The 222,891-nt window shown below is 71.8% G+C and carries 233 protein-coding genes, 7 tRNA genes, 2 pseudogenes and 1 riboswitch (1 of these 243 cut by a window edge); of the genes and pseudogenes, 193 read left to right on the plus strand and 49 right to left on the minus strand.

Annotated features, from left to right (window positions below; translation table 11 throughout):
• The 3 genes in view from ACF1AL_RS13825 to ACF1AL_RS13835 are tightly spaced (at most 59 nt apart) and all read right to left on the minus strand, a layout consistent with a single transcriptional unit that may run on beyond the window.
• Nucleotides 1-1,114, minus strand: the 5' portion of a protein-coding gene (locus ACF1AL_RS13825) for a ferredoxin reductase family protein (protein ID WP_366838851.1). 269 nt of this gene lie to the left of the window's left edge; 1,114 of the gene's 1,383 nt are visible here — the first part of the coding sequence; its start codon is at nt 1,112-1,114; its stop codon lies off the left edge, out of view.
• A gap of 59 nt (nt 1,115-1,173) precedes the next feature.
• A complete protein-coding gene (locus ACF1AL_RS13830) occupies nt 1,174-1,677 on the minus strand; it encodes an FMN-binding protein (protein WP_366838850.1) in 504 nt (167 codons plus the stop codon).
• A gap of 10 nt (nt 1,678-1,687) precedes the next feature.
• The gene (locus ACF1AL_RS13835) at nt 1,688-3,040 is read right to left on the minus strand and encodes a ferric reductase-like transmembrane domain-containing protein (protein ID WP_386586139.1); all 1,353 of its coding nucleotides are present in this window, start codon (nt 3,038-3,040) and stop codon (nt 1,688-1,690) included.
• Between the two features lie 252 nt (nt 3,041-3,292).
• On the opposite strand from ACF1AL_RS13835, the gene ACF1AL_RS13840 reads away from it, so the two are divergent.
• A complete protein-coding gene (locus ACF1AL_RS13840) occupies nt 3,293-4,036 on the plus strand; it encodes a response regulator transcription factor (RefSeq protein WP_366838848.1) in 744 nt (247 codons plus the stop codon).
• Nucleotides 4,033-5,532 (plus strand): sensor histidine kinase, encoded by a 1,500-nt coding sequence (locus tag ACF1AL_RS13845; RefSeq protein WP_391825987.1) that lies wholly within the window; start codon nt 4,033-4,035, stop codon nt 5,530-5,532. The genes ACF1AL_RS13840 and ACF1AL_RS13845 overlap by 4 nt, the downstream gene beginning before the upstream one ends.
• Here the strand turns inward: ACF1AL_RS13845 and ACF1AL_RS13850 are convergent.
• Nucleotides 5,526-6,227: a L,D-transpeptidase gene (locus ACF1AL_RS13850; RefSeq protein ID WP_391825988.1), complete on the minus strand. Its 702-nt coding sequence runs from the start codon at nt 6,225-6,227 to the stop codon at nt 5,526-5,528. The genes ACF1AL_RS13845 and ACF1AL_RS13850 overlap by 7 nt on opposite strands.
• Before the next feature lie 3 nt (nt 6,228-6,230).
• On the minus strand, nt 6,231-6,818 hold the full coding sequence (locus ACF1AL_RS13855; protein WP_366838845.1) for a pyridoxamine 5'-phosphate oxidase family protein: 588 nt from the start codon (nt 6,816-6,818) through the stop codon (nt 6,231-6,233).
• 179 nt (nt 6,819-6,997) lie between these two features.
• On the opposite strand from ACF1AL_RS13855, the gene ACF1AL_RS13860 reads away from it, so the two are divergent.
• The 5 genes from ACF1AL_RS13860 to ACF1AL_RS13880 all read left to right on the plus strand — a co-directional run bounded on the left by ACF1AL_RS13860 (nt 6,998) and on the right by ACF1AL_RS13880 (nt 12,944).
• Nucleotides 6,998-8,200, plus strand: a complete 1,203-nt coding sequence (locus tag ACF1AL_RS13860; protein ID WP_366838844.1) for an argininosuccinate synthase — start codon at nt 6,998-7,000, stop codon at nt 8,198-8,200.
• A gap of 119 nt (nt 8,201-8,319) precedes the next feature.
• Nucleotides 8,320-9,747 (plus strand): argininosuccinate lyase, encoded by a 1,428-nt coding sequence (gene argH / locus ACF1AL_RS13865; protein ID WP_366838843.1) that lies wholly within the window; start codon nt 8,320-8,322, stop codon nt 9,745-9,747.
• Between the two features lie 59 nt (nt 9,748-9,806).
• Nucleotides 9,807-10,778, plus strand: coding sequence for an aldo/keto reductase (locus ACF1AL_RS13870; protein WP_391780239.1), 972 nt, complete (start codon nt 9,807-9,809; stop codon nt 10,776-10,778).
• A gap of 85 nt (nt 10,779-10,863) precedes the next feature.
• Nucleotides 10,864-11,430, plus strand: coding sequence for a TetR/AcrR family transcriptional regulator (locus ACF1AL_RS13875; RefSeq protein WP_386912884.1), 567 nt, complete (start codon nt 10,864-10,866; stop codon nt 11,428-11,430).
• Nucleotides 11,427-12,944, plus strand: a complete 1,518-nt coding sequence (locus tag ACF1AL_RS13880; RefSeq protein WP_391825989.1) for an MFS transporter — start codon at nt 11,427-11,429, stop codon at nt 12,942-12,944. The genes ACF1AL_RS13875 and ACF1AL_RS13880 overlap by 4 nt, the downstream gene beginning before the upstream one ends.
• A 98-nt stretch (nt 12,945-13,042) precedes the next feature.
• Here the strand turns inward: ACF1AL_RS13880 and ACF1AL_RS13885 are convergent, their stop codons facing one another.
• Complete coding sequence (locus ACF1AL_RS13885) at nt 13,043-13,717, minus strand: lysophospholipid acyltransferase family protein (protein ID WP_391825990.1); 675 nt, start codon at nt 13,715-13,717, stop codon at nt 13,043-13,045.
• Nucleotides 13,718-14,095: 378 nt separating this feature from the next.
• Here ACF1AL_RS13885 and ACF1AL_RS13890 point away from each other — a divergent pair, with 378 nt between their 5' ends.
• From ACF1AL_RS13890 to ACF1AL_RS13900, 3 genes are all read left to right on the plus strand, one after another.
• Nucleotides 14,096-15,277 carry a glycerophosphodiester phosphodiesterase gene (locus ACF1AL_RS13890; RefSeq protein WP_384206311.1) on the plus strand — a complete coding sequence of 394 codons (1,182 nt, stop codon included), beginning with the start codon at nt 14,096-14,098 and terminating at the stop codon, nt 15,275-15,277.
• Nucleotides 15,278-15,345: 68 nt separating this feature from the next.
• Complete coding sequence (locus tag ACF1AL_RS13895) at nt 15,346-15,837, plus strand: sigma-70 family RNA polymerase sigma factor (protein WP_391825991.1); 492 nt, start codon at nt 15,346-15,348, stop codon at nt 15,835-15,837.
• A 57-nt stretch (nt 15,838-15,894) separates the two neighbouring features.
• Complete coding sequence (locus tag ACF1AL_RS13900) at nt 15,895-16,392, plus strand: GNAT family N-acetyltransferase (RefSeq protein WP_391826117.1); 498 nt, start codon at nt 15,895-15,897, stop codon at nt 16,390-16,392.
• A gap of 1 nt (nt 16,393) precedes the next feature.
• Here the strand turns inward: ACF1AL_RS13900 and ACF1AL_RS13905 are convergent, their stop codons facing one another.
• On the minus strand, nt 16,394-16,810 hold the full coding sequence (locus ACF1AL_RS13905) for a hypothetical protein (protein ID WP_366838836.1): 417 nt from the start codon (nt 16,808-16,810) through the stop codon (nt 16,394-16,396).
• Between the two features lies 1 nt (nt 16,811).
• Nucleotides 16,812-17,171: a hypothetical protein gene (locus tag ACF1AL_RS13910; RefSeq protein ID WP_391825992.1), complete on the minus strand. Its 360-nt coding sequence runs from the start codon at nt 17,169-17,171 to the stop codon at nt 16,812-16,814.
• 214 nt (nt 17,172-17,385) lie between these two features.
• Here ACF1AL_RS13910 and ACF1AL_RS13915 point away from each other — a divergent pair, with 214 nt between their 5' ends.
• The 9 genes from ACF1AL_RS13915 to ACF1AL_RS13955 all read left to right on the plus strand — a co-directional run bounded on the left by ACF1AL_RS13915 (nt 17,386) and on the right by ACF1AL_RS13955 (nt 30,615).
• The gene (locus tag ACF1AL_RS13915; RefSeq protein WP_391657763.1) at nt 17,386-18,036 is read left to right on the plus strand and encodes an HAD family hydrolase; all 651 of its coding nucleotides are present in this window, start codon (nt 17,386-17,388) and stop codon (nt 18,034-18,036) included.
• A gap of 391 nt (nt 18,037-18,427) precedes the next feature.
• Entirely contained in the window at nt 18,428-19,462 is a 1,035-nt protein-coding gene (locus ACF1AL_RS13920; RefSeq protein WP_384206319.1) for a methionine ABC transporter ATP-binding protein, read from the plus strand.
• Nucleotides 19,459-20,184, plus strand: a complete 726-nt coding sequence (locus ACF1AL_RS13925) for a methionine ABC transporter permease (protein ID WP_366838829.1) — start codon at nt 19,459-19,461, stop codon at nt 20,182-20,184. The genes ACF1AL_RS13920 and ACF1AL_RS13925 overlap by 4 nt, the downstream gene beginning before the upstream one ends.
• A 75-nt stretch (nt 20,185-20,259) precedes the next feature.
• A complete protein-coding gene (locus tag ACF1AL_RS13930) occupies nt 20,260-21,093 on the plus strand; it encodes a MetQ/NlpA family ABC transporter substrate-binding protein (protein ID WP_384206323.1) in 834 nt (277 codons plus the stop codon).
• Nucleotides 21,094-21,246: 153 nt separating this feature from the next.
• Nucleotides 21,247-21,882: a GNAT family N-acetyltransferase gene (locus ACF1AL_RS13935; RefSeq protein ID WP_391825993.1), complete on the plus strand. Its 636-nt coding sequence runs from the start codon at nt 21,247-21,249 to the stop codon at nt 21,880-21,882.
• A 138-nt stretch (nt 21,883-22,020) separates the two neighbouring features.
• A complete protein-coding gene (gene cbiE, locus ACF1AL_RS13940) occupies nt 22,021-23,232 on the plus strand; it encodes a precorrin-6y C5,15-methyltransferase (decarboxylating) subunit CbiE (protein ID WP_366838826.1) in 1,212 nt (403 codons plus the stop codon).
• Nucleotides 23,233-23,577: 345 nt separating this feature from the next.
• Nucleotides 23,578-28,359 carry a nicotinate-nucleotide--dimethylbenzimidazole phosphoribosyltransferase gene (cobT, locus tag ACF1AL_RS13945; protein WP_391825994.1) on the plus strand — a complete coding sequence of 1,594 codons (4,782 nt, stop codon included), beginning with the start codon at nt 23,578-23,580 and terminating at the stop codon, nt 28,357-28,359.
• 143 nt (nt 28,360-28,502) lie between these two features.
• Nucleotides 28,503-29,729 carry a uroporphyrinogen-III C-methyltransferase gene (gene cobA, locus ACF1AL_RS13950; RefSeq protein WP_386420206.1) on the plus strand — a complete coding sequence of 409 codons (1,227 nt, stop codon included), beginning with the start codon at nt 28,503-28,505 and terminating at the stop codon, nt 29,727-29,729.
• A 67-nt stretch (nt 29,730-29,796) separates the two neighbouring features.
• Nucleotides 29,797-30,615, plus strand: coding sequence for a TrmH family RNA methyltransferase (locus ACF1AL_RS13955; RefSeq protein ID WP_391825995.1), 819 nt, complete (start codon nt 29,797-29,799; stop codon nt 30,613-30,615).
• A gap of 34 nt (nt 30,616-30,649) precedes the next feature.
• On the opposite strand, the gene ACF1AL_RS13960 is transcribed toward ACF1AL_RS13955, so the two are convergent.
• Nucleotides 30,650-32,095 (minus strand): serine/threonine-protein kinase, encoded by a 1,446-nt coding sequence (locus ACF1AL_RS13960; RefSeq protein ID WP_391825996.1) that lies wholly within the window; start codon nt 32,093-32,095, stop codon nt 30,650-30,652.
• A 616-nt stretch (nt 32,096-32,711) separates the two neighbouring features.
• On the opposite strand from ACF1AL_RS13960, the gene ACF1AL_RS13965 reads away from it, so the two are divergent.
• The 3 genes from ACF1AL_RS13965 (at nt 32,712) to ACF1AL_RS13975 (ending at nt 34,418) form a co-directional block, all read left to right on the plus strand.
• On the plus strand, nt 32,712-32,906 hold the full coding sequence (locus tag ACF1AL_RS13965; protein ID WP_366838821.1) for a hypothetical protein: 195 nt from the start codon (nt 32,712-32,714) through the stop codon (nt 32,904-32,906).
• Nucleotides 32,907-33,093: 187 nt separating this feature from the next.
• The gene (locus ACF1AL_RS13970; RefSeq protein WP_391825997.1) at nt 33,094-34,044 is read left to right on the plus strand and encodes a phosphotransferase family protein; all 951 of its coding nucleotides are present in this window, start codon (nt 33,094-33,096) and stop codon (nt 34,042-34,044) included.
• A 107-nt stretch (nt 34,045-34,151) separates the two neighbouring features.
• A complete protein-coding gene (locus tag ACF1AL_RS13975; RefSeq protein ID WP_391825998.1) occupies nt 34,152-34,418 on the plus strand; it encodes a zf-TFIIB domain-containing protein in 267 nt (88 codons plus the stop codon).
• 44 nt (nt 34,419-34,462) lie between these two features.
• Here ACF1AL_RS13975 and ACF1AL_RS13980 read toward each other — a convergent pair.
• The 5 genes from ACF1AL_RS13980 to ACF1AL_RS14000 form a co-directional block, all read right to left on the minus strand.
• Nucleotides 34,463-34,534, minus strand: a tRNA-Val gene (locus ACF1AL_RS13980).
• 30 nt (nt 34,535-34,564) lie between these two features.
• Nucleotides 34,565-34,636: transfer RNA gene (locus tag ACF1AL_RS13985), tRNA-Val, on the minus strand.
• A gap of 47 nt (nt 34,637-34,683) precedes the next feature.
• Nucleotides 34,684-34,755, minus strand: a tRNA-Val gene (locus ACF1AL_RS13990).
• A gap of 1 nt (nt 34,756) precedes the next feature.
• Nucleotides 34,757-34,830 (minus strand) — tRNA-Cys (locus tag ACF1AL_RS13995).
• Nucleotides 34,831-34,870: 40 nt separating this feature from the next.
• A tRNA-Gly gene (locus ACF1AL_RS14000) sits at nt 34,871-34,943 on the minus strand.
• Between the two features lie 200 nt (nt 34,944-35,143).
• On the opposite strand from ACF1AL_RS14000, the gene ACF1AL_RS14005 reads away from it, so the two are divergent.
• The 3 genes from ACF1AL_RS14005 (at nt 35,144) to ACF1AL_RS14015 (ending at nt 38,006) form a co-directional block, all read left to right on the plus strand.
• Complete coding sequence (locus ACF1AL_RS14005; RefSeq protein ID WP_391825999.1) at nt 35,144-36,190, plus strand: chorismate-binding protein; 1,047 nt, start codon at nt 35,144-35,146, stop codon at nt 36,188-36,190.
• 64 nt (nt 36,191-36,254) lie between these two features.
• Nucleotides 36,255-37,076: an aminotransferase class IV gene (locus ACF1AL_RS14010; RefSeq protein ID WP_391826000.1), complete on the plus strand. Its 822-nt coding sequence runs from the start codon at nt 36,255-36,257 to the stop codon at nt 37,074-37,076.
• Between the two features lie 105 nt (nt 37,077-37,181).
• Nucleotides 37,182-38,006, plus strand: a complete 825-nt coding sequence (locus tag ACF1AL_RS14015; RefSeq protein ID WP_391826001.1) for a GNAT family N-acetyltransferase — start codon at nt 37,182-37,184, stop codon at nt 38,004-38,006.
• Between the two features lie 159 nt (nt 38,007-38,165).
• Here ACF1AL_RS14015 and ACF1AL_RS14020 read toward each other — a convergent pair whose 3' ends face one another.
• Entirely contained in the window at nt 38,166-38,702 is a 537-nt protein-coding gene (locus ACF1AL_RS14020) for a DsbA family protein (RefSeq protein WP_391705483.1), read from the minus strand.
• 170 nt (nt 38,703-38,872) lie between these two features.
• On the opposite strand from ACF1AL_RS14020, the gene ACF1AL_RS14025 reads away from it, so the two are divergent.
• Entirely contained in the window at nt 38,873-39,313 is a 441-nt protein-coding gene (locus ACF1AL_RS14025; protein ID WP_384206351.1) for a hypothetical protein, read from the plus strand.
• A gap of 190 nt (nt 39,314-39,503) precedes the next feature.
• Nucleotides 39,504-39,671, plus strand: a complete 168-nt coding sequence (locus tag ACF1AL_RS14030) for a hypothetical protein (protein WP_366838813.1) — start codon at nt 39,504-39,506, stop codon at nt 39,669-39,671.
• Between the two features lie 83 nt (nt 39,672-39,754).
• Here the strand turns inward: ACF1AL_RS14030 and ACF1AL_RS14035 are convergent, their stop codons facing one another.
• Both ACF1AL_RS14035 and ACF1AL_RS14040 read right to left on the minus strand, forming a co-directional pair.
• Nucleotides 39,755-40,315, minus strand: coding sequence for a CGNR zinc finger domain-containing protein (locus ACF1AL_RS14035; protein WP_366838812.1), 561 nt, complete (start codon nt 40,313-40,315; stop codon nt 39,755-39,757).
• Between the two features lie 296 nt (nt 40,316-40,611).
• Nucleotides 40,612-41,025 (minus strand): SsgA family sporulation/cell division regulator, encoded by a 414-nt coding sequence (locus ACF1AL_RS14040; protein ID WP_030011909.1) that lies wholly within the window; start codon nt 41,023-41,025, stop codon nt 40,612-40,614.
• 190 nt (nt 41,026-41,215) lie between these two features.
• Between ACF1AL_RS14040 and ACF1AL_RS14045 the strand changes: the two genes are divergently transcribed.
• From ACF1AL_RS14045 to ACF1AL_RS14075, 7 genes are all read left to right on the plus strand, one after another.
• A complete protein-coding gene (locus tag ACF1AL_RS14045; protein WP_391705480.1) occupies nt 41,216-41,677 on the plus strand; it encodes a TIGR02611 family protein in 462 nt (153 codons plus the stop codon).
• A gap of 85 nt (nt 41,678-41,762) precedes the next feature.
• Nucleotides 41,763-41,834: transfer RNA gene (locus ACF1AL_RS14050), tRNA-Val, on the plus strand.
• A 1,272-nt stretch (nt 41,835-43,106) separates the two neighbouring features.
• Nucleotides 43,107-44,393 carry an ABC transporter substrate-binding protein gene (locus ACF1AL_RS14055; protein ID WP_391826002.1) on the plus strand — a complete coding sequence of 429 codons (1,287 nt, stop codon included), beginning with the start codon at nt 43,107-43,109 and terminating at the stop codon, nt 44,391-44,393.
• Between the two features lie 21 nt (nt 44,394-44,414).
• Entirely contained in the window at nt 44,415-45,383 is a 969-nt protein-coding gene (locus tag ACF1AL_RS14060; protein ID WP_386912874.1) for a carbohydrate ABC transporter permease, read from the plus strand.
• Complete coding sequence (locus tag ACF1AL_RS14065; RefSeq protein WP_384206358.1) at nt 45,380-46,258, plus strand: carbohydrate ABC transporter permease; 879 nt, start codon at nt 45,380-45,382, stop codon at nt 46,256-46,258. Before ACF1AL_RS14060 ends, ACF1AL_RS14065 begins: the two co-directional genes overlap by 4 nt.
• A 10-nt stretch (nt 46,259-46,268) precedes the next feature.
• Nucleotides 46,269-46,877 (plus strand): hypothetical protein, encoded by a 609-nt coding sequence (locus ACF1AL_RS14070; RefSeq protein WP_391826003.1) that lies wholly within the window; start codon nt 46,269-46,271, stop codon nt 46,875-46,877.
• A gap of 189 nt (nt 46,878-47,066) precedes the next feature.
• Nucleotides 47,067-49,802: a Tat pathway signal sequence domain protein gene (locus tag ACF1AL_RS14075; RefSeq protein ID WP_391826004.1), complete on the plus strand. Its 2,736-nt coding sequence runs from the start codon at nt 47,067-47,069 to the stop codon at nt 49,800-49,802.
• A 7-nt stretch (nt 49,803-49,809) separates the two neighbouring features.
• Here the strand turns inward: ACF1AL_RS14075 and ACF1AL_RS14080 are convergent, their stop codons facing one another.
• The gene (locus ACF1AL_RS14080) at nt 49,810-52,182 is read right to left on the minus strand and encodes an SCO7613 C-terminal domain-containing membrane protein (RefSeq protein ID WP_391826005.1); all 2,373 of its coding nucleotides are present in this window, start codon (nt 52,180-52,182) and stop codon (nt 49,810-49,812) included.
• A gap of 102 nt (nt 52,183-52,284) precedes the next feature.
• Here ACF1AL_RS14080 and ACF1AL_RS14085 point away from each other — a divergent pair, with 102 nt between their 5' ends.
• Nucleotides 52,285-52,731, plus strand: coding sequence for an SRPBCC family protein (locus ACF1AL_RS14085; RefSeq protein ID WP_391826006.1), 447 nt, complete (start codon nt 52,285-52,287; stop codon nt 52,729-52,731).
• A 39-nt stretch (nt 52,732-52,770) separates the two neighbouring features.
• Nucleotides 52,771-52,842: transfer RNA gene (locus ACF1AL_RS14090), tRNA-Val, on the plus strand.
• 44 nt (nt 52,843-52,886) lie between these two features.
• Here the strand turns inward: ACF1AL_RS14090 and ACF1AL_RS14095 are convergent.
• Nucleotides 52,887-53,612 (minus strand): 3'-5' exonuclease, encoded by a 726-nt coding sequence (locus ACF1AL_RS14095; RefSeq protein WP_366838345.1) that lies wholly within the window; start codon nt 53,610-53,612, stop codon nt 52,887-52,889.
• Nucleotides 53,613-53,780: 168 nt separating this feature from the next.
• On the opposite strand from ACF1AL_RS14095, the gene ACF1AL_RS14100 reads away from it, so the two are divergent.
• The 4 genes from ACF1AL_RS14100 to ACF1AL_RS14115 all read left to right on the plus strand — a co-directional run bounded on the left by ACF1AL_RS14100 (nt 53,781) and on the right by ACF1AL_RS14115 (nt 58,368).
• Nucleotides 53,781-54,347 (plus strand): DUF4365 domain-containing protein, encoded by a 567-nt coding sequence (locus tag ACF1AL_RS14100; RefSeq protein ID WP_366838344.1) that lies wholly within the window; start codon nt 53,781-53,783, stop codon nt 54,345-54,347.
• Nucleotides 54,344-55,558, plus strand: a complete 1,215-nt coding sequence (locus ACF1AL_RS14105) for a hypothetical protein (RefSeq protein WP_391705456.1) — start codon at nt 54,344-54,346, stop codon at nt 55,556-55,558. Before ACF1AL_RS14100 ends, ACF1AL_RS14105 begins: the two co-directional genes overlap by 4 nt.
• A 201-nt stretch (nt 55,559-55,759) precedes the next feature.
• Nucleotides 55,760-57,739, plus strand: a complete 1,980-nt coding sequence (thrS, locus tag ACF1AL_RS14110) for a threonine--tRNA ligase (protein ID WP_391780222.1) — start codon at nt 55,760-55,762, stop codon at nt 57,737-57,739.
• A gap of 83 nt (nt 57,740-57,822) precedes the next feature.
• Entirely contained in the window at nt 57,823-58,368 is a 546-nt protein-coding gene (locus ACF1AL_RS14115) for an HIT domain-containing protein (RefSeq protein ID WP_366838341.1), read from the plus strand.
• Nucleotides 58,369-58,405: 37 nt separating this feature from the next.
• On the opposite strand, the gene ACF1AL_RS14120 is transcribed toward ACF1AL_RS14115, so the two are convergent.
• Together ACF1AL_RS14120 and ACF1AL_RS14125 are read right to left on the minus strand one after the other, a co-directional pair.
• Complete coding sequence (locus tag ACF1AL_RS14120) at nt 58,406-60,061, minus strand: hypothetical protein (RefSeq protein WP_366838340.1); 1,656 nt, start codon at nt 60,059-60,061, stop codon at nt 58,406-58,408.
• Between the two features lie 185 nt (nt 60,062-60,246).
• Complete coding sequence (locus ACF1AL_RS14125) at nt 60,247-62,445, minus strand: elongation factor G-like protein EF-G2 (protein WP_391826007.1); 2,199 nt, start codon at nt 62,443-62,445, stop codon at nt 60,247-60,249.
• Between the two features lie 273 nt (nt 62,446-62,718).
• On the opposite strand from ACF1AL_RS14125, the gene pgsA reads away from it, so the two are divergent.
• The 15 genes from pgsA to relA all read left to right on the plus strand — a co-directional run bounded on the left by pgsA (nt 62,719) and on the right by relA (nt 78,329).
• Nucleotides 62,719-63,399: a phosphatidylinositol phosphate synthase gene (gene pgsA / locus ACF1AL_RS14130; protein WP_366838338.1), complete on the plus strand. Its 681-nt coding sequence runs from the start codon at nt 62,719-62,721 to the stop codon at nt 63,397-63,399.
• Entirely contained in the window at nt 63,396-64,304 is a 909-nt protein-coding gene (locus ACF1AL_RS14135; RefSeq protein WP_366838337.1) for a phosphatidylinositol mannoside acyltransferase, read from the plus strand. Before pgsA ends, ACF1AL_RS14135 begins: the two co-directional genes overlap by 4 nt.
• Nucleotides 64,301-65,467 carry a glycosyltransferase family 4 protein gene (locus tag ACF1AL_RS14140; RefSeq protein WP_391705449.1) on the plus strand — a complete coding sequence of 389 codons (1,167 nt, stop codon included), beginning with the start codon at nt 64,301-64,303 and terminating at the stop codon, nt 65,465-65,467. Before ACF1AL_RS14135 ends, ACF1AL_RS14140 begins: the two co-directional genes overlap by 4 nt.
• Before the next feature lie 347 nt (nt 65,468-65,814).
• Nucleotides 65,815-66,357: a hypothetical protein gene (locus ACF1AL_RS14145; RefSeq protein ID WP_366838335.1), complete on the plus strand. Its 543-nt coding sequence runs from the start codon at nt 65,815-65,817 to the stop codon at nt 66,355-66,357.
• A gap of 184 nt (nt 66,358-66,541) precedes the next feature.
• Entirely contained in the window at nt 66,542-67,447 is a 906-nt protein-coding gene (pdxS, locus tag ACF1AL_RS14150; protein WP_366838334.1) for a pyridoxal 5'-phosphate synthase lyase subunit PdxS, read from the plus strand.
• A 33-nt stretch (nt 67,448-67,480) separates the two neighbouring features.
• Nucleotides 67,481-68,074 (plus strand): pyridoxal 5'-phosphate synthase glutaminase subunit PdxT, encoded by a 594-nt coding sequence (gene pdxT / locus ACF1AL_RS14155; protein WP_391705446.1) that lies wholly within the window; start codon nt 67,481-67,483, stop codon nt 68,072-68,074.
• A gap of 60 nt (nt 68,075-68,134) precedes the next feature.
• Nucleotides 68,135-68,887: a YebC/PmpR family DNA-binding transcriptional regulator gene (locus ACF1AL_RS14160; protein WP_366838332.1), complete on the plus strand. Its 753-nt coding sequence runs from the start codon at nt 68,135-68,137 to the stop codon at nt 68,885-68,887.
• Nucleotides 68,888-69,010: 123 nt separating this feature from the next.
• Nucleotides 69,011-69,550: a crossover junction endodeoxyribonuclease RuvC gene (ruvC, locus tag ACF1AL_RS14165; RefSeq protein ID WP_391821595.1), complete on the plus strand. Its 540-nt coding sequence runs from the start codon at nt 69,011-69,013 to the stop codon at nt 69,548-69,550.
• Nucleotides 69,547-70,152, plus strand: coding sequence for a Holliday junction branch migration protein RuvA (ruvA, locus tag ACF1AL_RS14170; RefSeq protein WP_384206382.1), 606 nt, complete (start codon nt 69,547-69,549; stop codon nt 70,150-70,152). The genes ruvC and ruvA overlap by 4 nt, the downstream gene beginning before the upstream one ends.
• Before the next feature lie 65 nt (nt 70,153-70,217).
• Complete coding sequence (gene ruvB, locus ACF1AL_RS14175; protein ID WP_366838329.1) at nt 70,218-71,288, plus strand: Holliday junction branch migration DNA helicase RuvB; 1,071 nt, start codon at nt 70,218-70,220, stop codon at nt 71,286-71,288.
• A gap of 219 nt (nt 71,289-71,507) precedes the next feature.
• Nucleotides 71,508-72,011, plus strand: coding sequence for a preprotein translocase subunit YajC (gene yajC, locus ACF1AL_RS14180; RefSeq protein WP_386420191.1), 504 nt, complete (start codon nt 71,508-71,510; stop codon nt 72,009-72,011).
• Between the two features lie 135 nt (nt 72,012-72,146).
• On the plus strand, nt 72,147-73,943 hold the full coding sequence (secD, locus tag ACF1AL_RS14185) for a protein translocase subunit SecD (RefSeq protein ID WP_384206462.1): 1,797 nt from the start codon (nt 72,147-72,149) through the stop codon (nt 73,941-73,943).
• Nucleotides 73,944-73,946: 3 nt separating this feature from the next.
• Nucleotides 73,947-75,056 carry a protein translocase subunit SecF gene (gene secF, locus ACF1AL_RS14190; RefSeq protein ID WP_391657785.1) on the plus strand — a complete coding sequence of 370 codons (1,110 nt, stop codon included), beginning with the start codon at nt 73,947-73,949 and terminating at the stop codon, nt 75,054-75,056.
• Nucleotides 75,053-75,592: an adenine phosphoribosyltransferase gene (locus tag ACF1AL_RS14195; protein WP_391657786.1), complete on the plus strand. Its 540-nt coding sequence runs from the start codon at nt 75,053-75,055 to the stop codon at nt 75,590-75,592. The genes secF and ACF1AL_RS14195 overlap by 4 nt, the downstream gene beginning before the upstream one ends.
• Before the next feature lie 193 nt (nt 75,593-75,785).
• On the plus strand, nt 75,786-78,329 hold the full coding sequence (gene relA, locus ACF1AL_RS14200) for a GTP pyrophosphokinase (protein ID WP_366838324.1): 2,544 nt from the start codon (nt 75,786-75,788) through the stop codon (nt 78,327-78,329).
• A 103-nt stretch (nt 78,330-78,432) separates the two neighbouring features.
• Here relA and ACF1AL_RS14205 read toward each other — a convergent pair whose 3' ends face one another.
• Nucleotides 78,433-79,662 carry a DUF349 domain-containing protein gene (locus tag ACF1AL_RS14205; RefSeq protein ID WP_391657788.1) on the minus strand — a complete coding sequence of 410 codons (1,230 nt, stop codon included), beginning with the start codon at nt 79,660-79,662 and terminating at the stop codon, nt 78,433-78,435.
• 157 nt (nt 79,663-79,819) lie between these two features.
• Nucleotides 79,820-80,641 carry a peptidylprolyl isomerase gene (locus ACF1AL_RS14210; protein WP_391657789.1) on the minus strand — a complete coding sequence of 274 codons (822 nt, stop codon included), beginning with the start codon at nt 80,639-80,641 and terminating at the stop codon, nt 79,820-79,822.
• Nucleotides 80,642-80,831: 190 nt separating this feature from the next.
• Here ACF1AL_RS14210 and ACF1AL_RS14215 point away from each other — a divergent pair, with 190 nt between their 5' ends.
• A complete protein-coding gene (locus ACF1AL_RS14215; protein WP_391826008.1) occupies nt 80,832-81,545 on the plus strand; it encodes an MBL fold metallo-hydrolase in 714 nt (237 codons plus the stop codon).
• Nucleotides 81,546-81,558: 13 nt separating this feature from the next.
• A complete protein-coding gene (gene hisS / locus ACF1AL_RS14220; RefSeq protein ID WP_391826009.1) occupies nt 81,559-82,824 on the plus strand; it encodes a histidine--tRNA ligase in 1,266 nt (421 codons plus the stop codon).
• A gap of 65 nt (nt 82,825-82,889) precedes the next feature.
• Here hisS and ACF1AL_RS14225 read toward each other — a convergent pair.
• A pseudogene (locus tag ACF1AL_RS14225) lies at nt 82,890-83,140 on the minus strand (ATP-binding cassette domain-containing protein); the annotation flags it as partial.
• Nucleotides 83,141-83,350: 210 nt separating this feature from the next.
• Between ACF1AL_RS14225 and ACF1AL_RS14230 the strand changes: the two are divergent.
• From ACF1AL_RS14230 to rpsD, 3 genes are all read left to right on the plus strand, one after another.
• Nucleotides 83,351-84,010, plus strand: coding sequence for a vitamin K epoxide reductase family protein (locus ACF1AL_RS14230; RefSeq protein WP_391826010.1), 660 nt, complete (start codon nt 83,351-83,353; stop codon nt 84,008-84,010).
• Nucleotides 84,011-84,197: 187 nt separating this feature from the next.
• The gene (locus tag ACF1AL_RS14235; RefSeq protein WP_366838318.1) at nt 84,198-85,553 is read left to right on the plus strand and encodes a replication-associated recombination protein A; all 1,356 of its coding nucleotides are present in this window, start codon (nt 84,198-84,200) and stop codon (nt 85,551-85,553) included.
• Between the two features lie 290 nt (nt 85,554-85,843).
• The gene (gene rpsD, locus ACF1AL_RS14240; RefSeq protein WP_029383113.1) at nt 85,844-86,458 is read left to right on the plus strand and encodes a 30S ribosomal protein S4; all 615 of its coding nucleotides are present in this window, start codon (nt 85,844-85,846) and stop codon (nt 86,456-86,458) included.
• 23 nt (nt 86,459-86,481) lie between these two features.
• Here the strand turns inward: rpsD and ACF1AL_RS14245 are convergent, their stop codons facing one another.
• Nucleotides 86,482-88,650, minus strand: a complete 2,169-nt coding sequence (locus ACF1AL_RS14245; protein ID WP_391780217.1) for an ATP-binding protein — start codon at nt 88,648-88,650, stop codon at nt 86,482-86,484.
• 153 nt (nt 88,651-88,803) lie between these two features.
• On the opposite strand from ACF1AL_RS14245, the gene ACF1AL_RS14250 reads away from it, so the two are divergent.
• The 13 genes from ACF1AL_RS14250 to nusB all read left to right on the plus strand — a co-directional run bounded on the left by ACF1AL_RS14250 (nt 88,804) and on the right by nusB (nt 102,200).
• A complete protein-coding gene (locus ACF1AL_RS14250; RefSeq protein WP_366838316.1) occupies nt 88,804-89,241 on the plus strand; it encodes a DUF948 domain-containing protein in 438 nt (145 codons plus the stop codon).
• A 16-nt stretch (nt 89,242-89,257) separates the two neighbouring features.
• A complete protein-coding gene (locus tag ACF1AL_RS14255) occupies nt 89,258-89,605 on the plus strand; it encodes a hypothetical protein (RefSeq protein WP_366838315.1) in 348 nt (115 codons plus the stop codon).
• Complete coding sequence (gene alaS / locus ACF1AL_RS14260) at nt 89,605-92,277, plus strand: alanine--tRNA ligase (protein ID WP_391826011.1); 2,673 nt, start codon at nt 89,605-89,607, stop codon at nt 92,275-92,277. The genes ACF1AL_RS14255 and alaS overlap by 1 nt, the downstream gene beginning before the upstream one ends.
• Before the next feature lie 27 nt (nt 92,278-92,304).
• A complete protein-coding gene (gene ruvX, locus ACF1AL_RS14265; protein ID WP_366838313.1) occupies nt 92,305-92,769 on the plus strand; it encodes a Holliday junction resolvase RuvX in 465 nt (154 codons plus the stop codon).
• A gap of 122 nt (nt 92,770-92,891) precedes the next feature.
• Entirely contained in the window at nt 92,892-94,781 is a 1,890-nt protein-coding gene (mltG, locus tag ACF1AL_RS14270) for an endolytic transglycosylase MltG (RefSeq protein WP_391826012.1), read from the plus strand.
• Nucleotides 94,762-95,601: a shikimate dehydrogenase gene (locus tag ACF1AL_RS14275; protein ID WP_366838311.1), complete on the plus strand. Its 840-nt coding sequence runs from the start codon at nt 94,762-94,764 to the stop codon at nt 95,599-95,601. The genes mltG and ACF1AL_RS14275 overlap by 20 nt, the downstream gene beginning before the upstream one ends.
• Nucleotides 95,602-95,823: 222 nt before the next feature.
• Nucleotides 95,824-97,008 (plus strand): chorismate synthase, encoded by a 1,185-nt coding sequence (gene aroC / locus ACF1AL_RS14280; RefSeq protein ID WP_391826013.1) that lies wholly within the window; start codon nt 95,824-95,826, stop codon nt 97,006-97,008.
• Nucleotides 97,005-97,520, plus strand: a complete 516-nt coding sequence (locus ACF1AL_RS14285; protein WP_366838309.1) for a shikimate kinase — start codon at nt 97,005-97,007, stop codon at nt 97,518-97,520. Before aroC ends, ACF1AL_RS14285 begins: the two co-directional genes overlap by 4 nt.
• Nucleotides 97,517-98,608 (plus strand): 3-dehydroquinate synthase, encoded by a 1,092-nt coding sequence (gene aroB / locus ACF1AL_RS14290; protein WP_391826014.1) that lies wholly within the window; start codon nt 97,517-97,519, stop codon nt 98,606-98,608. Before ACF1AL_RS14285 ends, aroB begins: the two co-directional genes overlap by 4 nt.
• Nucleotides 98,609-98,769: 161 nt before the next feature.
• The gene (locus ACF1AL_RS14295; protein WP_391780214.1) at nt 98,770-99,663 is read left to right on the plus strand and encodes a Pro-rich N-terminal domain-containing protein; all 894 of its coding nucleotides are present in this window, start codon (nt 98,770-98,772) and stop codon (nt 99,661-99,663) included.
• 221 nt (nt 99,664-99,884) lie between these two features.
• Nucleotides 99,885-100,991, plus strand: a complete 1,107-nt coding sequence (locus tag ACF1AL_RS14300) for an aminopeptidase P family protein (protein ID WP_391826015.1) — start codon at nt 99,885-99,887, stop codon at nt 100,989-100,991.
• Between the two features lie 211 nt (nt 100,992-101,202).
• The gene (efp, locus tag ACF1AL_RS14305) at nt 101,203-101,769 is read left to right on the plus strand and encodes an elongation factor P (protein WP_103780931.1); all 567 of its coding nucleotides are present in this window, start codon (nt 101,203-101,205) and stop codon (nt 101,767-101,769) included.
• Between the two features lie 2 nt (nt 101,770-101,771).
• Entirely contained in the window at nt 101,772-102,200 is a 429-nt protein-coding gene (gene nusB, locus ACF1AL_RS14310) for a transcription antitermination factor NusB (protein ID WP_366838305.1), read from the plus strand.
• A 220-nt stretch (nt 102,201-102,420) separates the two neighbouring features.
• Here the strand turns inward: nusB and bldD are convergent, their stop codons facing one another.
• Nucleotides 102,421-102,924, minus strand: coding sequence for a transcriptional regulator BldD (gene bldD / locus ACF1AL_RS14315; RefSeq protein ID WP_067235530.1), 504 nt, complete (start codon nt 102,922-102,924; stop codon nt 102,421-102,423).
• Nucleotides 102,925-103,258: 334 nt separating this feature from the next.
• Between bldD and pyrR the strand changes: the two genes are divergently transcribed.
• The 14 genes from pyrR (at nt 103,259) to ACF1AL_RS14385 (ending at nt 119,859) form a co-directional block, all read left to right on the plus strand.
• A complete protein-coding gene (gene pyrR, locus ACF1AL_RS14320; protein WP_391780213.1) occupies nt 103,259-103,816 on the plus strand; it encodes a bifunctional pyr operon transcriptional regulator/uracil phosphoribosyltransferase PyrR in 558 nt (185 codons plus the stop codon).
• A 91-nt stretch (nt 103,817-103,907) separates the two neighbouring features.
• Nucleotides 103,908-104,885, plus strand: a complete 978-nt coding sequence (locus tag ACF1AL_RS14325) for an aspartate carbamoyltransferase catalytic subunit (RefSeq protein ID WP_366838303.1) — start codon at nt 103,908-103,910, stop codon at nt 104,883-104,885.
• A 5-nt stretch (nt 104,886-104,890) separates the two neighbouring features.
• A complete protein-coding gene (locus ACF1AL_RS14330; RefSeq protein WP_391826016.1) occupies nt 104,891-106,177 on the plus strand; it encodes a dihydroorotase in 1,287 nt (428 codons plus the stop codon).
• Entirely contained in the window at nt 106,174-106,734 is a 561-nt protein-coding gene (locus ACF1AL_RS14335; RefSeq protein ID WP_391826017.1) for a hypothetical protein, read from the plus strand. Before ACF1AL_RS14330 ends, ACF1AL_RS14335 begins: the two co-directional genes overlap by 4 nt.
• Nucleotides 106,731-107,873 (plus strand): glutamine-hydrolyzing carbamoyl-phosphate synthase small subunit, encoded by a 1,143-nt coding sequence (gene carA / locus ACF1AL_RS14340; RefSeq protein WP_391826018.1) that lies wholly within the window; start codon nt 106,731-106,733, stop codon nt 107,871-107,873. The genes ACF1AL_RS14335 and carA overlap by 4 nt, the downstream gene beginning before the upstream one ends.
• Complete coding sequence (carB, locus tag ACF1AL_RS14345; RefSeq protein WP_391705412.1) at nt 107,866-111,174, plus strand: carbamoyl-phosphate synthase large subunit; 3,309 nt, start codon at nt 107,866-107,868, stop codon at nt 111,172-111,174. The genes carA and carB overlap by 8 nt, the downstream gene beginning before the upstream one ends.
• Before the next feature lie 53 nt (nt 111,175-111,227).
• Nucleotides 111,228-112,334 (plus strand): quinone-dependent dihydroorotate dehydrogenase, encoded by a 1,107-nt coding sequence (locus ACF1AL_RS14350; protein ID WP_386419211.1) that lies wholly within the window; start codon nt 111,228-111,230, stop codon nt 112,332-112,334.
• Nucleotides 112,331-113,176 carry an orotidine-5'-phosphate decarboxylase gene (pyrF, locus tag ACF1AL_RS14355; protein WP_391780209.1) on the plus strand — a complete coding sequence of 282 codons (846 nt, stop codon included), beginning with the start codon at nt 112,331-112,333 and terminating at the stop codon, nt 113,174-113,176. The genes ACF1AL_RS14350 and pyrF overlap by 4 nt, the downstream gene beginning before the upstream one ends.
• A gap of 309 nt (nt 113,177-113,485) precedes the next feature.
• Nucleotides 113,486-113,809: an integration host factor gene (locus ACF1AL_RS14360; protein WP_003977346.1), complete on the plus strand. Its 324-nt coding sequence runs from the start codon at nt 113,486-113,488 to the stop codon at nt 113,807-113,809.
• 60 nt (nt 113,810-113,869) lie between these two features.
• Complete coding sequence (gene gmk, locus ACF1AL_RS14365; RefSeq protein WP_386912850.1) at nt 113,870-114,463, plus strand: guanylate kinase; 594 nt, start codon at nt 113,870-113,872, stop codon at nt 114,461-114,463.
• Nucleotides 114,464-114,538: 75 nt separating this feature from the next.
• On the plus strand, nt 114,539-114,811 hold the full coding sequence (gene rpoZ, locus ACF1AL_RS14370) for a DNA-directed RNA polymerase subunit omega (RefSeq protein WP_004933985.1): 273 nt from the start codon (nt 114,539-114,541) through the stop codon (nt 114,809-114,811).
• Between the two features lie 108 nt (nt 114,812-114,919).
• Entirely contained in the window at nt 114,920-116,125 is a 1,206-nt protein-coding gene (coaBC, locus tag ACF1AL_RS14375; protein WP_391780208.1) for a bifunctional phosphopantothenoylcysteine decarboxylase/phosphopantothenate--cysteine ligase CoaBC, read from the plus strand.
• Between the two features lie 239 nt (nt 116,126-116,364).
• Complete coding sequence (metK, locus tag ACF1AL_RS14380; RefSeq protein WP_366838292.1) at nt 116,365-117,573, plus strand: methionine adenosyltransferase; 1,209 nt, start codon at nt 116,365-116,367, stop codon at nt 117,571-117,573.
• A 126-nt stretch (nt 117,574-117,699) separates the two neighbouring features.
• A complete protein-coding gene (locus ACF1AL_RS14385) occupies nt 117,700-119,859 on the plus strand; it encodes a primosomal protein N' (RefSeq protein ID WP_391780207.1) in 2,160 nt (719 codons plus the stop codon).
• A 245-nt stretch (nt 119,860-120,104) separates the two neighbouring features.
• Here the strand turns inward: ACF1AL_RS14385 and ACF1AL_RS14390 are convergent, their stop codons facing one another.
• Nucleotides 120,105-120,647, minus strand: a complete 543-nt coding sequence (locus ACF1AL_RS14390) for a hypothetical protein (protein ID WP_366838290.1) — start codon at nt 120,645-120,647, stop codon at nt 120,105-120,107.
• Nucleotides 120,648-121,011: 364 nt separating this feature from the next.
• Between ACF1AL_RS14390 and fmt the strand changes: the two genes are divergently transcribed.
• Together fmt and ACF1AL_RS14400 are read left to right on the plus strand one after the other, a co-directional pair.
• Nucleotides 121,012-121,941, plus strand: a complete 930-nt coding sequence (fmt, locus tag ACF1AL_RS14395; RefSeq protein WP_391707546.1) for a methionyl-tRNA formyltransferase — start codon at nt 121,012-121,014, stop codon at nt 121,939-121,941.
• A 134-nt stretch (nt 121,942-122,075) separates the two neighbouring features.
• On the plus strand, nt 122,076-123,512 hold the full coding sequence (locus tag ACF1AL_RS14400; RefSeq protein ID WP_366838288.1) for a transcription antitermination factor NusB: 1,437 nt from the start codon (nt 122,076-122,078) through the stop codon (nt 123,510-123,512).
• Between the two features lie 89 nt (nt 123,513-123,601).
• Here ACF1AL_RS14400 and ACF1AL_RS14405 read toward each other — a convergent pair whose 3' ends face one another.
• Nucleotides 123,602-125,740 (minus strand): MMPL family transporter, encoded by a 2,139-nt coding sequence (locus ACF1AL_RS14405; RefSeq protein ID WP_366838287.1) that lies wholly within the window; start codon nt 125,738-125,740, stop codon nt 123,602-123,604.
• A 155-nt stretch (nt 125,741-125,895) separates the two neighbouring features.
• Here ACF1AL_RS14405 and rpe point away from each other — a divergent pair, with 155 nt between their 5' ends.
• The 7 genes from rpe to ACF1AL_RS14440 all read left to right on the plus strand — a co-directional run bounded on the left by rpe (nt 125,896) and on the right by ACF1AL_RS14440 (nt 132,590).
• Nucleotides 125,896-126,582 (plus strand): ribulose-phosphate 3-epimerase, encoded by a 687-nt coding sequence (gene rpe / locus ACF1AL_RS14410; RefSeq protein WP_366838286.1) that lies wholly within the window; start codon nt 125,896-125,898, stop codon nt 126,580-126,582.
• Nucleotides 126,583-126,660: 78 nt separating this feature from the next.
• Nucleotides 126,661-127,704, plus strand: coding sequence for a sugar-binding domain-containing protein (locus tag ACF1AL_RS14415; protein WP_366838285.1), 1,044 nt, complete (start codon nt 126,661-126,663; stop codon nt 127,702-127,704).
• 228 nt (nt 127,705-127,932) lie between these two features.
• The gene (locus ACF1AL_RS14420) at nt 127,933-128,373 is read left to right on the plus strand and encodes a ribonuclease domain-containing protein (RefSeq protein WP_366838284.1); all 441 of its coding nucleotides are present in this window, start codon (nt 127,933-127,935) and stop codon (nt 128,371-128,373) included.
• On the plus strand, nt 128,370-128,654 hold the full coding sequence (locus ACF1AL_RS14425; protein WP_391780206.1) for a barstar family protein: 285 nt from the start codon (nt 128,370-128,372) through the stop codon (nt 128,652-128,654). Before ACF1AL_RS14420 ends, ACF1AL_RS14425 begins: the two co-directional genes overlap by 4 nt.
• Nucleotides 128,655-128,795: 141 nt before the next feature.
• Nucleotides 128,796-130,238, plus strand: coding sequence for a GuaB1 family IMP dehydrogenase-related protein (locus tag ACF1AL_RS14430; RefSeq protein ID WP_391780275.1), 1,443 nt, complete (start codon nt 128,796-128,798; stop codon nt 130,236-130,238).
• Nucleotides 130,239-130,616: 378 nt separating this feature from the next.
• Nucleotides 130,617-132,110 (plus strand): amino acid permease, encoded by a 1,494-nt coding sequence (locus ACF1AL_RS14435; protein ID WP_391780205.1) that lies wholly within the window; start codon nt 130,617-130,619, stop codon nt 132,108-132,110.
• A gap of 27 nt (nt 132,111-132,137) precedes the next feature.
• A complete protein-coding gene (locus tag ACF1AL_RS14440) occupies nt 132,138-132,590 on the plus strand; it encodes an Lrp/AsnC family transcriptional regulator (RefSeq protein WP_095748338.1) in 453 nt (150 codons plus the stop codon).
• 61 nt (nt 132,591-132,651) lie between these two features.
• Here the strand turns inward: ACF1AL_RS14440 and ACF1AL_RS14445 are convergent, their stop codons facing one another.
• Nucleotides 132,652-133,131, minus strand: a complete 480-nt coding sequence (locus ACF1AL_RS14445; RefSeq protein ID WP_391780204.1) for a hypothetical protein — start codon at nt 133,129-133,131, stop codon at nt 132,652-132,654.
• A gap of 237 nt (nt 133,132-133,368) precedes the next feature.
• Here ACF1AL_RS14445 and ACF1AL_RS14450 point away from each other — a divergent pair, with 237 nt between their 5' ends.
• From ACF1AL_RS14450 to ACF1AL_RS14460, 3 genes are all read left to right on the plus strand, one after another.
• Nucleotides 133,369-134,514, plus strand: a complete 1,146-nt coding sequence (locus tag ACF1AL_RS14450; RefSeq protein WP_391780274.1) for an MFS transporter — start codon at nt 133,369-133,371, stop codon at nt 134,512-134,514.
• A 248-nt stretch (nt 134,515-134,762) separates the two neighbouring features.
• Nucleotides 134,763-135,551, plus strand: a complete 789-nt coding sequence (locus ACF1AL_RS14455) for a carbon-nitrogen hydrolase family protein (protein WP_391780203.1) — start codon at nt 134,763-134,765, stop codon at nt 135,549-135,551.
• A 59-nt stretch (nt 135,552-135,610) separates the two neighbouring features.
• Nucleotides 135,611-137,308, plus strand: coding sequence for an NAD(P)/FAD-dependent oxidoreductase (locus ACF1AL_RS14460; protein WP_366838279.1), 1,698 nt, complete (start codon nt 135,611-135,613; stop codon nt 137,306-137,308).
• Nucleotides 137,309-137,570: 262 nt separating this feature from the next.
• Here ACF1AL_RS14460 and ACF1AL_RS14465 read toward each other — a convergent pair whose 3' ends face one another.
• Nucleotides 137,571-138,494, minus strand: a complete 924-nt coding sequence (locus tag ACF1AL_RS14465) for an LLM class F420-dependent oxidoreductase (protein WP_391780202.1) — start codon at nt 138,492-138,494, stop codon at nt 137,571-137,573.
• 77 nt (nt 138,495-138,571) lie between these two features.
• Nucleotides 138,572-139,258, minus strand: coding sequence for a DUF5995 family protein (locus ACF1AL_RS14470; RefSeq protein ID WP_391657815.1), 687 nt, complete (start codon nt 139,256-139,258; stop codon nt 138,572-138,574).
• A 205-nt stretch (nt 139,259-139,463) separates the two neighbouring features.
• Here ACF1AL_RS14470 and ACF1AL_RS14475 point away from each other — a divergent pair, with 205 nt between their 5' ends.
• A complete protein-coding gene (locus ACF1AL_RS14475; RefSeq protein WP_391780273.1) occupies nt 139,464-140,576 on the plus strand; it encodes a glycoside hydrolase family 6 protein in 1,113 nt (370 codons plus the stop codon).
• Between the two features lie 26 nt (nt 140,577-140,602).
• On the opposite strand, the gene ACF1AL_RS14480 is transcribed toward ACF1AL_RS14475, so the two are convergent.
• Nucleotides 140,603-142,006: a uracil-xanthine permease family protein gene (locus tag ACF1AL_RS14480; protein ID WP_391705174.1), complete on the minus strand. Its 1,404-nt coding sequence runs from the start codon at nt 142,004-142,006 to the stop codon at nt 140,603-140,605.
• Nucleotides 142,007-142,124: 118 nt separating this feature from the next.
• On the opposite strand from ACF1AL_RS14480, the gene ACF1AL_RS14485 reads away from it, so the two are divergent.
• Entirely contained in the window at nt 142,125-142,586 is a 462-nt protein-coding gene (locus tag ACF1AL_RS14485; protein WP_366838275.1) for an acyl-CoA thioesterase, read from the plus strand.
• On the opposite strand, the gene ACF1AL_RS14490 is transcribed toward ACF1AL_RS14485, so the two are convergent.
• Entirely contained in the window at nt 142,543-143,757 is a 1,215-nt protein-coding gene (locus ACF1AL_RS14490) for an MFS transporter (RefSeq protein ID WP_391780201.1), read from the minus strand. The two genes, ACF1AL_RS14485 and ACF1AL_RS14490, sit on opposite strands and share 44 nt — an antisense overlap.
• 144 nt (nt 143,758-143,901) lie before the next feature.
• On the opposite strand from ACF1AL_RS14490, the gene ACF1AL_RS14495 reads away from it, so the two are divergent.
• Nucleotides 143,902-145,104 carry an ROK family transcriptional regulator gene (locus ACF1AL_RS14495; protein WP_391780200.1) on the plus strand — a complete coding sequence of 401 codons (1,203 nt, stop codon included), beginning with the start codon at nt 143,902-143,904 and terminating at the stop codon, nt 145,102-145,104.
• Between the two features lie 151 nt (nt 145,105-145,255).
• On the opposite strand, the gene ACF1AL_RS14500 is transcribed toward ACF1AL_RS14495, so the two are convergent.
• The 3 genes from ACF1AL_RS14500 to ACF1AL_RS14510 form a co-directional block, all read right to left on the minus strand.
• Nucleotides 145,256-146,008, minus strand: coding sequence for an SDR family oxidoreductase (locus tag ACF1AL_RS14500; protein ID WP_391780199.1), 753 nt, complete (start codon nt 146,006-146,008; stop codon nt 145,256-145,258).
• A 91-nt stretch (nt 146,009-146,099) separates the two neighbouring features.
• Entirely contained in the window at nt 146,100-146,987 is an 888-nt protein-coding gene (locus ACF1AL_RS14505) for an RNA polymerase sigma-70 factor (protein ID WP_391780198.1), read from the minus strand.
• A gap of 132 nt (nt 146,988-147,119) precedes the next feature.
• Complete coding sequence (locus ACF1AL_RS14510) at nt 147,120-149,477, minus strand: chitinase C-terminal domain-containing protein (RefSeq protein ID WP_391780197.1); 2,358 nt, start codon at nt 149,475-149,477, stop codon at nt 147,120-147,122.
• 184 nt (nt 149,478-149,661) lie between these two features.
• Nucleotides 149,662-149,792, plus strand: a riboswitch (FMN riboswitch).
• A 148-nt stretch (nt 149,793-149,940) separates the two neighbouring features.
• Here ACF1AL_RS14510 and ACF1AL_RS14515 point away from each other — a divergent pair.
• The 9 genes from ACF1AL_RS14515 (at nt 149,941) to ACF1AL_RS14555 (ending at nt 157,348) form a co-directional block, all read left to right on the plus strand.
• The gene (locus tag ACF1AL_RS14515; RefSeq protein WP_384213215.1) at nt 149,941-150,549 is read left to right on the plus strand and encodes a riboflavin synthase; all 609 of its coding nucleotides are present in this window, start codon (nt 149,941-149,943) and stop codon (nt 150,547-150,549) included.
• A complete protein-coding gene (locus ACF1AL_RS14520; RefSeq protein ID WP_384213217.1) occupies nt 150,546-151,187 on the plus strand; it encodes a nicotinamide riboside transporter PnuC in 642 nt (213 codons plus the stop codon). The genes ACF1AL_RS14515 and ACF1AL_RS14520 overlap by 4 nt, the downstream gene beginning before the upstream one ends.
• Complete coding sequence (locus tag ACF1AL_RS14525; RefSeq protein ID WP_366838266.1) at nt 151,184-152,479, plus strand: bifunctional 3,4-dihydroxy-2-butanone-4-phosphate synthase/GTP cyclohydrolase II; 1,296 nt, start codon at nt 151,184-151,186, stop codon at nt 152,477-152,479. Before ACF1AL_RS14520 ends, ACF1AL_RS14525 begins: the two co-directional genes overlap by 4 nt.
• Before the next feature lie 21 nt (nt 152,480-152,500).
• Nucleotides 152,501-152,986: a 6,7-dimethyl-8-ribityllumazine synthase gene (ribH, locus tag ACF1AL_RS14530; RefSeq protein ID WP_386419194.1), complete on the plus strand. Its 486-nt coding sequence runs from the start codon at nt 152,501-152,503 to the stop codon at nt 152,984-152,986.
• Between the two features lie 34 nt (nt 152,987-153,020).
• Nucleotides 153,021-153,293 carry a phosphoribosyl-ATP diphosphatase gene (locus ACF1AL_RS14535; protein WP_007491392.1) on the plus strand — a complete coding sequence of 91 codons (273 nt, stop codon included), beginning with the start codon at nt 153,021-153,023 and terminating at the stop codon, nt 153,291-153,293.
• Nucleotides 153,294-153,348: 55 nt separating this feature from the next.
• Nucleotides 153,349-154,197: an ATP phosphoribosyltransferase gene (gene hisG / locus ACF1AL_RS14540; RefSeq protein ID WP_384213221.1), complete on the plus strand. Its 849-nt coding sequence runs from the start codon at nt 153,349-153,351 to the stop codon at nt 154,195-154,197.
• Between the two features lie 39 nt (nt 154,198-154,236).
• The gene (locus tag ACF1AL_RS14545) at nt 154,237-154,725 is read left to right on the plus strand and encodes a PH domain-containing protein (RefSeq protein ID WP_386419193.1); all 489 of its coding nucleotides are present in this window, start codon (nt 154,237-154,239) and stop codon (nt 154,723-154,725) included.
• Nucleotides 154,726-154,958: 233 nt separating this feature from the next.
• A complete protein-coding gene (locus ACF1AL_RS14550; RefSeq protein WP_366838262.1) occupies nt 154,959-156,293 on the plus strand; it encodes a hemolysin family protein in 1,335 nt (444 codons plus the stop codon).
• Nucleotides 156,290-157,348: a hemolysin family protein gene (locus tag ACF1AL_RS14555; protein ID WP_386585126.1), complete on the plus strand. Its 1,059-nt coding sequence runs from the start codon at nt 156,290-156,292 to the stop codon at nt 157,346-157,348. The genes ACF1AL_RS14550 and ACF1AL_RS14555 overlap by 4 nt, the downstream gene beginning before the upstream one ends.
• 169 nt (nt 157,349-157,517) lie before the next feature.
• On the opposite strand, the gene ACF1AL_RS14560 is transcribed toward ACF1AL_RS14555, so the two are convergent.
• The gene (locus tag ACF1AL_RS14560) at nt 157,518-159,383 is read right to left on the minus strand and encodes an AAA family ATPase (RefSeq protein ID WP_391780272.1); all 1,866 of its coding nucleotides are present in this window, start codon (nt 159,381-159,383) and stop codon (nt 157,518-157,520) included.
• A gap of 405 nt (nt 159,384-159,788) precedes the next feature.
• Entirely contained in the window at nt 159,789-160,418 is a 630-nt protein-coding gene (locus tag ACF1AL_RS14565) for a uridine kinase (protein WP_391705149.1), read from the minus strand.
• A gap of 224 nt (nt 160,419-160,642) precedes the next feature.
• Here ACF1AL_RS14565 and ACF1AL_RS14570 point away from each other — a divergent pair, with 224 nt between their 5' ends.
• Complete coding sequence (locus tag ACF1AL_RS14570) at nt 160,643-162,001, plus strand: peptidase C39 family protein (RefSeq protein WP_391826019.1); 1,359 nt, start codon at nt 160,643-160,645, stop codon at nt 161,999-162,001.
• 83 nt (nt 162,002-162,084) lie between these two features.
• Here the strand turns inward: ACF1AL_RS14570 and ACF1AL_RS14575 are convergent, their stop codons facing one another.
• The 3 genes from ACF1AL_RS14575 to ACF1AL_RS14585 all read right to left on the minus strand — a co-directional run bounded on the left by ACF1AL_RS14575 (nt 162,085) and on the right by ACF1AL_RS14585 (nt 164,422).
• Nucleotides 162,085-163,374, minus strand: a complete 1,290-nt coding sequence (locus ACF1AL_RS14575; RefSeq protein WP_391826020.1) for a tyrosine-type recombinase/integrase — start codon at nt 163,372-163,374, stop codon at nt 162,085-162,087.
• Between the two features lie 15 nt (nt 163,375-163,389).
• Complete coding sequence (locus ACF1AL_RS14580; protein ID WP_391826021.1) at nt 163,390-163,833, minus strand: hypothetical protein; 444 nt, start codon at nt 163,831-163,833, stop codon at nt 163,390-163,392.
• Between the two features lie 157 nt (nt 163,834-163,990).
• Nucleotides 163,991-164,422: a hypothetical protein gene (locus ACF1AL_RS14585; protein ID WP_391826022.1), complete on the minus strand. Its 432-nt coding sequence runs from the start codon at nt 164,420-164,422 to the stop codon at nt 163,991-163,993.
• Nucleotides 164,423-164,671: 249 nt separating this feature from the next.
• Between ACF1AL_RS14585 and ACF1AL_RS14590 the strand changes: the two genes are divergently transcribed.
• The 28 genes from ACF1AL_RS14590 (at nt 164,672) to ACF1AL_RS14725 (ending at nt 180,283) form a co-directional block, all read left to right on the plus strand.
• Nucleotides 164,672-164,908: a helix-turn-helix domain-containing protein gene (locus tag ACF1AL_RS14590; protein ID WP_391826023.1), complete on the plus strand. Its 237-nt coding sequence runs from the start codon at nt 164,672-164,674 to the stop codon at nt 164,906-164,908.
• Nucleotides 164,909-164,947: 39 nt separating this feature from the next.
• Complete coding sequence (locus ACF1AL_RS14595) at nt 164,948-165,211, plus strand: helix-turn-helix transcriptional regulator (protein WP_391826024.1); 264 nt, start codon at nt 164,948-164,950, stop codon at nt 165,209-165,211.
• A gap of 85 nt (nt 165,212-165,296) precedes the next feature.
• Nucleotides 165,297-165,620: a hypothetical protein gene (locus ACF1AL_RS14600; protein ID WP_391826025.1), complete on the plus strand. Its 324-nt coding sequence runs from the start codon at nt 165,297-165,299 to the stop codon at nt 165,618-165,620.
• Nucleotides 165,617-166,342, plus strand: coding sequence for a hypothetical protein (locus tag ACF1AL_RS14605; RefSeq protein ID WP_391826026.1), 726 nt, complete (start codon nt 165,617-165,619; stop codon nt 166,340-166,342). Before ACF1AL_RS14600 ends, ACF1AL_RS14605 begins: the two co-directional genes overlap by 4 nt.
• Nucleotides 166,339-166,584 (plus strand): hypothetical protein, encoded by a 246-nt coding sequence (locus ACF1AL_RS14610; RefSeq protein ID WP_391826027.1) that lies wholly within the window; start codon nt 166,339-166,341, stop codon nt 166,582-166,584. The genes ACF1AL_RS14605 and ACF1AL_RS14610 overlap by 4 nt, the downstream gene beginning before the upstream one ends.
• Nucleotides 166,581-166,949 carry a DUF4326 domain-containing protein gene (locus ACF1AL_RS14615; protein WP_391826028.1) on the plus strand — a complete coding sequence of 123 codons (369 nt, stop codon included), beginning with the start codon at nt 166,581-166,583 and terminating at the stop codon, nt 166,947-166,949. The genes ACF1AL_RS14610 and ACF1AL_RS14615 overlap by 4 nt, the downstream gene beginning before the upstream one ends.
• Nucleotides 166,946-167,134, plus strand: coding sequence for a hypothetical protein (locus ACF1AL_RS14620; protein ID WP_391826029.1), 189 nt, complete (start codon nt 166,946-166,948; stop codon nt 167,132-167,134). The genes ACF1AL_RS14615 and ACF1AL_RS14620 overlap by 4 nt, the downstream gene beginning before the upstream one ends.
• Before the next feature lie 97 nt (nt 167,135-167,231).
• A complete protein-coding gene (locus tag ACF1AL_RS14625; protein WP_391826030.1) occupies nt 167,232-167,663 on the plus strand; it encodes a hypothetical protein in 432 nt (143 codons plus the stop codon).
• 110 nt (nt 167,664-167,773) lie between these two features.
• Nucleotides 167,774-168,103, plus strand: a complete 330-nt coding sequence (locus ACF1AL_RS14630) for a hypothetical protein (protein WP_391826031.1) — start codon at nt 167,774-167,776, stop codon at nt 168,101-168,103.
• 135 nt (nt 168,104-168,238) lie between these two features.
• On the plus strand, nt 168,239-168,544 hold the full coding sequence (locus ACF1AL_RS14635; RefSeq protein WP_391826032.1) for a hypothetical protein: 306 nt from the start codon (nt 168,239-168,241) through the stop codon (nt 168,542-168,544).
• Nucleotides 168,541-169,398: a PD-(D/E)XK nuclease-like domain-containing protein gene (locus tag ACF1AL_RS14640; RefSeq protein ID WP_391826033.1), complete on the plus strand. Its 858-nt coding sequence runs from the start codon at nt 168,541-168,543 to the stop codon at nt 169,396-169,398. Before ACF1AL_RS14635 ends, ACF1AL_RS14640 begins: the two co-directional genes overlap by 4 nt.
• The gene (locus tag ACF1AL_RS14645) at nt 169,395-170,213 is read left to right on the plus strand and encodes a hypothetical protein (protein ID WP_391826034.1); all 819 of its coding nucleotides are present in this window, start codon (nt 169,395-169,397) and stop codon (nt 170,211-170,213) included. Before ACF1AL_RS14640 ends, ACF1AL_RS14645 begins: the two co-directional genes overlap by 4 nt.
• A 62-nt stretch (nt 170,214-170,275) precedes the next feature.
• Nucleotides 170,276-170,551, plus strand: a complete 276-nt coding sequence (locus tag ACF1AL_RS14650) for a hypothetical protein (RefSeq protein WP_391826035.1) — start codon at nt 170,276-170,278, stop codon at nt 170,549-170,551.
• On the plus strand, nt 170,548-170,913 hold the full coding sequence (locus ACF1AL_RS14655) for a hypothetical protein (RefSeq protein ID WP_391826036.1): 366 nt from the start codon (nt 170,548-170,550) through the stop codon (nt 170,911-170,913). The genes ACF1AL_RS14650 and ACF1AL_RS14655 overlap by 4 nt, the downstream gene beginning before the upstream one ends.
• Entirely contained in the window at nt 170,913-171,128 is a 216-nt protein-coding gene (locus ACF1AL_RS14660; RefSeq protein ID WP_391826037.1) for a hypothetical protein, read from the plus strand. Before ACF1AL_RS14655 ends, ACF1AL_RS14660 begins: the two co-directional genes overlap by 1 nt.
• Nucleotides 171,125-172,072 carry a hypothetical protein gene (locus tag ACF1AL_RS14665; RefSeq protein ID WP_391826038.1) on the plus strand — a complete coding sequence of 316 codons (948 nt, stop codon included), beginning with the start codon at nt 171,125-171,127 and terminating at the stop codon, nt 172,070-172,072. Before ACF1AL_RS14660 ends, ACF1AL_RS14665 begins: the two co-directional genes overlap by 4 nt.
• Entirely contained in the window at nt 172,072-173,748 is a 1,677-nt protein-coding gene (locus ACF1AL_RS14670; protein WP_391826039.1) for a DNA cytosine methyltransferase, read from the plus strand. Before ACF1AL_RS14665 ends, ACF1AL_RS14670 begins: the two co-directional genes overlap by 1 nt.
• A gap of 965 nt (nt 173,749-174,713) precedes the next feature.
• The gene (locus ACF1AL_RS14675) at nt 174,714-176,078 is read left to right on the plus strand and encodes a replicative DNA helicase (RefSeq protein ID WP_391826040.1); all 1,365 of its coding nucleotides are present in this window, start codon (nt 174,714-174,716) and stop codon (nt 176,076-176,078) included.
• Nucleotide 176,079: 1 nt separating this feature from the next.
• On the plus strand, nt 176,080-176,745 hold the full coding sequence (locus tag ACF1AL_RS14680) for a hypothetical protein (protein ID WP_391826041.1): 666 nt from the start codon (nt 176,080-176,082) through the stop codon (nt 176,743-176,745).
• A 26-nt stretch (nt 176,746-176,771) separates the two neighbouring features.
• Nucleotides 176,772-177,224 carry a hypothetical protein gene (locus ACF1AL_RS14685; protein WP_391826042.1) on the plus strand — a complete coding sequence of 151 codons (453 nt, stop codon included), beginning with the start codon at nt 176,772-176,774 and terminating at the stop codon, nt 177,222-177,224.
• A 111-nt stretch (nt 177,225-177,335) separates the two neighbouring features.
• Nucleotides 177,336-177,725, plus strand: a complete 390-nt coding sequence (locus ACF1AL_RS14690) for a hypothetical protein (protein WP_391826043.1) — start codon at nt 177,336-177,338, stop codon at nt 177,723-177,725.
• 41 nt (nt 177,726-177,766) lie between these two features.
• Nucleotides 177,767-177,988, plus strand: coding sequence for a hypothetical protein (locus ACF1AL_RS14695; RefSeq protein WP_391826044.1), 222 nt, complete (start codon nt 177,767-177,769; stop codon nt 177,986-177,988).
• A 71-nt stretch (nt 177,989-178,059) separates the two neighbouring features.
• The gene (locus tag ACF1AL_RS14700) at nt 178,060-178,548 is read left to right on the plus strand and encodes a hypothetical protein (RefSeq protein WP_391826045.1); all 489 of its coding nucleotides are present in this window, start codon (nt 178,060-178,062) and stop codon (nt 178,546-178,548) included.
• A 128-nt stretch (nt 178,549-178,676) separates the two neighbouring features.
• Nucleotides 178,677-178,856 carry a hypothetical protein gene (locus ACF1AL_RS14705; RefSeq protein ID WP_391826046.1) on the plus strand — a complete coding sequence of 60 codons (180 nt, stop codon included), beginning with the start codon at nt 178,677-178,679 and terminating at the stop codon, nt 178,854-178,856.
• Nucleotides 178,853-179,041, plus strand: a complete 189-nt coding sequence (locus tag ACF1AL_RS14710) for a hypothetical protein (protein ID WP_391826047.1) — start codon at nt 178,853-178,855, stop codon at nt 179,039-179,041. Before ACF1AL_RS14705 ends, ACF1AL_RS14710 begins: the two co-directional genes overlap by 4 nt.
• Nucleotides 179,038-179,304 carry a response regulator transcription factor gene (locus tag ACF1AL_RS14715; RefSeq protein ID WP_391826048.1) on the plus strand — a complete coding sequence of 89 codons (267 nt, stop codon included), beginning with the start codon at nt 179,038-179,040 and terminating at the stop codon, nt 179,302-179,304. The genes ACF1AL_RS14710 and ACF1AL_RS14715 overlap by 4 nt, the downstream gene beginning before the upstream one ends.
• Nucleotides 179,301-179,957 (plus strand): hypothetical protein, encoded by a 657-nt coding sequence (locus tag ACF1AL_RS14720; protein WP_391826049.1) that lies wholly within the window; start codon nt 179,301-179,303, stop codon nt 179,955-179,957. The genes ACF1AL_RS14715 and ACF1AL_RS14720 overlap by 4 nt, the downstream gene beginning before the upstream one ends.
• The gene (locus tag ACF1AL_RS14725) at nt 179,954-180,283 is read left to right on the plus strand and encodes a hypothetical protein (protein WP_391826050.1); all 330 of its coding nucleotides are present in this window, start codon (nt 179,954-179,956) and stop codon (nt 180,281-180,283) included. Before ACF1AL_RS14720 ends, ACF1AL_RS14725 begins: the two co-directional genes overlap by 4 nt.
• Nucleotides 180,284-180,360: 77 nt before the next feature.
• Here ACF1AL_RS14725 and ACF1AL_RS14730 read toward each other — a convergent pair.
• From ACF1AL_RS14730 to ACF1AL_RS14740, 3 genes and pseudogenes are all read right to left on the minus strand, one after another.
• A pseudogene (locus ACF1AL_RS14730) lies at nt 180,361-181,560 on the minus strand (RNA-guided endonuclease InsQ/TnpB family protein); the annotation flags it as partial.
• A gap of 742 nt (nt 181,561-182,302) precedes the next feature.
• Complete coding sequence (locus ACF1AL_RS14735) at nt 182,303-183,064, minus strand: XRE family transcriptional regulator (RefSeq protein ID WP_391826051.1); 762 nt, start codon at nt 183,062-183,064, stop codon at nt 182,303-182,305.
• Between the two features lie 99 nt (nt 183,065-183,163).
• Nucleotides 183,164-183,409, minus strand: a complete 246-nt coding sequence (locus tag ACF1AL_RS14740; RefSeq protein ID WP_391826052.1) for a hypothetical protein — start codon at nt 183,407-183,409, stop codon at nt 183,164-183,166.
• 215 nt (nt 183,410-183,624) lie between these two features.
• On the opposite strand from ACF1AL_RS14740, the gene ACF1AL_RS14745 reads away from it, so the two are divergent.
• The 49 genes from ACF1AL_RS14745 (at nt 183,625) to ACF1AL_RS14985 (ending at nt 219,759) form a co-directional block, all read left to right on the plus strand.
• Nucleotides 183,625-184,161 carry a DUF6907 domain-containing protein gene (locus ACF1AL_RS14745; protein ID WP_391826053.1) on the plus strand — a complete coding sequence of 179 codons (537 nt, stop codon included), beginning with the start codon at nt 183,625-183,627 and terminating at the stop codon, nt 184,159-184,161.
• Nucleotides 184,158-184,403: a hypothetical protein gene (locus ACF1AL_RS14750; RefSeq protein ID WP_391826054.1), complete on the plus strand. Its 246-nt coding sequence runs from the start codon at nt 184,158-184,160 to the stop codon at nt 184,401-184,403. Before ACF1AL_RS14745 ends, ACF1AL_RS14750 begins: the two co-directional genes overlap by 4 nt.
• Nucleotides 184,400-184,585: a hypothetical protein gene (locus ACF1AL_RS14755; RefSeq protein ID WP_391826055.1), complete on the plus strand. Its 186-nt coding sequence runs from the start codon at nt 184,400-184,402 to the stop codon at nt 184,583-184,585. The genes ACF1AL_RS14750 and ACF1AL_RS14755 overlap by 4 nt, the downstream gene beginning before the upstream one ends.
• On the plus strand, nt 184,582-184,800 hold the full coding sequence (locus ACF1AL_RS14760) for a hypothetical protein (protein ID WP_391826056.1): 219 nt from the start codon (nt 184,582-184,584) through the stop codon (nt 184,798-184,800). The genes ACF1AL_RS14755 and ACF1AL_RS14760 overlap by 4 nt, the downstream gene beginning before the upstream one ends.
• A 170-nt stretch (nt 184,801-184,970) precedes the next feature.
• Entirely contained in the window at nt 184,971-185,201 is a 231-nt protein-coding gene (locus tag ACF1AL_RS14765) for a hypothetical protein (RefSeq protein ID WP_391826057.1), read from the plus strand.
• 44 nt (nt 185,202-185,245) lie between these two features.
• Nucleotides 185,246-185,452 (plus strand): hypothetical protein, encoded by a 207-nt coding sequence (locus tag ACF1AL_RS14770; RefSeq protein ID WP_391826058.1) that lies wholly within the window; start codon nt 185,246-185,248, stop codon nt 185,450-185,452.
• A gap of 163 nt (nt 185,453-185,615) precedes the next feature.
• The gene (locus ACF1AL_RS14775) at nt 185,616-185,804 is read left to right on the plus strand and encodes a hypothetical protein (protein ID WP_391826059.1); all 189 of its coding nucleotides are present in this window, start codon (nt 185,616-185,618) and stop codon (nt 185,802-185,804) included.
• An 832-nt stretch (nt 185,805-186,636) separates the two neighbouring features.
• Nucleotides 186,637-186,936 (plus strand): hypothetical protein, encoded by a 300-nt coding sequence (locus ACF1AL_RS14780; RefSeq protein ID WP_391826060.1) that lies wholly within the window; start codon nt 186,637-186,639, stop codon nt 186,934-186,936.
• Nucleotides 186,933-187,139 (plus strand): hypothetical protein, encoded by a 207-nt coding sequence (locus ACF1AL_RS14785; RefSeq protein WP_391826061.1) that lies wholly within the window; start codon nt 186,933-186,935, stop codon nt 187,137-187,139. The genes ACF1AL_RS14780 and ACF1AL_RS14785 overlap by 4 nt, the downstream gene beginning before the upstream one ends.
• Complete coding sequence (locus tag ACF1AL_RS14790) at nt 187,139-187,327, plus strand: hypothetical protein (RefSeq protein ID WP_391826062.1); 189 nt, start codon at nt 187,139-187,141, stop codon at nt 187,325-187,327. Before ACF1AL_RS14785 ends, ACF1AL_RS14790 begins: the two co-directional genes overlap by 1 nt.
• Nucleotides 187,328-187,347: 20 nt before the next feature.
• Nucleotides 187,348-188,610, plus strand: coding sequence for a hypothetical protein (locus ACF1AL_RS14795; protein ID WP_391826063.1), 1,263 nt, complete (start codon nt 187,348-187,350; stop codon nt 188,608-188,610).
• Nucleotides 188,607-189,104, plus strand: coding sequence for a hypothetical protein (locus ACF1AL_RS14800; protein WP_391826064.1), 498 nt, complete (start codon nt 188,607-188,609; stop codon nt 189,102-189,104). The genes ACF1AL_RS14795 and ACF1AL_RS14800 overlap by 4 nt, the downstream gene beginning before the upstream one ends.
• 6 nt (nt 189,105-189,110) lie before the next feature.
• Nucleotides 189,111-191,144, plus strand: coding sequence for a hypothetical protein (locus ACF1AL_RS14805; RefSeq protein WP_391826065.1), 2,034 nt, complete (start codon nt 189,111-189,113; stop codon nt 191,142-191,144).
• A gap of 186 nt (nt 191,145-191,330) precedes the next feature.
• Nucleotides 191,331-191,975, plus strand: a complete 645-nt coding sequence (locus tag ACF1AL_RS14810) for a hypothetical protein (protein WP_391826066.1) — start codon at nt 191,331-191,333, stop codon at nt 191,973-191,975.
• A gap of 12 nt (nt 191,976-191,987) precedes the next feature.
• A complete protein-coding gene (locus ACF1AL_RS14815) occupies nt 191,988-192,449 on the plus strand; it encodes a hypothetical protein (RefSeq protein WP_391826067.1) in 462 nt (153 codons plus the stop codon).
• An 88-nt stretch (nt 192,450-192,537) separates the two neighbouring features.
• Nucleotides 192,538-193,131, plus strand: coding sequence for a GIY-YIG nuclease family protein (locus ACF1AL_RS14820; protein ID WP_391826068.1), 594 nt, complete (start codon nt 192,538-192,540; stop codon nt 193,129-193,131).
• Nucleotides 193,132-193,243: 112 nt separating this feature from the next.
• Complete coding sequence (locus ACF1AL_RS14825; RefSeq protein WP_391826069.1) at nt 193,244-193,480, plus strand: DNA-binding protein; 237 nt, start codon at nt 193,244-193,246, stop codon at nt 193,478-193,480.
• A gap of 55 nt (nt 193,481-193,535) precedes the next feature.
• On the plus strand, nt 193,536-194,645 hold the full coding sequence (locus ACF1AL_RS14830) for a hypothetical protein (RefSeq protein WP_391826070.1): 1,110 nt from the start codon (nt 193,536-193,538) through the stop codon (nt 194,643-194,645).
• A 523-nt stretch (nt 194,646-195,168) separates the two neighbouring features.
• Nucleotides 195,169-195,600 (plus strand): HNH endonuclease, encoded by a 432-nt coding sequence (locus ACF1AL_RS14835; RefSeq protein ID WP_391826071.1) that lies wholly within the window; start codon nt 195,169-195,171, stop codon nt 195,598-195,600.
• A gap of 96 nt (nt 195,601-195,696) precedes the next feature.
• Nucleotides 195,697-196,074 carry a hypothetical protein gene (locus ACF1AL_RS14840; protein WP_391826072.1) on the plus strand — a complete coding sequence of 126 codons (378 nt, stop codon included), beginning with the start codon at nt 195,697-195,699 and terminating at the stop codon, nt 196,072-196,074.
• A 116-nt stretch (nt 196,075-196,190) separates the two neighbouring features.
• A complete protein-coding gene (locus tag ACF1AL_RS14845; protein WP_391826073.1) occupies nt 196,191-196,586 on the plus strand; it encodes an HNH endonuclease in 396 nt (131 codons plus the stop codon).
• Nucleotides 196,587-196,697: 111 nt separating this feature from the next.
• Nucleotides 196,698-197,153 carry a phage terminase small subunit P27 family gene (locus ACF1AL_RS14850; RefSeq protein WP_391826074.1) on the plus strand — a complete coding sequence of 152 codons (456 nt, stop codon included), beginning with the start codon at nt 196,698-196,700 and terminating at the stop codon, nt 197,151-197,153.
• Entirely contained in the window at nt 197,122-198,861 is a 1,740-nt protein-coding gene (locus ACF1AL_RS14855; protein WP_391826075.1) for a terminase large subunit, read from the plus strand. The genes ACF1AL_RS14850 and ACF1AL_RS14855 overlap by 32 nt, the downstream gene beginning before the upstream one ends.
• 46 nt (nt 198,862-198,907) lie before the next feature.
• Nucleotides 198,908-199,096 carry a hypothetical protein gene (locus tag ACF1AL_RS14860; protein ID WP_391826076.1) on the plus strand — a complete coding sequence of 63 codons (189 nt, stop codon included), beginning with the start codon at nt 198,908-198,910 and terminating at the stop codon, nt 199,094-199,096.
• A 1-nt stretch (nt 199,097) separates the two neighbouring features.
• Nucleotides 199,098-201,044, plus strand: a complete 1,947-nt coding sequence (locus ACF1AL_RS14865) for a phage portal protein (protein WP_391826077.1) — start codon at nt 199,098-199,100, stop codon at nt 201,042-201,044.
• 2 nt (nt 201,045-201,046) lie between these two features.
• Nucleotides 201,047-201,886 carry an HK97 family phage prohead protease gene (locus tag ACF1AL_RS14870; RefSeq protein WP_391826078.1) on the plus strand — a complete coding sequence of 280 codons (840 nt, stop codon included), beginning with the start codon at nt 201,047-201,049 and terminating at the stop codon, nt 201,884-201,886.
• Nucleotides 201,887-201,893: 7 nt separating this feature from the next.
• On the plus strand, nt 201,894-203,228 hold the full coding sequence (locus ACF1AL_RS14875; protein ID WP_391826079.1) for a phage major capsid protein: 1,335 nt from the start codon (nt 201,894-201,896) through the stop codon (nt 203,226-203,228).
• 116 nt (nt 203,229-203,344) lie between these two features.
• Nucleotides 203,345-203,566: a hypothetical protein gene (locus tag ACF1AL_RS14880; RefSeq protein WP_391826080.1), complete on the plus strand. Its 222-nt coding sequence runs from the start codon at nt 203,345-203,347 to the stop codon at nt 203,564-203,566.
• Entirely contained in the window at nt 203,559-204,104 is a 546-nt protein-coding gene (locus ACF1AL_RS14885) for a mobile element protein (RefSeq protein WP_391826081.1), read from the plus strand. Before ACF1AL_RS14880 ends, ACF1AL_RS14885 begins: the two co-directional genes overlap by 8 nt.
• The gene (locus ACF1AL_RS14890; protein WP_391826082.1) at nt 204,104-204,442 is read left to right on the plus strand and encodes a hypothetical protein; all 339 of its coding nucleotides are present in this window, start codon (nt 204,104-204,106) and stop codon (nt 204,440-204,442) included. The genes ACF1AL_RS14885 and ACF1AL_RS14890 overlap by 1 nt, the downstream gene beginning before the upstream one ends.
• 8 nt (nt 204,443-204,450) lie before the next feature.
• Nucleotides 204,451-204,732 (plus strand): hypothetical protein, encoded by a 282-nt coding sequence (locus ACF1AL_RS14895; protein WP_391826083.1) that lies wholly within the window; start codon nt 204,451-204,453, stop codon nt 204,730-204,732.
• Entirely contained in the window at nt 204,720-205,154 is a 435-nt protein-coding gene (locus ACF1AL_RS14900) for a hypothetical protein (RefSeq protein WP_391826084.1), read from the plus strand. The genes ACF1AL_RS14895 and ACF1AL_RS14900 overlap by 13 nt, the downstream gene beginning before the upstream one ends.
• A 49-nt stretch (nt 205,155-205,203) precedes the next feature.
• The gene (locus ACF1AL_RS14905; RefSeq protein ID WP_391826085.1) at nt 205,204-205,971 is read left to right on the plus strand and encodes an Ig-like domain-containing protein; all 768 of its coding nucleotides are present in this window, start codon (nt 205,204-205,206) and stop codon (nt 205,969-205,971) included.
• A gap of 79 nt (nt 205,972-206,050) precedes the next feature.
• Complete coding sequence (locus tag ACF1AL_RS14910) at nt 206,051-206,395, plus strand: hypothetical protein (protein ID WP_391826086.1); 345 nt, start codon at nt 206,051-206,053, stop codon at nt 206,393-206,395.
• Nucleotides 206,392-206,730: a hypothetical protein gene (locus ACF1AL_RS14915; RefSeq protein WP_391826087.1), complete on the plus strand. Its 339-nt coding sequence runs from the start codon at nt 206,392-206,394 to the stop codon at nt 206,728-206,730. The genes ACF1AL_RS14910 and ACF1AL_RS14915 overlap by 4 nt, the downstream gene beginning before the upstream one ends.
• A 29-nt stretch (nt 206,731-206,759) precedes the next feature.
• Entirely contained in the window at nt 206,760-207,161 is a 402-nt protein-coding gene (locus ACF1AL_RS14920; protein ID WP_391826088.1) for a hypothetical protein, read from the plus strand.
• A gap of 17 nt (nt 207,162-207,178) precedes the next feature.
• Nucleotides 207,179-210,682 carry a phage tail tape measure protein gene (locus ACF1AL_RS14925; RefSeq protein WP_391826089.1) on the plus strand — a complete coding sequence of 1,168 codons (3,504 nt, stop codon included), beginning with the start codon at nt 207,179-207,181 and terminating at the stop codon, nt 210,680-210,682.
• Nucleotides 210,682-211,539, plus strand: coding sequence for a phage distal tail protein (locus tag ACF1AL_RS14930; RefSeq protein WP_391826090.1), 858 nt, complete (start codon nt 210,682-210,684; stop codon nt 211,537-211,539). The genes ACF1AL_RS14925 and ACF1AL_RS14930 overlap by 1 nt, the downstream gene beginning before the upstream one ends.
• Nucleotides 211,540-211,548: 9 nt before the next feature.
• The gene (locus tag ACF1AL_RS14935; protein ID WP_391826091.1) at nt 211,549-212,595 is read left to right on the plus strand and encodes a hypothetical protein; all 1,047 of its coding nucleotides are present in this window, start codon (nt 211,549-211,551) and stop codon (nt 212,593-212,595) included.
• Nucleotides 212,595-213,701: a hypothetical protein gene (locus ACF1AL_RS14940; protein WP_391826092.1), complete on the plus strand. Its 1,107-nt coding sequence runs from the start codon at nt 212,595-212,597 to the stop codon at nt 213,699-213,701. The genes ACF1AL_RS14935 and ACF1AL_RS14940 overlap by 1 nt, the downstream gene beginning before the upstream one ends.
• Before the next feature lies 1 nt (nt 213,702).
• Nucleotides 213,703-214,620 (plus strand): hypothetical protein, encoded by a 918-nt coding sequence (locus ACF1AL_RS14945; protein WP_391826093.1) that lies wholly within the window; start codon nt 213,703-213,705, stop codon nt 214,618-214,620.
• 36 nt (nt 214,621-214,656) lie between these two features.
• The gene (locus ACF1AL_RS14950; RefSeq protein ID WP_391826094.1) at nt 214,657-215,775 is read left to right on the plus strand and encodes a hypothetical protein; all 1,119 of its coding nucleotides are present in this window, start codon (nt 214,657-214,659) and stop codon (nt 215,773-215,775) included.
• Between the two features lie 49 nt (nt 215,776-215,824).
• Nucleotides 215,825-216,727 (plus strand): N-acetylmuramoyl-L-alanine amidase, encoded by a 903-nt coding sequence (locus ACF1AL_RS14955; protein ID WP_391826095.1) that lies wholly within the window; start codon nt 215,825-215,827, stop codon nt 216,725-216,727.
• A 29-nt stretch (nt 216,728-216,756) separates the two neighbouring features.
• A complete protein-coding gene (locus ACF1AL_RS14960; RefSeq protein WP_391826096.1) occupies nt 216,757-217,122 on the plus strand; it encodes a hypothetical protein in 366 nt (121 codons plus the stop codon).
• A gap of 12 nt (nt 217,123-217,134) precedes the next feature.
• On the plus strand, nt 217,135-217,431 hold the full coding sequence (locus ACF1AL_RS14965) for a hypothetical protein (RefSeq protein ID WP_391826097.1): 297 nt from the start codon (nt 217,135-217,137) through the stop codon (nt 217,429-217,431).
• Entirely contained in the window at nt 217,428-218,078 is a 651-nt protein-coding gene (locus tag ACF1AL_RS14970; RefSeq protein ID WP_391826098.1) for a collagen-like protein, read from the plus strand. Before ACF1AL_RS14965 ends, ACF1AL_RS14970 begins: the two co-directional genes overlap by 4 nt.
• An 8-nt stretch (nt 218,079-218,086) precedes the next feature.
• Nucleotides 218,087-218,245 (plus strand): hypothetical protein, encoded by a 159-nt coding sequence (locus ACF1AL_RS14975; protein WP_391826099.1) that lies wholly within the window; start codon nt 218,087-218,089, stop codon nt 218,243-218,245.
• A gap of 216 nt (nt 218,246-218,461) precedes the next feature.
• Nucleotides 218,462-219,118, plus strand: coding sequence for a recombinase family protein (locus tag ACF1AL_RS14980; protein ID WP_391826100.1), 657 nt, complete (start codon nt 218,462-218,464; stop codon nt 219,116-219,118).
• Nucleotides 219,115-219,759 (plus strand): endonuclease domain-containing protein, encoded by a 645-nt coding sequence (locus ACF1AL_RS14985; RefSeq protein WP_391826101.1) that lies wholly within the window; start codon nt 219,115-219,117, stop codon nt 219,757-219,759. Before ACF1AL_RS14980 ends, ACF1AL_RS14985 begins: the two co-directional genes overlap by 4 nt.
• 234 nt (nt 219,760-219,993) lie before the next feature.
• On the opposite strand, the gene ACF1AL_RS14990 is transcribed toward ACF1AL_RS14985, so the two are convergent.
• Entirely contained in the window at nt 219,994-220,332 is a 339-nt protein-coding gene (locus ACF1AL_RS14990) for a DUF6233 domain-containing protein (protein ID WP_391826102.1), read from the minus strand.
• A 24-nt stretch (nt 220,333-220,356) separates the two neighbouring features.
• Here ACF1AL_RS14990 and ACF1AL_RS14995 point away from each other — a divergent pair, with 24 nt between their 5' ends.
• Complete coding sequence (locus ACF1AL_RS14995; protein WP_391826103.1) at nt 220,357-220,563, plus strand: hypothetical protein; 207 nt, start codon at nt 220,357-220,359, stop codon at nt 220,561-220,563.
• A gap of 21 nt (nt 220,564-220,584) precedes the next feature.
• Entirely contained in the window at nt 220,585-220,761 is a 177-nt protein-coding gene (locus ACF1AL_RS15000) for a hypothetical protein (protein ID WP_391826104.1), read from the plus strand.
• A 96-nt stretch (nt 220,762-220,857) separates the two neighbouring features.
• Here ACF1AL_RS15000 and ACF1AL_RS15005 read toward each other — a convergent pair whose 3' ends face one another.
• From ACF1AL_RS15005 to ACF1AL_RS15015, 3 genes are read right to left on the minus strand one after another with little or no spacing between them, the layout of a single operon-like run.
• Nucleotides 220,858-221,136, minus strand: coding sequence for a hypothetical protein (locus ACF1AL_RS15005; protein ID WP_391826105.1), 279 nt, complete (start codon nt 221,134-221,136; stop codon nt 220,858-220,860).
• Between the two features lie 11 nt (nt 221,137-221,147).
• The gene (locus ACF1AL_RS15010) at nt 221,148-221,327 is read right to left on the minus strand and encodes a hypothetical protein (RefSeq protein WP_391826106.1); all 180 of its coding nucleotides are present in this window, start codon (nt 221,325-221,327) and stop codon (nt 221,148-221,150) included.
• Nucleotides 221,328-221,360: 33 nt separating this feature from the next.
• The gene (locus tag ACF1AL_RS15015) at nt 221,361-221,618 is read right to left on the minus strand and encodes a winged helix-turn-helix domain-containing protein (RefSeq protein ID WP_391826107.1); all 258 of its coding nucleotides are present in this window, start codon (nt 221,616-221,618) and stop codon (nt 221,361-221,363) included.
• Between the two features lie 157 nt (nt 221,619-221,775).
• On the opposite strand from ACF1AL_RS15015, the gene ACF1AL_RS15020 reads away from it, so the two are divergent.
• On the plus strand, nt 221,776-221,991 hold the full coding sequence (locus tag ACF1AL_RS15020) for a hypothetical protein (protein ID WP_391826108.1): 216 nt from the start codon (nt 221,776-221,778) through the stop codon (nt 221,989-221,991).
• A gap of 164 nt (nt 221,992-222,155) precedes the next feature.
• On the opposite strand, the gene ACF1AL_RS15025 is transcribed toward ACF1AL_RS15020, so the two are convergent.
• A complete protein-coding gene (locus ACF1AL_RS15025) occupies nt 222,156-222,395 on the minus strand; it encodes a helix-turn-helix transcriptional regulator (protein ID WP_391826109.1) in 240 nt (79 codons plus the stop codon).
• A 249-nt stretch (nt 222,396-222,644) separates the two neighbouring features.
• On the opposite strand from ACF1AL_RS15025, the gene ACF1AL_RS15030 reads away from it, so the two are divergent.
• The gene (locus ACF1AL_RS15030) at nt 222,645-222,881 is read left to right on the plus strand and encodes a hypothetical protein (protein WP_391826110.1); all 237 of its coding nucleotides are present in this window, start codon (nt 222,645-222,647) and stop codon (nt 222,879-222,881) included.
• Nucleotides 222,882-222,891: the final 10 nt, after the last annotated feature.

Here is a 222,891-nt window from a genome sequence, read left to right on the forward strand (position 1 = left end):
GATACAGCAGCGTGATGTCCCCGGCCGCGCCGGGCAGCGTCTCGAACAGGGCCCGCATCGGGGTGATGCCGACACCGCCGGCGACCAGCAGCACCTTGCCGCGGCTGCGCCGCTGGGCGGTCAGCGCGCCGTAGGGCCCCTCCGCCCACACCCGGGTGCCCGGCGTCAGGTCGCGCAGCCGGGAGCTGTGGTCGCCGATCGCCTTCACGGTGATCCGCAGCATGCCGGGGCGGGGCGCCGCCGACAGCGAGTACGGGTGCGAGCTGAACCGCATGCCCGGCGCGAGGAACCGCCAGCGGAAGAACTGCCCGGCCTCCGCGCCCATCCGGTGCAGCTTGGTGCCGCCGATCAGGACCGACACGATGCCGGGCGTCTCCTCGACGACCGCCTCCACCCGCATGCGGTGCCGCAGGTTCAGGCGGAGGGGGGTGAGGATGCGGTACCACAGCACCAGCGCGGTGACCGTGCCGTACAGCCCGTACCAGAAGGTCTTCGCGGCGGGTTCGACGGCGAAGTCGTTGCCGGTGCTGATCTGGTGCCAGAACGTCAGGAACACGGCTGCGTACGTCAGCAGATGGACGTGGTACCAGGTGTCGTAGCCGAGCCGGCGGCGGACGCCGCCGACGGACAGCAGCCCGATGACGAGCAGCAGTCCGGTGCCGATCGCGGCTTTGCCCATGTCGGGCAGCTGGGTGACCGAGTCGACGGTCTGCCGCACGATGTCCGTGACCGACCGGCCCGCCTGCAGCGCGTACCCCCACATGATCAGCACGATGTGGGCGAGCACCAGGCAGAGCGTGTAGCGGCCGCTCATCGCGTGCCAGCGGGCCACCCGGTCGGAGCCCACCCGGCGCTCCAGCGCGGGCACCCGGGCCATCTGCAGCACGACCAGGGCCATCAGATAGCCCGCCAGCAGCCCGGTGATCCGGCCCGCGCCCAGGATCCGGCCGGTGTCGTCCGCGATGGACGGCGTGTTGCGCCACCACAGCCACAGCACCGCCGCCGCGCCCGCGGCCACGGCGAACAGCAGGACGGCGGCAGGGGAGCGGCGCGGCCGGATGCGGCGCATCGTCTGGCGGCGGGCGGCACGGCCGCCGGCGAGCGTGGTGCTCACGGTTCCTCCGGGGGGACGGGACCCTTGGCCCACACATACGTGCCGCCCCACGGGAGTGTTCAGAGCCCCGCCGAGTCCAGCGCGGACTGCAGCGACTGCTTGTAGCCGTCGCTGGTGTAGGTGGCGCCGGACACGGAGTCGATGTTCGCGCTCTGCGCGTCCAGTGCCTCACGCCGCAGTTGGGGGATGGCGTAGCTGTTGATCTCCTGGTCGTGGGGGTTCTCCGTCGGGTAGGCGACCGCGGTGACGTCGGTCAGCTTGCCGTCCGTGACGGTGACGCGCACCTGCACGGGGCCCCAACGGGTGTCCACCGAGTCGCCGGTGACGGACTTCGTGCCCGTGGTGGTGCCGGAACCGCCGGAGCCACCCGAGCCGGCTGTACTTCCGCTGCCGCCCGAGCCGCCGGGCGTGGCGGGCGAACTGACCACCGCCTTGGGGGAGGTGGTGGCCAGGGCCGGGCTCGCGTGCGGCTTCAGCGACAGCAGCAGCACCATCCCGGAGACCGTGGCGGCGCTCGCCAGCACGATCCGGCGCAGCGGGCGGTTCTTGTTCAGCGCGTGCACGTAAGGGCCCTCACAGCTCGAACGACTCGTGGTGGATACGCCGGTCCGGCACCCCGGCGGCGCGCAGCTCCCGGTACAGGTCCTGGGCGAAGCCGTGCGGCCCGCACAGGTACACGTCGTGGGAGGCGAGGTCGGGGAAGGCGGCGCGCAGCGCCGCGGCGGACAGGTCGGGGCGCTCGCCGTGCGGGCCGTTGAGCGCGTACCGCACCCGCGCCCCGCGCCAGCGCGCGAGCGCCTCCAGTTCGCCGCCCAGCGCCAGGTCCTCGGCCCGGCGCGCCCGGTAGAGCAGGGTCACCTCGCCCGGCAGCGTCTCGAACAGGGCGCGCAACGGGGTGATGCCGACGCCGCCCGCGATCAGCAGCGACTTCGCCGCCGTGCCCCGGTCCGCGGTCAGCGCGCCGTACGGCCCCTCCGCCCACACCCGGGTGCCGGGCCGCAGTCGTGCCACGGCCGCGCTGTGGCCGCCGAGCGCCTTCACCGTGATCCGCATCCGCTCCGCGCGTGGCGGCGCCGACAGGGAGTACGGCGTCGACGTCCACGCCAGGCCCGGGGCGAGGAACCGCCACCGGAAGAACTGCCCCGGCCGCGCCCCGAGTTCGTCCAGCCGCCGCCCCCGTACGACGACCGAGTACACGCCCGGCGCCTCGGGCTGCACGGACTCCACGCGCAGCCGGTGGCGGGCGTTGAGCCGCCACGGGGTCAGCAGACGGAACCACACCACCAGGGCCGCGGCCCCCAGGTACAGGGCGTACCAGAAGGCGGTCGCGACCGGCTTGCCGTGGAAGTCGTTGCCGAGGGTCAGCTGGTGGCCGAAGGCCAGGAACACGGCGGCGTAGGTCAGCAGGTGCACGTAGTACCAGAACTCGTAGCCGGTGCGGCGCCGCACCGCCCGCGCCGAGGTGACGCCCACCGCGAGCAGGATCACCGTCCCGGCGGTGGCCTTCAGCATGTCCGGGTAGTCCAGGACCACCGTCACCGCCTCGTGCAGGAGCGAGGCGCGGTCCTGCGCCGCGTACCCCAGGAGGATCAGCACGACGTGCGCGAGCAGCAGGCAGATCGTGTACCGGCCGGCCATGGCGTGCCAGCGGGCCACCCGGTCCGAGCCGATCCGCCGCTCCAGCAGCGGCACCCGGGCCATCAGCGCGACCAGCACCGCGCAGGCGTACCCGCACAGCAGCCCGGCGATCCGCCCGGCCCCGGTCAGCCAGCCCGCCGCGCCGACCACCGACGCGGTGTCCGACCACCACAGCGCGATCACCGCCGCGGCCCCCGCCCACAGCGCGGCCAGCACCCCGGCCGCGGGGGAGGGCCGGGCGGGCGGCGCCGCGTGCGGGGCGACCCGCCGCTCGTCCACCGTCGTCATCCGTCGATTCCTTTCGCCAGTCCGGGGCGCGTACCGTGCGGAATGCGCCCCCGTGCGGGGCGTACGCCTCAGCAGTGAGCGCCCCCTTTCGGGGCGCGCGCTCGCTCGCAGCGCGCCCCCGTCCGGTACGCCACTGTGCGGGGCGAACCTCTGAGGACCCTCTGAAACGGGGACCTCAGCGCGCACTCAAAGGAAACTCAGAGCCGCCCGGGACACCCGGCGCCCGCGCGAGGGGCGATCCTGGAGACAGCCATGAACACCACCACCCGCTCCGGCCGCCCCGCCCTCACCCGACCCGACGGCACGCCCCTGCGCGTCCTCGTCGTCGACGACGACCCCGACCTCGCCGAGGTGCTCTCCGGCGCCCTGCGCTACGAGGGCTGGCAGATCCGCACGGCCGGGGACGGCGCGGCCGCGCTGGCCGCCGCCCGCGACCTGCTGCCCGACGCGGTCGTCCTGGACGTGATGCTCCCCGACACCGACGGCTTCGCCGTGCTGCGCGGCCTGCGCGAGGTGCGCCCGGACGTGTGCGTGCTGTTCCTCACCGCGCGCGACGCCGTGGAGGACCGCATCGCCGGCATCACCGCCGGCGGGGACGACTACGTCACCAAACCGTTCAGCCTGGAGGAGGTCGTCGCCCGGCTGCGCGGCCTGCTGCGCCGCGCCGGCATGGCCCGCCAGAGCGAGGAGGGCGACCAGCTCGTCGTGGGCGACCTAGTCATGGACGAGGAGGCCCGCGAGGTCACCCGCGCCGGCGAGCTGATCGAGCTGTCCCCGACCGAGTTCGAGCTGCTGCGCTTCCTCATGCGCAACCCGCGCCGGGTGCTCAGCAAGGCCCAGATCCTCGACCGGGTGTGGTCCTACGACTTCGGCGGCCGCGCCCATGTCGTGGAGCTGTACATCTCCTACCTGCGCAAGAAGGTCGACGCGGGCCGGGAGCCGATGATCCACACCGTGCGCGGCGCGGGGTACGTGCTCAAGCCGGTGACCTCGTGAGCCGGCGGCCGCGGGTGCCCTGGCCGCGGACGCTGCGGGCCCGCCTCACCGCCGGGCTGGTGGTGCTGCTGGCGATCAGCTGCGCCGCGGTCGGCGTGGCCGCGGTGATCGAGCTGAACGGCTTCCTCACCCGCCGCGTCGACCAGCAGCTCACCGACGTCGGCAGCCGCTTCCCGGCCAGCCTGGAGCACGCCGGGCAGAAACCGGACGACCACGACGGCGACGAGCACGGCGACACCCGCCGCCAGGCCACCGGCACCTTCGGCGCCCGCCTGGTGAACGGCACGGTCGTCAACGCGGCGGTGGTCCGCCCCGGCGACGCCACGACGGACCTGGGCGTGCCCCTCTCGGCCCGCGACCGGCAGAAGCTGGCCGCCGTACCCGCCGACGGACGCGGCCACAGCGTCCACCTGTCCGCGCTGGACGACTACCGGGTCGTGGCGAGCCCCGGCCGTGACGGCGACGTGCTGATCACCGGGCTGCCGCTGGAGCCCGTGGAGGCCGCCGTGCACCGGCTGGAGGCGGTCGCCGCGATCGTCTTCGGCGTCGCCCTCGCCGCGACCGGCGTGGCCGGGGCGCTGTGGGTGCGCTGGTCGCTGCGCCCGCTCAGCCGGGTCGCGGCCACCGCCACCCGGGTCAGCGAACTGCCGCTGGCCAGCGGCGAGGTCGCGCTGCCGCCGCGGGCGCCGGAAGCCGACCCGCGCGGCGAGGTGGGGCGCGTCGCCGCCGCCTTCAACCGCATGCTCGGCCACGTCGAGGACGCGCTGACCAAACGCCACGCCAGTGAGGAACGGCTGCGCCGCTTCGCCGCCGACGCCAGCCACGAGCTGCGCACGCCCGTCGCCTCGGTGCGCGGGCACGCCGAGCTCGCACTGCTCCACCCCGGTCCCGTCCCGCCCGAGGTCACCCGCGCGCTGGAGCGCATCGCCGCCGAGTCGTCCCGCATGGGCGAGATGGTCGACGAGATGCTGCTGCTGGCCCGCCTGGACGCGGGGCGCCCGCTGGAGAGCCGCCCGGTCGACCTCACCCGGCTGGTGCTGGACGCGGTGACCGACGCGCGGGCCGCCGGACCGGGCCACCGCTGGGCCCTCGACCTGCCGGAGGAGCCGGTGACGGTCACGGGCGACGCCCACCGGCTGCAGCAGGTGGTGGCCAACCTGCTGGCCAACGCCCGCGGCCACACGCCCGCCGGTACGAAGGTCACGGTGTCCCTGTCGGCGGACGGCCCGGACGCGGTCCTCACGGTCCACGACGACGGCCCCGGCATCCCCGCCGCCATCCAGCCGGACGTCTTCGAACGCTTCACCCGCGCCGACCACCGCCGCACGAACGCCCCCGGCGGCGGCGCGGGCCTCGGCCTGTCGATCGTCGCGGCGGTGGTGCGGGCACACGGGGGAGGCGTGGAGGTGGAGAGCAGGCCGGGTTCGACGACGTTCACGGTGCGTGTGCCCACCGAAAGGCGCGCGGGGAACAACCGCGCACGGCACCCTCAGTAACGTGTCACCGCCGTGGCGCCGTCCACCGTCCCCACGGCGATGTGCGGCTTCCGGGACGGCACGGCCCAGCGCAGGATCTTCCGCATCGTGGCCTCCGGTACCGACACACATCCCGCCGTGGCCCCACGCCCGTGGACATGCAGGAAGATGCCGGCGCCGCGCCCCCGCACCGGCGCCCGGTAGTTGAACCCGACGACGAGCGCGTAGGCGTACTGCGTCCGGTACGCCACCAGGTGCTCGGACTCGGCGGCCCGGCAGTCGGACGCCAACGGCTCGCTCCACCGGTTGTAGGAACGGGAGTCGTTGTCCTGGCACCACCAGGAGTCCTGCCGCACCGGCCGGTACGGCATCCGCGTGCCGCTCGGCGCCGCCTTGACCCCGAAGGCGAAGGGCAGGTCGTACAACCCGGTGGGCGTGGTGTTCGTGCCCTGGCGCCGCTCGGCGCCCTCGACGAGCCCTTTCGCCCCGAACCGCGCGGGCGCCGAGCCGACCCGCGCCCACCGCCCGCCGCGCCGTTCCCACCAGGTGACCGTGCCCCTCGTCGAGCCGGTGTCAGGCGCCTGGGCGACGATCAGCTGCGTGCCGCCGCCGGTGTCCCGCATCCGCTCGGGCAGCGGCGCCTCGCCGCCGGGGGCGGCACCGAGGGCGAGCAGCGAGGCACAGGACAGGGCGACGGCGACGGCACGGGGGCGCATGGCTCAGACCGTAGACGGGGGCAGCGGCAGCGGCAGCCCGGGCAGTCCGTCCAGGCTGGTCGCGATGTGCTCCTTCTTGGTGAAGTACGCGTTCAGCGAGGCGTCGTCCTCCCGGGCGAAGCGCTTGGCGTGCAGGTCGCGCTCGGCGTCGTAGGACAGGAACGGGACCGCGTAGCCGCAGGTGTCGCGGACCAGTTCGGCGTGCACGACGATGACCGCGCGCAGGCCGTGCGGGGCGGGGTCGATGCCGGGGAAGTGCGTGAGCAGCTCGGGGAAGCGGGGGTCGTCGCGGAAGACCGGCTCGCCCCGGCCGTGCACGCGCACGATGTTCGGCGGGCCCTGGAAGGCGCACCACATCAGGGTGATCCGGCCGTTCTCCCGCAGATGGGCGATGGTCTCGGCGTTGGACCCGGCGAAGTCCAGGTAGGCCACGGTGTGCTCGTCGAGCACGGCGAAGGAGCCCTTGAGCCCCTTGGGGGAGAGGTTGATCGTGCCGTCCTCGCCGAGCGGGGCGGTCGCGGTGAAGAAGAGGGGTTGCTCCTCGATGAACGTGCGGAGCCTGCCGTCGATGCGCTCATAAGTCTTTCCCATGTCTAACGATTATCGACCAGGATCGTTCGAGTGTCTAAGGAATTTCCGGGTCCGTTTCGGTGAGCTTCGCCGGGTCCGCCGCGTGGGCGATTCCGGAGCCGTGAGAGGGGTGGATTGACGAACCATGCAGAGTTCTGCATACTCATGCATGTCAGCGAATGCACTGTGAGGAGAAACCCGTGACCGAGCGCGTCGTACTCGCCTACTCAGGCGGTCTGGACACCTCCGTCGCCATCGGCTGGATCGCCGAGGAGACGGGCGCCGAGGTCATCGCCGTTGCGGTCGACGTCGGCCAGGGCGGCGAGGACCTGGACGTCATCCGCAAGCGCGCGCTCGCCTGCGGTGCCGTCGAGGCCGAGGTCGCCGACGCCAAGGACGAGTTCGCCGACGAGTACTGCCTCCCGGCGATCAAGGCCAACGCCCTCTACATGGACCGCTACCCGCTGGTCTCCGCCCTGTCCCGGCCGACGATCGTCAAGCACCTCGTCGCCGCCGCGAAGAAGCACGGCGCCACCACGGTCGCCCACGGCTGCACCGGCAAGGGCAACGACCAGGTCCGCTTCGAGGCCGGCATCGTCGCCCTCGCCCCCGACCTGAAGTGCATCGCGCCGGTCCGTGACTACGCGATGACCCGGGACAAGGCCATCGCGTTCTGCGAGGAGAAGAACCTCCCGATCGCGACCACCAAGAAGTCCCCGTACTCCATCGACCAGAACGTCTTCGGCCGCGCCGTCGAGACCGGCTTCCTCGAGGACATCTGGAACGCCCCGATCGAGGACATCTACGAGTACACCCAGAACCCGGCCGTCGCCCGCGAGGCCGACGAGGTGATCATCTCCTTCAAGGAGGGCGTCCCGGTCGCCATCGACGGCAAGCCCGTCACCGTGCTGCAGGCCATCCAGCAGCTCAACGAGCGCGCCGGCGCCCAGGGCATCGGCCGGATCGACATGGTCGAGGACCGCCTCGTCGGCATCAAGTCCCGCGAGGTCTACGAGGCCCCCGGCGCGATCGCCCTGATCACCGCCCACCAGGAGCTGGAGAACGTCACCGTCGAGCGCGAGCTGGCCCGCTACAAGCGGCAGGTCGAGCAGCGCTGGGGCGAGCTGGTCTACGACGGCCAGTGGTTCTCCCCGCTCAAGCGCGCCCTGGACGGCTTCATCAACGAGGCCAACCAGCACGTCACCGGCGACATCCGGATGACCCTGCACGGCGGCCGCGCGGTCGTCACCGGCCGGCGCTCCACGGAGTCGCTGTACGACTTCAACCTCGCCACCTACGACACGGGCGACACGTTCGACCAGTCCGCGGCCAAGGGCTTCATCGACATCTACAGCCTGTCGTCGAAGATCGCCGCGCGGCGTGATCTTGCAGGCGGAGCCTGACGCAGACCTCGCCTGACCCCGTACGGGTTCACCTCACCCGCATCTGCCTGACAGCCGCCTCCCCGCCTGGAAGTGTGGGGAGGCGGTGGCACATCCGTACCTTCTCGAGGAGCAACGCAGTGAGCAGCAACAGCGGTGACGTACGGCTCTGGGGCGGCCGTTTCGCCGACGGTCCCGCCGACGCCCTGGCGAAGCTGTCCGCATCCGTCCACTTCGACTGGCGGCTCGCGCCGTACGACATCGCCGGCTCGCGTGCCCACGCGCGCGTGCTGCACAAGGCGGGGCTCCTCACCGAGGACGAGCTGACCCGGATGATCGCCGGGCTCGACCGGCTGGAGGCCGACGTGGCCGCCGGCACCTTCGTCGGCACCATCGCCGACGAGGACGTGCACACCGCCCTGGAGCGCGGCCTGCTGGAGCGGCTCGGGCCCGACCTCGGCGGCAAGCTGCGCGCCGGCCGCTCCCGCAACGACCAGGTCGCCACCCTCTTCCGGATGTACCTGCGCGACCACGCCCGGATCATCGGCGGCCTGATCGCCGAGCTGCAGGAGGCGCTGATCGGCCTCGCCGAGGCCCACCCGGACGTGGCCATGCCCGGCCGCACCCACCTCCAGCACGCCCAGCCGGTGCTCTTCGCCCACCACGTCCTCGCGCACGTGCAGTCCCTGTCCCGGGACGCCGAGCGGCTGCGCCAGTGGGACGAGCGCACGGCCGTCTCGCCGTACGGCTCGGGCGCCCTGGCCGGTTCCTCCCTGGGCCTGGACCCGGAGGCGGTCGCGAAGGACCTCGGCTTCGAGCACGGCAGCGCCGGCAACTCCATCGACGGCACGGCCTCCCGGGACTTCGTCGCCGAGTTCGCCTTCATCACCGCGATGATCGGCGTCAACCTCTCCCGGATCGCCGAGGAGATCATCATCTGGAACACGAAGGAGTTCTCCTTCGTGACCCTGCACGACGCCTTCTCCACGGGCTCGTCGATCATGCCGCAGAAGAAGAACCCGGACATCGCCGAGCTGGCGCGCGGCAAGTCCGGCCGCCTCATCGGCAACCTGACCGGCCTGATGGCCACCCTCAAGGCGCTCCCGCTCGCGTACAACCGCGACCTGCAGGAGGACAAGGAGCCCGTCTTCGACTCCTGCGACCAGCTGGAGGTGCTGCTCCCCGCCTTCACCGGCATGATCGCCACCCTGACGGTCCACCGCGAGCGCATGGAGGAGCTCGCCCCGGCCGGCTTCTCCCTGGCCACCGACATCGCCGAGTGGCTGGTCAAGCAGGGCGTGCCCTTCCGGGTGGCGCACGAGGTCGCCGGCGAGTGCGTCAAGGTCGCCGAGGCCGAGGGCAAGGAGCTGGACGACCTCACGGACGAGCAGTTCGCGAAGATCTCCGCCCACCTCACGCCCGAGGTGCGTTCGGTCCTCAACGTGCCCGGCGCCCTCGCCTCCCGCAACGGCCGCGGCGGCACCGCACCGAGCGCCGTCGCCGTGCAGCTCGCCGAGCTCAAGGCGGACGTGGCGGCGCAGCAGGAGTGGGCGCACGCCAAGAAGTGACGCGCGGGCATCGCGGGGTACGTTGGACCGGCAGCCGGCCGATCCGAACGGAGCCCGCGATGCCCTTCGCACGTCTCGCGACCGCCACGACGCCCACCTGCCACCTCGGGCTGGGTCTCGCCGCCGTCGGGCGGCCCGGGTACATCAACCTCGGGCGGGACCGGGACCTGCCGGACGACCGCAGCGTCGACGCCCTGCGCGCCCGTACCCACGAACTGCTCGACGCCGCCTACGCCCAGGGCGTGCGCTACGTCGACGCGGCCCGCTCCTACGGCCGCTCCGAGGAGTTCCTCGCCGACTGGCTCAAGGCCAGGCCCGACGCCACGGACGTCGTCGTCGGCAGCAAGTGGGGCTACACCTACACGGCCGGCTGGACCACCGACGCCGAGCGGCACGAGGTGAAGGACCACAGCCTCGCCACCTACGAGCGGCAGCGCGCCGAGACCGAGGCGTTGCTCGGGGACCGGCTCGACCTCTACCAGATCCACTCGGTCACCCCGGACAGCCCGGCCCTCGCCGACAAGGACCTGCACGCCCGGCTCGCCGAGGCCGCCGCGCGGGGCGTCACCGTCGGCTTCTCCACCAGCGGTCCCGCCCAGGCCGACGCCATCCGCGCCGCGCTCGCCGTGACCGTCGACGGCGAGCCGCTCTTCGGGACCGTCCAGTCCACGTTCAACCTGCTGGAGACCTCGGCCGGGCCCGCCCTCGCCGAGGCGCACGCCGCCGGGCTCACCGTGATCGTCAAGGAGGGCATGGCCAACGGGCGCCTCGCCGGTCCGCAGGCTCCCGGCGCCCTGCGGGACGTGGCCGCGTCCGCCGGCCTCGGCTGCGACGCGGTCGCCCTCGCGTTCGTCCTGCGCCAGCCCTGGGCCGGGGTCGTCCTCTCCGGCGCGGCGACCACCGAGCAGCTCGCCTCCAATCTGCACGCCCCCGCCGTCGACCTGGACGACGAGCAGCTCGCCCGGCTCACCGCCCTGACCGAGGAGCCGCGCGCCTACTGGGAGCAGCGCAGCCGGTTGCCCTGGCACTGAGCCGCACCGTTCCGAACAGCCCACTGGGTGAGTCACGCACGCCTATTTTGAGACATCAATGTCTCACATGGTCTATTGTTGTCTCATGGCTGTCGATCGTGACCACGTGCTGCGCAGCGCCGCTGCCCTGCTGACCCGCAAATCCACCGCGACCATGGACGAGGTCGCCAAGGCCGCCGGGATCAGCCGCGCCACCCTGCACCGGCAGTTCGCCGGACGGGACGCGCTGGTGCGCGCGCTGGAAGCGCTCGGCATCGCCGAGTGCGAGGCCGCCCTGGACGCGGCCCGGCTCGACGACGGCCCCGCCGCCGACGCCGTCCACCGGCTGGTGCGGGAGATCGAACCCGCCGCCGGCCTGCTCGCCTTCCTCTACACGGAGAACCAGCTGTTCGAGGGCGAGGAGCAGAACGCCGGCTGGGCCCGCATCGACGAGCGCATGACGGCCCTGTTCCGGCGCGGCCAGGCGAGCGGCGAGTTCCGCATCGACCTCACCCCGGTCTGGCTCACCGAGGCGCTGTACGGCCTGCTCGCCTCCGGCGCCTGGGCGGTGGCCGAGGGCCGGGTGGCCCCCAAGGACTTCACGCACATGATCGTCGAGCTGCTGCTCGGCGGCGTACGACGCAACGACCCGATCAGAAGAGAGGAATCATGACCAGCACCCTGCAGCCGGCCGGCACGACGGAGGCGGTGAAGCGCCCGGGCCGCTGGCTCGCGCTGTCCGTCCTCGTCCTGGCCGTGCTGCTGGTGGCCGTGGACGCCACCGTCCTCGGCCTCGCGACCCCCTACATCAGCGAAGACCTCGAGCCGTCCGGCACCCAGCTGCTGTGGATCGGCGACGTGTACTCCTTCGTCATCGCCGGCCTGCTGGTCTCCATGGGCAGCCTCGGCGACCGCATCGGCCGCAAGCGCATTCTGCTCGTGGGTGCCACCGCGTTCGGCGTGATCTCCGTGCTCAACGCCTACGCCACCACACCCGAGCTGATGATCCTGGCGCGGGCGCTGCTCGGCGTCGCGGGCGCGACCCTGATGCCGGCCACCCTCGCCCTCATCCGCAACATCTTCCACGACCCGCGCGAGCGCAGCCTCGCCATCGGCATCTGGGGCGCCACCGCCTCCGCCGGCACCGCCGTCGGCCCGATCGCGGGCGGCTTCCTGCTGGAGCACTTCTGGTGGGGCTCGGTGTTCCTCATCAACCTGCCGGTGATGGCGGTGCTCGTCCTCGTCGGCATCCGCACCCTGCCCGAGTCCCGCAACCCACACCCGGGCCCCTGGGACCTGCGCAGTGTCGTGCTGTCGCTGCTCGGCATGATCGGTGTGGTGTACGCCGTCAAGGAGGCCGCGTCGCACGGCTTCTCCTGGCCGGCGCTCGCCGTGGGCCTGCTGGGCGCGGCCGCCCTGTACGGCTTCGTCCGGCGTCAGCTCACGATGCCGACCCCGCTGCTGGACATGCGGCTGTTCCGCAGCCGCGGCTTCAGCGGCGCCGTGCTGGCCGACCTGCTGACCGTCCTCGGCATGTCGGGGCTGGTGTTCTTCCTGTCGCAGTACCTGCAGCTGGTCCAGGGCAGGCGCCCGTTCGAGGCGGGCCTCGCCGAACTCCCCGCCGCCGTGGGGGCGGTGGCCGCCGGTCTGGTCGCCGGCCGCGCCGCCCGCCGCTTCACGGTGCGCACCGTGGTCTCCGGCGGCCTGGCCGCGGTCGGCCTCGCGCTGGCCGCGCTGACCCTGCTGCGGCAGTCGACGGGCTACCCTGTCCTCGGCGCCGTGCTCCTGGTCGTCGGCGTGGGCGCCGGCTTCTCGTTCACGGTGACCGCCGACGTGATCCTCTCCAGCGTCCCCAAGGACCAGGCGGGCGCGGCCTCCGCGGTCTCCGAGACGGCGTACGAACTCGGCGCCGCCCTCGGCATCGCGGTCCTCGGCTCGATCGTGACGGGCGTCTACCGCGGCTTCCCGTCCCCGGCGGGCACCCCGGCCGCGGCCCACGAGTCACTGGGCGGCGCGCTGGAGGCGGCGCACGGCCTGCCGGCGGACACGGCACAGGCGTTGCTGGACTCGGCCCGCCAGTCCTTCGTGGACGGCCTCGCCCTCGCCTCGGGCGTCGGCGCGGCGGTCCTGCTGACGGCGGCGGCAGCGGCCTGGTTCATGCTGCGCGGCCAACGGCTGGGAAGCTGACCCGAGGGCCCCGGGGACCTGCGCGACCAGCCACAACAAAGCCGCACCCGCCGTACGGCGGAAACCGCAACGGCGGGTGGGCGAACCGGCGCAGAAAACTAGGCCGCTTCCTTGGCCTTGCTCGCGTACATGTCCACGTACTCCTGCCCCGACAGCCGCATGACCTCGGCCATCACGGAGTCCGTCACGGCCCGCAGCACGTACCGGTCGCGGTCCATGCCCTCGTAGCGGGAGAACTCCATGGGCTCGCCGAAGCGGACCGTCACCTGCCCGGGGCGCGGCATCCCCGACCCGCCGGGCTGGAGCTTGTCCGTGCCGATCATCGCGAACGGCACCACCGGCGCCCCGGTCATCAGCGTCAGCCGCGCGATGCCGGTGCGCCCCCGGTACAGGCGCCCGTCGGGCGAGCGGGTGCCCTCGGGGTAGATGCCGAAGACCTTGCCCTCCTCCAGCACCCGGCGGCCGGTCATCAGCGCGGCGACACCGCCGCGGCCGCCGTCGCGGTCGACCGGGATCATGCCGACCCCGGTGAAGAACCAGGCCATCAGCCTGCCCTTGACGCCCTTGCCGGTGACGTACTCGTCCTTGCCGATGAAGAACACCTGCCGGTCGCAGACCAGCGGCAGGATCATCGAGTCGATGAAGGTGAGGTGGTTGCCGGCGAGGATGACCGGACCGTCGCCCGGGATGTTCTCGGCGCCCTCGGCCCGGAGACGGAACATCAGGCGCATGACCGGTCCGAGCACTGCCTTGATGATCGCGAAGCGGGACAACGGGCCCTCCGGTGTCAAGGGAGTCGGTATGAGTCTGTGCAGGTGAGGACGATACTCGCGGTCACCGCCCCGGCGCACATCGGGTTCACCGAGGTCTTACGCACTGTTGACGCGAGTTCACCTGCGAAGCCGCCGTGTGACCGGCGTGTGACGCACGGGCGACGATGTGACCGACGGCTCACCGGGAAGGGACCCGATTGCTCCGACGGGGGTCACCCGGACACCGTTCGGCTACCCCGACGCGGAGTCAGCAGACGCGGGGGGAAACGAAATACGACATCCGCAGTCATCCGTGTGTTCGGGCCGAGGCCTCCCCTTCGTCATGTGCACGCCCCTACGATCGCGGCGCAGGGACACCGAAGGGGCAGGAGGACGCAGATGGGGACACAGCAGTCGCGGGAGACCGGGGAGCACACCAGCGGGGGGACGGGGCGCCGGGCCCTCCTCGGGGCCGCCGTGCTCGGCGCCGGCGCCTCCGTGCTCGGGCTGTCCGGCACGGCGCGGGCGGCCGGCGGTGCCGCACGGCACGGCGGCGGACTGAAGAGCCTGCCCGTGCCGACGATCATCGGGCACCGCGGGGCGAGCGGCTACCGGCCGGAACACACCTTCGGCTCCTACCAGCTCGCCCTCGACCTGGGCGCCGACATCGTCGAGGCCGGCGACCTGGTGCCCACCAGGGACGGCCACCTGGTGTGCCGGCACGAACCGGAGATCGGCGGCACCACCGACGTCGCCGACCACCCCGAGTTCGCCGACCGCAGGACCACCAAGACGCTCGACGGGGTCCCCACGACCGGCTGGTTCACCGAGGACTTCACGCTCGCCGAGCTGAAGACGCTGCGCGCGATCGAGCGCATCCCCGCCAACCGGCCGCACAACACGCTCTACAACGGCCGCTGGGAGATCCCCACCTTCGAAGAGGTCCTGAAGTGGCAGGACGAGCAGACCCGCAAGCGCGGCAAGCAGGTGTGGATCTACCCCGAGACCAAGCACCCCACCTACTTCCGCAAGCTCGGCCTCGGCCTGGAGGAGCGGGTGGCCAAGCTGCTGCACCGGCACGGCAAGGACAAGCGCACCTCGCCGGTCATCCTGCAGTCCTTCGAGCCGACCAGCATCCAGCGGCTGAACAAGCTCGTCGACAACCCGCTGGTCGTCCTGCTGTCGTCGGCGAACAGCCGCCCGTACGACTTCGTGGAGGCCGGTGACCCGCGCACGGTCGCCGACCTGATCACCCCCAAGGGGCTGCGCGAGATCGCCGGGTACGCCCAGGGCATCGGCCCCACCCTCGACCTGGTCATCCCCAAGGACGCGAGCGGCAACCTGACCAAGCCCACCACCCTGGTCGCCGACGCGCACAAGGTGGGGCTGATCCTGCACCCGTACACCATGCGCAACGAGAACCCCTTCCTGCCGACGAGCTTCCGCAAGGGGAGCGACCCCGACGGCTACGGCGACGCCTTCGGCGCCTTCCGGACCTACTTCGCCACCGGCATCGACGGTGTCTTCACCGACAACCCCGACACCGGACTGCTGGCCCGCGAGGACTTCGTCAACGGCTGACCGACTCGTTGGAGTGACCTCACGGCCGCCCGGGCAACCCGCGCCCGGGCGGCCGCGTCGTGCCGGACATGACGCACGACCTGCTCACCACGCTGCGCCCGCTGCTCGCCGCCGAGGCCGGCGCGGAAGCGCACGCCGGCGCCGGCGACCCGGCCGACCTGGAGCAGGCGGTCTGGCTGCGGCTGCTCGAACGCCTCGCCGCCGCCGGCCCGCCGCCCGACCCGCACGGCTGGCTGCGCCGCGCCGTCCGCGCCGAGGCACGCCGGGCCCGCCGCACGGCGCGCCGGGAGAGGGCCCACGACGGTGAGCCGGCCGGCGCCGAGCCCGGTCCGGAAGCGCTGGCGCTGGGCGCCGCGCGGGGCCGGGCACTGCGGGCCGCGGTGCGGCGGCTGCCCGGCCGGTGCCCGCGGCTGCTGGAGGCGCTGCTGTCGCCGCGGGACCTCACCTACCGGGAGATCGCGGGGGAGTTGGGTATCTCACAGGGCAGTCTCGGCCCGGAACGCTCCAGATGTCTGGGATGTCTGCGTCGTTTGCTCGCAGGGGAGGTTGCGGCCCGGTGACCGCGGGGATAGGAGTGGGGGACGACAGGTGATCAGGTGAGCGGGAGGCATGCGCACATGGGCATGAGCGTGACCATCTCTGCGGCGACCGAGCAGGATGCAGAGCAGATCTTCAGGCTGCAGTACCTGTGCTTCCAGAGCGAGGCCGCGCTCTACGGCAACTACCGCATCGACCCGCTCGTCCAGCCCCTGGACTCGGTGCGCGAGGAGGTCGCCCGGGACTGCGTGTTCGTGGCACGGCTCGGCGAGGAGGTGATCGGCTCGGTGCGCGGCCAGGTCGCCGGGGACGGCACCGCCTCGATCGGCAAACTGTGCGTCCACCCGCGGCTGCAGGGCCACGGCATCGGCGCCCGCCTGCTGCGCACGGCGGAGACGGCGCTCGCCGAACAGCACGGTGTCACACGCTTCCGGCTGCACAGCGGGCACCGCAGCGAGGGCGGCCTGCGACTGTACCGCAAGGTCGGCTACCAGGCGGTCGGCACCGCCGAGGGCACCGACGGCGTCCCGATGATCGTCCTGGAGAAGCCGGCCGGGGTGTACGCGCAGACGGCGTGAGTCAGGGCTGCTGCTGCCGTGACCTGCGCAGCCAGTAGATCGCCGAGAGCGGCAGCAGCACCGGGATGAAGAGGTAGCCCATCCCGTAGTCGGACCACACGGTCGCGTCGGGGAACGCCGACGGCTCGACCAGGGTCCAGGTGCCCACGGTGAGCACGCCGGCGAGTTCGGCGGCGCAGCACCACAGGGCGGCCCGTCGGGCGGTCTCCCCGCCGCGCACCAGCGAGTACGTGATGAAGCCGTAGACCACGCCGGCCACCGCCGACAGCGAGTAGGCGAGCGGCGCCCGGTCGAACTCGGTCGCGATCTGGTACGCCGACCGCGACACCGCGCCGACCACCATCACGCCGTACAGCCACACCAGCAGCATGCCGGGCCCGCTGATCAGCCGGGCCGGCTTCTCCTGCACCGCCGTCATCTCAGCCTCCCCAGATGTCGTAGAGCCGCACTTCCAGCACGGCGAGGACCACACCGCCCGCGGCGACCGTCACCGAGCCCCACCGGGTGCGCTCGGCCAGCGACATGAACCCGGCCGCCGGCACGCACGCGAACGCGCCCAGCAGATACGCCACGAAGATCGTCGTGCCCTGCTCCGGCTTCTCGCCCCGCGCCAGCTGCACGATCCCGACCACCAGCTGGATCACCGCCAGCACCGAGACCACGGCCATGCCGATGAAGTGCCAGTCCTTCGTCGGCTGGTCACGGTAGGCCGCCCAGCCGCACCAGAGGGCGAGCAGCAGCGCGGCGACCCCGGTCACCAGGGTCAGGACATCAAGCATGCAGCGACTTTATTACGCCCGAAACGAACCCCCGCCCCCACCCTCCCCGTCCCGCCCCTCCTCCCCGGTCACCAGCCCGCCGTCCACCCCCGCCGCCACAACCGGTGCCGCCACTCGCCGATGGCCGGCCTCCCGTGAGCGGCCATCGGCGGCCCCGGGCCGCGCGGCCGGGCCCCGGTCCGGCAAGGTGTGTCGGCGCCGTAGGGTCTAGACCATGACGATTCATGCGCAGGCGCTTCTGTTCGACAACGACGGCACTCTCGTCTCCTCGCTCGACTCCGTCCGGCGGTGCTGGACGCGGTGGGCGGGGGAGTACGGCATCACCGCCGAGGCGTTCGCGCGCGTGGAGCTGCACGGGCGGCCCGCCGCCGAGATAGTCGCCGACCTGCTGCCCGCCGGCCTCGTGCCGCAGGCCGTCGCCCGGGTCGAGCAGCTGGAGGTCGACGACGTGGCCGACGGCGGCGTGCGTCTGCTGCCCGGCACGAAGGACTTCCTCGACGCGCTGCCCGCCGAGCGCTGGGCGGTCGTCACCTCCGCCACCCGCCGGCTCGCCGAGGCGCGCCTGGACGCCGTCGGCATCCTGCCCAAGACGCTCATCGCCGCCGACGACATCACCCGCGGCAAGCCCGACCCCGAGCCCTACCTGCTCGCCGCCCGCCGCCTCGGCGTCGACCCCGCCCGCTGCGTGGTCTTCGAGGACGCCCCCGCCGGCCTGCAGGCCGGACGCGCCGCCGGGATGACCTGCGTGGCGTTGGCCACAACCCACCGCGCCGACGAGCTGGACGCCGATCTCGTGGTCGACGACCTCTCCGCGCTGTCCGTGCTGGTCACCGACGAGGGCGTGGAGATCGCCGTCCGGGCCTGACCCGCGCCCGGCGCCCGTCCACGTGTGTCCACTATCCGGACAGTGATGACCGGTCAGGAGCGTCCGTCTGCTTTACTGATCGCATGACCACGACGAGCGACCGCACCCCTGCGACCGAGGCGACCATGACGCCCGGTGCTCGTTGTATGTGTCGTCCGCGCCGAATGTGCGCCTGCTAGAGGGCCCCCGCACCACCTGCGCCTCGCGCCCCGAAGCGAGAGCCCGCTCGTGTCCCGCCCCAGGCGGCCGAGCCCGCCCCGCGCGCACACTCCCACCCCCACGGCTGCACCACGCACCGAAGGACGTGCCGCGTCCGGCTGCCTTCGACCATCCATGCCCCGTGCCCGGCGCCCACGACGTGCCGCGCACTCGACAGCGACGGAAACCCCACGTGATCACGACACAGGGCCTCACCAAGGTCTACCGCTCACGCGGCCGCGAGGTCACCGCCCTGGCCGGCGTCGACCTGCACGTCCGCGAAGGCGAGGTGTACGGCGTCATCGGCCAGTCCGGCGCCGGCAAGTCCTCCCTCATCCGCTGCGTCAACCTGCTGGAGCGCCCCACCTCCGGCACCGTGACCGTCGACGGTCAGGACCTCACCGCCCTCGCCGGCCGCGGCCAGCGGGCCGGCCGTGAGCTGCGGCAGGCGCGCAGCCGGATCGGCATGGTCTTCCAGCACTTCAACCTGCTGTCCTCGCGCACCGTGCAGGACAACGTCGAGCTGCCCCTGGAGATCCTCGGCCGCTCCGGCAAGGACCGCTCCCGCAAGGCGCTCGAACTGCTCGACCTCGTCGGCCTCGCCGACAAGGCGGGCGCCTACCCCGCCCAGCTCTCCGGCGGCCAGAAGCAGCGCGTCGGCATCGCCCGCGCCCTGGCCGGCGACCCCAAGGTGCTGCTCTCCGACGAGGCCACCAGCGCCCTCGACCCGGAGACCACCCGCTCCATCCTGCAGCTGCTGCGCGACCTCAACCGCGAGCTCGGCCTCACCGTCCTGCTCATCACCCACGAGATGGACGTCGTGAAGACGGTCTGCGACTCCGCCGCGCTCATGGAGAAGGGCCGCATCGTCGAGTCCGGCACCGTCGGCGAACTGCTCGCCACCCCCGGCAGCAAGCTCGCCACCGCGCTGTTCCCGGTCGGCGGCGAGGCCTCCGCGGCCGACCGCACCGTCGTGGACGTCACCTTCCACGGCGAGGCCGCCACCCAGCCCGTCATCTCCCAGCTCTCGCGCACCTACAACATCGACATATCGATCCTCGGCGCCGCCATCGACACCGTCGGCGGCCTGCAGGTCGGCCGTATGCGCATCGAGCTGCCCGGCCGCTACGAGGACAACGTCGTGCCCATCGGCTTCCTGCGCGAGCAGGGACTCCAGATCGACGTCCTGGGCCAGGAGCCCGCTCTGGTGAAGGAAGGTGCCAAGTGACCTGGTCCGAGATGCAGCCGCTGCTGTCGCAGGCGTGTTGGGACACGCTCTACATGGTCGGCTGGTCCACCCTCATCGCCATCGTCGGCGGCCTCCCGCTCGGCATCCTGCTCGTCCTCACGGACAAGGGCGGCCTGCTGCAGAACGTCGTCGCGAACAAGGTCATCGGGCAGATCGTGAACATCGCCCGCTCGATGCCGTTCATCATCCTGATGGTCGCGCTGATGGGCTTCACCCGCTGGGTCACCGGCACCACCATCGGCCGCGACGCCGCGATCGTGCCGCTCGCGATCGGCGCCATCCCGTTCTTCGCGCGCCTCGTCGAGACGGGTGTCCGCGAAGTGGACGGCGGGCTCGTCGAAGCCGTGCAGGCCATGGGCGGCACCACCTGGACCGTCGTGCGCAAGGTGCTCGTCCCCGAGGCCCTGCCCTCCCTGATCGCCTCCACCACCACCACGATCGTCGCGCTCATCGGCTACTCCGCCATGGCCGGCACGGTCGGCGCGGGCGGTCTCGGCGACATCGCCATCCGCTACGGCTACCAGCGCTTCGAGACCGACCTGATGTGGATCACCGTCGCGATCCTCGCCGTCGTCATCTCCCTCATCCAGTTCGCCGGCGACCACCTCGCCCGCAGCCTGCACCGCCGCGGCGGCCAGTCCGGCCCCGCCCCCCGGCTGCGGCTGCTGAAGGCCGCCACCGCGACCAGCAAGACCGTCTGACCTCCCGGCACGGTCCCCCCGTTCTCCCCGCACACCCATGTCGGGGTCGCACCACCCCTAGGAAAGGCACTTTTCGTGCGTAACACCGCCAAGATCACCGCCGCTGTCCTCGCCGCCGGAGCCCTCACCCTGGGCCTGTCCGCCTGCGGCTCGGACAAGGACTCCGCCAAGGACCCGAACGCCACGCTGACGGTCGCCGCCACGCCCACCCCGCAGGGCGAGATCCTCACCTACATCAAGGACAACCTGGCGCAGAAGGCCGGCCTCAAGCTCGAGGTCAAGGAGTTCACCGACTACGTGACCCCCAACACCGCCGTCCAGCAGGGCGAGGTCGACGCCAACTACTTCCAGCACAAGCCGTACCTCGACGACTTCAACCAGAAGAACGGCACCGACATCGTCCCGGTGCCCGGCGGCACGGTCCACCTGGAACCCCTCGGCGTCTACTCCAAGAGCCTGAAGAAGCTCGGCGACCTCAAGGCCGGCGCCACCGTCGCGCTGCCCAACGACACCACCAACGAGGCCCGCGCGCTCAAGCTCCTCGAGGACAACGGGGTCATCAAGCTCAAGGCCGGTGCCGGGTACTCCGCGACCCCCAAGGACGTCACCTCCAACCCCAAGAACCTGAAGTTCAAGGAGCTGGAGGCGGCCCAGCTGCCGCGCTCCCTCGGTGACGTGGACGCCGCCGTCATCAACGGCAACTACGCGCTCGAGGCCAAGCTCAGCCCCGCCAAGGACGCCCTCGCCGCGGAGAAGGCCCAGAACAACCCCTACGCCAACTTCCTCGCCGTGAAGAAGGGCAACGAGGACGACCCGCGCGTCAAGAAGCTGGCGAAGCTGCTCACCTCGCCCGAGGTGAAGAAGTTCATCGAGGACAAGTACCAGGGCGCCGTCGTCCCGGCGTTCTAAAGCCACGCCCGGCTTTCCGGCACGTCCACCGCACGGGGTCGGCTCCGCAGCCCGGAGCCGACCCCGTGGTGCGGTTCAGTGCTTTCATGCTGCATGCTGGGCAGTTCAGCAGGCCCTGCAGGCGTGGAACAACCGAGGTTTACGGAGCGGCGCATGACTGGCACCTTCCCCAACGTCTCCATCAGCACGGAGCGGTTGGTCCTGCGCCCCTTCGAGGTCTCCGACGTCGAGGCGTTCACCGAGATGATGAACGACGAACTCGTCACCGCCTGGACCTCCGTGCCGCAGCCCTACACCGAGGCCGACGCCCGCGCCTGGATCACCGAACTCGCCCCCGCCGAACGCACCGAGGGCCGCGGCATCGTCTTCGCCGTCACCGAGTTCCTCACCCAGCGCCTGGTCGGCACCGTCCATCTGCGCAACACCGACTGGCGGATCCGCTCCGTCGAGATCGCCTACGTCGTCGCCCCCTGGGCCCGCGGCGAGGGCTACGCCAGCGAAGCCGCCCTCGCGACCGCCCAGTGGCTCTTCAACGACCAGAAGTTCGAACGGCTGGAGCTGCGCACCGCCGCCGACAACACCGCCTCCCAGCAGGTCGCCCAGAAGATCGGCTGCATCAGCGAGGGCGTCCTGCGCGGCGCCTGGATAGCGCGCAGCAGAAGCGAGAGCGGCACCTGGACCGAGGTGCGCACCGACCTCATCGTCTGGAGCCTGCTGCCGGAGGACCTGGAGGGCGTCGGCGAGTCCCTCGCCGACAGCGGGTTCACCTCCTACGGCGAGTGGAACTGACCACCACGCCACCACGCGAACACGCGGACACCACCGCACACCACGTTCGCCCAGCTCGACCAGGTAATCTCACGGAGCCCGCCCGCGCCGCGGGCCGGCCCCCGAAACCTCCCGAGAACCCCCTGGAGACTGACGACGATGGCCGACCGGGTCACGGTGATCGGCTGGGACGGCTCGCCGCTGACCGACGCGGCACGCGCCGCGCTCGGCGCCGCCACACTGGTGGCCGGTGCCGCCCACCACCTGGCACTGCCCGAGGTCCCGCCCGCCGCCGAACGCATCCGCCTCGGCAGCGTCGCCCTCGCCGCCCGCCGCATCGCCGCCCACCGCGGCACCGCCGTCGTCCTCGCCGACGGCGACCCCGGCTTCTTCGGCGTCGTACGCACCCTGCGCGACCCCGAGTTCGGCCTGGAGGTCGAGGTCGTCCCCGCGGTCTCCTCCGTCGCCGCCGCCTTCGCCCGCGCCGGCATGCCCTGGGACGACGCCCAGGTGGTCGTCGCCCACCCGCGCACCCTGCGCCGCGCCGTCAACGTCTGCCGCGCCCACACCAAGGTCGCCGTCCTCACCGCCCCCGGCGCCGGCCCCGCCGAACTCGGGCTGCTCCTCGAAGGCGTCCACCGCACCTTCGTCATCTGCGAGGAACTCGGCACCGAACGCGAGCAGGTCTCCGTCGTCACCTCCGACAAGGCCCCCGACCACACCTGGCGCGACCCGAACGTCGTCATCGTCATCGGCGGCCGGCCCGGCACCCCCGAGAGCGGCGGCTGGATCGCCGGCCGCGACCCGGCCGCCGTGCCCCGCGGCTGGACCCTGCCCGCCGACGCCTACGACGGCGACCTCGGCGAGGGCGAGACCGAACCGCTGCGTGCCGGGCAACTCGCCCGCCTCGGCCCGCGCGTCGGCGACCTCGTGTGGGACATCGGCTGCGGCTCCGGCGCCTTCGCCACCGAGGCCGCCCGGGCCGGCGCCGCCGTCCTCGCCGTCGACCGGGACCTGGACGCCTGCGCCCGCACCGACGCCGCCGCCCGCCGGCACGGCGTCCAGATGCAGATCGTGCACGGCACCGCCCCGCAGGTCCTGGAGAACCTGCCCGAACCCGACGTCGTCCGGGTCGGCGGCGGGGGAGCGGCCGTCGTCGCCGCCGTCGCCGACCGGCGTCCGCAGCGCATCGTCACCCACGCCGCCACCCGGGACGCCGCCGAACGCATCGGCCGGGACCTGACCGAGCACGGCTACCAGGTCCAGTGCGCCCTGCTGCAGTCCGTGGAACTCGACACCCGCGCCTGGACCGAGACCGAGCGGAGCGTCGCGTTCCTGCTCACCGGGGTGCTCGCGGACCGAACCCCGTGATCGGCTTGTCGTATCGCGGGGTAGGCTGGCCGATCGTCGTACCGCAACCGGTCGCCCGGCGCTGCGCCGGTCAATGTCCGTAAAAACCGGCTCGTTTCGGGGCGGGTGCGGTACGGCAGAACGCGTGGATGCGCAACGTGGCGCAGTCCACAGCGGGCTGTCGCGGATCACGCTGTCGCGATGGCGGAACGGCCGGGACAATGCCACTGAATGGCTTTGTCGCCTTTTCCGGGCGGGTCGTTCGTGCCGCTGGGCACGCCCGCTCGTTCTTCACTGCGGGGCGGTCGGTGCGCCGTTCCGGGTGAACTGGTCGTAGAGGCACTAACCGATGGGCGAGGGGTACGCATGACCGACACCGGCCAGGTCCCGGGCGAGGGGCTGCCGGAGAACGCAGGCACGGTGGAGCAGCCGGGCGTCTCCGCGCCCGGTGCGTACGCCTACCTCTCCGAGACCACCGCCGAGGACGAAGACCTGCTGCTGCCCGGCTCCCACGGCGCCTGGGGCAACGAGGTGGCCCCGCCAGCGCCCGAGCCGGTCGTCGAGGCCGTGCACGAGCCGGGCCCGCACGAGCTCTCCGGCCGCGACAGCGGGTCCGTCGACCTCAACGGCGTACGCCTGCCGGGCCCGGCGCCCCGGCGTACGGCGCCCACCCGGCCGATCCCGCCCATCACCCCGCGCCGGCCGCTGCACCTCGGCCCGCCGACCCCCGACACCTCCGCCAGCCCGGTCCGCTCCCTCGCCGACCGCGGCCCCGCGGACGCGCCGGTCAGGCAGCCGGCCCCGGCGACCGCCGGCCCCGAGTACCTCGACGTCGCCCAGCAGGCCGCGCCGGCGCCCCAGGCCGCGGCGCCGTGGGCCGCGCAGGCCCAGGTGGCCCCGGGGGCGAGCCCTGCCGAAACGGTTGTCCCGGCGGCTGCCCCGCAGCCCGGCCCGGTGGACGCCGCCCAGGCCGCCGTGGCCCGCCTCACGACCCAGGCGGCGGGCACGGCACCGGGCGCACCGGCGGTGCCCGAGGCCCAGCCGGTCGCGGAGCCGCAGGTGGAGGCTGTGGCCCAGGACGAGGCGGCGGCTGCCCCGGCCCCGGCTCCGGAGCAGGTGCCGGGGGGCGGCGAGCCCGCCTCGGTGGAGCCTGGCGCCGTCGAGCAGGGCGCCGTGGAGCCGGGCCAGGAATCCGTGGGGGGTGCCGAGGCAGGACCGGAGCAGGTGGCGTCCGCCGCGGGAGCCGCTGCGGAGGCCCAGGCCGAGCCGGTCGCCGAGGCCGGGCAGGCCGAGCAGGCCGCCGCGCCCGAGGCCGAGGGTGTGCCGGTCGAGCAGGCCGGTGCTGCGGAAGCCGCGGCGGCGACCGCGCCCGAGACCGCGCAGAGCGATGCGCCCGAGACCGCGCCGACCGAGACGCCCGAGACCGCGCCGGGTCAGCCCGCCGAGTCCGAGGGCGGCGCGGCCGAGGCGGCCCAGCCGGTCGGCGACGCCACCGAGCAGCCGGCCGAGCCGGTCGCCGCCCAGGCCGAGGCGGCCGATACGGCGGCCGAGCCCGCGCCCGTCGCGGCCGATGCCGTACCGGCTGCCGAGCCGGTTGCCGCCGACGCCGCCCAGAGCGCCGAGGCGGCCCAGCCGGCCGAGCCCGTGGCGACCGAGGCCGCCCAGCCCATTCCCGCCCCGGCGGACGCGGCTGCGGCGGGCGTCGCCCAGGCCTCCGAGGCCGCCGCTCCCGAGGCGCCGCAGGCCGCCGAACTTCCCGCCGAGGCGCAGGCCGCCGAGCCGGCCGTCACCGCCGAGCCGGCCGCCGCCGAGGCCCCGCAGCCGTCCGAGCTGCCCGCCGAGGCGCCGTCGGCCGACGCCGCCGTTGCCGAGACGGCTCAGGCGCCGGAGCAGCCCTCCGCCGAGGCCCAGGCGGCCGACGCCCCGGAGGCGCAGGAGAACGGCGCGGTTCCGCCTGCCGCCGCAGCGCCCGAGGCCCCGGCCACGCCGGAGACCGCGGCAGCGGCCACTGCCGAGGCGCAGCTCCCCGCCACCGATCCGCAGGCCGAGGCACCCGCGGCTCCCGAAGCCGGTGAGCCCGCGGCCGCGTCCGCCGCCCCGGCACCGGAGGCCCCCGAGGCGCCCGCAGCTCAGGCTCCGGAGGAGCACCAGCCGCAGCCCGCAGCGGAGCCGCCCGTGGCCGACCAGCCGACCGCCGAGCAGCCGACCGCCGAGCAGCCGGCCGCCGGGGCGGTTGCCCCCGAGACCGTTGCCCCGGAGGCCGTTGCCCCCGAGGCCCCGCAGCCGCCCGCGCCCGCGGCCCCCGACGAGCCGCAGCCCGCCCAGCCGCTCGCCGCCGAGGCCCCGCTGCCCGCGGAAGCGCCCGCGCAGGCCCCCGAGCCCGCGCAGGCCCCCGAGCACGCGCAGCAGCAGGCCCCCGCCTCCGCCACCCCGGCACAGGCGCCCGAGCCCGCTCCCGCGCAGGCGCCCGAGCCCGCTCCCGCGCCGGCACAGGCGCCCGCCCCCGTCGCGTCCGCGCACCCCGCCGACGCCCCCGTCGCCGGCCTGGGTACCGTCCAGGCTGCCGCTCCCCAGGACGCGTCCGCCGCCGTGCACCCCCCGGTGGCCGCCGCCGCAGCTCAGGAGGCCCCCCTGTCCACCCCGGACGAAGCGGCACAGCCCGCACAGGCCGCCGCGCCCGCCGAAGCCGCCCCCGTCGCGGCCCCCCACGCGGACCCGGCCCCCGCCCCGGCACCGGCCGTGGCCCCGCAGCAGCCGGGCCCCGCCGCGCCGCCCGTGCAGGGCCCGCAGGTGCCGCAGGACGCCGTGCACGCGGCGCCGCTCGCGGCGGTCGACGCGCCCGTCCCCGCACCCGAGGGCCCCGCCGCGGAGGAGTTCGCGGCCCCCGCCGCGCAGCCGGCCCCCTCCGAGACGGCCACCCCGCTGCCCGGGACCGTCGCCGCGGCGCCGCAGCCGGGGCAGCCGATCGGGCAGTTCGTGCCGGTCGAGGGTTCCGTGCCGACGACCCCGCACCTCGCCCCGACGCCGCCGCACCCCCTGACCCTGCCCGCCGAGGAGGCGCCGGCCGCCGCGCAGCCGCAGGCCGTGGCCCCGGTCCCGGCCCCCCGTGAGGCCGAGGCCGACCCCGGCGTCGTCCAGCACGCCGACGACCTGCGGACGAGGGCAGCCGACCAGGAGGACCAGGAGGACGGGCAGACCCCCGGCCTCCCGCAGGCCGCGCCCGTCCCGCAGGCTCAGCCGGCCCCACAGGTCCCGCTGGGAGCGGAGATCCCGCACCCGCAGCTCCCGCAGGACGCCCGGCTCCCGCAGGACGCCCAGCTCCCGCAGGACATCCGGCTCCCGCAGGACCCACAGACCCCGCAAGACCCGCACGAAGAGGGCGACGCCGCTGTGGCAGAAGCACCCGAGTCCACCGGCCCGGCGGCCCCCGGCTACGACGAGGCCGAGCGCGAGGCCGTCCTGAAGGTGATGCGCGAGCGCCGCGACATCCGCAACGGCTTCCGCAAGGACCCCATCCCGCACGAGGTGCTGCTCCGCGTCCTGGAGGCGGCCCACCACGCGCCGTCGGTCGGCCACTCCCAGCCCTGGGACTTCGTCGTCATCCGCTCCGCGGACACCCGCCGCGCGATGCACGAACTGGCGACGCGGCAGCGCGAGGCGTACGCCAAGTCCCTGCCCAAGGGCCGGGCGAAGCAGTTCAAGGAACTGAAGATCGAGGCCATCCTCGACACCCCGGTGAACATCGTCGTCACCGCCGACCCCACCCGCGGCGGCCGCCACACCCTCGGCCGGCACACCCAGCCGCAGATGGCGCCGTACTCGGCCGCGCTCGCCGTGGAGAACCTCTGGCTCGCCGCCCGCGCGGAGGGCCTCGGCGTCGGCTGGGTCAGCTTCTTCGACGAGCGGGAGATGGTCCGCGCGCTGGGCCTGCCCGAGCACCTGGAGGTCATCGCCTACCTGTGCGTCGGGTACGTCGACGAGTTCCCGGACGAGCCCGAGCTGATGCAGGCCGGCTGGTCCAAGCGCCGCCCGCTGTCCTGGGTCGTGCACGAGGAGACGTACGGCCGCCGCGCCCTGCCCGGCGAGGAGCCGCACGACCTGCTCGCCGAGACCGTCGCGCAGATCCGCCCGCTGGACGCCAAGGCGCTCGGCGAGGCCTGGGAGCGGCAGAAGCGGATGACCAAGCCGGCCGGCGCGCTCGGCATGCTGGAGATCATCTCCGCGCAGCTGTGCGGCCTGTCCCGGCAGTGCCCGCCGCCCATCCCGGAGCCCGCCGCCGTCGCCATCTTCGCCGGTGACCACGGGGTGCACGCCCAGGGCGTCACCCCCTGGCCGCAGGAGGTCACCGGTCAGATGGTGGCCAACTTCCTCGGCGGGGGAGCCGTCTGCAACGCCTTCGCGAGCCAGGTCGGCGCCGAGGTGTGCGTCGTCGACGTCGGTGTCGCCGCCGACCTGCCGGCCACGCCGGGCCTGCTGCCGCGCAAGATCCGCGGCGGTACGTCCGACATGACCACCGGCCCCGCGATGACCCGCGAGGAGGCCAAGAAGGCCATCGAGGTCGGCATCGAGACCGCCCGCGACCTGGTGGCGGCCGGCAACAAGGCGCTGCTCACGGGCGAGATGGGCATCGCCAACACCACCGCGTCCGCCGCGCTGATCTCCGTCTTCACCGGCGCCGAGCCGGCCGAGGTCACCGGCCGGGGCACCGGCATCAACGACGAGACGCTGGCCCGCAAGACCGACGTGGTGCGCCGCGCCCTGGAGCTGCACCAGCCCGACCCGGCCGACCCGATCGGCGTCCTCGCGGCCGTCGGCGGCTTCGAGCACGCCGCGATGGTCGGTCTGCTCCTCGGCGGTGCCTCCCTGCGGACGCCGGTCATCCTGGACGGCGTCAGCGCGGGTGCGGCGGCCCTGGTCGCCCGCGCCATCGCGCCCGAGGTGCTCGCCGCCTGCATCGCCGGCCACCGCAGCGCCGAGCCCGGCCATGTCGCCGCGCTCAACAAGCTCGGCCTGCGCCCCCTGGTCGACCTGGACCTGCGCCTCGGCGAGGGCACCGGCGCCCTGCTCGCGCTGCCGCTGGTGCAGTCCACGGCCCGGGCGATGCACGAGGTGGCCACGTTCGACTCGGCGGGCGTCACCGAGAAGTAGGCGACCCGCGCGGGGGTGGTCCGGCGTTCACCTGCCGGACCACCCCTGCCGCCTGCCCCGCCCACCGCCTAAAATCCGCACGTCAGGGCCGCTCCGACGCCGCAGCGCGCCCCACCGCACCGCTGCACGAGGAGCCGTCCCTCATGGCCGAACACCCCGCTTACCCCGTAGGCCTCCGCCTCACCGGCCGTCGCGTGGTCGTGCTCGGCGGCGGCCAGGTCGCCCAGCGCCGGCTGCCCGCCCTGATCGCGGCCGGCGCCGACGTCCACCTGGTCTCCCCGGAGGCCACCCCCTCGGTCGAGGCCATGGCCGACGCCGGCGAGATCACCTGGCACCGGCGCCCCTACCAGGACGGCGACCTCGCCGAGGCCTGGTACGCCCTGATCGCCACCAGCGACGCCGGCGCCAACGCCGCCGCCTCCGCCGAGGCCGAGCGCCACCGCGTGTGGTGCGTGCGCTCCGACGACGCCGACGCGGCGACCGCCTGGACCCCGGCCACCGGGCACAGCGAGGGCGTCACCGTCGCCGTCCTGACCACGAGCGCCCGCGGCCGCGACCCGCGGCACACCGCCGCCATCCGCGACGCCGTCGTGGAGGGCCTGCGCGACGGCACCCTGGTCGCACCCCACCACCGCACCCGCACGCCGGGTGTCGCGCTCGTCGGCGGCGGCCCCGGCGACCCGGACCTGATCACCGTGCGCGGCCGCCGTCTGCTCGCCGAGGCCGACGTCGTCATCGCCGACCGCCTCGGCCCGCGCGACCTGCTCGCCGAGCTGCCCCCGCACGTCGAGGTCATCGACGCGGCGAAGATCCCCTACGGCCGGTTCATGGCCCAGGAGGCCATCAACAACGCGCTGATCGAGCATGCCAAGCAGGGCAAGTCCGTGGTCCGGCTCAAGGGCGGCGACCCGTACGTCTTCGGCCGGGGCATGGAGGAGCTGCACGCGCTCGCCGAGGCTGGCATCCCCTGCACGGTGGTGCCCGGCATCTCCAGCTCCATCTCGGTCCCCGGCGCGGCCGGCATCCCGGTCACCCACCGCGGGGTCGCCCACGAGTTCACCGTGGTCAGCGGCCACGTGGCCCCCGACGACGAGCGCTCCCTGGTCGACTGGCCCTCGCTCGCCAAGCTGACGGGCACCCTGGTGGTCCTCATGGGCGTCGACAAGATCGGGAAGATCGCCGAGACGCTCGTCGCCCACGGCAAGTCCCCCGACACCCCGGTCGCCCTCGTCCAGGAGGGCACCACGGCCGCGCAGCGCCGCGTCGACGCCACCCTGGCGACGGTCGCGGAGACGGTCCGCACCGAGGACGTGAAGCCCCCGGCGGTCATCGTCATCGGCGACGTGGTGAAGGTCGGCCCGACCCCCTGACCCCTGGGCGGCACCCCCCACCCCCCGCCGTTGGCTCCGCACCCGCACGACAAGGCAGTATCACCCCGTGGCCGAACTCATCAGCATCGACGACCCCGACGACCCGCGCCTGCGTGACTACACCGGCCTGACCGACGTCGAGCTGCGCCGCAGACGCGAGCCGGCCGAGGGCCTGTTCATCGCCGAGGGCGAGAAGGTCATCCGCCGGGCCGGGGACGCCGGCTACGCGATGCGCTCGATGCTGCTCTCGGCCAAGTGGGTCGACGTGATGCGCGACGTCATCGACGAGGTCGCGGCGCCCGTGTACACGGTGAGCCCGGAGCTCGCCGAACGGGTCACCGGCTACCACGTCCACCGCGGCGCCCTCGCCTCCATGCAGCGCAAGCCCCTGCCCACGGCGGCCGAGCTGCTGGGGCGCGCCCGCCGCGTCGCGGTGATGGAGTCGGTCAACGACCACACCAACATCGGCGCGATCTTCCGCTCGGCCGCCGCCCTCGGCATGGACGCGGTCCTGCTCTCCCCGGACTGCGCCGACCCGCTGTACCGGCGCAGCGTGAAGGTGTCGATGGGCGCGGTCTTCTCCGTGCCGTACGCCCGCCTGGAGACCTGGCCCTCGGGCCTGGACGCGGTCCGCGCGGCCGGCTTCACGCTGCTCGCCCTCACCCCGGACGAGAAGGCCAAGACGCTCGACGAGACCGCCCCGCACACCATGGACCGGGTGGCGCTCATGCTCGGCGCGGAGGGCGACGGCCTGTCCCGGCGGGCCCTGGCCGCAGCCGACGAGTGGGTCCGCATCCCGATGGCCCACGGCGTGGACTCCCTCAACGTGGGCGCGGCCGCCGCCGTCGCCTTCTACGCGGTGGCGACGGGCCGCCCGCAGCTCTGACGGAGGCGCGCCCGGAGCCGCGGGGCGCCCGCGCTCAGTCCCGGCTCGACGCCGACTCGTACCGCCGGGACATCGGTCCGGCCTCGTCGAGCGGCGTGACCTGCGGCCGTACGCTCTCGTGCGTCCGCCGCACACCGCCGTCGCCGCCGAGCCCGCGGGCGGGGCCCTCGCAGCCCTGGACCAGCGCGATACCGAGGGCCACCAGCAGCGTCACCACGAAGAACACGGTCAGCCGCTGGCGCAGCAGCCTCGGGTTGGCCGGCCGCAGCCTGGTCCCCGTGGTGCGCGGCGCCGGACGTCCGGAACCGCCGCGCGGCGCCGGCCGGCTGCCGCTGCCCGGCCGCCGGCCGTCCCGCGGGGAGGGCGTCGCCCTGCCCGCCGATCGGGAACCGGAGCCGCCACGCGACACCGGGCCCCCGCCGCGCGAGGCGGCACCGCCGCGGGAGGGGCTGTCACCGCGCGAGGGCGTCCCGCCCCGCGCCGCCCCGCCCCGCGACCCCGCACCGCCGCGCGGCAGGGGAGTGCCCGGGCTGCTCGTGGGCCCCTGCGCGCGCCGCTGGGGGCGCTCGGCGTACAGGGTGTCGGCGAGCCGCCCGGTGGGCCGGTCCGCCTCGGCGGAGCGCGGCGCGGGCGGCCGGACGTCGGCCAGGTCCTGCGCCTCACGGGCCGCGATCTCCTTCAGCCGCAGGGACAGCTCCAGCGTGCTGGGCCGCTCCTCGGGGTCCTTCGCCAGACAGGTGCGCACCAGCGGGGCGAGCGCGTCCGGTACGCCGTGCAGCTGCGGCTCCTCGTGCACCACCCGGTACAGCATCACCTCGGAACTGCCGTGCCCGAACGGCGAGTCACCGGTGCACGCGTAGGCGAGGGTCGCCCCCAGCGAGAACACGTCCGTGGCCGGCGTCACCGCGGCGCCACGCACCTGCTCCGGCGCCAGGAAGCCGGGGGAGCCGACCGCCGTCCCGACGTGGGTCAGCGTGGAGGCCCCGGTGGCCCAGGCGATGCCGAAGTCGATGATCCGCGGGCCCTTGGGGGAGAGCAGGATGTTGGAGGGCTTCAGGTCCCGGTGGACCACGCCGGCCTCGTGCACGGCGACCAGCCCCTCCGACAGGGCGGCGCCGATCGCCGCGACGTCGGCCGCGAGCAGCGGGCCCTCGTCGGCGACCTTGTCGTGCAGCGACGGACCGGGCACGTACTGCGTGGCGAACCACGGGCGCTCCGCTTCCAGGTCGGCGGCGACCAGCCGGGCCGTACAGCCGCCGCGGATGCGCCGCGCCGCCGAGACCTCGCGCGCGAACCGCGACCGGAACTCCTGGTCCTCCGCGAGATCGGGCCGGATCACCTTGAGCGCGACCCGCTGTCCCTTGCGGTCGGAGCCCAGGTAGACCACGCCCATCCCGCCCGCGCCGAGCCGTCGGTGAAGCCTGAACGAGCCGACGACGCGCGGGTCCTCGCGCCTCAGGCGCATCATCGCCATGTTCATCCCCGCTGCCCGGTCCGTGTGACGTGGCACAGCTTACGTTTCCGCGGCCGCTCGCGCGCAGAGGCCGCGCCCTCTCGTGCCGAACCGTTGCCCGTCGCGCGCAGGACAGTTGAGGACGGGTCAGAAGCCATGCGGACGCCCCGCTTCCGAGTCGTACGGTTTCCCAACCGCCCGTCCGCGCAGGCCGGTTGATCTTTCCGAAGTCGATCACTCCCGCCCGGCGGTCCCTCCCCGCGTCACCCCGCGCGCGCCGGGGCCGCGGGCGCCGGGAGCGGTCCGCCGGACGCCGGCGACGCGACGCCCTGGGGCGGACGAAGTGATCGAAGTCACCCGGCCGGACCCCCGGCGCGGGGGGCCGTACGGCCAGGGCAAACCCGCCGGGACCGGACGCCCCCTCCGGGAAGACCCCGAGACGGAGGAGGGCGTCTCCACCCAGGGGAGTACGCCGGGGAGGCCGGCTCATCCTCCGGGAGGCCCGGCAATCGGTACGAGGGCATGACGTTCCGGACCCGCCACCGGCCTAGATTTGAGGTCAAGCGGCGGGTGCAGCACTCGTCCCCCGAGGTCACGACACTCGCCGCTGCCAAGACAACCGAGCACGGTCGGGAGAGGGACCATGGCCCACACGGCACCGCGGACGCTGCTCCGCACGCAGGGACGCCTCACGCGCCCCCGCCGCACGGGCCGCCGCCACCCCTTGGTGGCGACGCTGATGGCCCTTCCCCTGGCGGTCCTGCTCCTGCTCGTCTTCGACGGCTGGGAGACAGTGGCCACACAGGCGTCGTCCGTGGGTGTGATGCTGGGGCGCTGAGCGGCGACCCCAGGCCCGGAAGAGCGGTCCGGGCGGGGACATCCATCCATGAAACCCCGTGGGGACGGGGGTGCGGCGGACGGCACAAATGCCGGCGCAGCTGGGGAGCTGCGCCGGCATTGCTTTTCCCCGGGGACGACCCGGCGGCCACCACGCGCGCGTACGGCCCCGTCGTACGCTCACCCCCATGCCCTCCGCCCTCCTCGCCGACCTGACCGCCGCCGCCGGACGGTGGGCCCACCCGGACACCCCCTGCTCCTCCTGTACGGCGTCGGCGCTGGCCGACCGTCCCGACGCCCCCGTCGTCCGGCACGCCGGCACGGTCGCCAAGGCGCACGCCCCGCACACCGAGCCGGCCGCCCTCGCCCCCCGCCTCGCCACGGCCGCCCGGCTCCCCGGGATCCTGCTGCCCCCGCTCACCCCGTCACCGGTCACCCTGCACGGCCGCCTGGTCACCCTGTGGCCGTACGGCACGCCCGTGGACCCCGACGACCCGGACGCCGCGCCCTGGGAGGCCGCCGCCACCCTCCTCGCCCGCCTGCACCGCAGCCCCGTCCCGGACGGCCTGCCCGGGATGCGCGGCCCGGCCAAGGCGGCGGACGCGGTCCGGCGTCTGCGCGCCGCCGTGGAGGCCGCGCCCCCGTCGTCCGCCGGCCCCGCGCGCCCGGTGCTGGACGCCTGGGCCGCTCTGCCCGCCTGGGCCCGGGCCGAGGCCCCCATGCCGGGCCCCCTCGCCCTGTGCCACGGCGACCTGCACCTCGGCCAGCTGGTCCGCCATCCCGCCCCGGCCGGCTCCTGGCGGCTCATCGACGTCGACGACCTCGGCGTGGGCGTGCCGGGCTGGGACCTGGCCCGCCCCGCCGCCTGGTACGCCTGCGGGCTGCTCGCGCCCGAGGACTTCTCCCGCTTCCTCGACGCCTACCGCGCCGCCGGCGGCCCCGCCGTGCCCGCGACCGGCGACGTCTGGGCCGCCCTGGACGTCCCGGCGCGTGCCCTGACCGTGCAGACCGCCGCCCGCGCCCTCACCAAGGCCCTCGCCGCGCGGCGCCCCCTGGACGAGGTGGAGCAGGCGCTCGTCGACGCCTGCGCCCGCATGGACGGCGCACCACCGCAGACGGCGGCGCAGGTCACACCGTAGGGTGCAACCGACCGCGGCCGCACAGTGTCTGTCCTGGCGATACGCGAAGCAGGACCGACCGGCGAGGAGTTGAGCCGACGATACAGTGTCCGAAGTGTCATGCGCCCATGCACACCTACAACCGCAACGGCGTCCAGATCGAGCAGTGCAGCGGCTGCCGGGGGATCTTCCTGGACTACGGCGAGCTGGAGGCGCTGACCCGGCTGGAGTCGCAGTGGTCCCAGCCGGCTCCGCCCCCGCCCGCCCCGCAGGCCTACCCGGCCCCGCCGGCCCCGGCCTGGGGCGCCCCGCACCACGGCGGCCACGGCGGTCACTACGGCCACGGCGGCCACCACCGTCACAAGAGCTTCGGCCACATGCTGTTCTCCAGCTGATCGCGACGAAGCCCCCGGTCGCAGGACCGGGGGCTGTCGGTGTGTGGACGATACTGGGATTGAACCAGTGACCTCTTCCGTGTCAGGGAAGCGCTCTCCCGCTGAGCTAATCGTCCGCGAGACTGTGACCCGTGAGTCACAGAGCGTGCGCGATACTGGGATTGAACCAGTGACCTCTTCCGTGTCAGGGAAGCGCTCTCCCGCTGAGCTAATCGCGCGGGTTCGGATCTTCGAGAAGATCCCCGGACCTCACGAGAAGGTCCAGTGGACGATACTGGGATTGAACCAGTGACCTCTTCCGTGTCAGGGAAGCGCTCTCCCGCTGAGCTAATCGTCCTTGGAGGTGGAGACGGGATTTGAACCCGTGTAGACGGCTTTGCAGGCCGTTGCCTCGCCTCTCGGCCACTCCACCAGGAGTGTAGGGGATCCGGGAAGATCCCTTACTTCCTTCGAGCGGACGACGAGGCTCGAACTCGCGACCTCAACCTTGGCAAGGTTGCGCTCTACCAACTGAGCTACGTCCGCTTGTCGTTTCGGTCCGCTTCCGCGTCCCGGCGACGTGTTGAACTCTAGCGGATTCCTGGGCCAGTACAAAAACGCGTTTGCGCAGCGTGCTGCGCTGCCTCCCCGCGGCGACCTGGCCGGGGCCGCTGCGGCGCCCGTCCCGGGGCACCGCGCGGACAGGCCCGGGCCACCCGCCGGACACCCGCCATAGACTCGGCAGCGTGCTCGAACTCCCCCCGCTCGCCCGGTTCGGCGATCGCCTCGCCACCGGTCTGACCGATGTCACCAGTGATCCCGCGGCCCTGGACTCCTCCGGTTTCTGGGCGGTGGCCGCCGATTTCGAGGGCCGGCTGACGTGCGCCCGTTTCTCCGAGGTGCACCGGGTGCCGGTGCCCGCGCCGGTGCCGGGCGGCTGGCAGGGCCCGGCGGCCGGCGCCTGGTCGTCCTCCCTGGACCGCGCCGCCTACACGGCGGGGGTGGAGCGCATCCGGGAGTACATCGCGGCCGGCGAGGTCTACCAGGCCAACCTGTGCCGGGTGCTCTCCGCTCCGGTCGCGGCCGGGGCCGACGTGGACGCGCTCACCGCGCTGCTGGCACGGGGCAACCCGGCGCCGTACGCCGGAACGATTCGGCTGCCCGGGCACGGGGTGGAGATCGCCACCGCCTCCCCGGAGCTGTTCCTGCGCCGCAGCGGGCGGATCATCGAGTCCGGGCCGATCAAGGGCACCGGCCGGACCGAGGCCGATCTGCTGGCCAAGGACTACGCCGAGAACGTGATGATCGTGGACCTGGTCCGCAACGACATCGGCCGGGTGTGCGCGACGGGCACTGTGACGGTGCCGGACCTGTGCGCGGTGGAGAAGCATCCGGGCCTGGTCCACCTGGTGTCCACGGTGCGCGGTGAGCTGCGCCCCGGCGCCGGCTGGCCGGAGCTGCTGGGGGCGGCGTTCCCGCCGGGCTCGGTCACGGGCGCGCCGAAGTCCAGCGCGCTGCGGATCATCGAGGAGCTGGAGACGGCGCCGCGCGGCCCGTACTGCGGCGGGATCGGCTGGGTGGACGCCGACCGGGGCGCGGGCGAGCTGGCCGTCGGGATACGCACCTTCTGGATCGACCGCGCCGCGGGAATGCTGCGCTTCGGCACGGGCGCCGGGATCACCTGGGGATCGGACCCCGAGGGGGAGTGGTGCGAGACCGAGCTGAAGGCCTCCCGCCTGCTCGCGGTAGCGTCAGGGGCGTACGAGGTGAGTGGAGAGGGACCGACCGCATGACGTGCCGACCCCGGACGGGCGGCCGCGATCAGGTCCCCGGCCCGAAGTTGCGAGGTAGCGACCAGTGAAGATCTGGCTGGACGGCGCGCTGCAGGACGTCGAGTCCGCCCGCGTCTCCGTCTTCGACCACGGGCTGACCGTGGGCGACGGCATCTTCGAGACGGTGAAGGCGGTGGACGGCGCGCCGTTCGCCCTGACCCGCCATCTCGACCGGCTGACCCGCTCCGCGCGCGGCCTCGGCCTGCCCGACCCGGACCACGACGAGGTCCGCCGCGCCTGCACGGCCGTCCTGGCGGCCAACCCGATGCCGCTCGGCCGGCTGCGCATCACCTACACCGGCGGCCACGGCCCCCTCGGCTCCGACCGCGGCGAGCACGGCCCCACCCTGGTCGTCGCCCTCGGCGAGACCACGCGCCGCCCGGACTCCACGGCCGTCGTCACCGTCCCGTGGACCCGCAACGAGCGCGGCGCCCTCACCGGCCTGAAGACGACCTCCTACGCCGAGAACGTCGTCGCCCTCGCCCGCGCCCACGAACAGGGCGCCTCCGAGGCGCTGTTCGCCAACACCGTAGGGCAGCTGTGCGAGGGCACCGGGTCGAACGTCTTCGTCGTGCTCGACGGCGAGATCCACACCCCGCCGGTCGCCTCGGGCTGCCTCGCCGGCATCACCCGGCAGCTGGTGATCGAGTGGACCGGCGCCAAGGAGACCGACCTGCCGCTCGACCTGCTGGAGCGCGCCGAGGAGGTCTTCCTCACCTCCACCCTGCGCGACGTGCAGGCCGTGCACAAGATCGACGGGCGGGAACTGCCCGGAGCCTCCGGCCCGGTGACCGCCAAGGCGATGCGGATCTTCCAGGAGCGCTCCGGGGACGACCTCGACCCGTAGGCCCCGCCGGACGCGGCCCGCCGGCGCCCGGGCGTCCGGGACTTCGGCGGCGGGCCGCCCGATATTCGGCTGACGCGGAAGCGTACGGCGGGTAGAACACCCGTGATGACCACGACACTGCGGCCGACCGAGCCGCTCCAGGCACACGAAGACGGGACCCGTTCGCGCCGCTTCCAGGTGTGTGTGAACGGCCGTCCCGTCGGCGCGATACACCTCGGCACCCACCCCGTCTTCGGCGACGCCGTCGCCCAGCTGCTGGATCTGCGGATCGAGGAACCCGACCGGCGGCGCGGCCGCGCCACGGTGGCGGCGCTCGCCGCCGAGGAGGTCGTCCGCGGCTGGGGCTGCCGGCGGATCGAGGCCACCGTCCCGGCCGACGCCGGCCCCGCCGTCCGCCTCGCCACCGCGCTCGGATACGTGGTGCGCAACCGGAACATGGCCAAGCCGCTCGGCGCCACCCCGCCCCGGCTGCCCGAGGGCGTCGCCGGCCGGCCCATGACGGAGGAGGAGTTCGGGCCCTGGCTGGCCCAGAACAAGAAGGACTACTCCCGCAGCTGGATCCAGCGCGGGGTGCCGGAGGCCGAGGCCCGGGCCAAGTCGGAGACCGATCACGCCCGGCTGCTGCCGGACGGCCTGGCCACCGAGGGCATGGCCGTCAGCGTCCTCGAACACGAGGGGACCCCGGTCGGGACGCTCTGGCTGGCCCTGCGCGAGGACGGCGCCTTCGTCTTCGACGTGGAGGTCGACGCCGCCCACCGCGGCCGGGGGCACGGGCGCTCCCTCATGCTGCTGGCCGAGGCCCAGGCCGTCGCCGCGGGCCGGCGGACGATCGGCCTCAACGTCTTCGCGGGCAACACACCCGCCGAACGGCTCTACGACTCGCTCGGCTACACGACGACGCTGTACGCGGTCTACAAGCAACTGGTGTAGACGGCGGGTGCGGCGTGCGCGGAGGGGCGCGCGAGGCCGCGGGCACGCCGGGCGCACAAGGGAGCGAGGCCGGCGGCGATCGCGGCGGCCGGCCGTGCCGCGCGGCAACGGTGAGCGTGGCCGCCGGCCGTTCCCGCACAAGGGGCCGGTGGGCGCCGGTCAGCCCTGCGGCTGCTCCGCGAGCAGTCGGTCGGCGATCTGCTCGATGCGCTCGCGCAGGCCCTCCTGGCTCTTGCCGCCGTCGAGGCGCTCCCCGCCGATGACGTAGGTCGGGGTGCCCGTCACCCCGATCGCCTTCCCCTCGGCCTGGTCGGCGTCCACGATCAGGATGTGCCGGCCGTCGATCAGCGCGGTGTCGAACTCCTCGGCGTCCAGGCCCAGTTCGCCCGCCACCTCGACGAGGAAGGGCTCGCCCTTGCGGTCCAGCTCCTCGACCCGGCCGAGCACCGCCTCCACGTACGGCCAGCCCTTCCCCTGCACCACGGCCTCCTCGGCGGCCTGCGCCGCGGCGAAGGCGTGCTGGTGCTTCTCCAGCGGGAAGTGGCGCAGCCGCACGTCCAGCCGCTCGCCGTAGCGGGCACGCAGGGCGCGCACGTCGTCGAGGGCGGTGCGGCAGTCGGGGCACTGCAGCTCGCACCACACGTCGAGCACGACGGGGGAGACGTCAGGGGTGGCTGCGGAGGAGGAGTCGCTCATGGGCCCAGTCTCCCACCTGGGGTGGAGGCGACCCGGAGCGCGGGGTGGAGGCGACCCGGAGATCTCCCTGATGTCCGGGGCCGGGGCATGGCCCGCGGGGATCGGGCGGTGCAGGATGGAAGGGACGAACCGACCGCTCGTCGGCCCGACCGAGCCCGCTGGAGGACCGGATGATTGCCGAGACCGTCTGCTCAGCCGTCGCCGCCGCCGGCCTGGGCATCGCGGTGGTCACGGCCTACCGCAAGCGTTACCTCGCCGCCGCCCGCATCGCGGCCTACGCCCTGGTGCCGCTCGGCCTGGTCATGACCGGCGTGGTCCAGTGGGCCGCGGACACCGCCTTCAGCCCCACCGCCTGGGCGGGGGTGGTCGTGCTCGGCGCCGCCTGGGGCCTGTTCGCCACCACCCGCATGATCGAACGCCGGCGCGGCGGGACCCGCGCCGAGCGGAAGGCGGCCCGTTCCGCCCAGCCGGACGCCGTCGCCCCCACTGCTTCCGCCCCGTCCCTCGGACCGGGCACCCGGCAGGCGGGCCGGCCTACGGCCGCGCCCCGGGCGGAGGCCTCCGACGACTTCTCCGACATCGAGGCCATCCTCAAGAAGCACGGCATCTGACCCCGCCCGGTCCGCGCGGACGCCGGTGTGCCGTCCCTGGCCGCCCCTGGGGCGAAACGACACAGTGGGTCCGGGCGTGACCCGAAACGATCACGGTTCGCGCAGGTCATCACGGAATTCGGCGCACACCTGGACTTTCGGTGCGTGTTGATCGCCGAGGGTGGCCCGACTGCGCCATCATCGCCGCGAGATGCTGGACACGACGCAGCCGGACACGACACAGAGCGACGCCGCGCCGCCGCAGGAAGAGCCGCGCGGCTGCCTCTTCGCCCTTTCCCAGCCACCGCTGATGATCTTCCTTGCGGTGATCGGGTGTCTGCTGCTCATGGCTTCGTTGCACGACCTGCTGTTGCTGTGAGCCGTACCCGTGGAGCCCGGCGTCACCCGCCGGGCCTCACGACCGCCGGACCGGCCGCCCCGTGCAGGAACAGCCGCCTCGTGTCAGCCCGCCGCCTCCTTGCGGCGCGCCCGGTAGGCCGCCACGTGCAGACGGTTGCCGCAGGTGCGGCTGTCGCAGTACCGGCGCGACCGGTTGCGCGAGAGATCCACGAAGGCCCGCCGGCAGTCCGGCGCCTCGCAGCGCCTGAGCCGCTCCTGCTCACCGGCCACCACGAAGAACGCCAGCGCCATCCCGCAGTCGGCCGCCAGGTGGTCGGCGATCGACGCGCCCGGCGCGAAGTAGTGCACATGCCAGTCGTAGCCGTCGTGGTCAGTCAGCCGCGGGGTGGTCCCGGCGGCGGCGATCAGCTCGTTGATCATGCCGGCCGCGCGGCGCGGGTCCTGCGCGGCGAAGATCCCGGCGAACCGGCCCCGGATCTTGCGCACGGCCGAGAGATCGAACTCCGACAGCACCCCGACCTCGCTGATCTGGTGCTTTCGGACGAACTCCTCGAGTGCGGCGACGTCCGGCAGCCCGTCCGGCGCCGTGTCGTCCTCCGGTGCGGTGTTCACCAGATCCACCACGGCGTCGAGGGCGCACCGGGTGTCGTGGGTGATCAGCACGTTTCGCTCCCTGGCCTGGGGGTCGGGCGGGCGCCCGCGGATGCTGGCCGATGGTAATGGCTCCCGACGGCAGCGCACCGGCGGTCTCCGGTCCGTGGATGACCGTAGAACGCCGTGCGGTACGCCAACGTTCCCGGGCGAACGCGGGGAGTGAGCGGCGCCCCACACACGGGCACGCCGACGCCGCCCGGGCAGCGCACTGCTCAGGCGACGTCGGCGTATGCCCTATGCGGTTGTCCGGGCCCGAGCCGTCTCCCCGAGTGGACGGCGCCGGGCTGCTTGGTGAGGGCCTCGGCCTAGCTTTCCGCCAGGATGTGGGAGAGCTCCTTGTCGAGATCGAAATGGCGGTGCTCCGTGCCGGGAGGCACGGCGGCGTCCGTCCGCTTCAGGAACGACTCCAGAGCCCGCGCCGGGGCCTCGAGCAGGGCTTCCCCCTCCGGGGAGCTGAGGGCGATGCAGACCACGCCCTGACCGTGACTGCGCGACGGCCAGACGCGGACGTCGCCGGTGCCGGTGGGTCGGTGAAGCCCCTCGGCGAGGAGGTCGCGGGCGAACACCCACTCGACGGTCTCCTCGGCTCCGGTGTGGAAGGTGGCGTGCACGGCGTAGGGGTCGGCCGTGTCGTACCGCAGGCCTGCGGGGACAGGCAGGGAGGACTCGCTCGACACAACGAGGCGCAGGTGCAGCTCGCAGCTGACCGTGGTGTTCATAAGCGCCAGGGCCTTTCGCTCAGTGTGCGCTCGGGGATTCGCACGTCGGCGAAATCGACATGCCACCTACGGTGCCGTTGTAAACCCCTCTGAGGGTTTTGCGTCTCTTTACGTAACTCTTCCGGCGGAGAGATCTTCGCGAACTACGGCCATTCCGGTGACTGGTTTCCTTCCGGTAAAGTTTCTCCGTATGAATACGGGGAGTGACGAGCCGGGCGAGGTTGCCGTGGCAGCAGACGGCGAGAAGCCGGGCGGGGCGCAGGCGAACGACCAGAAGCAGGGGCTGGGCTCGCGGGCGCCGGAATTCATCAAGTCCCGCCGCATGCTCCATCTGAGCTGGCAGGTGGGCGTCTTCGTGGTCGGGCTCGCGGTCGTGGTGGCCGGCGTGATCATGCTGCCGCTGCCCGGGCCGGGCTGGGTCGTGATCTTCGGCGGCATGGCGATCTGGGCGACCGAGTTCGTCTGGGCACAGCTCGTGCTGCGCTGGACGAAACGGAAGGTGACCGAGGCGGCCCACCGGGCGCTCGATCCCAAGGTGCGGCGGCGCAACATCACGCTTACGGTCATCGGTGTGGTGATCGTGGCCGCGCTGGTCGCCGTCTACGTGTGGAAGTTCGGCTTCGTGATGCCGTGGAAGATCGAGAACCAGTGACGGGTCGGGCGGGCGCGGGCCGCCCGGGGCGGCCGGGGGTGGTCACAGGCACCCCCTGACATGGGGTAATGTTCTTCCTGCGCCCGGGCGATTAGCTCAGTGGGAGAGCGCTTCGTTCACACCGAAGAGGTCACTGGTTCGAACCCAGTATCGCCCACCCGGACCACCGGCCCACCTGCGACAACGCAGGTGGGCCGGTGGCGTTTGCGCCGCAGGCGCGCGGCGGTGCGCGTACGGCCCCGGATCGGCGGCCGCGAGGTCCGGCCCCCGGCCGGGCGCGAGACGCTCCCGCCGCGGTGCGGCCCGGTCGGTTACGCCGACGGGCGTGCCCGGCCCGCCCCTGAAGAGCGCAGGGCGGCACCGCCGGGGGAGTGGCCGACCCCCCTCCACGACGCCCGGTCTCCCTCCGCCTCACGAGGCCGTACGGGCCCCGTCATCCTGATGGCGGGGGCTACGGTGAGCCTCTGCCGAAAGGCCGCGTTGCGGCGCGATGCGCCCCCGGCGTCAGGTCGTCTCCGCACGCCACCTGCGGCGCCGCCGACGCCCAGCTGGCAGGGGGCGGGCCGTACCCACCGACCTGCCGATGCGCCAGGCGGTTCGCCCCCGCCGCGAGGCACCGGTGCGCCGCCCGCGGACGGTACCCAGGGGCGGGGTTGGCGGGGTTCTGTTCCGGGAGGCCGCTCGTGCCCCGCCTGGGCCCGGCCAACGACGGGTCGCTGAGGCGAACTGCTGGTGTTGGTCGCGGGCGGCCCTGCCCGGCCCTGTGACGGAGGATCGCCGGAAGGCGCTGGCCGGCCTCGCCATCCCCTGCTCGGCCGCATCTTGAGCCTCTGCGAGCCGGCGCTCTGCGATACCCGTCTCCTGGCGTGTACATCACGCGGCACAGTGACTCCTCACGCAGGGTTACGGCGGTCCGGCGACGTGGGAGCTACCACGCCCGCGTTTCCGCTGCTGGGAGCGCTTCCGCGGCCCGCTGGACGGTCTCGGCGGGGTTGCCGACCAGGCCCTGGCTCCAAGGCGCTCCCCGCCTCGCCCTGAGCAACCGCCTGCCCCCGCCCGCTGCCATGCTGACCTTGCCGCTGCGGAGCCGTAGGCCCCCGTCGATGACCCCTCGACGCCGGCCCACCCCCAGACGGAACCCACACCCTGGCCCCGCCCCCGAAGCCTCCGGCAACTTCCCGCCACCCCCACCTTCCTCCCGACCCCCCGCCCCCCGTTCGGCCCTCCGAACCCACGCACCCCCACCTGCGCCTTTCCCTCGCCCACCCGTCTCGCCGCCTCGCCGTCCCCCCGCCAACCGCCGGAGGCCCCCGCAGAAATTCCTGTCCGAATCATTGACGCACCCCCAGCCCCTCCGTACCTTGTGCCAGCAAGCGCTTACTTGAAACGATTCACGAGGCGGCGAGCACGCTGCGGGGAGGGCCCGATCATGGGAACCGGCAACATTGACAGGCGCACGATCCTCAGGGCGGCCGGCGCCTCGATGGCCACGCTGGGGCTGGCCGCGACCACCGGCTGCGGCGGCGGGGACGGTACCGCGGCCGACGGAAAGGTGACGATCCGTTACTCCTGGTGGGGGGCCGACGAGCGCGCCAAGCGGATCAACCAGTCCATCGCACTCTTCGAGAAGAAGTATCCGAAGATCAAGGTGAAGACCGACTTCCAGGACTATGTGTCTTTCTGGGAGAAGTTCCAGACCCAGGCCGCGGGCGGAAATCCGCCGGACGTTTTCCAGAACTCCGTTGCATTTCTTAGGAAGTACGACAAGCGCGGCGTGCTGCTGGACCTCAAGTCCCAGATAGACGCAGGCAATCTGAGGGTCAGTAACTTCCGCGAGGGCGTCGTCTCCGTCGGCGAGGTGGACGGCAAGCAGCTGGCGATCCCGGTCGGCTCCAACACCATGGCGCTGGTCATCGACAAGAAGCTGTTCCGGAAGGCCGGCGTCGAGCCCGAGCAGGGCTGGACCTGGGACGAGTACTTCAAGGCCCTGAAGACCATCCACGACAAGACGAAGGTGCCCGGCGACACCGGCTACTTCGCCATCATGTACCTCTACGACCTCTACCTGCGGCAGAACGGCAAGGCCTTCTTCACCAAGGACGGACTCGGCTTCGACCGGGCCGACCTGACGGAGTGGTGGACGGACGCCTACAACCGCGTGAAGGCCGGCATCATCACCAGCCCGAAGATCGTCGAACAGGACAAGCCGAAGTCCTCGGTGACCGCCGGCCACGGCGCCTCGGAATTCACCTGGGACAACTTCACCGTGCGCTACACCGCCGAGGGCGACAGCGACTACGGCCTCGCCCCGATCCCCACCACGGACGGCAAGCAGACCGGGCAGTACCTGGCCTCCCTGATGCTCAGCGCCTCCGCCCGCACCAAACACCCGAAGGAGGTCGCGCAGTTCATCGACTTCATGGTCCACGACCCCGAGGTCGGCAAGATCATGGGCTACGACCGCGGCATCCTCGCCAGCACCGAGCAGTACCGGGCGTACCGGCCGACCGACCCGGTCAGCAAGGAGATCGCCCAGTACGAGGAGGACACCGCGAAGGCCGGCGTCCTCGGCACGATCACCCCGCACCCGTCGGGTGCCGACACCGTCGAGTCCGCGTTCCTGCGCATCGGCGGTGACATGGCCCAGGGCAAGACCAAGGTCCCGGACGCGGTGAAGCAGTTCTTCTCCGAGGCCGAGGCCGCCTTCCAGGCCTGATACGGACCTCACCGGAATTCGATGGGAACCGCCGTGACGCTCGTCAAGGACTCACCGCTCGACACCCGGAAGGTCCGCTCCGCCGCCCCCGCCGCCGCCAAGCGGCGGGGCCGCCGGGAGAACCTCGCCGGATACCTGTTCATGTCCCCGTGGATCGCGGGCTTCCTGCTCCTGACCGCGGGCCCCATGGTCGCCTCGCTGTACTTCGCCTTCACCGACTACAACCTCTTCGCCTCCCCGAAGTGGATCGGCTTCGACAACTTCACCCGGATGTTCGACGACCCGCGGTGGCAGAAGTCGGTGGAGGTGACCGCGAAGTACGTCGTCATCGGGACCCCGCTGAAGCTGCTGCTCGCCCTCGGCGTCGCGCTGCTGCTCGCGCAGAGCCGGCGCGGCCAGGCCTTCTACCGGGCCGCCTTCTACGCCCCGTCGCTGATCGGCGCGAGCGTGTCCGTCGGCTTCGTGTGGCGGGCACTGTTCTCCGACGACGCCGTCGTGGACCGCGGTCTGTCCCTGTTCGGCGTGCACATCGGCGGCTGGGTCGGCAACCCGGACTGGATCCTGTACTGCCTGGTCGCCCTCACGGTGTGGCAGTTCGGCGCCCCCATGGTGATCTTCCTGGCGGGGCTGAAGCAGGTGCCGAGGGAGCTGTACGAGGCGGCGCAGATGGACGGCGCCGGGCGGCTGCGGCAGTTCTGGAACATCACCCTGCCGATGATCTCCCCGGTGCTCTTCTTCAACGTGCTGCTGGAGACCATCCACTCCTTCCAGATCTTCGGTTCCGCCTACGTCGTCTCCAACACGCAGTGCGGTCCCGCCGACGCCACCCTCGTCTACACCTGCTACCTGTACCAGAAGGGCTTCAAGGAGTCCCAGATGGGCTTCGCCTCGGCGATGGCCTGGATGCTGCTGCTCGCGGTGGCCCTGGTGACGGCCGTGCTGTTCTGGTCGCAGAAGAAGTGGGTGCACTACGCGGAGGACGCCCGATGAGCGCCACCACTCCCACCGTCCACAAGTCCTCCGGCCTCGGGCGCCGGCGCACCGGATCACTCGTCTGGCACGTGGGGGCCCTGCTGGTCCTCGCGGTCGTCCTGTACCCCGTGGTCTGGGTGATCGGCGCCTCCTTCAAGCCCAGCCGGGACATCATCGGCAGCCTGGAGCTGTTCCCCGGGAGCCCGATCCTGGACAACTTCAAGGGCCTGGCCGACGGCATCGCCGACATCTCGATCTGGACGTTCTTCCAGAACTCCCTCCTCTACGCGCTCGGCTCGGTCGCCGGCATCCTCATCTCCTGCTCGCTGACCGCCTACGCCTTCGCCAAGATCCGCTTCGCCGGGCGGAACCTGCTGTTCAGCCTGATGATCGGCACCCTGCTGCTGCCGTACCACGTGCTGCTCATCCCGCAGTACGTGATGTTCCAGAAGCTGGAGCTGATCAACACCTATGTGCCGCTGCTGCTCGGCAAGTACCTCGCGACGGAGGCGTTCTTCGTCTTCCTGATGGTGCAGTTCATGCGGAACCTGCCGCGCGAGCTGGACGAGGCGGCCCGCATCGACGGCTGCGGCCATCTGCGGATCTACTGGTCGATCGTGCTGCCGCTGTGCCGGCCCGCGCTCATCACCAGCGCGATCTTCACCTTCATCAACGCCTGGAACGACTTCATGGGCCCGCTGATCTACCTCAACGAGCCCGGCAAGTACACCGTCTCGCTCGGCATGATGATGTTCCGCGACCAGGAGAGCGTCGCCAACTACGGCGGCATGATCGCCATGTCCCTGGTGGCGCTGCTGCCGGTGCTGCTGTTCTTCCTCGCCTTCCAGCGCTACCTCATCGACGGCATGGCGACCTCCGGACTGAAGGGCTGAGGCGGAATCCATGGCACAGGCCCACGCGAAAGCCCCCGGCCGCGCGAAGGCCGGCGACTCGCCCCTCGGCGAACGGTTCGCCCTCTTCTCGGAGTGTCTGCTCACCGGCGTCTGGATCGCCGTCGCCTCGCTCGGCGTCGTCACCTACCCGGCCGCGTTCGCCGCCGGCGCCCGGCACCTGCGCCGTCGTACCGCCCACGAGGCGGGCGGATGGCGCCGATTCGCCGCCGACTTCCGGGCCGCGCTGCGCGGCGGGTGGCTCGCCGGGCTCGCCGGCTGGGCGGCGGCGGCCGCGGTGTGGGTCGACATCCAGGCGGCGCGCGCGGGGCTGCCCGGCGGGCCGCTCGTCGGAGCGGCCGGTCTCGTCGCCCTGATCGGCGTGGCCGTCGCCGGGATGCGCGCCGCCGCCTCCTGGACGCCCGGCGCGTCCTGGCGCGCGCTGCTCGCGGACGCGGGCCGCCGTACCGTCCTCGATCCCGCCGGATCGTTCCTGCTCGTCGCCGGGCTGGCGGTCGTCTGCCTGTCCGGGTGGTTCGTCGCGCCGCTGGCGGTTCCCGTGCTCGGGGCCGTCGCGGCGGCGGCCGTCGCCGTGGAGACGCGGTACCGGCGCGGTCGCTGACCCACCCCACCCGCCCCGTACGAAGGGCGGCACCCCCGGGTGCCGTACCTCTCTCTGTCATGCCCCTGATCAGTGACCTCGCCCCACCCGTAGGCCCCTGACCAGTCACCCCGCCCCCCGCAGGCCCCCGACCCGCCGCCCCCCGCATGCCTCCGCACGTCCCCGTACGGAAAGGACCAACGGCACCCCATGTCTCCCATCCCCCGCAGATCTCTCCTGAAGGCCGCCGCCGTCGCCGGAGCCGCCGCCCAGTTCAGCTGGGCGCTGGGCAGCAGGGACGCCCAGGCCGCACCCACCGCCGGCGCCGCCGACACCGACCCGGTGACCCTGGACTGGCTGGAGGACGGCGGCCTCGGCGCCGCACCCGGCTCCACCGTCGGCGTGCCCTGGCCCATGGGCGCCTTCCGCGAGGACCAGACCTTCGCCCTGACCGACGCCGACGGCAAGGCCGTCCCCGTCCAGACCTGGCCCCTCGCCTACTGGCCCGACGGCTCGCTGAAGTGGACCGCGCACGCGGTCAGCTCCGGCAACGGCAAGCTCACCCTGACCGCCGGCACCCCCGCCGCGCCCGAGAAGAAGGTGAGCGTCGACCACGGCGGCGGCACGGTCACCGTCTCCACCGGCGTCATCACCGCCAAGATCGGCAGATACGGCTCCACCCTCGTCAAGTCCGTCACCCGCGGCAACACCGAGATCGCGAGGAACGGCCGGCTCGTCCTCATCCGCCAGCCGGAGATCGAGGACGGCGACCAGGGCGCGGTGAAGACCGAGCGCTTCGACGGCGCGATCGACAAGGTCACCGTCGAACAGGAGGGCCCCGTGCGGGCCGTCGTCCGCATCGACGGCAAGCACCGCAAGGGCGACCGCAGCTGGCTGCCGTTCTCCATCCGGCTGTACTTCTACGCGGGCGCCGACTCCTTCCGCATGGTGCACACCCTCACCTACGACGGCACCCAGGAGCCCGGCAAGGCGTCCGGCGACTTCATCCGCGGCCTCGGTGTCCGCTTCAGCGTGCCGATGCGCGACGCCGCCTACGACCGGCACATCCGCATCGGCGGCGAGGGCACCGGTCTGCTGCGCGAGGCCGTCCAGGGCATCACCGGACTGCGCCGCGACCCCGGCGCCGCCGTGCAGGAAGCCCAGTACGAGGGCCGGAAGCTGCCCGACCCGTCCACCTGGGACCAGCGCGTCACCACCCGGCTGCAGTACATCCCGCACTGGGGCGACTACACCCTCTCCCAGCTGTCCGCCGACGGCTTCACCGTGCGCAAGCGGACCAAGGCGGGCCACGGCTGGATCACCGCGGGCGGCGGCCGGCGCGCCTCCGGCTTCGGCTACGTCGGCGGCGCGAGCGGCGGCTTCTCCTTCGGCCTGCGCGACTTCTGGGAGAAGTTCCCCGCCCAGCTCGACATCCGCGGCGCCCACACCGACGAGGCCGAGGTCACCCTGTGGCTCTGGTCGCCCGAGGCGCAGCCGATGGACCTGCGCTTCTACCACGACGGCATGGGCCAGGACACCTACGCCGAACAGCTCGAAGGCCTCAACATCACCTACGAGGACTACGAGCCCGGCTTCGGCACGCCCTACGGCATCGCCCGCACCTCCGAACTGCTCTTCTGGGCCAACGACTCCACCCCCGCAGCCGACACCCTCGCCCGGCAGGTGCAGGCCGTACGGACCCTGCCGCAGCTCGCCGCGCCGCCCCGGCAGCTCATCAAGGCCAAGGTGTTCGGGCCCGGTCTGTACTCCGAGCCGGACCGCTCCACCCCGGCCAAGGCGAAGATCGAGGACCACCTGGACTTCCTCTTCACCTACTACAAGGACCAGGTGGAGATGCGCCGCTGGTACGGCTTCTGGGACTACGGCGACATCATGCACACCTACGACTCGGCCCGGCACGTGTGGCGGTACGACATCGGCGGCTACGCCTGGGACAACTCCGAGCTGTCGCCCGACCTGTGGCTCTGGTACGCCTATCTGCGCTCCGGCCGCGCGGACATCTTCCGCTTCGCCGAGGCGATGACCCGGCACACCGGCGAGGTCGACGTCTACCACATCGGCCAGTGGGCCGGCCTCGGCACCCGGCACGGCGTCCAGCACTACGCCGACAGCGCCAAGCAGCAGCGCATCGCCAACACCACCTACCGGCGCTTCTACTACTTCCTCACCGCCGACGAACGCGTCGGCGACCTCATGGCCGCCAACGTCGACTCCGACGAGACGTTCCTCGTCCTCGACCCGCAGCGCAAGGTCCGCACCGACCCCTACACGCCCGACCGGCACGCCCTGTCCATCGGCTTCGGCACGGACTGGAGCGGCCTGGTCTCGGCGTGGCTCACGGAGTGGGAGCGCAAGGGACCGAAGTGGGAGAAGGCCAAGGCGCGCGTGCTGTCCACGATGGAGGGCATCGCCGCCCAGCCCAACGGCTTCGTCCAGGGCAGCGGCCTGTACGACCTCGACACCGGGAAGTTCGCCGTCGCCACCGAGCCCGTCGTCGGCGTCTCGCACCTGTCGGCCGTCTTCGGCCTCAACGAACTGTGCGCCGAGCTCATCTACCTGGTGGACATGCCGAAGTTCAAGGACGCCTACCTCGACTACTGCCGCTACTTCAACGCGAGCAAGACCGAGCAGGCCGCGCGCTACGGCTCGAACTTCGGCTCGCTGATCCTCTTCCAGGGCCACTCCCGCCTGGACGCGTACGCCGCCGTCCAGACCGGGGACGCCAAGCTCGCCAAGCGGGCCTGGGACAAGTTCTACAACTCCGACGGCTACAAGGAGTCCGCGCCCTGGACGACCGAGCGGCTGACCGGCCCCGCCACCCTCGTCGAGGGCAGCGAGGCCGCCTGGGTGTCCAGCAACGACACCGCGCTCTACGGCCTCGCCGCCATCGAGAACCTGGCCCTGCTCGGCGACAAGATGCCGTAGCGATCGGCTAGTTCATCCTCCCGAGCACCTCCCGCACCCGCCGCACGTCACGCAGCCGCCGTTCATACGTCGCGCCGACGGCGAGCAGCACCAGACCGGCGAGTGCGGGAGGCACCCAGCGGGGGAGGGCGTCGGCGACCTGCGCCAGATAGGGGGCCAGCTCGTGCAGCGCGTCCAGCACCAGGACCCCGCCGCCCAGCAGCAGCGGCGCCTGCAGCCGGTGCCGGGCGCCCAGCAGGGTGATCACCAGCGCCGCCGCGCCCAGCAGCCACGGACGGGTGGCGTGCGCGTCGGCCCAGGCCGCCGGCAGGCTCGGCACGAGCGTCGCCGCGAGCCCGGGACCGTACGCCCCCCACGACGAGACGTCCGCGTCCCGGCGCCGGCGCAGCGCACCCAGCACGAGCGCCGGCACCGTCACCGGCAGCGTGTACGCCTCGGGCGCCGTGACGTCCCAGGCCGCCAGCCGCACCCAGGCGGCCAGGGCGAACAGCGCGGTGGCCACCCAGGCGGCCGGCCGGCGGTCGGCACGCACCGCCGTCCCGGCGGCGATCACCGCGCACAGCGACAGCACGAGGGCGAGCATCGGGGGGTCGGTGACCGCGAGTCCGACGGCCAGGAGCGCGCAGGCCGCGCCCGTCGCCTCGACGGCCACCGTCGTCGGCACGTCGGCGATCCGCGCCGCGAGCAGCGCCGCCAGCGCCGGGACGACCAGCACGAGCAGGGCCGTGTGCCGGGGCGCCCAGCCCGCCGCGGCCCCCACCGCGCAGGCCAGCGCGGCGGCATGGGCGAGCGCGGCCGGGGCCGTGACCCGGGCGAGACGCCTGTTCACCGAGCCCGCCGCGAACAGCGCCGTGAGCGCGGCGAGCACACCGAGCGTCGCCGGCCGCGACGGCAGGGCGAGGAGGACGAGCGCGACGGACACCACGAGCGCCGGGACCGCCTGGGCGAGGACGGCCGACGCCGTCCGGGACCGTGCCGCGGCCGCGAGCAGGCCCGCCGCCACCGCCCCCTCCACCAGCAGCGCCACCGGGTAGGGCGCGTCCAGCACCACGGGTACGGCCACCAGGGCGGCGCCGGCCAGGACCCGTGCGCCCGTCAGCGCCCGCGGCCGCCACGTCGCCTCGCGCACCGCGAGCACGAGGACCGCGGCCACGGCGGCCAGGACCAGCGGCCCCGTCTCGGAGTACGGCGGCCACGGAGCGCGCGCCGTCACGGCCTCCCGGGCACCGCCCGGCGCCCCCGACCACACCCGGGTCACCCAGCCGGCCGGCCCCATCAGCGTCAGCGCGACCAGGGGCAGCGCCCCCAGCACCGCCACGCCGTGCACCACGGCGGAGGCCGCCAGGAACCCGCGCCGCACGGACCCCGGCAGCCGGCCCGCCCGTACCGCCGCCAACAGCGCGATGCCGACGGCGAGATGCACGGGCACCGTCCAGGCGGCCGGCAGCGCCGGGCGGACGACGCCGCCGAGGGCGACGACCGCGAGCAGCCCGGCCACCCCGGACAGCCCGGCCGCGCGCGCCTCGGCACGGTCCCGCCACGCCGCCGCCAGCGCCACACCGGCCGCGCACAGCAGCAGCGCCGCCGCACGCGCCCCGGCGGCCGGACCGCCCGCCGTCCACGACAGCCCGACCGCCACCAGCACGCCCCACGCCCCGGTGCCGTACGCGCCGACCGCGGCGGCCACCCGCACCGGGCCCGCCGGTGCGCGCAGCGCCGACACCGTGTCGCAGGCGGCCGTCACCAGCAGCGCGGCGCTGATCCAGGACGGGCCCGCACCGGCCGCCACCGCCCACAGCAGCAGCGGCAGCTGCGCGGCGGCCAGCGCGGCCGGACGCGGCAGCCGCAGCCCCTCCGTGCCCGGCAGCCACCCGTACGCCGTCCACACCGCCGCCAGCACCGCCGCCGCGACCGCCGCGTACGCCGTGCCGTCCGTCCCGGGCAGGGCGGCCGCGTGCAGGGCGTAGGCGTCGAGCACCGTCAGCGCCAGCGCCAGACCGGCCACCGCCTCGGCCGTCGAACGCAGGGCGCGCGCGAGCAATGGCAGCGGGGCGGCCAGCGCGGCCACGGTGACCGCGCCCAGCACCACCGAGCGGCCGGCGATGCCCAGATGACCCCAGCTGACCAGCGTGAACGCGATCGCCGCGATGGTCAGCAGCAGCCCGCCGAGGAGCAGCAGCACGTTCTGCACCCGCGGCGCGCCGGCCTCGGGGCGGGGCGGCAGGGCCGGCGTGGCGAACGGTGCCGGGGCCGACGGGGCCGGGAGGTGGGCGACCAGCCAGGCGCGGCGGGCGAGCAACTGCGCCCGGCGGGCGTCCAGTTGCCACAGCTCGGCGTCGATGAGCCGCAGCTCCTCGGCCGGCGGCGGAAGGTGTGTCATGGTTCGGAGTCTGGGCCGCCGCCCGCCGTGGGGCATGAGCGCGCGTACTCAGGCCGTACTCAGTTCCCGGGTGGCGCACCCGGGTGCGGGAAGACTCGGATCATGGACTGGACGCACTACCGCTTCCGCAGCCTGTGGGCCCTGCCCGCCCCGCCCGCCGCCGTCTTCGCCGCCCTGCAGCGGCCCGAGGACTACCCGCGCTGGTGGCCTCAGGTGCGCACGGTCACCCGGCTCGACGACACCACCGGCGTGATCACCGTGCGGTCCGCCCTGCCCTACGCCCTGACCTTCACCGCGCGCTCGGTGCGCCACGACCCGGCGGCCGGCGTCCTGGAGATCGCGATGACCGGCGACCTGGACGGCTGGGCGCGCTGGACCGTCACCGCCGGCGGCCCCGGCAGCCTCGCCCGCTACGAGCAGGACGTCCATGTGAACAAGCCGCTGCTGCGCCGCCTCGCCGTGCCCGGACGGCCCCTCTTCCGGGCCAACCACCGGATGATGATGCGCGCGGGACGGCGCGGGCTCGCGGCGTATCTCCAAGCGGTTTGAAGGTAGCCCGCCGGGACCTGTATTGTTCAGTGCGTTCCCGGGCGATTAGCTCAGTGGGAGAGCGCTTCGTTCACACCGAAGAGGTCACTGGTTCGAACCCAGTATCGCCCACCGGGAGAGGCCGGTCCGCAGTCGCGGACCGGCCTTCTGCGTTCTCACGCCGCCGCCGGCAGCTCCGGTCGCAGCGGCCACGCCGGATCCACTTCCTCCTCCGTGCCGCTGCGCGCGAACCACGCCTGCAGGCCCCGGGCCTGCGCCGCGTGCCAGGTCGCCTGCAGCGTGTGCAGCTCCGCGGGCGTCAGCCGCTCCAGCCGGGAGGCGAAACGGCGGCCGAGCGCCCGGACCACCTCCAGCGCGGCCAGCGCGTCCGCCGCCGCGTCGTGCGCCTCGTCCAGCGTCACCTCGTAGTGCGCGCACAGGTCGGTCAGCGTGCGCCGTCCCTTGCGGTAGCGGTCCAGATGCTTGTCCAGCACCCGCGGGTCCAGCACCAGCAGCGGCGCCCGCTCGAACCAGCGGTCCAGCCCGGACGCCCGGTGCCGGCGCAGCTCACGGTCCAGCAGCGTCAGATCGAACGGCGCGTTCATCACCACCAGCGGGCGGCGGGCCAGCGCCTGTTCGGCCAGCTGCTCGGCTATCTCGTACATCACCGGAGCCGGCCAGCGGCCGTTGCGCTGCAGGTGGTCCTCCGTCAGCCCGTGCACCGCCGTCGCCGCCTCGGGCACCGGCACACCCGGGTTGACCAGCCACCGGCTCACCCGCGGGCGGTAGCCCGGCCCGTCCTGGACGACGAGGGCCGCCGACACGATCCGGTCGGTCTCGACGTCCACGCCCGTGGTCTCCGTGTCGAAAGCGGCCAGGGGCCCCTCGTACCAGCACGCCATACCCAACAACCCCTCGTTCACCATCGGCAGTTGACATACCGTCCACTGCCCGTTCCGGTGATACCCGGGCTGTTTGCGCCGTACGCCGGAAGGAGACAACAGGAGTACGGGTCTTTGCAGTTCAGCGCCCCCCGTCGGGGAATCACTCTGCGTGGAAGGCTGTTGGTCATGGCGATAGCGCAGCCCGAGCGGGGCGGGCTGCTGCCCCAGAGCACGGGCCTGATTCGCGGCACCCTCGCCACCACCGCCTGCATGGAGACACTGCAGGTGGGCTATCTGCACGCGGTCGCGGCGGCCGCGGGGTGCTCGCTGTCCCAGCCGTTCCCGGACAACGGCATCGACTGGCACGTCAGCCACAGCGCCCCCGGGCACACCGTGGACGACGAGGTCACCATCAAGGTGCAGCTGAAGGCCACCTACCAGGTCGCCCCCCACCCGCCCGGGCGCTCCTTCTCCTTCACCCTCGACAACGACCACCTGCGCAAGCTCGCCCGCACGCCGGTGACCGTGCACAAGATCCTCGTCGTCATGATCGTGCCGCGCTCCCGGGAGCAGTGGCTGCGCGCCGGACACGACCGGCTCGACCTCAGGCACTGCTGCTACTGGGTCAACCTCGCCGGGCACCCGATCACCGGCCGCAACCGCACCACCGTCCGGATCCCGACCTCACGCATCTTCGACGACCGGGCGCTGTGCGAGATCATGACCCGGGTCGGCACGGGAGGCAGACCATGACCCACCGCCCACTGCCGGAAGCCCCCCGCCCGGTGCGCCCGCACCCCGAGGCACCCTGGACACGGCCGCCCGCGCCCGCCGACGTCGACCCGGCCGTCCTCGGCGCCCTGCTCGCGCGCCACGGCTGGCAGCGCCGCGGCGGCGCCCCCGGGCGCTACGGCCGCTGGACCCCGCCCGGCCCGGGTGCCGCCGGCACCAGCCTGCTCGTACCCGTCAGCCGCGCCTTCCCGGACAGCGACGACCTGCTCGGCGAGGCCCTCGACGCCCTCGCCCGCAGCGGCACGCCGTCCGCGCGCGAGGTGCTCGTCTCCCTCGCCGTCCCCAGCGACGAGATCCGCTGGTGGCGCGACGCCCCCGGCGGGCCCGCGGGCAGTACGCCCTGGAGTGCCGACGAGCACCTGCGCGGCGCCGCCCGGCGGATGCTGCTCGCGGCCGCGCTCGCCACCCGCGCCCGGGCCGGCTACTACGGGGCACGGCACCGCCGTCCCGCCGCCGCCCTGCTCGAACACGTTCTCGTGGGCGCCGCGACCGAGGGAGGCACCCTCACCGCGTTCGCGCCCGTCGCCACCGCGCGCCCCTTGGCCGTACGCCTGCAGCAGGCGCTGTACGCCGCGCGTGAGGCCGTCGACTACCAGCGCGCCACCGGCGGCATGGACGCGTTCGACGGCGCGGTGCGGGCCGGCGTCAGCCGCGAGCTCACCGAGGCGCTGATCGCGCTCGTCCAGGGCACGGAAGGGGCGCGGATCGCGGTGCAGTGGGCGCCGGCGGCCGGCGTCCCCGAGGGATGCGCGGCGGACGGGGAGCCGGTGGAGTTCTCGCCGGGGGACCTGCCCGTGCTGCGCGAGGCCGGCGCCCGCTATCTGCACGCGGAACCAGCCGTCCCGGTGACCCTGACGGGGACGGTGGTGCGCATGCGGCGCGCCACGCCGCGGGGCGAGGGGACGATACGGCTGCGCGTGCTCGCCGGCGCGGAGGTCCCGCACGTCCGCCTCACCCTCGACGAGGAGGACTACCGCATCGCCGGGCACGCCCACCTCGTCGGGCTCCCGGTCCGCGTCCACGGCCGGCTGGAGAGCCGGGGCGGCTTCCGCCGGCTCACGGGTGCCTCCGGCGTCGTACCGGTGCAGGTGGACGAGGCGGAGCGGGACCGGCTGATCAAGTCGCTCCAGGAGAACCTGGACTTCTTCGAGGAGGCGTGCGGAGGGGACTGAGCGGGGTCGGGTCCGTCGTTCGTCTGCGGCCTTCGCCGTGGCCGGTCGCGCGGTTCCCCGCGCCCCGGGGGGTGCAGTCACCGCCCGCCTGGTCGCACCAGGCACCGGTTTCGCCTCCGGGGGGATGCGGTCGGTACGATCCTTACTCGTGCGTGCGCTCCGGTATGGCGCCGCATCCCCACCTTCAGTCAGGAGAGACCGGTGTCAGACGTCCGTGTGATCATCCAGCGCGATTCCGAGCGGGAAGAACGCGTGGTGACGACGGGCACTACGGCCGCCGACCTCTTCGCCGGCGAGCGCTCGATCGTGGCCGCCCGCGTCGGCGGCGAGCTCAAGGACCTCGCCTACGAGGTCAAGGACGGCGAGACCGTCGAGGGCGTCGAGATCTCCTCCGAGGACGGTCTCAACATCCTGCGCCACTCCACGGCGCACGTCATGGCGCAGGCCGTGCAGGAGATCTTCCCCGAGGCCAAGCTCGGCATCGGCCCGCCCATCCGTGACGGCTTCTACTACGACTTCGACGTCGCCCAGCCCTTCCACCCCGACGATCTCAAGCGCATCGAGAAGAAGATGCAGGAGATCATCAAGCGCGGTCAGCGCTTCGAGCGCCGTGTCACCACCGACGAGGCCGCCCGCGAGGAGCTGGCCGGCGAGCCGTACAAGCTGGAGCTGATCGGCCTCAAGGGCAACGCCGCGCAGGCCGCCGAGGGCGCCGACGCCGAGGTCGGCGGCGGCGAGCTGACGATCTACGACAACCTCGACGCCAAGACCGGCGAACTGTGCTGGAAGGACCTCTGCCGCGGTCCCCACCTGCCCACCACCCGGAACATCCCGGCGTTCAAGCTGATGCGCTCCGCCGCCGCCTACTGGCGCGGCAGCGAGAAGAACCCGCAGCTGCAGCGCATCTACGGCACCGCCTGGCCGACCAAGGACGAGCTGAAGCAGTACCTCGACTTCCTCGCCGAGGCCGAGAAGCGCGACCACCGCAAGCTGGGCGCCGAGCTGGACCTGTTCTCCTTCCCCGAGGAGCTCGGCCCGGGCCTCGCCGTGTTCCACCCCAAGGGCGGGGTCATCCGCAAGGAGATGGAGACCTACTCGCGCAAGCGGCACGAGGTCTCCGGCTACGAGTTCGTGAACACCCCGCACATCTCCAAGGAGCGGCTGTTCGAGATCTCCGGCCACCTGCCGCACTACTCCGACGGCATGTTCCCGGCCATCGAGTTCGACGAGCAGAACTACCGCCTCAAGGCGATGAACTGCCCGATGCACAACCTGATCTTCAAGTCGCGCGGGCGTTCCTACCGTGAACTGCCGCTGCGCCTCTTCGAGTTCGGCACCGTGTACCGGTACGAGAAGTCGGGCGTCGTGCACGGCCTGACCCGCTCGCGCGGCTTCACCCAGGACGACTCGCACATCTACTGCACCAAGGAGCAGATGCCGCAGGAGCTGGACACGCTCCTGACGTTCGTCCTGGACCTGCTGCGCGACTACGGCCTGACCGAGTTCGAGCTGGAGCTGTCCACCCGCGACGACTCGGACAAGTTCATCGGCACCGACGAGGACTGGGAGGAGGCCACCGAGGCCCTCCGCCTGGCCGCCGAGAAGCAGAACCTGCCGCTGGTCCCGGACCCGGGCGGCGCCGCCTACTACGGCCCGAAGATCTCCGTGCAGGCCAAGGACGCCATCGGCCGCTCCTGGCAGATGTCGACCATCCAGGTCGACTTCAACCAGCCCAAGCGGTTCGGCCTGGAGTACACCGCCGCGGACGGCTCCCGCCAGCAGCCGGTGATGATCCACCGCGCGCTGTTCGGCTCGATCGAGCGGTTCTTCGGCGTGCTCCTGGAGCACTACGCCGGCGCCTTCCCGGCCTGGCTGGCCCCGGTCCAGGCCGTCGGCATCCCGATCGGCGACGCCCACGTCGAGTACCTCCAGCGCTGGGCCGAGGCCGCGAGGGACAAGGGCCTGCGGGTCGAGGTGGACTCCTCCTCGGACCGGATGCAGAAGAAGATCCGCAACGCCCAGAAGCAGAAGGTGCCGTTCATGGTCATCGCGGGCGACGAGGACATGGGTCACGACACCGTGTCCTTCCGCTACCGCGACGGCTCCCAGGAGAACGGCATCCCCTTCGACGAGGCCATCGCGAAGATCCTCAAGGTCGTCGAGGAGCGGGCGCAGGTCTGAGCCGCCCCGGCACGGGCCCCCGGTGACGTGATCGCGCCGGGGGCCTTGCCCTGTCCGTCACCCGGACGCCATATGCTGCACGCATGACGAGTGAGCCGGAGCAGCAGATCGGAGTGGGGACGCAGGACGCGTTCCAGCGCCTGTGGACGCCCCACCGGATGGCCTACATCCAGGGCGAGAACAAGCCGAGCGGTCCCGGTGCGGCCGACGGCTGCCCCTTCTGCTCCATCCCGGCGGGATCCGACGAGGACGGGCTGATCGTCAAGCGGGGCGAGCAGGTGTACGCCGTGCTCAACCTCTACCCGTACAACGGCGGCCATCTGATGACCGTCCCCTACCGGCACGTCGCCGACTACACCGACCTCACCGAGGCGGAGACCGCGGAGCTCGCGGAGCTGACCAAGCAGGCGATGACGGCCCTGCGGACCGCCTCCGGCGCGCACGGCTTCAACATCGGCATGAACCAGGGCACGGTCGCGGGCGCCGGCATCGCGGCCCATCTGCACCAGCACATCGTCCCGCGCTGGGGCGGCGACACGAACTTCATGCCGGTGGTCGGTCACACCAAGGTGCTGCCGCAGCTCCTGGCCGACACCCGCAAGATGCTGGCGGAGGCCTGGCCCGTCTGAGCGGGCCGGTGGGTGCCCCCGGGCCCGGGGGCACCGCTCACGCGTCGTACACGTCCGCCTTGCGCGGGGACACGTCCTGGACCGCCGTGCTGAGGAACGCGGACCGGGCGCCGAACTTCTCCGTGTCGACGCCGTTCTCCTGCAGGACCTTGATCGCCGCCGAGTGCACCACCCGCAGCACCGGTGTGGCCGCGCGCAGCGCGTCGTCGGCCATGAACCGGTGCCGCCACGGCTGGTCCGCCCACGCGTGCCGCAGACCGAACGGCTCCGGCAGCCCTATCGTGCCGCCGAGCCACTTCAGCGCCGGGGGATACCAGGTCAGCGGCGCCCGCACGGCGAGCCGCACGACCTCGTTGGTGGTGACCAGCGGCAGCTTGACCGTGCGGTTCTCCCACGGCTTGAAGGACTTGGCGACCTCCTTGGTCGGCGCCGCCGGCTTGGTGGTGAACAGCGGGTTCACCGGCCCCAGGGCATGGCCCGTGACCTCGATGCGCAGCGTCGCGTGCAGCACGGTCACGGTGATCATCATGGTGATGACCAGCTGCCCGTCCCACAGCGTCCACTGCACGCCCAGGTAGTGCCGGTCACCCGCGCCGAACTGCTGCTTGTTGCAGATGTCCTGTATCGCGTGCGGCTTGACCTGGTACTCCTCGACGTCCGTGCCGGACGGCCGGGCCACCTCCTTGGCTCCCTCGCCGATCGGCGTGACGATCCAGTGCCGTATCGAGGGGGCGGGGAAGCCGCCGGTGTTCAGCGGGCCGCGCTCCAGCATGCGCAGCTGGTCGTGGATCGCCCGGATGACGTCCCAGCTGCGGAAGGGGTGGATCTCCCGGTCGGGGTCGGCGGGCACGAGCTCCTCGGCCAGCTGCCAGGAGCCCCAGCGGGTGCCCATGCCGAGGATGCCCTTGGGGCCGGCGTAGAAGACGGAGTTCGACTGCTGCTCGGCGCCGAGCCGGGCCAGGGACTGGCGCAGCTGCTCGGCGGCGGTCTCGCGCGGGCTGGTGGGCACCGCCTCGGGGACCTTGGCGCCGATGCTGCTGCCGGACAGCAGGCTGTCCCAGCGCTCCCGCAGGTCGACGGCGGTGCGCTCGCAGATCCGCCGGGCCCAGAACCAGCCGACCACCGGCATCACCACCGCCGCGCGGGCGTACCAGCCCCAGAAGCCGCCGAAGGGCATGCGGACCAGGAAGAGGACGGCGAGCGCGGCCACGGCGACGAGCAGGGTGGTGGCCAGCGCGGAGGCGCGCTTGTTGTCGGTCTTGTCGATGGTGGTGCGGATCTGGAAGACCAGCAGCCACACCAGGAACCCGGGCAGGAAGAGCAGCCCGCACAGCACGATCGCGGCGGTGAGCCGGTTGTCGCGCTCGCGGCGGATGTTGTTGGCCGCCAGGCAGTGCTCGACGACCACCTGCGGCTCGGCGCCGAAGGACTGGATGAGCGGTTTGCGGCCCTCGCCGATCATGCGGTCCACCACCGCGCGGGCGAAGGCCTCGCCGAGGTTGGGCCGGAACAGGGCGAGCCGGCCGGGCTTCACCTCCGACTGGTGCCACTCGTTGTCGGCCTTCTTGATCTCCTCCATGGGGCTGTCCCGGTAGGCCGCGGAGGCCAGCGCGAACGTCGCCGTCTGGCCCTCGTCGCCGGTGCGCGGCACCTGCGGGCCGAAAAAGTCCGCGTAACCGCCGTCCACGCTCATCCCCACCCCCGGTCGCCGCGACTCTCGCTTCTGCGGCCTTCCCGACTTCCGTGCCGTGCACACCTGTTGATCAGGTCATCAGCGTATCCGCCGGCACCGACATCCGTCGGCGGACGGCCCAAGCGGCCGCCCGCCGACCCGGAAGAGCCCCGCCCGCGCACCCGTTGTGCGCGGGGGCGCGTCAACTACGAGGCCACGCGCTCCTGTTCGCGGACCCGCTCGGCGACCTGGGCCGGCATCGGCTCGTGCCGCACATAGCGCCGGTCGAAACGCGCGGTGCCGTGGGTCATCGACCGCAGATCGATGGCGTACCGCCCGATCTCGATCTCCGGCACCTCGGCCCGGATCACGGTCCGCCCGTCGTTGGTCTGCTCGGTGCCCAGCACCCGGCCGCGCCGCCCCGACAGGTCGCTCATCACGGCCCCGACGAAGTCGTCGCCGACCAGCACGGACACCTCGGCCACCGGCTCCAGCAGATGAATCCTGGCGTCGGCCGCGGCCTCCCGCAGGGCGAGCGCGCCCGCGGTCTGGAAGGCGGCGTCGGAGGAGTCCACCGAGTGGGCCTTGCCGTCGAGCAGGGTGACCCGCACGTCGATCAGCGGGTATCCGGCCGCGACACCCTTGGCCGCCTGCGCCCGCACGCCCTTCTCGACCGAGGGGATGAACTGCCGGGGCACGGCCCCGCCGACCACCTTGTCGACGAACTCGATGCCGGAGCCGCCGGGCAGCGGCTCCACCTCGATCTCGCAGATCGCGTACTGCCCGTGCCCGCCGGACTGCTTCACGTGCCGCCCGCGCCCGGCGGACCGGCCGGCGAAGGTCTCCCGCAGGGACACCTTGTGCGGTACGACGTCGACCTGGACGCCGTAGCGCGTGCGCAGCCGCTCCAGGGCGACGTCGGCGTGCGCCTCGCCCAGGCACCACAGCACCACCTGGTGGGTGTCCTGGTTCTGCTCCAGGCGCATCGTCGGGTCCTCGGCGACCAGCCGGGCCAGGCCCTGGGACAGTTTGTCCTCGTCGGCCTTGCTGTGCGCCTGGATGGCCAGCGGCAGCAGCGGGTCGGGCATCTGCCACGGCTCCATCAGCAGCGGGTCGTCCTTGGCGGACAGTGTGTCCCCGGTCTCGGCGCGGCTCAGCTTCGCCACGCACACCAGGTCGCCCGCGACGGCGTGGGTCACCGGCCGCTGCTGTTTGCCGAACGAGAGGGACAGGGCGCCGATCTTCTCGTCGACGTCGTGGTCCTCGTGGCCGCGGTCGGCGAGGCCGTGTCCGGAGACGTGCACGGTCTCGTCGGGGCGCAGGGTGCCGGAGAAGACGCGGACCAGGGAGAGCCGGCCGACGTAGGGGTCGGAGGAGGTCTTGACGACCTCGGCGACCAGCGGGCCGTCGGTGTCGCACGGCTTCAGCTCGCGCGGTGTGCCGTCGAGGGTGGTGACGGCGGGCGTGGGGTGCTCGAAGGGGGTCGGGAAGCCGCCCGTGATGAGTTCCAGCAGTTCCACCGTGCCGATGCCCTGCCGGGCGCCCTCGGCGGCCGGAGCGGCGGCCAGGACGGGGAAGAACGTGCCGCGGGCCACGGCCCGCTCCAGGTCCTGGATCAGCGTCTTCAGCTCGACCTGCTCGCCGCCGAGATAGCGGTCCATGAGGGTCTCGTCCTCGCTCTCGGCGATGATCCCCTCGATGAGCCGGTTGCGGGCCTCGTCGATGTCCGGCAGCTGGTCCGGGCCGGGCTCGGACTCCTTGCGCTCGCCGGAGGCGTAGTCGAACAGCTTCTGGGTGAGCAGCCCGATCAGCCCGGTCACGGGCGCGTGCCCGTCGGGGGCCTGCGGGCCGTGCAGCGGCAGGTAGAGCGGCAGTACGGCGTCGGGGTCGTCGCCGCCGAAGGCCTCGGCGCAGATCCGGGTCATCTCCTCGAAGTCCGCGCGGGCCGCCTCCAGGTGGGTGACGACGATCGCGCGCGGCATCCCGACGGCCGCGCACTCGTCCCACACCATGCGGGTCGAGCCGTCGACCCCGTCCGAGGCCGAGACGACGAAGAGGGCCGCGTCCGCAGCGCGCAGACCGGCCCGCAGCTCCCCGACGAAGTCGGCGTATCCGGGGGTGTCCAGCAGATTGATCTTGATGCCGTCCCATTCGACGGGCACCAGGGACAGCTGCACCGAGCGCTGCTGGCGGTGCTCGATGTCGTCGTAGTCGGAGACGGTGCCGCCGTCCTCGACGCGGCCCGCCCGGTTGATCGCCCCCGCGGTCAGCGCGAGAGCCTCCACCAGAGTCGTCTTGCCCGATCCGGAGTGGCCGACCAGCACCACATTCCGAATGGACGCGGGGTGGTCGGCCGCCACTGCCCTGCCGGCGGCTCCGGGGTGGGATTGTGCCTTGTCGCCCATGGTCCTGCCTCCCGTGCACGGTGAGGTCACTGTGGGCGCGGACACGCGGGATGCCGCGTGTGGGCGGCTCCGGCGACGCCCGCGTCCTTCGAGCTTTCCACTCCCGTAACGCCTCGTCCATACGACGGACGCCGCCCCACCCCGACCTGCGAACCGGCGCTCGAAGACACGGGCTGCGGGTGCCCGGCCCTCGCCGCCACGCGCGCGTGGCTACGATGGGCCAGCCGGTGGCCAGCAGGGGCCGCGCGGCGACACCGACCAGTCGGGAAGGCCATGCTGAACAAGTACGCGCGTGCATTCTTCACGCGTGTTCTCACGCCGTTCGCCGCGTTTCTCATCCGCCGGGGGGTCAGCCCCGACACGGTCACGCTGATCGGCACCGCCGGAGTGATCGCCGGAGCGCTGGTCTTCTACCCCCGGGGCGAGTTCTTCTGGGGCACGGTCGTGATCACGCTGTTCGTCTTCTCCGACCTCGTCGACGGCAACATGGCCCGCCAGCTGGGCCGCTCCAGCCGCTGGGGCGCCTTCCTGGACTCCACGCTCGACCGGGTCGCCGACGGCGCCATCTTCGGCGGCTTCGCCCTCTGGTACGCCGGGAACGGCAACGACAACGTGCTGTGCGCGGTGTCGATCTTCTGCCTGGCCAGCGGCCAGGTGGTGTCGTACACCAAGGCGCGCGGCGAGTCGATCGGGCTGCCGGTGGCCGTGAACGGCCTGGTGGAGCGGGCCGAGCGGCTGGTGATCTCGCTGGTCGCGGCCGGTTTCGCGGGCCTGCACAAGTTCGGCGTGCCCGGCATCCAGTACCTGCTGCCGGTCGCGCTGTGGATCGTCGCCGTCGGCAGCCTGGTCACGCTGATCCAGCGGGTCGTCACCGTGCGCCGCGAGTCGGCGGAGGCGGAGGCCGCCGCCGCGGCGGCGCCCGGTGAGCCCCAGGGGAGGGAGACGGCGAAGTGAGCGCCCAGGAGCGGCTGACCGACGCCCTGTACGGCCTGGGCTGGGGCACCGTGAAGAAACTGCCCGAGCCGGTCGCGGTGCGCCTCGGCCGCACCATCGCCGACCTCGCCTGGAAGCAGCGCGGCAAGGGCGTGCGGCGGCTGGAGTCCAACTACGCGCGCGTGGTGCCCGGCGCGAGCCCCGAACGGCTCGCCGAACTCTCCCGCGCGGGCATGCGCTCCTATCTGCGCTACTGGATGGAGTCCTTCCGGCTGCCCGCCTGGAGCGCCGAGCGCGTCAAGGACGGCTTCGACCCCAAGGACCTGCACCACCTCACCGACGGCATGGCCGCCGGCAAGGGCGTGATCCTCGCCCTGCCGCACCTGGCCAACTGGGACCTGGCGGGCGCCTGGGTCACCACGAAGCTGGGCATCCCGTTCACCACGGTCGCCGAGCGCCTCAAGCCCGAGACGCTCTACGACCGGTTCGTTGCCTACCGCGAGGGCCTCGGCATGGAGGTCCTGCCGCACAGCGGCGGCTCCGCCTTCGGCACGCTCGCCCGGCGGCTGCGCGACGGCGGCCTGGTCTGCCTGGTCGCCGACCGGGACCTGTCCTCCTCCGGGGTGGAGGTCGACTTCTTCGGCGAGACGGCCCGGATGCCCGCCGGCCCGGCCCTCCTCGCCCAGCAGACCGGCGCGGCGCTGCTGCCGGTCACCCTCTGGTACGACGACTCGCCCGTCATGCGCGGCCGGGTGCACCCCCCGGTCGAGGTCCCCGAGTCAGGCACGCGCGCCGAGAAGACGTCCTCCATGACACAGGCGCTGGCCGACGCCTTCGCCACGGGGATCGCCGACCATCCGGAGGACTGGCACATGCTGCAGCGGCTGTGGCTCGCTGATCTCGACCCGTCGAAGGGCACGCCGTGAGGATCGGCATCGTCTGCCCGTACTCCTGGGACGTGCCCGGGGGCGTCCAGTTCCACATCCGCGACCTCGCCGCGTACTTCATCCGGCTCGGCCACGAGGTGTCCGTGCTCGCCCCGGCCGACGACGACACGCCGCTGCCGCCGTACGTCGTCTCCGCCGGGCGCGCGGTGCCGGTGCCGTACAACGGCTCGGTCGCCCGGCTGAACTTCGGCTTCCTGTCCGCCGCGCGGGTACGGCGCTGGCTGCACGACGGCAACTTCGACGTGGTGCACATCCACGAGCCGACCTCGCCGTCGCTGGGCCTGCTCACCTGCTGGGCGGCGCGCGGGCCGATGGTCGCGACCTTCCACACCTCCAACCCGCGCTCCAAGGCGATGATCGCCGCGTACGCCATCCTGCAGGCCGCGCTGGAGAAGATCAGCGCGCGGATCGCGGTGAGCGAGTACGCGCGGCGGACGCTGGTGGAACACCTGGGCGGTGACGCCGTCGTCATCCCCAACGGCGTCGACGTGGACTTCTTCGCGAAGGCCGAGCCCAACCCGGCGTGGCAGGGCGACACCATCGGCTTCATAGGGCGTATCGACGAGCCCCGCAAGGGCCTGCCGGTGCTGATGCGGGCGCTGCCGAAGATCCTCGCCGCCCGGCCGCAGACGCGGCTGCTGGTGGCCGGGCGCGGCGACGAGGAGGAGGCGGTGGCCTCGCTGCCGGCCGAGCTGCGCTCCCGGGTGGAGTTCCTCGGCATGGTCAGCGACGAGGACAAGGCCCGCTTCCTGCGCTCCGTCGACCTGTACGTGGCGCCCAACACCGGCGGGGAGAGCTTCGGGATCATCCTGGTCGAGGCGATGTCGGCGGGCGCACCCGTGCTCGCCTCCGACCTCGACGCCTTCGCCCAGGTCCTCGACCAGGGCAAGGCGGGCGAGCTGTTCGCCAACGAGGACGCCGACGCCCTCGCCGAGGCGGCACTGCGGCTGCTGGACGACCCGGAGCGCCGGGCGGAACTGCGCGAGCGCGGCAGCACGCACGTGCGGCGCTTCGACTGGTCCACGGTGGGCGCGGACATCCTGTCGGTGTACGAGACGGTGACGGCCGGAGCGGCCGCGGTCGCCGCGGAGGACACGGGCCCGACGAGACTGCGGGCCCGCTTCGGTCTCGCACGGGACTGAGGGAGCCGGGGGAGCCGGGGGCCTGGGGGAGGGGCCAGGGGGCGGCCAGGAGGGCTTTCGGCAGCGCCTCGGCTGTCTGTGGGCGGCCCGTGGGTGCCCCGGGCGCCCGCCGCACGTCCGCGGCCGTGTGAGGCCCCTGAGCGGCCGTGCGAGGGCCGTACGCGGCCTTCCGCGCGACCCTCCCGTGCCGGGGCCGGCGGGGCCCTGCGGACCGGGATCGGCGAGGCCCTGCGGACCGGGGCCGGCGAGGTCGCACGGACCGGATCCGGCGAGGCCGTACGGACCGGATCCGGCGAGGCCGCACGGACCGGATTCGCGCCGGTGCCACGCCGGTAAGGTTGCCGCCCGTGACCGCAACCTTGATCTGGGCTCTCGTCGTCCTCGTCGCGATCGGCCTCTATCTGAGCTGGACGGCGGGGCGGCTGGACCGGCTGCACGCGCGGATCGACGCCGCGCGCGCCGCCCTGGACGCGCAGCTGCTGCGGCGGGCGTCGGTGGCGCAGGAGGTGGCCACCTCGGGCGTACTGGACCCGGCCGCGTCGATCGTCCTGTACGAGGCCGCGCACGCCGCCCGGCAGGCCGAGGAGGAGCAGCGGGAGGTCGCCGAGAGCGAGCTCAGCCAGGCCCTGCGCGCGGTGTTCGGGGACCGGGAGCAGCTGGAGGCCGTCCGCGAGGCGCCCGGGGGAGAGGAGGCGGCCCGCGAGCTGACGGAGGCCGTGCGCCGTGTCCCGATGGCCCGCCGCTTCCACAACGACGCGGTCGGCGCCGCCCGCCGGCTGCGGGAACACCGCAAGGTCCGCTGGTTCCGGCTGGCCGGGCACGCGCCCTTCCCGATGGCCTTCGAAATGGACGACGAGCCTCCGGCGGCCCTGGCGGACCGGTCCGTCTAGTCCCGCCCGCCCCGGTTCGGGCGGTCCCGTCCGGGGGGTGTGCCCCTCCGCGTGGCCCGATCCACGTGGTTGAGCAGGTGACAAAAGGAGCCACCGGGTTTCCATTGGCCCTTGCTGTGGACTGCTGCTTTCACGTTTCCTCGGTGCTGCAGTAACCCCCTCTTTCCTTCAGTGAGGTCAACCCGTGTCCAGCACCGAGAACCAGGCTCCCGAGACCGGTACCGCCCGCGTCAAGCGCGGCATGGCCGAGCAGCTCAAGGGCGGCGTGATCATGGACGTCGTCACGCCGGAGCAGGCGAAGATCGCCGAGGACGCGGGCGCCGTCGCCGTCATGGCCCTCGAGCGGGTCCCCGCCGACATCCGCAAGGACGGCGGCGTGGCCCGGATGTCCGACCCGGACATGATCGAGGGCATCATCGACGCCGTCTCGATCCCGGTCATGGCCAAGTCCCGCATCGGCCACTTCGTCGAGGCCCAGGTGCTGCAGTCCCTCGGCGTGGACTACATCGACGAGTCCGAGGTCCTCACCCCCGCCGACGAGGTCAACCACTCCGACAAGTGGGCCTTCACCACCCCCTTCGTGTGCGGTGCCACCAACCTGGGCGAGGCCCTGCGCCGCATCGCCGAGGGCGCCGCGATGATCCGCTCCAAGGGCGAGGCCGGCACCGGCAACGTCGTCGAGGCCGTCCGCCACCTGCGCCAGATCAAGAACGAGATCGCCCGTCTGCGCGGCTACGACAACCACGAGCTGTACGCCGCCGCCAAGGAGCTGCGCGCCCCGTACGAGCTGGTCAAGGAGGTCGCCGAGCTGGGCAAGCTCCCGGTGGTCCTCTTCTCCGCCGGTGGTGTCGCCACCCCGGCCGACGCCGCCCTGATGCGCCAGCTCGGTGCCGAGGGCGTCTTCGTCGGCTCCGGCATCTTCAAGTCCGGCGACCCGGCCAAGCGCGCCGCCGCCATCGTGAAGGCCACCACCTTCTACGACGACCCGAAGATCATCGCGGACGCGTCCCGCAACCTCGGCGAGGCCATGGTCGGCATCAACTGCGACACCCTCCCCGAGACCGAGCGCTACGCCAACCGCGGCTGGTGAGCACGCGGGTCAGCCACTACAGGTAAGCCACTCATGAACACTCCTGTCATCGGCGTCCTGGCTCTCCAGGGCGACGTACGGGAGCACCTCATCGCCCTGGCCGCGGCGGACGCCGTGGCCAGGCCGGTGCGGCGCCCCGAAGAGCTCGCCGAGGTCGACGGTCTCGTCCTCCCCGGCGGCGAGTCCACCACCATCTCCAAGCTGGCCGTCCTGTTCGGCCTGATGGACCCCCTGCGCGCACGCGTGCGTGCCGGCATGCCCGTCTACGGCACCTGCGCGGGCATGATCATGCTCGCCGACAAGATCCTCGACCCGCGCTCGGGCCAGGAGACCGTCGGCGGCATCGACATGATCGTGCGCCGCAACGCCTTCGGCCGGCAGAACGAGTCCTTCGAGGCCGCGCTCGACGTGCGGGGCATCCCGGGCGATCCTGTGGAGGGCGTCTTCATCCGCGCGCCCTGGGTGGAGTCCGTCGGCGCGGGGACCGAGGTGCTCGCCGAGCACGACGGTCACATCGTCGCCGTCCGCCAGGGCAACGCGCTCGCCACGTCGTTCCACCCGGAACTGACCGGCGACCACCGCGTCCACGCGCTCTTCGTCGACATGGTGCGCGCCGACGCGGCGTGAGAGTCCTTGTAGGATTCCTGGCGTTCGTACAGAGATTGGTTACGCGAAGGAGACAGGCAGATGTCCGGCCACTCTAAATGGGCCACGACGAAGCACAAGAAGGCCGTGATCGACGCCAAGCGCGGCAAGCTCTTCGCGAAGCTGATCAAGAACATCGAGGTCGCGGCGCGCATGGGCGGCGCGGACCCCGAGGGCAACCCGACGCTCTACGACGCCATCCAGAAGGCGAAGAAGTCGTCGGTCCCGAACAAGAACATCGACTCCGCGGTCAAGCGCGGCGCGGGCCTGGAGGCCGGCGGCGCCGACTACGAGACGATCATGTACGAGGGCTACGGCCCGAACGGTGTCGCGGTGCTCATCGAGTGCCTCACCGACAACCGCAACCGCGCCGCCTCCGAGGTCCGCGTCGCCATGACCCGCAACGGCGGCTCGATGGCCGACCCGGGCTCGGTGTCGTACCTGTTCAACCGCAAGGGTGTCGTGATCGTCCCCAAGGGCGAGCTGACCGAGGACGACGTCCTCGGCGCCGTCCTGGACGCCGGTGCCGAGGAGGTCAACGACCTCGGTGAGACCTTCGAGGTCATCAGCGAGGCCACCGACCTGGTCGCCGTGCGCACCGCCCTGCAGGACGCCGGCATCGACTACGACTCCGCCGAGGCCAACTTCGTCCCGACCATGCAGGTCGAGCTGGACGAGGAGGGCGCCAAGAAGATCTTCAAGCTGATCGACGCGCTGGAGGACAGCGACGACGTGCAGAACGTCTTCGCGAACTTCGACGTCAGCGACGAGATCATGGAGAAGGTCGACGCGTGACGCGCCGCTGACGCAGCTCCATGACGGCGGGCCGGTGGGACACGAACCACCGGCCCGCCGTCATTGTCAGTGGGACCCGATAGCCTGCACAAACAGGTGATCGAGGACCGAGGGAGGGGCGCGGTGCGCGTACTGGGGGTGGACCCCGGACTGACGCGGTGCGGGGTGGGCGTCGTCGAGGGGGTCGCGGGCCGCCCGCTGACCATGCTCGGCGTCGGAGTCGTCCGCACGCCGGTGGACGCCGACCTCAGCCACCGCCTCCTCGCGGTCGAGCAGGGCCTGGAGCAGTGGCTGGACGAGCACCGGCCCGAGTTCGTCGCCGTGGAGCGCGTCTTCAGCCAGCACAACGTGCGCACGGTCATGGGCACCGCCCAGGCCAGCGCCGTCGCCATGCTGTGCGCCGCCCGGCGCGGCATCCCGGTCGCCCTGCACACCCCCAGCGAGGTCAAGGCCGCCGTCACCGGCAGCGGCCGCGCCGACAAGGCGCAGGTCGGCGCCATGGTCACCCGGCTGCTGCGGCTCGCCGCGCCGCCCAAGCCCGCCGACGCCGCCGACGCCCTCGCGCTCGCCATCTGCCACATCTGGCGCGCCCCGGCGCACAACCGGCTCCAGCAGGCCGTCGCCCGGCACGCCGCCCCCGTCACGAAAGGCCGTACGGCATGATCGCCTTCGTCAGCGGCACGGTCGCCGCGCTCGCCCCCGACGCCGCGGTGGTGGAGGTCGGCGGGGTCGGCATGGCCGTCCAGTGCACGCCGAACACGCTGTCCACGCTGCGGATCGGGCAGCCCGCCAAGCTGCACACGTCCCTGGTCGTGCGCGAGGACTCGCTGACCCTGTACGGCTTCGCGGACGACGACGAACGCCAGGTCTTCGAACTGCTGCAGACCGCGAGCGGCGTCGGACCGCGCCTGGCCCAGGCCATGCTCGCCGTGCACACCCCGGACGCGCTGCGCCGAGCGGTGGCCACCGGTGACGAGAAGGCGCTCACCGCGGTCCCCGGCATCGGCAAGAAGGGCGCCCAGAAGCTGCTGCTGGAGCTGAAGGACCGGCTCGGCGCACCCGTCGGCGCACCCGCGGTCGGCGCCCCGGCCGCTCAGGGCTGGCGCGACCAGCTGCACGCGGCGCTGATCGGCCTCGGCTACGCCACCAGAGAGGCCGACGAGGCGGTCGCCGCCGTCGCCCCGCAGGCCGAGGCCGCGGACGGCACACCGCAGGTCGGGCAGCTGCTCAAGGCCGCCCTGCAGACCCTGAACCGCGCCCGCTGACCGCGCTGGGCCCCGCCCGCCCGCCTCCTCGTCTTAGCCGACCCCGACAGCCGAAGGCACACCACATGAACTGGGACGACACGACCGACGCCGCCGCCGAGGAGCGGCTCGTCGGTGCGTCCGCCGACCGCGAGGACCAGGCCGTCGAGGCCGCCCTGCGCCCCAAGGACCTGGGCGAGTTCATCGGCCAGGAGAAGGTCCGCGAACAGCTCGACCTGGTCCTGCGCGCCGCCCGCGCGCGGGGCGCCACCGCCGACCACGTGCTGCTCTCCGGCGCCCCCGGCCTCGGCAAGACCACCCTGTCGATGATCATCGCGGCCGAGATGGGCGCCCCCATCCGCATCACCTCCGGCCCCGCCATCCAGCACGCCGGCGACCTCGCAGCGATCCTCTCCTCCTTGCAGGAGGGCGAGGTGCTCTTCCTCGACGAGATCCACCGCATGTCGCGGCCGGCCGAGGAGATGCTGTACATGGCGATGGAGGACTTCCGGGTCGACGTGATCGTCGGCAAGGGCCCCGGCGCCACCGCGATCCCGCTGGAGCTGCCGCCGTTCACACTGGTCGGCGCCACCACCCGCGCGGGCCTGCTGCCGCCTCCGCTGCGCGACCGCTTCGGCTTCACCGCGCACATGGAGTTCTACGAGCCGCGCGAGCTGGAGCGGGTCGTGCACCGCTCGGCCGGCCTGCTGGACGTCGAGATCGAGCCCGACGGCGCCGCCGAGATCGCCGGCCGCTCGCGCGGCACGCCCCGCATCGCCAACCGCCTGCTGCGCCGCGTCCGCGACTACGCGCAGGTCAAGGCCGACGGCGTGATCACCCGGGAGATCGCCGCGGCCGCGCTCGCCGTCTACGAGGTCGACGCGCGCGGCCTGGACCGCCTGGACCGGGCCGTGCTGGAGGCGCTGCTGAAGCTGTTCGGCGGCGGCCCCGTCGGCCTGTCCACCCTGGCCGTCGCGGTGGGGGAGGAGCGCGAGACCGTCGAGGAGGTGGCCGAGCCCTTCCTGGTGCGCGAGGGCCTGCTGGCCCGCACCCCGCGCGGCCGGGTCGCGACCCCCGCCGCCTGGGCCCACCTCGGACTGACCCCGCCGCGCTCCTCCGCGGCCGGAAACGGACAAGCAGACCTGTTCGGGGCATGACAGCAGCAGCCGGGGCATGACAGCAGCAGTCGGCGCATGACGGCGGGCCGGTCGGCGAGGGATTGGCAAGCTCAGGAACCCAGGTGCCATGCTGAGCGTTGTTCCTTGCGCGCGGACTCGCTTAGACTCCGCCGATGCCGCCTGTGACGGCAGTCCCCCAATACACCCCCAGCCATCAGGCCGCTCACCATCGCGGTCGTGTGAAGGAAGTACCGACCCGTGAGTCTCGTGACCCTCCTCCCGTTCATCGTGCTCATCGGGGCCATGTTCCTGATGACCCGCTCGGCCAAGAAGAAGCAGCAGCAGGCCGCGGCCATGCGGAATGACATGCAGCCCGGCTCCGGCGTCCGCACCATCGGGGGCATGTACGCGACGGTCAAGGAGGTCAACGAGGACACGGTCCTCCTCGACGCCGGACCCGGTGTCGAGCTCCTCTTCGCGAAGAACGCGATCGGCGCCGTCCTGTCCGACGACGAGTACAACCGCATCGTCCACGGCATCGAGCACGACCTGAAGTCCGACACCGACATCGTCCCGGACGACGCCTCCTCCCTCACCGAGGCCGACGAGCCCGCCGCCGACGCTGCCGCCGCCTCCGACGACAAGAGCGTCGACCTCGGCAAGAAGGACGTCACGGACGACAACGCTGCCGAGGACGCCGCCGCACAGGCGAAGGCCGAGGAAGAGCCGAAGAAGACCGACGGCGACTCCGACGCGAAGTAGTCGCGTCCCCGGGGCAGGCGCCACCACCGTCGCGCGTGCCCTGGGTGACGTGCGCTTCTCGCAGGGGGTCCCAACCATGTCATGGCCGCCGCCGCGCCGACCCGGCGCGGGCGGCCCGAGAGGGAGTACGAGAAGGTGGCAGCACCTAGAAAGGGCCGGAACGCGAGCGCCCAGAGCAAGCCGTGGCGCGCGCTGGCCCTGATTCTGATCGCCATCGTGGCGCTCACCGGGGGGATGTTCGCCTCCGGGCACACCACCCCGCGGCTCGGCATCGATCTCGCCGGTGGCACGAGCATCACGCTGCGGGCGGTCCCGGAGGCCGGCCAGGAGTCGGCGATCAACAAGACCAACATGAACACCGCGGTCGAGATCATGGAGCGCCGCGTCAACGGTCTTGGTGTGTCGGAGTCCGAGGTCCAGACCCAGGGCGATCGCAACATCATCGTCAACATCCCCAAGGGCACCAACTCCAAGGAAGCCCGCGAGCAGGTCGGCACCACCGCCAAGCTCTACTTCCGCCCGGTGCTCGCCACCGAGATCTCCGGCCCCGCCGGCACGGCCAGCCCGTCGCCGAGCGGCACCGGCAGCCCCTCGGCCTCGCCGAGCGGCAAGGCGTCGGACAAGGACAAGGCCGCGGACAAGGAGAAGGCGACCGGCAAGGCGTCCTCCGCGCCGTCCGCCCACTCCACCTCCCAGGGTCGCGCCGTCTCCGACGCGCTGAAGGCCGACGCCAGCCCGTCCGCGAGCGCCTCCGGCAGCCCGAAGGCCACGCCGTCGGCCACCCCCTCCGGCTCCACCGGTGACGCGGCCGGCAAGCTCCAGGCGCAGTACGCCGCCCTGGACTGCTCCAACGCCGACCAGCGCGCCAACGCCGGCAAGGGCGCCAAGCCCACCGACTCCACGGTCGCCTGCGGCAAGAACTCCTCCGGCCAGTGGCAGAAGTACATCCTCGGCCCCGCCGGCGTCGACGGCACCGACGTGAAGAAGGCCCAGGCCGTCTTCAACACGCAGAACGCCTCCGGCTGGACCGTCACCATGGAGTTCACCTCCAAGGGTGCGAAGAAGTTCGCCGACATCACCGGCAAGCTGGCCCAGCAGCAGTCCCCGCAGAACCAGTTCGCGATCGTCCTCGACGGCAACGTGGTCTCCGACCCGTACGTCCGCGAGGCGCTGACCGGCGGCAACGCCGAGATCACCGGCCGGTTCACGCAGCAGGAGGCGCAGAGCCTGTCCAACATGCTCTCCTACGGCGCCCTGCCGCTGACCTTCAAGGAGGACAGCGTCACCACGGTGACCGCGGCCCTCGGCGGTGAGCAGCTCAAGGCCGGTCTGATCGCCGGCGCGATCGGTCTGGCGCTGGTCGTGATCTACCTGGTGGCCTACTACCGCGGCCTGGCGATGATCGCCTGCGCCTCGCTGCTGGTGTCCGCCGCGCTGACCTACGTGATCATGTCGCTGCTCGGCCCGGCCATCGGCTTCGCGCTGAACCTGCCGGCCGTGTGCGGTGCGATCGTCGCCATCGGTATCACCGCCGACTCGTTCATCGTGTACTTCGAACGCGTCCGCGACGAGATCCGCGAGGGCCGCTCGCTGCGTCCCGCCGTGGAGCGCGGCTGGCCGCGCGCCCGGCGCACCATCCTGGTCTCCGACTTCGTCTCCTTCCTGGCCGCCGCGGTGCTGTTCATCGTGACCGTCGGCAAGGTGCAGGGCTTCGCGTTCACGCTCGGTCTGACCACCCTGCTCGACGTCGTCGTGGTGTTCCTGTTCACCAAGCCGCTGCTGACGATCCTGGCCCGCCGGAAGTTCTTCGCCGAGGGCCACAAGTGGTCCGGCCTCGACCCCAAGAGCCTGGGCGCCAAGCCGCCGCTGCGCAGCACCCGTCGTTCCTCCCGTCCGGCCGCCGGCGGCCCCGTCGACCCGAAGGAGGCGTGAGAGATGTCGAAGCTCGGCAACCTCGGCGCCCGGCTCCACCGCGGCGAAGTCGGTTACGACTTCATCGGCAACCGCAAGATCTGGTACGGCGTCTCGATCCTGATCACCATCACGGCCATCCTCGGCCTGGCGGTGCGCGGCCTGAACATGGGCATCGAGTTCCAGGGCGGCGCGGTCTTCACCACCCCGAAGAACATGTCCGCCTCGGTCGCCACCGCCGAGGGCTACGCGCAGGACGCCTCCGGTCACGACGCGATCGTCCAGAAGCTCGGCGACGGCAGCCTGCGCATCCAGGTCGCCGGCATCGACACCGCCGACGCCGACCGCATCAAGGACACCCTCGCCAAGGACCTGAAGGTCGACACCGAGAAGATCAACGCCGACCTGGTCGGCCCCAGCTGGGGCGAGCAGATCGCCAACAAGGCCTGGCAGGGCCTGGCGATCTTCATGATCCTGGTCGTGATCTACCTGGCGATCGCCTTCGAGTGGCGGATGGCGCTGGCCGCGCTCGTCGCCCTGATCCACGACATCACCATCACCACCGGCATCTACGCCCTCGTCGGCTTCGAGGTCACGCCGGGTACGGTGATCGGTCTGCTGACCATCCTCGGTTACTCGCTCTACGACACGGTCGTCGTCTTCGACAGCCTCAAGGAGCAGACGAAGGACATCACCAAGCAGACCAAGTGGACCTACAGCGACGTCGCCAACCGCTCCATCAACGGCACCCTGGTCCGCTCCATCAACACCACGGTGGTCGCGCTGCTGCCGGTCGCGGGCCTGCTGTTCATCGGCGGCGGCTTCCTCGGCGCGGGCATGCTCAACGACATCTCGCTGTCGCTGTTCGTCGGCCTCGCGGCCGGTGCGTACTCCTCGATCTTCATCGCCACGCCGCTCGTCGCCGACCTCAAGGAGCGCGAGCCGCAGATGAAGGCCCTGCGCAAGCGCGTCCTGGCCAAGCGGGCCCAGGGCGCGGCCGGCCAGGAGACCGCCGCGGCCCGTACCGGCGCCGACGAGACGGACGACGCCACCCCGGCGGTCGTCGGGCCGCGCGAGCAGTCCGCGTCCCGCAACCGCGGCGGCCGTGGCCGCCCCTCCGGGAAGCGCCGATGACGGGCATCGAGGAGCTGCTGCTCAGCCGCATCCGGGACGTGGCCGACTACCCCGAGCCCGGAGTGATGTTCAAGGACATCACCCCGCTGCTCGCGGACCCGGCGGCGTTCACCGTGCTCACCGACGCGTTCGCGATGATCGCCGAGCAGACCGGCGCCACCAAGATCGTCGGCCTGGAGGCCCGGGGCTTCATCCTCGGCGCCCCGGTCGCGGTCCGCGCGGGCCTCGGCTTCATCCCGGTCCGCAAGGCGGGCAAGCTCCCCGGAGCGACCCTCAGCCAGGCCTACGACCTGGAGTACGGCTCGGCGGAGATCGAGGTGCACGCCGAGGACCTGACGCCTCAGGACCGTGTCCTGATCGTCGACGACGTCCTCGCCACCGGCGGCACCGCCCAGGCCGCGGTCCAGCTCGTCCAGCGGGCGGGCGCCACGGTCACCGGCGCGGCGGTCCTGATGGAGCTGAGCTTCCTGCAGGGCCGCCCGCGCCTGCAGGCCGCGCTCGGCGAGGCCCCGCTGCAGGCGCTGCTCACGGTCTGAGCGAGGCCCGGCCGATCGAGACAACCGCCCTGACACCGGGGGCGGGCCCGGAGGAATCCGGCGCCCGCCCCCGGTGTTTTTGCCCGGTACAGGGCCTTCACCCTGGCCTGAAGGCGATCCTGGAGCCCAGGATCGCTACGATGGGGACTCCGGAGCCTGACCGGGGGACCCGGATCGCGCACGAGGAGTCCTCTTGCCAGACGAGGCCCAGCACCTGACCGCCGCCAAGCCCGAGCCCGCCCCGGGACCCGCGGCCCAGCCCGCGCCGAGCGCGCCGCACGCGACGAACGACACCCGCGGGCCGGTGCAGCACGCCCAGGCCGCGCCCGTCGACAAGCCGGCCGAGGAGACCCGCCCCAAGCCCGCACCCCCCGAGCGGCCCGTCAACCCGCCCGTGGTCCGCGCCCCGGCCCCCCAGCCCGCGCCGCGCACCGGCTCCTCCAACCGCGTCCGCGCCCGTCTGGCCCGTCTCGGCGTCCAGCGCGCGAACCCCTACAACCCGGTCCTGGAACCGCTGCTGCGGATAGTCCGCAGCAACGACCCCAAGATCGAGAACTCGGTGCTGCGCCAGATCGAGCGCGCCTACCAGGTCGCCGAGCGCTGGCACCGCGGCCAGAAGCGCAAGAGCGGCGACCCGTACATCACGCACCCGCTCGCCGTCACCACCATCCTCGCCGAGCTGGGCATGGATCCGGCCACCCTGATGGCCGGCCTGCTGCACGACACCGTCGAGGACACCGAGTACGGCCTGGAGGACCTGCGCCGCGACTTCGGCGACGTCGTCGCCCTGCTCGTGGACGGCGTGACCAAGCTGGACAAGGTCAAGTTCGGCGAGGCCGCGCAGGCCGAGACCGTGCGCAAGATGGTCGTCGCCATGGCCAAGGACCCCCGCGTCCTCGTCATCAAGCTCGCCGACCGCCTGCACAATATGCGCACCATGCGCTACCTCAAGCGCGAGAAGCAGGAGAAGAAGGCGCGCGAGACCCTGGAGATCTACGCGCCGCTCGCCCACCGCCTGGGCATGAACACCATCAAGTGGGAGCTGGAGGACCTCGCCTTCGCGATCCTCTACCCCAAGATGTACGACGAGATCGTGCGCCTGGTCGCCGAGCGCGCCCCCAAGCGCGACGAGTACCTGGCCAAGGTGATCGACGAGGTCCAGTCGGACCTGCGCGCGGCCCGCATCCGCGCCACCGTCACCGGCCGCCCGAAGCACTACTACAGCGTCTACCAGAAGATGATCGTCCGCGGCCGTGACTTCGCGGAGATCTACGACCTGGTCGGCATCCGCGTCCTGGTGGACACCGTCCGCGACTGCTACGCCGCGCTGGGCACCGTCCACGCCCGCTGGAACCCCGTTCCCGGGCGGTTCAAGGACTACATCGCGATGCCCAAGTTCAACATGTACCAGTCGCTGCACACGACGGTCATCGGGCCCAGCGGCAAGCCGGTCGAGCTGCAGATCCGCACCTTCGACATGCACCGCCGCGCCGAGTACGGCATCGCCGCGCACTGGAAGTACAAGCAGGACGCCGTCGCCGGCGCCTCCAAGGTGCGCAGTGACGCGCCGAAGTCGTCCGGCAAGGGCAAGGACGACCACCTCAACGACATGGCGTGGCTGCGGCAGCTGCTGGACTGGCAGAAGGAGACCGAGGACCCGGGCGAGTTCCTGGAGTCCCTGCGGTTCGACCTCTCCCGCAACGAGGTCTTCGTCTTCACCCCCAAGGGCGACGTCATCGCGCTGCCGGCCGGCGCCACCCCGGTGGACTTCGCCTACGCCGTGCACACCGAGGTCGGCCACCGCACCATAGGGGCGCGGGTCAACGGCCGGCTCGTCCCGCTGGAGTCGACGCTCGACAACGGCGACCTGGTGGAGGTCTTCACCTCCAAGGCGCCCGGCGCCGGCCCGTCCCGGGACTGGCTCGGCTTCGTCAAGTCGCCCCGCGCCCGCAACAAGATCCGGGCCTGGTTCTCCAAGGAGCGCCGCGACGAGGCGATCGAGCAGGGCAAGGACGCCATCGTGCGGGCCATGCGCAAGCAGAACCTGCCGATCCAGCGCATCCTCACCGGCGACTCCCTGGTCACGCTGGCGCACGAGATGCGCTACTCGGACATCTCCGCGCTGTACGCGGCGATCGGCGAGGGCCATGTCTCGGCGCAGCACATCGTGCAGAAGCTGGTGCAGGCGCTCGGCGGCGAGGAGGCCGCCACCGAGGAGATCGACGAGTCGGTCCCGCCGGCCCGCGGCCGCTCCCGCAAGCGCCGCAGCAGCAACGACCCCGGTGTGGTCGTCAAGGGCGTCGACGACGTGTGGGTGAAGCTGGCCCGCTGTTGTACCCCGGTGCCCGGCGATCCGATCATCGGCTTCGTCACCCGCGGCAGCGGCGTATCGGTTCACCGCAGCGACTGCGTCAACGTGGAGTCGCTGTCCCGGGAGCCGGAGCGCATCCTCGACGTCGAGTGGGCGCCCACCCAGTCCTCGGTCTTCCTGGTCGCCATCCAGGTGGAGGCCCTGGACCGCTCCCGGCTGCTGTCGGACGTCACGCGCGTGCTGTCCGACCAGCACGTCAACATCCTGTCGGCGGCGGTGCAGACCTCCCGCGACCGGGTGGCCACCTCCCGGTTCACCTTCGAGATGGGCGACCCCAAGCACCTGGGGCACGTCCTGAAGGCCGTACGCGGCGTCGAGGGCGTCTACGACGTCTACCGCGTCACCTCGGCCCGCCGGCCGTCGTAGCGGACGCCACAGGGCCCTCAGGGGCCCTCACCCCGCGGCATGCGAAAGCCCCCCGTACCGGCGAGGTACGGGGGGCTTTACGCATGCGGGCCGATCCGGTGGATCAGCCGCCGAACTCCTGCAGGCCCTTCAGCGCCTGGTCCAGCAGCGCCTGGCGGCCCTCCAGCTCCCGCTCCAGCTTCTCGGCCTTCGCGGTGTTGCCCTGGGCGCGCGCCTGCTCGATCTGGCCCTTCAGCTTGTCGACGGCGGCCTGCAGCTGACCGGTCAGACCCTCGGCACGCGCGCGTGCCTCCGGGTTCGTCCGGCGCCACTCGGCCTCCTCGGCCTCCTGGATCGCCCGCTCGACGGCGTGCATCCGGCCCTCGACCTTCGGCCGGGCGTCCCGCGGCACATGGCCGATGGCCTCCCAGCGCTCGTTGATCGAGCGGAACGCGGCCCGCGCGGCCTTGAGATCCGTCACCGGCAGGAGCTTCTCGGCCTCCTCGGCCAGCTCCTCCTTCAGCTTCAGGTTCTCCGCCTGCTCGGCGTCACGCTCGGCGAAGACCGAGCTGCGCGCGGCGAAGAAGACGTCCTGGGCGCCGCGGAAGCGGTTCCACAGGTCGTCCTCGTGCTCACGCTGGGCGCGGCCCGCGGCCTTCCACTCGGCCATCAGCTCGCGGTAGCGGGCGGCCGTCGGACCCCAGTCCGTCGAGTTCGACAGCTCCTCGGCCTCGGCGACCAGCCGCTCCTTGGTGCGGCGGGCCTCCTCGCGCTGCGCGTCCAGCTGCGCGAAGTGCGCCTTGCGCCGCTTGGAGAACGCCGAGCGGGCGTGCGAGAAGCGGTGCCACAGCTCGTCGTCCGACTTGCGGTCCAGCCGGGGCAGCCCCTTCCAGGTGTCCACCAGGGCCCGCAGCCGCTCACCGGCCGCCCGCCACTGGTCGGACTGCGCCAGCTCCTCGGCCTCGACGACCAGGGCCTCCTTGGCGTGCCGTGCCTCGTCGGCCTGCTTCGCGCGCTGCGCCTTGCGCTCCTCGCGGCGCGCCTCGACGGTCTGCACGAGCTTGTCCAGGCGCGCCCGCAGCGCGTCCAGGTCACCGACCGCGTGGTGCGCGTCGACCTGCTCGCGCAGGTGGTCGATCGCGGCCATCGCGTCCTTGGCGGACAGGTCGGTGGTGCGCACTCGCTTCTCGAGGAGGCCGATCTCGACAACCAGGCCCTCGTACTTGCGCTCGAAGTAGGCCAGCGCTTCCTCGGGGGAGCCGGCCTGCCAGGAACCGACGACCTGCTCACCGTCGGCCGTTCGCACGTACACGGTCCCCGTCTCGTCGACGCGGCCCCACGGGTCGCTGCTCACAGCGCCTCCTCCACATGATGCCTGCGAGGGGCCTTCGAGCTCCCCCGGGCATCGTCCACAGTTTGTTCACCGCCAACATAGGCGACCAGCGGGTTGCCTGTCCGCATCCAGCGCGACCGAAATTTCCCCGCTGGCCACCGAGAACGCCCCCGCGGCGTCACGACTTCGTGACGGTCGCCTTGTTGATCACCACCGTCGCGTTGGGCGCGGTGTTCTGCGTGGTGGGGTCGGCGGGCTGGGCGCCGGCTCCCGCGATCTTCTTCAGCACCTTCATGCCCGCCTCGGACACCGTACCGAACGGTGTGTAGCTGGGCGGCAGCGGGCTGTCCTGGTAGACCAGGAAGAACTGGCTGCCGTTGGTGTTCGGGCCGGAGTTCGCCATCGCCACCGTGCCCGCCGGGTACACGTTGCCCTTCAGGCTCGCGTCCTTGAGGTTCTCGTCCTTCATCTTGTAGCCCGGGTCGCCCATGCCGGTGGCCGTCGGGTCGCCGCACTGCAGCACGTAGATGCCGGTGTCGGTCAGGCGGTGGCACTTGGTGTGGTCGAAGTAGCCCTTGCCCGCGAGGAAGCTGAACGAGTTCACCGTGTGCGGGGCGGCCTTCGCCTTCAGGTCGAGGTCGATCTCGCCGCACGTGGTGTCGAGCTTCATCGTGTACTTCGCCGACGTGTCGATCGTCAGCGCCGGCTCCTTGCCGAACTTCAGCTTCTTCACCGAACCCGGAGCCGGCTTCGCGCACGGGTCCTTCGGCTTGGCCGAGGCCGACGGCGTCACCTCGGCGCTCGCGTTCGCCTTGTCGTCGTCGCCCTTGAACGCACCGGTCGTGTACAGCGCGAGGCTGCCCACCACGACCACGCCGAGCACCGAGGCGATGACGGAATTGCGGACCCGCGCCTTGCGCCGCGCGTCGGTCCGCCGCTGCTGCTGCCGCAAGAACTTCTCCCGGGCGAGCTGACGCCGCCGCTGCTCCTGGCTGACCACCGGGTTTACTCCTCAATGCGTCTCGTACGTCGGTTGGGGCGCGTGCGTCTGATGAGCCGATCGCCTGCGTGTGCCCCGTACCGTATATGGGTTCGCTGAGGAATCGGCAGCGCCGGTAGGCTCTGACAGCGGGCGCGGGCCGACGCAGGCGCCCGCGAACCGACCGCAACCGCCACAACGAAGGACGATCGTGCTCATTGCCGGGTTCCCCGCCGGGGCCTGGGGGACGAACTGCTATCTCGTCGCCCCCGCCGCCGGTGAGGAGTGCGTGATCATCGACCCGGGCCACCAGGCGGCCCCCGGAGTCGAAGAGGCGCTGAAGAAGCATCGGCTCAAGCCCGTCGCCGTCGTCCTCACCCACGGCCACATCGACCACGTGGCCTCGGTCGTCCCCGTCTGCGGTGCGCACGACGTCCCGGCCTGGATCCACCCCGAGGACCGGTTCATGATGAGCGACCCCGAGAAGGGCATCGGCCGCACCATCGGCATGCCGCTCATGGGGGAGCTGACCGTGGGGGAGCCGGACGACGTCAAGGAGCTGACCGACGGCGTCAAGCTGGAGCTGGCCGGCCTGGAGCTGACCGTGTCGCACGCCCCCGGCCATACCATGGGGTCGGTGACCTTCGGGCTGCCCGAGGCGGCGGACATCCCGCCCATCCTCTTCTCGGGCGACCTGCTGTTCGCCGGCTCCATCGGACGCACCGACTTCCCCGGTGGCTCCATGGACGACATGCTCGAGTCCCTGGCCCGCGTGGTCCTGCCGCTCGACGACTCCACCGTGGTGCTGCCCGGGCACAACGAGTACACGACCATCGGCCAGGAGCGCGCCACCAACCCCTATCTGCGGCAGGTGGCCGCCGGCCAGGGAGCGGACGCCCCGCGCGCTCCCCGACGAGGAATGTGACGAGAGACCTTCCGTGAGCACCTTCAAGGCCCCCAAGGGCACGTACGACCTCATCCCGCCGGACTCCGCGAAGTACCTGGCCGTGCGCGAGGCCATCGCCGCCCCGCTGCGCACCTCCGGCTACGGCTACATCGAGACCCCCGGCTTCGAGAACGTCGAGCTGTTCGCGCGCGGTGTCGGCGAGTCCACCGACATCGTCACCAAGGAGATGTACGCCTTCGAGACCAAGGGCGGCGACAAGCTCGCCCTGCGTCCCGAGGGCACCGCCTCCGTGCTGCGCGCCGCGCTGGAGGCCAACCTGCACAAGGCGGGCAACCTCCCCGTCAAGCTGTGGTACTCCGGCTCCTACTACCGCTACGAGCGCCCGCAGAAGGGCCGTTACCGGCACTTCTCGCAGGTCGGCGCCGAGGCGATCGGCGCGGAGGACCCGGCGCTGGACGCCGAGCTGATCATCCTCGCCGACCAGGCGTACCGCTCGCTCGGCCTGCGCGACTTCCGCATCCTGCTGAACTCGCTGGGCGACAAGGAGTGCCGGCCGGTGTACCGGCAGGCGCTGCAGGACTTCCTGCGCGGTCTGGACATCGACGAGGACACCCGCCGCCGCGCCGAGATCAACCCGCTGCGCGTCCTCGACGACAAGCGCGAGTCGGTCCAGAAGCAGCTCGGCGACGCCCCGCTGCTGCGCGACTACCTCTGCGACGCCTGCAAGGCGTACCACGAGGAGGTCCGTGAGCTGATCACCGCCGCGGGCGTCACCTTCGAGGACGACCCGAAGCTGGTCCGCGGCCTGGACTACTACACCCGCACCACCTTCGAGTTCGTCCACGACGGCCTCGGCTCGCAGTCCGCGGTGGGCGGCGGCGGCCGCTACGACGGCCTGTCGGAGATGATCGGCGGCCCGGCGCTGCCGTCCGTCGGCTGGGCCCTCGGCGTGGACCGCACGGTCCTCGCCCTGGAGGCGGAGGGCGTCGCGCTCGAACTCCCCTCCACCACCAGCGTCTTCGCGGTCCCGCTCGGCGAGGAGGCCCGCCGGGTGCTGTTCGCCAAGGTCACCGAACTGCGCAAGATCGGTGTGGCGGCGGACTTCTCTTACGGCCACAAGGGCCTCAAGGGCGCGATGAAGAACGCCAACCGCAGCGGCGCCCGCTACACGATCGTCGCCGGCGAGCGCGACCTCGCCGAGGGCGTCGTCCAGCTCAAGGACATGGAGTCCGGCGAGCAGATCGCGGTCGGCGTGGGCGAGATCGTCGCGGAGCTGGAATCCCGCCTCGGCGGCTGACGACAACCCCGCCGAGGGGCGCCGGGGTCACACCCCGGCGCCCCTCGCCGTTCACGGCCCGGCCCGTGCCGGACGGTCGCGCGGACCGTCAACTCGGCGGGCGCGCATTCGTCCTGCCAGACGATTCCGACGCGCGAGCGTCACGCGCGTGTGGCCGTCGCCGGGTCCGCCCCGAGGACCCGGAGCTCGCCCGCGTCAAGGCTCCGGTTGCCCTGCGGGATCTCCACCGTGGTGGACTTTCCTGCACCGCTCGGGCCGAGCAGTCCGCACACCTTCCGGCGCGTATCCGCAGGTCGATGCCGTCTGCAGCGGTCACGTCCCCCTACCGCTTGCGCAGCCTCCGTACCTCGACGGCCGGTGTTTCCCCGTCCGCTGCTGTCCTGCCGAGAGCATCCGGCCGGAATCGAACGCTCGGCACCCACCGTGCGTACTTCCTTATGTTCATCGAACGGTGGACAGTGGGTCGCGTGCGGCACAATGGCCCTGCCCGAAGAAGGTCCAACTCTCAAGTGACGGAACCGGCGGAATGAGCAAGACGACAGTGAAGGACGTCTCCACCGAACCCGAGCCGCAGCACGCCGGGGCCGCCGCGCCGCGCTCCGTGGGCGGCAGCCGTGCCTTCGCGCTGCTGCTGGTGATCACCGGCGCGGCCGGACTGCTCGCCGCCTGGGTCATCACGCTCGACAAGTTCAAGCTCCTCGAGGCCAAGGTCGCGGGCAAGACGTTCACCCCCGGCTGCAGCCTCAACCCGGTCGTCTCCTGCGGCAGCGTGATGGAGTCCAAGCAGGCCGCCGCCTTCGGGTTCCCCAACCCGATGCTCGGCCTGGTCTGCTACGGCATCGTCGTCTGCGTCGGCATGAGCCTGCTCGCCCGCGCCCGCTTCCCGCGCTGGTACTGGCTCACCTTCAACTTCGGCACGCTGTTCGGCGTGGGGTTCTGCACCTGGCTGCAGTTCCAGTCGCTGTACCGGATCAACGCGCTGTGCCTGTGGTGCTGCCTGGCCTGGGTCGCCACGATCATCATGTTCTGGTACGTGACCTCGTTCAACATCCGCAACGACCTGCTGCCCGCCCCGCGCTGGCTCAAGGGCTTCTTCGGCGAGTTCACCTGGGTGATGCCGGTGCTGCACATCGGCATCGTCGGCATGCTGGTGCTGACCCGCTGGTGGGACTTCTGGACCAGCTGAGGCGCCGGCCGCCCTCCGGCTGAGGCGCCACACCCAGCGGCTGTGGCGCCCGTCGCCCACCGGCTGAGCCACCCGCCGCCCGCAGCCCCCGCAGCACCCGACCCCGCAGCCCCCGCAGCACCCGACCCCGGCCGGCCGCCCCCCGCGGCCGGCCGCGTTGTCAGTGCGGTGATTTAGGGTTTCTGGCGTGGAGCCCGACCTGTTCACCGCCGCAGCAGAAGAACGCCAGGAGAAGGACCCGACGACCAGTCCCCTCGCGGTCCGGATGCGTCCGCGCACCCTCGACGAGGTCGTCGGCCAGCAGCACCTGCTCAAGCCGGGCTCACCCCTGCGCCGCCTGGTGGGGGAGGGCGTCGGCGGCCCGGCCGGGCCGTCCTCGGTGATCCTGTGGGGCCCGCCCGGCACCGGCAAGACCACCCTCGCCTACGTCGTCTCCAAGGCCACCAACAAGCGCTTCGTGGAGCTGTCCGCGATCACCGCGGGCGTGAAAGAGGTCCGCACGGTCATCGACGGCGCCCGCCGCGCCAGCGGCGGCTACGGCCAGGAGACGGTCCTCTTCCTCGACGAGATCCACCGCTTCAGCAAGGCCCAGCAGGACTCCCTCCTGCCGGCCGTCGAGAACCGCTGGGTGACCCTGATCGCGGCGACGACGGAGAACCCGTACTTCTCGGTGATCTCCCCCCTGCTCTCCCGCTCCCTGCTGCTCACCCTCGAACCGCTCACCGACGACGACATCCGCGGCCTGCTCCGGCGCGCCCTCGCCGACGAGCGCGGCCTGAAGGAGGCCGTCGGCCTGCCCGAGGACACCGAGGACCACCTGCTGCGGATCGCCGGCGGAGACGCGCGCCGCGCCCTGACCGCCCTGGAGGCGGCCGCCGGGGCCGCCCTGGACAAGGGCGAGACGGAGATCTCCCTGTCCACCCTGGAGGAGACCGTCGACCGGGCCGCGGTGAAGTACGACCGCGACGGCGACCAGCACTACGACGTCGCCAGCGCCCTGATCAAGTCCATCCGCGGCTCCGACGTCGACGCCGCCCTGCACTACCTGGCCCGCATGATCGAGGCCGGCGAGGACCCCCGGTTCATCGCCCGCCGGCTGATGATCTCCGCCAGCGAGGACATCGGCCTCGCCGACCCGAACGCCCTGCCGATCGCGGTCGCCGCCGCCCAGGCCGTCGCCATGATCGGCTTCCCGGAGGCCGCGCTCACCCTCAGCCACGCCACCATCGCCCTCGCGCTCGCCCCCAAGTCCAACGCCGCCACCACCGCGATCGGCGCCGCCCTGGACGACGTACGCAAGGGACTGGCCGGGCCCGTGCCGGCGCATCTGCGCGACAGCCACTACCAGGGCGCCGGCAAGCTCGGGCACGGCAAGGGGTACGTCTACCCGCACGACCTGGCCGAGGGCATCGCCGCCCAGCAGTACGCCCCGGACGCCCTGAAGGACCGCGAGTACTACACCCCGACCCGGCACGGCGCCGAGGCGCGCTACGCGGACGCGGTGGAGTGGACCCGCAAGCACCTCGGTCGCAAGCGGTCGTGAGGGCCCTGTAGACTGCTCCGAAGTGCCGAGTCCCGTGCTGTCAGAGCGGGACAGCCGGCCGGAACCCTCCGCGGGTTCCAGGAGCGTCGCGCACCGTCGAACGGTGTCGCGGGCAGCCCACCACCACCCGGAGCCCCGGGAGAGGTCGGTGGGCCACTCGCGTGCTGCACGTATGTGCCCAGACCAGGGAGCGGCTGCCCACCTTCGTCCATCGCGGCGAGGCGGGTTTCCCCGGCTGCGGATGCGACCTCCCGCAACCCTGACAAGCCGAAACTAGGAAAAGAGAAACAGTGGCGAACCAGTCCCGCCCCAAGGTCAAGAAGTCGCGTGCCCTCGGCATCGCGCTGACCCCGAAGGCCGTCAAGTACTTCGAGGCCCGCCCCTACCCGCCGGGTGAGCACGGCCGCGGCCGCAAGCAGAACTCGGACTACAAGGTCCGTCTGCTCGAGAAGCAGCGCCTGCGCGCTCAGTACGACATCTCCGAGCGCCAGCTGGTCCGCGCCTACGAGCGCGCGTCCAAGGTCCAGGGCAAGACCGGTGAGGCCCTGATCGTGGAGCTGGAGAAGCGCCTCGACGCGCTGGTCCTGCGCTCCGGCATCGCCCGGACGATCTACCAGGCCCGCCAGATGGTCGTCCACGGCCACATCCAGGTCAACGGCAAGAAGGTCGACAAGCCGTCCTTCGTCGTCCGTCCCGACGATGTCGTCCAGGTCCGCGACCGCTCCAAGGAGAAGACGCTCTTCACGATCGCCCGTGAGGGTGGCTTCGCCCCCGACGGCGAGACCCCGCGCTACCTGCAGGTGAACCTCAAGGCCCTGGCGTTCCGCCTGGACCGCGAGCCGAACCGCAAGGAGATCCCGGTGATCTGCGACGAGCAGCTCGTCGTCGAGTACTACGCCCGCTGATCCACGGCAGGCGCGAGCACTCCTCAGCCCGTCGTCTCCCCGCCCTTCCGGGTGGGCGAGGCGGCGGGCTGCCGCGTTGTACCGCCGTCCCGCACCGCCCTGCGCGGCGGCGGCACCGCGCGCAGCGACCGGCGCCCGCGCAGCGCCCGTGTCACCGCCTCGGACCGGTCCAGCAGGCGCCCCCGGTCCAGGCACTCCTCGTAGCGCGCGTCGCCGAGCCGCTCCCGGGCCATCGCCTCGCACCGCCGGTGCGGACCGCTGTAGTGGGCGGAGCCGAACAGCGGCAGCCCCACCGACGGCCACATCCGGGCCGCCGCGCCCTGCAGCACCGCCGCCTCCACCGCGTCCCCCTCGGAGGCGGTGACCAGCGCCAGCAGCTCCATCGCCAGCACCGAGCCGAGCAGATCGTGAAACGCGTGCGCGCTGCCCAGGCACTCGGTCAGCAGCGCCCGCGCCCGCGGCAGGTCCTCCTGCGCCCAGGCCGCGTACGCCAGCACGAACAGCGCGTACGACAGCGCCCACCGCTCGCCGTGGTCCTCGCACACCCGGCGCACGTCCTCGCTCAGCCGCACCGCGTCCGGCAGGTCCCCCTGGAACGCCCTCGTCATCGCCAGTTCCACCTGGGCCATCAGCACGTTGCTGTTGAGCTCGCCGATCTCGCGGTAGCGCTCCAGCGCCGAGCGCAACAGCCGCTCCGCACGCGCCATGTCGTCCGTGACCAGCGCCAGACAGCCGGTGCGGTGCTCGGCGTAGGCGATGCCCGTCGCGCTGCCCAGCCGCTCCGCCTCCGACCGGCACTCGGTCAGGGCCGCCAGCGCCGGGACCGGGTCGCCCTGCAGGATCGCCACATAGCCCAGCACCCACAGCGCCTTCAGCCGCGGCTGTTCGCCCGCGCTGTGCCCGGTCCCCTCCGTCTCCAGCTCCAGGCTGCGGCCCAGCCAGTGCCGGCCCTCGGCCAGCCGCCCGCAGCCCACCCAGTAGAACCACAGGGAACCGGCCAGATACTGGCCCAGATGCGCCTCGCCCGGCTCGCTCAGGCAGTGCTCCAGCGCGCACCGCAGATTCGGCAGTTCGGCCTCGACGCGCTCGGCCACCTCCGCCTGCCGGGGTGAGAACCAGTCCAGCTCGCACCACGTCGCCAGGCCCATGTACCAGTCGCGGTGGCGGCGCCGCATCCGCTCCGCGTCCCCCGTCGCCGCGAGCCACTCGGCGCCGTAGGCCCGGATCGTGTCGAGCATGCGGTAGCGGGTGCCCGACGCGGTCTCCTCACGGGTGACGACGGACTGCGCGATCAGCTCGGTCAGCACGTCCAGGACGTCTTCGGCGGGCAGGCCGTGCCCGCTGCACACGTACTCGACCGCGTCCAGGTCGAACTGCCCCGCGAACACCGTGAGGCGGGCCCACAGCAGCCGCTCGGGCGCCGTGCACAGCTCGTGGCTCCAGCCGATCGCGGTGCGCAGGGTGCGGTGCCGGGGCAGCGCGTCCCGCGTCCCGCCCGCCAGCAGCCGGAACCGGTCGTCGAGGCGCTCCAGCAGCTGCCCCGGCGACAGCGCCCGCAGCCGCCCGGCCGCCAGTTCCAGGGCCAGCGGGATCCCGTCCAGGCGCCGGCACAGCTCCGGCACCCGGGGGTCGTCGCCCACCGGCACCCCCAGCGCGGCGGCGCGGTCGGCGAACAGCTCCACCGCCTCCTCCTCGCCGAGCGGCGCCAGCGTCAGCAGCCGTTCCCCGGCCAGCAGCAGCGGCCGGCGCCCCACCGCCAGGATCCGCAGCCCGGGCAGCCGGGCCAGCAGATCGGCGACCAGGTCGGCACAGGCCTCGGCCAGGTGCTCGAACCCGTCGAGCAGCAGCAGGAGTTCCCGCCCGGCGAGATGCGCGAGCAGCGTCTCGCGGGGACCCCGGCGGGTGTGGTCGGTCAGTCCGAGCGCCTCCACGAGGGCGTACTCGACGAGTCCGCCGTCGCGCAGCGGCGCCAGGTCCACGTGCCACACGCCGTCGCGGACCGGGCAGTGCGCCGCCGCCCGGGCCGCCAGCCGCGACTTGCCGACCCCGCCCGGACCGGTCACCGTCACCAGCCGTGTCAGGCGCAGGGCCTCGGCCAGCTCGGCCAGTTCGGCGGCGCGGCCGACGAACGCGGTGGATTCCGCAGGCAGGTTGCCGCCCTGGGGGGACCCGGCGCGTTGATGATCTCGCATGGGACACGGAGCGTACTGAACCGTAATCACCGCGTACAATCGCTTCCCGGAACTCCGGCGTCCACGCCCCCTAATCCGGTACGGAGCCCGAGCCCCGGCGCGATAGGCTCGGTGCACGACTTTCTCGATGTTCAGGCACGTTTCAGGGAGCGGGTGCGCACAGTGTCCGGTGGAGAGGTGGCCGGGATCCTGGTGGCCGTGTTCTGGGCGATCCTGGTCTCCTTCCTCGCGGTGGCTCTCGCGAGGCTGGCCCAGACGCTCAAGGCGACCACCAAGCTCGTGGCGGACGTGACCGACCAGGCCGTCCCGCTGCTGGCCGACGCCTCCGCGGCGGTGCGCTCCGCGCAGACCCAGATCGACCGGGTCGACGCGATCGCCTCCGACGTGCAGGAGGTCACCTCCAACGCCTCCGCGCTGTCGACCACGGTCGCCTCCACCTTCGGCGGCCCGCTGGTCAAGGTCGCGGCCTTCGGCTACGGCGTCCGCCGGGCGCTCGGCGGCCGCAAGGGGGACGTGCCCGCGCAGGAAGCGAGGCGTACCGTGATCGTGGGCCGCACCGTCCCGATCACGCGACGGGGCAAGCGGAAGTAAGGACTGAGACCGAGCGATGTTCCGCCGTACGTTCTGGTTCACCACGGGCGTCGCCGCCGGTGTGTGGGCCACCACCAAGGTCAACCGCAAGCTGAAGCAGCTGACGCCCGAGCACCTCGCCGCGACCGCGGCGAACAAGGCGCTCGAGACGGGCCAGCGGCTCAAGGACCGAGCGGTGGGGTTCGCCCTCGACGTCCGCGACAACATGGCCCAGCGGGAGGCCGAGCTCGAGGAGGCCCTCGGCATCCACGAGAACCCGGAACTCCCCGCCCCCCGGCGGCTCGCCGCCATCGAGAACAACCGCAGCAACCCGACGTACGTCGAGAACACGGCGTACTCGTACAACCGGAATGAGGACCACTGATGGAGTCGGCTGAGATCCGCCGTCGCTGGCTGAGCTTCTTCGAGGAGCGCGGGCACACCGTCGTCCCTTCGGCGTCGCTCATCGCGGACGACCCGACTCTGCTCCTCGTCCCGGCCGGCATGGTGCCCTTCAAGCCCTACTTCCTGGGCGAGGTCAAGCCGCCGTTCCCGCGCGCCACCAGCGTGCAGAAGTGCGTGCGCACGCCCGACATCGAAGAGGTCGGCAAGACCACGCGCCACGGCACGTTCTTCCAGATGTGCGGCAACTTCTCCTTCGGCGACTACTTCAAGGAAGGCGCCATCACGTACGCCTGGGAGCTGCTCACCACGCCCCAGGACAAGGGTGGTTACGGCCTGGAGCCGGAGAAGCTCTGGATCACCGTCTACCAGGACGACGACGAGGCCGAGCGCATCTGGCACGAGGTCGTCGGCGTGCCGAAGGAGCGCATCCAGCGCCTCGGCATGAAGGACAACTACTGGTCCATGGGCGTGCCCGGCCCGTGCGGCCCCTGCTCCGAGATCAACTACGACCGCGGCCCCGAGTTCGGCGTCGAGGGCGGCCCCGCCGTCAACGACGAGCGGTACGTGGAGATCTGGAACCTCGTCTTCATGCAGTACGAGCGCGGCGAGGGCATCGGCAAGGACAACTTCGAGATCCTCGGCGAGCTGCCGAGCAAGAACATCGACACGGGCCTCGGCCTGGAGCGTCTCGCCATGATTCTGCAGGGCGTGCAGAACATGTACGAGATCGACACCTCCATGGCCGTCATCAACAAGGCCACCGAGCTGACCGGCGTGGCCTACGGCGACGCCCACGACTCGGACGTCTCCCTGCGCGTGGTCACCGACCACATGCGCACCTCGGTGATGCTCATCGGTGACGGCGTCACCCCCGGCAACGAGGGCCGCGGCTACGTCCTGCGCCGCATCATGCGCCGCGCCATCCGCAACATGCGCCTCCTCGGTGCCACCGGTCCGGTCGTCAAGGACCTGATCGACACCGTGATCGGCATGATGGGCCAGCAGTACCCCGAGCTGATCACCGACCGTGAGCGCATCGAGAAGGTCGCCGTCGCCGAGGAGAACGCCTTCCTCAAGACGCTGAAGGCCGGCACCAACATCCTCGACACCGCCGTCACCGAGACCAAGCAGTCCGGCGGCACGGTCCTGTCCGGCGAGAAGGCCTTCCTGCTCCACGACACCTGGGGCTTCCCGATCGACCTCACCCTCGAGATGGCCGCCGAGCAGGGGCTGTCCGTGGACGAGGACGGCTTCCGCCGCCTGATGAAGGAGCAGCGGGAGCGCGCCAAGGCCGACGCCCAGGCCAAGAAGACCGGCCACGCCGACCTCGGTGCCTACCGGGAGATCGCCGACACCGCCGGCGAGACCGACTTCATCGGCTACACCGACACCGAGGGCGAGTCCACGATCGTCGGCATCCTCGTCGACGGCGTGTCCTCGCCGGCCGCCACCGAGGGCGACGAGGTGGAGATCGTCCTCGACCGCACCCCGTTCTACGCCGAGGGCGGCGGCCAGATCGGCGACACCGGCAGGATCAAGGCCGACTCCGGTGCCGTCATCGAGATCCGCGACTGCCAGAAGCCGGTCCCGGGTGTCTACGTCCACAAGGGCGTCGTCCAGGTCGGCGAGGTCACCGTCGGCGCCAAGGCCCACGCCTCGATCGACGCCCGCCGCCGGCACGCCATCGCCCGCGCCCACTCGGCCACCCACCTGACCCACCAGGCCCTGCGCGACGCCCTCGGCCCGACGGCCGCCCAGGCCGGTTCCGAGAACCAGCCCGGCCGCTTCCGCTTCGACTTCGGCTCCCCGTCCGCCGTGCCGACGGCCGTGATGACCGACGTCGAGCAGAAGATCAACGAGGTGCTCGCCCGCGACCTGTCGGTGCACGCCGAGGTCATGGGCATCGACGAGGCCAAGAAGCAGGGCGCCATCGCCGAGTTCGGCGAGAAGTACGGCGAGCGGGTCCGCGTGGTCACCATCGGCGACTTCTCCAAGGAGCTGTGCGGCGGCACCCACGTGCACAACACCTCCCAGCTGGGTCTGGTGAAGCTGCTCGGCGAGTCCTCCATCGGCTCCGGTGTGCGCCGTATCGAGGCCCTCGTCGGGGTGGACGCCTACAGCTTCCTCGCCCGGGAGCACACGGTCGTCAACCAGCTCACCGAGCTGCTCAAGGGCCGCCCGGAGGAGCTGCCGGAGAAGGTCTCCGCCATGCTCGGCAAGCTGAAGGACGCCGAGAAGGAGATCGAGAAGTTCCGCGCCGAGAAGGTGCTGCAGGCCGCCGCCGGCCTCGCCGAGTCCGCCAAGGACGTGCGCGGCGTGGCCCTCGTCACCGGCCAGGTCCCGGACGGCACCACCCCCGACGACCTGCGCAAGCTGGTCCTCGACGTGCGCGGCCGCATCCAGGGCGGCCGGGCCGCCGTGGTCGCCCTGTTCACGGTGAACAACGGCAAGCCGCTGACGGTCATCGCCACCAACGAGGCCGCCCGCGAGCGCGGTCTCAAGGCCGGTGACCTGGTCCGCACCGCCGCCAAGACCCTCGGTGGCGGCGGTGGCGGCAAGCCGGACGTCGCCCAGGGCGGCGGCCAGAACCCGGCCGCCGTCGGCGAGGCCGTCGACGCCGTCGAGCGCCTCGTCGCCGAGACGGCCAAGTGACGGCCGGGTAAGGAAACGGTCGGAAACATGCGCAGAGGACGCCGGCTCTCGATCGACGTCGGGGACGCCCGGATCGGGGTCGCCTCGTGCGACCCCGACGGGATCCTCGCCACCCCGGTGGAGACGGTCCCGGGCCGGGACGTCCCCGCCGCCCACCGCCGCCTGCGGCAGCTGGTGGAGGAGTACGAACCGATCGAGGTCGTCGTCGGCCTCCCTCGTTCCCTCAAGGGGGGCGAGGGCCCGGCCGCGGTCAAGGTCCGCGCCTTCGCCCAGGAGCTGGCCCGGGGCATCGCGCCGGTGCCGGTCCGCCTGGTGGACGAGCGGATGACCACGGTCACGGCGAGCCAGGGGCTGCGCGCCTCGGGCGTGAAGTCCAAGAAGGGCCGCTCGGTCATCGACCAGGCGGCCGCCGTCATCATCCTGCAGCAGGCGCTCGAATCCGAACGGGTGTCAGGGACGGCACCCGGCGAGGGCGTCGAAGTGGTCATCTGATCGCGATACGGTAACGTTCCGCGCGGTGCGGCGGTGTTCGAACAGCTGCCGCACAGCAAGAGGCGGGACGGGAGCCGGAGCCACCGGCCGCGTTGCCGCCGCCTCGCGGCTCTAGGGGATCGATGACTGAGTATGGCCGGGGCCAAGGCTCCGAACCGTGGCATCCGGAGGACCCGTCGTACGGGGACGGCGGATGGGGAGGGCAGCAGCCCCACGCGGGCCATCAGGCTGCCTACGACGGCCGGCACCCGCAGCAGCCGCACCACCCTCAGCAGCAGTACGGCGACTGGGGCCACGGGCAGCAGCCCGGTCACGACCAGCAGGCGGGTTACGACCCGCAGTCCGGCTACGGCCAACAGTCCGGATACGACCAGCAGACCGGATACGCCCAGGACCGGCAGCCCGGTTACGGCCAGGACCCGCACTCCGGTTACGGCCAGGACCCGCACTCCGGGTACGGCCAGGACCCGCACTCCGGGTACGGCCAGGGCGCACAGCCCGATCACGGCCAGGGCCGGCAGCCGGGTTACGGCCAGGACCAGCAGGTCCCGCAGCAGTACTACGGTGAGCAGTCCTACCCGCAGGACGGCGGCTGGGACGGCACGGGCACGCACGCGCACGTGCCCTACCCGCCGGACCCCGCCGACCCCTACGGACAGCACGCCGTCGCCTACGGCGGCGAGCAGCCCGACTTCTACCAGACGGCGGACGCCTACCCGCCGCCGGAGCCGCCCGGCCGCAGGCGGCCCGAGCCCGAGCCGCGGGACACCGACTGGGACCCCGGCCCCGACCAGGGCGAGCACGCCTTCTTCGCGGGCGACGACGGGGAGGACCCGGAGGAGGAGCCCGAACCCCGCGGACGTGCCGCCCGGCGCGGTGGAGGCGGGGGCAGGGACGCCAAGGGCGGAAAAGGCGGCAAGGGCGGCAAGAAGAAGAGCCGCAACGGCCTGGCCTGCCTGGTGGTCGCCCTGGTGTTCGGCGGCGGCCTCGCCGGGGTCGGCTACGTCGGCTACACCTTCTACCAAAATCGTTTCGGCTCCGCCCCGGACTACGCGGGCGACGGCACCAGCGAGACGGTCACCGTCGAGATCCCCAGGGGCGCCGGCGGTTACGACATCGGCCGCCGGCTCAAGGCGGCCGGCGTGGTCAAGAGCGTCGACGCGTTCGTCTCCGCCCAGCAGCAGAACCCGAAGGGCAACACCATCCAGGCCGGCGCCTACATCCTGCGCAAGCAGATGTCGGCCGCCAGCGCCGTCGAGATGATGCTCGACCCCAAGAGCCAGAACAACATCATGGTCACGCCCGGCGAGCGCAACGCGCATGTCTACGCGGCGATCGACCTGAAGCTGGGCCTGTCCTCCGGCACCACCAAGGACATCGCCAAGAAGCAGTACAAGAGCCTCGGCCTGCCGGGCTGGGCGAACAGCGACAGCGACATCAAGGACCCGCTGGAGGGCTTCCTCTACCCGGGCACCTATCCCGCGGCCAAGGGCATGAAGCCCGAGACCGTGCTGAAGGACATGGTGAAGCAGGCCGGCGACGCGTACGGGAAGTACGACCTGGCGGGCAAGGCGCAGGCCCTGGGGCTGAAGAACCCGCTGCAGCTCGTCACGGTCGCGAGCCTCGTGCAGGCCGAGGGCAAGACCCACGACGACTACCGCAAGATGGCCGAAGTGGTCTACAACCGCCTCAAGCCCACCAACACGGAGACCAACCAGCTGCTCCAGTTCGACTCGACCTTCAACTACCTCAAGGGCGAGAGCAACATCCACATCAGCGAACGCGAGATCAACAGCAACAAGGACCCGTACAACACGTACACCAACAGGGGGCTGCCGCCCGGCCCCATCGGCAACCCCGGTGACGACGCCCTGAAGGCGGCGCTGAATCCGACGCACGACGGCTGGATCTACTTCGTGGCGACCGACGGCGAGAACAACACCGAGTTCGCCAAGACGTACGCCGATTTCCAGAAGCTCAAGGACAAGTTCAATGACAGCTCGGGCAACTGACGCCCGCCGGGCCGCCGTCCTCGGCTCGCCCATCGCCCACTCGCTCTCCCCGGTGCTGCACCGCACCGCGTACGCGGAACTGGGGCTCGACGGCTGGACCTACGAGCGTTTCGAGGTCGACGAGGCCGGCCTGCCCGGCTTCTTCGAGACGCTGGGGCCGAACTGGGCGGGGCTGTCGCTGACCATGCCGCTGAAGCGGGCCGTGATCCCGCTGCTCGACGAGATCAGCGAGACCGCGTCCTCGGTGGAGGCCGTCAACACGGTCGTCTGCACCGAGGACGGCCGCCGCGTCGGCGACAACACCGACATCCCCGGCATGGTCGCCGCGCTGCGCGAACACGGCATCGAACAGGTCGGCACGGCCGCCGTCCTCGGCGCCGGCGCCACCGCCTCCTCCGCGCTCGCCGCGCTGTCCCGGGTGTGCACCGGCGAGGTCGTCGTCTATGTGCGCAGCGAGGCCCGCGCCGCCGAGATGCGCCAGTGGGGCGAGCGCCTGGACGTCGAGGTGCGCACCGCCGACTGGGCGGACGCGGCCGAGGCGCTGCGGGCGCCCCTGGTGATCGCGACCACCCCCGCCGGGACGACGGACGCCCTCGCCGCCGCCGTACCGGAGCGGCCCGCGACGCTCTTCGACGTGCTGTACGACCCATGGCCGACCGAGCTGGCGGCGCGCTGGTCGATGTTCGGCGGGGCCGTGGTCAGCGGCCTGGACCTGCTGGTGCACCAGGCCGTCCTCCAGGTCGAGCAGATGACCGGCCGCGCCCCGGCCCCCCTGGAGGCGATGCGCCGGGCCGGCGAGAAGGCCCTCGGCGAACGCTGACACCCGCGCCGCCGGCCCCTCGCCCACAGGTCACCGGTACGGCCGCCCGGGGCGCCCGCGTCCGCCGCGGCGTCCGCCTGCTGGACCGGCGGCCGGGACTCCGCCGCGGACGTGGGAGGATCGGAGGTGGCGGGCCCGGGCCGCGCACCCGGTCGCGCCGTCGCCGTACGCGCGCGTGCGTGTACGCGGAGCAGAACCAGGCGCGAGCACTGAGGAGCATCGTTGAGCAGGCTGCGTTGGCTGACCGCGGGTGAGTCCCACGGTCCCGCACTTGTCGCGACGCTGGAGGGCCTTCCCGCCGGCGTGCCGATCACCACGGAGATGGTGGCGGACCACCTCGCGCGGCGGCGGCTCGGCTATGGCCGCGGTGCGCGCATGAAGTTCGAGCGGGACGAGGTCACCTTCCTCGGTGGCGTCCGGCACGGACTGACCCTGGGCTCCCCGGTCGCGATCATGGTGGGCAACACCGAGTGGCCGAAGTGGGAGCAGGTCATGGCGGCCGACCCGGTCGACACCGAGGTGCTCGCCGGCCTCGCCCGCAACGCCCCGCTGACCCGGCCCCGCCCCGGCCACGCCGACCTGGCGGGCATGCAGAAGTACGGCTTCGACGAGGCCCGCCCGATCCTGGAGCGCGCCTCCGCCCGCGAGACCGCGGCTCGGGTGGCGCTCGGCGCGGTCGCCCGGTCGTACCTGAAGGAGACGGCCGGCGTCGAGATCGTCAGCCACGTCGTCGAGCTGTGCTCCGTCAAGGCGCCGCAGGGCGTGTACCCCACCCCGGCCGACGTCGAGAAGCTGGACGCCGACCCGCTGCGCTGCCTGGACGCGGACACCTCCAAGGCGATGGTCGCGGAGGTCGACCAGGCCCACAAGGACGGCGACACGCTCGGCGGTGTGGTCGAGGTGCTGGCCTATGGCGTGCCCGTCGGCCTCGGCTCGCACGTCCACTGGGACCGCAAGCTGGACGCCCGGCTCGCCGGCGCCCTCATGGGCATCCAGGCGATCAAGGGCGTCGAGATCGGCGACGGCTTCGAGCTGGCCCGGGTGCCCGGCTCCAAGGCGCACGACGAGATCGTCAACACCCCGGAGGGCATCCGGCGCGTCTCCGGCCGCGCCGGCGGCACCGAGGGCGGCCTGTCCACGGGCGAGCTGCTGCGGGTGCGCGCCGCGATGAAGCCGATCGCGACCGTGCCGCGCGCCCTGAAGACCGTCGACGTCACCACCGGTGAGGCCACGCAGGCCCACCACCAGCGCTCCGACGTCTCCGCGGTCCCGGCCGCCGGCATCGTCGCCGAGGCGATGGTGGCGCTCGTCCTCGCGGACGCGGTGGCGGAGAAGTTCGGCGGCGACTCGGTGGCCGAGACCCGCCGCAACGTCCGGTCGTACCTCGACAACCTCCACATCCGATGAGCGGGCCGCTTGTCGTCCTGGTCGGACCGATGGGCGTCGGCAAGTCCACCGTCGGGCAGCTCCTCGCCGAGCGCCTGGGCGCCGGCTACCGGGACACCGACGACGACATCGTCGCCGAGCAGGGCCGCACGATCGCCGACATCTTCGTCGAGGAGGGCGAGAGCGCCTTCCGCGCGATCGAGAAGCGGGCGGTGCACCGCGCGCTCGCCGAGCACGAGGGCGTCCTCGCGCTCGGCGGCGGCGCGATCCTCGACGCGGACACCCGCCGGCTCCTCGCCGGCCACCAGGTCGTCTATCTGTCGATGGACGTCGAGGAGGCCGTCAAGCGCACCGGCCTCAACGCCGCGCGGCCCCTGCTCGCCGTCAACCCGCGCAAGCAGTGGCGCGAGCTGATGGAGGCCCGCCGCCATCTGTACGAGGAGGTCGCCACCGCGGTCGTGCCGACCGACGGGCGCACCCCCGAAGAGGTCACCCAGGCCGCCCTGGACGCAGTGGAGTTGAAGAAGGCATGAGCGAGTCGGTGACGCGGATCCACGTCGGCGGTACGGCCGGCACCGAGCCGTACGACGTCCTGGTGGGCCGTCAGCTGCTCGGCGAACTCGCCGGGCTGATCGGCACCCGGGCCAAGCGGGTCGCGGTCGTCCACCCCGAGGCGCTCGCCGAGACCGGTGACGCGCTGCGCGCCGACCTCGCCGAGCAGGGCTACGAGGCCGTCGCGATCCAGGTGCCGAACGCCGAGGAGGCCAAGACCGCCGAGGTCGCCGCCTACTGCTGGAAGGCGCTCGGCCAGTCCGGCTTCACCCGCACCGACGTCATCGTCGCCGTCGGCGGCGGCGCGACCACGGACCTCGCGGGCTTCGTCGCCGCGACCTGGCTGCGCGGGGTGCGCTGGATCGCCGTGCCGACCACCGTCCTCGCGATGGTCGACGCGGCCGTCGGCGGCAAGACCGGCATCAACACCGCCGAGGGCAAGAACCTCGTCGGCGCCTTCCACCCGCCGGCCGGCGTCCTGTGCGACCTGGCCGCGCTGGACTCCCTCCCGGTCAACGACTACGTCTCCGGCCTCGCCGAGGTCATCAAGGCCGGCTTCATCGCCGACCCGGTGATCCTGGACCTGATCGAGTCCGACCCCGAGGCCGCGCGCACCCCTGCGGGCCCGCACACGGCCGAGCTCATCGAACGCTCGATCCGGGTGAAGGCCGAGGTCGTCTCCGACGACCTCAAGGAGTCCGGCCGCAGGGAGATCCTCAACTACGGCCACACGCTCGGTCACGCAATCGAGAAGAACGAGCGGTACAAGTGGCGGCACGGCGCCGCCGTCGCCGTCGGCATGCATTTCGCGGCCGAACTCGGCCGTCTGGCGGGCCGGTTGGACGACGCCACCGCCGACCGGCACCGCACGATCCTGGAAGCCGTCGGCCTGCCGCTGCACTACCGCTACGACCAGTGGCCGAAGCTGCTGGAGACCATGAAGGTCGACAAGAAGTCCCGCGGCGACCTGCTCCGCTTCATCGTCCTGGACGGCCTGGCCAAGCCGACCGTCCTGGAGGGCCCGGACCCGGCGGTGCTGCTCGCCGCGTACGGGGAAGTGGGGCAGTAGCTCCCACGGGGTCCCTTCCGCCCGATTCCCCGTGCACAGCGGGCACTTCACACCGCCCCCGGCCGTTCACCAATCGGCGGCCGGGGGCGGTACCGTTCGGTAGGGCGGGGCCCGCCCCCGCTGCCAGCGAGAATTGTCTGTACGAGACGGAGTGGCACCGGATGCAGCACGCAGTGGGTTCTCCGCTGCCGCCGCCCCACCAGCCGGGGCACGGACCGGCCGCCGGCTGGTCGCCGGCCGCACATCACCCGGGTGCCCCCCAGGGCGGCCCGGCCCCCGCGCCCCGGGGCTCCGGCCCCGTGCCCCCGCCGCCCCCGGGCTTCACCGGGGGGCCGCCGTCCGGCCCCCACCCGCCGCACCCCGGTCCACCGCCGCAGCCCCTGCCGCCGCACCCCTCGGCGCCCCCGCCGGACACCACCGGGCACGTCGCGCTGCCGCCCGGCGGGCCCGTCGGCGTGCCCACCGCGCCGCCCGCCCCGGCCGGCCCAGACCCGGCGATCACCACCCTCGCCGTGCTGCTCATCGGCCCGGCCGGCGCCGGCAAGACCAGCGTCGCCCGCTACTGGGCCGACCACCGGGGCGTGCCCACGGCCCACATCAGCCTGGACGACGTACGCGAATGGGTCCGCTCGGGCTTCGCCGACCCGCAGTCGGGGTGGAACGACAACTCGGAGGCGCAGTACCGCCTCGCCCGTCGCACCTGCGGCTTCGCCGCGCGCAACTTCCTCGCCAACGGCATCTCCTGCATCCTCGACGACGCCGTCTTCCCCGACCGCCCGGTCGTGGGCCTCGGCGGCTGGAAGCGGCACGTCGGCCCCGGCCTCCTCCCGGTCGTGCTGCTGCCCGGCCTGGACGTCGTCCTGGAGCGCAACGCCGAGCGCACGGGCAACCGCCGCCTCACCGACGAGGAGGTCGCCCGCATCCACGGCCGCATGGCCGGCTGGTACGGCTCGGGGCTGCCGATCATCGACAACTCCCAGCTGGACGTCCCCGAGACGGCGAAGATCCTGGACGACGTCCTGGCGAGGGCGATAGCGAGCCCGCCGCAGTGGTAGCGAAGGGGAGCGGGCCCGCCTGAAGGAGCGCGGGTCCGCGTCCGAGGCGCGGATCCGTCCCGAGGCATGCGCCGCCCCCGTGGGCGCGAGCACCGGATCGGCGCCGCACCCGGCGGGCGAGTGACGTCCCCACGGCGCGCTCCGACGCCGTACCCCGCGGAGCGCCCCCCTTCGGCCCTCCCCAACCGGCACAAAACGCCCACCGCTCCTACGCTCGTGTCATGTCAGAGGTGCATGCCGGCCGCCGAGCCCGGCTGAGGGAACGCTGCAATGCCGGCGGCAGCCAGTCCGCCCTGGTGACCCGCCCCGCCAATGTCCGCTACCTGGCCGGCGCCGCGCCGCAGGGCGCCGCCCTGCTGCTGGGCCGGGACGAGGACGTCCTGGTCTGCGCGGGCCCGCCCGGCGACCAGCCCAGCGCGGGCCGCCCCGACGAGGCGGTGCGCATCCACACCCTGTCCGGTTCCGGCGGCGACGCGGTCGTCGCGGCGGCGGACCTGGCCCAGGGCGCGGCCGTGGACTGCCTCGCCGTGGAAGAACACCACCTGACCGTCTCCCGCCACCGGGCCATCCGCTCGGTCGCGCCGCGGCTCAGACTGACCGACCTCGGCGGCGCGGTCGAGCAGCTGCGGGTGGTCAAGGACGAGGAGGAGATCTCCTGTCTGCGCATCGGCGCCGAGATCGCCGACCAGGCGCTGGGGGAGCTGCTGGAGTCCATCCTCGTCGGCCGGACCGAACGCCACCTGGCCCTGGAGCTGGAGCGCCGCCTGGTCGACCACGGCGCCGACGGGCCCGCCTTCCCCACCTCCGTGGCGACCGGCCCGCACGCCGGACGCCGCGGTCACCGGCCCACCGACCGGCGGGTGGAGGAGGGCGACTTCCTCTCCGTCTGCCTGGGCGCCACCTACCGCGGCTACCGCTGCGAGATCGGCCGCACCTTCGTCATCGGCACCTCGCCCGCGGACTGGCAGATCGAGCTCTACGACCTGGTCTTCGCCGCCCAGCGGGCCGGCCGGGAGAGCCTCGCGCCCGGCACGCCGTACCGTGACGTGGACCGTGCGGCGCGGCAGGTCCTGGACTCCGCCGGTCACGGAGAGCGCCTGCTCTCGCTCACCGGACACGGCGTCGGACTCGAAATCGACGAGGACCCTCAGTTGACCCCCGCGGCCATGGGTAAACTGGACGCTTGCGTGCCGGTCACCGTCGAACCGGGGGTTCACCTCCCGGGCCGGGGAGGTGTCCGGATCGATGACACGCTCGTCGTCCGCCCCGAGGCGGACGGCGGACCCGAGCTACTCACCATCACGACCAAGGAGCTGCTCGCCCTGTAGCGACCCCAGGGAAGACCAGGCATGTTCCCACGCCGCCCGGCACGCACTCTCGCCGCACCGGCCGAAAGGCCCCAGTAGCTCCGCTACGAGGACCTTCACCCGGCACGCCGAGAGCACGCACCGAACGACGCGGGAACGCACCAGGCCTTCCCCGGCGCCGCTCGGTGCGTGCCCCGGGGTCGTCCACGTCAGTCCAGGAGATTCCGCAACCGTGGCTTCCACGAACGACCTCAAGAACGGCATGGTGCTCAAGCTCGAAGGCGGCCAGCTCTGGTCCGTCGTCGAGTTCCAGCACGTCAAGCCCGGCAAGGGCCCGGCCTTCGTGCGCACCAAGCTCAAGAACGTGCTGTCCGGGAAGGTCGTCGACAAGACCTTCAACGCCGGCGTCAAGGTCGAGACGGCCACCGTCGACAAGCGCGACATGCAGTTCTCCTACATGGACGGCGAGTACTTCGTCTTCATGGACATGGAGACCTACGACCAGCTGATGGTCGACCGCAAGGCCGTCGGCGACGCCGCCAACTTCCTGATCGAGGGCTTCACGGCCACCGTCGCGCAGCACGAGGGCGAGGTGCTCTTCGTGGAGCTGCCGGCCGCCGTCGAGCTGACCGTCCAGGAGACCGAGCCGGGTGTCCAGGGCGACCGCTCCACCGGTGGCACCAAGCCCGCCACCCTGGAGACCGGCCACCAGATCCAGGTCCCGCTCTTCATCACCACCGGTGAGAAGATCAAGGTCGACACCCGCACCAGCGACTACCTCGGCCGGGTGAACGGCTAACCGTGGCTGCCCGTAACACGGCCCGCAAGCGCGCCTTCCAGATCCTCTTCGAGGGCGACCAGCGCGACGCCGACGTCCTGACGGTGCTCGCGGACTGGGTCCGGCTGTCCCGCTCCGACACCCGGCAGCCGCCGGTGAGCGAGTACACGATGCAGCTGGTCGAGGGCTACGCCCAGCAGGCGAAGCGGATCGACGAGCTGATCGCCCAGTACGCGGTGGGCTGGACGCTGGACCGGATGCCGGTCGTCGACCGCAACATCCTGCGCCTGGGCGCCTACGAGCTGATCTGGGTCGACGAGACCCCGGACGCCGTCGTCCTGGACGAGATGGTGCAGCTGGCGAAGGAGTTCTCCACGGACGAGTCGCCGGCGTTCGTCAACGGTCTGCTGGGCCGGCTGAAGGACCTCAAGCCGTCCCTGCGCCGGGAGTAGCCCGACAAGCTCACCACCGCCACCGAGCGCCGCGAGGGGCGCGGGAGAAGCGCGTGTGCACGCCGTTCACGGCGTGTCGCGCACTTCCCCCGCGCCCCTTCGTGCGTCGTCCTCACCGGGCGCGAAAAAGCCGCCGGGTGGCTCCGGACCCTCAGGGTCCCGGGAGCCACCCGGCGGCAACGTTTCTGCTCGCAGGAGCCGGGGCGCTCAGCCCTCGTCGTCAGCCCTCTTCGTGGGTGGCGACGGCGCGCCGCGCGTCGGCGTCCAGCACGCCCCAGCTGATCAGCTGCTCGGTGAGCACCGAGGGCGACTGGTCGTAGATGACGGCGAGGGTGCGCAGGTCGTCCTGGCGGATGGAGAGCACCTTGCCGTTGTAGTCACCGCGCTGCGACTGGATCGTGGCCGCGTACCGCTGCAGCGGGCCCGCCTTCTCCACGGGGACGTGGGCCAGGCGCTCCAGGTCCAGGACCAGCTTCGGCGGGGGCTCGGCGGCGCCGCCGGGGGTCGTGCCCGGGAGCAGCTCCTGCACCGGGACGCCGTAGAAGTCCGCCAGCTCGGCGAGGCGCTGCACGGTCACGGCACGGTCGCCGCGCTCGTAGGAACCGACCACGACCGCCTTCCAGCGTCCCTGGCTCTTCTCCTCGACACCGTGGAGGGAAAGGCCCTGCTGGGTGCGGATGGCCCGGAGCTTGGCCCCGAGCTGTTTGGCGTATTCGCTGGACATATAGCTCCCCGGCACTGTGTCGACGCGACTGGCTTCGTCCATGCCGCGCGGCTGGTAACTCACTGTGAGGTTACGCAGCGTGATTCTCCTGCGTCAAGCCGAATGGTCCACACCGACTCTTCCGTGGTACTGGTGACCGGCTGCTCCATGCGGGTGGTCGCGTGGGGCCGACCGGGTGGCGCCGCGGCGTGGCCCCGCCGCCGGCGAGGCGGTGGTGTGCGAGGTCGCACGGGGGTGGTCCCCTGGCTGCCGTGGCGGCCTGCTACCGTGGATGGCGCAAACCCGACGTCCTTTAAGGTCCGTCCCGTGAGGCGGAGAAGGAGGTCCTTCTCGTATGGACACGCACGCGTCCGATGCGAGGCCCGTTCTCGAGGGCCCCGACATCGCGCGGGTACTGACCCGCATCGCCCACGAGATCGTCGAGCGCGCCAAGGGCGCCGACGACGTGGTGCTCCTCGGCATTCCGACCCGAGGCGTCTTCCTCGCCCAGCGGATCGCCGTCAAGCTCGAGCAGATCACCGAGCGCAAGGTCCCGGTCGGCTCGCTGGACATCACCATGTACCGCGACGACCTGCGCATGCACCCGCCGCGCGCGCTGGCCCGCACCGAGATCCCCGGTGACGGCATCGACGGCAAGCTCGTCGTCCTCGTCGACGACGTCCTCTTCTCCGGCCGCACCATCCGCGCCGCCCTCGACGCCCTGAACGACATCGGGCGCCCCCGCGCGGTGCAGCTCGCGGTCCTCGTCGACCGCGGTCACCGGGAACTGCCGATCCGCGCCGACTACGTCGGCAAGAACCTCCCCACGTCGCTGCGGGAGACGGTCAAGGTCCAGCTCGCCGAGGAGGACGGTCGCGACACCGTGCTGCTCGGTGTGAAGGCCGACCAGTAGCACCTCGCGCGCCGGGCCGCTTCGGCATGCCCGCGCACGCGCCGATGTGCCCTCATCCTCCCGATTTGAACAGCCTTACGGAGCCTGACAGATGCAGCGTCATCTCATCTCGGCCGCCGACCTCACCCGCGACGACGCCGTCCTGATCCTCGACACCGCCGAGGAGATGGCCCGGGTGGCCGACCGGCCGATCAAGAAGCTGCCGACCCTGCGCGGCCGCACGATCGTCAACCTCTTCTTCGAGGACTCCACGCGCACCCGGATCTCCTTCGAGGCCGCCGAGAAGCGCCTGTCCGCCGACGTCATCAACTTCTCCGCCAAGGGCTCCAGCGTGTCCAAGGGCGAGTCCCTGAAGGACACCGCCCAGACCCTGGAGGCGATGGGCGTCGACGCCGTCGTCATCCGGCACGGCGCCTCCGGGGCGCCGTACCGCCTCGCCACCTCCGGCTGGATCGACGCCGCCGTGATCAACGCCGGCGACGGCACCCACCAGCACCCCACCCAGGCCCTGCTGGACGCCTTCACCATGCGCCGCCGCCTGGTCGGCCGGGACGCCGGTCTCGGCCAGGACCTCGCCGGCAAGCGCATCACCATCGTCGGCGACGTCCTGCACAGCCGCGTCGCGCGCTCCAACGTCGACCTGCTGCACACCCTCGGCGCCGAGGTCACCCTGGTCGCCCCGCCCACCCTGCTGCCGGTCGGTGTCGAGACCTGGCCCTGCGAGGTGAGCTACGACCTCGACTCGACGCTGCCCAAGTGCGACGCGGTGATGATGCTGCGCGTCCAGCGCGAGCGCATGAACGCCGCCTTCTTCCCCACCGAGCGCGAGTACTCCCGCCGCTACGGCCTCGACGGCGACCGCATGGCCAAGCTGCCCGAGCACGCCATCGTGATGCACCCCGGCCCGATGGTCCGCGGCATGGAGATCACCGCCGAGGTCGCCGACTCCGGCCGCTGCACCGCGATCGAGCAGGTCGCCAACGGCGTCTCCATCCGGATGGCCGTCCTCTACCTGCTGCTCGGTGGCAACGAGCCCGCCGTCACCACCACCCGTATCGAGGAGAAGTAAGAACCATGAGCAAGATCCTGATCCGTGGTGCGAAGGTGCTCGGCGGCGAGCCCCAGGACGTCCTCATCGACGGCGAGACGATCGCCGAGGTCGGCCAGGGCCTGTCCGCCCAGGGCGCCGAGGTCGTCGAGGCGGCCGGCAAGGTGCTGCTCCCCGGCCTGGTCGACCTGCACACCCACCTGCGCGAGCCCGGCCGCGAGGACTCCGAGACCGTCCTGACCGGCACGCGCGCGGCGGCGAGCGGCGGCTACACCTCCGTGTTCGCCATGGCCAACACCTTCCCGGTCGCCGACACCGCCGGTGTCGTCGAGCAGGTCTGGCGGCTCGGCAAGGAGCACGGCTACTGCGACGTGCAGCCCATCGGCGCCGTCACCGTCGGCCTGGAGGGCAAGAAGCTCGCCGAGCTGGGCGCCATGCACGAGTCGGCCGCCGGCGTCACCGTCTTCTCCGACGACGGCAAGTGCGTCGACGACGCCGTGATCATGCGCCGCGCCCTGGAGTACGTGAAGGCCTTCGACGGGGTCGTCGCCCAGCACGCGCAGGAGCCCCGGCTCACCGAGGGCGCCCAGATGAACGAGGGCGTCGTCTCCGCCGAGCTGGGCCTGGGCGGCTGGCCGGCCGTCGCCGAGGAGTCGATCATCGCGCGGGACGTGCTGCTCGCCGAGCACGTCGGTTCCCGGGTGCACATCTGCCACCTGTCGACCGCCGGCAGCGTCGAGATCGTCCGCTGGGCCAAGTCCCGCGGCATCCGGGTCACCGCCGAGGTCACCCCGCACCACCTGCTCCTCACCGACGAGCTGGTGCGCACCTACGACCCGGTCTACAAGGTCAACCCGCCGCTGCGCACCGAGCGTGACGTCATGGCGCTGCGCGAGGCCCTCGCCGACGGCACGATCGACATCGTCGCCACCGACCACGCCCCGCACCCGCACGAGGACAAGGACTGCGAGTGGGCCGCCGCCGCCATGGGCATGGTCGGCCTGGAGACCGCGCTGTCGGTGGTGCAGGCGACCATGGTGGACACGGGCCTGCTGGACTGGGCCGGCGTCGCCGACCGGATGTCCGTCAAGCCCGCGCAGATCGGACAGGCCACCGGTCACGGCCGTCCCGTCTCGGCTGGTGAGCCCGCCAACCTCACCCTGGTCGACACGGAATACCGTGGCGACGTGGACCCCGCGGGCTTCGCCTCGCGCAGCCGCAACACCCCCTACGCGGGGCGCGAGCTGCCGGGCCGTGTGACGCACACGTGGCTGCGGGGCAAGGCCACGCTCGTCGACGGGAAGCTCACGTGACACCTGCACCCCTGCTCACAGCCGCGGAGAAATCGGCACCGGTCACCGACTGGGCCGCCCGCCTCGGCTGGGTGATCGGCCTCCTCCTCTTCGTCGCGCTCGTCTACTGGCTGATGCGCGAGGGCTGGAAGTGGCGCGGCACCCTCCAGAGCGACCTGCCGGAGCTGCCCGGCGCGCCCGCGGAGCCGGGCGAGGCGACACTGACGATGAGCGGCCGCTACCACGGCTCCACCACCGCCGGACAGTGGCTGGACCGCATCGTGGCCCACGGGCTCGGCACCCGCAGCCGCGCCGAGCTCACCCTGACGGACGCGGGACTGGAGGTCGTACGCCCCGGCGCACGCGACTTCTTCGTCCCGGCCGAGCGGCTGCGCGGAGCCCGGCTGGACAAGGGCATCGCCGGCAAGGTCCTCACCGAGGGCGGACTGCTGGTGGTGACCTGGGCCCACGGCGACAAACTGATCGACTCCGGCTTCCGCTCGGACCACGCGGCCGAGCACACCACCTGGGTCGACACCCTGAACGACATGATCAACAAGACGGAAGGCGCACGATGACGACCTCCACAAGGGGAGCGGACAAGGTTCCCGCCGTACTCGTCCTGGAGGACGGCCGGATCTTCCGCGGCCGTGCCTACGGGGCCGTGGGGGAGACCTTCGGCGAGGCCGTGTTCTCCACCGGCATGACCGGCTACCAGGAGACCCTCACCGACCCGTCGTACGACCGCCAGATCGTCGTCGCGACCGCCCCGCAGATCGGCAACACCGGCTGGAACGACGAGGACGACGAGTCCAAGCGGATCTGGGTCTCCGGCTACGTCGTGCGCGACCCCGCACGCGTGCCGTCCAACTGGCGCGCCACCCGCTCCCTGGACGAGGAGCTGGTGAACCAGGGCGTCGTCGGCATCTCCGGCATCGACACCCGCGCCCTCACCCGCCACCTGCGCGAGCGCGGCTCCATGCGCGCCGGCATCTTCTCCGGCGAGGCCGTGAAGAGCGACGGCGAGCTGCTCGCCCTGGTGCAGGCCCAGCCCCACATGAAGGGCGCCAGCCTGTACGAGGAGGTCGCCACCAAGGAGGCCTACGTCGTCCCGGCGGTCGGCGAGAAGAAGTTCACCGTCGCCGCCATCGACCTCGGCATCAAGGGCATGACCCCGCACCGCATGGCCGAGCGCGGCATCGAGGTGCACGTCCTGCCCGCCACCGCCACCGCCGACGAGGTCTACGCCGTCGGCCCCGACGGGGTGTTCTTCTCCAACGGCCCCGGCGACCCCGCCACCGCCGACGGCCCCGTCGCCCTGATGCGGGCCGTGCTGGAGCGCAGGACGCCGCTGTTCGGCATCTGCTTCGGCAACCAGATCCTCGGCCGCGCCCTCGGCTTCGGCACCTACAAGCTGAAGTACGGCCACCGCGGCATCAACCAGCCGGTCCAGGACCGCACCACCGGCAAGGTCGAGGTCACCGCGCACAACCACGGCTTCGCCGTGGACGCGCCGCTCGACAAGGTCAGCGAGACCCCCTTCGGCCGCGCCGAGGTCTCGCACGTCTGCCTGAACGACAACGTCGTGGAGGGCCTGCAGCTGCTCGACCAGCCGGCCTTCTCCGTCCAGTACCACCCCGAAGCGGCCGCCGGTCCGCACGACGCCGCCTACCTGTTCGACCGCTTCGTTTCCCTGATGGAGGGCCAGCGTGCCTAAGCGCACCGATATCCAGTCCGTCCTGGTCATCGGCTCCGGCCCGATCGTCATCGGCCAGGCCGCCGAGTTCGACTACTCCGGCACCCAGGCGTGCCGCGTGCTGAAGGCCGAGGGCCTTCGCGTGATCCTCGTCAACTCCAACCCGGCGACGATCATGACCGACCCGGAGATCGCCGACGCCACCTACGTCGAGCCGATCACCCCCGAGTTCGTCGAGAAGATCATCGCCAAGGAGCGCCCCGACGCCCTGCTGCCCACCCTGGGCGGCCAGACGGCGCTCAACACGGCGATCTCGCTGCACGAGAACGGCGTCCTGGAGAAGTACGGCGTCGAGCTCATCGGCGCCAAGCCCGAGGCGATCCACAAGGGCGAGGACCGCGACCTGTTCAAGGAGGTCGTCGAGGAGGTCCGCAAGAAGATCGGGCACGGCGAGTCCGCCCGCTCGGTCATCTGCCACTCCATGGACGACGTCCTCCAGGGCGTCGAGACCCTCGGCGGCTACCCGGTCGTCGTGCGCCCCTCCTTCACCATGGGCGGCGCCGGCTCCGGCTTCGCGCACGACGAGGAGGAGCTGCGCCGCATCGCCGGCCAGGGCCTGACGCTCTCCCCGACCACCGAGGTGCTCCTGGAGGAGTCCATCCTCGGCTGGAAGGAGTACGAGCTGGAGCTGATGCGCGACAAGCACGACAACGTCGTGGTCGTCTGCTCCATCGAGAACTTCGACCCGATGGGCGTGCACACCGGTGACTCCATCACCGTCGCGCCCGCGATGACGCTCACCGACCGCGAGTACCAGATCCTGCGCGACATCGGCATCGCCGTCATCCGCGAGGTCGGCGTCGACACCGGCGGCTGCAACATCCAGTTCGCGGTGAACCCCGAGGACGGCCGCGTGATCGTCATCGAGATGAACCCGCGCGTCTCCCGCTCCTCGGCGCTCGCCTCCAAGGCCACCGGCTTCCCGATCGCCAAGATCGCCGCCAAGCTGGCCGTCGGCTACACGCTGGACGAGATCCCCAACGACATCACCGCCGAGACCCCGGCCTCCTTCGAGCCGACCCTCGACTACGTCGTCGTCAAGGCCCCGCGCTTCGCCTTCGAGAAGTTCCCGCAGGCCGACTCCACGCTGACCACCACCATGAAGTCGGTCGGCGAGGCCATGGCCATCGGCCGCAACTTCCCCGAGGCCTTCCAGAAGGCGCTGCGCTCGCTGGAGAAGAAGGGCAGCCAGTTCACCTTCGTGGGGGACCCCGGCGACAAGACCGCCCTCCTCGAAGCGGCCGTGCGCCCCACCGACGGCCGGATCAACACGGTCATGCAGGCCATCCGCGCCGGCGCCACCCCGCAGGAGGTCTTCGACTACACGAAGATCGACCCGTGGTTCGTCGACCAGCTCTTCCTGATCAAGGAGATCGCGGACGAGCTGGCCGAGGCCCCCGAGCTGACCGGTGAGCTGCTCGCCGACGCCAAGCGGCACGGCTTCTCCGACCAGCAGATCGCCGAGATCCGCGGCCTGCGCGAGGACGTCGTCCGCGAGGTGCGGCACGCCCTCGGCATCCGCCCGGTCTACAAGACGGTCGACACCTGCGCCGCCGAGTTCGCCGCGAAGACGCCGTACTTCTACTCCTCCTACGACGAGGAGACCGAGGTCGCGCGGCGCGAGAAGCCCGCGGTGATCATCCTGGGCTCCGGCCCGAACCGCATCGGCCAGGGCATCGAGTTCGACTACTCCTGTGTCCACGCCTCCTTCGCGCTCAGCGACGCGGGCTACGAGACGGTGATGGTCAACTGCAACCCGGAGACCGTCTCCACCGACTACGACACCTCCGACCGCCTGTACTTCGAGCCGCTCACGCTCGAGGACGTGCTGGAGATCGTCCACGCCGAGTCCCTCGCCGGCCCGATCGCGGGCGTCATCGTCCAGCTCGGCGGCCAGACCCCGCTGGGCCTCGCGCAGGCCCTGAAGGACAACGGCGTGCCGGTCGTCGGCACCTCGCCCGAGGCCATCCACGCGGCCGAGGACCGGGGCGCCTTCGGCCGGGTGCTGAAGGAGGCCGGCCTGCCCGCCCCCAAGCACGGCACCGCCACCACCTTCGACGAGGCCAAGGCCATCGCCGACGAGATCGGCTACCCGGTCCTGGTCCGCCCGTCCTACGTCCTCGGCGGCCGCGGCATGGAGATCGTCTACGACGAGACCCGCCTGGCCTCCTACATCGCCGAGTCCACCGAGATCAGCCCGACCCGCCCCGTGCTGGTCGACCGCTTCCTCGACGACGCGATCGAGATCGACGTCGACGCCCTCTACGACGGCGAGGAGCTCTACCTCGGCGGCGTGATGGAGCACATCGAGGAGGCCGGCATCCACTCCGGCGACTCGGCGTGCGCGCTGCCCCCCATCACGCTGGGCGGCTTCGACATCAAGCGCCTGCGCGCCTCCACCGAGGCCATCGCCAAGGGCGTCGGCGTGCGCGGCCTGATCAACATCCAGTTCGCGATGGCCGGCGACATCCTCTACGTCCTGGAGGCCAACCCGCGCGCCTCGCGCACGGTCCCCTTCACCTCCAAGGCGACCGCGGTGCCGCTCGCCAAGGCCGCCGCCCGCATCTCCATGGGCGCGACCATCGCCGAGCTGCGCGCCGAGGGCCTGCTGCCGAAGAACGGCGACGGCGGCGAGCTGCCGCTGGACGCGCCGATCTCCGTCAAGGAGGCCGTGATGCCGTGGAGCCGCTTCCGCGACACCTCCGGCCGCGGCGTGGACACCGTCCTCGGCCCGGAGATGCGCTCCACCGGCGAGGTCATGGGCATCGACTCCGTCTTCGGCACCGCCTACGCCAAGTCGCAGGCCGGCGCCTACGGCCCGCTGCCCACCAAGGGACGCGCGTTCATCTCGGTCGCCAACCGCGACAAGCGCTCGATGATCTTCCCGGCCCGCGAGCTGGTCGCCCACGGCTTCGAGCTGCTGGCCACCTCCGGCACCGCCGAGGTCCTCAAGCGCAACGGCATCAACGCCACCGTCGTGCGCAAGCAGTCCGAGGGCACCGGCCCGAACGGCGAGAAGACCATCGTGCAGCTCATCCACGACGGCGAGGTCGACCTCATCGTCAACACCCCGTACGGCACCGGCGGCCGCCTCGACGGCTACGAGATCCGTACGGCGGCGGTGGCGCGCTCCGTGCCCTGCCTGACGACGGTCCAGGCCCTGGCGGCCGCCGTACAGGGCATCGACGCCCTCAACCACGGCGACGTGGGCGTGCGCTCCCTCCAGGAACACGCCGAACACCTGACCGCGGCCCGCGACTAGCAGCCGGCGAGGGGGACACCGACACACGGTGTCCCCCTCGTCATGAGGACACCATGTACAAGATCTTCTTCAAGCTCTTCTTCGCGCGCATGGATCCCGAACAGGCCCACCACCTGGCCTTCCGCTGGATCCGCCTGGCCGCCCGCGTCCCCGTGCTGCGCACCTTCGTCGCCGCCGCCCTCGCCCCCCGCCACAAGGAGCTGCGCACCGAGGCCCTCGGCCTGCGCATGCACGGCCCCTTCGGGCTCGCCGCCGGTTTCGACAAGAACGCCGTCGCCATCGACGGCATGGCCATGCTCGGCTTCGACCACGTCGAGATCGGCACGGTCACCGGCGAGGGACAGCCCGGCAACCCCAAGAAGCGGCTGTTCCGCCTGGTTCCGGACCGGGCGCTGATCAACCGCATGGGCTTCAACAACGAGGGCTCGCTGGCCGTCGCCGCACGACTCGCCTCCCGCACCCCGGTCTTCAAGACCGTCGTCGGCGTCAACATCGGCAAGACCAAGGTCGTCCCCGAGGAGGAGGCCGCCGCCGACTACGTGAAGTCCGCCGAGCGCCTCGCGCCGTACGCCGACTACCTGGTCGTCAACGTCTCCTCGCCGAACACGCCCGGCCTGCGCAACCTCCAGGCCACCGAGGCGCTGCGGCCGCTGCTGACCGCCGTGCGCGAGGCCGCCGACCGCGTGGTCACCACCCGCCGCGTCCCCCTCCTGGTCAAGATCGCGCCCGACCTGGCCGACGAGGACATCGACGCGGTCGCCGACCTGGCCGTCGAGCTGGGCCTGGACGGCATCATCGCCACCAACACCACCATCGCCCGCGACGGCCTCGGCCTGACGTCCGCACCCTCCCTGGTCAAGGAGACCGGCGGGCTGTCCGGCGCCCCGCTCAAGGAGCGTTCGCTCGAGGTCCTGCGCCGCCTGTACGCGCGCGTGGGCGACCGCATCACCCTGGTGGGCGTCGGCGGCATCGAGACCGCCGAGGACGCCTGGCAGCGCATCCTGGCCGGCGCCACGCTCGTCCAGGGCTACAGCGCCTTCATCTACGAGGGCCCGTTCTGGATGCGCGCGATCCACAAGGGGCTCGCCGCCCGCCTGCGCACCAGCCCCTACGCCACCCTCGCCGACGCGGTCGGCGCCGACGTGAGGAAGCCCGCATGACCTCCCTGGAGCCCTTCGGCGCCCGGCTGCGCCACGCCATGGACGAGCGCGGCCCTCTGTGCGTCGGCATCGACCCGCACGCCTCCCTGCTCGCCGAGTGGGGCCTGAACGACGACGTGGCCGGCCTGGAGCGCTTCAGCCGCACGGTCGTCGAGGCCGTGGCGGACCGGGTGGCCGTGCTCAAGCCGCAGGCCGCCTTCTTCGAGCGGTTCGGCTCGCGGGGCGTGGCGGTGCTGGAGAAGAGCGTGGAGGAGGCGCGGGCGGCCGGCGCGCTGGTCGTGATGGACGCCAAGCGCGGCGACATCGGCTCCACCATGGCCGCCTACGCGGAGGCGTTCCTGCACAAGGACTCCCCGCTGTTCTCCGACGCGCTGACGGTCTCCCCGTACCTGGGCTACGGCTCGCTCGCCCCGGCCGTGGCGCTGGCCCGGGAGAGCGGCGCGGGACTGTTCGTGCTGGCGCTGACCTCCAACCCCGAGGGCGGCGAGGTGCAGCACGCGGTGCGCGCCGACGGCCGGACCGTGGGCGCGACCGTGCTGGCGCACCTGGCGGCGGAGAACGCCGGCGAGGAGCCGCTGGGCTCCTTCGGCGCGGTCGTGGGCGCCACGCTCGGCGACCTGTCCTCCTACGACCTGGACATCAACGGTCCGCTGCTCGCCCCCGGCATCGGCGCGCAGGGGGCGACCCCGGCGGATCTTCCCCGGGTCTTCGCCGGAGTCGTACGCAACGTGGTGCCCAACGTCAGCCGGGGTGTGCTGCGCCACGGACCCGATGTCGTCACCCTGCGTGACGCCGCGCAACGCTTCGCCGACGAGATCCGGGTCGCCGTCGCGGCTGCCTGAGGGGCGCCGGCCCCGCCGGGTGGTCCCGGCGGGGCCTTCAAGGGCGACCCGAGTCTGGATACAGTCTCAAATCCGGGGCAGTATGTCCTAAATGTCCCGCACTGACGGAGGCTGACCAGGACTTTTCCGCTGTTCTCGCTGACTCCGGCGGACTTGACCGCTAGTCTCCGACGTGTGAGGGCACCTCTCACGCCCTCAAGGCAGTGGGGGAGAGCGGGCAAGCGTGTTGCTCGCCACTCCCCAGGTGTGGGGCGACTAGGTTCCTCACCGGTCCGTATCCGACAGTTCGACATCCGAGGTGACGTAGGCGTGGCTCTTCCGCCCCTTACCCCCGAACAGCGCGCAGCCGCGCTCGAAAAGGCCGCCGCGGCTCGCCGGGAGCGGGCCGAGGTCAAGAATCGACTCAAGCACTCCGGCGCCTCCCTGCACGAGGTCATCAAGCAGGGCCAGGAGAACGACGTCATCGGCAAGATGAAGGTCTCCGCCCTGCTGGAGTCCCTGCCGGGCGTGGGCAAGGTCCGCGCCAAGCAGATCATGGAGCGACTCGGCATCTCCGAGAGCCGTCGCGTGCGCGGCCTCGGCTCCAACCAGATCGCTTCCCTGGAGCGTGAGTTCGGCAGCACGGGTTCCTGAACCCGGTCCCTGCCGGGAAGGGAGTCCCGGGCACTCCGGGATTGCTGGAATAATCGCTGCATGGCTGTAACACCCCGGGGGACGACCCCCGAGCCCCCGGACGCACGTCCGCGGCTGACCGTGCTCTCCGGCCCCTCGGGGGTCGGCAAGAGCACGGTCGTCGCCCATATGCGCAAGGAACACCCCGAGGTCTGGCTCTCGGTGTCGGCGACGACCCGCAAGCCCCGCCCCGGCGAGCAGCACGGAGTCCACTACTTCTTCGTCACCGACGAGGAGATGGACAAGCTGATCGCCAACGGCGAGCTGCTGGAGTGGGCCGAGTTCGCCGGCAACCGCTACGGCACGCCCCGCGCGGCCGTGCTGGAGCGGCTGGAGAACGGCGAGCCCGTCCTGCTGGAGATCGACCTCCAGGGCGCCCGGCAGGTCCGGGAGTCGATGTCCGACGCCCAGCTGGTGTTCCTGGCCCCTCCCTCCTGGGAGGAGCTGGTGCGCAGGCTGACCGGCCGGGGCACCGAGTCGCCGGAGGTCATCGAGCGCCGTCTTCAGGCGGCCAGGACCGAACTGGCGGCCGAGCCGGAGTTCGATACGACCTTGGTCAACACCTCCGTCGAGGACGTGGCGCGCGAGCTGCTAGCCTTGATGGACGTTGTGTGATCAAAACTGGTCATCCTGTGGGTGACCGCCACCGGTCACCGTGACTGTTTTTTCCCATCCATCGGAAGGTAGAGCGTGTCCTCTTCCATCTCCGCGCCCGAGGGCATCATCAACCCGCCGATCGACGAGCTCCTCGAGGCCACCGACTCGAAGTACAGCCTCGTGATCTACGCGGCCAAGCGGGCCCGCCAGATCAACGCGTACTACTCGCAGCTCGGCGAGGGTCTCCTCGAGTACGTCGGTCCCCTCGTGGACACGCACGTCCACGAGAAGCCGCTCTCGATCGCCCTGCGCGAGATCAACGCGGGGCTGCTGACCTCCGAGGCCGTCGAAGGCCCGGGTCAGTAAGTCATATCTGCGCACCGCAGTGGGTTTTTCCACAGGCCCGGCAGTCACTCTGCCGGGCCTGTGGTGTCTCATGGGGTCCAGACATATTCCGAGGTCCGGGGAGTGACGGTGGACAAGCCGAAGGTCGTACTGGGGGTCAGCGGCGGCATCGCCGCCTACAAGGCGTGCGAGCTGCTGCGCCGGTTCACCGAATCGGGCCACGACGTCCGCGTCGTCCCCACCGCCTCCGCGCTGCACTTCGTCGGCGCGGCCACCTGGTCGGCGCTGTCCGGCAACCCCGTCTCCACCGAGGTCTGGGACGCCGTCCACGAGGTCCCGCACGTGCGCATCGGGCAGCAGGCCGACCTGGTCGTCGTCGCCCCCGCGACCGCGGACATGCTCGCCAAGGCGGCCCACGGCCTCGCCGACGACCTGCTGACCAACACCCTGCTCACCGCCCGCTGCCCGGTCGTCTTCGCGCCCGCCATGCACACCGAGATGTGGGAGCACCCGGCCACCCAGGAGAACGTGGCGACGCTGCGCCGCCGCGGCGTCGTGGTCGTCGAGCCCGCCGTCGGCCGCCTCACCGGCGTCGACACCGGCAAGGGCCGGCTGCCCGACCCGGCGGAGATCTTCGAGGTGTGCCGCCGCGTCCTCGCCCGCGGGGTGCGCGAGCCCGACCTCGCCGGGCGCCATGTCGTCGTCAGCGCCGGCGGCACCCGCGAACCCCTCGACCCGGTCCGCTTCCTCGGCAACCGCTCCTCCGGCAAGCAGGGCTACGCCCTCGCCCGCACCGCCGCCGCGCGCGGCGCCCGGGTCACCCTGGTCGCCGCCAACACCGGCGCCCTGCCGGACCCGGCCGGCGTCGATGTCGTCCCGGTGGGCACGGCCGTACAACTGCGCGAGGCGGTGCTCAAGGCCGCCGCCGACGCCGACGCGGTCGTCATGGCCGCCGCCGTGGCGGACTTCCGGCCGGCCACCTACGCCGCCGGGAAGATCAAGAAGAAGGACGGCCAGGAGCCCGAGCCGATCGTCCTGGTCCGCAACCCCGACATCCTCGCGGAGATCTCCGCCGACCGCGCCCGGGACGGCCAGGTGATCGTCGGCTTCGCCGCCGAGACCGACGACGTCCTCGCCAACGGCCGCACCAAGCTGCGCCGCAAGGGATGCGACCTGCTCGTGGTGAACGAGGTGGGGGAGCGCAAGACGTTCGGTTCCGAGGAGAACGAGGCGGTCGTGCTCGGCGCCGACGGCAGCGAGACGCCCGTGCCCCACGGTCCCAAGGAAGCCCTCGCCGACACCGTGTGGGACCTCGTGGCCGCGCGTCTGGAGTAACGCCCCCTCGCGCCGTCCGGCCGGCCGCCACGCCCACACGCGGAGGCGGAAGCCCTGGCCAAGGCCGCCCGGCATTCGGCAGAATGCCCCGTGCCGCAGGTCACAGAGCTCCCGAGTGGCGAGACACGTGACCCGGCGGCCGAGCCTGACCGATAAACTGTTCCCGGACGGCACCGGGCGCAGCCCCCGAGCCGTCCGCCAATGATCAGCCAGCAGCCGCTGCAACCCCAGGGAGCGTTGTGTCCCGTCGCCTGTTCACCTCGGAGTCCGTGACCGAGGGTCACCCCGACAAGATCGCTGACCAGATCAGCGACACCATTCTCGACGCGCTCCTGCGCGAGGACCCGACCTCGCGCGTCGCCGTCGAGACGCTGATCACCACCGGCCTGGTCCACGTGGCCGGCGAGGTCACCACCAAGGCCTACGCGGACATCGCCACCCTGGTCCGCGGTAAGATCCTCGAGATCGGCTACGACTCCTCCAAGAAGGGCTTCGACGGCGCTTCCTGTGGTGTGTCCGTGTCCATCGGCGCGCAGTCCCCGGACATCGCGCAGGGTGTCGACACCGCCTACGAGTCCCGGGTCGAGGGCGACGAGGACGAGCTGGACCGGCAGGGCGCGGGCGACCAGGGCCTGATGTTCGGCTACGCCTCCGACGAGACGCCGACCCTGATGCCGCTGCCGATCTTCCTCGCGCACCGCCTGTCCAAGCGCCTCTCCGAGGTCCGCAAGAACGGCACCATTCCCTACCTGCGCCCCGACGGCAAGACGCAGGTCACCATCGAGTACGACGGCGACAAGGCCGTCCGCCTCGACACGGTGGTCGTCTCCTCCCAGCACGCCTCCGACATCGACCTGGAGTCGCTGCTCGCCCCCGACATCCGCGAGTTCGTCGTGGAGCCGGAGCTGAAGGCCCTGCTCGACGAGGGCATCAAGCTCGACACCGAGGGCTACCGGCTGCTGGTCAACCCGACCGGCCGCTTCGAGATCGGCGGCCCGATGGGCGACGCCGGCCTCACCGGCCGCAAGATCATCATCGACACCTACGGCGGCATGGCCCGCCACGGCGGCGGCGCCTTCTCCGGCAAGGACCCGTCCAAGGTGGACCGCTCGGCCGCCTACGCCATGCGCTGGGTCGCCAAGAACGTCGTCGCCGCGGGCCTTGCCTCCCGCTGCGAGGTGCAGGTCGCGTACGCGATCGGCAAGGCCGAGCCGGTCGGTCTGTTCGTCGAGACCTTCGGCACCGAGAAGGTCGAGATCGACAAGATCGAGCAGGCCATCGACCAGGTCTTCGACCTGCGCCCGGCCGCGATCATCCGCGACCTGGACCTGCTGCGCCCGATCTACGCCCAGACGGCCGCCTACGGCCACTTCGGCCGCGAGCTGCCCGACTTCACGTGGGAGCGCACCGACCGCGTGGACGCGCTGCGCGAGGCCGCGGGGCTGTAAGCACCCTCCGGTGTCCCGCGAGGCCCGGTTTCCCTTCGGGGAGGCCGGGCCTCGCCGCGTTCCGGCGACGTCCCTGACGCCCCGGGGCCGGCGCTCCTGTCAGTGGCGTTTGGTAAGAATGCAAGCGTGAGCAGCGAGAACGGGAAGGGTGGCGGGGGTGCCGACGGGGCACCGCCGGAGCAGCTCGCGTTCATCCGGGAGAGCGTGCGCAAGGCCAAGGAGCCGCGCGCCAAGCCCCGCACCTGGCGCGGCGCCGCGCTCGCGCCCACGCTGCCGGTCGCGCGGGTGCTCGTCGACAAGGGCGTCCTGCACCTCGACCGCTACTTCGACTACGCCGTGCCCGCCGAACTGGACGCCGACGCACAGCCCGGGGTGCGGGTGCGCGTCCGCTTCGGGGCCGGACGGCACCGGGTCCGCGAGGGGCGGCGCGAGGGCGGCGGGCTGATCGACGGGTTCCTCATCGAGCGGCTGCCCGAGTCCGACTACTCCGGGCCGCTCGCCGCGCTCGCCCAGGTGGTCTCGCCCGAGCCCGTGCTCGGACCCGAGCTCCTCGGGCTCGCCCGGGCCGTCGCCGACCGGTACGCCGGCAGCCTCGCCGACGTCCTGCAGCTCGCCGTACCGCCGCGCAGCGCGCGGGCCGAGCAACGGCCCTCGCCCGCCCCACTGCCGCCGCCACCGGCCCCCGAGGCGGGCTCCTGGGCGCGCTACGAGCGCGGGGCCGCCTTCCTGGAGGCCCTGGCCGCCGGGAACGCACCGCGTGCCGTGTGGAACGCGCTGCCCGGGCCGCAGTGGAGCGAGGAACTGGCCCGCGCGGTCGCCGCCACGCTCGCCTCCGGCCGCGGCGCCCTCGTCGTCCTGCCGGACGGCCGGGCCGTCGCCCGCGTCGACGCCGCCCTGACCGCGCTGCTCGGCGAGGGACGGCACGCCGTGCTCACCGCCGACGCCGGGCCCGAGAAGCGCTACCGCGAGTGGCTGGCCGTGCGGCGCGGCTCCGTACGGGCCGTGCTCGGCACCCGGGCCGCCATGTTCGCGCCCGTGCAGGACCTGGGCCTGGTCGCCCTGTGGGACGACGGCGACGACAGCCACAGCGAACAGCACGCCCCGCAGCCGCACGCCCGCGAGGTCCTGCTGCTGCGCGCCGCCCAGGACCGGTGCGCCTTCCTGCTGGGCGGCTTCAGCTGCACCGTGGAGGCCGCGCAGCTGGTGGAGAGCGGCTGGGCGCGGCCCATCGTCGCCGTACGGGACCAGGTGCGGGCCGCCGCGCCGCTGGTGCGGACCGTCGGCGACGCCGACCTCGCCCGCGACGAGGCCGCGCGCGCCGCCCGGCTGCCGACCCTCGCCTGGCAGGTGGCCCGGGAGGGTCTGCGGCACGGGCCGGTGCTCGTGCAGGTGCCGCGCCGGGGGTACGTGCCGCGGATGGCCTGTGCGCAGTGCCGTGAGCCCGCGCGGTGCCGGCACTGTGCCGGGCCGCTGGAGGCGCGGCACGGCGCCGCGGGCGCGGGGTCGCTGTGGTGCGGCTGGTGCGGGCGGGAGGAGACCGCCTGGCACTGTCCCGAGTGCGGGTCCTTCCGGCTGCGCGCCCAGGTCGTCGGCGCCCGGCGCACCGCCGAGGAGCTGGGGCGGGCCTTCCCGGCCGTCCCGGTGCGCACCTCCGGGCGCGAGCACGTGCTGGACACCGTGCCGGAGACGCCCGCGCTGGTGGTGAGCACGCCCGGCGCCGAACCCGTCGCCGAGGGCGGCTACGCGGCGGCGCTGCTGCTGGACGGCTGGGCCATGCTCGGGCGTCCCGACCTGCGCGCCGAGGAGGACGCGCTGCGGCGCTGGATCGCGGCCGCCGCGCTGGTACGGCCGCAGAGCGCCGGCGGCACCGTCGCCGTCGTCGCCGAGCCCACGGCCCGCCCGGTGCAGGCGCTGGTGCGCTGGGACCCGGTCGGGCACGCCGTGCGCGAACTCGCCGAGCGGGCCGAGCTGGGCTTTCCCCCGGTCTCGCGGATGGCGGCCGTGTCGGCGCCGGGACCGGTGCTGGCGGAGTTCCTGGGCGCGGTGGAGCTGCCGCGGGAGGCGGAGGTGCTGGGGCCGGTGCCGCTGCCGGTCACCGCGCCCGGCCGGCCGCGCCGGCCCGGCGCCCCGCCGCCGGGGGAGCACTGGGAGCGGGCGCTGATCCGGGTGCCGCCGGGCAGCGGGGCGGCGCTGGCCGCCGCGCTCAAGGCCGCGCAGGCGGCACGGATGGCCCGCGGGGGAGGAGAGGCGGTCCGGGTGCGGATCGATCCCCCGGACATCGGCTGAGCTGCGCGGGCACGACGTCGGTGGTCGCCGAGGAGGCACGGGGGCGCGGGGGTGAGGGGGCGGTGCCGTGCGGGTCGGTGGCGTCGTGCGGTCGGTGGTGCTCGGTGGCGTGGTGCCGGTCGGTGGTGCTCGGTGGCGTGGTGCCGGTCGGTGGCGTCCGGTGCGGGTAGATACGCGTCTGCCCTCCCGGAGTGACCGGGAGGGCAGTTGACGGCGTCTCACCTCACGCGGGCCCCGCGCACGGGTCAGCCGTTGCGCGGGCCCGGGAACGCCGTCGGCCTCGCCTCGTCCCGCAGGGACGTGCTGCCCGCCGTCGGCTGGGTCGGCATGGAGCGGGCGGCCGGGACGGTGGGCACGACGGGGATGCCGGTGCCCACGTTGACGGTGCGGGTGCCCGACGGCTCGGCGGCCCGCTCGGGCTCGGTCGCGGCCTGCGCGGCCGCGCGGCGGGAGCCGTAGCGGCGGTGCACCGCCTGCTTGGTGACACCCAGTGCGGAGCCCACCGCGTCCCACGAGAAGCCGAGCGAACGGTCGAAGTCGACCGCGGCGGTGACCAGGGTCTCGACGCTGTCCCGCAGTTCCTGGGCGAGGCGGACCGTCGGGGCGGGAGCGCGGCCGTAGACGACGAAGCCCGTGGAGGGGCCGGAGCGGCGCGGGCGGTAGACGTTGCCCAGCTGAGCGGTGAGCGTGCGCAGCGCGTCCACCTGCCGGCGGACCCGCTCGATGTCCCGCACCAGCAAGTGCAGGCTGGCCCGGGCCTGGGCGTCGTGGGTTGCGTGGTCGGCCATGAACAAGCCTCTCGAACCGGGGGTGAGGAGAAGGGGTCAACTCTTTCTTGACCAACGCGTCTTCGCTCCGCGGGTCACGCAGTGGGGGCGTGAGGGCATATGACTGCGCCCCTCGGGTCGGCTCGCCTTCGGCTTCGCCGGGGGTGTTCTCCCACCCGCCGCCCGTTTCCGGCCGGGCAGGAGGCCGGCCCCTTCCTTCTCCGGCCGATCGCCGTCGGCGGCTGTCCCGCCGTCCAGCGGTGTCCCGCCGCCGCCTTCGGCGATTCTCCCTCCGGTGTCCGGTGCTTCGGCGGCTTCTTCCTCGTGGTCATAGACTGGTGCGCTGCCCGTCGACCGTTGTCGTCCGAGAGGTTCGATCCCGCCCATGAAGCTCGTCTTCGCCGGTACCCCCGAGGTCGCCGTTCCCGCTCTGGACGCCCTGATCGCCTCCGGGCGGCACGAGGTGGCCGCCGTCGTCACGCGGCCCGACGCGCCGGCCGGGCGGGGCCGCAGGCTGGTGGCGTCGCCCGTGGCGGAGCGGGCGGAGGAGGCCGGGATCGAGGTGCTGAAGCCGGCCAAGCCGCGCGATCCGGAGTTCCTGGAGCGGCTGAAGGAGATCGCGCCGGACTGCTGCCCCGTCGTCGCCTACGGCGCGCTGCTGCCCCGGGTGGCGCTGGACATCCCCGCGCACGGCTGGGTCAACCTGCACTTCTCGCTGCTGCCCGCCTGGCGGGGCGCCGCCCCCGTGCAGCACTCCCTGATGGCCGGCGACCAGATCACGGGCGCGTCCACCTTCCTCATCGAGGAGGGCCTCGACTCCGGGCCCGTCTACGGCACCGTCACCGAGGAGATCCGGCCCACGGACACCAGCGGCGACCTGCTGACCCGGCTCGCCTTCGCCGGCGCCGGGCTGCTCGCCGCCACCATGGACGGCATCGAGGACGGCACGCTGAAGGCCGTCCCGCAGCCCCACGAGGGCGTCACCCTCGCGCCGAAGATCACCGTCGAGGACGCCCGCGTCGACTGGGCCGCGCCCGCGCTGCGCGTGGACCGGGTCGTGCGCGGCTGCACGCCGGCCCCCGGCGCCTGGACCACCTTCCGCGGCGAGCGGCTGAAGCTCATTCAGGTCGCGCTGCTCACCGACCGCACCGACCTCGCCCCCGGCGCCCTGGACGTCGGCAAGAACCACGTCCACGCCGGCACCGGTTCGCACGCCGTGGAGCTGCTGTGGGTGCAGGCCCAGGGCAAGAAGCCGATGCGCGCCGCCGACTGGGCGCGCGGCGTCCGCATCGCCTCCGGCGAGAGCCTCGGGTAAGGCGGGGTCCGCGGGACGGTGGGCGTCGCCTGCGTGTGCGGCAAGGTCCGCTGGACGGTGGGCGTCGCCTGCGCGTGAGGTGGGGGACGTAGGCTGGGTGGACAGCCCGTTCTGACATCCGGAGCACCTTTTTCGTGAGCGACACCCCCGGCGCCTCCCGCAGGCCGCGCAAGCCCGGCAAGCCCTACCGCCGTCCGCAGAAGGACCCCGTGCGCATCCTCGCCTTCGAGGCGCTGCGCGCGGTGGACGAGCGCGACGCCTACGCCAACCTCGTGCTGCCCCCGCTGCTGCGCAAGGCCAGGGAGAAGGAGGGGCCCGAGAAGTTCGACGCGCGGGACGCCGCCCTGGCCACCGAGCTGGTGTACGGCACGCTGCGCCGGCAGGGCACCTACGACGCCGTGATCGCGGCCTGCGTCGACCGGCCGCTGCGCGAGGTCGATCCGCCGGTGCTGGACGTGCTGAGCCTCGGCGCGCACCAGCTGCTCGGCACCCGCATCCCCACCCACGCCGCCGTGTCGGCGACGGTGGAGCTCGCCCGGGTGGTGCTCGGCGACGGCCGGGCGAAGTTCGTCAACGCTGTGCTGCGCAAGGTCGCCCAGCGCGATCTCGACGCCTGGCTCGCGGAGATCGCCCCGCCCTACGACAAGGACCCCGAGGACCACCTCGCCGTCGTGCACGCGCACCCGCGCTGGGTCGTCTCCGCGCTGTGGGACTCCCTCGGCGGCGGCCGGGCCGGCATCGAGGAACTGCTGGCGGCCGACAACGAACGGCCCGAGGTGACCCTGGTCGCCCGCCCGGGCCGGGCCACTCCCGAGGAGCTGCTGCGCGAGGAGGCCGCGGTGCCCGGGCGCTGGTCGCCGTACGCCGTGCGGCTGACCGAGGGCGGCGAGCCGGGGGCCGTCGAGGCCGTGCGCGAGGGACGGGCGGGCGTGCAGGACGAGGGCAGCCAGCTCGTCGCGCTCGCGCTGGCCCACGCGCCCGTCGAGGGGCGCGACCGGCTGTGGCTGGACGGCTGTGCCGGTCCCGGCGGCAAGGCCGCGCTGCTCGGTGCGCTCGCCGCCGAACGCGGTGCCACGCTGCTCGCCTCCGAGAAGCAGCCGCACCGTGCCGGGCTCGTCGCCAAGGCGCTCGCCGGCAACCCGGGGCCGTACCAGGTCATCGCCGCCGACGGCACCCGTCCCGCGTGGCGGCCCGGCACCTTCGACCGGGTGCTCGTGGACGTGCCGTGCACCGGTCTGGGTGCCCTGCGCCGCCGCCCCGAGGCCCGCTGGCGGCGCCGGCCCGAGGACCTGGACACCTTCGCCCCGTTGCAGCGCGGCCTGCTGCGCACGGCCCTGGAGTCGGTGCGCGTCGGCGGAGTCGTCGGCTACGCCACCTGCTCACCGCACCTGGCGGAGACGAGGGCCGTCGTCGCCGACCTGCTCAAGCGCTTCCCGGACACCGAACTGGTCGACGCCCGCCCGCTGCTGCCGGGTGTCCCGGACCTCGGCGAGGGCCCCGACGTGCAGCTGTGGCCGCACCTGCACGGCACCGACGCGATGTACCTGGCGCTCATCCGCCGGACCGGCTGACCCGCCCGCCGCACCGGTTGACCTCATTCGCCGGTGCGGCCGCCCTCGTCCGCCGCACCTGCACGGCACCGACGCGATGTATCTGGCGCTCATCCGCCGGACCGGCTGACCTCGCTCGGTCTCGGTGCGGGCGTGCCGTCGTGGTGCGCCAGGCGGTGCGGCCACCACACCTTCTTGCCCACGTCCAGGAAGAGCGAGGTGACCAGCACCGACCGCACCACGAAGGTGTCCAGCAGGACACCGAGCGCGACCGCGAAGCCGATCTCCGCGAACCCGACGATGGGCAGCGTGCCCAGGGCCGCGAAGGTGCCCGCGAGAACCAGGCCGGCCGAGGTGATGACCGCGCCGGTGGCGGCCAGGGCCGTCACCACGCCGGGCCGGGTGCCCTGCCGGATCGCCTCCTCGCGGACGCGCGTGGTGAGGAAGATGTTGTAGTCGATGCCGAGCGCCACCAGGAACACGAAGACGAACAGCGGGAAGGCCACGTCCTCGCCCGCGTAGCCGAAGACGTGCCGGAAGGCGAGCGCGCTCAGGCCCAGCGCACTGGCCAGCGACAGCACCACCGTGCCGACCAGCAGCAGCGGGGCCACCAGCGCGCGCAGCAGAACCCCGAGGACCAGCAGGACGACGGCGAGGACCAGCGGGATGACCAGGTAGTTGTCGTGGGCCTGGGCGTCCTCCATGTCCAGCAGGGCCGCGGTGCCGCCGCCCACCCGCGCGTCGGCGCCCGGCACGGCGTGCACCGCGTCGCGGACCCGCTGCACGGTCGCCTTGGCGGCGTCGCTGTCCGCCGGGTCCCGCATGGTCGCCTCGAACAGCACCCTGCCGTCGTGCACCGGGGCGGCGCCCGGCGGTATGCCGATGCTCGTCGGTACGACGGCCGGGTCCGCGGCGACCGTGCGGCCCACCCGCTCGGCCTGCGCGGCGTTGGAGACCACGACGAGGGGGTCGCCGGTGCCGGCGGGGAAGTAGCGGGCCGACACCTCCTGCCCGACGATCGAGTCCGGTTTGCTGGTGAAGGAGTCCGCGTTGGGGATGCCCGACGCGCGCAGCTGGAACAGCCCGAGCGAGAGGACGGCCAGCACCACGGCCGTCACGCTCCACACCATCCGCGGGCGGCGCGCGATGCGCCGGCCCATGCGGGCCCACACCCCGCGCACCGTGGGGTCGGCCGAGCCGACGTGCGGGATCACCGGCCAGAATATCCAGCGGCCCAGGCACACCAGCAGGGCGGGGAACAGGGTCAGCATGGTCACCAGGGCGACCAGGACGCCGATCGCCGCCACCGGTCCCAGGCCGCGCGTGGAGTTCATCTCGGCCACCAGCAGCACGAGCATGCTCAGCACGACCGTCGCGCCGGACGCCACGACCGCCGGGCCCGCCCGGTGCAGGGCGCGCCGCATCGCCTCGTGCCGGTCCTCGTGCCGGCGCAGCTCCTCTCTGTACCGGGCGACCAGCAGCAGCGCGTAGTCCGTGCCGGCGCCGAAGACGAGGACGGTGAGGATGCCCGCGCTCTGTCCGTTCACGGTCAGGCCGGCGTGCCGGGCCAGCAGGTAGATCAGCGCCTGGGCGGTGAACAGGGAGACGACCACGCCGATCAGCGGCACGAACAGCAGGATCGGGCTGCGGTAGGTCAGCAGCAGCATCACGATCACCACGGCCATCGCGGAGAACAGCAGCGTGGAGTCGATGCCCGCGAACGCCTTGGCGGAGTCCGCGGCGGTGCCGCCGGGCCCGGTGATGTACACGGCGAGCCCGGCGCCGCCCTCGCCCACCCGGTCACGGATCGAGTGCACCGCGGGCTGGATGCGCTGCCAGCCGGAGGCGTCCATCGTGATGGGCACGTAGATCTGGGCGGCGCGCGGGGCGGTGGGCCGGTCGAAGACGGGGCCGCGGGTCTCCGGGCCGCGCACGCCGTGGTCGTGCAGGGTGCGCAGCTGCGCCGCGTCCTGGGCGATCTGCGCGCGGTCGCGCACGGTCAGTCCGCCGTCGCGGGCGTAGACCACGACGGCGGGGATCTGCTCCGGCCGGAAGTCCTCGGAGAGGTTCAGCACCTGGGTGGACTCGGCGGAGCCGGGCAGCCACGACTGGGCGTCGTTGTCCTGGGCGTCGGTGAGCTTCTGCGCGAGGGGCGCGACCACGAAGAGCACCAGCAGCCACAGCGCGACCACGACCCACTTCATCCGCCGCCCGCAGACGAACCGCGCGACGTTCCGGTCGCCCGTCATCGCGGCCCCCGCCCGGGCGCCCCGGCACCGGCGCGCGACGGGACGTCGTACGGCCGCGTCCCGCGACACGCCACATACGGCCCGCACCCGGAGAAGCGGGGCATCCTGCCGGGACTGATGGCGCTCACCCGCCGGGGGCATGGCAGGCTTGGGTCATGGCCGTGCAGATCAACCCCAGCATCCTGTCCGCCGACTTCGCCCGCCTCGCGGACGAGGCGGAGGCGGTCCGGGGAGCCGACTGGCTCCACGTCGACGTGATGGACAACCATTTCGTCCCCAACCTCACGCTCGGCGTGCCGATCGTGGAGTCCCTGGCCCGCGCGACCGACACCCCGCTGGACTGCCACCTGATGATCGAGGACCCCGACCGCTGGGCCCCCCAGTACGTCGAGGCGGGCGCCGGGTCCGTGACCTTCCACGTCGAGGCGTCCGCCGCCCCGGTGCGGCTCGCCCGGGAGATCCGTGCCAAGGGCGCACGCGCGTCCATGGCCCTCAAGCCCGCGACGCCCATCGAGCCGTACGAGGACCTGCTCCCCGAGCTCGACATGCTGCTGATCATGACGGTCGAGCCGGGCTTCGGAGGGCAGGCGTTCCTGGACATCATGCTCCCCAAAATCCGGCGCACCCGCGAGTTGATCAGCAAGCACGGCCTGCAGCTGTGGCTCCAGGTCGACGGCGGCGTCTCGGCCTCGACGATCGAGCGGTGCGCGGACGCCGGCGCCGACGTCTTCGTCGCCGGATCCGCGGTCTACGGCGCGAAGGACCCCGCCGACGCGGTGCGTGGCCTGCGCCGGCAGGCGGAGGCGGCCACCGCCAAGGCGAGCTGGGCGTGCGACCACTGACCAACGGATACGTGAACGCCCGCCATCAGGGCTGATCGACCGCGCCGGATCTGCAAGGATGAACGGCGAATCCAGAGTGTGAACAGCAGTGAGGAGATCGCCGTGTCGGGTATGTCGGCGGGCCGGTCAGCCATGCGGATGGGACCCGCTGAGCTGGTGCAGGCGGCGGCCATGGCCCGCCGCTTCTACCTCGAGGGCAAATCCAAGATCCAGATCGCGGAGGAGTTCGGCGTCAGCCGCTTCAAGGTGGCCCGGGTCCTGGAGACGGCCCTCGAACGGGATCTCGTGCGCATCGAGATCCGCGTGCCGGCCGAACTGGACGCCGAGCGCTCCGACGCGCTCCGCGCCCGCTACGGCCTGCGGCACGCCGTCGTGGTCGAGTCCCCGCCCGAGTCGGAGGAGACCCCCGACCCGGAGAACCTGGGGGAAGTGGCCGCCGACCTGCTCGGCGAGCTGGTGAACGAGGGGGACGTGCTGGGCCTGGCCTGGGGCCGGTCCACCATCCACATGGCGGCCGCCCTGGACCGGCTGCCGCCCTGCACGGTCGTGCAGCTGACGGGTGTCTACGACGCCGGGACCGCCGAGCGCGGCTCGGTGGAGGCCGTGCGCCGCGCCGCGCAGGTCTCCGGCGGCGACGCCCACCCCATCTACGCGCCGATGCTGCTGCCGGACGCGGCCACCGCGGCGGCGCTGCGCAACCAGACCGGCATCGCCCGGGCCTTCGAGTACTTCGACAAGGTCACGGTCGCCTGTGTGTCCATCGGCTCCTGGGAGCCGGGCATCTCCACGGTGCACGACATGCTCTCCGAGGAGGAGCGCGCGCACTACGCCTCGCTGGGCGTGGCCGCGGAGATGTCCGCGCACCTCTTCGACGCCGAGGGCCGCCGGGTGGGCCGGGACCTGGGGGAGCGGTGCATCACGGTCAAGGCCGACCAGCTCCGCCGTATCCCCGAGGTCGTGGCGATCGCGGGCGGGCAGCGCAAGGCGTCGGCGATCGACGCGGTGCTGCGCTCGGGGCTCGTCACCAGCCTGGTGACGGACACCTCGGCCGCGGACTACCTGATGACCGCGGGCCCCACGCCGAAGCCGGCGCTGAACCGGGCCGACCCCGACGGCGTCTGACGGAGGCCGACCCGGGCCCGGCCGAGGCGCTGCCGGACCCGGGCGCGGCCGTAACCGGGCGGGGCTTTATGCGGTGCCGTAGCCGGGTGGGACTTGATGCGGCCGCAACCAGGCGGGGCCCGGTTACGGCAGCAACCAGGCGGGACCCGGTCGCGGCCGTGACGAGGCAGGACGGGGCGCGGCCGTGGCGGCAGCGGACGCAGGCGCCCCCGTGGCAGCATCGGGCCCATGGTGCTGCGGTTCGTCCCCCGGGTCCTGGCCGGTCTGCTCGTCCTGCTGCTGGGCGCCTGCGCGGCGCCCGCCACGGACACGGCACCGTCCCGGGCGCCCGCCACGGCCACGACGGCGTCCCGGGCGCCCGCCGCGGCCGCCACGCCGTCCTGGGCGGCCGGCATGGCGACCGTCCGGGAGTCCGGGCTGCCCGCCGAGGCCCGGCACACCCTCGACCTCATCGACCGGGGCGGCCCCTTCCCGTACGCCCGGGACGGCATCGTCTTCGGCAACGTGGAGGGGCGGCTGCCCCGCCACCCGCGCGGCTACTACCACGAGTACACCGTCCCGACCCCGGGCTCGCGCGACCGCGGGGCCCGGCGCCTGGTCACCGGGCGGGGCGGCGAGACGTATTACACCGACGACCACTACGACTCGTTCAGGGCGGTACTGCGATGACCCAAGCCGTGCTCACCCTCGACCTCGACGGGGTCACGGACAAGGCGGGCCTGATGGACCGGTGCGCCCGGGACCTCGGGCTGCCGGACTGGTTCGGCCGCAACTGGGACGCGCTCGCCGACGTCCTGTCCGACCCGGGCGTGTGGCCCGAAGAGGCCGAGCCGCTGGTCGTGGTGCGGAACTGGCAGCCCTACGCCGAGGCGCGCCCCGCCGAGTGGGAGACCGCGCGGGAGGTCTTCTCGCAGGCCACTGCCGTCACCGTGGCCCTCGCCCTTGGATGATCCTCCGAAGGCGCCCCTGACCAGCCTGGACGAACCGACTGTGCCCCGGTGTGCGGGCGGCATGGGACAATGAAGTACGTGCTCTTTCCCCCTGGCACACCTGTCAGGGGGTCGCCTCTGAACGACTGGGATGTGCAGCACGTGCGTTTCCTCAACGACATCCAGCCCCCGTACGACCTGACGTACGACGACGTCTTCATGGTGCCGAGCCGCTCCGCGGTCGGCTCGCGTCAGGGCGTGGACCTCAGCTCCCCGGACGGCACGGGCACGACCATCCCGCTCGTCGTCGCCAACATGACCGCCATCGCCGGCCGGCGCATGGCCGAGACGGTGGCCCGTCGCGGTGGCCTCGTGGTGATCCCGCAGGACATCCCGATCGACGTCGTCACCGAGGTCGTCTCCTGGGTCAAGAGCCGCCACCTCGTGCTCGACACCCCGATCGTGCTGGCCCCGCACCAGACCGTCGCCGACGCCCTGGCCCTGCTGCCGAAGCGGTCGCACAACGCCGGCGTGGTCGTCGACGAGGAGCAGCGCCCGATCGGTGTCGTCACCGACGCCGACCTCTCCGGCGTGGACCGCTTCACGCAGCTCGAGGTCGTCATGTCCAAGGACCTGCTGCTGCTCGACGCGGACATCGACCCGCGCGAGGCGTTCAACACCCTGGACCACCACAACCGCCGCTACGCCCCGGCCGTGGACCAGGAAGGCCGCCTGGCCGGCATCCTCACCCGCAAGGGCGCCCTGCGCGCCACCCTGTACACGCCGGCCGTGGACGCGAACGGCAAGCTGCGCATCGCCGCCGCCGTCGGCATCAACGGCGACGTCGCGGGCAAGGCCAAGCAGCTGCTGGACGCGGGCGTCGACACGCTCGTCATCGACACCGCGCACGGCCACCAGGAGTCGATGATCAGCGCCGTCAAGCTGGTGCGCGCGCTCGACCCGCAGGTGCCGATCGTGGCCGGCAACATCGTCGCCGCCGAGGGCGTCAAGGACCTCGTCGAGGCCGGCGCGGACATCATCAAGGTCGGTGTCGGCCCCGGCGCCATGTGCACCACCCGCATGATGACCGGCGTGGGCCGCCCGCAGTTCTCCGCCGTGCTGGAGTGCGCCGCAGAGGCGAACAAGTACGGCAAGCACGTGTGGGCCGACGGCGGTGTCCGCCACCCGCGTGACGTGGCGATGGCCCTCGCGGCCGGCGCCTCCAACGTGATGATCGGCTCCTGGTTCGCCGGGACCTACGAGTCCCCGGGCGACCTGCAGCAGGACGCGAACGGCCGGCTGTACAAGGAGTCCTTCGGCATGGCCTCCGCGCGCGCGGTGCTCAACCGGACCTCCGAGGAGTCGTCCTACGACCGCGCCCGCAAGGCGCTGTTCGAGGAGGGCATCTCCACCTCGCGGATGTTCCTCGACCCGGCCCGCCCGGGCGTCGAGGACCTGATCGACTCGATCATCGCGGGCGTCCGCTCCTCCTGCACCTACGCCGGTGCCTCCAACCTGGAGGAGTTCGCCGACCGCGCGATCGTCGGCATCCAGAGCGCGGCCGGCTACGCCGAGGGCAAGCCGCTGCACGCCAGCTGGAGCTGACGCGCCAACTCCCTTCCGTACGGCCCCCGTTGATCCCGCAGTCCGGGCATCACGGGGGCCGTCGGCATGTCCGCGTCCCCGGCGCCGGCGGATACGCGGGCAAAAGGGACGCCCGAGGGCCGTGCGCAACACTCGACAGCCCCGGCGCAACGATTTGGCATTCGGGGCCGAGGAACGCAATGATCATGCGGGGATGCGCAAGGTTGCTGCATTACGCCCGTGAAGCCCCGCCTCGTAGGGTGCTGCGCTAGTACGTGGCGTGCGGGGACCCCGCTCGGCGGGTTCCTGCTCTCGCAGGCTCCACCGGTCCCCACCCACGAGGGCCGGCGGTCGTGCCGGTCCGTACGACTCATCCCGGCAGCGATAAGGAGCCAGCGCGTGCTCGACCAAGGCGCACCCCCGCAGAAGCAGATATCGGCCGCCCCCGCGTCCCCGGGCGTCGCCGCGCGCCTCATGCGTCGCAAGCCCGTGGAACGCCTGGTCGCGGAGGGCGGCCAGGGCGAAGGAGGGCAGCTGCGCCGCTCCCTCGGGCTGTGGCAGCTGACCATGATCAGCATCGGTGCCACCCTGGGCACCGGCATCTTCGTCGTGCTCGGCGAGGCCGTCCCCAAGGCGGGCCCGGCCGTCACCCTCTCGTTCGTGATCGCGGGCCTCACCGCGCTGTTCTCGGCCCTGTCCTACGCCGAGCTGGCGGGCACCATCCCGGTCTCCGGCTCCTCGTACTCGTACGCATACGCAACCATGGGCGAACTGATCGCCTGGGTGTGCGGCTGGTGTCTGCTGCTGGAGTACGGCGTCTCCGTCGCCGCCGTGGCCGTCGGCTGGGGCGAGTACCTCAACGAGCTGCTGGACGGCACGATCGGCGTGACCATCCCGGCCGCGCTCGCCAACCCGCCCGGCGTCGACGGCGGCGTGTTCAACCTGCCGGCCCTGATCGTCGTCGTCCTCGCCATGGTGTTCCTGCTCGGCGGCGCCAAGGAGTCCGCCCGCGCGAACACCGTCATGGTGTGCGTGAAGATCGCCGCGCTGATCCTGTTCTGCGCCATCGGCTTCATGGGCTTCAAGTCCGGCAACTACTCCCACTTCATGCCGCTCGGCATGGCGGGCGTCAGCGCGGCCGGCGCCACCCTGTTCTTCTCCTACATCGGCTTCGACGCCGCCTCCACCGCCGGTGAGGAGGCCAAGGACGCTCAGCGCGACCTGCCCCGCGCCATCATCCTGTCGCTGGTGATCGTGACCGCGCTGTACGTGCTGGTCGCCGCCGTCGCCGTCGGCGCGAAGCCGTGGCGGCAGTTCAACGACTCCGAGGCCGCGCTCGCCAAGATCATGACGGACGTCACCGGCCAGAGCTTCTGGGGCACCCTGCTCGCCTTCTGCGCCGTCATCGCCATCGCCAGCGTCGTGCTGACCGTGCTCTACGGCCAGACCCGCATCCTGTTCGCCATGTCCCGCGACGGCCTGGTGCCCAAGATCTTCGCCAAGGTCAACCCGAAGACCGGCGCCCCGCGCGCCAACACGGTGATCGTCTCCCTGTTCTGCGGCGTCCTCGCCGCCGCCATCCCGCTCGGTCAGCTGGCCGACGCCACCAGCATCGGCACGCTGTTCGCCTTCGCCCTCGTCAACGTGGCCGTCGTGGTGCTGCGCCGGACCCGCCCGCACATGAAGCGCACCTTCCGGGTGCCGCTCTCGCCGGTGCTGCCCGCCCTCGGCTTCGCCTTCTGCGTCTGGATGATGGGCAGCCTGTCCACCGTCACCTGGGTGGTGTTCGGTGTCTGGATGGCCGTCGGGCTCGTGTTCTACTTCAGTTACGGCTACCGCCGTTCCCGTCTCGCGGCGTCCGCCGAGGAGCCCGCCGTGGCGGCAGAGAACTGACCGAACCGAAGAAGTGAACCACCCCCAGTGCTGAACGATCTCGACGAACGCATCGTGCACGCCCTCGCCGAGGACGCCCGCCGCTCCTACGCGGACATCGGGCAGCTCGTCGGCCTGTCCGCGCCCGCCGTCAAGCGGCGCGTGGACCGGCTGCGGGCCACCGGAGCCATCACCGGATTCACCGTCCGGGTCGACCCGGCGGCCCTCGGCTGGGAGACCGAGGGGTTCGTCGAGATCTACTGCCGCAGCAACACCTCGCCGGAGACGATCCAGCGCGGCCTGGAGCGCTACCAGGAGGTGGTGGCCGCCTCCACGGTCACCGGCGACGCGGACGCGATCGCCCAGGTCTTCGCCTCCGACATGCGCCACTTCGAGCGGGTGCTGGAGCGGATCGCCGGAGAGCCGTTCGTGGAGCGGACCAAGTCGGTCCTGGTGCTGTCCCCGCTGCTGCGCCGCTTCTCCTCGGGCTCCCCGACGTGACGCACCGCCGCCGACCGGACCGGCCACCGCCCCGGTGCCGCCTTCCGGTCGCCGCGGCCGTTCAGCCCTGGTGACGCGCCCCTTCGGGGGCGCGTCCGCGTACCGCGGCCAGCAGGCGCCGCACCGCCACGGCATGGCCGCCCGTGCCGATGACCAGCCCGCGGTAGACCGCGCCCGCGGGACCGGGGAAGGCCGCCCGGGTCTCGGCCCGCAGACGGGTCCGGTCCGCGCCGGCCGCGTCGAGGCGGAAGACCAGGGCGTAGCGCGCGAAGCGGTGACGGCCCACCAGGGCCAGCTCCCGGCCCGGGACCGCGGCCGCCACCCGGAAGCCGCCCAGCACCGAACCCTCCGCCATGGGCCGGGGCCCTGCGGGCGCCCGGTCGGCGCACCCCAGCAGACGGGCCACCCCCGCCATACGGCCGCGGGAGAAGGAACGGCCCACGACCTCGCCGAGCGCGTGCCAGACGGCGTCCGGATCCGCCGCTACGAGCGTCGTGTGCGTGTCGACGTACGGCAGGGCGCGGATCTCGGTGCGATTCATGACGGGCCCTTTCGGCGGACGGCGGCTTCCCCTGGCAGTCTCGCGCGCCGGGGCCGTGCGCGGCCTCCTCCCGGCGGCCCGCCCGCCCGGCCGTGCGGGGGAGACGGAGCCGTGCGGCCTCCTTCCGGGGGAGGAGAAAAGCACCTGCGCGGCCCGGTCCCGGCGGCCTACCATCGGGGCATGAGACGACGACATTGACCCGACCGGGTTCCGGACGACACCGGTGCGGTCCGCCGACTGGCGCGCACCCTGGACGCGTACTCCTTCCTGGACGACTTCGTCCTGCTCTACCCGGTGTACGCGCTGCTCTTCACGGACACCGGCCTGTCCGTCGGTGAGATCTCCTCGCTGTTCGCGCTGTGGTCGCTCACCGGCGTCCTGCTGGAGGTGCCGTCCGGCGCGTGGGCCGACGCGGTCTCCCGACGGCTGCTGCTGTGGGTCGGCCCGCTGCTCACGGCGGTCGGCTACACGCTGTGGGTCGTCCACCCCTCCTACTGGGCCTTCGCCGTCGGCTTCCTGCTGTGGGGCACGCGCGGCGCCCTCGCCTCCGGCTCCCTGGAGGCCCTCGTCCACGACGAACTCGACCGGCTCGGCGCGGCCGCCCGCTATCCGCGGCTCATGGGCCGCGCCCGGGCGGCCGGCCTCCTCGGCGTGATGTCCGCAACGGGACTGGCCGGGCCGGTGCTGGACGCGGGCGGGTACGCCGCCGTGGGAGCGGCGAGCGTCGGGGCCTGTCTGCTGACCGCCGCGGTCGCCACGCGCTTCCCCGAACACCGGGGCGCGGCGGAGGAACCGCCCGAAGCGTGGCTCGCGACCCTGCGCTCCGGTATGGCGGCGGTCCGGGGTGACCGCCGGGTGCGGGCGGCGGTGCTGCTGGTCCCGGCCGTCACGGCGGTCTGGGGAGCGCTCGACGAGTACACGCCGCTGCTGGTGCGCGAGGCCGGGGTGCGGGACGCGATGGCACCGTACTTCCTGCTGCTGATCGGGGCCGGGGCGACCGTGGGCGGACTGCTCGCGGGTGCGGCCGCCCGGGTGGGGACGCGGGGGCTGGCTGCGTTGTCGGCCGGCGCGGGAGTGATGCTGGCGGCCGGTGCGTGCTGGGGCACGGCGCTCGGGCTGGTGCTGGTCGCGGTGGCCTTCTGCGGGTTCCAGCTGGCGACGGTGCTGGTGGACGCGCGGCTGCAGGAACGGCTGGACGACGGCACGCGGGCGACGGTGACGTCGCTGGCGGGGCTGGGGACGGATGTCACGACGATCGGGGTGTACGGGCTGTACGCGGCGCTGAGCGTGGGGGGCGACCACGCCAGGGCGTTCACGGTGCTGGCGGTTCCGTACGTGCTGGTGGCCCTGCGCCTGGTGTGGAGCCGCAGGGGAAGGGGGTGACTGCAACACCCCAGGGGCGCGGGGAACTGCGCGACCGGCCCACCACTCACCCGCACCCGGGGCGCGACCTGCACGACCCCGCCCCCGTGGGCCCCGCAAACACACCGCGCAACGAATCGCCGCGAAGAAACAAACGCACGCAACGATCCGCTCACCGGCGCGCAACGGCTCCTCCTTGTCCCGCCCGCGCAGCCGACCGTACCGTCTAGAAGGCCCCCCAACCCCTTACGTACCGGTGAGGAACACGCATGCGCACCGCCCTGCTCCAGAGCTCCGGCCGCCCCGGATCCGTCGCCGAGAACCTCAAGGTGCTCGACGACGCCGCGGGCCGTGCCGCCGCCGCCGGAGCCGGGCTGCTGACCGCGCCGGAGATGTTCCTGACCGGCTACGCGATCGGCGACGACATCGCCCGTCTCGCCGAGCCCGCCGACGGCGACTCCGCCGACGCGATCGCGGAGATCGCCGCCCGGCACGGCGTCGCCGTCGCGTACGGCTACCCGGAGCGCGAGGGCGAGAGCGTCTACAACTCCGCCCAGCTGATCGACGCGACCGGCACCCGCCGCGCGAACTACCGCAAGACCCACCTCTTCGGCTGCTTCGAGCGGGACCACTTCACCCCGGGCGACCGCCAGCTCGTCCAGACCGAGCTGAACGGCCTCACCGTCGGCCTGCTGATCTGCTACGACGTCGAGTTCCCGGAGAACGTCCGCGCCCACGCCCTGGCCGGCACCGACCTCCTGCTCGTCCCGACGGCGCAGATGCACCCCTTCCAGTTCGTCGCCGAGTCGATGATCCCGGTGCGGGCCTTCGAGAACCAGATGTACGTCGCGTACGTCAACCGCGTCGGCCGGGAAGAGGAGTTCGAGTTCGTCGGGCTCTCCACGCTCGCCGGCCCCGACGGCGTCGCCCGCGCCCGCGCCGGCCGCACCGAGCAGCTGGTCCTCGCCGACGCCGACCCGGCGTTCCTGGCCGCCTCCCGCGAGGACAACCCGTACCTGAGGGACCGCCGCCCGGACCTGTACGGGTCCCTCGTCTGAACCTCCCGGGAAACCCCCGCACCCTCCCCAGAACCACCCGCGCAAGGAGTCCGTACCCCATGACGTCCACGGTGCCCAACGCCGTCGAGCACACCGACGAGCAGCAGCCGCCGATCACCATGTTCGGCCCGGACTTCCCCTACGCCTACGACGACTTCCTCGCCCACCCCGCGGGCCTCGGCCAGATACCCGCGACCGAGCACGGCACCGAGGTCGCGGTCATCGGCGGCGGTCTGTCCGGCATCGTGGCCGCGTACGAGCTGATGAAGATGGGCCTCAAGCCGGTCGTCTACGAAGCGGACCAGCTCGGCGGCCGGCTGCGCACCGTCGGCTTCGAGGGCTGCGACGAGACGCTCAACTGCGAGCTGGGCGCCATGCGCTTCCCGCCGTCCTCCACCGCCCTGCAGCACTACATCGACCTGGTCGGCCTGGAGACGAAGCCCTTCCCGAACCCGCTGGCCGAGGCGACCCCCTCGACCGTGGTCGACCTCAAGGGCGAGTCGCACTACGCCGAGACCATCGACGACCTGCCCCAGGTGTACCGGGACGTCGCCGACGCCTGGAACAAGTGCCTCGAAGAGGGCGCCGACTTCTCCGACATGAACCGCGCCATGCGCGAGCGGGACGTGCCGCGCATCCGCGAGATCTGGGCCAAGCTCGTCGAGAAGCTCGACAACCAGACCTTCTACGGCTTCCTGTGCGACTCCGAGGCCTTCAAGTCCTTCCGCCACCGGGAGATCTTCGGCCAGGTCGGCTTCGGCACCGGCGGCTGGGACACCGACTTCCCGAACTCCATCCTGGAGATCCTGCGCGTCGTCTACACCGAGGCCGACGACCACCACCGCGGCATCGTCGGCGGCTCCCAGCAGCTCCCGCTGCGCCTGTGGGAGCGCGAGCCGGAGAAGATCGTCCACTGGCCGTACGGCACCTCGCTGAAGTCCCTGCACGTGAACGGCGAGCCGCGCCCGGCCGTGACCCGGCTGCACCGCACCGCCGGCAACCAGATCACCGTGACCGACGCGAACGGCGACATCCGCACCTACAAGGCGGCCATCTTCACCGCCCAGTCGTGGATGCTGCTGTCCAAGATCGCCTGTGACGACTCGCTCTTCCCGATCGACCACTGGACCGCGATCGAGCGCACCCACTACATGGAGAGCTCCAAGCTCTTCGTGCCCGTGGACCGGCCCTTCTGGCTGGACAAGGACGAGGAGACCGGCCGGGACGTCATGTCGATGACGCTCACCGACCGCATGACCCGCGGCACCTACCTGCTCGACAACGGCCCGGACCAGCCCGCCGTCATCTGCCTGTCGTACACCTGGTGCGACGACAGCCTGAAGTGGCTGCCGCTGTCCGCCAACGAGCGGATGGAGGTCATGCTGAAGTCGCTCGGCGAGATCTACCCGAAGGTCGACATCCGGAAGCACATCATCGGCAACCCGGTGACGGTCTCCTGGGAGAACGAGCCCTACTTCATGGGCGCGTTCAAGGCCAACCTGCCGGGCCACTACCGCTACCAGCGCCGCCTGTTCACGCACTTCATGCAGGACCGGCTGCCCGAGGACAAGCGGGGCATCTTCCTCGCCGGCGACGACATCTCCTGGACGGCCGGCTGGGCCGAGGGCGCCGTCCAGACCGCGCTGAACGCGGTCTGGGGCGTCATGCACCACTTCGGCGGCGAGACCGACCCGTCCAACCCGGGCCCGGGCGACGTCTACGACGAGATCGCGCCGGTGGAGCTCCCGGAGGACTGACCGGGAGGCGCCGGCGTCACCGCCGGCGCCACGGGCGGGGCGGCGGGACCCGGGGCGCGGCGCGCTCCTAGGGGGTGTCTCGTCGATCACGCCGGGCTCGCGGCGCCTGGCACCGCACCTCGCCGCGTTGTCGTCGGTCCCCGATGCTCCGCATCGACTCCCTCCTCCGCCTTGCGATGCTCCCCCACTGCCTGAACGGCGTGGGAGGTACCCCCACCACCAGGCGCCGCTCCCTGATCCGGCGTGATCGACGAGACACCCCCTAGAGTCCCGCCGCCTTCTCGTAGACCTCCGCGGCGACGTCCTTCAGCTCCTGCGCGTCGCGCGGGGTGGTCTGCAGGTCGAGGAGGACGGCGTCCATGCCGATCTCGGCGAACGCCGCGAGGTCCGTCACGATCTGGTCGGCGTTGCCCTGGAACGGCCGGCGGTCGTCGCCGTCGTAGGCCTTGGCGCTGTACAGGGCGTTCACCCGCGGCACCCGTTCGATGGGCCGGCTGCGGCCGCGCTCGGCGGCGATGTCCTGGAGCTCGTTCCAGCCGGTGGCGTAGGCGTCCGGGCTCATGGCGACCGGGATCCAGCCGTCGGCGTGGTCCACGACCCGGACGAGCGCCTTGCGGGCGGCCGCGCCGACCAGGATCGGGATCGGCCGGGCCGGCTTCGGCCCGACCACCGCGGCGTCGAGCCGGGTGACGGCGCCCTCGTAGCTGACCGGGTCCGGGCCCCACACGGCCCGGCACACGTCGATCACCTCGTCGAGCATCCGGCCGCGCTCCTCATACGGACGTGGCGAGGCGGCGGCGAACTCGTCGGTGGACCAGCCGCTGCCCAGGCCCGCGATCACCCGGCCCCCGCTCGCCGCGTCCAGCGTGGCCAGCGCCTTGGCGAGCTGGAACGGCCCGTGCAGCGGCCCGACCACGACGCCGGTGCCCAGCCGCACCCGTTCGGTGACCGCGGCCGCCAGGGTCAGCGTGACCAGCGGATGGGCCATCCCGCGGTACCAGTCCGGCCAGGGCAGACCCGGGATGCCGTACAGCCCTTGGGTGGGGTGCTCGGGGACGAGCGCCCGCTCGTACACCCACACGCTGTCGTAGCCGATCTGCTCGGCGGTACGCGCCACATCGGTGACGTCCTTGGCGAGGTCGTACTGCCGCAGCTGGGGAAGACCGAGTCCGAGACGGATGGCCATGACGCATCTCCTTCGCGTTCGGTGTGCCCCATCGGCCAACGTACAGCGCTCGCGCGTGAACGCCAGTCAGGGCACGCTCAGTCCGGCAACGGGGTGAGCAGCATCCGCCCGGCGAACCCGACCGCCGCGTCCAGCCGGTCGGTGAACTCCGCGGTGAGCTCGGGCAGTCCGCGCAGCGCCCACAGCGCACGCGCGGCCGACCACGCGGCGTCCCGGGCGCGCTCCAGGCTCCAGGAGCCGAGCAGATGGGTGAGCGGGTCGGCGATCTGCAGCAGATCGGGGCCCGGCATCAGCTCCTCGCGGATGCGCTCCTCCAGCGACACGAGGAGGTCACCCACCCGGTCGTAGGCGTCCTCCAGCTCGGCCGGGGCGCAGCCGAGGCTACGGCAGGCGTCCACCACGGCGAGCGCGAGGTCGTGCCCGATGTGCGCGTTGATGCCCGCGAGCGCGAACTGCAGCGGCCGTACGCCGGGATGGCGGCGGAACTGCAGCAGCGGCCGCCAGCAGGCCGGCGGACGGCGGTCCGGCCCGTCCGCCTCGACCGCCGTCAGGTACCGCTCGGCGAACAGCACGTCCAGCGTGATCGCGGTCCGCGGGTCGGGGAAGGCACCGGTGCCGACGCGCCGGTCGACCTCCTCGGTGACGGTGAGGTAGACGCGGTTGAACACCGCCACGCCGTCCCGCGCGGGCAGGGCCGCGTCCAGGGCGCGCATGCGCGAGACCACCGCGTCGACTGGTGTGGTGAACTGTTCCAACTGCGCCATGCAGGCAGGGTCCCAGTCCTAGGCTTTCCGCAGTGCCGGCGGGCCCGCTGCTTCCCCAGAACGGGGGAACGGGCCCGCCGCGCCGCGCGAGCGTGCCGTGGGGGAGCGGCCGCAGTGAGGGGGGAGAGGGACCGTGCCTGGCTCACGTGCCCACAGGCTCGCCGCGCGCCGGGCCGAACGCCGGCGCGCCGCCCGGCGCCACGCCATGGTCGCCGCGGCGTCCGTCGTGGTCGCCGTCGGCGCCGTCACCGGGACGCTGACCGGGCTCGACGAGGGGCGCGGCGCCGACACCGCCCGCCCGCAAGCGACCCGCACGCCCCGGCTGGACGTCCGCTCGGCGCCGCCCGTGCCGTCCCCGGCGCCGGTGTCCCCGTCGGTGACGGCCCCGGCGTCCGCGGAGCCGTCCGCGCGGCCCCGGCCGCGCACCTCCCCGACGCGGCGGGCCGCACCGGCTCCCGCCCGCCTGTACCGGCACCCCGACTCGCAGGTCCTCGACTGGGTCCGCGCCCACCCGTCGGACCCGCGCACCGAGGTGATCGCCTCCCGCATCGCCGACCAGCCGGCCGCGGTGTGGTTCACCGATCCCGCGCCGGACACCGTCGGCGCGCGGGTGCGCGCGGTCACGGCGGCCGCCGCCGCGCAGGGCCGGGTCCCGGTGGTCGTGGCGTACGCGATCCCCGGCCGGGACTGCGGCGGCGCCTCCGAGGGCGGGGCTCCCGACCTGGCCGCCTACGACGAGTGGATCGACCGCTTCGCCGCCGGGCTGGGCTCCGGGGAGGTCGTCGTCATCCTGGAGCCGGACGCGATCGCCCAGTCCGACTGCCTGTCCGCGGCCGACCGTGCCGCCCGCTTCGCGGCGCTGGCCCGCGCCGGACGGGTGCTGAAGGCCGCCGACCCGCGGGCGCGGGTCTACCACGACGCCGGGCACTCCGGCTGGCGCGACGCGGCCCGACAGGCGGCGCTGCTGCGACAGGCGGGCGCCGCCGACCCCGCGTCCTCCGACGGCGTCTTCAGCAACGTCTCCAACTTCCACCGCACCGCGGACGAGATCGTCTACGACCGGCAGGTGCTGGACGCGCTCGGCGGCCCCGCGAGCCTGGGGGCCGTCATCGACACCAGCCGCAACGGCAACGGCGCCCCGCCGGACGGCGCCTGGTGCGACCCGGCCGGCCGCAAGCTCGGCCACGCGCCCACACTGCGCACGGGCGAGGCGCGCATCGACGCCTATCTGTGGGTGAAGCTGCCGGGGGAGTCGGACGGCTGCCAGGGCACGCCGGGCACCTTCGCCCCGGCGTACGCCTACGACCTGGCCCGCTGAGGGCGCCGCGCCCCCGGCGGTGGCGGTCAGGACGCGGCGCGCTCGGGGCCGTCGCCGCCCTCGGTGTCGTAGGAACTCGTGCCCTCGTCGAGGAGCGGTTCCTGGGTCTTGAGGTGGGCGGGCGCGAAGGCGCGCAGGGCGTGGTAGCCGGTGATGACGACGAGCGTGCCGAGCGCGATGCCGCTGAGCGAGAAGGTGTCGGTGAACTTCATCGTGACGTTGCCGACGCCGATGATGATGCCCGCGGCGGCCGGGACCAGGTTGAGCGGGTTGCGCAGGTCGACCCCGGCGTTGAGCCAGATCTGGGCGCCGAGCAGGCCGATCATGCCGTACAGGATGACCGTGATGCCGCCGAGCACGCCGCCCGGGATCGCGGCGACGATCGCGCCGAACTTCGGGCACAGGCCGAACAACAGGGCGAACCCGGCGGCGGCCCAGTAGGCGGCCGTGGAGTAGACGCGGGTCGCGGCCATCACACCGATGTTCTCGGAGTAGGTCGTGTTGGGCGGGCCGCCGACCGCGGTGGAGAGCATGGAGCCGATGCCGTCGGCGGAGATCGCCGTGCCCAGCTTGTCGTCGAGCCGGTCGCCGGTCATCTCGCCGACCGCCTTGACATGCCCGGCGTTCTCCGCGACCAGCGCGATGACGACGGGCAGCGCGACCAGGATCGCCGACCACTGGAAGGTCGGGCCGTGCAGGTGCGGCAGGCCGATCCAGTCCGCCTTGGCGACGCCGGACAGGTCCAGGCGCCAGTGATCGGTGAGCTTGCCGCTCGCGTCCACCGAGTGGATCTTGCCGAAGACCCTGTCGAAGACCCAGGAGATGCCGTAGCCGAAGACCAGGCCCAGGAAGATCGCGATGCGGGAGAGGAAGCCGCGCAGTCCGACCACGGCGAGGCCGGTGAACAGCATCACCAGCAGCGCCGTCCACTGGTCCTGCGGCCAGTACGTGGAGGCGGTGACCGGGGCCAGGTTGAAGCCGATCAGCATCACCACCGCGCCGGTGACGATCGGCGGCATCGCGGCATGGATGATCCGCGCCCCGAACCGCTGCACCGCGAGCCCGACCAGGAACAGCGCCACGCCGACCACGAACACCGCGCCGGTGACGGTGGCGCTGGTGCCGCCCTGGGCGCGGATGACGGCGGCGACGCCCACGAACGACAGCGAGCAGCCCAGGTAGCTGGGCACGCGGCCCCGGGTGGCCAGCAGGAACACGACGGTCGCGATGCCCGACATCATGATCGCCAGGTTGGGGTCGAGCCCCATCAGCACGGGCGCCACGAAGGACGCGCCGAACATCGCCACCACGTGCTGGGCGCCGAGGCCGACCGTGCGCGGCCAGGAGAGCCGTTCGTCGGGCCGGACCACCGCGCCGGGGGCCGGGGTGCGTCCGTCGCCGTGCAGTTTCCAGCGGACGCCGAGATCCATGGTGGTTTCGCTTTCGTCGTGCGGGTGCGGGCCGCAGACCATTGTCCCCGCTCACGAGGGGTGCTGAGCGTCCGCTTAGGATGAGGTGGTTGAACCGTCCACCACAGGAGACCCACCCGTGACCGCCGAAGCCCCGATCGCCCCCGCCCTGTCGTACGGCCGGCTGATCCCCGTCACCGTCCACTTCGACGACCTGGACGCGCTCGGACTGCTGCACAACGCCCGCTACCCGCTGATGGTCGAGCGGGCCTGGGCGCAGCTGTGGCAGGAGCACGGCTTGGTCTTCGAGGGCGACTGGGCGGCCGCCGGCGACGCCTGCAACGCCGTCAAGGAACTGCGCATCACCTACGAGGCCCCGGTCACCCGGCCCGGCACCTACGCCGTCCACCTGTGGCTGGACCGGCTCGGCACCACCGGCCTGACCTACGGCTTCCGCTTCTGCTCGGCCGACGGGGCGACGACGTACGCCCACGGCAGCCGGGTGCTGGTCCGGCTGGACGCCGACACGCTGCGCCCGGCGCCGTGGAGCGAGACGTTCAGGGCCGCGGGTCGGGCACTGCTGCGTCCGACGGACGGCTGACCGTCGGCCGGTCCCGGTCCCCGGCCCGCAGCACCCCCGCGAACGCGGCGAGCCCGCAGGCCAGCAGCGTCACCAGACCGAACGACACCACCAGGCTGGTCGCCTGGGCGAGCCCGCCGATGGCGCTCGGCGCGACCAGCCCCGAGGTGTAGGTGATGGTCGCCACGCCCGCGATGGCCTGGCTCGGGTTCGGGCCGCTGCGGCCCGCCGCGGCGAAGCACAGCGGTACGACGACCGCGATGCCGAGCCCCATCAGCGCGAAGCCGGTCATCGCCAGGGCCGGGTGCCGCGACACGACGATCAGCAGGCCGCCGAGCACGGCGAGCGCGCCGCCCGCCCGGACCGTGCGGACCGAGCCGTAGCGGTCGACGATCTTGTCGCCGGCGATCCGGGCCACCGCCATGGTCAGCGTGAAACCGGTGGTGCAGGCGGCCGCGAGCCCCGCCGAGGCCTCCAGCCGGTCGCGCAGATAGACCGCCGACCAGTCCAGGCTCGCCCCTTCCGCGAACACCGCGCAGAACCCGATCGCGCCGATGAGCAGCGCGGACTTCGGCGGGAGCGCGAACCGCGGCGGCGGCTCCTCGTCCTCGGCCGGCTGCAGGTCCAGCACCCAGGCGCACGCCCCGACCCCGAGCACGGTGAGCACGCCGGCGGCCAGGACGTGGTGCAGCCGGGCGTCGGCGCCCAGGTGCGCGGCGAGCGTGCCCGCGGCCGAGCCGACGAGCGCGCCCGCGCTCCACATGCCGTGCAGCCCGGACATGATCGAGCGGCCGAGCCGGTTCTCCACCTCGACGCCGAGCGCGTTCATCGCCACGTCCGCCATGCCCGCGCTCGCGCCGTAGACGAACAGCGCCAGGCACAGCGTGAGCAGGTCGGGGGAGAGGGCCGGCAGGGTGAGCGAGAGCGTCCACAGGGCGATCAGGCCGCGCAGCGCGTTGCGGACGCCGAAGGTGTGGCTGATCCGGCCCGCCAGCGGCATCGCCACCGAGGCGCCGAGCGCCGGGAAGGCGAGCGCGAGGCCCAGCTGGCCGGCACTCACCCCGGCATGGTCCTGGATCCACGGCACCCGCGTCGCGAACGAGCCGGTCACGGCGCCGTGCACCGCGAACACGGCGGCCACGGCGTACCGGGCCCGCCGCACGGCGCGCTGGTCGTAGGACACTGCCTTCATTCTCCCGCCCCTCCCGGATACGTCTCGCCGTCGCGCCCGGTGCCCTCGTCGCGCCGGGCGTGCCGGCGCAGGCCGCGGCACGGCGCTTCGCCGGAGTAAACTATCAGGAACCCTGCCTGATAGATAGCGGATAGGATGCGCCCCATGCCCGCATCACCGCGCACCGCCCGGGCCATCAACGACCGGCTCGCCCTGCGGCTGCTCCAGCAGGAGGGCCCGCTCACGGCCGCCCGGCTCAAGGAGCTGACCGGCCTGTCCCGGCCCACGGTCGCCGACCTCGTCGAGCGCCTGACCGCCTCCGGCCTGATCACCGTGGTCGGCGAGGCCGGCGAACAGCGCCGCGGCCCCAACGCCAAGCTCTACGGCATCGTCGCCGCCCGCGCCCACCTCGCCGCCCTCGACGTGCGCACCGAAGGCGTCGCCGTCCTCGTCTCCGACCTGGTCGGCCGGGTGCTCGCCGAGGCGTCCGCGCCGATCGGCGGCGAGCACGGCACCGGCCCCGCCGTCGAACAGGCGGTCGCCCTGGTCGAGCGGACCGTCAAGGAGGCCGGCGCGGAGATGCCGCACACCGTCGGCATCGGCGCCCCCGGCCTCATCGACCCGGCCACCGGCGAACTGCGCGACTCCACCGGCCTGCCCGCGTGGCACCGCCGACTGGTCGCCGCCCTCCAGGAGCGGCTGCCCGACGCCCGCGTCAGCGTCGAGAACGAGACCAACCTCGCCGCCCTCGCCGAGCAGCGCGACGGCGCCGCCCGCGACCGCGACACCTTCGTCCTGCTCTGGCTCGGCCACGGCACCGGCGCGGCGGTGATCCTCGACGGCGTGCTGCGCCGGGGCGCCTCGGGAGGCACCGGGGAGATCGGCTTCCTGCCGGTGCCGGGCACCGGCGGCCTGCCCTCGGCGACGGGCTGCGACGGGGGGTTCCACTCCCTGGTCGGGGCGGCGGCGGTCTCCCGGCTGGCCGCCGAGCACGGCGTGACGGGCACCGCGCGCGACGGCGAGCCGGTGGGCGCGGCCCTGGTACGGGAGGCCGTGGCGGCGAGCCGCCGGGCCGCCGCACCCGGCGCCGCCGACCGCTTCCTCGACGACCTCGCCGGGCGGATCGCCGTCGGCGCGGCCTCCGTCGTCGCCGTCCTCGACCCCGGCTGCTTGGTCCTCGGCGGCGAGCTGGGCCGGGCCGGCGGGGACGTCCTCGCCCACCGCGTCCAGCGGCGGCTCGACGCGCTGTCGCCGCTGTCCACCGAGGTGCGCGCCGGCGCGCTCGGGGGCGGCGCCGTGCTGCGCGGCGCCCTGCTGACGGCCCGGGACCGCGCCCAGGAGGAGCTATTCGCGGGACCGGAGGCGTAAGCGGCCGCAGGGGGGAGGCGCGGGCCGAGGGTGAAGCGCGGCCCACGACGTGACGCGCGGCCGGTGGAGTGACGCGCGGCCCGGGGAGTGACGCGCGGGCCGGGGGCTGAGCCGCGGACCGAGGAGTGAGGCGCCGGCCAGGCGTGTGTCCTCAGCGGGCCGTGCCGTCGCCGAAGCGCTGCGCCAGGTGGTCCTCGAAGGTTCCCTTGCCCACGGCCCGCTCCGGCGCCAGGTGGCCGCCGGCCCGCAGGGCGCCGTACGTCGCGCCCCACAGCCGTACCGGAAGAAGGATCCGGCGCCGGTCGGTCGCCTTCAGCCACGCCCGGGCCAGGGACGCGAGGGTGCGCACCTCGGGCCCGCCCATGTCCGCCACCCGGCCCGCCGGTGCGCCCGCGGCCAGTCCGGCCAGCCGGTCGGCGACCTCCGCCACCTCGACGGGCTGGTCGCTCACCCCGGCCGGCACCGGCATCACCGGCGACTTCGCCATCTGCTGCAGGAGCCCCACCACCAGGTCGTGGAACTGCGTCGTGCGCAGGATCGTCCAGCCGAGGCCGGAGTCCTCCACCAGCCGCTCGACCGCGAGCTTGGCGCGGTAGTAGCCGAGCGGCACCCGGTCCACACCCACGATCGAGATGTAGACCAGGTGGCCCACCCCGGCCCGCCGGGCCGCGGCGATCAGATGGCGGGCGGCCTCCTCGTCCCCGCGCGGACCGCTCGCGCAGTGGACGACCGTGTCCACGCCCTGGACGGCCGCGTCCAGTCCGGGCCCGCCCCGGCGCAGGTCGGCCGCGTAGGGGCGGGTGTGCCGGCTGAGCTCCCGCACCTCGTGCCCGTCCGCGCGCAGCCGCTCGGTGACGAGCCGGCCGAGGGTTCCGGTGGCACCGGTCACCAGGATCGTGGTCATGCCGTTCAGCTCCTTCGCAGGCGCGGGCACCCCCGGGTGGAGCGCCCGTCACCAGCCGAGACCGGACAGCCCCCGGAAATGTGACAGGCGCCTACGGCCGGCCGAGCTGGCGCCGTACGAAGTCGAGCTTGTCGGGGTTCATCACCATCCGCGCGCTCGCGACCAGGCCGTCGCGGTACTCGAAGGCGGTCACCCCGATCAGCGTCCCGTCGGCCCACAGCAGCACCGCGCCGGCGCCGTTGATCTCCTCCTGGGTGAAGGACAGCCCGGCGGCGTACTTCTGCGTGGCGCCCACCAGGAAGCGCAGCACCTTCTCCCGGCCGAGGATGGGCCGCAGCGCCGCGCTGACCTTGCCGCCGCCGTCGCTCCACCAGACCACGTCGTCGGCGAGCAGCTTCTCCAAAGAGGCGAGGTCGCCCTCGCGGGCGGCGGCGAGGAAGGAGGCGACCAGCTCCCGCTGCCGCTCGGGCGCCGGCTCGAACCGGCTCTCGGCCGCCTCCAGCCGCTTCAGCGCCCGCCGGTGCAGCTGACGGCAGTTGGCCTCGCCCAGGTCCAGGACCTCCGCGATCTCCCGGTGGCCGTAGCCGAACGCCTCGCGCAGCACGTACACCGCGCGCTCGGTGGGCGTGAGCCGCTCCAGCAGCACCAGCATCGCCACGGACACCGCGTCGCGCTGCTCCGCCGACTCCAGCGGGCCGAGCGCGCCGTCGGAGGTGACGACGGGCTCCGGCAGCCAGGTGCCGACGTAGCTCTCGCGCCGCGCCCGGGCCGAGGTGAGCCGGTTCAGGCACAGGTTGGTGACGACCTTGGCGAGCCAGGCACCGAGGTGCGCGATCCCGGCGCGGTCGGCGCCGCTCAGGCGGAGATAGGCGTCCTGCACGATGTCCTCGGCCTCCTCCGCGGAGCCCAGCATGCGGTAGGCGAGCCCGAACAGGCGGGGGCGGAGGGTCTCGAACTCCTCGGCGAGCGCGGTCGTCATGCCCCTCACCCTGCCAGACGGCCCACCGGCCGGGCAGCGCGGAACCGGGCGGCGGGCGCGGCCGGACGTGGGAGGACCCGGCGGCGGGCAAGGGCCGTCGTCACCGCCGCCGGGTCCCGTCGTGCGGGCGGTTCAGCAGGCGCCGAGGTCCTGCCACACGCCCCATTCACCGGTGGTGCCGGGCTCCTCGCCCTTCGTCCACCACTTGGCCTTCCAGGTGTGCGCCTTGTGGGAGACCGTGCTGCCGCCGCCGTACTCCGCGGTCGCCGACCAGGCGGGCGCGCCGCACGAGCCGCCGGGCGTCGGAGTGGGGGTCGGAGTCGGCGTGGGCGTGGGGGTCGGTGTCGGCGTGGGCGTCGGGGTCGCCGTCCCCGGGTCCACCACCTGCGTCCCCCGGGACAGGTCGCCGGCCAGCGCGTACGTCTTCCCGCCGAACGTCACGGTCCAGTTGGACGGCGTCGACACCGGCAGGTAGTACACGAAGTCCAGCTCCGCCGAGGCGCCGGGCGCGAGCGTCTGCCAGGCCGGCAGCTTCAGGGACACCCGGTGGTAGTCGCCCTTGAGACCGCCGACGTTGCTGCCGGTGTGGTCGCTGCGGATCACCGAAGTCCCCCAGCCGGACTGGTCCTTGGCGTTGCCGGGTGCCGAGGTGCCGTAGTCGAACCGGAACTCGGTGCCACCCGGCAGGGTCACCGAGGTGTTGTTGGTGATCCGCAGCTTGGGGCTGATCGGGTAGTTGGAGTCGCCGAGCGGGAACTGCCCGAAGTCCACGTCGATCTTCAGCGCCTCGGCGGGCAGGTCGACGGCCGACCGGCGGGCGCCGTACGGCGAGGCCGACTTGAACTTCTCGTACATCGCCGAGGTCAGTGTCGAGCCCGGCTCGTACTGCCCCTTGGCCGCGTTCCAGCCGTAGTCGCCGGCCAGCTCCCAGACCATCGTGCCGCCGATGCCGTGGTCGACGACGTAGTCCGCCTTGGCGTTCACGGACTGCTCGTCCTCGGTGGACAGGAACACCTTCTTCTCGGCGTTCCACAGCCAGGGCGCCACCAGGGTGGGGTCGTACTTGCGCGCGTAGGTGCCGGTCAGCCGGGTGCCGGCCGGGAAGCCGTACCGCGTGACGTAGTCCCCGACGATCCCCTTCTCCAGGTTCTTGGCGTGCCACATCGGGTTCGAACCGGCGGGTGCCTCCTGGCCGTTCGTGTCCAGGTCGTGCCAGAGGTTGTCGATCCCGGTGGCGCCGTCGCCGCACTTGGTCAGCCCCGACCCGGCCGGGCAGGCCGTCGAGGGCGCCCGGCCCCACAGCCCGTCGGTGCCGCCGGTGACGTTCTTGAAGCCGCGTGTGTAGTACGGCAGACCGATGTTGATCCGCCCGGCCGGCATCGAGCCGCGGAAGTAGTGGTACGCCCAGTCGGTGTTCAGGTAGCCGATGCCGCCGTACTGGGAGGTGGTGTACACCCCCGCGGCGGCGAGCTCGGCGTCCTTGCCGTCGTCGAAGAGCGAGGCGTTCGGGCCGACGTACTCGTTCCAGGCGCCGTGCAGGTCGTAGGACATGATGTTGACGTAGTCCAGGTACTTCTGGACCTGGAAGGTCTCCATGCCGCGCAGCAGATAGCCGGAGGAGGGGGCCGCCACGGAGAGCAGGTAGTGCCGGCCGTCGGCGGCGCCGGCGCGGTCGAGCTGCTCGCGCAGGGTCTTCATCAGCGCCGCGTAGCCCTTGACCAGGCCGGCCCGGCGGGTGTTGGACAGGGACCAGTCGAGTGGGTTGCCCGCGTCCTTCATGGTCGTGGGGTACTCGTAGTCGATGTCGACGCCGTTGAAGCCGTACGTCCGCACGAAGTCCACGGCCGAGCGGGCGAAGGTGTCGATCCCGGCCTGGTTGACCGAGCCGTCGGCGTTGGTGGCCAGCGTGTAGAAGCCGCCGGAGTTCACGCGCGTGCCGTCGTCGCCGAAGAAGCCGCCGGTCTCCGCCCAGCCGCCGACCGAGATCAGCGTCTTGACGTTCGGGTGCTGCTTCTTGAACTTGTTCAGCAGGTTGAGGTGGCCCTTGTAGGGCAGGGCCGGGTCCATCTCGGCGCCGGGCACGCCCGGCCAGGTCATGCCGGTCGCGGGGTTGGCCGGGCCGTCCGCGCCGACGGAGATCTTGTTGCCGGCGTCGATGTGCGCGAACGCGTAGTTGACGTGGGTGACCTTGTCCCAGGGGATGTCGGAGGCGAGGTAGGCGGGCGTGCCGTCCTTGCCGGTGCGCCAGCCGGTGAAGTAGCCGATCACCCGGCGCTGGTGGTCGGCGCCCATCTTCTCGCGGCCGTCGGCGTCGTACACGGAGCAGTAGGGGACGTCGACACCGGGCGTCCGGTAGAGGCCGTTGGGGCGGCAGGACTCCTGGTCGGCGGCGTGCGAGACGCCGGGCAGGCCGGCCAGCAGCAGACCCGCCGCGGTGGTGGCGGCCGCGAGCAGGGCGGGTCTCGCCCGGTGGCGTGCGGAGGACAGCAAGGCGGCTCCTCTCCAGGGAAGTTGGGCAGACCCTAGGGAGGACTAGACCAATGCGTCAATAGGTATGGACCAATCTCCGGAGGGGGGTTCCGGCGGCCCGGGAAGCGGTGCCCTGTGAGCCACTCCACATCGATCACCCGCATGGACGAGTACCGGCCGTGGCACACTGGCCCTGTACCAGTAGCAGCGCACTCCGGGGTCGGTGAAAGTCCGAACCGGCGGTTACAGTCCGCGACCCGGTCACCTCCAGTGACCGGTTGACCAGGTGAAATTCCTGGACCGACGGTTAAAGTCCGGATGGGAGGCAGTGCGCGGCGGGCGGGCATCCATGCGCGCCGCCGTATCCGCTCGTCCTTCGGGACGAGTCTGTCGGCGTCGCTCGGCGGTGCTTTTCGCCCGTGGTCCTCTGCCGTCGTCGGCATCCCCGGAGTCCGTGCCCCATCGAGGCAGGAGGACCCGGGAAGTGTTCACCGGAATCGTCGAAGAGCTGGGCGAGGTCACCGCCGTCGAGACCCTCGACGACGCCTGTCGCTTCCGGCTGCGCGGCCCCGTCGTCACCGACGGCGCGAAGCACGGAGACTCCATCGCCGTCAACGGCGTCTGCCTCACCGTCGTCGAGCACGAGGGCGACGAGTTCACCGCCGACGTCATGGCGGAGACCCTCAAGCGCTCCAGCCTCGGCGCGCTCACCGTCGGCTCCCGGGTCAACCTCGAACGCCCCATGGCCGTCGGCGACCGCCTCGGCGGCCACATCGTGCAGGGCCACGTCGACGGCACCGGCGAGATCCTCGAGCGCAAGCCGTCCGAGCACTGGGAGATCGTGAAGATCTCCCTGCCCGCCGACCTCTCCCGCTACGTCGTGGAGAAGGGCTCCATCACCGTCGACGGCATCAGCCTCACCGTCGTCGACGCCGGCCCCGACTTCTTCACCGTCAGCCTCATCCCCACCACCCTCGCCCTGACCACGCTCGGCCACAAGCAGCCCGGCGACCCGGTCAACCTCGAGGTCGACGTCGTCGCCAAGTACGTCGAGCGGATGCTCGGCGACCGCCTGCCGGGGGCCGCCCGATGAACTGGATGAACTCCGAGGCCTTCACCCTCTTCGGCCAGCACATCATCTGGTCCGACATGGTCGGCAACATCCTCGGCCTGATCACCCTCGCCCTCGGCTGGCGGCGCTCCGTGGCGACCTGGCCGGTGCAGTTCCTGTCCGGCCTCGTCCTCTTCGGGGCCTTCTACGGCCACCTCACCGGCAGCGCCGGCAAGCAGGTCGTCGTCATGGTCGTCGCCCTCTACGGCTGGTGGCAGTGGCAGCGCGGCCGGGGCAAGGCCGACGACGGCCGGATCACCGTACGGTTCGCGAGCTGGACCGAGCGCGGCGCCATGCTCGCCGCGGCCGCCGTCGGCACCGTCGCCGTGGCCCTGCTCTTCACCGCCTACCCGGCGCTGTCCTGGGACCCCTGGCCCGACGCCTACATCTTCGTCGGCACCGTCGTCGCCATGTACGCCCAGGCGAAGGGCATGGTCGAGTTCTGGTTCGCCTGGCTGCTCGTCGACCTCGTCGGTGTGCCCCTGAACTTCGCCAACGGCTACGCCTTCTCCGGATTCGTCTACGTCATCTACGGCGCGCTCGTCCTGTGGGGCATGCGCGACTGGTGGCTGCGCTCCCGTCGCACCGCGCAGCCCGCCATGGAAGGAGCGCCGGCATGAGCACGGCACCGATCCTGTACTCCACGGACAACATCGAGGACTTCGCCCTCGACCCCATCGAGCAGGCCATCGCCGACATCGCCGCCGGCCGCCCGGTCGTGGTCGTCGACGACGAGGACCGCGAGAACGAGGGCGACCTCGTCATCGCCGCCGAGAAGGCGACCGAGGAGATCGTCGCCTTCATGATGAGCGAGTGCCGCGGCCTGATTTGCGCCCCCATGGAGGGCGACGAACTGGACCGGCTCGACCTGCCGCAGATGGTCCAGGACAACACCGAGTCCATGAAGACCGCCTTCACGGTCTCCGTCGACGCCTCCGCCGCGCACGGCGTGACCACCGGCATCTCGGCCTCCGACCGCGCCACCACGCTGCAGCTGCTGGCGAGCGGCACCGCCGAGCCCACCGACCTGGTCCGCCCCGGCCACGTCTTCCCGCTGCGCGCCCGGCCCGGCGGCGTCCTGGTGCGCAACGGCCACACCGAGGCCGCCGTCGACCTCGCCCGGCTCGCGGGCCTGCGCCCGGCCGGTGCCATCGTCGAGATCGCCGGCGAGGACGGCCGCATGCTGCGGCTGCCCGAGCTGATCCCCTTCGCCCGCAAGCACGGCCTGACGATCATCTCCATCGAGGACCTGATCGCCTACCGCCGCAGCAGCGAGCCCACCGTCCGCCGCGAGGCCGAGGTCCACCTGCCCACCGCGCACGGCACCTTCACCGCGTACGGCTACCGCTCCACCGTCGACGGCGTCGAGCACGTCGCCCTCGTCCACGGCGAGATCGGCGACGGCCGGGACGTCCTGGTCCGCGTCCACTCCGAATGCCTCACCGGCGACGTCTTCGGCTCCCAGCGCTGCGACTGCGGCCCCCAGCTCGACGCCTCCCTGGAGCGCATCCAGAGCGAGGGCCGGGGCGTCGTCGTCTACCTGCGCGGCCACGAGGGCCGCGGCATCGGCCTGATGTCCAAGCTGCGCGCCTACGAGCTGCAGGAACGCGGCCGCGACACCCTCGACGCCAACCTGGAGCTCGGGCTGCCCGCCGACGCCCGCGACTACGCCGCCGGCGCGCAGATCCTCGCCGACCTGGGCGTGCGCGGCGTCCGCCTGATGACCAACAACCCCGACAAGACCGAGGCGCTGCGCCGCCACGGCATCGAGGTCACCGGCCGGGTGCCGATGCCCGTCACGGCCGGCGAGCACAATCTGCGCTACCTGCGCACCAAGCGCGACCGGATGGGGCACGACCTGCCCTGGCTGGACACCCCGGCCCCGTCCGCGACCACCTGCGGCAACCAGTAACAAACAGCACTGAGGAGAGACGTGAGCGGCAAGGGCGCACCGGAGCTGTCCGTACGCAATGTGGGTGACCTGCGGGTCGCCGTCATCGCGGCGCAGTGGCACGAGAAGGTGATGGACGGCCTCGTGGACGGCGCCCTGCGCGCCCTGCACGAGATGGGCATCGACGAGCCGACCCTGCTCAGGGTCCCCGGCAGCTGGGAGCTGCCCGTGGCGGCCATGGCCATGGCCAAGCGCGGCTACGACGCGGTCGTCGCCCTCGGCGTCGTCATCCGCGGCGGCACCCCGCACTTCGAGTACGTGTGCCAGGGCGTCACCCAGGGCCTGACCCAGGTCTCCGTCGACACCGGCGTCCCCGTCGGCTTCGGCGTGCTCACCTGCGACACCGAGGAGCAGGCCCTGGACCGGGCCGGCATCGACGGCTCCAGCGAGGACAAGGGGCACGAGGCGGTGACGGCGGCGGTCGCCACCGCGGCCACCCTGCGTTCAGTATCCGAACCGTGGCACTAGGTCGTGCGGCACACCGCGTAGAGTGGGCGGCACCATGTCCAAGAAGACGTTCGAGGAGCTCTTCACCGAGCTCCAGCACAAGGCCGCCCACGGCGATCCCGCCACCTCCCGCACCGCCGAACTGGTGGGCAAGGGTGTCCATGCCATCGGCAAGAAGGTCGTCGAAGAGGCCGCCGAGGTCTGGATGGCCGCCGAGTACGAGGGCAAGGAGGCGGCCGCCGAGGAGATCTCGCAGCTGCTGTACCACGTCCAGGTGATGATGGTCGCCCGCGGGATCTCCCTGGACGACGTCTACGCCCACCTCTAAAAGCCCCGCTGTTCGAGCATCACCCCACCCCCTTCACACAAAGGAAGCCGACCTCATGCTGCGCATCGCCGTCCCCAACAAGGGTTCACTGTCCGGCCCTGCGGCGGAGATGCTGCATGAGGCCGGCTACCAGCAGCGCCGCGAGTCCAAGGAACTGCGCATCGTCGACCCGGAGAACGACGTCGAGTTCTTCTACCTCCGGCCCCGCGACATCGCGATCTACGTCTCCTCCGGCATGCTCGACATCGGCATCACCGGCCGTGACCTGCTGATCGACTCCGGCGCCGACGCCGAGGAGATCCTGCCGCTGGGCTTCGCCCGCTCCACGTTCCGCTTCGCCGCCAAGCCGGGCACCGTCGGCGGCGTCGAGGACCTCAAGGGCAAGACGGTCGCCACCTCCTACGAGGGCATCGTCTCCCAGCACCTGGCCGAGCAGGGCATCGAGGCCGCCGTCGTGCACCTCGACGGCGCCGTCGAGACCGCCATCGAGCTCGGTGTCGCCGAGGCCATCGCCGACGTCGTCGAGACCGGCACCTCGCTGCGCAACGCCGGCCTGGAGGTCTTCGGCGACCCGATCATGAAGTCCGAGGCGGTCGTCATCCGCCGTACCGGCGCCGACGCGGACGAGCCCAAGGTGCAGCAGTTCCTGCGCCGCCTGCAGGGCGTCCTGGTGGCCCGCACCTACGTGATGATGGACTACGACTGCCGGGTCGAGCAGCTGGAGAAGGCCGTCGCCCTCACCCCCGGCCTGGAGTCCCCGACCGTCTCCCCGCTGCACAACGAGGGCTGGGTCGCCGTACGGGCCATGGTCCCCGCCAAGGAGGCGCAGCGGATCATGGACGACCTGTACGCCATCGGGGCGCGGGCCATCCTGACCACGGCCATCCACGCCTGCCGGCTCTGACGCGACCGGTTCGATTCCTTCGTACGAGAACCTCCTCAGATGTCCGATCTGCCTTCGCTTCCCGTGACCTTCCGGCCGGCCCGCACCCGGGTCGTCCTGCTCACCGCCGGTGTCGTGATCTTCGTGGTGATCTCCACGGTGGCCCTGCTGCTGGAGCAGCTCGGCCCCGGGGAGAAGCTCAGCTTCGTCGTCACCGGCGCGCTGCTCTTCGGCGTGCTCGCCTGGCTGTCGCGGCCCAAGGTCGTCGCCGAGGAGTCCGGTGTCACCGTGGTCAACTTCGCCAGCACCCGCCGGCTGGAGTGGGCCGAGATCCTCAAGGTCAACCTGCGCACCGGCGACCCGTGGGTCTTCCTCAACCTCAGCGACGGCACCAGCCTGCCCGCGCTGGGCATCCAGCCCGGCATCAACAAGCAGCGCGCCATCGCCGACGCCGACACCCTGCGGGCGCTGGTCGAGGCCCGCGCCATCCCCGACCCCGACGGCCCGGCCGGCCGCGCCCCGGGGCAGTCCGGGGAATCCCAGGGCTGAAGTCGGGGGCGTTCGGGGGCCTTCACCCTGCCGTACCGCCCGGAATCTTGATTAATCTGGGGGCGGAGGCGTATTCGCTGCGCCCCGCCCCCGCGCGCCGCCCGGCGTCCGGGGCTCCTGCTACCCGAGGAGTGACCCTCACCGGCGATGGACGGATCGTCCTGTAGTACCTGCGCCGCCCCCTGCCGACATACCGCGGCCCCGCGCCGCGGCCACTCGGAGGCGGCGGCATCATGACCATCCCCCTGCTGCTCCTGGCAGCCGCGTTCCTGCTGATCCTCGCCAACGGATTCTTCGTGGCCGCCGAGTTCGGCCTGGTCACCGTGGAGCGTCCGGAGGCGGAGAAGGCCGCGGCCGAGGGCGACCAGCGCGCCCACACGGTCGTCGCGTCCCTGAAGGAACTGTCCTTCCAGCTCTCCGGCACCCAGCTCGGCATCACCATCACCTCCCTCGTCGTCGGCATGCTCGCCGAACCGGCCCTGGCCGAGCTGCTGCGCGGCCCCTTCACGGCGATCGGCATCCCCCGGGGCGCCGTCTCCGGGATCGCCGTCGTCGTGGGCATGCTGCTGGCCTCCGCCGTCCAGATGGTGATCGGCGAGCTGGTGCCGAAGAACTGGGCCGTCTCGCGCCCGCTCGCGGTCGCCCGGTTCGTCGCCGGCCCGCAGCACGTCTTCTCCCGCCTCTTCCGGCCGGTGATCGCCGCGCTGAACGCCGTCGCCAACCGGCTGGTCCGGGCGCTCGGCGTCGAGCCGGCCGAGGAACTGGCCTCCGCCCGCACCCCCGGCGAGCTGGTCTCCCTGGCCCGGCACTCGGCGCAGGCCGGGGCGCTGGAACAGGACACGGCCGACCTCTTCGTCCGCACGCTGTCCCTCGGCGAGCTGACCGCCCAGCACGTGATGACCCCGCGGGTGAAGGTGAGCGCGCTGCAGGCCTCGGCCACCGCGGAGGACGTCGTCAACCTGACCCGGGCGACCGGGCTGTCGCGGTTCCCCGTCTACCGGGAGAAGATCGACGAGATCGTCGGCATGGCGCACCTGAAGGACGCGCTGGCCGTGCCCGTCCACGAGCGGCTGCGCACCCCGGTCAGCCGGATCGCGCGGCCCGCGCTGCTGGTGCCGGAGACCCTGCCGGTGCAGCCACTGCTGGCCCGGCTGCGCAGCGAGCAGCCGATCGCGGTGGTCGTCGACGAGTACGGCGGTACGGCCGGGGTGGTCACCCTGGAGGACATCGTCGAGGAACTCGTCGGCGAGGTGCGCGACGAACACGACGGGCACGACCTGCCGGAGCTGGCGCCCGCGCCGCCCGAGGACGGCCGGCCCGCCTGGGACGTCGACGGCAGCTGCCGGGTCGACGTGCTCCAGCGGGTGGGCTTCGACGCGCCCGAGGGGCCGTACGAGACCGTCGCCGGTCTGGTGGCCGACCTGCTCGGCCGGATCCCGGCGCCGGGCGACCGGGCGGAGCTGCCCGGATGGCGGCTGTCCGTGCGGCAGGTGGGGCACTACCGGGCCGAGCGGGTCCGGCTGGTGCGGACCGCGCCCGCGGTGAACGTGATGGAGGCCGCCCGATGAGCGTGCTCCAACTGCTCTTCGCCGCGCTGCTCGTGCTGGCCAACGGGTTCTTCGTGGGCGCCGAGTTCGCCCTCGTCTCCGTGCGGCGCAGCCAGATCGAACCGCTCGGGACCGCGCGGGCCCGCCAGGTGCTGTACGGCCTGGAGCACCTGCCGCAGATGATGGCGGCGGCGCAGTTCGGCATCACGGTGTGCTCGCTGACGCTGGGCGCGGTGGCCGAGCCGACGGTGGCGCATCTGCTGGAGCCGGTGTTCGCGTGGCTGCGGCTGCCCGAGGGGATGGTCCATCCGCTGGGGTACGTCATCGCGCTGGCCGCGGTGGTCTTCTTCCACCTGGTGATCGGCGAGATGGTCCCGAAGAACCTCGCGATGGCGGCGCCGGAGAAGGCCGCGCTGTGGCTGAGCCCGGGGCTGGTCGCCTTCGCCCGGCTGTGCAAGCCGATCACGGTGGCGCTGGGGGCCTGCGCGAAGGGCATCCTGCGGTTGTTCCGGGTCGAGCCCAAGGACGAGGTGGAGGCCGTCTTCACCAGCGAGCAGCTCAACCGGTTGGTCGAGGACTCCGGCCAGGCCGGGCTCCTCGACCCGGAGGAGCAGGAGCGGCTGGAGGACGCGCTGGAGCTGGGGTCCCGTCCGGTGACGGACGTGCTGCTGAAGCGGGAGTCGCTGGTGACGGTGCCGCCGTCGGTGACACCGGGGCAGATCGTCGAGCTGACGGCCCGGACGGGCTACTCGCGGTTCCCGGTCGCCGCCGAGCGGGGGTCGGCCTTCATGGGGTACGTGCACGTCAAGGACGTCCTCGACCTGGAGGACTCCGAGCGTGCGGTGCCGCAGCAGGTGTGGCGTCCCATGACCACCCTGCGGGCGGAGCTGCCGCTGGACGACGCCCTGACCGTGATGCGGCGGGCGGCCACGCACCTGGCGCAGGTGGCGGACGGGTCGGGGAAGGTGCTCGGGCTGGTCGCGCTGGAGGATGTGCTGGAGCTGCTGGTGGGGGAGGTGCGCGATCCAGCGCATCGCGCTGCCGCGGGCTATCAGGAACAGGTGCTGGCGTCCTGACCTGCGGCGGCCTGCGGCGCCTGTGCGGGTGGGTGCGGTGCGTTGCCGGGTGCGGGCGCGCGGGGGCTGATCGCGCAGTTCCCCGCGCCCCTAAGGGGTTGCAGTCGCCCCCCTTCCCCGCGTAGCTGCGGGCACCCGCATCGCCGGGCTGCGCGCCCCACCGCAGGGGCTACGCGGTCGAAGGGTCCTGGGGGCCTCGGCCCGAGAGGACCTCGCCGTAGGCCTGCATCAGGTCCGGCAACCGCAGCGTCGCCAGGTCGTCCCGGGACAGCGGACCGGCATACGTCGACAGCCGCAGATCCCGGTACGCGCAGCTCTTCTCGTACAGCGTGCGCAGAAAGCGCCCGTTGCCCAGCTCGTCGATCCACCCCTGGTCCACCACGTGTCCCGCGATCGAGCGCAGCTCGTCCAGCGCCTCCTCGTCCCAGAGGTCACCGTTCTCCGCCGCGAGGACCTTGCCGATCTCGGTGAGTTCCGGGGGCCGGTAGGAGGGGAAGTCGACGCGGGTCGTGAAGCGGGAGGACAGGCCCGGGTTCGCGGCGAGGAGGCGGTCCATGCCCTCCGGGTAGCCCGCGAGGATGACGACGAGGTGGTCCCGGTTGTCCTCGGCCCGCTTCAGCAGGACCTGCAGCGCCTCGTCGCCGTACGCGTCCCCCTTGCCGTAGCCCGAGTTGGACAGCGAGTAGGCCTCGTCGACGAAGAGGACGCCGCCGAGCGCGGAGTCGATCAGTTCGTTGGCCTTGACGGCGGTCTGGCCCAGGTATTCGCCGACGAGGTCGGCCCGCTGGGCCTCGACCAGATGGTCCCCGCCGAGCAGGCCGAGGGCGTAGAAGACCCGGCCGAGGATGCGGGCGACGGTGGTCTTGCCGGTGCCCGAGGGCCCGGAGAAGACGAAGTGCCGTTTGGGCGGCTGGACGGGAAGGCCTTGCCCGGCGCGCAACCGGGCCATGTTCAACTGCGCGGAGAGGGCCTTCACTTGGCGCTTGACGGGCTCCAGCCCCACCATGCGCTCCAGCTCGGCCAGCGCCTCCTCGAGTAACGCCGGATCGGTCGGGCCGGCGGGCAGCTGGGAGGTGGGGACCCCCGGTTTCTCCCGCACCACCGGCGTCACCACCGACGGCACGGGCGGCAGGTCCGGGTCGGTCAGTTTCAGATCGCGGCCCTCGGTGCCGAACAGCGGGTCCAGGCCGTCGGGGCCGTCCGCGCCGTCCTGTCCGGTGCCGGTCAGGGTGACCGCCGCCAGGTCGGCCGGGTCGGTGGTGACGTCGTAGCCGTCGCCCTCGGCGATCGCCGCGAGCCGGGCCGAGGTGTCCATGAACGCCGGGTCGACGCGGTGCACCGCGCGGTAGAGGGGGAGCGCGGCGGCGGAGCGGCCGGTGCCCTCGTGGGCGCGGGCGAGCCAGTAGCGCAGTTCCTTGCGCTGCGGCTGCTCGCTGCGGCAGCGCATCAGGGCGGTCGACAGCAGCGGTTCGGCCTGGCCGTACATCTCCAGCCGGACCCTGGCCATGCCGCCGAACAGGCCCGCCTCGATGCCGAGGAGGGGGTCGTCCAGCAGCGGGTCGGTGTGGCGCACCAGCTGTTCCCAGTCCTTGACGAGGTAGGCGCGGCAGGCGTGCAGGAAGCGGACCTGCGGGTCGGTGTCGACGGGCGGCAGCCCGGCCAGGGCCCGGTCGAGTTCGGGGACGTGCCGGCCGTCCAGCCAGTGCGAGGCGTGGGCGAGGAGCAGGTCGCGGGGGCTCTCCAGCACCGGCTGTACCCACCAGCCCAGCCAGTACCAGGAGTTCAGGGTGCGGCGGTGCCGGGCGCGCTGCTCGCCGAAGCGGTCGCGGTGGCGGTACATGCGCAGCAGGGCGGTGGTGGTGTCCACGCGCAGCGCGTGCAGGCCGAGCCAGCCGTCGGCCATGCCGGGATCGATCCGCACCGCGGTGCGGAACTCCTCCTCCGCCTGCGGGTAGGCGCCCATGGTGTAGGCGTCGACGCCCCGCAGCCAGGCGAGGTCGGCCGGGGCCTCGGGGCCCCGCGTGCCGAAGTCCATCACGTCCCCCACGAACCGTGCCCCCGCCGGATGCCTTGGATCGAACCGCTGTGCCGCGGACCGGAGTTGCAGGTGCGCGAAGCAGCCTTTCGTGGCTCGCACCGAGGGCATCGTACCCGTGGGTCGGTGGTCGGCCGAAGGGTGTGTCACCAGCCGTTCGCCGAGGTGGGAGCAGACGGGGCGCATACGGCGCGGTGACCGAGCGTGAGCGGATCGCGCCGCTCGGCGGTCGCGCGGGGCGGCGCGGGCAGAACGAAGCCCCCGGTCACGGGGGAACAACCGGGGGCTTCGCGTCGAAGGGGCGGCTTCGATTGCCGCACATTGAGAACGTAAGTCCTGTACGGGCCCCGGGTCAAGCGGAGTTGAGGCACTCGGGCAAGTTCCGGCGCAAGGGTCTTCACAGGTTCACCACATCGAAGATGGTCCGTCACTGTGGGTGATGTCGTGGTCTCCGGCGGCCGTCATCCCAGGCCCCGGCAGCACCTCGTACCCCTTCGACGACTGCCGTACCAGGAGATGCGCGTACGGCCGTGAGGGGTCCTCGGCGAAGTGCCGGCGCTCCGCCCGGGTCCACCCCGACCAGAACTCCTCCTGCTCCGCTCCGTCCCGCTCCCGGCCCCGGGCCCACGCCTCCTCCCGGGGCAGGTCCATCCACAGCAGCCGGGCGAGGTGCGGGCGCAGCGCGCTGCGGCCCGCGCCGACCCCCTCCACCAGGACGACCGGCGCCGCGGGCAGCGGGCGCGGCGCGCCGAAACGGCGGGCCCGCCAGTCGTACGGCCGGTAGTGCGCCGTCTCGCCCCGGCCGAGCGGCGTGATCACCTGGGTGCGCAGCCGGTCGGTCCAGGCGAAGAGTTCGGCGTGGCTCGCGATGTCGTCGAGGTGCAGGACCGGAGCGTCGCCCAGTTCCCGCGCCAGCCGGCCGGCGAACGTCGACTTGCCCGAGCCGGCGTGTCCGTCGACGCCGACCAGGCGGACCGGGCCGCAGGACGGGGGGAGCCGGCGCAGATGGGCGGCGAGCTGGTGCAGGGTGTGCATGCGTCCGGTGGGGTGGTGTCGAGGCGGGGGCGTCGTCGGCCCCTCGCGGCTGGCGGGGAGAGTGTACGGCCGCTGCCGCCCAGGTCATGCCAGGGGTGTGGACCAATATTGGTGGCGCGGCATGCCCGCAGGGTGCTGGCCACTGCCGCCCGCTGCGGTCATAGTGGGCCCACTGTCGCACGGCCCTGTCCGCCCCGACTCGCATCCCTGGGGGATTCCTGCCCATGAGCGCAGCCGAACAGCCGTCCCGCAGAACCCTCCTGGCCGCCGCGGTCACCGCCGCCGTGGCCGCGGGCGCCGGCCCCGTCCTCGGCGCCGGCGGCGCGGTCGCCGTCGGCCGCGGCGGTCCCGCCCGCCCCATCGACCACCGGTCCTGGACCACGTTCACCGACTGGCGCGCCGGCGAGGCCCGGGGCACCCGGGCCGTCGCGGGCGTCCGCCCCGGTCTGGTCATCGCCGAGGCGGCCGGCACCACCGACTACACCGACCCGCACACCGGCACCACGGCCCGCTGGGAGTACGCGACCTGGACCTCGCCGGTCCACCGGCTGTCCGTGCCCGCCACGGAGGTCATCGCCTCCTGGAACGCCCGCACCCCCGCCGGCACCTGGCTCCAGACCGAGCTGCAGGGCACCTACACCGACGGCACCGCCACGCCCTGGTACGTGATGGGCCGCTGGGCGGCCGGCGACCAGGACATCAAGCGCACCTCCGTCGACGGCCAGAGCGACGGCAGAAGCAGCATCTGGACCGACACCTTCGCCATCGACGACGCCGCCTCGGGCCTGCGTCTGGCCTCCTACCGGCTGCGGCTGACCCTCTACCGCCGCCCCGGCCTGACGGCCACGCCGACGGTGTGGCGGATCGGCGCCATGGGCTCCGACGTCCCGGACCGCTTCACCGTGCCCGCCTCGACCCCGGGCGTCACCCGCGAACTGGCCGTACCGCGCTACTCGCAGGAGATCCACAAGGGCCAGTACCCGGAGTACGACAACGGCGGCGAGGCCTGGTGCAGCCCCACCTCCTCGCAGATGATCATCGAGTACTGGGGCGGCCGGCTCACCCCCGAGCAACTGGCCTGGGTCGATCCGTCCTACGCCGACCCGCAGGTGTGCCACGCGGCCCGGTACACCTACGACCACCAGTACGGCGGCTGCGGCAACTGGCCGTTCAACGCGGCCTACGCGGCCACCTTCCCCCACCTCCAGGGCGTGGTCACCCGGCTCGCCTCGCTCACCGAACTGGAGACGCTGATCGCGGCCGGGATCCCGGCCATAACGTCCCAGTCCTTCCTCAAGACCGAGCTGACCGGGGCCGGTTACGGCACCTCCGGGCACCTGATGACCGTGATCGGCTTCACCGCCGACGGCGATGTGATCGCCAACGATCCGGCCTCCCCGAGCGACGCGGCGGTACGACGGGTCTACCTGCGGCGCGAGTTCGAGAACATCTGGCTGCGCACCAAGCGGTACAACGCCTCCGGCAAGGTCGTCTCCGGCACCGGCGGCGTCTGCTACCTGTACTTCCCGGCCCGCATTTCTCCTGGTCAGAGGCTTGCGCTCGCCAGCGTCGGGGTTCGCTGAGCACACGAAGAGGGGCCGCCTCCACCAGGAGGCGGCCCCTCTCTTTTCGCGGTTTTCACCCCTCAGGGAGGATCCAGGGAGGATTAAGAATCAGGAGTCGTGAACCATCCCTGCATCGCAGTGCGCCCGCGCCCGTCCGCCTCAGGCATCATGTGCGCGTAGATCCTCAGCGTGATCGACGGATCCGCGTGCCCCAGCCACCGTGACACAGAAACGATCGGCTCCCTCGCGTCGAGCTGCACACTGGCGAAGGTGTGCCGTAGGGCGTGGAACCCGTGCTCCCTCGCCTCGGCGTACTTCAGCACGGTCCGCGACACACCCGGCCGCGCCTTGATCGGCTGCTTGCACTCCTCCGGAGAGGGGATCAGGCCGACTTCGGAGAGAGCGGGCTTCCAGACGCGGCTGTCCCAGGAGTCCCGGCGGACGGCCATCCCCCTCGGTGAAGTAATGATCAGCTCGAAGGTCTGCGGGGCCCGTTCCTTCGCTTCCCGCTCCGTGGCCGGTGCGTCCGGGTCGCCCCAGGGCAGCGTCACCTTGCGCGCCGGGAAGGCCTCGAGGTGCTCACGGAGCCTCGCGAGCAGGTGAGGAGGTACGGGAACGGTGCGGGTCTTCTGCCCCTTGGGTAGAGCGAAGACGAGCTTGGCCCCGATCTTCTTCACCTGGCGGCGGACATGGATGACCTGTTCGACCTCATCGACGTCTTCTACCGCAAGGCCGAACACTTCGCCCTGACGCAAGCCGGCACCCACGCCGAGATCCACCATCAGCTTGTACCGGTCAGGGAGGGCCTGGCGGACGGCGAAGACGCGGTCCTTGGGCCAGGCGCGGGCCTTACGCGGCGGCACGGCTGGCGGCCGCACGCTGCGCTGAGAGCGGCAGTAGTTCTTGGCGATGCGTTCGTCGTCGACGGCGGCCTGGAGGATCGAGGAGAGCTCACCCCAGACTTCCCCGATCGTGCTCGGCCCGATCGACTGATCGAGCGTCTTGAGCCAGAGGCGCAGCTGTGCGGTCTTGATCCCGTTGAGGGGGAGCGTCCCAAGGTGGGGCAGGATGTGGTTCCAGACTCTGCCTTTGACCGTCCGGAGTGTCGCCGGGTCACCGGTGCGGGCCGGCCACCAGTGCTGTTCCACGTAATCCGTCAAGGGGAGTCGGCCGTCGCGGGGATCGTAGAACTCGCCCTTGGCGGTGTCCGCCTGAGCCTTGGCCAGCCAGGCTTCCGCGGCCTTCTTCTGCTTGTCGGGGAAGCACCGGGATCGCACGCCCGGGATCCCGGTGACTTTGTAGCGCTTGCCCTGCCCGTGCATCGCGGTCGGGATGGTGCGCTTGCCGTCCGGGCCCTTCTTGTACCAGCGGTCCTCAATGTATCCAGCCACCGCTGCTCCCGTCGGTCAGACCTGGCTCATCGACTCAGGGTTGTGGTCGATGATCTCACCGGCGTACAGCTGGAACCAGCAGCCGCTGGCGAGGAAGTCCTTCACGGCGGGGTTGAGGGCGGCGACGAACTGCTCGACGTTCAGCGTCGGTTCGACGTAGATGTGGACGGTGCCGAGTTCCTCGAAGATGGCAGCCCCGTTCGGGGCGCCAGGCAGGGGGATGAATTCCAGCCGGATGGGAGCCTTGGGGTTGTGGCGGCTGGCTATCTCCGAGCCCCACAGCTGGTACCAGTCGGCCCGCTCCAGGAAGTGAGCCATCTCAACGTTCAGCTGGTCGAGGACGGCGGCGAGCGGCGCGAACTTGTCGAGCTTGACGCAGAGCCGGCCGCGGTCCTCTTCTATCCGTGCGAGGCGTCCCGGCTCAAGGTCTTCAGCGGCTTCGTAGGTGACGTGCAGCAAGAGTCCTCCCCGTGATGCCAACGGTGCACTCTGGCCAAGACGGCCGAAAGTGCACGGTTGGTGAAGAGTACGTCTACGGGGAGTCGTCAACAACCTGTTGCTGAAATGTCTACTTAGGGACATTCGCGGTCGGTTGACGGAACGATCCTGTCTGCCGCTACTCGCCTGCTTCGCGGCGTGCCCGCTCGGCCGCCTCGATCATCATGCGCCACTGGAGGAGTTCCGCCTTGGTCTTGCCGGCGAGGTGGCCGACGATGATGCGGACCTCCTCGTCGTAGCCGGCCAGCTCGGTCGCTTCGTACAGCAGCCACTGTTTGGCGGTGGCCTCCTGGACCCGGCGGAACGATCGGCCGGTGGCAGCCGCGATGGCGTGCATCTGCGCGACGGACGGAGGGTTCACTGGCGGTGTCTTGACGAGCTTCTGGTACCACTGCTTGGGCAGCTTGTTGCCGTCCGGGTCGACGCCCCGGTCGGCCATCTCCTGGTAGCTCACCCCGGAGTCGTTGACTTCCTGGATAAGCCGGGAGAGGGCGCCTGCAGGGGTGGGCTCGGCCTTGCCTTGGTCAGGGGCTGTGGCCGCTGCCGTCATGTCGTCTTCCTCTCGCGTCACTGTCACACCGGCTGTCTCTAGAGGTATCGGCTAGCGCGGGGAAACTACCAGGTCAGTCGCTACAACCTTTCCGGATCCGGGACAGTCCGTCCATAGATCCATGCTATCCGGCCACGAACTTTGCCGATACTCAGCGCCCTGTGTCCCGATTCTGTTGACAGGCTGTCCCGAAGAGAGTTAACTCAAGGGCACTGAAAGGCACCTCGACATCGGGGAGATCCATTGAGCGTGCGCTACACCCTGAGAGACCTGGGGACCTTCAAGAAGATCATGGAAGCCCCGGGTCGCGGAGTCCCGTATACCGTCCGCGATCTTGCGGAAGCGAGCGGGGTCTCCCGCTCCCAGATAGGGCGCCTGCTCACCAGCGAGCTCAACAGCCTCGACGTCGTCGACGCTCACGCCATCTCGGAGGCCCTCGGCGTCGCCGTGCTGGTGCTCTTCATGCCCCCCGCGTCCCCGAAATAGGGACGCATCGACATCATCCCCGCACAGGAAGGAGACGAAGTGCCCAGGCCCGCCAAGATCCCCACGCCCCCGCCGCCCGGCTACGTCTGGATCGAGGAAGCCGTCCGCCGAACCGGTCTGAGCAAGAACACGCTCTACAACTACCGCTACCTCGGCAAGGGACCCGAGTGCGTCCCCATCGGCCGCAAGCTCGCCTACTCCATCGCCGGCCTCGACGCCTTCATGCGGGACCTGCTCAACCCGGCCGCCGACCCCGAGGCCCTCGCCGACTCCCGCCCGCCCGAGCCGCGACTCGCCGCCTGACGCGGCACGCAAAGAGGCCGCCCCGTTGGCCCGGGACGACCTCAACGATCCACCCCCGACGAACTGGAAACGAAAGGGGCTTCACGTGCCCACATCATCTCAGACGCCACGGCGTCGCCCGCAGATCGACCACTTCTCGGTGGCCGCTGCCTGCCGCACCCACGCCGGCGAGTGGCAGACGGTCGGCGAGTACAACTCCTCGCAGAGCGCGCAGGGCATGGTCGGCACCATCCGCAAGGCGTACACGCGGAAGGGCAAGCAGTCCTCCGCCTACGTCCCGGCCGGCGCGTTCGAGGCCCGCTACGAGCTGACGGAGTTCGGCGCCCGCGTCGAGGCCCGCTTCATCGGCAGCAGCGACGACGCGGCCTGGGCCGAGGCGCTGACCAGCCTGACGGGCGGTGCCCGATGAGCGACCGCCTGACGCCGCAGCGCGAAGCCGAGATCCGCGAGCGCACCCCGCAGCGGGCCGCGGACCTGACCGCCTGGCTCAACAAGTTCTCCCCGGTCGACGGCCAGCGCGCCATCGAAAACGCGGAGACCGTGCTGGAGGAGGACGTCCCCGCCCTCCTCGCCGAGCTGGCCGCGGTCCGCGCCGAGCTGGAGAACACGAACGACCACCTGAACTGGCTGGAGCGGAACACACTGGCGGACCTGCAGCGCCAGGTCCAGTCGGAGCGCGACGGCAAGAAGCGCTGGCGGGACCGGGCCGAGAAGGCCGAGGCCCAGGTCGCCGAGCTGGCGGAGAACCTGCGGGCGGTCAACGCCGGATGGAGCGTCGCCCGCACCCGCATCGCCGAGCTGGAGAAGGCTCTGGAGGCCACCGGGCGATCACTGTCGTCGTTCATCTTCGACTCGGACGATCCCGGCGCCGACGCCCTGGGAGCCCAGTGGCTCTACCACCAGGCGATGCCGCACGCGGACGACCCGTTCGCTCAGCCGCGCGCCTTCCGTTCCAGCGTCTTCTCCGAAGCCGCGAAGGCCGTCGAGGAGATGGACAGTCACCCGTCGGGTGAGGGCATCGAGCACCCGCAGGCGTACCTCGACGGCTACTCGGACTGCTTGCAGGACGCAGCCGAGCGGTTGGAGAAGCTCGCCGACCAGGCAGCCGAGGGATCCGAGGTGACCTCATGACCCGCCGGATCGCCGACCTGGACGTGCCGCTGCCGACGCTGGAGCAGCAGATCGCCGCCGCCTCCTTCGAGCAGGCCGCCGCCCGCACCCACTCCCCGTCCAAGCAGATCGCCTACCGCCTCGACGCCTGGCTGATCACCCACCCGGGGGCGTGCGCCACCGACCAGGACTACCCCGGCTGGGCCGAGCACATCGCCCAGCTGCAGGCCGCCAACCAGACCCGCACGGAGGCGACGGCATGACCCCGGCCCGCATCCAGCGCCCCCACACCAAGGACTGGCGCCCACCGGCCAACGCCGTGGACGTGCGCCGCGGCACCCCCTGGGGAAGCCCCTGGGTCGTCGGCCACGCCCCGACCGGCTGGTCCGTCAACTGGGCAGGAGCGGGCCCGTCGTCCCTCAAGTTGATCGCGACCACCGACACCCGGTACGCCGCCCACCAGATGGCCGTCGGCCTCTACCGCGAGTACGCCGAGCGCACCGCCGGTTTCACCGACCGGGCGCGCGTCGAACTCGCCGGCCGGAACGTCATGTGCTGGTGCCCGCCCCACCTGCCCTGCCACGCCGACGTCTTGCTGGAGATCGCCAACCGGGGAGCGGTCCGGTGACCGCCTCCCTGGACCTGCCGCCGACTCCGGTCACCGCCGCCCCGGTGATCCTGCCCGGCCTGCTGTCCGGCCTCGGCTTGGTCCCGCGCCCCGTACCCCGCTGGATCACCTGCCCGGAGGTGGCCGAGTCGATCCGCTGCGGGCTCCTCGAACTCGACGACGACCTCCTGGGGGAGCGGCCGTGATCTGGATCGTCAACGCCCTCCTCTGCGGAGGCACCGCCTTCTTCCTCCTCTTCGGCGAGTGGATCGCCGACCGCCTCTTCAACCGCCGGGAGAACCCGTGAGCATCGCCGATCTGCTGCCCGTCCGCATAGGCCACGCCCGGCCGGCCCGCAAGCACCGCGCCATCGACGAAGTCGACCGGCTGGCCCAGCTGCTCGGCGGAGCCAACGCCCTCATCCGCGGCCTGCAGTTGCAGGTCGCCGACCGGGACGCGCTGCTCGCCGACACCCGAGCCAAGCAGGCCGAGGCGGAGGAGCTCGTCGTCCAGCTGCAGGCAGACGTCGACGACCTGACCGCCGAGCGGGACGAGTTGCGCGCCGAGGTGACCGCCTACCGGGCCGCCGCCGCGAACGCGAACCGCATCACCGTGCCGCCGATGGTCCGCGACACCAGCGACCCCGCCGACCAGGCCACCGCGCCCATCGACGTGCGGCCGCTCTGGGACGCGCTCGGCGTCCGGGCCGTCACCGACCCGGGGCGCATCCGCTGACTCCCGGTCGCCCGGCCGGACAGGTGCGGGCGACCGGTGAACAACGCACGAACCCCCGGCCGCTCGAACCGACCGGGGATCCACCACCAGCATCCCACGGAGGGATCACCTTGTCCGTCACCACCCACCTCACCCACACCTTCCACACGGACCAGGGCGACTTCACCGTCCCCGCCACCAGCCCGGTCCCCGGCCTGTTCGTCTACGAGATCCCGGCCGAGGTCGAGCCCCACAACACGTACCGCTGGAGCGTTGGGCACCACTCGGGCCTGGTCGTCGCCTCTGCCATGTACGAGGACGACGCCATCCGGGGCGCCCATCGCATCGCCTACCTCGCCGACTGGACCAAGAGCGTTGACGAACTGCGGGCGTCCGTCGACATCGACGAGCTGTACCGCCGGATCGCCTGGGCCGCCTGCGAGGACCCCGCATACACCTGACCGCCTGACCCACAACCCCACAGCCGGCGGTGCGTCGAGCCCCCACTCCGCGCCGCCACCCAGGGCCCGCCGCACGCGGCACCCCCCCCGTCGCGGCGGCGGGCCCTCCCTCAGCACACCCTCTTGGAGCCTCACATGCAGAACATGAGTCGCACCGAACTCGTCAGCCTCCTCGACGACATCCGAGAGCGGGTCGCCGTCGGCGACAGCCTCGAAGGGAACTTCCAGTACCTGCTCGCCGACCACACCGCCCAGCACCCCTATGACGTCGCGGCCACGTACCGGGTCGGCAACCGGATGGGGCAGGGCGGATGCGTCCTCGTCGGCGTCGAGCCGCAGTCCATCCGCTGCACCCGCTGCAGCGACGAGGACGGCCCGTTCACCGAGGACGGCCTGTGCGAGCCGTGCGCCCGCCCGATGCCCCTGGACGGCGTCGCGTGAGCGGGGCGGCAGAGGCGCCGAAGGTGGTGGACGGTCTGCCCGCCGAGGACTACCACGCGGACACCACGTCCATCTCCTCGTCCGGCCTGCGCGCCCTGCTGCCGCCCGGCTGCCCCGCCCAGTTCAAGTACGACCGCGAGCACCCGCAGCTGCCGAAGCGGGAGTTCGACCTCGGGCACGCCGCCCACCGAGAGATCCTCGGCGACGGCCCCGACATCGACGTCCTCGACTTCGACAACTACCTGACCAAGGCCGCGCAGGAAGCCCGAGACGAAGCCCGCGCCATGGGCGCCGTCCCCCTCCTGCGTCACGAGTACGAGCAGATCCAGGCCATGACCGCCGCGATCCGCAACCACCCCATCGCCGGCCCGCTCTTCACGCCCGGCACCGGGGTCGCGGAACGGTCGATCTACTGGACCGACCCCGCAACCGGCGTGCGCTGCCGCATCCGGCCCGACTGGCTCCGCAACCGCGACACCAACGGGCGCCTGATCGTCGTCGACGTGAAGACGGCCCGGGCCGTCGACCCAGCCGCCCTGCAGCGGGCCGTGTACGAGCACGGCTACCACGCCCAAGCCGCCTTCTACCTGGCCGGCGTCAAAGCGCTCGGCCTGCACGGCGACCAGGAACCCGCGTTCATCTTCGCCTTCCAGTCGAAGACGCCGCCCTACCTGGTCCACCTCGTCGAGCTGGACTTCCCGGCCCTCACCCTCGGCGCCGCCCGCAACGAGCGCGCCCTCCGCATCTACGCCGAATGCCAGCGCACCGGCATCTGGCCCGGCTTCAACGACCGCATCACCTATCTGCCCCTCCCGCCCTACGGCGAGAAGCGCGACGAACAGGAGTACCTGTGAACCAGCCCGTCCCTATCCCGTCCACGACGACGCCGGCCCGCATCGGGCAGGGCACCGCCGTCGAGCAGTCCCGCGCCGCCGCCGAAGTCCAGGCCGCCGTGGTCGTCGCCCAGCAGTGCCCCCGCAACATCCAGGCCGCCGTCGCCGAGATGCGCGAGTCCTGCAAGCAGCAGGGCCTCGCCGAGCGGGCGTTCTTCCGCTACTCCCGCGGCGGCTCCACCGTCACCGGCGCTTCCGTCCACCTGGCTCGCGAGCTGGCCCGCGTCTGGGGCAACGTCCAGTACGGCCTCGTCGAGATGCGCCGCGACGACGAGTACGGCCAGTCCGAGATGCAGGCCTTCGCGTGGGACGTGCAGACCAACTCCCGCAACTCCTCGACGTTCATCGTCCCGCACCGCCGCGACACCAAGAGCGGCGTCAAGCAGCTCACCGACATGCGGGACATCTACGAGAACAACGCCAACAACGGTGCCCGCCGCGTCCGCGAGGCCATCTTCGCGATCCTGCCGCCCTGGTTCGTCGAGGAGGCCAAGGAGCTCTGCAACCAGACGCTCCGCAACGGCGGCGGCAAGCCCCTCGCTCAGCGGGTGGCGGACGCCATCAAGACGTTCGAGGGGATCGGGGTCACCGAGGACCGCATCGCGGGCCGCCTGGACCGGCCGTCGGCGAAGTGGACCGAGCACGACGTCGCCCAGCTGATCGTCATCTTCAAGTCGATCCAGCGCGGCGAGGTCACGGCCGAGGAGGAGTTCCCGGCGCCCCGCGTCACGACCGACGAACTCACCGGCGGCAAGACCGCCACCCCCACCGACTAGCAGCCGAGGCGCCGCCCGCGCCCGAACCGCGGGCGGCCTCCTCAAGACCAAGGAGACCACAGATGACCGACTACACCGAGCTCCGCTCCACCTCTGTCGAGGAGTGGGCCGAGGCCTTGAAGACCAGCAAGCTGCGCCCCGGACCGACCTTCGGCTACCAGATGGCTGACGGCAGCTGGAACTGCGCCCTGCACCTCGCGATCAGCAGCAAGCTGACGAGCGACGCCCAGCGCCTCCTCGCCGCCGAGCTGCAGCAGGCCATCAGCGACACCGTCAACCGCGTCCTCTACCTGACCCCGGTCAGCGTCAAGATCCGCGAGACGGGAGACGCGTCATGACGCAGCTTCAGCTCCCGATCGCCGCGCACGGCACCGTGTCCGCCCCGGCCGGCGAGGCCGCCAAGGCCGACGGGATCGCCCGCGCCGCCGCCAACACCCCGCCCGACTGGGCCACCGCCTGCCGGGCCGCGATAGAGCTCATGGCCCGCCGCGGCGAACCGTTCCAGGCCGCCGACCTCATCGCCGAAGGCCTCGTCGACGAGCCGGACAGCCCGGCCCGCTGGGGCGCCGCCTTCATGGCCGCTGCGAAGGCCGGGGTCATCGAGCACGCCGGGGTCGTCGCCTCCCGCCGGGCAACCGTCCACCGCAGCCTGTGCCGTCAGTGGGTCGGCACCGCCGCCTACCGGACGGCGGCCGCCTGATGGGCACCGCCGCCCACACCGTCGCCGAGTGGTTCCTGACCTTCATCCAGGTCTTCGGCCCCGGCATCGCCCTCATGTTCGGCCTCACCGCCCTCTGGCCCGCCATCCGCGGCCTCCACCGCGCCGCCCACTGGGCCCACACCCGCCGCGACATCCACCGCATCGAAGCCCACGCCAACCACATCCCACGCCAGACCCGGAAGGAGAAGCCGTGACCACCGACCAGGCCATCCGAGAGGCCAAGAACCGCTGGGCGCGGCGCCGCCGCCGGCTCATCGGCTACGGCCAGTGGCAGCCCTTCACAGACGCCGCCCCGGTCCGCGAGCACGTCCTCGCCATCAAGGCGACCGGAATGGGCCTGGCCAGCATCGCCAAGCACACCGGCGTCAACCGCGGCTCCCTCGACCACCTCCTCTACGGCAGCCACCCGGTCCCGCCCGCCGCCCGGATCCGCACCGAGAACGCCCAGGCGCTGCTCGCCTACTGGCCCACCCTCGACGACTACGAGGACCACAACACCATCGACGGCACCGGCACCCGCCGCCGCATGCAGGCCCTCGGCGCCGCCGGCTGGACGGCGCAAGCCATCCACCAGCAGATCGACGGCGCCCACAAGCAAACGCTTGAACGGCTCAGCAGCTGCACCAAGGTCACCGCCCGCCTAGCCCGCGTCGTCCGCGACTTCTACAACGAGTACTCCGCGAAGAACCCGGAGGACTACGGAGTCGAGCGGTGGATCGCCGACCGCGCCCGGGCACACGCGGCCAAGCGGGACTGGGCTCCGGCCATCGCCTGGAACGACGACACCATCGACGACCCGGACGCCGCCCCCGACTGGACCGGGCACTGCGGCACCGACCGGGGCTGGTGGCTGCACCGCCTGGAGAAGATCCCCACCTGCGCCCTCTGCGAGACCGCCCACGCCGAGTGGAAGGCCGCCCGCGCCCACCTCGACCGCAGCCAACTGTGGGCCGAACTCGGCCGCGCCCGCGCCGAAGCCCGCACCCGCGAAGCCGACCTCGCCCACGACGCCCGCGAACTCCTCCGCTACGGCGCCGACTACGAGCAGGCCGCCGAACGCCTCGGCGTCACCCGCCAGCACCTCCAGCAGGTGCTCATCCGCCACCCCGAAACCGCTCCCGAGAGGACCGCCGCCTGATGTACCGCCACGACAACGAGCTCACCGTCATGGACTGGTTCTGCGGGGCCGGCGGCTCCAGCCAGGGCATGCACTCCATCCCCGGTGTTCGCATGGCCCGCGCAGCCAACCACTGGGAGCGGGCGATCGAGTCCCACGCCGCGAACTTCCCCGAGGTCGACCACTACCGCGGCGACATCCGCCAGGCGCCCGTCGACAAGTGGCCCGTCACCGACATCTTCTGGGCCAGCCCCGAGTGCCCGCAGTGGTCCAACGCCCGAGGCAAGAAGCGCGACTTCGACCTCTCCCTGCAGGGCGACCTCTTCGACGGCTTCGGCCCCAGCGAGGAAGTCGAGCGCAGCCGGGCCCTCATGGAGGAGGTGCCCATGTACCTGCGCGGCGTGCAGGAGCGCGGCGGCCTGGTCAAGGCCGGCGTCGTCGAGAACGTCGTCGACGTCCGCGCCTGGGACCAGTGGGACCGCTGGCTCGGCGAGCTCCACAAGCTCGGCTACCACACCCGCGTCATCGCCCTGAACAGCATGCACGCCGACCCGCGCACCGTGCACAAGGCGCCCCAGTCCCGCGACCGCCTGTACGTCGCCTACTGGCACCAGAGCCTGCGCCGCACCCCCGACTGGGACAAGTGGCTCCGGCCGCGCGCCTGGTGCCCGACCTGCGAGACGTGGGTCCAGGCCGTGCAGCGGTTCAAGGACCCCGGCCGCGACATGGGCCGCTACCGCCAGCAGTACGTCTACCGCTGCCCCAACACGAAGTGCCGCAACCAGATCGTCGAACCCGAGACCCTGCCCGCCGCCGTCGCCATCGACTGGACCATCCCCGGCCAGCGCATCGGCGACCGAACCAAGCCGCTCGCCGAGAAGACCCTCGCCCGCATCCAGGCCGGGCTGAAGAAGTTCGCGCAGCCCCTCGTCGTCCCGGCCGGCGGCACCTGGCGCAACGACGCCACCCCGATCGCCGAGGCCATGCCGACCAGGACCACCCGGGAGAACGACGCGCTCGCCATCCCGCCGCTGCTCATCCCGGTGGAGGGCCGCGACGGCAAGGAGCCCGCCTCCGCCAACGCCCCGCTGCGTACCCAGACCGCCCGCAACGAGACCGGCCTCGCCTGGCTGCCCTTCGTCGCCGAGCTCCGCGGCGGCGGCAGCGTCGCCCGGTCCGTCGGCGAGTCCCTCGCCACCGTCACTGCGTCCGGCAACCACCACGGCCTCGTCACCCCCGACATCCCGGCGTTCGTGATGCGGAACAACGGCAGCAAGGGCGACGGCCGCGAGCACTGCACCACCGTCGAGGAGCCTCTGCGCACTCTCACCACGATGGGCCACCAGTCCCTCGTCACCTGGGAGTCGCTGCTGGTGCCGTACTACGGCAACGGCACCGCCCGTCCCGTCCGGGAGCCGGTCGGCACCCTGTCGACCCGCGACCGGTACGCCCTCGTCCAGGGCGAGGTCGACCTCGACGACGTCCGCTTCCGGATGCTCGAACCCCACGAGATCGGCCGCGCGATGAGCTTCGCCGACGCCTACGTCGTCCTCGGCAACAAGCGGGAGAAGGTCCGCCAGTACGGCAACGCCGTCACCCCCAACTGCGCCGAGGTCATCGTCGCCGCCCTCGTCGAAGCGATCAGCGGCGAGGACATCGACCGGTACGCCCGGCCCGAAACGGCGCTCGCCGCGTGACCGCGCCCCGCCGGCCGCGCGACCGGCCCTGACCGGCAGCACACCCCACACCACCGATCCACCCGCCTCAGCCGAAGGACTACCGCCGTGACCTTGGACGCCATGCACTGGGTGTGGAACCACTCCCAGTCGAAGGGGAACACCAGGATCGCCCTGCTCTATGTGGCGGACCAGGTGCGCACTCCGGCGTGCGAAGTGCGTTTGAGCCGTGGCGACTTCATCAGGGCGGTCAACGGGGCGAAGAACACTGTTCGGGACGCGCTGGCCGACGCCCAGAAGCTCGGCGAGTTGCTCGTCGTGGAGCCTGCATCGGGCCGTCGGAAGGCTCTGTACCGGCTTCCGCTGGCTGTCGGCTACTCCCGTAGGGGGTCAGATTCTGACCCCCTAGAGAGTCGTAGCGGGTCAAGCTCTGACCCTCTACACCGCGAAGACCCCTCCCGTAGCGGGTCAAGTTCTGACCCTCAGGAATCCGTAGGGGGTCAAAGTTCGACCCGTAGAGGGTCAGAATCTGACCCCCATTCCCCATCCCCAAAAGAGCCAGCTACAGGGGAAGCGGGAAAGCCGGACGCCTTCCAGATCTGCCAGCCCCTCATCACCGCGATGACTCAAGCCGGCATCACCGTCTCCTGGAGCATGCAGCCTAAGGACTGGCTGGAGATCGCTGCCATCGTTGAGCGAGCCGGCATCCCCGCCATGGTCTCCTTCGCCCGCGACACGAAGAACACCTCGCGGCAGCCCATTCGCTACGCCACGTTCTTCCTCCGCGGCGGCTGGAAGGGACTCCCGCCCGCAGCCCACGGCGCCCCACCCGCACCGCACACCTCTGCTGACGGGCGGCCCCCCTACTGCGGCCACCCCGACTGTGACCCCGTCACCCGCACCCGCGAAACCGAAGACGACCGCGGACTCCGCAGAGTCCACCCCTGCCCCGTCTGCCACCCCGCCAGCCAGAAAGGACACGCCGCATGACCGAGCCCCTGTGGGAGCCCGAGATCCTGCCCAACGAGCAGGCCGCTCCCCACAACGCCGAAGCGGAGAAGGCCGCCCTCGGCTCCACGTTCTACGACCTGGCCGCCATCGACCAACTCGACCGCATCCTCGCCGGGCCCGAAGACTTCTACGAGGTCCGCCACCAGATCATCTGGCAGACGATCGCCACGATGTACTGCCGCGACCGCAAGCCGAAGATCGACCCGATCACCGTCGCGGCCGAACTCCTCGCCAACGGCGAGCTCGCCAAGGTGGGCGGCGCCCCCTACCTTCACGAGCTTGCCCAGTCCGTGCCCGTCGTCGGCAACGCCGACGGCTACGCCGAGATCGTCCGCGAGCACGCCCAGCTCCGAGCCGTCCTCACCGCCACCCGCAAAGCCAGCCAGCGCGTCCTCACCGCTGCCAACACCGCCGCCGAGATCCTCGAAGCCGCCATGGCCGACCTCCAGGCCGCCGCCAAGGGCGTCGAACCGGCCGACGAGAAGCTGTCCGTCGCCGACCGGTGGATGGGCTTCATCGACGAACTCGAAGCCGGCCACGACCCGCGCGCCCTCGACACCCCCTGGTACGACCTCAACGAGATCATCGAACTCAAGCCCGGCCAGCTCATCACCGTCGGCGCCGGCACCGGCCAGGGCAAGTCCCTCTTCGGCATGAACCTCGCCGCGCACGTCGCCCTCACCCGTGGCAAGCCCGCCCTCGTCGCCTCCCTGGAGATGGGCGGCTCGGAGCTGATGGCCCGCCTCACGGCCGCCGAGGCCGGCGTCAACGTCGACCGGCTCGTCCGCCGCAAGCTCGACGCCTCCGACTGGGAGAAGGTCTTCCGCGCCGCCCCCAAGCTGCAGAACGCGGCCAACTTCATCCTCGACGATTCCCCGAATCTCACCCTCGGCAAGATCCGCGCCCGGGTCCGGTGGATGACCGCCGCCGGTCACCCCCCGGCGATCGTCGTCGCCGACTACCTGCAGCTCATGACGCCGGAGACCAACGGCAAGAAGGACCGCACCCGCGCCAACGAGGTCGCCGAGATCTCCCGCGGACTCAAGCTCCTCGCGATGGAGTTTGAGATCCCCGTCGTCGCGCTCGCCCAGTTCAACCGCAATGCCGTCGGCCGCCAGCCCATGGTGTCCGACTTCAAGGACTCCTCGTCCATCGAGCAGGACTCCAACGTGATCGTCCTGATGCACCGGCCGCTCGCCGAGGACGGATCCGACACCGGGCCCCGCGCCGGGGAGATCGACCTGATCGTCGCGAAGAACCGCAACGGCGCCTCCGGCCGCATCGTCGCACTCACCTTCCAGGGCCACTACGCCCGGCTGCGCTCCATGGGGAGGGGCTGACATGACCATCCAGGCCATCGACACGTACTACGCGGGCCACTACTTCCGCAGCCGGCTCGAAGCACGCTGGGCCTGCGTCTTCAATGACCTCGGCATCGCCTGGGAGTACGAGCCGCAGGGCTACCGGGTCGGGGAGGAAGGCCGCCCGTACCTGCCCGACTTCCACCTGACCGACCTCGACTGGTGGGTCGAGGTCAAGGGCGCCCGCGAGCGACTCGACATGAGCCTCCTGGCGGACGCAGTGCACCCCACCAAGGGGCTCGGCGGCAGGGGCAGCACGAATCTCATGATCCTCGGGCCCATCCCGGACACCAATGGCGCCTGCCCGCTGCACTTCACCATCAGCCGGGCCACCCACTGCGGAGAGCTCCACCGCTGCTCCGACGCCTGCGACTTCCCGCCCGTGCTGTACGGCCTGCACTCCTTCATGGCCGCCGCGGACCTTGAGCACCTCGGCGCCGACATGAGCCAGATACGGCCCGGCGACCTCGAGGCGTGGATGCGATGGGGCGCGATCCCGATCCCGATCGGCCGGCCCCAGCTCACCGTGCCGAAGGGCGACCTGACGAAGGCCGTCGTACACCCCCGCATCAAGCCCGGCCCGCACCTCGAAGCCGCCTACACGCTCGGCCGGACCGCCCGCTTCGAGCACGGCGAAGCCGCCTAGCCACTCCACCCCCTGAGAGGACGATCATGACATCGACCGAGAACATCGCCCGCACCCACGGCCACACCGGGCCGATGGTCTGCGAGGACTGCGGCACCACCGAGCTGCTGCATTTCGGCAGCTGGTTCGACCCGAAGACCCAGGAGTCCGGCGACTTCCTGCAGTGCTGCGCCTGCGGCATCAAGGCCGGCGACCCCACCTACATCCACGAGGACTGCGGGCCCGACATCGAGCCCGAGGACGAGGCCGCCGAACTCGGCCCCGAGGTGCGCGTCTTCCACCGGGCCGGCGGTTGGACGCTGCCCGACTACGCGGATCTCGCGGACTGCACCACCAACTACCACCGCGAGCAGGAGGGCCGGCCGCCGTGCACCGACACCGCCGTCTGGAAGGTCGTCGAGGACCACGGCCTGCACCTCACCATCGGCTTCTACTGCGACGCCGACCTGCCCGACGAGCACCGTCAGCCCGCCGCCTGACCCCCGCCCCCTGGCCGTGCGGTACCGCCGCGTCCGGCCCCACCCCCGCCCCGTGCACCGACTGCCACACCCACCCCGCCGTCTGACCGGCACCACCCGAAGGAGAAGACCGTGACCTACCCGAACCTGCTCACCCCCGAGGAAAAGCTCGCCGATGGCAAGAAGCGCCTCGCCATCCCGACGATCACCGTCATCTGCGGCTCCACCCGCTTCATGCAGGAGATGGCCGACGCCGACCGCGAGCTCACCTGGGCCGGACACATCGTCGTCAAGCCCGGCTGCGACATGAAGACCCCGCACCCGCTGTGGGCCGACCCCGACCAGGCCGAGGCAGGCAAGGCCCGGCTCGACGACCTGCACCGGGCGAAGATCCGCCTCGCTGACGAGGTGCTCGTCGTCGGCGACTACATCGGCGACTCGACCCGCGCCGAGATCGCCTACGCCCGGTCGCTGGGCAAGCCCGTCCACTTCACCCACCCCGCCGTCGACCCCGCCGCCTGACCGCCGCGCGCGGCACCCAACACCACCAGGAGGACACCCCGATGGCCTACCCGCCCGCCGACGACCGGCTCCGGCACCTGCTCGCCCAGCGGATCAACTGCCACGTCGACACCTGGAAGCTCGCGTTCTTCATCGCTGGCGCCATCGTCGACGACCCCGAGATCCGCGCCGAGCTCGACCGCATCGCGGCGGCTCACGCGGCAAACCAGCCGTGCGGCGACCGCAACTGCCGCGCCTGCTTCGAAGCCGCCTCCGCCCCGTGAGCAGCAGTCGGCCCGGCGTGCTGATACCACGCCGGGCCTGCCCCGACCATACCGCCGACCGAAGGAACCCGATGACCGACACCACCCTCCGCGACCGCATCGCCCAGGCGCTGCACCGCGATCAGACGCCGCCGCCCGTTGTGTCCTGGGTCGAGGAACAGCCGCTCGACCGTGAGTACTTCCTCCGCCGTGCCGACGCGGTGCTGGCCGTGCTGCCCCCGCCTGCGGACCGGGCCGCCGTCCTGCGGGAAGCCGCCGACCGGATCGACGCCGGGTGGTTCACCACCGCTGCCACTGCAACCGCCGAGCTGCGCCGCATGGCCGCCGAGGCGCAGCCCGCCACCGAGGCGGAGGTGATCCGTCGCGAGCACGTCGACTACTTCCTCCAGTGCCAGCAGCCCGACGGCACCTGGGAACAGGCGAGCAGCTACGAGACCGACCCCGACCGGGCGCAGGAGCGGCTGGCCAGGCTGACCGAGAAGCACCCGGAGATCACCTGGCGGCTGGCTCGCCGCACAACCACGGTCCTCGTCGAAGTGCAGGACCCCGCCCAGCCCTGACCCGTATCACCCCCGTGCGGGGCGTGTACGCCCGCCACAGCGCCGTTCACGCCCCGCACGGCACCCAGTCACCCCGCATCCGCCAACGCCCGCCACACGGGCACACAGCCCATCCGAAAGGCCGCACCATGACCCGCCCACCGATCCGCTGGATCCCCGATGACGGCAGCGCCCAGATCCTCGCCGCCTACGCCCGCACCCGCGAACCCCTCCGCTCCGCCCTCCGCCGCGCGCTCCGGCTCCTCGCCCACGCCGACGGCATCCTCGACGCCCGCGGACAGGTGCCCCGGCAGAGGAGGCGGCCGTGAACCGTCGCACCGTCCGCCGCGCCGCCGGCTGCGCCCTGCTGTCGCTCATCCCGATCACGTTCGTGACGCTCGCCGCCCTCGCCGGCCAGCTGGCCGAGCTCGCGGTCGGCGCGGTGATCGCCGTCTTCGTCTGCCTCGCCGCCTACGCGGGCGTCCGGCTCCTCGACGACAGGAGGCGGCCGTGAGAGGACTGCCGGCAGACCGCGCCCTGCTGACGGCCCGACGCCTCGAGATCCTCCGCCTGGCCGCGAACGGCATGACCAACGCCGAGATCGCCAAGAAGCTGTGGATCGCCGAGGACTCCGTGAAGTCCCACATGCGCCTTGCCTACGAGCAGCTCGGCGCCCGCGACCGCACCCACGCCATCGCCATCTGCCTCGTCCGCGGACTCATCCACCCGCACGAGATCGAACTCCTCCCGCCCCGCACGAAGAAGGACGTCGCATGACCGAGTCGCAAGCCGCACCCGCCAACTGCGATCACCACTACGAGACCCACATCCTCGGCGGCCACCCGATCACCGTCCGGGTCTGCCTCTTCTGCCGCACGCCCGACTGGGCCGATCTCTACGGCGAGGCCGTCCAGTTGTACCGGTGGGGACGGGATGACGAACTGGCCGGCCGACCGCCTCGGGAGAAGCTCAGCGCCTACGACATGCCTCGCTCCGCCCTCACAGAAGCCGCCAACGCCCGCCAGAGCGCCCCGCAGGCGACGGATGGACTCCCGGAGGGTCGGGGCGGCGAACGGGCCGGAGAGGGGCGCGAGGGGCTTCGGGTTCGGCCCGGGCAGATCTACCGGAGCCTCGGCGACCCCTACCCATACACAGAACCGCGCCGCATCAAGGTGGTCGGCGAACCCATCACCACGCTCGGAAGGTACGGCTTCGGCAAGGTCGACGTCGTCACGCTCACTGACACCGGCCGAGAGATCCGACGCCGCGCCATCGAACTGACGCAACTCCACCCCACCGCCACCACCAGCGATGGCAAACCCCGCCGTACCGGATACGCCCTCGAAGCCCCCGCCCACAACGCCGGCCCGTCCGTCGCCGAATGCGCCGCCCAGGACCGCGTCTGGCCGCTGCAGAAGGAGGGCGAGTGATCTACAACGACCCCGCCATCACCATCCGCAAGACCGGCCGCACCTGGTCCTGGACCTGCAACAACGACAACTGCGGCTGGGTCGGCGTCGGCCTACTCAGCCAGCAGGCCGCCCTCCGCGAAGCCTGCCGCCACCTCATCGAGTTTTTCGACCAGCACCACGGCCTCGACCGCGGGCCCACCTGGAACGAGACCGAGCAGCGGGCCACCGCCACCTGCCACTGCGGTCACGAGGCCGAAGAGAAGACCGAGGCCGGCGCCGAGTACTCGATCGAGATGCACGCCCACTGGCTGCGGGAAACCCTCCCCGCCGCCCGCACCGCCTGACCCACCGCCCCGCCCGCACCAAGGAGCACGCCTTGACCTCTCACCAATGGCAGCACCTGAAAGGCGCCGTCATGGCTTCCCGCGATCGCTCGTGGGACTTCCTGCTTCACCGCCGGCCGCCACGTCCGGGAAACCTCCCGGTGAGGTCTTACGCCAGCTCCACAGGCGTTTTAGCTCTCCGCCAGCCCGGCGGCGAGCAGGTTCCTAGCTGCGTTCACATCGCGATCGTGCGTGACGCCGCACCCGCAAGTCCACTCTCGGATGTTGAGGGGCAGGGATTGTCGAACAGTTCCGCACGCTTGGCACAGCTTGCTACTCGGGAACCAGCGATCCACAACTACAAGGTTGCGTCCGTACCAGGCGCTCTTGTACTCAAACATGTACCGGAGCTCGGTCCACGAGGCGTCGGAGATGGCCCGAGCCAAGGTGCCGTTCCTCATCATGTTACGGACGGTCAAGTTCTCGATCACGATCGTTTGGTTCTCACGAACGAGTCGAGTCGAAGTCTTGTGCAAGAAGTCGCGACGTCGGTCTGCAATGCGGGCATGGATGCGAGCCACCCGACGTCGGCACTTCTCTCGATTGGCCGAACCCTTCTGCTTCCGCGAAAGAGCCTGCTGGGCTTTCGCCAGCTTGCGGCGGTCTTGTCGCTCGTGCCGTGGGTTCGTCACCTTCTCCCCGGTCGACAGGGTCAAGAGGGAAGTGATGCCAGCATCAACGCCGACGGCTCGACTGGTCGCTGGACCGGCGTCGACGGAATCCACGCAAAGCATGGACACGAACCAGCGGCCGGCCGCATCGCGAGACACCGTCACGCTGGAAGGCTCCGCGCCCTCGGGGAGCGGGCGAGACCAGCGAACCTCCAAAGGCGCAGACATCTTGGCCAGGAACAGTTGGCCATCGCGCCAGCGGAACGCCGAGCGAGTGTAGGTAGCCGAAGCTCGCGACTTCTTCTTGGACTTGAAGGACGGGTACTTGGCCCGCTTGTCGAAGAAGGATGCGAATGCTGTCTGGAGATGTCGAAGGGCCTGCTGAAGGGGAACCGAGGAAACGTCCCCAAGGAACTCCGTCCCTGGTTGCTTCTTCAGCACTGTCAGGGCCTTGTCGGTCTCGGCGTATCCCACCTTCTTGCCCTGCTTCGTGTACGCCTCTGTGCGCATTTGGAGTGCCCAGTTGTAGACGTACCTCACGCAGCCGAACGTGCGTGACAGCTCGGCTGCCTGCTCGTCCGTCGGATAGAAGCGGAACTTGAAAGCCCGCTTTACCTGCTGCGTCATGCTTACAGCATAGCAGTGTGCCTTGTAAAAGTGAGGCCCAATACGCAAGTTGGGCTGTGCAGGTGTAAGGAGATCACATGTCTGACTTCTCGGATTACTCGCAGGTCTGTGGGTTGTGTTCGAAGCAGAGCAACTCGCGAGTTCACCACGGCTGCCAGATGCGACTTGATAAGGTCTTGGCCGATCTCCCCATCGTCTACCGCGGCCTCGAAGCCGTGCTCTACCCCGGGAGGCGAGGGGGCGACGGCCGTACCGCCACACGCACTGCACCCATCCCGCCAAACGAGGAGGTACTCAACCTTCGGGGACCCGGCGGGATGGTGGGGATACTGACCGACTGGGAGGACTGCACCCGTGAGTTGCTCGAGTGGGAGCCGCGGCCGTTTCGGGGAAACATAGAGCAGACCGTCATGGGATGCGTGGACTTCTTGAGGGCCAATCTTGGTTGGCTTTGTGAGGAGCACCCCGACATACGTGGATTCGCCGCCGACCTGAGGCGCGTCTGGACTGCGGGGCGTGCCTTGATCGATGGCGAGAGGGCGCCGCGCAGGGTGCCAGTCCTGTGTCCTTGTGGGGTAATCCTGAAGGTCACCATCGATACACCTGGCGCTCGCTGCATGGGCTGTGGAACGCAGTACTCGCACAGTGAGGTATTGCAGTTGCCGCTAGCGGAGCGCAGAAGCGCGGCGTAAGCAGAAGGGCGCCCCGGCCGGCCGGCCGGGGCGCCCTTCTGCGTGCCTGATCACTGCGGCGGCCGACTGTACTTGCCGATCGTCTTCTGGTTGGTGGACGAGTCTTCGAGTCGGAGCTCCCAGGGCCCGGTGTTGATGTCCATCTCTTTGCCAAAGCCGACCCACTTGCCGGCCATGCGGGTGCCGGTGGGCTCGACGAGCATCTGGATGGCGCCGTGGTACCGGGCTCCGCGGTAGTAGCCGTCCGTGGCGGTCTGCTCGACCCACGTTCCGGTGATGACGCTGCCGTCCACGGTGAGGTCCATGGTCAGCGGTGAGTCGGGATTCGACGACGCGTCGGGCAGGGATCGAACCGTCAGCCGGTTGCCATGCTGGAGTACGACGACGTAGTGCATGCCGATGAAGCTGGAGTCCCGGCCGCTGGAGAAGTACTCGTACCTCGACAGCCACACGCCGCTGTAGCTGGCGCGGGGCGAAGCTGCTGGCGTTGGGCCTGGGACCGGCGCTGCCACGCCAGCTGTCGACGGATGGACGTCGTGGCCGCCAGCGCCGTCGCCCGCCACTCGCGCCATTGCGGGGGAGGAGAAGCCGAGCGCGTCGATCGGCATGCCAGTGACGGCTTCGAGTGCGCGCGCGTAGCGGGGGCTGGGGACGGCGATGGCGCCGGACTCCCAACGCTGAATGAGGCGCTTGCTAGCCTCAAGCGGGTAGCCGGCGCGCTCTCCGGCATCCCGGAGAGCGGCGGCGAAGTCGTCCTGGCTGAGCATCATGGAGATGCGAACCGCCCGGAGTGTGGAGTTTGGGGTGGTCATACTCCAATACGGTAGCCGGATGACGCCGAGATGTCGCCTGAGATGTCGTCGCGGCGAGTGACGCCGTGATGTCACCTTGTAGGCATGAACCGAACCCGATTACCGACCCCTGGCGATCTGCTCCGCTCGCGAGCCAGACACGCCGAGCAGTTCGCCTACCTCGCGCCAGGCCCGGCCTTCCTTGAGTTCGCCGACAGCGGCTCGCTCGATCTCCTGCGTCCGGCGGTTTGCTGCCGTCAATGCCTCGCGCAGCGCGCGGGCCGCGTGGAAGCGCTCGACGGCGTCGGGGATCTGTGCGAGTCGTCCCGTCTCGGACTCGATGGTGGAGGTGAGCGCTTCTGTCATGCACGTAGCGTATGGGCGAATTGGCGCCACTTCAAGAGACCTCTTGACACCCTGGCTCGCGGCGCTACAAGATGTCTCTTGAAGCCGACGGGGCTCCACCCCCGGAAAGCCTCACTGCCGCTCCACCGGCACCCACAAACGAAGACGGCCCCGGCGCAGCGACTCCACTCGCTGACCGAGGCCTAACCGATCAGGTACCTGCTAGGGAGACCCTGATGGCTGCAGACCAGCTTAGCGGTGCGCACGTGCGCACCGAGCACCCCGCTTCGAACGTCCACCCCTTCCCGGTCGTCGCGCCGGGTCACCACCTCGCCCCGGTCGCGCTCGGCGCCCCCGGGCCGGACCAGAAGATCGTGTTCGTGCAGGACCCCGACTGGTGCACGATGAATCACGTCTCCGAGTTCGTGCATTTCCTGGAGGACCTGGACCACACCGGCGAGCAGTACGCCGCGCACATCCCGTCGTTCTTCAACGGGGACAAGCCGGCGTACACGCTCACCTCGGCGGTGGGCTGCGACTCGATGTCGTCGGACCCGCTGATGCGGGCGGCGCACGTCATCGTCGGCGACGAGGGCTCGGTGGACGCCTACCTCACGCCGGACATGGCGGACGAGGCGGCGGCCGGCCTGGAGCGGCTGGCGGCGAAGATCCGCGAGCACGCCCGCACCGCCCGCCTGCACAACGCGGCGAACGGCGACTCCGACCCGGACATGGACGAGGCGCTGCGCGGGGTCCGCGGGGGTGCCGCATGAGCACCGTCGTCTACTCGCGGGCCGAGCAGGCCGCCCGTCTGGCCGCGCAGGGTCCGGTCCGGACCGTCGAGCCGCCCCGCCCGAAGCGCACCGTGCTGGAGCGGTTCCCCGCCGGCGCCCCGCGCGGTGTCTGGCCGGCGGAGGCGTTCGCTGCCGAGCGTCGCCGTGAGGGCGTCCCGGCCCGGGTCGTGATGGACCTGGAGTCCGACTCGTTCCTCGTGATCACCGAGGTCGCGTCGTGAGCGGCTTCCAGGCTGAGGCCTTCGACCAGTACCGGATCAAGGTGGCCCGCCGTGAGCTGGCGATCGCCGAGGGTGTCGACATGGGCGACGAGGTCGCGATGGCCGGCGTGATCGGCTCGCTGACCGTGGTCGTCAGGTCCCTGCTGGACATCGTTGACCAGCCCGCCGGGAGCACGTCGTGATCTCCTACACCCCGCTGTACGACCCGGAGAAGGACGTGCACGTCGGCGTCCCGAAGCTGCAGGACGCTATCGACCGGGCCCGGAAGGTCCTGGATGAGAAGGCCACGGCGAACATCCACGACAAGGACGATATGATCCGCGCCGCCAGCGGCCTCGACTACGTCCTGCGCGACCTGCTCGCCGCCCTCGACGCGCAGCAGGACGGTGCCTCGTGACCGACTCCGAGCGCGCCGAGCTGTCCCGCAAGGTCGCCGAGGCCAACCGGCAGTCGACCAACCGCCCCAAGTAGGGCCCCCCTTGCCGCCGCGGCGCGGTCCGTCCACTCCCCCCGTCCCGCGCCGCGGCACCCACTCGATCCCAGCCTGACCAGCCGAGGAGATCCGTCATGCGCTTTTCCCGCCGCCAGTTGACCGAGCTGGCCGACGACCGTGAGAAGTCCGCGGCCCGTAGCGAGCGCGCCGCCAAGTCGGCCGAGCGTGACGCGGCCGACGAGTCACTGAGTCCCGCGACCCGCCGCCAGGCCGCCGCCCAGGCGCCGATCTCGCGCCGCCGGGCCCGCGAGTGCCGCGCGGAGGCCGCCGCTTACCGCGCAGGCGTTCAGCCGAACGAACTCTGAACCACCCCACCCCGCCCCCTTCGACCCGAGAGGTCTATCCCGCCATGCTCACTCTGACCCTGATCTCGTCGCCCGAGCCGGCCTCCGACGCCGCCTACCGCACCGACCTGATCCGCCGGTACCTCGCCGCCGCGGACTGGACGGTGGAGCTGCAACTGCTCGCCGAGGCCGGCGACTACGACCGGGCGAACCCGGGCGCGCCGTCCCTGACGGACGAGCTGCTCGGCGCGGCCCTCCCGGCTGCCGCCTGATGACGATGCATTTCCACTGCCCGGACTGCGGGCCGCTGGTCCGGGGCCAGACCCGGGCGATCTGCGGCCAGGTCATCCGTCCGCTCGTCGTCAGCGACAAGCCGGACAAGAAGTGCCCCGACTGCAAGAGCCTCCGTCGATCTCACCGAAGGGACCACCACTGATGGGCCTGTTCCGCCGCCAGTCCGAGCCGTCCGGCTACCGCCCGACCGACGCCGAGGTCGCCGACGCGGCCGCCCAGCTGAACGCGGGCAGCCACCACGCCGCCTGGGACATCACGTTGCACTCCGGCGACCGCCGGCAGGAGACCGCGATGCGGATCCTCGGCGCCAGCATCCAGGACCCGGAGTAGCAGGCCGGCTGCCCGATCCGCCCGTCTCGCACGGGCGGTGAGGGGAACCGCGCAGCGTTCCGCCACCCCGACCCGAGAGGAGCCCGTCATGGGCCGCAAGATCGATCTGGCCGGCCAGACTTTCGGCCGACTCACCGTGACCACAGAGGCCGGCCGCGACAAGGAAGGAAGGGTCCTGTGGCGATGCCTCTGCATCTGCGGAGAGGAGTGCCTGAGGGGCGGTAAGACCCTCCGATCTGGTCGGTCGCAGTCGTGTGGATGCCTCGGCCGTGAGCGGCTGAGATCCGCCAGCCAAACGACATCACGTCCCCACAGGCGAGCGTCCGCCCCAGTCGGCCAGAAGTTCGGGAGCCTGACCGTCATCGACGAGCGATGGGATGACGCGCGCGGTCGAATGCTGTGGCTCTGCCGATGCGACTGCGGCAACGAGAAGGCAGTGAAGCCGTCCAACGTGAAGAGCGGGCGCTCTCAGTCGTGTGGATGTGGGCGCGGCAGCAATAAGCATGACCTGTCCGGTCAGCGCTTCGGGCTCCTCACGGTCGTTGCCGCAGCTGGGCGGAGCGCTGGAGGGCACGTCACTTGGCGCTGCGTATGCGACTGCGGAGGGGAACGGGACGTGGTTGCGTCCCGCCTCGTCCATGGAGAAGTCGAGGACTGCGGCCATCGGGTGGGCAACTCAACTCACGGTCAGAGCGGTACGCCCTTGTACAAGCGGTGGCAGTCGATGATCCGTCGCTGCGAGAACCCCAACGCTCGTGCCTACGCAGACTACGGAGGTCGAGGAATCTCGGTCTGCGCGAGGTGGCGGCAGTACGAGAACTTCCACGCAGACATGGGGCCCGGCTTCAGAGAAGAACTGACGCTGGACCGGATCGATGTCAACGGCAACTACGAACCCGGTAACTGTCGCTGGGCCACCGTCACTGAGCAGGCGCGGAACAAGCGCAGCAACCGGTACCTGACATTCCGCGGCCGCACTCTGACCGTTGCCGAGTGGGCCGAAATTCTCGGACTCAAGGAAAGCCGCATCCGTCACCGGATCGACAAGGCGGGCTGGTCAGTCGACCGCGCCTTGACCGAGGGCGTCGACCCGGCCGTCCTTTCCCGACTCGCAGAAGAGAGCAACCGATGAATCTCCGCTCCATCTCCTGGCTCCTTGTCGGCGGCTACCTCCTGGTCGTCGGCCTGTGGCACCCCGCCCTCGCCCCCGTGTCCCTGGCCGCCGCCGGACTGGGCGCCGTGATCGCCGCCATCCCCGGCTACGTGCTCGCCCTGGCCGCCGTCGCCGCCTGGCTGAAGTACCGGCCCGCGCCCGTCGCCCCGGCAGGTGCCTGATGGCGTGGCGTAACGAGACCGAGGGTGGCGCCGGCCGCACCGACGACAGCCGAGGCCCCACCCCGACCCGGTCCTGGCAGCCCGTCAGCCCTGGAGAGAACCGGGTCAACGGGATCACCCCCCAGCCGGGCCCCCGCCAGGGCGAGTCCACCCGCCTGTACCGACGCGCCCGCGTCACCGCCAGCTAGACCAGAGAGGACTGATCACCGTGACCGCCGTATCCGTCGAGAAGGTCAACGGCCACGCCGTGGCCTCGGAGCCCCGGTTCGAGTACGACCCGGTCGCGCACGCCGAGGCGGAGGCGATCCGGACCCGCGCCGAGGCCGAAGCCGAAGCCCGGCGCATCGCCGCCGAGGCCGAGGCGAAGGCCAAGCTGGCCACCGCGGAGGAGGAGGCGCGCAAGCTGCGCCTCGCCAACGACAAGGCCGAGGCCCGAGCCCGCGAGGAGCAGGCCGCCCGCGAGGCTCGCATCGCCGAGTCCAACCGGAAGCGTGAGGCCGAAGAGCGTGCCCGGCGCGAGGAGGCCGAGCAGGCTGAGCGCGCGAAGCTGGAGGAGGCGAAAACCGCCGAGGAGGTCGCTCTCGCCGACGACCGGTGGCGGGCCTACGCCCTGAACTTCTACCGGGTGTGCGCGATCGTCGCCCTCCCCGTGCAGGTGTCCGCCTTCTACAACCCGCGGGCCCTGTGGCTGATGGCCGCCCCGCTCATGCTCGAAGGCGGCGCCTGGGTCGTCCTCAAGGGCGCCGCGGCTGCGGTCGCGAACCGGCGGCCGTCCTGGCACTACCGGCTGATCGCCTGGCTGCTCGCGTTCATCGCCGCCGGCATCAACCTGTGGCACGGCCTCCAGGCCTTCGACCAGGCGACCGCGCTCGGGACCGCGTTCGCGTCGATCGCCGGCCCCGGCGTGTGGGACCTCCACGAGCACGGCCGGATCCGCAAGCGGGACGGCAAGCTGACGTGGCGCGAGCGCCGCGCCCAGCGCAAGGCTGCCGAGGAGGAGGCGAAGCGCAAGGCCGCGGAGGAGGAGCGCCGCGCCGCCGAGAAGGAGGCCGCGGAGAAGGCGGCGGAGGAGGCGCGCCGGCAGCTGGACGCGACCCGCGCCAAGGAGTTCCCGAAGGTCTGGGAGCACGCCGTCCGGCTCGCCGCCGCACTCGGTGAGACCACCGTCACCGAGGCCGTGTGGAAGCGGGCGCACCGCGACGTCGAGGGCACCGACCCCGCCGAGTCCGCCGACATCATCCGCATGCGCAACGCCGCCGAGATGCGTGTTGAGGCGGCCCGTCAGAAGCGGCCCGTCAACCGATCATCGTCCCAGCTCGCATCGCAAGTGCCCGGCGCCAAGAAGCCCCGCGTCTACACCCCGCCCGCGCGCCGCGGAGTGCGCACCAAGGGTGACGTGAAGTACACGCCCGGCGCACGCCGCCAGGCCTCCATCACCGCCAAGCAGACCGCCGCGAAGGACCCGCAGTGAGCAAGCGCCGACCCACGCTGCGGTCCGACGCCCAAGGCGTCACCTACGTGATGACGAACGAGCCGTTCAAGTCCGTCAAGGTCGGTTACACCCACGCCGGCTCGGACCGCCTGCGCACGCTTAGGAAGCTCGGGTGGCGAGACTTCGGCGTTCTGGTTGTGGCTACGCACCGCTTGGCCCGGGACATAGAGCAGGCGGCGCTATTGGAGATCCGCTGCAGGCACTTCGCTCCGGTCCACCTGACGCCCGAGCTGATGCCCGCTGGCTGGACGGAGACCGTGAGTGCCAATCTCCTTCCGCCGCTGGCCGTCTGGGACATCGTCTGCGAGCAGGCTGCCCTGATCCAGCTTGCCCCGTCAGTCTCCCGGCCCTCCGATGGCCGCCGTCGGAACGGCGGGACGCCTCCGCGTCGCCGCCCGGGCGACTCATCGCCTTATAGCCGTCTCGCCCGCACCCAAGCCCGCCTTGAGCGTCTCCCCGAGAAGAAGGACTGACCCGTCATGGCCACCACCAACCTGCGCCCCACGGTCGTGCCCGCACCGGCGGCGCCCGCCGAGAGTGTCGTCGACAAGCGGCCGGCGACACCGCAGCGGCAGCTGCCCGCGTGGATCCACTCCAAGGCCGCCATCGCCCGCCGCACCGCCCGCGCGGTCGGCCACCACCCGTCCGTGATCTGGATCGGCTGGTCCGCCCGCGGCTGGTGGCACATCGCCCGCATCGAGCGGGACAAGATGGTCGGCGACTACCCGCAGATGATCCGCACCGCCCGCGCCCAGCTGAAGGCCGCCAAGGGCGACGTATCCAAAGAGAGCCAGTTCGAGGCGGTCGTCAACCGGCGCACCCAGCAGATGAAGGACCGCCGCCAGCGCTACCTGATCACCCGCGGGATCGCCTCCGCCCCGGTCGCCGGTGCAGGCGCCTACGGCGTCGTCGAGGGCGGGCTGTGGATGACCGTCCTGTACGCGATGGCCGCCGTCGCGGCCGGCGTGTGGAAGGGCCGGCCCAAGGGCGTCGACCCCGGCAAGATCGAGGTTGCCTCCGAGGACGGTGACCCGTTCCCGATCGCCGATGCCCGCACCCGCACCGAGGCCGCCGAGTGCGTGCGCCGGGCGCTCGCCTCCGAGGGCATCCAGGTGAAGGAGGTGGAGGCCAACCGCCGCTACGACTGGGGCTGGGAGGTCACCGTCCACCTCGCCAAGGGCAAGCCCGCCGACATCGTCACCAAGGCGCCCGACCTGGAGACCCCGCTCGACCTGCCGCAGGACGGGCTGCTGTGCCAGCCGATGCGGGCCTCCCGCGGTCGTGTGCTGCTGCGGCTGGTGCAGAACGACCCGTTCGCGAAGATGCCGCCCGCCCCGGAGCGCAAGCCGAACAGCCGGCGCATGCGGGACAAGCAGGTCGTCGCCTACCGGATGGACGGTCAGCCGTTCGACGTAAGCCTCCTCGGCGTCCACGTCATCGTGATCGCCTCCTCGGGCGGCGGGAAGTCCGTCATCCTCCGCACGCTCGGCGACATCCTGACCGCCTGCTCCGACGTCCTGGTCGGCGATCTGGACCCGGGCGGCAACGGGCTGGCCCCGCTCGCCGAGGCGCTCGGTGTCCGGGCGATCGGCGACGACAACATGGGGCAGATCGAGGCCATTCTGGAGAAGGCCCTGAAGATCGCCAAGGCGCGGCCGAACCTGTTCGCCGAGCTCGGCATGGACGACAACTGGGAGCCCACCCCCGACGACCCGGCGATCGTCCTGGTCATCGACGAGTTCCCGCAGCTGTCCGACCGGGCCAAGGAGCTCGCCGTCAAGATCCTGCGCGTGGGCCGCAAGTCCCGCGTGCAGCTGATCATGGCCGCGCAGGAGGCCACCGTCGACTCCCTCGGCGACGCCATCGCCGACTCCATTGCTCTGAAGATCGTCGGCCCGTCCCGGCACCAGGACATCAAGCAGGTCTTCGGCACCGGCGCCGGAGCCGACGGCTGGCGGCCCGACCGCCTCCACCCCGCCCAGGGCGAGGACCCGGCCGACGCCGGCAAGGCGTACATCATGGGCTGCGGTTCCACCGAGCCGATGATCTACAAGTTCCTGATGCTCGACGTGAAGGAAGCCACCCGCCGCGGCAAGGAACGCGCCGCAGCCGGCCGCCCCACCGTCGGCCGCCGCTCCCTCGACGCCGCCGGCCTCGACCACTTCGGCGCCACCGAAGCCGACCGGCTCCGCTCCGACCTGCCGAAGATCGTCATGATGGCGCGCGGTGCGTTCGCCGCCGCCGACGACCCCGGCTTCCTGTCCACGGCGGCGATCTGGGAGTACCTGGCCGCGCACGACCCGGACACCTGGGCGCTCAGCCTCTTCGGTGAGGACGAGGCCAAGGCCCGCCGGACCGCCGCGCAGAAGGTCACCGCCGAGCTGAAGAAGGCCGTCGACGCGATGGGCCTCGACATCGACATGACGACCACCCAGATCACCGGCGGAGCCCGCGGCTACCGCCTGGAGACGATCAAGCAGATCACCGGCGAGAGCCTCGCCGAGGCCGCCTGAACGGTCGTGACGGGGTCGTGACGCCGCAGGTCAGGGTCGTGACCCCAGTCGTGACGGGGTCGTGACGGCCCGCTCGAGGACGTGACGCCGTAACAGCACATCACGACCGCCATCACGGCTCTGACCTGCACAGTCACGACCCATCACGACCACCATCACAACCCGAGATGCGAAGGAGATCCCGATATGGGGCAGCTACTCAAGATCCAGGAGATGAGCCTCGACGGACTGCCCCTCACCTGCCCCGAATGCGGCAGTGGCGCCTTCACCCTCGAAGGCCGCGGCGCCATCGCCGCCCTCGCCTCCGTCTGGGCCAACTGCTCCAACTACCACAGCTGGGAACACCAGCTGATCACCACCAGCGACCTGGCCGCCATCCAGGCCGCCCGCACCGGCCGCGAGAAGGCCACCGACGTCGACACGTTCGAGATCGAGATCGGCGGTGCCGTCCTCGCCGGGATCCTCGTCCCCGAGCTCACCGTCGACGACGTGAAGACGGCCAGCCGCATCTACTGGCAGAAGCTGATCAAGCCGCGGATCCGCCGTCAGAAGCGGGCCGCGATCCGCGCGGTCAAGCGGCCCCTGCAGCGGGCCGGCCGTGCCGTCACCCAGCCCATCGCCGACGGGGCGGCCGCCGTCAAAGCCCAGGCCCTGGAGGCCGCGTGGACCGCGCAGGCCGGCGGCTACCAGCCCGACCCCGACCACCAGCCTGAGCCCGTCAACCCCTGCCCGGCCTGCAACGGCAAGGGCGCCCACCGCATCGACACCCGCCTGCACGACACCACCACCGTCCGCTGCTCCGTGTGCCACGGCACCGGCGAAATCGACTAGGAGACCACCACCATGACCACGCTGCCCGAGCCGACGCCCACCGCCACCGCGGCCGGGCAGGCCACCAACCCGCTCACCGACGCCGTCATCCGCGCCGCCGTCGACAACCTCGTCCACGAGGCCCGCCGCGAAAGCACCAGCCCGCCCCCGGGCCGCGAGGTGCCCGCCATGTCCGCGCGCACCACCGAGGTCAGCCGGGCCGTCATGTACTGCAGCCTCGCCACCGTGCCGCCCGGCCTCGTCGCCACCGCGATCCTCCTCGCCTCCGACCACGCCGACCCCACCGTCATCGGCATGATCTGTGCCGTGCCCGCCGCGCTCGCCGTCCCGATCCTCGCCCTGGCCCGTCTCCTGCGCGGCGCCAAGCCCCAGCCCGAGGTGCACCACCACTACGAGGGCACCGTCTACCAGGACCAGCGCAACGTCCACAGCAACACCCGCGGCGTGTGGGCGAAGAACATCAACAGGCAGTAGGGAGGCGCGAGCCCCCGGCGCCGGAATCGCCGGGGGCTCTGCCGTGACCGTACCCGCCACTGTCAGTGGCACCTAGGAGAATCAGCAGATGACGCAGCCTCGTAGACCGCGCGCAAGTGTCCGCGATCCGTTCAGGACCAAGCAGTCCACCAACGCTGGGAGGCGGCTCCCGCACGCGGACAAGGTTCCGCCGGACGACCCGAACCGAACCGACATCCTCATCACGATCCACCGGTTCGAACTCGCAGGCATCGAGATCGACGAGAGGGCAGTCGAGATAGCCACCGCGTTCACGCGCTGGTATCACGCGAACGCCGAGGAGCGCGAGCGGGTCCACGCCGCGGAAATGGCGGCCCGTCAAGCGGCGGCAGCCGAGCGGGAATGCTGGGTCTACTACGTGCGCTGCGGGCGCCTCATCAAGATCGGCATGACGACCAACCTGGCCAACCGCTTCGGGTCCATTCGCCCCAACGAGGTACTGGCCATAGAGCCTGGCGGCGCCGAACTGGAAAGAGCCCTGCACAAGCAGTTCGCCGCGCTCCGGGCCGGCGGAGAGTACTTCCACCCCGGCGCTGCACTTCAAAAGCACGTCAGGGAAGTCCGGGCAGTGCTAGGACCGCCGAACTGGACCAGATCGATCGTTCCGGACGGCGACGACTGGTTCCCGGCTGAATCGCTCTGACCTGCGCTTGCTTGACCCGGCCGGTCGGTGAGCATATCGTCTGTCTCACTGGATACTTGCGTCTCTGAAGGCCGCCCGCTATGGGCGGCCTTTCTGTATGTCGGAGGTGCGCATGTCCGACCAGGTAACCCTGATCACCGAGGACATGGCTGCCCACTGGGCCGGGCGCCCAGGATCCACCATCCGTCGCTGGGCTGCAGAGGGGCGCATCCGGCGCTTCGGTGAGGGGCGCGGCAAGGTCCGCTACAACCTCTGGGAGCTCAACAAGGCTCCGCGGGACGAATACACGGGCGAGCTGCTGGAGCCCGGCAAGCCACCGCCGCTCCCCGAAGGCGTCCGCGCCGCTTGATCGTCCCGTCGTTCGGCCCGGTCCCCGGACGGCGGGGCTCATCGAGGAGGTGGCCATGTTCCCTCCCGGCACCCCCGTGGTCACGCTGACTGGCACGCTGCCGTCCGCCGTGCAGGGCACCGGCTACGGCGGGCAGGTCGTCCTCACGCCCAGCGCGATCCTCACCGACGAGGCCCACCACGCCGTGTATCCGGGCGGCGGCAAGGTCGACATCGTCGACGGTGCTTTCAGCGTCCAGCTCATCCCGAACGACGCGGCGGGCATCCTGCCGGCGGGGTGGAAGTGGTACGTCGACGTCCAGCCCAGCCGCGGCCAGCGGCTCGCGTTCTGGTGCGACATCACCGGCCCGGACGGGGCCACCGTCCACCTCGACGAGCTGGTGCCCGAGCAGGCGCCCGGAGGCGGCACCACCGGAACGCCCGGCAAGAGCGCCTACGAGATCGCCGTCGAGCAGGGCTACAGCGGCACCGTCACGCAGTGGCTCGCCTCCCTCGTCGGCGCGGCCGGACCGCAAGGTCCCGCTGGGGCAACTGGCCCAGCAGGAGCGCCGGGACCCCAAGGACCGGCGGGAGCTACCGGCCCCCAAGGTCCAACCGGACCCGCAGGCGCCGACGGAGCCCAAGGCCCCAAAGGCGACCCCGGTGATCCCGGCCCGGAAGGACCCGCCGGACCCAAGGGAGACACCGGCCCGCAGGGCCCTCCCGGATCAGTCCGCACCGCCACCGCCCGCATCACCGACGACAACCTATCCGGACTGCCCGCCGCGGCGGCATGGACCATCGTGCAGACGTCCGCCGGGACGAAGCTGCAGGCGTCCATCACCGCGGCGGCCGGCGACCGGATTCGGGTGTCCTCCGCCTTCATGCGCGCGGGCAGCCACTTCCTCGACTGGGCGCTCCTCGACTCCGCCGGGGCTATCGCCCAGTACGCCGGATCCGGCAGCGGCAGCCCCCTCCCTGAGGGGCATCCCGCCATGTACCCGAGCTTGAGCTTCAGCTACATCACCGGCGACGAGATGTTCACCGTCGGCGCCGGGCACATCGACGGCAGCGGCAAGGTGACGATCGCGCTCGCCCACCAGGGCACCGGATCCGGCACCGTCTACGCCCACACGACCTACCCCTGGCGGCTGAGGCTGGAGAACATCGGGCCCGAGCCGGCCTGAACAGGTCCGGCGATGGCGGCAGTTCGCCCGCCACTGTCAGTGGCGCTCAGTAGCATCTGAAGCAGACAACCCCGGCGACGGCGGCAACCGTCCCGGGGAATGGCCGATCTGATGAAGGCAGACCGACGTGACCGAGGCTACACGCGCTTGTAGACGCTGCGGAGCGGACCTCTCCGGGTTACGGCCAGACGCAGTCTGGTGCAGTAAGTGCCCGAAGCGACTCCTGCAGCGACTCCCCGAGCGGCAGTGCGAAATCTGCGGCGAGACGTTCCGTCCGGGCCGCAAGGACGCAGTGTGCTGCTCGAAGACCTGCAGGGACCGGCGGCTCAACCGCCGATATACGAAGGAGCGACGCGGTGAAATGCCGCCGCGCGCGTGTCCTGGCTGCGCGCAGGAGTTCACTCCGCACCGGTCGGACCAGAAGTACTGCAATGCCGTTTGCGGCAACCGGGCGCGGGCTCGAGCGAACTATCGGCCCGTCGATCTGCCGCCTCTCCCTTGCGCCTACTGCGGGAAGTTGTTCATGCCCCCCCGGCGCCAGTCGACCGTATGCTCGCGCGTCTGTAGTCGCAGAGCTAGCTACGTCCGGCATCGCAAGGAGCGAGTGGCGGCGGCCGTAGCCTGGGCCAAGGCAAACAGGGATGCTCGCGCAGCGATCAGTAACCAGTACAAGTCTCAACGCAGGCAACTGGAGAAGACGAACGATGGCAGTGTCGGGGTCTCCTCTAAAGACTGGGTGAAGCTTGTGCGTCGCTACCGGCACCGCTGTGCGTACTGCGGAGCCGGAGGTGCCATCCACATGGAACACGTGATCCCTGTGTCCCGCGGAGGACGGCACGCCATCGGTAACGTCCTGCCAGCCTGCGAGGCCTGCAACCTCAGCAAGCAGAACTGCTTCGTGAGCGAATGGAAGCGACGGGAGGCAAGGCGCGCACGACTGGCCTTGGCCAGCTAGTTGTCAGAAGCGGACTCTGCAACGAATCCGTCACCGCGCTGACTGTCGATTGCGGTTCTGGGCACCATGGCCAGAACCGCGACGACAGGAGCAGACGTGTTCGGGAAGAAAAGCGACGAGGAGAAGGCCGCAGCGAAGCGCCAGCGTCAGATCACCGCGGCTGCCGCAGCTGCCGGACTCACCGTCATGGGCGGCCAGTTCCGCGCCCCCAACCAGGATCCCGTCCCGGTCGACGGGGCCCGCATCACGATCGAGCGCGGCGAGGAAGCGGGGAAGCGGGTCACCGCAACCCGAGTTCTCCTCACCGGGCTGTTCGCGCTGGCGCTGAAGAAGGACATGAACCAGCTGTTCATCACCATCGAGAACGGCGACAAGGTCATGCTCTGTCCCGTGCCAGCCCGCAAGGAAGCCCAAGCCCGCATCCTGGCCACCATGGTCAACGGCGAAGCCACCGGGGTGGACAAGGGCGAGTAGCCCGCCGGGGGTGGGAACCCGGGGGCGGGGGATGCAGGGCCGGGGCGTACTGCCCCGGGGTCGCTGTCGGCGCCGGCCAGATAGGTCGGCGCTGCGGTCTGTTCGGGGAGGTCGCCGTGCCTGTTGCTCCTCCCACTCGATGCGGTGCCATCGGCTGCTCGGCCTTCGCCACGAACCGCGGTCGATGCGATGAGCACCAACCTCAGGCCTGGGCCAACAGGGCGCGCAAGCAGGACCGTTACGGCATCAGCTCCGGGACGTGGCGCAGCCTCAAGCGGCAGGTCGCACGCCGAGACAACGGCTGCTGCTACGTCTGCGGACGCGAGGCCGAAGAGGGCGAGACGTTCGACCTCGACCACAAGACGCCCATCTCGGAGAACGGCTCGGCAAAGGACTTGGAGAACCTCGGGCTCATCTGCCCTGAGGATCACGAGCTGAAGTCGAAGGCTGAAGCCGCCCGGGCGAACCGGGAACGGGCCCTACGGCGGCAGCTTGACCTCGGCAATCTCTGACCAACGCCCAGGGGGTAGGGGGGTCAAAATCCCTGACCTGATCGTCTGGGGGCCCGCCGCGGTCAATCAGGGAGGTCCCTGCACAGAATCTCACATAGGGGGTCTGTGATCATGGGTCGTACTGCCCAGCCTGCCGCGCTGAAGCTGATCAAGGGCCGCGGCGAGGGCAAGGACACCGCGGGCCGGCCGGTCAACCTCGGCCCGGCCTTCAAGCGGGTGCCACCCAATCCGCCGTCGTGGCTGTCCCGGGAGGCGGCCGCGGAGTGGAAGCGCGTGGTGCCGGGCCTGTCCCGCCTGGATCTGCTGAAGCCGGAGGACCGGGCGGCGCTGGCCGCCTACTGCGAGGCGTGGGCGACGTTCGTGCAGGCGACGCGGACTGTGCAGGAAGAGGGCCAGGTCATAGAGGCGCGGCAGGGCAAGCTGGCGCACCCCTGTGTGGGGATCGCGCGGGCGGCCGGCCGTGAGATGCGCAGTTGGGCGGCGCACTTCGGGCTGACGCCGTCGACGGAGCAGGCCCTGGCAAGGGGGGCCGACGATGGCGACGAGGACGACAACCCCTTCGGTTGATCTGCCGGACGCCGAGGAGCTTGAGCGGCTGAAGCTCAGCCCGGAGGTTGCCTGGTATCTGGTGTCGCGGGGAATGCCGCTGCCGGACTGTCCGCCGCTGATCCAGACGCCGTCGCCGGGGGAGGCGCCGGGCGCGGTGTTCGACCCGGACCGCGTGGATCGGGTCATCAAGGCGTTCTCGCTGCTGCGGCACACGCAGGGGCAGTGGGCGGGGCAGCCGCTGCGGCCGGATCCGTGGCAGGTGGCGTACATCCTGGCGCCGGTCTTCGGCTGGGTGCGCTGGGACGACGACGCGAATGCCTACGTGCGGATCGTGCGCGAGCTGTACGTTGACGTCCCCCGCAAGAACGGGAAGAGCACGCTTGCCGGCGGCTTGGCGATCTACATGACGTGCGCGGATGGCGAGGGCGGCGCCCAGGTCATCACCGCGGCGACGACGAAGGAGCAGGCGGGGTTCGTCTTCGAGCCGGTGAAGAAGCTGGCGGAGGCGGCGCCTGCGCTGAAGCGGCATGTGAAGCCGCTGAAGCACATCATCCTGCATCCGAAGTCTGGTTCGTACTTCAAGCCGATCTCGTCGGTGGCGGGCGCGCAGCACGGCGCCAATATCCACTGCGCGATCATCGACGAATTGCACGAGCACAAGACGCCTGAGCTGGTCGAGACGATTGAGACGGGCACTGGCTCTAGACGGCAGCCGCTGATAGTGATCATCACTACGGCGGACTCGGGGAAGCGGGAGTCGGTGTACGACCGGAAGCGGCAGCGGATCGAGAAGCTGGCCCGCCGGGTGTTCGAGGCTCCGAGCGTGTACGGCGTGGTGTGGGCGGCGGAGCGGGACGACGACCCGCACGTCGAGGCGACCTGGCGGAAGGCGAACCCGGGCTACGGCGTCTCGCCGACCCGCTCGTATCTGCAGGCCAAGTCGGATGAGGCGAAGCAGTCCCCGGCCGACCTGGCGAAGTACCTGCGGCTGCATCTGGGCCGGCGGACGAAGCAGGAGACTAAGTTCCTGACGCTGGAGTCGTGGCACCGCAACGCCGGCATGGTGGACGAAGCCAAGCTGGCGGGCCGGGAGGCTTACGGCGGCCTGGACCTGGCGTCTACGTCCGACCTGTCCGCCCTGTGCTGGTTGTTCCCGGACGACGAGCGGGGCGGTTTCGATGCGATCTGGCGCCTGTGGACGCCGGAGGACAACGTCGAGCAGCTGGACCAGCGCACAGCAGGCGCGGCCTCGGTGTGGGTGCGGCAGGGCCTGCTGGTGGCGACACCGGGCAACGTCGCCGACTACGACTACATCCGACTGCAGATCGACCGGGACATGGACGCCTTCGACGTCCGCTCCATCGGCTTCGACCCGTGGAACGCGACGCCGCTGACGAACAAGCTCGTCGAGGACGGGGCGCCGATGGTGAAGGTCCGGCAGGGCTTCGTCACCATGTCGCCGCCGTTGAAGGAGCTGCAGCGGCTGCTGCTGAAGGGCACCCCGGAGGCTCCGCTGTTCCGGCATGGCGGGAACGACGCGGTGACGTGGATGGTCGACAACCTGGCGGTGGCGATGGACCCGGCCGGGAACGTGAAGCCGGACAAGGCCCGCTCGGCGGAGAAGATCGACGCGGTGTCGGCGGCTGTGACGGCCCTGTCTGAGGCGATGACGCGCGAGCAGCCGGTGAAGTCGGCTTACGAGGACGGCGGCCTGGAGGTCGTGTGAGGGGGTGGCCGTCGTGTGGGGCTGGTTTCCGTGGCGTCGTACTGCTGTGCGTAAGCGGGTGGTGGTGAACCTGGCGGACAAGGCGTTCGCCGGGGTGCTGTGGGCGAAGCGGGGCCCGCTGCTGGTCCTGCGGGACGTGACGCTGATGCAGCACGGTGCTGCGGACACGCCGATGGACGGCGAGGTCATCATCGAGCGATCTCGGGTGGAGTTCATCCAGGCGGCGGGAGGCTGACGTGGCGTTCGTCGTCTCCCAGGGCCAGTTGTCTGCGGTATCGATCGCTCCGACGGTGGCGATGCCGTCCTACGTGCACCTCGCCGACGGGGTGTTCCGCGAGTACGCGCACCTGTATCGGGTGCAGCCGCAGATCCGCACGGTCGTCTCCTTCCTCGCCCGGAACATCGCCCAGCTCGGGCTGCATGCCTTCCGGCGGGTGTCGGACACGGACCGGGAGCGGCTGACGGATCACCCACTGCCGCAGATCCTCGCGGCTCCGGGCGCCCGGCTTACCCGATACCGGCTGATTGAGCGGCTGGTCAGCGATATCGCGATCTACGACACGGCGTTCTGGGTGAAGGTGCGCCAGGACGGCGCGGGTGTGATCGGGGTGATCCCGATCCCTCCGTCCCGGATGACGGTGGACGGTGACAACTGGCTGCAGCCGGACCAGTTCACGGTGCACGGCTCCCGGGGCGACCTGAAGCTGACCCCGGACCAGGTGGTGCACTTCCACGGCTACGACCCGGTGGATCTGCGCAGGGGCTCGTCGCCGATCGACTCCCTGCGGTCGTTGCTGGCGGAGGAGTTCGAGGCGAACCGTGCTCGCGAGCAGATGTGGCGCAACGGAGGCCGGCTGTCGGGGGTGCTGAAGCGGCCGGCGGATGCTCCGTCGTGGGCGCCTGAGGCTCGGGCCCGTTTCAAGGAGGGCTGGCGATCGTACTTGCAGGGCGGCGGCACGCCGATCCTCGAGGACGGCATGGAGTACGAGCAGCTGGCGATCGATCCGGCGAAGGCCCAGTACATCGAGGCCCGCAAGCTGACCCGCGAGGAGGTTGCGGCGGCGTACCACATCCCGCTGCCGATGGTCGGGATCCTCGATCACGCGACGTTCTCCAACATCAAGGAGCAGCATCAGCAGCTCTACCAGGACACGCTCGGCCCGTGGCTGACGATGATCCAGGAGGAGATCGGGCTGCAGCTCATTCCGGACCTGCCGGACTCGGACGGCGTGTACGTCGAGTTCAACTTGCAGGAGAAGCTCCGCGGCTCCTTCGAGGAGCAGGCGCAGCAGCTGCAGACGGCGGTCGGCGCCCCGTGGCTGACCCGCAACGAGGCCCGGGCCAGGATGAACTTGCCGACGATCGGCGGCGGCGACGATCTGATCACGCCGCTGAACGTGCTGGTGGGCGGGCAGGCGTCGCCGACGGATTCGGCGCCGGAGGCCGCGGCACTCCCAAAAGCCCGGGGCCGCCTGGCGCTGGTGAAGGCGGCCGCACCGGACAGGCCGAAGCTCGGCGACTTCGAGCAGGAGCGTGACGCGTTCGCCGAGGCGCTGTCGAAGTGGACGCAGCGACAGGCGGACCGGCTGCTCACGCAGGCGGGCGCGAAGGCCGATGGCCCGCCGGATCTGCTGACCTGGTGGGACGGCGGCTCTGAGGGCCGGCTGGCGGAGTTGCAGGCGCTGCTGGCAGAGCACGGCTACCGCCTGGCCCAACTGGGCGCGTGGGGCGTCCTGGATGACTTCAACCCGGAGGCGGCCGGCTGGGATCCGGAGGTCATGCTGCCGTGGCTCCTGGCCGCCGCACAGACGCACGCCGAGCAGCACGAGGAGGCCGGCCGCAAAGCGGTGCGGGCCGTGCAGGAGGGCCCGGCGGACGGCTGGCAGGACTCCCTGCGGAACGCGGCGGCCGTGTGGGTGACGACGGCCGTGATGCGCGCTGCTACGGCGAGCGCGGAAGCCCGCGGCTTCGGCTCGCACGACGCCGCGGGCGCGTCGGGGCTGACGAAGAAGATCTGGCGGACGGGCGGAAAGAACCCGCGGCCTTCCCATCGGGCGCAGGACGGCGAGCGGGTGTCGCTGGATGACGTGTTCTCCAACGGCCTGCGCTGGCCGGGCGACGGCAAGGGCGACACGAAAGAGACGGCGAACTGCAACTGCCGCTTGGAATACGCACAGGAGTAACCATGCGAATCAAGAGCTGCCCCGTGCGCATCAAGGCGGCGGGTGAGCACGAGGGCACCGACGAGGGGACGTTCGAGGCGATCGTCGCCGCGTACAACCTCGACTCGGTCGGAGACAAGATCACGCCGGGGGCGTTCGCGGACACCCTCGCCCAGTGGAAGTCGTCCGGGGATCCGATCCCGGTGCTGTGGTCGCACATGTCGCAGGACCCCGACTACCACATCGGCGAGGTGCTGGAGGCGGAAGAGCGGCCGGAGGGCTTGTGGGTGAAGGCCCGCATCGACACCGAGCCGGGCACGAAGGCCGCGCAGGTGTACAAGCTGCTGAAGGGCCGCCGCGTCACCCAGTTCTCCTTCGCCTACGACGTCGAGGAGGGCGCGTGGGTCGATCAGAAGGACGGCGAGGGCTACTACGAGCTGCGCAAGCTCAAGCTCTACGAGGTCGGCCCCACTCTGATCGGCGCGAACCAGGCCACCGAGCTGCTGGACGTGAAGTCCGCCGACGGCGCCACCATGCGCATCGCGGTCGAAGGCGCTTCCGCCGCGCAAACCGAGGAGCTTCGCCAGGCCCTGACGGGGGCCATGGCGGCGAAGGCCGGCAGGACTCTGTCGGCGAAGAACGAGGAGAGGGTCCGGGAGATCGGGCGCCTCGCCAAGGAGCTGCTGGACTCCCTGTCGTCTTCCAGCGCCGATGACGAAGAGAAGGCCACGCCGAACCCGCCCGAGACGCCCTCGCCGCAGCCCGCGGCCAAGGAAGCTCCGGCCGGCCCGAGCCCCGCCTCGCTCCGTCTGCTCGCTGACCTCGACGCCCTCGGGGCGGAGGTCTCCACGCTCACGGAATGAGGACAACGTGAACAAGATCGAGGAGCTGAAGGAACAGCTCAAGCACCACCTGGTCCAGGCGCAGGCCATCGCCGCGAAGGCCGAGGAGGAGGGCCGCGACTTCTCCGACGAGGAGCGTGGCCAGGTCGCCGAGCACATGGCCAAGGCCAAGGAGGCCAAGGAGGGCCTGGAGAAGGCGAAGGCGTCCGCCACGATGCGGCAGGCGCTGGCCGACCTCGGCGAGGGCGTCGAGCTGAACGAGAAGGCGGGGGAGCGGCGCACGCCGTCCGGCCTGATCGTGCCGGAGTCCGGCGGCAGCCTGGGCGAGTCGTTCGTCAAGAGCGACGCCTACCGCGGCCTGATGGCGACGGCCCCCTCGGGTGGGTTCGGCGCCAAGTCGCGCGTGCAGTCGATGCCGGCCTCCTACAAGAGCCTGGTCACGGGCGCTTCGGACACCTCCGGCGGCGCGTTCGTGCAGAACGACGTGCGCGGCCTGCAGGTCGGCCTGGACCTGTTCCAGCGTCCGCTGCGGCTGCGGGACGTCGTTGCGAACGGCACGACCGGCTCGGACACCATCGAGTACGTCCGGGTGACGTCGACGACGAACAACGCCGCCCCAGTGGCGGAGGCCACCAGCTCGGCGGCACCGACCGCCCCGGGCACCGCGGGACCGCTCGTCAACGCGGCCGGCGGCGGCTACAAGCCGGAGTCGGGCCTGGCGGTCGCCAAGGTCACGACGCCGGTGCGCACGATCGCGCACTGGATCCCGATCACCAAGCGGGCCCTGTCGGACGCCGCGCAGATCCGCACGCTGATCGACTCCTTCCTCCGCTACGGCCTGGAGGAGGAGCTCGAAGACCAGATGATCTCCGGTGACGGCACCGGGGAGAACTTCGAGGGCCTCGCCAACGTCTCCGGCGTGCAGCTGCAGGCCTGGGACACTACGGGCACCGGCGCGGACATGCAGCGCCTGCGCACGCTGCGCATGGCCAAGACGAAGGTCTTCACGGTCGGCCGGTCCAACCCGAACGCCTACCTGCTGAACCCGGCCGACGTCGAGGCGATCGACCTGTCCGTGAACGCCAACGCCGACTTCTACTTCGGCGGCCCGGGCGCGGCCGGCACGGCGACCGCACTGTGGGGCCTGCCGGTCATCCAGACCGAGGCCGTCCCGGCTGGCACGGGCTACGTCGGTGACTTCCGCAAGGCGATGTTGTGGGACCGCGAGCAGGCCAGCATCACCGTGACCGACTCGCACGCCGACTTCTTCGTCCGCAACCTCGTGGCGATCCTCGCCGAGATGCGCGCGGCTTTCGGCGTCATCCAGCCGTCGGCCTTCGTCAAGGTCGACCTGACCGCGTGACCCTGATCAACTCGCACGGCCTTCGAGGGCGGTGCCCTGTGTGCGGTGAAGTTCACGCCGCATGCGGTCCGCCCTCGGAGTCCGTTCCTTTCGACCAGCGAATGGAGGTGGCCGCCGTGGGCGGTCCGCTGAAGGAGTACGAGGTCACGCTGCCGGGCGGCAGGAAGACCACGATGCAGCTGAACGAGGAGGACGCCAAGCGCTACGGCGTCTTCGACGGCGGCTCGGGCGAGCAGCCGGAGCAAACGAGCGAGGAGGCGAGCAGCGAGGAGGCCGCGGCCAAGTCGCGCACGCCGCGTAACAAGGCCCGCACCGCCTCCGACAAGGGCGATGGCTGATCTTCTGGCCGACCCGGATGAGCTCGCTGCCTCCCTCGGCGTGCCGCCGACAGATCCGAAGCTGCTGTGGGCTCTGACCGCAGCATCCCGCCGGTTCAGGGGCGCGGTCCGGCACCCCGTGTCCCTGGTCGGCGGCGACGCCTTCGTCCTGGACGGCAACGGCCGCGAGTCGGTGCTGCTGCCGGCCGCGCCGGTCCTGGCCGTCTCTTCGGTCACGCTCGACGGCGCGGCGCTGGTCGAGGGCACGGACTTCGACTGGTCGGCGGACGGATTCCTGCGGCGCCTCGACGGCGTCTGGCCGGACCGGCTGCGCTGCCTGCGCGGCTTCTATGACCACGGCTACGCCGTTATCCCGGAGGACATCCAGGAAGTGGTCATCGACCAGGCGCGCGCCCTGTACCGGATCGAGCCGGGCGTGCAGACCAAGACGGTCGGAGGCCAGTCGGTGACGTTCGGCGTGCAGGCCGCGATCGGTGTGACCGCCCAGTGGGCGGCCGCGGTGGAGCGCTACCAGCTCAACCGGGGTGACCGGCCGTGATGTTCAATCAGACAGCCGTCCGGGTGCGTGCCGGCACGAAGACGGACCGGGGCGGCAACACGATCCCGGACTGGTCCAATCCCAACCGGCTCACGGTGTCCGGCCTGAACATCCAGCCGAACGCCCAGTCGGAAAAGGTCGATGAGCAGCGCGACGCCACCATCACCGGATACCGGGTGCAGTCCGCCGAGGGCACCGCCCCCGACATCAAGGCCAGTGACCGCATCGAGTGGAACGGCCAGACCTTCGAGGTGGAAGGCGAAGTCGCCTCCTGGCCGGACCTGTTCACCGACGCCACCCACCACATCGAGTTCGCGATGGTGCGCGCCACCGGATAGGAGGGCGCATGCTGCAGAACTTCCGGCTCGACACGGCCGGCGTGCGGGAGATCCTCAAAGGCCCAGAGGTGCGTGAGCTGATCGACGGATTGGCCGGTGAGGTCGCCGACAACCTGCGCGCCCTCGTACCTCGCGGCACGCCGGTCGAGGTCCGCGGCTACACCACGGACCGCGGTGCCGCCACGGTTGCTGTCGCGGACGCCCGGGCGATGGCCTGGCAGGCTCGCGACGGCATCGTCACCCGGGCGGCCGCGTTCGCCGGTCTTGAGGTGAAGGCGTGGCAGCGGTGAAGCCGCTCGTCGTCTTCGGGGACGTCCAGGCCGCGGGCGCGGCGGTTCTGCGCGAGGCGCTCGTCGGGCGGTCTGAGCCGTATACGGTCGGCGTCACCGTCGGCACGAAGGTTCCGACGGTGCGCTCCCCGGAGGATCCGCTGCTGCCGTTCGTCCTCGTCCGCAAGGACGGGGACCTGCCGCATCCCTCGATGGCGAACGCGCGGTGCACACTGCGCTGCACCGTCTGGCACAAGGACGCCGACCAGGCGCACGACCTGGCGATGCTCTGCCAGGGCCTGTGGCTGGTGCACTCCGGCCCGCTCATCCGCGGCTTCCGCCCCGGCACGGGGCCGCTCCCTGCGACGGACGACGAATCCGGCGTCGACCTGTCGACCTTCACGGCGATCGCCAACGTGAAACCGCAGGTGCTCACGGCGTGACCTGCCGAACCGCGACGACAACCCCTGTACTTGAGATGAGGAGGACGCCGTGGCCGGCGACCCGCTGAAGGCAAATCTGTGGACGGACGCGGACGTCTACATCTCCACCAACCTTTCCGCGACCATTCCCGCGAACGCCGAGACCCCGTTCGGTGTCGACTGGAGCCTCGTGGGTCTGCTCGACGGCGACGACGGCTTCCCCGAGTCCCGCGACGAGGACACCGACGACAAGTTCGCCTGGGGCGGCATCCTCGTCCGCACCTCCCGCCAGCACTTCAAGCTGACGAAGTCGTTCACGGCACTGGAGGACAACGAGACCACCTACAGCCTGCTGTGGCCGGGCTCGACGCCGTCGCAGATCGTCGTACCCCGACCGGCTCGCGTGAAGATCGCGTTCGAGACGCGGGAGGGCGACAAGGTCCGCCGTCTGATCTCCGCCCAGTACGCCGAGGTGGCCCTGGACGGCGACCACGGCGAAAACGAGACCGACCTCGAGAGCGCCACGTTCGCGGCCACCATCTTCCCCACCTCCGGCGGCGTCCTCTTCGACCGGCAGACCACGCCGATCCTGACCGCCCTCGACGTCTCCCCGGCGACGAAGTCGCTCACCGTGGGCCAGATCGGCGCCCTGACCGCCACCGCCACCTACGACGACACCTCGACGGCTGACGTCACCGCCTCCTGCTCCTGGTCCTCGTCGGCCACCAGCAAGGCCACCGTGGCCTCCGGATTCGTCACGGGCGTCGCCGCCGGATCCGCCACCATCACCGCCTCCTACCAGGGCCAGACCGACACCTGCGCCGTCACGGTGTCCTGATGACCACCGGGGCGCGGACCCTTCGTCGCGGTTCGGCCGCGCCCCGGTGCCCCCGCTCGAACCGCGAAAGGACCGCGACATGCACCTGAAGTACACGGACGTCGACATCACCGCCAAGGCGGTGCAGCTGGGCCTCATCCAGGAAGGCGAGGAGATGCCCAGGAACCTGCGCGGCAAGGTCGTAGCAGCCCTGATGCAGGAGGAGACCGCGCCGGTCGCCCGCACAGAGCCCCGGCTTGCCGCTGAGATCGTCCTGCAGCCCAACGGGGCGATCCTCGTCGACGGCGAACCCTTCCCGTGGCTCGTCGCCCAGGAGCCCGTCGACGTCCACCTCGACCCGGACGGCATCAGCACGGTCCGCATGACACTGCTGGCCAACGCCGTCCAGATCATCAAGCCCGAACCGCGAGAGGAACCGCGATGACCACCCGAACCGCGACCAAGCCCGACGACCAGCCGTTCGACTTCAACCTCGACACCGTCAAGGCCGAGAGCGACCTCGCCCCGTGGCGCGTGCACTGGGACGGACGCCGCTGGGAGTTCAGGCACGCCGAGGAGCTCGACGTGTGGGGCCTGGCCGAGGGCGCCGAAGCCGGCGACATCGGCGCCACCATGGCCATCTTCCGGCTCGCGCTCGGTGATGAGCAGTGGGCCGACTTCCGCAAGATCAAGCTGCCGCAGTACAAGATGAAGGCCCTGTTCGAGGGCTACAAGAAGTACTGCGGCCTGGGGGAATCGGAGGCCTCGCCCGCCTCGTAAGAGAGCACGGCGAGGCAGTCGAGGCCGATTTGCGCCAGCACTACGGCGTCCGCCTGCGGGACCTCTTCCTGCGGGACGACGACGGCCGCCGACGGATGACGTGGCGGGAGCTGCGCTGCTACATCCGGCAGCTTCCACCCGACGCCCGCACCAGACTCGCCAGCGGAGACAGCGACGGAATGTGGGGCCTCCAAGAACACCTCACGGGCGTCCTCATCGACGAGGTCCGCATCGGGAACTGGCAGCGCGCCAACGAGGGCGTCGCCAAGGGCAAGCAGTCGCCGCGCCCGAAGCCGTTCCCGCGCCCCGGCGTCGGCAGTAAGAAGACCGGCGGCGACAAGTCCAGCCCGCAGCGGCAGGACGCACGCCAGCGTGCACTCCGCCGGGCCGCTGAGCGCAGGCAGGCCATCGCGGCAGGACAGATCACGTAAACGGCGGGGGGTGAACGGTGCCCTCCGTCGGCTACGCAACGATCCAGATCATCCCGTCGGTCCGCGGCATCTCCGACGAGCTGCGCCGTCAGCTCGTCGGGCCGGCAGGCGACGCGGGCGGTGACGCCGGGCAGGCGGCAGGCTCCAGCCTGCTCGACAAGCTCAAGGTGGGCGCCGCAGCGGCGGGTGCTGCCGCAGGCGCCATCCTGGTCAAGGGCCTCGGCGACGCCATCGAGCAGGCCAACGTCACCTCCAAGCTGCAGGCCCAGCTGGGCACCTCCAACAAGGTGGCCGCCCAGCAGGGCAAGGTGGCGGGCAAGCTCTACAGCTCCGGCGTGAGCGACTCCTTCGAGTCGGCAGCCGACGCCATCAAGTCCGTCATGCAGGCGGGCCTCGCACCTCCCGGCACCACGACGAAGCAGCTCCAGTCGCTGGCCACCAAGGCCTCCGACGTGGCCACCGTCTTCGACCAGGACCTCGGCGGCGTCACCAACGCCGTCAGCCAGATGCTTCGGACCGGCCTGGCCAAGAGCGCCGACGATGCCTTCGACATCATCACCCGCGGCTTCCAGTCCGGCGCCAACAAGGCCGACGACCTCCTCGACACCTTCAACGAGTACGGCACCTCCTTCCGCAACCTGGGCTTGTCCGGCCGCGACGCTATGGGCCTGCTCCAGCAGGGCCTTGCCGGCGGTGCCCGGGACGCCGACCAGGTCGCGGACGCCCTCAAGGAGTTCTCCCTGGTCGCCAGCCAGGGCGGCAAGGCGACCGAGGGCGTCTTCAAGTCGATCGGCCTCAACGGCAAGCAGATGGTGCAGGACGTCGCCGCGGGCGGTGACAGCGCCCGCGCGGCAATCGGCAAGGTACTCGCCCGTCTCGCCGAGCTGCCCAACACAGCCACCAAGGCCAGCGCCGTCAAGTCGCTCTTCGGCGGCCCGGGCGAGGATCTGGGCGCAGCCCTGTTCTCTCTCAACCTCGACAAGGCGTCCGCCTCGCTGGGAAAGGTCGGCGGGGCCGCGGACCAGGTGGGCAAGACCATCCGCTCCGGCCCGTCGCACGAGATTCAGGTCTTCACCCGCACCCTGCAGCAGGGCTTCGTGGACTTCGTCGGCGGCAAGGTGCTGCCGATCGTCTCCACCCTTGCGCACGGGTTCACCACCACACTGCTGCCGCCGCTGCGGATCATCGGGTCCGTGGTCGCGGCGACGCTGGTTCCTGCCCTGACGAGTCTGTGGCAGGCGGGCGGGACGGTTGTGGGCTGGCTGCGCGAGATGGGCACCTGGCTGATCCCGATCGGGATCGCCATCGGCGGGTTCACCGCGGCGATCCTCGCGCAGCAGATTGCAACGGCCGGGGTGACCGCGGTGTTCTCGATCTACCGCGGCGCCATCCTGGCGTGGACTGCCGTGCAGCGCGGGGCGACGATGGCGCAGGCCGCGTTCAACGCGGTCATGAACGCCAACCCGGTCGTACTGATCATCACCGCGATCATCGCGCTCGCTGCCGCCCTGGTCATCGCCTACCAGCGGTCGGAGACGTTCCGGGCGATCGTGCAGGGGGCGTGGGCCGGCATTCAGCAAGCGGCCATGTGGGCATGGAACACCGTGCTCAAGCCGCTGATCGGCTGGCTCGTCACCGGCTGGCAGGCCATCGCGGCCGGGGCGCTGTGGCTGTGGAACACGGTGCTCAAGCCGGTGTTCGGGTTCATCAACGTGGCCGCACGGATCGTTGCCACCATCATCGGCGTCGTCCTGTATGTCGCCTTCAAGATCTGGTGGACCGGCGTCAAGCTGTACCTCGGACTGGTCATGACGGCCGTGCGCGCGGTCGCGTCGGTGTTCTCCTGGCTGTGGTCAAACATCATCTCGCCCGTGCTCGGCTGGATCGTCGCCGGGTTCAAGCTGTGGTGGGCAGGGGTGAAGTTGTACTTCAGCCTGGTCATGGCCGGTCTGCGCACCGTGGGCGGCTGGGCCATGTGGCTGTGGCGCAACGCGATCTCGCCCGTCGTCGCGGGGATCGTCGGCGGGTTCCGGCTCATGTGGGCCGGCGTGCAGGCCGTCTTCGGCTACTTCACCGCCGGACTGCGCGTGCTGGGCGGCTGGGCAACGTGGTTGTGGCGTAACGCCGTGACCCCGGCGATCAACGGGGTGCGCTCGGTCCTGGCGACCGTCTACCAGGTCGGCATCAAGCCGGTGTTCGACAAGTTCAAGTCGGCGATCGGGGGACTGGGCAAGGCCTTCGACGCAGCCCGCGCAGCCATCAAGGTCGCCTGGGACAAGGTGAAGGACATCGCGAAGGCGCCGGTGTCGTTCATCGTCAACACGGTCTACAACAAGGGCATCGTCGGCGTCTGGAACAAGGTCGCGGGCGCCTTCGGGGCGCCGAAGCTCGACACGTTCAAGTTCGCCTCGGGCGGGATCCTTCCCGGCTACACGCCTGGCCGGGACGTCCACCTGGCCGCCCTGTCCGGCGGCGAGGCCATCATGCGGCCGGAGTGGACCCGTGCGGTCGGCCCCGGCTACGTCAACGCGATGAACGCGGCTGCACGCGGCGGAGGCGTCCGCGGCGTGCAGCGCGCCCTCGGCCTGCCTGGATTCGCGGACGGCGGCATCTTCGGCTGGATCGGCAAGGGCGCCTCCAAGGTGGCGGGTTGGGGTTCGGCCGCCTGGGACAAGGTCAAGAAGGCCGCCTCGTGGCTCAAGGACACCCTGGCCGCGAGCGCCCGGGCCGGCGTGAACGCGGTCGTCAACCCGCTGCTGTCGAAGATCCCGGGGCTGAACACCGGGGTCGGCAAGATGATCGCCCGCATCCCCAGCCGGATGATCGACGCGCTGTTCGGGTACGCCGACCAGGCGGACAAGAAGGGCGCCTCGTCCTCCTTCGGCGGCGGCAAGATCCCGTCCGGGCAACACCTCGCCATCATCAACGCGGCGCTCCGGGCGGCCGGTGTGCCTCCGCCCGGGACGCTCGCGCAGTGGCAGTCCGGGCTCAACACTCTCATCACGAGGGAAAGCGGCTGGAATGCCTCAGCGATCAACCGCTGGGACTCCAACGCGCGTGCCGGCCACCCGTCCCAGGGTCTGGCGCAGACGATCCCGTCAACGTGGGCCGCTTACGTCCCCTCGTCGCTTCGGAGCAGGGGAATTCTTGATCCCGTTTCGAATGTAGCGGCAGCCGTCAGGTACATAGTTGCGCGCTACCGCAACATCACCAACGTCCAGCAGGCCAACGCTTCCAAGCCGCCCGCCGGGTACGACTCGGGCGGCTGGCTCGGCCCGGACGAGGTGGGCGTCAACCACCTGCGCAAGCCGGAAGCCGTGCTCACGCCGTCCCAGTGGGCCACCGCAGCCGCTGCCATCGCGCAGTCCGCCGCAGTGGCGAGGGCAATGGAGGCGGCGCCTGAGGCTCCGGGCTCTCGAGGGCTGACGGTGCCCGTGCACTACAACGCCCCGACACCGGAGGATCCACAGAAGGCCGCGTTGGAGATCGGGCGACGGGTGCAGAGGGCGGTGACTGTCTGATGCCGTCCTCTCTGCCCGGTCTGCGCTCCGCTGCGCTGGGGGACCTCGCGCTGCACGTCGCCGACGACGACGGCGTGGAGTGGGTCGTCGAGGATCTCACCGGCTGGCGGGGCAGTCCCGCAAGCACGGTGCAGGTCACGCAGCGGCCCTCCGGGCACGGCGGCTGGGCGACGGCCAGGCCGTGGCTCACTCCCCGTCAGATGGAGTTGCGGGTGTTCATCGCGGCCCCGAACCCAGGAGCGATGGATGCTGCCTACGAGCGGCTGCTCGCCGCCACGGACATCGGCCCCGTGCTCCTGCAGGTCACCGAAGGATCCACCACGCGGCAGGCGACGGTGTACCGCAACGGCGATGTCCTGCCGACCTCCGAGTCGGACTACGAGGCGACCTACAGCGTGCCCCTCATCGCCCCGGACCCGCGCCGGTACGCGGCCGACGAGACGGTCACGCAGCTGTACCTGCCGTCGTCAACGGGCGGTTTGACCTTCCCGATCACCTTCCCGATCACCTTCAACGCGACGGTTATCTCCGGTACGGCCCGCCTGGACAACCCGGGCACGATCGCCACCCCGCTGCGGCTGGTGGTGTACGGGCCAGTGAGCCAGCCCCAGATCACCGTCACAGCTGGCGGCACCTTGTGGACGCTGTCCTACTCCGGGGATATCGCCGACGGGGACTGGGTGGACATCGACACCGAGGCCGCCACCGTGCTCTACAACGGCCAGTCCTCCCGCCGCTCTCTGCTGTCCGGCGACTGGCCGTCCGTTCCACCGGGCGGCGCCGACATCGCGTTCCGCTCCGGCACCTACTCAGCGACCGCCCGCTTGGTGGTCTCCCACCGCGCCGCCTGGATGTAGGAGGTACAGATGGGCTCTCACGCCCTCGGCATCAACGCGTCCGGCGGAAGCCCGGCCTACAACGCGCAGCAGTTCCGCCAGTCCATGTCTGCGCTCATGCTGCCTGGCGCCAACGGCCTGCAGGTCGTGCAGGGTGTACGTCCGGGCTCCGGCCTGGGCGTGTCCGTGGCGGGCAGCACCATCACGGTCACACCGGGCAGCGCGATCGTGCAGGGCGCGTCCAGCACCGTACAGGGCCCCTACCTCGCGGTACTCGATGCCAACTGGACGCAGACCCTCACCGCGGCCGACGGCACGAACCCCAGGATCGACCTGGTGTATCTGCGGGTGTGGGATACCGACGCCGACGGTACCGGGCAGCGGAACTGCCTCCCCGTCTACGTGGTTGGCACGCCGGCCGCGTCACCGACCGCACCGACGATCCCGGCCGGCGTCACGGGCGTACCGCTCGCGACGATCAGCGTGCCGAAGTCGGGCGCCGGCTCGCCCACGGTGAGCACGACAGTAAGGCCGTACACGGTCGCGGCCGGCGGGATCGCCGTCGGGCCGACCGCGCCCCCCAACCCATACACGGGCCAGTACTGGGATGACGGCTCCTCGCTGCGGCGGTGGACAGGCGGCGTGTGGGAGACCTATGGCCCTCAGCCGTCCTGGCAGAGCTACACGCCCACCTGGACCGGCCTGTCCAACGCGGGCAGCGGATTCCAGAGCCTGGGGCGCTGGATCAAGCTCAACCCCACAACAGTGATCGTGAAGGCGACCCTCATCGCTGGCACTTCCCCCTCGCTGGGCTTGAACCAGATCCAAGTCTCGCTGCCGATCGCATCGTCCACCGCCCCGCCCAGCGGTATGGACTGGCTCGGTCACGGCCACCACTCCCCGGCCAACGGCCAGGCATGGACGCCGCTGGTGGCGTCGCTGCAGCGGGGCTCCAGCACGGCAATCGTCTACGGGGTGCGCACGTCCGACCTCGGCTTTGTCGATCCCGGCGACGCCGGCTACACCTTCGTGGCCGGCTCCAGCATGCACATCGAGATCGAGTACGAGACAGCCTGATGACTACGGCCCTGCCTCCAGCGCCGAACCTGGTCAGGCCATACAACATCAGCTGGTTCGGCTGCGACTTCATGACCGGCGAGATCATCGCCGAGCTACCGTCGCTGCGGTTGTCCGGCAGCCTCGACCGGCGCCTCGGCGAGTACACCTCGGCGACCTTCGACCTCATCCTCGACAGGGCTCCGTCGAACTGGTGGGCGGCCACTCAGCCCGGCCGCGCCATGATCGTCGGCGTGTGGGACGGAGCGCCCGGATGGGCCGGCTACATCCCGCCCCGCACCCGCGGGTCGTCGTCGACCGTGAGCATTACGGCCTCGACGATAGAGGCCTACCTGGACCGCCGCTTCACCGGCACCCTGGCCTACACGCAGACCGACGAAGCGCTGATCGCCGCCGCGCTCCTCGGCGTCGCGCAGGCGGGCCTGTCCTGCCTGGACGTGGACGCCCCGATCACGGGTACGCTCCGGGACCGGACCTACGCCGACTCCGACGACAAGACGGTCTACAGCGCGCTCACCGAACTGATGGGTGTGGAAGGCGGGCCGGAGTGGACGATCGATCCGGTCTGGAACTCGGGCCGCACCGGGTTCCGGCTGCTCGCCCGCGTCCGTAAGAAGATCGGCGTGCAGGACGCCTCCCCGCAGGCCGTGTTCTCCATGCCTGGCCCGGTCACCGAGTACGCGGCCGCCGAATCCTACGAGGACGGCAAGGGCGCCACCCGCGTCCTCGCCACCGGCAACGGCGAGGGCGATCAGGGCCGCGCCACCTCCGACCTCTACCAGTCCCCGCTTCCCGGCTGGCCTGTGTACGAGTACCGCTTCTCGCCGTCCTCGTCGATCACCTCGAAGACCGTCCTCAACGGGCACGCCTCGCAGGCCATCACCGAGATGGCCGGCGGTACGACCTCATGGACGATGACCGCGCGCGCGAGCCGGGCCCCACACCTGGGCACGGAGTGGAGCCTCGGCGACAACGTCCGCCTGTCCGTCACCAAGGGCATCTCACCCGGCCACCCCGAGGGCGTCGACGTCGTCGCCCGCGCGCTCGGCTGGTCCCTCGACCCGGCAGCCGACACCATCTCCCCAATCCTCGTAGAGGGAGGCTGAGATGGCGCGCGCCTCCCGATTCCCCGACGACGGAACCGACCTTCCCCGCCGGATAAGGAATCTCGAGGGGCTCGTGCGCGAGCTCGCCGCGGCCCCGCGCGGAGCCAACACCAGCATCAGCACCGGAGAATTCACCCTCGTCGGCGCTGGCGGGCAGCGCATCATGCTCACCCCGACCAGCCCGGTCGGCGTGACCCTGCCGGACGGCAGCATCATCTACCCGCCAGCGGTCGCACTCCTGTCCGCCCTCGCGGATGCGGCAGCCGGAGCGCTCACCACCTACCGCAAGCCCACTGCCTCCGGCTCGACCCCGGTGACGGCCCTGTTCTCCCCGAAGGTCGGCCCCACCACGGCCGGCGTCACGCTGCAGGGCGGCGAGGACGGCGGCGAGACCGCGGTCGCCACGCTCTCCGCGGCGGGCGCCACCCTGGCGCTCACGCCGACCGGGCTCACCATCACGCTGGCCTCCGGCGTCGTCCTCACCCTCAGCGCCGCGGGCATCGCCGCCACAGGCACCAGCACCGCGCCCGGCTGGGCCGAGGACACGACCGGCAGCACCAGCACCGCCACCGCCTACTCGGATGCGGCCGCCGGGCCCTTCTCCGCCTCGATCACCGTGCCGCCCACCGGCCGGGTCTTCGTCCAAGTCCGCTGCACCCAGCGGGCAAGCGGCAGCACCATCAACGCCCACACGTCATGGCGCGGCGTCGGCAGCACGAGCGGGACGGTCTACACCGAGAACGACACCGCGGCGATCGTCGTGACCGGAGCGAACAACGTCAGCCTGTCCCTGCGCCACCGGCTGTCCGGGCTGACCCCTGGCGAAACGCTGACCGTCACGACGAAACACCGCCTCAACACGGCTGGGACGCAGACGCTCGCGTACCGGTCGATCCTCCTCGAACCCAGCCTCACCTGAACCACACCCAGTCCGCCTGACGAAAGGAGGTCAGGCGTGCGTCGTCGTGCCTGCACCGCCCTGGCCGCGTTACTGCTCATCCTCGCCGCCCTCGCTGGGGCCGCCCCGTCGGCAGCCACCGATGCCGAGCCAGCCGCCGCATCGACGCCGGTACTCATCGAGGGCGTGGACCTGCACGACGTCACGATCCGCAAGTCGGGCTCCACCTACTACATGTACGGCTCGATGTACGGCTGCGGCTACGAGTGGTACATCAGCGGCACCCCGTGGTGCGGCTTCGGCGTCTCGACAGCATCGTCACTGTCCGGCCCCTGGAGCGCGCCGAAGCGGCTGTTCGACCCGAACTCGCAGGACCCGTGGTCGAAACGCAGCTGGCAGGAGACGTGCGGTGGGACCGGCCAGGGGTGTTTCAACCCGCGGATGATCGTGAGGAGCGGCTGGGGCTACAACGACGGCGTCCCCATCCTGTGGTTCAACGCCCCGCGGCACTACAGCGACACGGGCGCCAACGCGTACAACGTGATGGGCTGTGCCTCACTCACCGGCCCGTGCGGCCCGGGCGTCACCCCGAACGGCTCCTACAACAAGCCGAGCTTGTCGGTCTGCGCTGGTAACGGCGACTTCGGCATCATCGAGCGCCCCAACACCAGGCCGGCGATCGTCTGCTCCATGCCGGGGGCCACCCAGCTGAACATCGAGGAGCTCAACTACAGCGGCTCCGGCGGCACCGGCCAGGGCGTCCGCAAGGTCGCCGGGATGGACGGGCCGGTTGAGGGCCCTGGCGGCTGGTGGGACGAGGCCACGCAGCAGTGGATCCTGACCTACTCCGACCAGGGCTGCGGCTACTGCGCGGGCACGCCCGCCGGGTACGCCACCTCGACGTCGCTGTACTCCGGCTGGACGGCGCCCGGAAACGTCGGCTGGGGCGCCCCCGACTTCGCTCGCCGCGACTTCAGTTCCGCCTCCTGTGGCGGCCAGCCCCGCACCGTCACCGTGCTCGACGGCCAGCCGTGGCAGGTCATCGACCTGTGGATCGGCCAGCGCAACGAGACCAGCGCGGACACCCTCCTCGTCCCCCTCAACTACCAGCCCGCCTCGGGCACGCCGGGCGACGGCCGGCCCTGGGTCCCGCCGCTCTCCCTCACCTGCAGCTGACCAACCCGCCCCGCGCCATCAGGCCGGGGCCTCCTCGCCTGGAGGCCACATGGCCACACCACTCACCGCCGACCAGATGCTGGCCGCGCTCAAGGCTGAAGGCCTGCGCGTCGTCGAGCACCCGGGCTGGCGCACCCACAACCGGGCCGGGCACGGCGCCTGGGGCCCCGTCCACGGCGTGATGATCCACCACACCGGCGGCAGCGCACCCTCCGACGCCGAGATCGTCTGGTCCGGCCGATCCGACCTGCCCGGTCCGTGCGCGCACGCCTACCTCGCGAAGGACGGCACCGTCACCCTCATGGGCAACGGCCGCGCCAACCACGCTGGCGGCGGCGACGGCAACGTGCTCCAGGCCGTCATCGACGAGTCGTACAGCACGAGGCCCCCCGCGCCGCACAAGCACGAGGGCTCCTCCGGCGCCGTCGACGGCAACGCCCGCTTCTACGGCCTGGAGTGCTCCGAACTCGGCAAGGGCACCGCATGGCCGACCGCTCAGTACGACGCCGCGGTGCGGTGGGCTGCGGCGATCCTCCGCGCGCACGGCTGGACCGAGAAGAGTGCGATCGGCCACAAGGAGTGGTCGGACTGGAAGCCCGACCCGACGTTCGACATGCCCACCTTCCGGGCCGCCGTCGCCGCACGCCTCGCCCACCCCGCGTCCTGGAACCCCAGCGGCAGCACGCCGGCCAAGCCCACCACCCCCAGCGCACCGACCACGGAGGACGGCATGCCCACGGCCAAGGAGATCGCCGACGCGGTCTGGAAGTACCCGCTCGTCAGCCCGACGGCACCGAAGGGCAGCGACCCCAACCGGGCCGCGGGAACCTTCGTCCGCTGGCAGGACCAGCACCACGCCGAACTCCTCGCCCGCCTCGACCAGCAGGCCGCCCGCATCGAGCACCTCGCTGCCCAGGTCGACCGGCTCATCGCCGCCAACACCAAGGCCTGACCGCCGCACTCCCAGAACGGATCACCATCATGAGAATCTTCGGGCGCGAACCGGTAGTGGTTCTGAACACGCTGTCGGCGGTGCTGGGCCTCGTCGTCTCCCTCGGCATCACCAGCCTGACCGCCGAGCAGTCCGGCGCCATCGTCGCCGCCGTCTCCGCGATCCTCGGCGCCATCGCCGCCGCCATGACCCGGCCCATCGCACCGCAGGCCTTCACCGCGGTCGTCGCAGCCGGCGCCGTCCTCGTCGCCGCATTCGGCTACGACGTCTCCCAGGAGACCATCGGCGCCATCAACACGCTCGTCCTCGCCGGCCTCACCCTCCTGACCCGGGCCCAGGTCACACCGTCCAACCCGTCCGCGCCTGCGACCGTCGAACCGCCCCGCACCATCTGATCGGAGCCACCCGTGGCCGATGAGCCGACCCTCGGCGAGGTCGTCCGGCGCTTCGAGGACCGGTTCGTCGACCTCCGAGACGACATCCAGCAGATCGGCCGCCGTCTCGACGAGAAGGTCGACCAGCGCATCTACGACCTGCGGCACGAATCCCTCGGCGCCCGCGTCGCCACCCTGGAAACCCTGCGGGAGAAGGACGCCGAGAAGCTCGTCGCCACCAGGCGCTGGCTGATCGGCGCCGTCATCGTGCCGCTGATCGGCATCCTGCTGCCCGTCGTCATCCTTCTCGTGCGGGGGTCTGGGTCTTGACACGTTCCGCACTGCGCAGAGAGGAGCGACGCTGGCGTCGCGGAGACCTGTTCGCCGTGGCCGTCGCGGTGGCGGTCGGGTCCGCGTTCGCCTGGATACTCCTCAGCATCCAGGCCCTCAACCACGAGCTGCACACCGCGAACGAGGCGCGCGACGCGCTGGCCGCCCAGGTCCAACGGCTCGGCGGTGACCCCATCGCCGGGCCCCCGGGCTCGCGCGGCCAGCCCGGAACGGTCGGACCCCAAGGACCGAAGGGCGACCGCGGCGAGCCTGGCCCGGCTGGTCCGTCCGGCCCGCCGGGCCCCTCAGGGTCGCCGGGGAAGAACGGCAAGGACGGCAGCGAGGGAACGGCCGGCGAGCCGGGATCCGCGGGAGCGACCGGCCCCGCAGGACCAGCTGGCCCGGCAGGCCCGCAGGGCGAGCCGGGCCCCGCCGGACCGCAGGGAGAGAAGGGCGACCCGGGCGAACGCGGCCCCGCAGGACCGGCCGGGCCGGCATGCCCCGACGGGTACAGCCTGCAGGCGCCCTCCTACGACCCGGACGCGCTCGTCTGCCGCAAGGACGGCGCACCCCAGCCCGACCAGCCCGGCAACGGCCAGACCCCGCAAGCCGTCGCACTCGACCCCAACCGCCGCCAGTACACGTAGGAGGCGCCATGCCCGACCCGATCCCCCTGCGGCCGCGCCGCGACCCGTCCGCCGCTGACACCCGCAGCCTCGTCGAGCTCGGCCAGGAGGAACCGCCACCCGTACCCCGGCCGGCCACAAACCCGTTCCAGGAGCCGGACTGGCCGCCCGAGGACGAACCCGCGTGAACAACGACGCCCCCGCTTCTCTGCCAATCGGCAGGGGAGCGGGGGCGCTTTGCTGTGTCCGCGCTGAGTGGCTGTCCAACAATCGATCGATTGATGGCTAGTTGGACAGCCGGTGCCCGAAACGGACATAGCCGCCCTCGCGGTTGTCCAAAAACCCCGTACAGAAAGTCTCAATGTCCATGTACTAGTCATGACCCTTTGTTGGACAATGGGGTCATGGAACCCGACACCACAGACCTCCTCGCCCCTGTCGGAGGGGGAGGCGCCCTCATCGGGTACGCCCGCGTCAGCACCAAGGGCCAGAACCTCGACCGTCAGATCGCTGCCCTCGAAGCTGCGGGGTGCGAACGGATCTTCTCCGATAAGAAGTCCGGCAAGAACACCGAACGCGAAGAGCTCTGGAAGGCCCTCGACTACCTACGCCCCAACGACACGCTCATCGTGCCGTCCCTCGACCGCCTCGGCCGATCCATCCAAGACCTCATCGCCATCGTCGCCGGTCTCCGCAAGCGCGGCATCGGCTTCCGCTCCCTGCACGAGGCGCTCGACACCACCACCCCCGGCGGCCGGCTGGTCTTCCACGTCTTCGCCGCACTCGCCGAGTTCATCCGCGAGCTCATCGTCCAGGGAACACATGAGGGGATCGCCGCGGCCCGCGCGCGCGGGCAACGCCTTGGTCGTCCCCCGGCCATGACAGAGGAGCAGATCCTTCACGCCCGTTCGATGCTCGCCAACCCGGAGGCCTCCATCAGTTCCATCGCCAAGCTCCTCGGGGTCAGCCGCACCACCATCTACAAGTACGTTCCCGAGCTGCGCGCAGGCCACCGCCCGAGCGTCCGCACGGGGAGGCTGGCTGAACTGGAGGGAGCGTGACCAGAGAGCGCTGTGGCAAGCCGACCAAGAAGGGCACCGCCTGCAGGCGGGAACTGCACTCCTGGCTGGAAGGCTTCAAAGTCCGCCGCGCCGACGGGTGCTGGCGGCACATGAACCCCGCCTTCAGGGCGGCGGCGGAAGAGCGCAAGCAGCGAGACGAGGAAGCATGGCAGGCATATCTGGCCGCCGAACCGATCTGTTGGTCCTGGCCGGTGCCGGTCCATCTGGCCGGAGAGGTACGCCCGCCGACCGACGACGTCGACCAACAGCTGTCCTCAGGGGCGATCGAGTGGCTCGCCCGTAACCCCGAGGCCCAGGACAGGATCCTCAGGGAGTGGCAGGACGGACGCTGTGCCATCTGCGGACACCGACGATCCCTGGTCGAGGATCACGACCACGCGACCGGCTTGACACGCGGTTATCTATGCCCTGGCTGCAACATCCAAGAGGGCATCTACCGGAGCGGCGACAACCTCTTCAGTCGATACCGCAAGCGCCATCCGGCGACGATCCTGGGCCTGCAGATCCGGTACTGGAACCCGATCGCTGGAGAGTACGCTCAACCAGGCCGCGCGATGACGGCGGCCGAGCGCGAGGCCGACAAGTGGACCGACGCCGCATCGGAGGACATCGGACTATGACGGACAGCTCGTTCAGCGAGTTCATGAAGACCACGAGGCCCGGCCCGCCGCGGCGATGCGACAGCTGCCAGACCGCCAGCCTCCGCACGCGCACCAGCCCGGCGACCCAAGAGGACGAGGTCATCTGTACCAACATCCGGTGCTCGGCTTCGCCGCTCTACCGGCAGTCGTAGCCAGCACCTGCCACACTGAACCCAGGCCCGCCTCGCATCCCCCCGTCGAGGCGGGCCTTTCTCACCCCTCCAGCCATCCGAGCTCCGCGTCGGGCCGGCAGTGCGGGCAGGCGGTGACGCCCTCGGCGAGCGCCCGCAGCGCCTGATCCCGGGCCACCCCGCGCGACCGCTTCCCCGCGTTCCAGCAGCCCCCGGCGTGCACGTACACGGGCACGGCGTCCCGGCCGATCCCCAGCTCCAGCAGCCAGTCCGGCTGGGGCGGCCGGGCCTGCTCGCCGCGCTGCCGCTCCTGCTCCCGCCGCTCGGCCGCCGCAATCGCCCGGCGCACCTCATCCAGGGTCAGGGCGAGGAACGTCTCCAGGGTGCGGAGCCGGGGCAGGTCGGGCGGCAGGTCGTGCATGTGTTCGATTCTAGGATGGTGGGCGTGAACGACAACCCGCGGGCCGGCCGCTACCACCTCCTCCTCGCCGTCGACGGCCGGCCCGCCCTGCACGGCTGGTGGAACAGCGAGACGACCGCGCGCGGCCAGTTCCGGCAGATCGTCGGCAGCCACGGCCGGGACGGCGCCCGCGTCACCCTCACCGACGAGGAGACCGGCACCGCGTTGACGACCTGGCCAGGCGAGGGCTGAGCCTCTGCCATGATCGACGCCATGGCACACCACCCCTACCCGGACCGCGACCGCGCCCGTCGGCAGATCGACCGCCATCACCTCACGCCGGCCGAGCTCCGCGCGCAGGAGCGCGCCCTGCGGCAGGCGGCCACAGCCGAGCCCGGCGTCTACGTACTCTCCACTCGGCGCCCCGGCATTGTCAGTGGGCAGAGCTAGCCTGAGGTCATCAGGCACATCCGCCTTTCGAACAAGTCGGGTTTGCTGCTGGCCGCCCTGCTCCGGCGTGATGCACCGGAGCGGGGCGCTGCTCTCTCAGGCCGCGGCCTCCGCGTGCCGGGCGGCCTTCTTCACGTCCATCTCGACGTCGTACCGGCCGAGCCCCTGCTCGCTGGCATGCTCGGTGACCGCGGCCTGCGTCTCCTCGGCGAGCTTCCGCCACTCCCGCCAGACCGTGTCGTAGGCGGTCGTCTGCTCCTCGCTCCACTCGCCGGCCGTGGGCGGCCCGTACTCGTCCCGCAGGGCCAGCACTCGGGCGTGCGCCTCATCGGCCGCACGCTGCATCATCACGAGATCCTCGAAAGTGTGTGCCACGTGCAGCGATCCTAGGCTGCTGTGGTCATCTCCCCGCGCGAGGCGCGCACCCACTCGTCGCGCAGCTGCTCGTAGCGTTCCCGGGTCGGCCCCCACAGCCAGCCGCCCGTCTCCAGCAGCAGCGCGCGAATGTCCGCCTGCACGACCGCGGCAGACCGCACGACACCCTCAGGCGGGGGAGGAGTGGACATGATCCGACTGTAGCCGCCGGGTCTGACAGCGGGCTACGAATCGGCACGGTCGGCGATGTACGTCCCCTTCGCCGGCAGGGTCACGACCAGACCGCGCTGCCGCAGATCCTCGACCGCTCGCCGCACCGTGCCGACGGCGACGCCCAGCTGCTCGGCCAGTTCTCTCTCGCCCTCCAGGCGTGCGCCCGGGCGGAGCTCGCCGGCCTCAATGCGGCGCGCGATGTGGTCGGCGACCTGCTGCCAGACGTACACGGGCCGGGACGGATCGATCGCAGGCTCTTGATCACCCATGCTTCGACGCTAGGGCGGCCCACCGCTGGCTATCCCGGCAGGTAGCTCCATACAGCGGTATAGAGCAGTGTGTAGCGGTACCGTCTGAGCAGGAACGAAAGTGCCCTCGGAGCGCGGGCCGCGCACCCCGAGGGCCGCCGACGAGCGGAGCGTCGACATGGACGAGCGTAGAGACCCGCCACCCGCGGACGAAAGCAGCCGGCCGGTCGCCGTCTCCCCGTTACCGGCACCGAAGGCGGCATGGGCGGCCTACGTCAGCCACTGCCGCGCCTGCTCCGTGTGCCGGGATGTCGACCAGCACTGCGACGAGGCGGACCGGCTCTACCAGGAGTGGCAGGCGCGGGCCCGGCGGGCACTGCAGGAACTCGGCTGACCCCTGGCCAGGGCGTTGACGAAGAGCCAGCGATTCGCACCCCGTGTACTTGCCGTGAGGAAACGAATGCGCGCCGCACTCTTCCCTCGCCGATCAACGTGATGTTGAATTCCGGTCAGGTGGCCGGTCAGGCAGCGGCTCGCTGCCGTCCTTCAGTCATGCACTCAGCCGTGCAGGAGGTCGGTGACGTGTACGCCCAGCACGCGGGCGATCTTCAGGAGTGTCGTGATGCGCGCGTCCGCGGTGCCGGCTTCGACGGCCTGGTAGGCGGAGCGGCTCACTTCAGCAGCCAGGAAGACGGACTCTTGCGTCCGGTTCTGGCGGAGCCGTGTGACCCGGATGCGGTCGCCGATGGCGCGTCGCTCGAGAGCGAGCCACTCGTCGTCATCGGGCAGGGTTGGCACCCGAGCAACGCTCGATCGAAGATGATCATAAGTCAGCCCGGTTTACCGGGCATTCTTTGATCTTGAAACTGTCTGGCGCTCTGCGGTGATCTGGCATATGCCGCAGGGCGGCTTGTAGTGTGCGACATTCGAAAGTTTGTTCACCTGAAGGGGTGAACGGGCGTCGGCCTGCGCATCCCCGACCGACGCAGGGGAACGCGAGGAACACCCCCCACCCACAGGCCGGCCGAGGCAACGGGAGACACCACCATGAAGCGGCAGCAGATCCTCGACCTGTACCAGTGGAGTCCCGGCGTCTGCTTCCGGCATCAACACAAGGGCGAGGTGCCGACAGCGGTCATCAAGGTGATTCATCCCCGCGGTCGGGAACGGGAGTTGCGCGCCTGCGAAGAGTGCGTCATCGCCATAGAGGACGCGCGCCGGGAGATGGCGGCACGCAACGGCGAGCCCTACGAGCCGGGACACGTGGACGGGGCTGCGAGATGAATCGTCCCGC

Origin of the sequence: Streptomyces sp. NPDC014801 (assembly GCF_043082085.1) — a bacterium.
Lineage (GTDB): Bacteria > Actinomycetota > Actinomycetes > Streptomycetales > Streptomycetaceae > Streptomyces.

What these genes read in the sequence shown, in the direction of transcription:
- ACF1AL_RS13835 (WP_386586139.1), bottom strand. Translation starts at nt 3,040, where the DNA reads ATGACGACGGTGGACGAGCGGCGGGTCGCCCCGCACGCGGCGCCGCCC.
- ACF1AL_RS13840 (WP_366838848.1), top strand. Translation starts at nt 3,293, where the DNA reads ATGAACACCACCACCCGCTCCGGCCGCCCCGCCCTCACCCGACCCGAC.
- ACF1AL_RS13850 (WP_391825988.1), bottom strand. Translation starts at nt 6,227, where the DNA reads ATGCGCCCCCGTGCCGTCGCCGTCGCCCTGTCCTGTGCCTCGCTGCTC.
- ACF1AL_RS13855 (WP_366838845.1), bottom strand. Translation starts at nt 6,818, where the DNA reads ATGGGAAAGACTTATGAGCGCATCGACGGCAGGCTCCGCACGTTCATC.
- ACF1AL_RS13870 (WP_391780239.1), top strand. Translation starts at nt 9,807, where the DNA reads ATGCCCTTCGCACGTCTCGCGACCGCCACGACGCCCACCTGCCACCTC.
- ACF1AL_RS13875 (WP_386912884.1), top strand. Translation starts at nt 10,864, where the DNA reads ATGGCTGTCGATCGTGACCACGTGCTGCGCAGCGCCGCTGCCCTGCTG.
- ACF1AL_RS13880 (WP_391825989.1), top strand. Translation starts at nt 11,427, where the DNA reads ATGACCAGCACCCTGCAGCCGGCCGGCACGACGGAGGCGGTGAAGCGC.
- ACF1AL_RS13890 (WP_384206311.1), top strand. Translation starts at nt 14,096, where the DNA reads ATGGGGACACAGCAGTCGCGGGAGACCGGGGAGCACACCAGCGGGGGG.
- ACF1AL_RS13895 (WP_391825991.1), top strand. Translation starts at nt 15,346, where the DNA reads ATGACGCACGACCTGCTCACCACGCTGCGCCCGCTGCTCGCCGCCGAG.
- ACF1AL_RS13900 (WP_391826117.1), top strand. Translation starts at nt 15,895, where the DNA reads ATGGGCATGAGCGTGACCATCTCTGCGGCGACCGAGCAGGATGCAGAG.
- ACF1AL_RS13905 (WP_366838836.1), bottom strand. Translation starts at nt 16,810, where the DNA reads ATGACGGCGGTGCAGGAGAAGCCGGCCCGGCTGATCAGCGGGCCCGGC.
- ACF1AL_RS13910 (WP_391825992.1), bottom strand. Translation starts at nt 17,171, where the DNA reads ATGCTTGATGTCCTGACCCTGGTGACCGGGGTCGCCGCGCTGCTGCTC.
- ACF1AL_RS13915 (WP_391657763.1), top strand. Translation starts at nt 17,386, where the DNA reads ATGACGATTCATGCGCAGGCGCTTCTGTTCGACAACGACGGCACTCTC.
- ACF1AL_RS13935 (WP_391825993.1), top strand. Translation starts at nt 21,247, where the DNA reads ATGACTGGCACCTTCCCCAACGTCTCCATCAGCACGGAGCGGTTGGTC.
- cbiE (WP_366838826.1), top strand. Translation starts at nt 22,021, where the DNA reads ATGGCCGACCGGGTCACGGTGATCGGCTGGGACGGCTCGCCGCTGACC.
- cobT (WP_391825994.1), top strand. Translation starts at nt 23,578, where the DNA reads ATGACCGACACCGGCCAGGTCCCGGGCGAGGGGCTGCCGGAGAACGCA.
- cobA (WP_386420206.1), top strand. Translation starts at nt 28,503, where the DNA reads ATGGCCGAACACCCCGCTTACCCCGTAGGCCTCCGCCTCACCGGCCGT.
- ACF1AL_RS13960 (WP_391825996.1), bottom strand. Translation starts at nt 32,095, where the DNA reads ATGAACATGGCGATGATGCGCCTGAGGCGCGAGGACCCGCGCGTCGTC.
- ACF1AL_RS13965 (WP_366838821.1), top strand. Translation starts at nt 32,712, where the DNA reads ATGGCCCACACGGCACCGCGGACGCTGCTCCGCACGCAGGGACGCCTC.
- ACF1AL_RS13970 (WP_391825997.1), top strand. Translation starts at nt 33,094, where the DNA reads ATGCCCTCCGCCCTCCTCGCCGACCTGACCGCCGCCGCCGGACGGTGG.
- ACF1AL_RS13975 (WP_391825998.1), top strand. Translation starts at nt 34,152, where the DNA reads ATGCACACCTACAACCGCAACGGCGTCCAGATCGAGCAGTGCAGCGGC.
- ACF1AL_RS14015 (WP_391826001.1), top strand. Translation starts at nt 37,182, where the DNA reads ATGACCACGACACTGCGGCCGACCGAGCCGCTCCAGGCACACGAAGAC.
- ACF1AL_RS14020 (WP_391705483.1), bottom strand. Translation starts at nt 38,702, where the DNA reads ATGAGCGACTCCTCCTCCGCAGCCACCCCTGACGTCTCCCCCGTCGTG.
- ACF1AL_RS14025 (WP_384206351.1), top strand. Translation starts at nt 38,873, where the DNA reads ATGATTGCCGAGACCGTCTGCTCAGCCGTCGCCGCCGCCGGCCTGGGC.
- ACF1AL_RS14030 (WP_366838813.1), top strand. Translation starts at nt 39,504, where the DNA reads ATGCTGGACACGACGCAGCCGGACACGACACAGAGCGACGCCGCGCCG.
- ACF1AL_RS14040 (WP_030011909.1), bottom strand. Translation starts at nt 41,025, where the DNA reads ATGAACACCACGGTCAGCTGCGAGCTGCACCTGCGCCTCGTTGTGTCG.
- ACF1AL_RS14045 (WP_391705480.1), top strand. Translation starts at nt 41,216, where the DNA reads ATGAATACGGGGAGTGACGAGCCGGGCGAGGTTGCCGTGGCAGCAGAC.
- ACF1AL_RS14055 (WP_391826002.1), top strand. Translation starts at nt 43,107, where the DNA reads ATGGGAACCGGCAACATTGACAGGCGCACGATCCTCAGGGCGGCCGGC.
- ACF1AL_RS14060 (WP_386912874.1), top strand. Translation starts at nt 44,415, where the DNA reads ATGGGAACCGCCGTGACGCTCGTCAAGGACTCACCGCTCGACACCCGG.
- ACF1AL_RS14065 (WP_384206358.1), top strand. Translation starts at nt 45,380, where the DNA reads ATGAGCGCCACCACTCCCACCGTCCACAAGTCCTCCGGCCTCGGGCGC.
- ACF1AL_RS14070 (WP_391826003.1), top strand. Translation starts at nt 46,269, where the DNA reads ATGGCACAGGCCCACGCGAAAGCCCCCGGCCGCGCGAAGGCCGGCGAC.
- ACF1AL_RS14075 (WP_391826004.1), top strand. Translation starts at nt 47,067, where the DNA reads ATGTCTCCCATCCCCCGCAGATCTCTCCTGAAGGCCGCCGCCGTCGCC.
- ACF1AL_RS14080 (WP_391826005.1), bottom strand. Translation starts at nt 52,182, where the DNA reads ATGACACACCTTCCGCCGCCGGCCGAGGAGCTGCGGCTCATCGACGCC.
- ACF1AL_RS14085 (WP_391826006.1), top strand. Translation starts at nt 52,285, where the DNA reads ATGGACTGGACGCACTACCGCTTCCGCAGCCTGTGGGCCCTGCCCGCC.
- ACF1AL_RS14095 (WP_366838345.1), bottom strand. Translation starts at nt 53,612, where the DNA reads ATGGCGTGCTGGTACGAGGGGCCCCTGGCCGCTTTCGACACGGAGACC.
- ACF1AL_RS14100 (WP_366838344.1), top strand. Translation starts at nt 53,781, where the DNA reads ATGGCGATAGCGCAGCCCGAGCGGGGCGGGCTGCTGCCCCAGAGCACG.
- ACF1AL_RS14105 (WP_391705456.1), top strand. Translation starts at nt 54,344, where the DNA reads ATGACCCACCGCCCACTGCCGGAAGCCCCCCGCCCGGTGCGCCCGCAC.
- ACF1AL_RS14115 (WP_366838341.1), top strand. Translation starts at nt 57,823, where the DNA reads ATGACGAGTGAGCCGGAGCAGCAGATCGGAGTGGGGACGCAGGACGCG.
- ACF1AL_RS14120 (WP_366838340.1), bottom strand. Translation starts at nt 60,061, where the DNA reads ATGAGCGTGGACGGCGGTTACGCGGACTTTTTCGGCCCGCAGGTGCCG.
- ACF1AL_RS14125 (WP_391826007.1), bottom strand. Translation starts at nt 62,445, where the DNA reads ATGGGCGACAAGGCACAATCCCACCCCGGAGCCGCCGGCAGGGCAGTG.
- pgsA (WP_366838338.1), top strand. Translation starts at nt 62,719, where the DNA reads ATGCTGAACAAGTACGCGCGTGCATTCTTCACGCGTGTTCTCACGCCG.
- pdxT (WP_391705446.1), top strand. Translation starts at nt 67,481, where the DNA reads ATGAACACTCCTGTCATCGGCGTCCTGGCTCTCCAGGGCGACGTACGG.
- ACF1AL_RS14160 (WP_366838332.1), top strand. Translation starts at nt 68,135, where the DNA reads ATGTCCGGCCACTCTAAATGGGCCACGACGAAGCACAAGAAGGCCGTG.
- ruvA (WP_384206382.1), top strand. Translation starts at nt 69,547, where the DNA reads ATGATCGCCTTCGTCAGCGGCACGGTCGCCGCGCTCGCCCCCGACGCC.
- ruvB (WP_366838329.1), top strand. Translation starts at nt 70,218, where the DNA reads ATGAACTGGGACGACACGACCGACGCCGCCGCCGAGGAGCGGCTCGTC.
- secF (WP_391657785.1), top strand. Translation starts at nt 73,947, where the DNA reads ATGTCGAAGCTCGGCAACCTCGGCGCCCGGCTCCACCGCGGCGAAGTC.
- ACF1AL_RS14195 (WP_391657786.1), top strand. Translation starts at nt 75,053, where the DNA reads ATGACGGGCATCGAGGAGCTGCTGCTCAGCCGCATCCGGGACGTGGCC.
- ACF1AL_RS14230 (WP_391826010.1), top strand. Translation starts at nt 83,351, where the DNA reads ATGAGCAAGACGACAGTGAAGGACGTCTCCACCGAACCCGAGCCGCAG.
- ACF1AL_RS14245 (WP_391780217.1), bottom strand. Translation starts at nt 88,650, where the DNA reads ATGCGAGATCATCAACGCGCCGGGTCCCCCCAGGGCGGCAACCTGCCT.
- ACF1AL_RS14255 (WP_366838315.1), top strand. Translation starts at nt 89,258, where the DNA reads ATGTTCCGCCGTACGTTCTGGTTCACCACGGGCGTCGCCGCCGGTGTG.
- alaS (WP_391826011.1), top strand. Translation starts at nt 89,605, where the DNA reads ATGGAGTCGGCTGAGATCCGCCGTCGCTGGCTGAGCTTCTTCGAGGAG.
- ruvX (WP_366838313.1), top strand. Translation starts at nt 92,305, where the DNA reads ATGCGCAGAGGACGCCGGCTCTCGATCGACGTCGGGGACGCCCGGATC.
- mltG (WP_391826012.1), top strand. Translation starts at nt 92,892, where the DNA reads ATGACTGAGTATGGCCGGGGCCAAGGCTCCGAACCGTGGCATCCGGAG.
- ACF1AL_RS14275 (WP_366838311.1), top strand. Translation starts at nt 94,762, where the DNA reads ATGACAGCTCGGGCAACTGACGCCCGCCGGGCCGCCGTCCTCGGCTCG.
- ACF1AL_RS14285 (WP_366838309.1), top strand. Translation starts at nt 97,005, where the DNA reads ATGAGCGGGCCGCTTGTCGTCCTGGTCGGACCGATGGGCGTCGGCAAG.
- aroB (WP_391826014.1), top strand. Translation starts at nt 97,517, where the DNA reads ATGAGCGAGTCGGTGACGCGGATCCACGTCGGCGGTACGGCCGGCACC.
- ACF1AL_RS14295 (WP_391780214.1), top strand. Translation starts at nt 98,770, where the DNA reads ATGCAGCACGCAGTGGGTTCTCCGCTGCCGCCGCCCCACCAGCCGGGG.
- ACF1AL_RS14300 (WP_391826015.1), top strand. Translation starts at nt 99,885, where the DNA reads ATGTCAGAGGTGCATGCCGGCCGCCGAGCCCGGCTGAGGGAACGCTGC.
- bldD (WP_067235530.1), bottom strand. Translation starts at nt 102,924, where the DNA reads ATGTCCAGCGAATACGCCAAACAGCTCGGGGCCAAGCTCCGGGCCATC.
- pyrR (WP_391780213.1), top strand. Translation starts at nt 103,259, where the DNA reads ATGGACACGCACGCGTCCGATGCGAGGCCCGTTCTCGAGGGCCCCGAC.
- ACF1AL_RS14325 (WP_366838303.1), top strand. Translation starts at nt 103,908, where the DNA reads ATGCAGCGTCATCTCATCTCGGCCGCCGACCTCACCCGCGACGACGCC.
- ACF1AL_RS14330 (WP_391826016.1), top strand. Translation starts at nt 104,891, where the DNA reads ATGAGCAAGATCCTGATCCGTGGTGCGAAGGTGCTCGGCGGCGAGCCC.
- carA (WP_391826018.1), top strand. Translation starts at nt 106,731, where the DNA reads ATGACGACCTCCACAAGGGGAGCGGACAAGGTTCCCGCCGTACTCGTC.
- ACF1AL_RS14350 (WP_386419211.1), top strand. Translation starts at nt 111,228, where the DNA reads ATGTACAAGATCTTCTTCAAGCTCTTCTTCGCGCGCATGGATCCCGAA.
- pyrF (WP_391780209.1), top strand. Translation starts at nt 112,331, where the DNA reads ATGACCTCCCTGGAGCCCTTCGGCGCCCGGCTGCGCCACGCCATGGAC.
- gmk (WP_386912850.1), top strand. Translation starts at nt 113,870, where the DNA reads ATGGCTGTAACACCCCGGGGGACGACCCCCGAGCCCCCGGACGCACGT.
- ACF1AL_RS14390 (WP_366838290.1), bottom strand. Translation starts at nt 120,647, where the DNA reads ATGGCCGACCACGCAACCCACGACGCCCAGGCCCGGGCCAGCCTGCAC.
- fmt (WP_391707546.1), top strand. Translation starts at nt 121,012, where the DNA reads ATGAAGCTCGTCTTCGCCGGTACCCCCGAGGTCGCCGTTCCCGCTCTG.
- ACF1AL_RS14405 (WP_366838287.1), bottom strand. Translation starts at nt 125,740, where the DNA reads ATGACGGGCGACCGGAACGTCGCGCGGTTCGTCTGCGGGCGGCGGATG.
- rpe (WP_366838286.1), top strand. Translation starts at nt 125,896, where the DNA reads ATGGCCGTGCAGATCAACCCCAGCATCCTGTCCGCCGACTTCGCCCGC.
- ACF1AL_RS14420 (WP_366838284.1), top strand. Translation starts at nt 127,933, where the DNA reads ATGGTGCTGCGGTTCGTCCCCCGGGTCCTGGCCGGTCTGCTCGTCCTG.
- ACF1AL_RS14425 (WP_391780206.1), top strand. Translation starts at nt 128,370, where the DNA reads ATGACCCAAGCCGTGCTCACCCTCGACCTCGACGGGGTCACGGACAAG.
- ACF1AL_RS14445 (WP_391780204.1), bottom strand. Translation starts at nt 133,131, where the DNA reads ATGAATCGCACCGAGATCCGCGCCCTGCCGTACGTCGACACGCACACG.
- ACF1AL_RS14455 (WP_391780203.1), top strand. Translation starts at nt 134,763, where the DNA reads ATGCGCACCGCCCTGCTCCAGAGCTCCGGCCGCCCCGGATCCGTCGCC.
- ACF1AL_RS14460 (WP_366838279.1), top strand. Translation starts at nt 135,611, where the DNA reads ATGACGTCCACGGTGCCCAACGCCGTCGAGCACACCGACGAGCAGCAG.
- ACF1AL_RS14465 (WP_391780202.1), bottom strand. Translation starts at nt 138,494, where the DNA reads ATGGCCATCCGTCTCGGACTCGGTCTTCCCCAGCTGCGGCAGTACGAC.
- ACF1AL_RS14470 (WP_391657815.1), bottom strand. Translation starts at nt 139,258, where the DNA reads ATGGCGCAGTTGGAACAGTTCACCACACCAGTCGACGCGGTGGTCTCG.
- ACF1AL_RS14475 (WP_391780273.1), top strand. Translation starts at nt 139,464, where the DNA reads ATGGTCGCCGCGGCGTCCGTCGTGGTCGCCGTCGGCGCCGTCACCGGG.
- ACF1AL_RS14480 (WP_391705174.1), bottom strand. Translation starts at nt 142,006, where the DNA reads ATGGATCTCGGCGTCCGCTGGAAACTGCACGGCGACGGACGCACCCCG.
- ACF1AL_RS14490 (WP_391780201.1), bottom strand. Translation starts at nt 143,757, where the DNA reads ATGAAGGCAGTGTCCTACGACCAGCGCGCCGTGCGGCGGGCCCGGTAC.
- ACF1AL_RS14495 (WP_391780200.1), top strand. Translation starts at nt 143,902, where the DNA reads ATGCCCGCATCACCGCGCACCGCCCGGGCCATCAACGACCGGCTCGCC.
- ACF1AL_RS14500 (WP_391780199.1), bottom strand. Translation starts at nt 146,008, where the DNA reads ATGACCACGATCCTGGTGACCGGTGCCACCGGAACCCTCGGCCGGCTC.
- ACF1AL_RS14505 (WP_391780198.1), bottom strand. Translation starts at nt 146,987, where the DNA reads ATGACGACCGCGCTCGCCGAGGAGTTCGAGACCCTCCGCCCCCGCCTG.
- ACF1AL_RS14520 (WP_384213217.1), top strand. Translation starts at nt 150,546, where the DNA reads ATGAACTGGATGAACTCCGAGGCCTTCACCCTCTTCGGCCAGCACATC.
- ACF1AL_RS14525 (WP_366838266.1), top strand. Translation starts at nt 151,184, where the DNA reads ATGAGCACGGCACCGATCCTGTACTCCACGGACAACATCGAGGACTTC.
- ACF1AL_RS14535 (WP_007491392.1), top strand. Translation starts at nt 153,021, where the DNA reads ATGTCCAAGAAGACGTTCGAGGAGCTCTTCACCGAGCTCCAGCACAAG.
- hisG (WP_384213221.1), top strand. Translation starts at nt 153,349, where the DNA reads ATGCTGCGCATCGCCGTCCCCAACAAGGGTTCACTGTCCGGCCCTGCG.
- ACF1AL_RS14545 (WP_386419193.1), top strand. Translation starts at nt 154,237, where the DNA reads ATGTCCGATCTGCCTTCGCTTCCCGTGACCTTCCGGCCGGCCCGCACC.
- ACF1AL_RS14550 (WP_366838262.1), top strand. Translation starts at nt 154,959, where the DNA reads ATGACCATCCCCCTGCTGCTCCTGGCAGCCGCGTTCCTGCTGATCCTC.
- ACF1AL_RS14555 (WP_386585126.1), top strand. Translation starts at nt 156,290, where the DNA reads ATGAGCGTGCTCCAACTGCTCTTCGCCGCGCTGCTCGTGCTGGCCAAC.
- ACF1AL_RS14560 (WP_391780272.1), bottom strand. Translation starts at nt 159,383, where the DNA reads ATGGACTTCGGCACGCGGGGCCCCGAGGCCCCGGCCGACCTCGCCTGG.
- ACF1AL_RS14565 (WP_391705149.1), bottom strand. Translation starts at nt 160,418, where the DNA reads ATGCACACCCTGCACCAGCTCGCCGCCCATCTGCGCCGGCTCCCCCCG.
- ACF1AL_RS14570 (WP_391826019.1), top strand. Translation starts at nt 160,643, where the DNA reads ATGAGCGCAGCCGAACAGCCGTCCCGCAGAACCCTCCTGGCCGCCGCG.
- ACF1AL_RS14585 (WP_391826022.1), bottom strand. Translation starts at nt 164,422, where the DNA reads ATGACGGCAGCGGCCACAGCCCCTGACCAAGGCAAGGCCGAGCCCACC.
- ACF1AL_RS14605 (WP_391826026.1), top strand. Translation starts at nt 165,617, where the DNA reads ATGAGCGACCGCCTGACGCCGCAGCGCGAAGCCGAGATCCGCGAGCGC.
- ACF1AL_RS14610 (WP_391826027.1), top strand. Translation starts at nt 166,339, where the DNA reads ATGACCCGCCGGATCGCCGACCTGGACGTGCCGCTGCCGACGCTGGAG.
- ACF1AL_RS14615 (WP_391826028.1), top strand. Translation starts at nt 166,581, where the DNA reads ATGACCCCGGCCCGCATCCAGCGCCCCCACACCAAGGACTGGCGCCCA.
- ACF1AL_RS14635 (WP_391826032.1), top strand. Translation starts at nt 168,239, where the DNA reads ATGCAGAACATGAGTCGCACCGAACTCGTCAGCCTCCTCGACGACATC.
- ACF1AL_RS14650 (WP_391826035.1), top strand. Translation starts at nt 170,276, where the DNA reads ATGACCGACTACACCGAGCTCCGCTCCACCTCTGTCGAGGAGTGGGCC.
- ACF1AL_RS14655 (WP_391826036.1), top strand. Translation starts at nt 170,548, where the DNA reads ATGACGCAGCTTCAGCTCCCGATCGCCGCGCACGGCACCGTGTCCGCC.
- ACF1AL_RS14660 (WP_391826037.1), top strand. Translation starts at nt 170,913, where the DNA reads ATGGGCACCGCCGCCCACACCGTCGCCGAGTGGTTCCTGACCTTCATC.
- ACF1AL_RS14670 (WP_391826039.1), top strand. Translation starts at nt 172,072, where the DNA reads ATGTACCGCCACGACAACGAGCTCACCGTCATGGACTGGTTCTGCGGG.
- ACF1AL_RS14675 (WP_391826040.1), top strand. Translation starts at nt 174,714, where the DNA reads ATGACCGAGCCCCTGTGGGAGCCCGAGATCCTGCCCAACGAGCAGGCC.
- ACF1AL_RS14680 (WP_391826041.1), top strand. Translation starts at nt 176,080, where the DNA reads ATGACCATCCAGGCCATCGACACGTACTACGCGGGCCACTACTTCCGC.
- ACF1AL_RS14685 (WP_391826042.1), top strand. Translation starts at nt 176,772, where the DNA reads ATGACATCGACCGAGAACATCGCCCGCACCCACGGCCACACCGGGCCG.
- ACF1AL_RS14695 (WP_391826044.1), top strand. Translation starts at nt 177,767, where the DNA reads ATGGCCTACCCGCCCGCCGACGACCGGCTCCGGCACCTGCTCGCCCAG.
- ACF1AL_RS14700 (WP_391826045.1), top strand. Translation starts at nt 178,060, where the DNA reads ATGACCGACACCACCCTCCGCGACCGCATCGCCCAGGCGCTGCACCGC.
- ACF1AL_RS14705 (WP_391826046.1), top strand. Translation starts at nt 178,677, where the DNA reads ATGACCCGCCCACCGATCCGCTGGATCCCCGATGACGGCAGCGCCCAG.
- ACF1AL_RS14720 (WP_391826049.1), top strand. Translation starts at nt 179,301, where the DNA reads ATGACCGAGTCGCAAGCCGCACCCGCCAACTGCGATCACCACTACGAG.
- ACF1AL_RS14735 (WP_391826051.1), bottom strand. Translation starts at nt 183,064, where the DNA reads ATGACCACCCCAAACTCCACACTCCGGGCGGTTCGCATCTCCATGATG.
- ACF1AL_RS14740 (WP_391826052.1), bottom strand. Translation starts at nt 183,409, where the DNA reads ATGACAGAAGCGCTCACCTCCACCATCGAGTCCGAGACGGGACGACTC.
- ACF1AL_RS14745 (WP_391826053.1), top strand. Translation starts at nt 183,625, where the DNA reads ATGGCTGCAGACCAGCTTAGCGGTGCGCACGTGCGCACCGAGCACCCC.
- ACF1AL_RS14750 (WP_391826054.1), top strand. Translation starts at nt 184,158, where the DNA reads ATGAGCACCGTCGTCTACTCGCGGGCCGAGCAGGCCGCCCGTCTGGCC.
- ACF1AL_RS14765 (WP_391826057.1), top strand. Translation starts at nt 184,971, where the DNA reads ATGCGCTTTTCCCGCCGCCAGTTGACCGAGCTGGCCGACGACCGTGAG.
- ACF1AL_RS14770 (WP_391826058.1), top strand. Translation starts at nt 185,246, where the DNA reads ATGCTCACTCTGACCCTGATCTCGTCGCCCGAGCCGGCCTCCGACGCC.
- ACF1AL_RS14775 (WP_391826059.1), top strand. Translation starts at nt 185,616, where the DNA reads ATGGGCCTGTTCCGCCGCCAGTCCGAGCCGTCCGGCTACCGCCCGACC.
- ACF1AL_RS14780 (WP_391826060.1), top strand. Translation starts at nt 186,637, where the DNA reads ATGGGGCCCGGCTTCAGAGAAGAACTGACGCTGGACCGGATCGATGTC.
- ACF1AL_RS14785 (WP_391826061.1), top strand. Translation starts at nt 186,933, where the DNA reads ATGAATCTCCGCTCCATCTCCTGGCTCCTTGTCGGCGGCTACCTCCTG.
- ACF1AL_RS14790 (WP_391826062.1), top strand. Translation starts at nt 187,139, where the DNA reads ATGGCGTGGCGTAACGAGACCGAGGGTGGCGCCGGCCGCACCGACGAC.
- ACF1AL_RS14805 (WP_391826065.1), top strand. Translation starts at nt 189,111, where the DNA reads ATGGCCACCACCAACCTGCGCCCCACGGTCGTGCCCGCACCGGCGGCG.
- ACF1AL_RS14810 (WP_391826066.1), top strand. Translation starts at nt 191,331, where the DNA reads ATGGGGCAGCTACTCAAGATCCAGGAGATGAGCCTCGACGGACTGCCC.
- ACF1AL_RS14815 (WP_391826067.1), top strand. Translation starts at nt 191,988, where the DNA reads ATGACCACGCTGCCCGAGCCGACGCCCACCGCCACCGCGGCCGGGCAG.
- ACF1AL_RS14820 (WP_391826068.1), top strand. Translation starts at nt 192,538, where the DNA reads ATGACGCAGCCTCGTAGACCGCGCGCAAGTGTCCGCGATCCGTTCAGG.
- ACF1AL_RS14825 (WP_391826069.1), top strand. Translation starts at nt 193,244, where the DNA reads ATGTCCGACCAGGTAACCCTGATCACCGAGGACATGGCTGCCCACTGG.
- ACF1AL_RS14830 (WP_391826070.1), top strand. Translation starts at nt 193,536, where the DNA reads ATGTTCCCTCCCGGCACCCCCGTGGTCACGCTGACTGGCACGCTGCCG.
- ACF1AL_RS14835 (WP_391826071.1), top strand. Translation starts at nt 195,169, where the DNA reads ATGCCCCCCCGGCGCCAGTCGACCGTATGCTCGCGCGTCTGTAGTCGC.
- ACF1AL_RS14850 (WP_391826074.1), top strand. Translation starts at nt 196,698, where the DNA reads ATGGGTCGTACTGCCCAGCCTGCCGCGCTGAAGCTGATCAAGGGCCGC.
- ACF1AL_RS14855 (WP_391826075.1), top strand. Translation starts at nt 197,122, where the DNA reads ATGGCGACGAGGACGACAACCCCTTCGGTTGATCTGCCGGACGCCGAG.
- ACF1AL_RS14870 (WP_391826078.1), top strand. Translation starts at nt 201,047, where the DNA reads ATGCGAATCAAGAGCTGCCCCGTGCGCATCAAGGCGGCGGGTGAGCAC.
- ACF1AL_RS14885 (WP_391826081.1), top strand. Translation starts at nt 203,559, where the DNA reads ATGGCTGATCTTCTGGCCGACCCGGATGAGCTCGCTGCCTCCCTCGGC.
- ACF1AL_RS14890 (WP_391826082.1), top strand. Translation starts at nt 204,104, where the DNA reads ATGTTCAATCAGACAGCCGTCCGGGTGCGTGCCGGCACGAAGACGGAC.
- ACF1AL_RS14895 (WP_391826083.1), top strand. Translation starts at nt 204,451, where the DNA reads ATGCTGCAGAACTTCCGGCTCGACACGGCCGGCGTGCGGGAGATCCTC.
- ACF1AL_RS14910 (WP_391826086.1), top strand. Translation starts at nt 206,051, where the DNA reads ATGCACCTGAAGTACACGGACGTCGACATCACCGCCAAGGCGGTGCAG.
- ACF1AL_RS14915 (WP_391826087.1), top strand. Translation starts at nt 206,392, where the DNA reads ATGACCACCCGAACCGCGACCAAGCCCGACGACCAGCCGTTCGACTTC.
- ACF1AL_RS14930 (WP_391826090.1), top strand. Translation starts at nt 210,682, where the DNA reads ATGCCGTCCTCTCTGCCCGGTCTGCGCTCCGCTGCGCTGGGGGACCTC.
- ACF1AL_RS14935 (WP_391826091.1), top strand. Translation starts at nt 211,549, where the DNA reads ATGGGCTCTCACGCCCTCGGCATCAACGCGTCCGGCGGAAGCCCGGCC.
- ACF1AL_RS14940 (WP_391826092.1), top strand. Translation starts at nt 212,595, where the DNA reads ATGACTACGGCCCTGCCTCCAGCGCCGAACCTGGTCAGGCCATACAAC.
- ACF1AL_RS14945 (WP_391826093.1), top strand. Translation starts at nt 213,703, where the DNA reads ATGGCGCGCGCCTCCCGATTCCCCGACGACGGAACCGACCTTCCCCGC.
- ACF1AL_RS14955 (WP_391826095.1), top strand. Translation starts at nt 215,825, where the DNA reads ATGGCCACACCACTCACCGCCGACCAGATGCTGGCCGCGCTCAAGGCT.
- ACF1AL_RS14960 (WP_391826096.1), top strand. Translation starts at nt 216,757, where the DNA reads ATGAGAATCTTCGGGCGCGAACCGGTAGTGGTTCTGAACACGCTGTCG.
- ACF1AL_RS14975 (WP_391826099.1), top strand. Translation starts at nt 218,087, where the DNA reads ATGCCCGACCCGATCCCCCTGCGGCCGCGCCGCGACCCGTCCGCCGCT.
- ACF1AL_RS14980 (WP_391826100.1), top strand. Translation starts at nt 218,462, where the DNA reads ATGGAACCCGACACCACAGACCTCCTCGCCCCTGTCGGAGGGGGAGGC.
- ACF1AL_RS14990 (WP_391826102.1), bottom strand. Translation starts at nt 220,332, where the DNA reads ATGCACGACCTGCCGCCCGACCTGCCCCGGCTCCGCACCCTGGAGACG.
- ACF1AL_RS15000 (WP_391826104.1), top strand. Translation starts at nt 220,585, where the DNA reads ATGGCACACCACCCCTACCCGGACCGCGACCGCGCCCGTCGGCAGATC.
- ACF1AL_RS15010 (WP_391826106.1), bottom strand. Translation starts at nt 221,327, where the DNA reads ATGTCCACTCCTCCCCCGCCTGAGGGTGTCGTGCGGTCTGCCGCGGTC.
- ACF1AL_RS15015 (WP_391826107.1), bottom strand. Translation starts at nt 221,618, where the DNA reads ATGGGTGATCAAGAGCCTGCGATCGATCCGTCCCGGCCCGTGTACGTC.
- ACF1AL_RS15020 (WP_391826108.1), top strand. Translation starts at nt 221,776, where the DNA reads ATGGACGAGCGTAGAGACCCGCCACCCGCGGACGAAAGCAGCCGGCCG.
- ACF1AL_RS15030 (WP_391826110.1), top strand. Translation starts at nt 222,645, where the DNA reads ATGAAGCGGCAGCAGATCCTCGACCTGTACCAGTGGAGTCCCGGCGTC.